At 61.9% G+C, this 228,078-nt stretch carries 198 protein-coding genes, 1 tRNA gene and 13 pseudogenes (2 of these 212 only partly in view); 109 read left to right on the forward strand and 103 right to left on the reverse strand.

Features of this window, described 5'->3' with window-relative positions; translation table 11 throughout:
• A protein-coding gene (locus AAFG13_RS17700) for a ferritin-like domain-containing protein (protein WP_092117678.1) crosses the window boundary here: on the forward strand, positions 1 to 117 show its final stretch. 399 nt of this gene lie to the left of the window's left edge; the window shows 117 of its 516 coding nt (coding positions 400-516); its start codon lies beyond the left edge, outside the window; it ends in the stop codon at positions 115 to 117.
• Positions 118 to 139: 22 nt separating this feature from the next.
• On the forward strand, positions 140 to 709 hold the full coding sequence (locus tag AAFG13_RS17705; RefSeq protein WP_342712807.1) for an inorganic diphosphatase: 570 nt from the start codon (positions 140 to 142) through the stop codon (positions 707 to 709).
• 978 nt (positions 710 to 1,687) lie between these two features.
• Here the strand turns inward: AAFG13_RS17705 and uvrA are convergent.
• The gene (uvrA, locus tag AAFG13_RS17710) at positions 1,688 to 4,240 is read right to left on the reverse strand and encodes an excinuclease ABC subunit UvrA (protein WP_342712808.1); all 2,553 of its coding nucleotides are present in this window, start codon (positions 4,238 to 4,240) and stop codon (positions 1,688 to 1,690) included.
• A gap of 1,332 nt (positions 4,241 to 5,572) precedes the next feature.
• Here uvrA and AAFG13_RS17715 point away from each other — a divergent pair.
• From AAFG13_RS17715 to AAFG13_RS17735, 5 genes are all read left to right on the forward strand, one after another.
• Positions 5,573 to 6,022 (forward strand): hypothetical protein, encoded by a 450-nt coding sequence (locus AAFG13_RS17715; protein ID WP_342712809.1) that lies wholly within the window; start codon positions 5,573 to 5,575, stop codon positions 6,020 to 6,022.
• Positions 6,023 to 6,242: 220 nt separating this feature from the next.
• A complete protein-coding gene (locus AAFG13_RS17720) occupies positions 6,243 to 6,983 on the forward strand; it encodes an MFS transporter (RefSeq protein ID WP_342712810.1) in 741 nt (246 codons plus the stop codon).
• Between the two features lie 159 nt (positions 6,984 to 7,142).
• Complete coding sequence (locus tag AAFG13_RS17725) at positions 7,143 to 8,930, forward strand: thiamine pyrophosphate-requiring protein (RefSeq protein WP_342712811.1); 1,788 nt, start codon at positions 7,143 to 7,145, stop codon at positions 8,928 to 8,930.
• Between the two features lie 142 nt (positions 8,931 to 9,072).
• Positions 9,073 to 9,825: a DUF72 domain-containing protein gene (locus AAFG13_RS17730; RefSeq protein ID WP_342712812.1), complete on the forward strand. Its 753-nt coding sequence runs from the start codon at positions 9,073 to 9,075 to the stop codon at positions 9,823 to 9,825.
• On the forward strand, positions 9,791 to 10,123 hold the full coding sequence (locus tag AAFG13_RS17735) for an MgtC/SapB family protein (protein ID WP_342712813.1): 333 nt from the start codon (positions 9,791 to 9,793) through the stop codon (positions 10,121 to 10,123). The genes AAFG13_RS17730 and AAFG13_RS17735 overlap by 35 nt, the downstream gene beginning before the upstream one ends.
• Before the next feature lie 476 nt (positions 10,124 to 10,599).
• Here the strand turns inward: AAFG13_RS17735 and AAFG13_RS17740 are convergent, their stop codons facing one another.
• The 4 genes and pseudogenes from AAFG13_RS17740 to AAFG13_RS17755 all read right to left on the reverse strand — a co-directional run.
• The gene (locus AAFG13_RS17740) at positions 10,600 to 10,812 is read right to left on the reverse strand and encodes a hypothetical protein (RefSeq protein WP_092117690.1); all 213 of its coding nucleotides are present in this window, start codon (positions 10,810 to 10,812) and stop codon (positions 10,600 to 10,602) included.
• 31 nt (positions 10,813 to 10,843) lie between these two features.
• Entirely contained in the window at positions 10,844 to 10,993 is a 150-nt protein-coding gene (locus AAFG13_RS17745) for a hypothetical protein (RefSeq protein WP_342712814.1), read from the reverse strand.
• Between the two features lie 96 nt (positions 10,994 to 11,089).
• Entirely contained in the window at positions 11,090 to 11,269 is a 180-nt protein-coding gene (locus AAFG13_RS17750) for a hypothetical protein (RefSeq protein WP_342713586.1), read from the reverse strand.
• Positions 11,270 to 11,505: 236 nt separating this feature from the next.
• Positions 11,506 to 11,670 (reverse strand): annotated as a pseudogene (locus AAFG13_RS17755) (sorbosone dehydrogenase family protein); the annotation flags it as partial.
• Positions 11,671 to 11,693: 23 nt separating this feature from the next.
• On the opposite strand from AAFG13_RS17755, the gene AAFG13_RS17760 reads away from it, so the two are divergent.
• Positions 11,694 to 12,662, forward strand: a complete 969-nt coding sequence (locus AAFG13_RS17760; RefSeq protein WP_342712815.1) for an MFS transporter — start codon at positions 11,694 to 11,696, stop codon at positions 12,660 to 12,662.
• 202 nt (positions 12,663 to 12,864) lie between these two features.
• On the opposite strand, the gene AAFG13_RS17765 is transcribed toward AAFG13_RS17760, so the two are convergent.
• The 8 genes and pseudogenes from AAFG13_RS17765 to AAFG13_RS17800 all read right to left on the reverse strand — a co-directional run bounded on the left by AAFG13_RS17765 (position 12,865) and on the right by AAFG13_RS17800 (position 17,723).
• Positions 12,865 to 13,938 carry a YihY/virulence factor BrkB family protein gene (locus AAFG13_RS17765; RefSeq protein ID WP_342712816.1) on the reverse strand — a complete coding sequence of 358 codons (1,074 nt, stop codon included), beginning with the start codon at positions 13,936 to 13,938 and terminating at the stop codon, positions 12,865 to 12,867.
• An 8-nt stretch (positions 13,939 to 13,946) separates the two neighbouring features.
• Positions 13,947 to 14,444 (reverse strand): hypothetical protein, encoded by a 498-nt coding sequence (locus tag AAFG13_RS17770; protein ID WP_342712817.1) that lies wholly within the window; start codon positions 14,442 to 14,444, stop codon positions 13,947 to 13,949.
• Positions 14,445 to 14,499: 55 nt separating this feature from the next.
• The gene (locus AAFG13_RS17775) at positions 14,500 to 14,661 is read right to left on the reverse strand and encodes a hypothetical protein (RefSeq protein WP_342713587.1); all 162 of its coding nucleotides are present in this window, start codon (positions 14,659 to 14,661) and stop codon (positions 14,500 to 14,502) included.
• A gap of 228 nt (positions 14,662 to 14,889) precedes the next feature.
• Positions 14,890 to 15,312, reverse strand: a complete 423-nt coding sequence (locus AAFG13_RS17780) for a hypothetical protein (RefSeq protein ID WP_342712818.1) — start codon at positions 15,310 to 15,312, stop codon at positions 14,890 to 14,892.
• 97 nt (positions 15,313 to 15,409) lie between these two features.
• A pseudogene (locus AAFG13_RS17785) lies at positions 15,410 to 15,849 on the reverse strand (hypothetical protein).
• A gap of 7 nt (positions 15,850 to 15,856) precedes the next feature.
• Positions 15,857 to 16,078: a hypothetical protein gene (locus AAFG13_RS17790; protein ID WP_342712819.1), complete on the reverse strand. Its 222-nt coding sequence runs from the start codon at positions 16,076 to 16,078 to the stop codon at positions 15,857 to 15,859.
• A gap of 32 nt (positions 16,079 to 16,110) precedes the next feature.
• The gene (locus tag AAFG13_RS17795) at positions 16,111 to 16,959 is read right to left on the reverse strand and encodes a hypothetical protein (protein WP_342712821.1); all 849 of its coding nucleotides are present in this window, start codon (positions 16,957 to 16,959) and stop codon (positions 16,111 to 16,113) included.
• A 584-nt stretch (positions 16,960 to 17,543) separates the two neighbouring features.
• The gene (locus AAFG13_RS17800; RefSeq protein WP_092117711.1) at positions 17,544 to 17,723 is read right to left on the reverse strand and encodes a DUF3606 domain-containing protein; all 180 of its coding nucleotides are present in this window, start codon (positions 17,721 to 17,723) and stop codon (positions 17,544 to 17,546) included.
• A 575-nt stretch (positions 17,724 to 18,298) separates the two neighbouring features.
• On the opposite strand from AAFG13_RS17800, the gene AAFG13_RS17805 reads away from it, so the two are divergent.
• The gene (locus tag AAFG13_RS17805) at positions 18,299 to 20,422 is read left to right on the forward strand and encodes a catalase (protein ID WP_342712822.1); all 2,124 of its coding nucleotides are present in this window, start codon (positions 18,299 to 18,301) and stop codon (positions 20,420 to 20,422) included.
• Positions 20,423 to 20,618: 196 nt separating this feature from the next.
• Here AAFG13_RS17805 and AAFG13_RS17810 read toward each other — a convergent pair whose 3' ends face one another.
• Positions 20,619 to 21,293: an HAD family hydrolase gene (locus AAFG13_RS17810; RefSeq protein ID WP_342712823.1), complete on the reverse strand. Its 675-nt coding sequence runs from the start codon at positions 21,291 to 21,293 to the stop codon at positions 20,619 to 20,621.
• Between the two features lie 423 nt (positions 21,294 to 21,716).
• Positions 21,717 to 23,060, reverse strand: a complete 1,344-nt coding sequence (locus AAFG13_RS17815) for a CHAD domain-containing protein (protein ID WP_342712824.1) — start codon at positions 23,058 to 23,060, stop codon at positions 21,717 to 21,719.
• A 177-nt stretch (positions 23,061 to 23,237) separates the two neighbouring features.
• Between AAFG13_RS17815 and AAFG13_RS17820 the strand changes: the two genes are divergently transcribed.
• Together AAFG13_RS17820 and AAFG13_RS17825 are read left to right on the forward strand one after the other, a co-directional pair.
• A complete protein-coding gene (locus tag AAFG13_RS17820; protein ID WP_342712825.1) occupies positions 23,238 to 23,540 on the forward strand; it encodes a plasmid stabilization protein in 303 nt (100 codons plus the stop codon).
• A gap of 35 nt (positions 23,541 to 23,575) precedes the next feature.
• Positions 23,576 to 24,422: pseudogene (locus AAFG13_RS17825) on the forward strand (SDR family oxidoreductase).
• Between the two features lie 1,334 nt (positions 24,423 to 25,756).
• Here AAFG13_RS17825 and AAFG13_RS17830 read toward each other — a convergent pair.
• From AAFG13_RS17830 to AAFG13_RS17845, 4 genes and pseudogenes are all read right to left on the reverse strand, one after another.
• Positions 25,757 to 26,515, reverse strand: a pseudogene (locus AAFG13_RS17830) (IS5 family transposase).
• 298 nt (positions 26,516 to 26,813) lie between these two features.
• Complete coding sequence (locus AAFG13_RS17835) at positions 26,814 to 27,194, reverse strand: nuclear transport factor 2 family protein (RefSeq protein ID WP_342712826.1); 381 nt, start codon at positions 27,192 to 27,194, stop codon at positions 26,814 to 26,816.
• Positions 27,195 to 27,231: 37 nt separating this feature from the next.
• Complete coding sequence (locus tag AAFG13_RS17840) at positions 27,232 to 28,089, reverse strand: SDR family NAD(P)-dependent oxidoreductase (protein ID WP_342712827.1); 858 nt, start codon at positions 28,087 to 28,089, stop codon at positions 27,232 to 27,234.
• A gap of 39 nt (positions 28,090 to 28,128) precedes the next feature.
• The gene (locus AAFG13_RS17845; protein WP_342712828.1) at positions 28,129 to 30,369 is read right to left on the reverse strand and encodes an AAA family ATPase; all 2,241 of its coding nucleotides are present in this window, start codon (positions 30,367 to 30,369) and stop codon (positions 28,129 to 28,131) included.
• Between the two features lie 197 nt (positions 30,370 to 30,566).
• Between AAFG13_RS17845 and AAFG13_RS17850 the strand changes: the two genes are divergently transcribed.
• The 3 genes and pseudogenes from AAFG13_RS17850 to AAFG13_RS17860 form a co-directional block, all read left to right on the forward strand.
• Positions 30,567 to 31,515 (forward strand): IS630 family transposase gene (locus AAFG13_RS17850; RefSeq protein ID WP_342709458.1). Its coding sequence is split into 2 segments (ribosomal slippage): positions 30,567 to 30,902 and positions 30,904 to 31,515, totalling 948 coding nucleotides; the frame shifts between segments, so codons are not numbered across the junction.
• Positions 31,516 to 32,077: 562 nt separating this feature from the next.
• Positions 32,078 to 32,548: a cytochrome P450 gene (locus AAFG13_RS17855; protein ID WP_342712829.1), complete on the forward strand. Its 471-nt coding sequence runs from the start codon at positions 32,078 to 32,080 to the stop codon at positions 32,546 to 32,548.
• Between the two features lie 24 nt (positions 32,549 to 32,572).
• Positions 32,573 to 33,134: pseudogene (locus tag AAFG13_RS17860) on the forward strand (cytochrome P450); the annotation flags it as partial.
• Positions 33,135 to 33,749: 615 nt separating this feature from the next.
• Here the strand turns inward: AAFG13_RS17860 and AAFG13_RS17865 are convergent.
• A complete protein-coding gene (locus AAFG13_RS17865) occupies positions 33,750 to 33,920 on the reverse strand; it encodes a hypothetical protein (RefSeq protein ID WP_342712830.1) in 171 nt (56 codons plus the stop codon).
• A gap of 27 nt (positions 33,921 to 33,947) precedes the next feature.
• On the opposite strand from AAFG13_RS17865, the gene AAFG13_RS17870 reads away from it, so the two are divergent.
• Positions 33,948 to 34,826 carry a Crp/Fnr family transcriptional regulator gene (locus tag AAFG13_RS17870; RefSeq protein ID WP_342713355.1) on the forward strand — a complete coding sequence of 293 codons (879 nt, stop codon included), beginning with the start codon at positions 33,948 to 33,950 and terminating at the stop codon, positions 34,824 to 34,826.
• An 88-nt stretch (positions 34,827 to 34,914) separates the two neighbouring features.
• Here AAFG13_RS17870 and AAFG13_RS17875 read toward each other — a convergent pair whose 3' ends face one another.
• A complete protein-coding gene (locus tag AAFG13_RS17875) occupies positions 34,915 to 35,325 on the reverse strand; it encodes a hypothetical protein (protein WP_342712831.1) in 411 nt (136 codons plus the stop codon).
• Between the two features lie 219 nt (positions 35,326 to 35,544).
• Here AAFG13_RS17875 and AAFG13_RS17880 point away from each other — a divergent pair, with 219 nt between their 5' ends.
• Both AAFG13_RS17880 and AAFG13_RS17885 read left to right on the forward strand, forming a co-directional pair.
• Positions 35,545 to 35,931: a hypothetical protein gene (locus AAFG13_RS17880; RefSeq protein ID WP_342712832.1), complete on the forward strand. Its 387-nt coding sequence runs from the start codon at positions 35,545 to 35,547 to the stop codon at positions 35,929 to 35,931.
• Between the two features lie 74 nt (positions 35,932 to 36,005).
• A complete protein-coding gene (locus tag AAFG13_RS17885) occupies positions 36,006 to 36,194 on the forward strand; it encodes a DUF3606 domain-containing protein (RefSeq protein ID WP_342712833.1) in 189 nt (62 codons plus the stop codon).
• 1,241 nt (positions 36,195 to 37,435) lie between these two features.
• Here AAFG13_RS17885 and AAFG13_RS17890 read toward each other — a convergent pair.
• Both AAFG13_RS17890 and AAFG13_RS17895 read right to left on the reverse strand, forming a co-directional pair.
• Entirely contained in the window at positions 37,436 to 37,723 is a 288-nt protein-coding gene (locus AAFG13_RS17890) for a hypothetical protein (RefSeq protein WP_342712834.1), read from the reverse strand.
• A gap of 1,487 nt (positions 37,724 to 39,210) precedes the next feature.
• Positions 39,211 to 39,357 carry a hypothetical protein gene (locus tag AAFG13_RS17895; protein ID WP_342712835.1) on the reverse strand — a complete coding sequence of 49 codons (147 nt, stop codon included), beginning with the start codon at positions 39,355 to 39,357 and terminating at the stop codon, positions 39,211 to 39,213.
• A gap of 1,410 nt (positions 39,358 to 40,767) precedes the next feature.
• On the opposite strand from AAFG13_RS17895, the gene AAFG13_RS17900 reads away from it, so the two are divergent.
• Complete coding sequence (locus tag AAFG13_RS17900; RefSeq protein ID WP_342712836.1) at positions 40,768 to 41,208, forward strand: hypothetical protein; 441 nt, start codon at positions 40,768 to 40,770, stop codon at positions 41,206 to 41,208.
• A gap of 138 nt (positions 41,209 to 41,346) precedes the next feature.
• Here AAFG13_RS17900 and AAFG13_RS17905 read toward each other — a convergent pair whose 3' ends face one another.
• Entirely contained in the window at positions 41,347 to 41,991 is a 645-nt protein-coding gene (locus AAFG13_RS17905; RefSeq protein ID WP_092126117.1) for a response regulator transcription factor, read from the reverse strand.
• Between the two features lie 59 nt (positions 41,992 to 42,050).
• Here AAFG13_RS17905 and AAFG13_RS17910 point away from each other — a divergent pair, with 59 nt between their 5' ends.
• Positions 42,051 to 43,433, forward strand: coding sequence for a histidine kinase (locus AAFG13_RS17910; protein ID WP_342712837.1), 1,383 nt, complete (start codon positions 42,051 to 42,053; stop codon positions 43,431 to 43,433).
• Between the two features lie 971 nt (positions 43,434 to 44,404).
• Here the strand turns inward: AAFG13_RS17910 and AAFG13_RS17915 are convergent.
• The 3 genes and pseudogenes from AAFG13_RS17915 to AAFG13_RS17925 form a co-directional block, all read right to left on the reverse strand.
• Complete coding sequence (locus AAFG13_RS17915; RefSeq protein WP_342712838.1) at positions 44,405 to 44,692, reverse strand: DUF1236 domain-containing protein; 288 nt, start codon at positions 44,690 to 44,692, stop codon at positions 44,405 to 44,407.
• 666 nt (positions 44,693 to 45,358) lie between these two features.
• Positions 45,359 to 46,412 (reverse strand): annotated as a pseudogene (locus AAFG13_RS17920) (glycosyltransferase family 4 protein).
• 137 nt (positions 46,413 to 46,549) lie between these two features.
• Complete coding sequence (locus tag AAFG13_RS17925) at positions 46,550 to 46,759, reverse strand: hypothetical protein (RefSeq protein WP_342712839.1); 210 nt, start codon at positions 46,757 to 46,759, stop codon at positions 46,550 to 46,552.
• 1,216 nt (positions 46,760 to 47,975) lie between these two features.
• Between AAFG13_RS17925 and AAFG13_RS17930 the strand changes: the two genes are divergently transcribed.
• A complete protein-coding gene (locus tag AAFG13_RS17930; RefSeq protein ID WP_342712840.1) occupies positions 47,976 to 48,371 on the forward strand; it encodes a PRC-barrel domain-containing protein in 396 nt (131 codons plus the stop codon).
• Between the two features lie 73 nt (positions 48,372 to 48,444).
• Here the strand turns inward: AAFG13_RS17930 and AAFG13_RS17935 are convergent.
• From AAFG13_RS17935 to AAFG13_RS17950, 4 genes and pseudogenes are all read right to left on the reverse strand, one after another.
• Positions 48,445 to 48,627 (reverse strand): annotated as a pseudogene (locus AAFG13_RS17935) (IS256 family transposase); the annotation flags it as partial.
• A 1,048-nt stretch (positions 48,628 to 49,675) separates the two neighbouring features.
• Positions 49,676 to 49,903 carry a hypothetical protein gene (locus AAFG13_RS17940; RefSeq protein WP_342712841.1) on the reverse strand — a complete coding sequence of 76 codons (228 nt, stop codon included), beginning with the start codon at positions 49,901 to 49,903 and terminating at the stop codon, positions 49,676 to 49,678.
• Between the two features lie 2,172 nt (positions 49,904 to 52,075).
• The gene (locus AAFG13_RS17945) at positions 52,076 to 52,600 is read right to left on the reverse strand and encodes a hypothetical protein (RefSeq protein ID WP_342712842.1); all 525 of its coding nucleotides are present in this window, start codon (positions 52,598 to 52,600) and stop codon (positions 52,076 to 52,078) included.
• Positions 52,601 to 53,211: 611 nt separating this feature from the next.
• Positions 53,212 to 54,078, reverse strand: a complete 867-nt coding sequence (locus AAFG13_RS17950; protein ID WP_342712843.1) for a transglutaminase family protein — start codon at positions 54,076 to 54,078, stop codon at positions 53,212 to 53,214.
• A gap of 129 nt (positions 54,079 to 54,207) precedes the next feature.
• Here AAFG13_RS17950 and AAFG13_RS17955 point away from each other — a divergent pair, with 129 nt between their 5' ends.
• On the forward strand, positions 54,208 to 55,074 hold the full coding sequence (locus tag AAFG13_RS17955; RefSeq protein WP_342712844.1) for a transglutaminase family protein: 867 nt from the start codon (positions 54,208 to 54,210) through the stop codon (positions 55,072 to 55,074).
• A gap of 766 nt (positions 55,075 to 55,840) precedes the next feature.
• On the opposite strand, the gene AAFG13_RS17960 is transcribed toward AAFG13_RS17955, so the two are convergent.
• From AAFG13_RS17960 to AAFG13_RS17970, 3 genes and pseudogenes are all read right to left on the reverse strand, one after another.
• Complete coding sequence (locus AAFG13_RS17960; RefSeq protein ID WP_342712845.1) at positions 55,841 to 56,047, reverse strand: DNA methyltransferase; 207 nt, start codon at positions 56,045 to 56,047, stop codon at positions 55,841 to 55,843.
• A gap of 25 nt (positions 56,048 to 56,072) precedes the next feature.
• Entirely contained in the window at positions 56,073 to 56,618 is a 546-nt protein-coding gene (locus AAFG13_RS17965) for a hypothetical protein (protein ID WP_342712846.1), read from the reverse strand.
• Positions 56,619 to 56,934: 316 nt separating this feature from the next.
• Positions 56,935 to 57,087 (reverse strand): annotated as a pseudogene (locus AAFG13_RS17970) (carboxymuconolactone decarboxylase family protein); the annotation flags it as partial.
• Positions 57,088 to 57,195: 108 nt separating this feature from the next.
• Between AAFG13_RS17970 and AAFG13_RS17975 the strand changes: the two are divergent.
• Positions 57,196 to 57,776 (forward strand): annotated as a pseudogene (locus AAFG13_RS17975) (DUF763 domain-containing protein).
• A 253-nt stretch (positions 57,777 to 58,029) separates the two neighbouring features.
• Positions 58,030 to 58,340, forward strand: a pseudogene (locus tag AAFG13_RS17980) (hypothetical protein); the annotation flags it as partial.
• Between the two features lie 67 nt (positions 58,341 to 58,407).
• On the opposite strand, the gene AAFG13_RS17985 reads toward AAFG13_RS17980, so the two are convergent.
• Both AAFG13_RS17985 and AAFG13_RS17990 read right to left on the reverse strand, forming a co-directional pair.
• Positions 58,408 to 59,154: an isocitrate lyase/phosphoenolpyruvate mutase family protein gene (locus AAFG13_RS17985; RefSeq protein WP_342712847.1), complete on the reverse strand. Its 747-nt coding sequence runs from the start codon at positions 59,152 to 59,154 to the stop codon at positions 58,408 to 58,410.
• Positions 59,155 to 59,184: 30 nt separating this feature from the next.
• On the reverse strand, positions 59,185 to 60,384 hold the full coding sequence (locus AAFG13_RS17990) for an MFS transporter (RefSeq protein ID WP_342712848.1): 1,200 nt from the start codon (positions 60,382 to 60,384) through the stop codon (positions 59,185 to 59,187).
• Between the two features lie 263 nt (positions 60,385 to 60,647).
• Here AAFG13_RS17990 and AAFG13_RS17995 point away from each other — a divergent pair, with 263 nt between their 5' ends.
• Complete coding sequence (locus AAFG13_RS17995) at positions 60,648 to 61,172, forward strand: TetR/AcrR family transcriptional regulator (RefSeq protein ID WP_342712849.1); 525 nt, start codon at positions 60,648 to 60,650, stop codon at positions 61,170 to 61,172.
• A 153-nt stretch (positions 61,173 to 61,325) separates the two neighbouring features.
• Here the strand turns inward: AAFG13_RS17995 and AAFG13_RS18000 are convergent, their stop codons facing one another.
• The 6 genes from AAFG13_RS18000 to AAFG13_RS18025 all read right to left on the reverse strand — a co-directional run bounded on the left by AAFG13_RS18000 (position 61,326) and on the right by AAFG13_RS18025 (position 65,822).
• A complete protein-coding gene (locus AAFG13_RS18000; protein ID WP_342712850.1) occupies positions 61,326 to 61,703 on the reverse strand; it encodes an antibiotic biosynthesis monooxygenase in 378 nt (125 codons plus the stop codon).
• Between the two features lie 24 nt (positions 61,704 to 61,727).
• Positions 61,728 to 62,708, reverse strand: a complete 981-nt coding sequence (locus AAFG13_RS18005; protein ID WP_342712851.1) for a zinc-dependent alcohol dehydrogenase family protein — start codon at positions 62,706 to 62,708, stop codon at positions 61,728 to 61,730.
• A gap of 105 nt (positions 62,709 to 62,813) precedes the next feature.
• The gene (locus AAFG13_RS18010; protein WP_342712852.1) at positions 62,814 to 63,314 is read right to left on the reverse strand and encodes a DUF4437 domain-containing protein; all 501 of its coding nucleotides are present in this window, start codon (positions 63,312 to 63,314) and stop codon (positions 62,814 to 62,816) included.
• Between the two features lie 121 nt (positions 63,315 to 63,435).
• Positions 63,436 to 64,146 (reverse strand): SDR family NAD(P)-dependent oxidoreductase, encoded by a 711-nt coding sequence (locus AAFG13_RS18015; RefSeq protein WP_279376704.1) that lies wholly within the window; start codon positions 64,144 to 64,146, stop codon positions 63,436 to 63,438.
• Between the two features lie 65 nt (positions 64,147 to 64,211).
• A complete protein-coding gene (locus AAFG13_RS18020) occupies positions 64,212 to 65,081 on the reverse strand; it encodes an SDR family oxidoreductase (protein WP_342712854.1) in 870 nt (289 codons plus the stop codon).
• 45 nt (positions 65,082 to 65,126) lie between these two features.
• Positions 65,127 to 65,822, reverse strand: a complete 696-nt coding sequence (locus AAFG13_RS18025) for a cysteine hydrolase family protein (protein WP_342712855.1) — start codon at positions 65,820 to 65,822, stop codon at positions 65,127 to 65,129.
• A gap of 414 nt (positions 65,823 to 66,236) precedes the next feature.
• Here AAFG13_RS18025 and AAFG13_RS18030 point away from each other — a divergent pair, with 414 nt between their 5' ends.
• The 14 genes and pseudogenes from AAFG13_RS18030 (at position 66,237) to AAFG13_RS18095 (ending at position 89,337) form a co-directional block, all read left to right on the forward strand.
• Entirely contained in the window at positions 66,237 to 66,758 is a 522-nt protein-coding gene (locus AAFG13_RS18030; protein ID WP_342712856.1) for a TetR/AcrR family transcriptional regulator, read from the forward strand.
• A gap of 511 nt (positions 66,759 to 67,269) precedes the next feature.
• On the forward strand, positions 67,270 to 70,020 hold the full coding sequence (locus AAFG13_RS18035; RefSeq protein WP_342712857.1) for a winged helix-turn-helix domain-containing protein: 2,751 nt from the start codon (positions 67,270 to 67,272) through the stop codon (positions 70,018 to 70,020).
• A gap of 197 nt (positions 70,021 to 70,217) precedes the next feature.
• On the forward strand, positions 70,218 to 71,018 hold the full coding sequence (locus tag AAFG13_RS18040; RefSeq protein ID WP_342712858.1) for an SDR family oxidoreductase: 801 nt from the start codon (positions 70,218 to 70,220) through the stop codon (positions 71,016 to 71,018).
• Between the two features lie 123 nt (positions 71,019 to 71,141).
• A complete protein-coding gene (locus AAFG13_RS18045) occupies positions 71,142 to 71,744 on the forward strand; it encodes an AraC family transcriptional regulator (RefSeq protein ID WP_342712859.1) in 603 nt (200 codons plus the stop codon).
• A gap of 149 nt (positions 71,745 to 71,893) precedes the next feature.
• On the forward strand, positions 71,894 to 73,090 hold the full coding sequence (locus AAFG13_RS18050) for an efflux RND transporter periplasmic adaptor subunit (protein WP_342712860.1): 1,197 nt from the start codon (positions 71,894 to 71,896) through the stop codon (positions 73,088 to 73,090).
• An 11-nt stretch (positions 73,091 to 73,101) separates the two neighbouring features.
• Complete coding sequence (locus AAFG13_RS18055) at positions 73,102 to 73,353, forward strand: hypothetical protein (RefSeq protein ID WP_342712861.1); 252 nt, start codon at positions 73,102 to 73,104, stop codon at positions 73,351 to 73,353.
• A 94-nt stretch (positions 73,354 to 73,447) separates the two neighbouring features.
• Positions 73,448 to 76,630, forward strand: coding sequence for an efflux RND transporter permease subunit (locus AAFG13_RS18060; RefSeq protein ID WP_342712862.1), 3,183 nt, complete (start codon positions 73,448 to 73,450; stop codon positions 76,628 to 76,630).
• A gap of 60 nt (positions 76,631 to 76,690) precedes the next feature.
• Positions 76,691 to 77,368, forward strand: coding sequence for an antibiotic biosynthesis monooxygenase (locus tag AAFG13_RS18065; RefSeq protein ID WP_342712863.1), 678 nt, complete (start codon positions 76,691 to 76,693; stop codon positions 77,366 to 77,368).
• 213 nt (positions 77,369 to 77,581) lie between these two features.
• On the forward strand, positions 77,582 to 78,790 hold the full coding sequence (locus tag AAFG13_RS18070) for an MFS transporter (RefSeq protein ID WP_342712864.1): 1,209 nt from the start codon (positions 77,582 to 77,584) through the stop codon (positions 78,788 to 78,790).
• Positions 78,791 to 80,406: 1,616 nt separating this feature from the next.
• Positions 80,407 to 80,847, forward strand: a pseudogene (locus tag AAFG13_RS18075) (alpha-ketoglutarate-dependent dioxygenase AlkB); the annotation flags it as partial.
• 815 nt (positions 80,848 to 81,662) lie between these two features.
• A complete protein-coding gene (locus AAFG13_RS18080) occupies positions 81,663 to 83,978 on the forward strand; it encodes a molybdopterin-dependent oxidoreductase (protein ID WP_342712865.1) in 2,316 nt (771 codons plus the stop codon).
• Between the two features lie 1,340 nt (positions 83,979 to 85,318).
• Positions 85,319 to 86,509: an HWE histidine kinase domain-containing protein gene (locus AAFG13_RS18085; protein WP_342712866.1), complete on the forward strand. Its 1,191-nt coding sequence runs from the start codon at positions 85,319 to 85,321 to the stop codon at positions 86,507 to 86,509.
• A 266-nt stretch (positions 86,510 to 86,775) separates the two neighbouring features.
• Positions 86,776 to 87,189 carry a DUF1236 domain-containing protein gene (locus AAFG13_RS18090; RefSeq protein WP_342712867.1) on the forward strand — a complete coding sequence of 138 codons (414 nt, stop codon included), beginning with the start codon at positions 86,776 to 86,778 and terminating at the stop codon, positions 87,187 to 87,189.
• 150 nt (positions 87,190 to 87,339) lie between these two features.
• The gene (locus tag AAFG13_RS18095) at positions 87,340 to 89,337 is read left to right on the forward strand and encodes an AI-2E family transporter (protein ID WP_342712868.1); all 1,998 of its coding nucleotides are present in this window, start codon (positions 87,340 to 87,342) and stop codon (positions 89,335 to 89,337) included.
• 310 nt (positions 89,338 to 89,647) lie between these two features.
• Here AAFG13_RS18095 and AAFG13_RS18100 read toward each other — a convergent pair whose 3' ends face one another.
• From AAFG13_RS18100 to AAFG13_RS18110, 3 genes are all read right to left on the reverse strand, one after another.
• Positions 89,648 to 90,007 carry a hypothetical protein gene (locus tag AAFG13_RS18100; RefSeq protein WP_342712869.1) on the reverse strand — a complete coding sequence of 120 codons (360 nt, stop codon included), beginning with the start codon at positions 90,005 to 90,007 and terminating at the stop codon, positions 89,648 to 89,650.
• Positions 90,008 to 90,014: 7 nt separating this feature from the next.
• On the reverse strand, positions 90,015 to 90,365 hold the full coding sequence (locus tag AAFG13_RS18105; protein WP_342712870.1) for a hypothetical protein: 351 nt from the start codon (positions 90,363 to 90,365) through the stop codon (positions 90,015 to 90,017).
• A 294-nt stretch (positions 90,366 to 90,659) separates the two neighbouring features.
• The gene (locus tag AAFG13_RS18110) at positions 90,660 to 93,992 is read right to left on the reverse strand and encodes an adenylate/guanylate cyclase domain-containing protein (RefSeq protein ID WP_342712871.1); all 3,333 of its coding nucleotides are present in this window, start codon (positions 93,990 to 93,992) and stop codon (positions 90,660 to 90,662) included.
• Positions 93,993 to 94,100: 108 nt separating this feature from the next.
• Here AAFG13_RS18110 and AAFG13_RS18115 point away from each other — a divergent pair, with 108 nt between their 5' ends.
• Genes AAFG13_RS18115 through AAFG13_RS18125 form a run of 3 tightly spaced genes read left to right on the forward strand, consistent with a single transcriptional unit; the run spans position 94,101 to position 95,930 of the window.
• Positions 94,101 to 95,144 carry a radical SAM protein gene (locus AAFG13_RS18115; protein ID WP_342712872.1) on the forward strand — a complete coding sequence of 348 codons (1,044 nt, stop codon included), beginning with the start codon at positions 94,101 to 94,103 and terminating at the stop codon, positions 95,142 to 95,144.
• Positions 95,145 to 95,148: 4 nt separating this feature from the next.
• Positions 95,149 to 95,382, forward strand: coding sequence for a PqqD family protein (locus tag AAFG13_RS18120; RefSeq protein ID WP_342712873.1), 234 nt, complete (start codon positions 95,149 to 95,151; stop codon positions 95,380 to 95,382).
• An 11-nt stretch (positions 95,383 to 95,393) separates the two neighbouring features.
• The gene (locus tag AAFG13_RS18125) at positions 95,394 to 95,930 is read left to right on the forward strand and encodes a hypothetical protein (protein WP_342712874.1); all 537 of its coding nucleotides are present in this window, start codon (positions 95,394 to 95,396) and stop codon (positions 95,928 to 95,930) included.
• Between the two features lie 485 nt (positions 95,931 to 96,415).
• Here the strand turns inward: AAFG13_RS18125 and AAFG13_RS18130 are convergent, their stop codons facing one another.
• Positions 96,416 to 101,116, reverse strand: coding sequence for a DUF3320 domain-containing protein (locus tag AAFG13_RS18130; RefSeq protein WP_342712875.1), 4,701 nt, complete (start codon positions 101,114 to 101,116; stop codon positions 96,416 to 96,418).
• A gap of 399 nt (positions 101,117 to 101,515) precedes the next feature.
• Positions 101,516 to 102,328, reverse strand: a complete 813-nt coding sequence (locus AAFG13_RS18135) for a type I restriction enzyme HsdR N-terminal domain-containing protein (protein WP_342712876.1) — start codon at positions 102,326 to 102,328, stop codon at positions 101,516 to 101,518.
• Between the two features lie 398 nt (positions 102,329 to 102,726).
• Between AAFG13_RS18135 and AAFG13_RS18140 the strand changes: the two genes are divergently transcribed.
• Positions 102,727 to 104,007 (forward strand): DUF2130 domain-containing protein, encoded by a 1,281-nt coding sequence (locus AAFG13_RS18140; RefSeq protein WP_342712877.1) that lies wholly within the window; start codon positions 102,727 to 102,729, stop codon positions 104,005 to 104,007.
• A gap of 97 nt (positions 104,008 to 104,104) precedes the next feature.
• Positions 104,105 to 105,316 carry a PD-(D/E)XK nuclease family protein gene (locus tag AAFG13_RS18145; protein WP_342712878.1) on the forward strand — a complete coding sequence of 404 codons (1,212 nt, stop codon included), beginning with the start codon at positions 104,105 to 104,107 and terminating at the stop codon, positions 105,314 to 105,316.
• A 189-nt stretch (positions 105,317 to 105,505) separates the two neighbouring features.
• On the opposite strand, the gene AAFG13_RS18150 is transcribed toward AAFG13_RS18145, so the two are convergent.
• Positions 105,506 to 106,678: a serine protease gene (locus AAFG13_RS18150; RefSeq protein WP_342712879.1), complete on the reverse strand. Its 1,173-nt coding sequence runs from the start codon at positions 106,676 to 106,678 to the stop codon at positions 105,506 to 105,508.
• Between AAFG13_RS18150 and AAFG13_RS18155 the strand changes: the two genes are divergently transcribed.
• The 7 genes from AAFG13_RS18155 to AAFG13_RS18185 all read left to right on the forward strand — a co-directional run bounded on the left by AAFG13_RS18155 (position 106,650) and on the right by AAFG13_RS18185 (position 115,907).
• Positions 106,650 to 110,663, forward strand: coding sequence for a CHAT domain-containing protein (locus AAFG13_RS18155; RefSeq protein ID WP_342712880.1), 4,014 nt, complete (start codon positions 106,650 to 106,652; stop codon positions 110,661 to 110,663). The two genes, AAFG13_RS18150 and AAFG13_RS18155, sit on opposite strands and share 29 nt — an antisense overlap.
• A gap of 557 nt (positions 110,664 to 111,220) precedes the next feature.
• Entirely contained in the window at positions 111,221 to 111,700 is a 480-nt protein-coding gene (locus AAFG13_RS18160) for a hypothetical protein (RefSeq protein WP_342712881.1), read from the forward strand.
• Positions 111,701 to 111,901: 201 nt separating this feature from the next.
• The gene (locus tag AAFG13_RS18165; RefSeq protein ID WP_342712882.1) at positions 111,902 to 112,645 is read left to right on the forward strand and encodes a DNA-3-methyladenine glycosylase; all 744 of its coding nucleotides are present in this window, start codon (positions 111,902 to 111,904) and stop codon (positions 112,643 to 112,645) included.
• 149 nt (positions 112,646 to 112,794) lie between these two features.
• A complete protein-coding gene (locus AAFG13_RS18170) occupies positions 112,795 to 113,370 on the forward strand; it encodes a site-specific integrase (protein ID WP_342712883.1) in 576 nt (191 codons plus the stop codon).
• Positions 113,371 to 113,390: 20 nt separating this feature from the next.
• Positions 113,391 to 114,389, forward strand: a complete 999-nt coding sequence (locus AAFG13_RS18175; protein ID WP_342712884.1) for a hypothetical protein — start codon at positions 113,391 to 113,393, stop codon at positions 114,387 to 114,389.
• 238 nt (positions 114,390 to 114,627) lie between these two features.
• The gene (locus tag AAFG13_RS18180; RefSeq protein WP_342712885.1) at positions 114,628 to 115,488 is read left to right on the forward strand and encodes a hypothetical protein; all 861 of its coding nucleotides are present in this window, start codon (positions 114,628 to 114,630) and stop codon (positions 115,486 to 115,488) included.
• Positions 115,489 to 115,577: 89 nt separating this feature from the next.
• Complete coding sequence (locus AAFG13_RS18185) at positions 115,578 to 115,907, forward strand: DUF3768 domain-containing protein (protein ID WP_342712886.1); 330 nt, start codon at positions 115,578 to 115,580, stop codon at positions 115,905 to 115,907.
• A 6-nt stretch (positions 115,908 to 115,913) separates the two neighbouring features.
• On the opposite strand, the gene AAFG13_RS18190 is transcribed toward AAFG13_RS18185, so the two are convergent.
• On the reverse strand, positions 115,914 to 116,159 hold the full coding sequence (locus tag AAFG13_RS18190; protein WP_342712887.1) for a helix-turn-helix transcriptional regulator: 246 nt from the start codon (positions 116,157 to 116,159) through the stop codon (positions 115,914 to 115,916).
• A gap of 221 nt (positions 116,160 to 116,380) precedes the next feature.
• Between AAFG13_RS18190 and AAFG13_RS18195 the strand changes: the two genes are divergently transcribed.
• On the forward strand, positions 116,381 to 118,660 hold the full coding sequence (locus AAFG13_RS18195; protein WP_342712889.1) for a hypothetical protein: 2,280 nt from the start codon (positions 116,381 to 116,383) through the stop codon (positions 118,658 to 118,660).
• Between the two features lie 205 nt (positions 118,661 to 118,865).
• On the opposite strand, the gene AAFG13_RS18200 is transcribed toward AAFG13_RS18195, so the two are convergent.
• A complete protein-coding gene (locus tag AAFG13_RS18200; RefSeq protein ID WP_342712890.1) occupies positions 118,866 to 119,552 on the reverse strand; it encodes a hypothetical protein in 687 nt (228 codons plus the stop codon).
• Between the two features lie 620 nt (positions 119,553 to 120,172).
• Between AAFG13_RS18200 and AAFG13_RS18205 the strand changes: the two genes are divergently transcribed.
• Positions 120,173 to 120,751: a hypothetical protein gene (locus AAFG13_RS18205; protein ID WP_342712891.1), complete on the forward strand. Its 579-nt coding sequence runs from the start codon at positions 120,173 to 120,175 to the stop codon at positions 120,749 to 120,751.
• 659 nt (positions 120,752 to 121,410) lie between these two features.
• On the opposite strand, the gene AAFG13_RS18210 is transcribed toward AAFG13_RS18205, so the two are convergent.
• The 3 genes from AAFG13_RS18210 to AAFG13_RS18220 form a co-directional block, all read right to left on the reverse strand.
• Positions 121,411 to 123,420 (reverse strand): ATP-dependent helicase, encoded by a 2,010-nt coding sequence (locus AAFG13_RS18210; RefSeq protein ID WP_342712892.1) that lies wholly within the window; start codon positions 123,418 to 123,420, stop codon positions 121,411 to 121,413.
• A gap of 207 nt (positions 123,421 to 123,627) precedes the next feature.
• Positions 123,628 to 123,996 carry a hypothetical protein gene (locus AAFG13_RS18215; protein WP_342712893.1) on the reverse strand — a complete coding sequence of 123 codons (369 nt, stop codon included), beginning with the start codon at positions 123,994 to 123,996 and terminating at the stop codon, positions 123,628 to 123,630.
• A gap of 42 nt (positions 123,997 to 124,038) precedes the next feature.
• On the reverse strand, positions 124,039 to 124,983 hold the full coding sequence (locus AAFG13_RS18220) for a hypothetical protein (protein WP_342712894.1): 945 nt from the start codon (positions 124,981 to 124,983) through the stop codon (positions 124,039 to 124,041).
• A 128-nt stretch (positions 124,984 to 125,111) separates the two neighbouring features.
• On the opposite strand from AAFG13_RS18220, the pseudogene AAFG13_RS18225 reads away from it, so the two are divergent.
• Positions 125,112 to 125,299 (forward strand): annotated as a pseudogene (locus AAFG13_RS18225) (transposase); the annotation flags it as partial.
• Positions 125,300 to 126,026: 727 nt separating this feature from the next.
• On the opposite strand, the gene AAFG13_RS18230 reads toward AAFG13_RS18225, so the two are convergent.
• Positions 126,027 to 126,533, reverse strand: a complete 507-nt coding sequence (locus AAFG13_RS18230; protein ID WP_342712895.1) for a hypothetical protein — start codon at positions 126,531 to 126,533, stop codon at positions 126,027 to 126,029.
• A gap of 21 nt (positions 126,534 to 126,554) precedes the next feature.
• Between AAFG13_RS18230 and AAFG13_RS18235 the strand changes: the two genes are divergently transcribed.
• Positions 126,555 to 127,514: a hypothetical protein gene (locus tag AAFG13_RS18235; RefSeq protein ID WP_342712896.1), complete on the forward strand. Its 960-nt coding sequence runs from the start codon at positions 126,555 to 126,557 to the stop codon at positions 127,512 to 127,514.
• Between the two features lie 479 nt (positions 127,515 to 127,993).
• Positions 127,994 to 129,034: pseudogene (locus AAFG13_RS18240) on the forward strand (site-specific integrase); the annotation flags it as partial.
• Between the two features lie 174 nt (positions 129,035 to 129,208).
• On the opposite strand, the gene AAFG13_RS18245 reads toward AAFG13_RS18240, so the two are convergent.
• A tRNA-Pro gene (locus tag AAFG13_RS18245) sits at positions 129,209 to 129,285 on the reverse strand.
• A gap of 79 nt (positions 129,286 to 129,364) precedes the next feature.
• Between AAFG13_RS18245 and AAFG13_RS18250 the strand changes: the two genes are divergently transcribed.
• From AAFG13_RS18250 to AAFG13_RS18265, 4 genes are all read left to right on the forward strand, one after another.
• The gene (locus AAFG13_RS18250; RefSeq protein ID WP_212311615.1) at positions 129,365 to 130,351 is read left to right on the forward strand and encodes an L-threonylcarbamoyladenylate synthase; all 987 of its coding nucleotides are present in this window, start codon (positions 129,365 to 129,367) and stop codon (positions 130,349 to 130,351) included.
• Between the two features lie 111 nt (positions 130,352 to 130,462).
• Positions 130,463 to 131,890, forward strand: a complete 1,428-nt coding sequence (locus AAFG13_RS18255; protein WP_092124607.1) for an FAD-binding oxidoreductase — start codon at positions 130,463 to 130,465, stop codon at positions 131,888 to 131,890.
• A gap of 14 nt (positions 131,891 to 131,904) precedes the next feature.
• The gene (locus tag AAFG13_RS18260) at positions 131,905 to 132,345 is read left to right on the forward strand and encodes a GNAT family acetyltransferase (RefSeq protein WP_212311616.1); all 441 of its coding nucleotides are present in this window, start codon (positions 131,905 to 131,907) and stop codon (positions 132,343 to 132,345) included.
• A 19-nt stretch (positions 132,346 to 132,364) separates the two neighbouring features.
• Positions 132,365 to 132,946: a GDP-mannose pyrophosphatase gene (locus AAFG13_RS18265; protein WP_342712897.1), complete on the forward strand. Its 582-nt coding sequence runs from the start codon at positions 132,365 to 132,367 to the stop codon at positions 132,944 to 132,946.
• A 375-nt stretch (positions 132,947 to 133,321) separates the two neighbouring features.
• Here the strand turns inward: AAFG13_RS18265 and AAFG13_RS18270 are convergent, their stop codons facing one another.
• The gene (locus AAFG13_RS18270; RefSeq protein ID WP_342712898.1) at positions 133,322 to 133,762 is read right to left on the reverse strand and encodes a hypothetical protein; all 441 of its coding nucleotides are present in this window, start codon (positions 133,760 to 133,762) and stop codon (positions 133,322 to 133,324) included.
• 259 nt (positions 133,763 to 134,021) lie between these two features.
• On the opposite strand from AAFG13_RS18270, the gene AAFG13_RS18275 reads away from it, so the two are divergent.
• Complete coding sequence (locus AAFG13_RS18275) at positions 134,022 to 134,276, forward strand: hypothetical protein (RefSeq protein ID WP_092124604.1); 255 nt, start codon at positions 134,022 to 134,024, stop codon at positions 134,274 to 134,276.
• 85 nt (positions 134,277 to 134,361) lie between these two features.
• Here AAFG13_RS18275 and AAFG13_RS18280 read toward each other — a convergent pair whose 3' ends face one another.
• Positions 134,362 to 134,835, reverse strand: coding sequence for a hypothetical protein (locus AAFG13_RS18280; RefSeq protein ID WP_342712899.1), 474 nt, complete (start codon positions 134,833 to 134,835; stop codon positions 134,362 to 134,364).
• A 123-nt stretch (positions 134,836 to 134,958) separates the two neighbouring features.
• Between AAFG13_RS18280 and AAFG13_RS18285 the strand changes: the two genes are divergently transcribed.
• Both AAFG13_RS18285 and AAFG13_RS18290 read left to right on the forward strand, forming a co-directional pair.
• The gene (locus tag AAFG13_RS18285) at positions 134,959 to 135,726 is read left to right on the forward strand and encodes an SDR family oxidoreductase (protein ID WP_212311620.1); all 768 of its coding nucleotides are present in this window, start codon (positions 134,959 to 134,961) and stop codon (positions 135,724 to 135,726) included.
• Positions 135,727 to 135,895: 169 nt separating this feature from the next.
• Positions 135,896 to 136,156, forward strand: coding sequence for a helix-turn-helix domain-containing protein (locus AAFG13_RS18290; RefSeq protein ID WP_021076090.1), 261 nt, complete (start codon positions 135,896 to 135,898; stop codon positions 136,154 to 136,156).
• Here the strand turns inward: AAFG13_RS18290 and AAFG13_RS18295 are convergent.
• On the reverse strand, positions 136,153 to 137,139 hold the full coding sequence (locus tag AAFG13_RS18295) for a hypothetical protein (protein WP_342712900.1): 987 nt from the start codon (positions 137,137 to 137,139) through the stop codon (positions 136,153 to 136,155). The two genes, AAFG13_RS18290 and AAFG13_RS18295, sit on opposite strands and share 4 nt — an antisense overlap.
• A 129-nt stretch (positions 137,140 to 137,268) precedes the next feature.
• Here AAFG13_RS18295 and AAFG13_RS18300 point away from each other — a divergent pair, with 129 nt between their 5' ends.
• Positions 137,269 to 137,796, forward strand: a complete 528-nt coding sequence (locus AAFG13_RS18300; RefSeq protein WP_212311621.1) for a collagen-like protein — start codon at positions 137,269 to 137,271, stop codon at positions 137,794 to 137,796.
• A gap of 56 nt (positions 137,797 to 137,852) precedes the next feature.
• Here the strand turns inward: AAFG13_RS18300 and AAFG13_RS18305 are convergent, their stop codons facing one another.
• Positions 137,853 to 138,080, reverse strand: coding sequence for a hypothetical protein (locus AAFG13_RS18305; protein WP_212311622.1), 228 nt, complete (start codon positions 138,078 to 138,080; stop codon positions 137,853 to 137,855).
• Between the two features lie 98 nt (positions 138,081 to 138,178).
• Positions 138,179 to 138,445: a DUF2277 domain-containing protein gene (locus AAFG13_RS18310; protein WP_342712901.1), complete on the reverse strand. Its 267-nt coding sequence runs from the start codon at positions 138,443 to 138,445 to the stop codon at positions 138,179 to 138,181.
• A gap of 119 nt (positions 138,446 to 138,564) precedes the next feature.
• Between AAFG13_RS18310 and AAFG13_RS18315 the strand changes: the two genes are divergently transcribed.
• Entirely contained in the window at positions 138,565 to 138,810 is a 246-nt protein-coding gene (locus tag AAFG13_RS18315) for a DUF2188 domain-containing protein (RefSeq protein WP_173641286.1), read from the forward strand.
• Positions 138,811 to 138,825: 15 nt separating this feature from the next.
• Here AAFG13_RS18315 and AAFG13_RS18320 read toward each other — a convergent pair whose 3' ends face one another.
• A complete protein-coding gene (locus AAFG13_RS18320) occupies positions 138,826 to 139,515 on the reverse strand; it encodes a metalloregulator ArsR/SmtB family transcription factor (RefSeq protein WP_342712902.1) in 690 nt (229 codons plus the stop codon).
• 138 nt (positions 139,516 to 139,653) lie between these two features.
• Here AAFG13_RS18320 and AAFG13_RS18325 point away from each other — a divergent pair, with 138 nt between their 5' ends.
• The 4 genes from AAFG13_RS18325 to AAFG13_RS18340 all read left to right on the forward strand — a co-directional run bounded on the left by AAFG13_RS18325 (position 139,654) and on the right by AAFG13_RS18340 (position 141,751).
• Complete coding sequence (locus AAFG13_RS18325; RefSeq protein ID WP_342712903.1) at positions 139,654 to 140,055, forward strand: nuclear transport factor 2 family protein; 402 nt, start codon at positions 139,654 to 139,656, stop codon at positions 140,053 to 140,055.
• Positions 140,056 to 140,300: 245 nt separating this feature from the next.
• Positions 140,301 to 140,648 (forward strand): MmcQ/YjbR family DNA-binding protein, encoded by a 348-nt coding sequence (locus tag AAFG13_RS18330; RefSeq protein WP_212311625.1) that lies wholly within the window; start codon positions 140,301 to 140,303, stop codon positions 140,646 to 140,648.
• 158 nt (positions 140,649 to 140,806) lie between these two features.
• A complete protein-coding gene (locus tag AAFG13_RS18335) occupies positions 140,807 to 141,160 on the forward strand; it encodes a hypothetical protein (protein WP_092124596.1) in 354 nt (117 codons plus the stop codon).
• A gap of 177 nt (positions 141,161 to 141,337) precedes the next feature.
• Positions 141,338 to 141,751 (forward strand): hypothetical protein, encoded by a 414-nt coding sequence (locus AAFG13_RS18340; protein WP_342712904.1) that lies wholly within the window; start codon positions 141,338 to 141,340, stop codon positions 141,749 to 141,751.
• Positions 141,752 to 141,847: 96 nt separating this feature from the next.
• Here AAFG13_RS18340 and bfr read toward each other — a convergent pair whose 3' ends face one another.
• Together bfr and AAFG13_RS18350 are read right to left on the reverse strand one after the other, a co-directional pair.
• Complete coding sequence (bfr, locus tag AAFG13_RS18345; protein ID WP_092126895.1) at positions 141,848 to 142,336, reverse strand: bacterioferritin; 489 nt, start codon at positions 142,334 to 142,336, stop codon at positions 141,848 to 141,850.
• 226 nt (positions 142,337 to 142,562) lie between these two features.
• A complete protein-coding gene (locus tag AAFG13_RS18350; protein ID WP_223969799.1) occupies positions 142,563 to 142,835 on the reverse strand; it encodes a (2Fe-2S)-binding protein in 273 nt (90 codons plus the stop codon).
• A gap of 385 nt (positions 142,836 to 143,220) precedes the next feature.
• Between AAFG13_RS18350 and AAFG13_RS18355 the strand changes: the two genes are divergently transcribed.
• Both AAFG13_RS18355 and AAFG13_RS18360 read left to right on the forward strand, forming a co-directional pair.
• Positions 143,221 to 143,526 carry a hypothetical protein gene (locus tag AAFG13_RS18355; protein ID WP_050422015.1) on the forward strand — a complete coding sequence of 102 codons (306 nt, stop codon included), beginning with the start codon at positions 143,221 to 143,223 and terminating at the stop codon, positions 143,524 to 143,526.
• 237 nt (positions 143,527 to 143,763) lie between these two features.
• Positions 143,764 to 144,048 (forward strand): hypothetical protein, encoded by a 285-nt coding sequence (locus AAFG13_RS18360; RefSeq protein WP_212311628.1) that lies wholly within the window; start codon positions 143,764 to 143,766, stop codon positions 144,046 to 144,048.
• Between the two features lie 84 nt (positions 144,049 to 144,132).
• Here the strand turns inward: AAFG13_RS18360 and AAFG13_RS18365 are convergent, their stop codons facing one another.
• Complete coding sequence (locus tag AAFG13_RS18365; protein ID WP_342712905.1) at positions 144,133 to 145,365, reverse strand: lytic murein transglycosylase; 1,233 nt, start codon at positions 145,363 to 145,365, stop codon at positions 144,133 to 144,135.
• Positions 145,366 to 145,608: 243 nt separating this feature from the next.
• On the opposite strand from AAFG13_RS18365, the gene AAFG13_RS18370 reads away from it, so the two are divergent.
• Positions 145,609 to 146,721, forward strand: a complete 1,113-nt coding sequence (locus tag AAFG13_RS18370; RefSeq protein ID WP_212311630.1) for a toll/interleukin-1 receptor domain-containing protein — start codon at positions 145,609 to 145,611, stop codon at positions 146,719 to 146,721.
• Between the two features lie 30 nt (positions 146,722 to 146,751).
• Here AAFG13_RS18370 and AAFG13_RS18375 read toward each other — a convergent pair whose 3' ends face one another.
• Entirely contained in the window at positions 146,752 to 147,336 is a 585-nt protein-coding gene (locus AAFG13_RS18375) for a TIGR00645 family protein (protein ID WP_176533115.1), read from the reverse strand.
• A 168-nt stretch (positions 147,337 to 147,504) separates the two neighbouring features.
• Positions 147,505 to 149,154, reverse strand: a complete 1,650-nt coding sequence (ettA, locus tag AAFG13_RS18380; RefSeq protein WP_212311631.1) for an energy-dependent translational throttle protein EttA — start codon at positions 149,152 to 149,154, stop codon at positions 147,505 to 147,507.
• A 270-nt stretch (positions 149,155 to 149,424) separates the two neighbouring features.
• Between ettA and AAFG13_RS18385 the strand changes: the two genes are divergently transcribed.
• On the forward strand, positions 149,425 to 149,667 hold the full coding sequence (locus AAFG13_RS18385; RefSeq protein ID WP_342712906.1) for a hypothetical protein: 243 nt from the start codon (positions 149,425 to 149,427) through the stop codon (positions 149,665 to 149,667).
• 125 nt (positions 149,668 to 149,792) lie between these two features.
• Entirely contained in the window at positions 149,793 to 150,755 is a 963-nt protein-coding gene (locus tag AAFG13_RS18390; protein ID WP_342712907.1) for a D-2-hydroxyacid dehydrogenase family protein, read from the forward strand.
• 75 nt (positions 150,756 to 150,830) lie between these two features.
• Here AAFG13_RS18390 and AAFG13_RS18395 read toward each other — a convergent pair whose 3' ends face one another.
• Positions 150,831 to 152,066: a L,D-transpeptidase family protein gene (locus tag AAFG13_RS18395; protein ID WP_342712908.1), complete on the reverse strand. Its 1,236-nt coding sequence runs from the start codon at positions 152,064 to 152,066 to the stop codon at positions 150,831 to 150,833.
• A 329-nt stretch (positions 152,067 to 152,395) separates the two neighbouring features.
• Here AAFG13_RS18395 and AAFG13_RS18400 point away from each other — a divergent pair, with 329 nt between their 5' ends.
• Positions 152,396 to 153,238: a hypothetical protein gene (locus tag AAFG13_RS18400; protein WP_342712909.1), complete on the forward strand. Its 843-nt coding sequence runs from the start codon at positions 152,396 to 152,398 to the stop codon at positions 153,236 to 153,238.
• Between the two features lie 66 nt (positions 153,239 to 153,304).
• Here AAFG13_RS18400 and sseA read toward each other — a convergent pair whose 3' ends face one another.
• From sseA to AAFG13_RS18415, 3 genes are all read right to left on the reverse strand, one after another.
• Positions 153,305 to 154,162 carry a 3-mercaptopyruvate sulfurtransferase gene (gene sseA, locus AAFG13_RS18405; protein ID WP_212311636.1) on the reverse strand — a complete coding sequence of 286 codons (858 nt, stop codon included), beginning with the start codon at positions 154,160 to 154,162 and terminating at the stop codon, positions 153,305 to 153,307.
• A 100-nt stretch (positions 154,163 to 154,262) separates the two neighbouring features.
• Positions 154,263 to 154,676 carry a rhodanese-like domain-containing protein gene (locus tag AAFG13_RS18410; RefSeq protein WP_016847778.1) on the reverse strand — a complete coding sequence of 138 codons (414 nt, stop codon included), beginning with the start codon at positions 154,674 to 154,676 and terminating at the stop codon, positions 154,263 to 154,265.
• Between the two features lie 55 nt (positions 154,677 to 154,731).
• Positions 154,732 to 155,907 (reverse strand): VWA domain-containing protein, encoded by a 1,176-nt coding sequence (locus tag AAFG13_RS18415; protein ID WP_166216842.1) that lies wholly within the window; start codon positions 155,905 to 155,907, stop codon positions 154,732 to 154,734.
• Positions 155,908 to 156,193: 286 nt separating this feature from the next.
• Between AAFG13_RS18415 and AAFG13_RS18420 the strand changes: the two genes are divergently transcribed.
• The 3 genes from AAFG13_RS18420 to AAFG13_RS18430 all read left to right on the forward strand — a co-directional run bounded on the left by AAFG13_RS18420 (position 156,194) and on the right by AAFG13_RS18430 (position 158,962).
• A complete protein-coding gene (locus tag AAFG13_RS18420) occupies positions 156,194 to 156,439 on the forward strand; it encodes a GlsB/YeaQ/YmgE family stress response membrane protein (RefSeq protein ID WP_342712910.1) in 246 nt (81 codons plus the stop codon).
• Between the two features lie 105 nt (positions 156,440 to 156,544).
• Positions 156,545 to 157,387, forward strand: coding sequence for a MoxR family ATPase (locus AAFG13_RS18425; protein ID WP_092124583.1), 843 nt, complete (start codon positions 156,545 to 156,547; stop codon positions 157,385 to 157,387).
• Positions 157,388 to 157,459: 72 nt separating this feature from the next.
• The gene (locus AAFG13_RS18430; RefSeq protein WP_342712911.1) at positions 157,460 to 158,962 is read left to right on the forward strand and encodes an NAD(P)/FAD-dependent oxidoreductase; all 1,503 of its coding nucleotides are present in this window, start codon (positions 157,460 to 157,462) and stop codon (positions 158,960 to 158,962) included.
• 195 nt (positions 158,963 to 159,157) lie between these two features.
• Here AAFG13_RS18430 and AAFG13_RS18435 read toward each other — a convergent pair whose 3' ends face one another.
• From AAFG13_RS18435 to AAFG13_RS18460, 6 genes are all read right to left on the reverse strand, one after another.
• Positions 159,158 to 160,801, reverse strand: coding sequence for a GMC family oxidoreductase N-terminal domain-containing protein (locus AAFG13_RS18435; RefSeq protein ID WP_342712912.1), 1,644 nt, complete (start codon positions 160,799 to 160,801; stop codon positions 159,158 to 159,160).
• 28 nt (positions 160,802 to 160,829) lie between these two features.
• Positions 160,830 to 161,423: a GNAT family protein gene (locus tag AAFG13_RS18440; protein WP_342712913.1), complete on the reverse strand. Its 594-nt coding sequence runs from the start codon at positions 161,421 to 161,423 to the stop codon at positions 160,830 to 160,832.
• A gap of 108 nt (positions 161,424 to 161,531) precedes the next feature.
• The gene (locus AAFG13_RS18445) at positions 161,532 to 162,458 is read right to left on the reverse strand and encodes an SMP-30/gluconolactonase/LRE family protein (protein WP_342712915.1); all 927 of its coding nucleotides are present in this window, start codon (positions 162,456 to 162,458) and stop codon (positions 161,532 to 161,534) included.
• A gap of 1,229 nt (positions 162,459 to 163,687) precedes the next feature.
• Positions 163,688 to 164,575, reverse strand: coding sequence for a 4-(cytidine 5'-diphospho)-2-C-methyl-D-erythritol kinase (locus AAFG13_RS18450; RefSeq protein WP_212315516.1), 888 nt, complete (start codon positions 164,573 to 164,575; stop codon positions 163,688 to 163,690).
• 262 nt (positions 164,576 to 164,837) lie between these two features.
• Positions 164,838 to 166,625 carry a tetratricopeptide repeat protein gene (locus AAFG13_RS18455; protein ID WP_342712916.1) on the reverse strand — a complete coding sequence of 596 codons (1,788 nt, stop codon included), beginning with the start codon at positions 166,623 to 166,625 and terminating at the stop codon, positions 164,838 to 164,840.
• A gap of 437 nt (positions 166,626 to 167,062) precedes the next feature.
• Positions 167,063 to 168,721: an electron transfer flavoprotein-ubiquinone oxidoreductase gene (locus AAFG13_RS18460; RefSeq protein WP_229164863.1), complete on the reverse strand. Its 1,659-nt coding sequence runs from the start codon at positions 168,719 to 168,721 to the stop codon at positions 167,063 to 167,065.
• A gap of 192 nt (positions 168,722 to 168,913) precedes the next feature.
• Here AAFG13_RS18460 and AAFG13_RS18465 point away from each other — a divergent pair, with 192 nt between their 5' ends.
• On the forward strand, positions 168,914 to 169,723 hold the full coding sequence (locus AAFG13_RS18465; protein WP_342713356.1) for a uracil-DNA glycosylase: 810 nt from the start codon (positions 168,914 to 168,916) through the stop codon (positions 169,721 to 169,723).
• Between the two features lie 94 nt (positions 169,724 to 169,817).
• Here AAFG13_RS18465 and AAFG13_RS18470 read toward each other — a convergent pair whose 3' ends face one another.
• The 4 genes from AAFG13_RS18470 to AAFG13_RS18485 form a co-directional block, all read right to left on the reverse strand.
• Positions 169,818 to 171,323, reverse strand: a complete 1,506-nt coding sequence (locus AAFG13_RS18470) for a glycosyltransferase family 39 protein (RefSeq protein ID WP_342712917.1) — start codon at positions 171,321 to 171,323, stop codon at positions 169,818 to 169,820.
• Positions 171,324 to 171,583: 260 nt separating this feature from the next.
• The gene (locus tag AAFG13_RS18475; RefSeq protein ID WP_342712918.1) at positions 171,584 to 172,360 is read right to left on the reverse strand and encodes a ribonuclease HII; all 777 of its coding nucleotides are present in this window, start codon (positions 172,358 to 172,360) and stop codon (positions 171,584 to 171,586) included.
• Positions 172,361 to 172,438: 78 nt separating this feature from the next.
• Positions 172,439 to 172,885 (reverse strand): VOC family protein, encoded by a 447-nt coding sequence (locus AAFG13_RS18480; RefSeq protein ID WP_342712919.1) that lies wholly within the window; start codon positions 172,883 to 172,885, stop codon positions 172,439 to 172,441.
• Positions 172,886 to 173,081: 196 nt separating this feature from the next.
• Positions 173,082 to 174,260: a PA0069 family radical SAM protein gene (locus AAFG13_RS18485; RefSeq protein WP_342712920.1), complete on the reverse strand. Its 1,179-nt coding sequence runs from the start codon at positions 174,258 to 174,260 to the stop codon at positions 173,082 to 173,084.
• A 163-nt stretch (positions 174,261 to 174,423) separates the two neighbouring features.
• Between AAFG13_RS18485 and AAFG13_RS18490 the strand changes: the two genes are divergently transcribed.
• Together AAFG13_RS18490 and AAFG13_RS18495 are read left to right on the forward strand one after the other, a co-directional pair.
• Complete coding sequence (locus tag AAFG13_RS18490) at positions 174,424 to 174,993, forward strand: glycosyl transferase (RefSeq protein WP_342712921.1); 570 nt, start codon at positions 174,424 to 174,426, stop codon at positions 174,991 to 174,993.
• 93 nt (positions 174,994 to 175,086) lie between these two features.
• Positions 175,087 to 176,028, forward strand: a complete 942-nt coding sequence (locus AAFG13_RS18495) for a helix-turn-helix domain-containing GNAT family N-acetyltransferase (protein WP_212315529.1) — start codon at positions 175,087 to 175,089, stop codon at positions 176,026 to 176,028.
• Between the two features lie 124 nt (positions 176,029 to 176,152).
• On the opposite strand, the gene moaB is transcribed toward AAFG13_RS18495, so the two are convergent.
• Positions 176,153 to 176,716, reverse strand: coding sequence for a molybdenum cofactor biosynthesis protein B (gene moaB / locus AAFG13_RS18500; RefSeq protein WP_342712922.1), 564 nt, complete (start codon positions 176,714 to 176,716; stop codon positions 176,153 to 176,155).
• Between the two features lie 134 nt (positions 176,717 to 176,850).
• On the reverse strand, positions 176,851 to 177,786 hold the full coding sequence (locus tag AAFG13_RS18505) for a neutral zinc metallopeptidase (RefSeq protein ID WP_212315533.1): 936 nt from the start codon (positions 177,784 to 177,786) through the stop codon (positions 176,851 to 176,853).
• Between the two features lie 380 nt (positions 177,787 to 178,166).
• Between AAFG13_RS18505 and AAFG13_RS18510 the strand changes: the two genes are divergently transcribed.
• From AAFG13_RS18510 to AAFG13_RS18520, 3 genes are all read left to right on the forward strand, one after another.
• Entirely contained in the window at positions 178,167 to 179,300 is a 1,134-nt protein-coding gene (locus AAFG13_RS18510; RefSeq protein ID WP_097672884.1) for a site-specific DNA-methyltransferase, read from the forward strand.
• A 237-nt stretch (positions 179,301 to 179,537) separates the two neighbouring features.
• Positions 179,538 to 179,864, forward strand: a complete 327-nt coding sequence (locus tag AAFG13_RS18515) for a hypothetical protein (RefSeq protein WP_212315535.1) — start codon at positions 179,538 to 179,540, stop codon at positions 179,862 to 179,864.
• A 133-nt stretch (positions 179,865 to 179,997) separates the two neighbouring features.
• The gene (locus tag AAFG13_RS18520) at positions 179,998 to 180,684 is read left to right on the forward strand and encodes a glutathione S-transferase family protein (protein ID WP_212315537.1); all 687 of its coding nucleotides are present in this window, start codon (positions 179,998 to 180,000) and stop codon (positions 180,682 to 180,684) included.
• A gap of 67 nt (positions 180,685 to 180,751) precedes the next feature.
• Here the strand turns inward: AAFG13_RS18520 and AAFG13_RS18525 are convergent, their stop codons facing one another.
• Both AAFG13_RS18525 and AAFG13_RS18530 read right to left on the reverse strand, forming a co-directional pair.
• The gene (locus AAFG13_RS18525) at positions 180,752 to 180,973 is read right to left on the reverse strand and encodes a DUF1127 domain-containing protein (protein WP_342712924.1); all 222 of its coding nucleotides are present in this window, start codon (positions 180,971 to 180,973) and stop codon (positions 180,752 to 180,754) included.
• The gene (locus tag AAFG13_RS18530; protein ID WP_342712925.1) at positions 180,933 to 181,376 is read right to left on the reverse strand and encodes a nuclear transport factor 2 family protein; all 444 of its coding nucleotides are present in this window, start codon (positions 181,374 to 181,376) and stop codon (positions 180,933 to 180,935) included. The genes AAFG13_RS18525 and AAFG13_RS18530 overlap by 41 nt, the downstream gene beginning before the upstream one ends.
• 150 nt (positions 181,377 to 181,526) lie before the next feature.
• Here AAFG13_RS18530 and AAFG13_RS18535 point away from each other — a divergent pair, with 150 nt between their 5' ends.
• On the forward strand, positions 181,527 to 182,441 hold the full coding sequence (locus AAFG13_RS18535) for a LysR family transcriptional regulator (RefSeq protein WP_212315540.1): 915 nt from the start codon (positions 181,527 to 181,529) through the stop codon (positions 182,439 to 182,441).
• A 167-nt stretch (positions 182,442 to 182,608) separates the two neighbouring features.
• On the opposite strand, the gene AAFG13_RS18540 is transcribed toward AAFG13_RS18535, so the two are convergent.
• Positions 182,609 to 183,229 (reverse strand): glutathione S-transferase family protein, encoded by a 621-nt coding sequence (locus AAFG13_RS18540; protein ID WP_342712926.1) that lies wholly within the window; start codon positions 183,227 to 183,229, stop codon positions 182,609 to 182,611.
• A 172-nt stretch (positions 183,230 to 183,401) separates the two neighbouring features.
• Between AAFG13_RS18540 and AAFG13_RS18545 the strand changes: the two genes are divergently transcribed.
• Positions 183,402 to 184,670: a flavin-dependent oxidoreductase gene (locus AAFG13_RS18545; RefSeq protein WP_342712927.1), complete on the forward strand. Its 1,269-nt coding sequence runs from the start codon at positions 183,402 to 183,404 to the stop codon at positions 184,668 to 184,670.
• A gap of 160 nt (positions 184,671 to 184,830) precedes the next feature.
• On the opposite strand, the gene AAFG13_RS18550 is transcribed toward AAFG13_RS18545, so the two are convergent.
• Entirely contained in the window at positions 184,831 to 185,250 is a 420-nt protein-coding gene (locus AAFG13_RS18550; protein WP_212315545.1) for a PaaI family thioesterase, read from the reverse strand.
• 68 nt (positions 185,251 to 185,318) lie between these two features.
• Positions 185,319 to 186,431, reverse strand: coding sequence for an A/G-specific adenine glycosylase (gene mutY, locus AAFG13_RS18555; RefSeq protein WP_342712928.1), 1,113 nt, complete (start codon positions 186,429 to 186,431; stop codon positions 185,319 to 185,321).
• A gap of 141 nt (positions 186,432 to 186,572) precedes the next feature.
• Here mutY and AAFG13_RS18560 point away from each other — a divergent pair, with 141 nt between their 5' ends.
• The 9 genes from AAFG13_RS18560 to AAFG13_RS18600 all read left to right on the forward strand — a co-directional run bounded on the left by AAFG13_RS18560 (position 186,573) and on the right by AAFG13_RS18600 (position 196,562).
• Positions 186,573 to 187,052, forward strand: coding sequence for a DciA family protein (locus AAFG13_RS18560; RefSeq protein ID WP_342712929.1), 480 nt, complete (start codon positions 186,573 to 186,575; stop codon positions 187,050 to 187,052).
• A gap of 122 nt (positions 187,053 to 187,174) precedes the next feature.
• The gene (locus AAFG13_RS18565) at positions 187,175 to 187,831 is read left to right on the forward strand and encodes a DsbA family protein (protein ID WP_050403998.1); all 657 of its coding nucleotides are present in this window, start codon (positions 187,175 to 187,177) and stop codon (positions 187,829 to 187,831) included.
• A 347-nt stretch (positions 187,832 to 188,178) separates the two neighbouring features.
• Positions 188,179 to 191,643, forward strand: a complete 3,465-nt coding sequence (gene smc / locus AAFG13_RS18570; protein WP_212315551.1) for a chromosome segregation protein SMC — start codon at positions 188,179 to 188,181, stop codon at positions 191,641 to 191,643.
• A gap of 52 nt (positions 191,644 to 191,695) precedes the next feature.
• Complete coding sequence (locus AAFG13_RS18575; protein ID WP_171948072.1) at positions 191,696 to 191,833, forward strand: hypothetical protein; 138 nt, start codon at positions 191,696 to 191,698, stop codon at positions 191,831 to 191,833.
• Complete coding sequence (locus tag AAFG13_RS18580; protein ID WP_342712930.1) at positions 191,830 to 192,795, forward strand: small ribosomal subunit Rsm22 family protein; 966 nt, start codon at positions 191,830 to 191,832, stop codon at positions 192,793 to 192,795. The genes AAFG13_RS18575 and AAFG13_RS18580 overlap by 4 nt, the downstream gene beginning before the upstream one ends.
• 175 nt (positions 192,796 to 192,970) lie before the next feature.
• Positions 192,971 to 193,531, forward strand: a complete 561-nt coding sequence (locus AAFG13_RS18585; protein ID WP_092124555.1) for a LemA family protein — start codon at positions 192,971 to 192,973, stop codon at positions 193,529 to 193,531.
• 34 nt (positions 193,532 to 193,565) lie between these two features.
• Positions 193,566 to 194,834, forward strand: coding sequence for a M48 family metallopeptidase (locus AAFG13_RS18590; protein ID WP_342712931.1), 1,269 nt, complete (start codon positions 193,566 to 193,568; stop codon positions 194,832 to 194,834).
• Between the two features lie 163 nt (positions 194,835 to 194,997).
• The gene (locus AAFG13_RS18595) at positions 194,998 to 195,741 is read left to right on the forward strand and encodes a hypothetical protein (RefSeq protein ID WP_212315557.1); all 744 of its coding nucleotides are present in this window, start codon (positions 194,998 to 195,000) and stop codon (positions 195,739 to 195,741) included.
• Positions 195,742 to 195,893: 152 nt separating this feature from the next.
• Complete coding sequence (locus AAFG13_RS18600) at positions 195,894 to 196,562, forward strand: hypothetical protein (RefSeq protein WP_212315559.1); 669 nt, start codon at positions 195,894 to 195,896, stop codon at positions 196,560 to 196,562.
• Positions 196,563 to 196,721: 159 nt separating this feature from the next.
• On the opposite strand, the gene AAFG13_RS18605 is transcribed toward AAFG13_RS18600, so the two are convergent.
• Together AAFG13_RS18605 and AAFG13_RS18610 are read right to left on the reverse strand one after the other, a co-directional pair.
• Positions 196,722 to 197,261, reverse strand: coding sequence for an adenine phosphoribosyltransferase (locus AAFG13_RS18605; RefSeq protein ID WP_212315561.1), 540 nt, complete (start codon positions 197,259 to 197,261; stop codon positions 196,722 to 196,724).
• A 14-nt stretch (positions 197,262 to 197,275) separates the two neighbouring features.
• A complete protein-coding gene (locus AAFG13_RS18610; protein WP_342712932.1) occupies positions 197,276 to 199,441 on the reverse strand; it encodes an anthranilate synthase component I in 2,166 nt (721 codons plus the stop codon).
• 332 nt (positions 199,442 to 199,773) lie between these two features.
• Here AAFG13_RS18610 and AAFG13_RS18615 point away from each other — a divergent pair, with 332 nt between their 5' ends.
• Positions 199,774 to 200,772 carry a VOC family protein gene (locus tag AAFG13_RS18615; protein ID WP_249132275.1) on the forward strand — a complete coding sequence of 333 codons (999 nt, stop codon included), beginning with the start codon at positions 199,774 to 199,776 and terminating at the stop codon, positions 200,770 to 200,772.
• A gap of 146 nt (positions 200,773 to 200,918) precedes the next feature.
• Here AAFG13_RS18615 and AAFG13_RS18620 read toward each other — a convergent pair whose 3' ends face one another.
• From AAFG13_RS18620 to petA, 3 genes are all read right to left on the reverse strand, one after another.
• Positions 200,919 to 201,593 carry a dienelactone hydrolase family protein gene (locus tag AAFG13_RS18620; RefSeq protein WP_194459106.1) on the reverse strand — a complete coding sequence of 225 codons (675 nt, stop codon included), beginning with the start codon at positions 201,591 to 201,593 and terminating at the stop codon, positions 200,919 to 200,921.
• A 261-nt stretch (positions 201,594 to 201,854) separates the two neighbouring features.
• The gene (locus AAFG13_RS18625) at positions 201,855 to 203,927 is read right to left on the reverse strand and encodes a cytochrome c1 (RefSeq protein WP_212315569.1); all 2,073 of its coding nucleotides are present in this window, start codon (positions 203,925 to 203,927) and stop codon (positions 201,855 to 201,857) included.
• A gap of 72 nt (positions 203,928 to 203,999) precedes the next feature.
• The gene (gene petA, locus AAFG13_RS18630; protein WP_342712933.1) at positions 204,000 to 204,530 is read right to left on the reverse strand and encodes a ubiquinol-cytochrome c reductase iron-sulfur subunit; all 531 of its coding nucleotides are present in this window, start codon (positions 204,528 to 204,530) and stop codon (positions 204,000 to 204,002) included.
• Between the two features lie 277 nt (positions 204,531 to 204,807).
• On the opposite strand from petA, the gene AAFG13_RS18635 reads away from it, so the two are divergent.
• From AAFG13_RS18635 to AAFG13_RS18660, 6 genes are all read left to right on the forward strand, one after another.
• Entirely contained in the window at positions 204,808 to 205,278 is a 471-nt protein-coding gene (locus AAFG13_RS18635) for a tRNA (cytidine(34)-2'-O)-methyltransferase (RefSeq protein ID WP_212315570.1), read from the forward strand.
• 10 nt (positions 205,279 to 205,288) lie between these two features.
• Positions 205,289 to 205,921, forward strand: coding sequence for a 7-carboxy-7-deazaguanine synthase (gene queE / locus AAFG13_RS18640; protein ID WP_342712934.1), 633 nt, complete (start codon positions 205,289 to 205,291; stop codon positions 205,919 to 205,921).
• Positions 205,922 to 205,948: 27 nt separating this feature from the next.
• A complete protein-coding gene (locus AAFG13_RS18645) occupies positions 205,949 to 206,314 on the forward strand; it encodes a 6-carboxytetrahydropterin synthase (protein WP_092126881.1) in 366 nt (121 codons plus the stop codon).
• Positions 206,315 to 206,316: 2 nt separating this feature from the next.
• Complete coding sequence (gene hemF, locus AAFG13_RS18650) at positions 206,317 to 207,213, forward strand: oxygen-dependent coproporphyrinogen oxidase (protein WP_342712935.1); 897 nt, start codon at positions 206,317 to 206,319, stop codon at positions 207,211 to 207,213.
• Positions 207,204 to 207,944 (forward strand): HAD family hydrolase, encoded by a 741-nt coding sequence (locus tag AAFG13_RS18655; RefSeq protein WP_342712936.1) that lies wholly within the window; start codon positions 207,204 to 207,206, stop codon positions 207,942 to 207,944. Before hemF ends, AAFG13_RS18655 begins: the two co-directional genes overlap by 10 nt.
• 138 nt (positions 207,945 to 208,082) lie before the next feature.
• Positions 208,083 to 208,334, forward strand: a complete 252-nt coding sequence (locus AAFG13_RS18660; protein WP_229164830.1) for a DUF2158 domain-containing protein — start codon at positions 208,083 to 208,085, stop codon at positions 208,332 to 208,334.
• A gap of 66 nt (positions 208,335 to 208,400) precedes the next feature.
• On the opposite strand, the gene AAFG13_RS18665 is transcribed toward AAFG13_RS18660, so the two are convergent.
• From AAFG13_RS18665 to AAFG13_RS18685, 5 genes are read right to left on the reverse strand one after another with little or no spacing between them, the layout of a single operon-like run.
• On the reverse strand, positions 208,401 to 209,165 hold the full coding sequence (locus AAFG13_RS18665) for a sulfite exporter TauE/SafE family protein (protein ID WP_342712937.1): 765 nt from the start codon (positions 209,163 to 209,165) through the stop codon (positions 208,401 to 208,403).
• Positions 209,162 to 210,418 (reverse strand): CCA tRNA nucleotidyltransferase, encoded by a 1,257-nt coding sequence (locus AAFG13_RS18670; protein WP_342712938.1) that lies wholly within the window; start codon positions 210,416 to 210,418, stop codon positions 209,162 to 209,164. Before AAFG13_RS18670 ends, AAFG13_RS18665 begins: the two co-directional genes overlap by 4 nt.
• Complete coding sequence (locus AAFG13_RS18675; protein ID WP_212315578.1) at positions 210,415 to 210,678, reverse strand: DUF6111 family protein; 264 nt, start codon at positions 210,676 to 210,678, stop codon at positions 210,415 to 210,417. Before AAFG13_RS18675 ends, AAFG13_RS18670 begins: the two co-directional genes overlap by 4 nt.
• Positions 210,675 to 211,346: a CoA pyrophosphatase gene (locus AAFG13_RS18680; protein ID WP_092124541.1), complete on the reverse strand. Its 672-nt coding sequence runs from the start codon at positions 211,344 to 211,346 to the stop codon at positions 210,675 to 210,677. Before AAFG13_RS18680 ends, AAFG13_RS18675 begins: the two co-directional genes overlap by 4 nt.
• Entirely contained in the window at positions 211,343 to 211,999 is a 657-nt protein-coding gene (locus AAFG13_RS18685) for a DUF1285 domain-containing protein (protein WP_342712939.1), read from the reverse strand. The genes AAFG13_RS18680 and AAFG13_RS18685 overlap by 4 nt, the downstream gene beginning before the upstream one ends.
• A gap of 229 nt (positions 212,000 to 212,228) precedes the next feature.
• Here AAFG13_RS18685 and AAFG13_RS18690 point away from each other — a divergent pair, with 229 nt between their 5' ends.
• From AAFG13_RS18690 to AAFG13_RS18715, 6 genes are all read left to right on the forward strand, one after another.
• A complete protein-coding gene (locus tag AAFG13_RS18690; protein WP_176533166.1) occupies positions 212,229 to 213,233 on the forward strand; it encodes a MoxR family ATPase in 1,005 nt (334 codons plus the stop codon).
• Complete coding sequence (locus tag AAFG13_RS18695; protein WP_342712940.1) at positions 213,233 to 214,174, forward strand: DUF58 domain-containing protein; 942 nt, start codon at positions 213,233 to 213,235, stop codon at positions 214,172 to 214,174. Before AAFG13_RS18690 ends, AAFG13_RS18695 begins: the two co-directional genes overlap by 1 nt.
• Positions 214,174 to 216,984, forward strand: coding sequence for a DUF4159 domain-containing protein (locus tag AAFG13_RS18700; RefSeq protein ID WP_342713357.1), 2,811 nt, complete (start codon positions 214,174 to 214,176; stop codon positions 216,982 to 216,984). The genes AAFG13_RS18695 and AAFG13_RS18700 overlap by 1 nt, the downstream gene beginning before the upstream one ends.
• A 147-nt stretch (positions 216,985 to 217,131) precedes the next feature.
• Positions 217,132 to 219,195 (forward strand): hypothetical protein, encoded by a 2,064-nt coding sequence (locus AAFG13_RS18705; RefSeq protein ID WP_342712941.1) that lies wholly within the window; start codon positions 217,132 to 217,134, stop codon positions 219,193 to 219,195.
• Between the two features lie 164 nt (positions 219,196 to 219,359).
• Positions 219,360 to 219,782 (forward strand): DUF2946 family protein, encoded by a 423-nt coding sequence (locus AAFG13_RS18710; protein WP_212315588.1) that lies wholly within the window; start codon positions 219,360 to 219,362, stop codon positions 219,780 to 219,782.
• Between the two features lie 123 nt (positions 219,783 to 219,905).
• Positions 219,906 to 222,266, forward strand: a complete 2,361-nt coding sequence (locus AAFG13_RS18715) for a TonB-dependent receptor (protein WP_342712942.1) — start codon at positions 219,906 to 219,908, stop codon at positions 222,264 to 222,266.
• Positions 222,267 to 222,450: 184 nt separating this feature from the next.
• Here AAFG13_RS18715 and AAFG13_RS18720 read toward each other — a convergent pair whose 3' ends face one another.
• The 3 genes from AAFG13_RS18720 to AAFG13_RS18730 all read right to left on the reverse strand — a co-directional run bounded on the left by AAFG13_RS18720 (position 222,451) and on the right by AAFG13_RS18730 (position 223,923).
• A complete protein-coding gene (locus AAFG13_RS18720; protein WP_092124536.1) occupies positions 222,451 to 222,768 on the reverse strand; it encodes an EthD family reductase in 318 nt (105 codons plus the stop codon).
• Between the two features lie 114 nt (positions 222,769 to 222,882).
• Complete coding sequence (locus tag AAFG13_RS18725; RefSeq protein ID WP_212315593.1) at positions 222,883 to 223,395, reverse strand: N-acetyltransferase; 513 nt, start codon at positions 223,393 to 223,395, stop codon at positions 222,883 to 222,885.
• A gap of 39 nt (positions 223,396 to 223,434) precedes the next feature.
• Positions 223,435 to 223,923, reverse strand: a complete 489-nt coding sequence (locus AAFG13_RS18730; RefSeq protein WP_342712943.1) for an NUDIX domain-containing protein — start codon at positions 223,921 to 223,923, stop codon at positions 223,435 to 223,437.
• 147 nt (positions 223,924 to 224,070) lie between these two features.
• Between AAFG13_RS18730 and AAFG13_RS18735 the strand changes: the two genes are divergently transcribed.
• Entirely contained in the window at positions 224,071 to 224,958 is an 888-nt protein-coding gene (locus AAFG13_RS18735; RefSeq protein WP_212315597.1) for a metallophosphoesterase, read from the forward strand.
• Here the strand turns inward: AAFG13_RS18735 and AAFG13_RS18740 are convergent.
• From AAFG13_RS18740 to AAFG13_RS18750, 3 genes are all read right to left on the reverse strand, one after another.
• Positions 224,955 to 225,728 (reverse strand): hypothetical protein, encoded by a 774-nt coding sequence (locus tag AAFG13_RS18740; protein ID WP_212315599.1) that lies wholly within the window; start codon positions 225,726 to 225,728, stop codon positions 224,955 to 224,957. The two genes, AAFG13_RS18735 and AAFG13_RS18740, sit on opposite strands and share 4 nt — an antisense overlap.
• A 22-nt stretch (positions 225,729 to 225,750) precedes the next feature.
• Complete coding sequence (locus tag AAFG13_RS18745; protein ID WP_342712944.1) at positions 225,751 to 226,326, reverse strand: hypothetical protein; 576 nt, start codon at positions 226,324 to 226,326, stop codon at positions 225,751 to 225,753.
• Positions 226,327 to 226,535: 209 nt separating this feature from the next.
• A complete protein-coding gene (locus tag AAFG13_RS18750) occupies positions 226,536 to 226,745 on the reverse strand; it encodes a hypothetical protein (RefSeq protein WP_016839740.1) in 210 nt (69 codons plus the stop codon).
• Positions 226,746 to 226,987: 242 nt separating this feature from the next.
• On the opposite strand from AAFG13_RS18750, the gene AAFG13_RS18755 reads away from it, so the two are divergent.
• Positions 226,988 to 228,078, forward strand: the 5' portion of a protein-coding gene (locus tag AAFG13_RS18755; RefSeq protein ID WP_342712945.1) for a short-chain fatty acyl-CoA regulator family protein. 352 nt of this gene lie beyond the right edge of the window; the window shows 1,091 of its 1,443 coding nt (coding positions 1-1,091); it begins with the start codon at positions 226,988 to 226,990; its stop codon lies beyond the right edge, outside the window.

The following is a 228,078-nucleotide window of genomic DNA, read 5'->3' on the forward strand; positions in this document are numbered from 1 at the left end:
GACGATATCGTGCGTTTCCTAACCACCAACCTGAACGAGGAGAAGGCGGCCAACACCAAGCTAAACGCGGTTGCGCTGCGCAAGGGCGTCAACAAGAAGGCCTCCACCGCCGCCTGATCGCCGCCCACGGGTCTGGCGCATGGTCTCGCCAGGCCCGTACCCATTTGTCGTCGCCGAGATCGACGGTCGCGCCATGACCAATTTGACAAAACTGCCAAGCTGGGCCGACGACGACAACATCTTCGCCGTTGTCGAGACGCCGCGCGGAAGCTCGTGCAAGCTCGATTTCGATCCCAAGCTCGGTGTTTTTGCCCTGGCGAAGCCGCTAATGGCGGGTCTGACCTATCCTTACGACTGGGGCTTCATTCCCTCGACCAAGGCCGAGGACGGCGATCCGCTGGATGTGCTGATCCTGCATGACGCGCAGACCTATCCGGGCGTCGTGCTGCGCTGTCGCCCGGTCGGAATTCTCGAAGTCGAACAAAGGCACAAAGGCAAGAAGGAGCGAAACGACCGTGTGTTTGCTGTGCCTGACCGGTCGCCGCTCGAAACGGATATTAAGGATATCCGCAATCTGCCCTCCCGTGCGCGCGACGATCTTGAACAATTCTTTCGAGCGACGAATGCGCTGGAAAATAAGGAACTGAAATTTCTCGGGTGGCACGGCCCGAACCGTGCGGCCAAGACCATCAAGCGTCTGGCCCGCTAGTTGGCCCGGTCTTAATGCACAAATGTTTTAGGGTTCGTCCGCACCCTTTACCGGCTTTGTGCCTCCTTGGAAGCGCAGCGCGCCGCTCATAGTCGGCAGCCAGCGCCTCGATTTTCCAAGCGGCTTCTTAATCATTGATGGAGGCAGCCAAACGTCGATCAGCGGCACATGATCGCTTGCGTCCCGCTGCGACCACGGTTTGGCGCGACACCAGAGCTACCATCCAACGTCAAGCGCGGTCAGAATATACTCATCCGCTCCCGCCCGAAATCCGCTCCGGCAGCGGACGGCTGTGACGTGCGATCGCACGCGCGAGTTCGATATCGGCGGACAAAGGATGTATTCGTGTCGTCATCGATCGCCTTGGTCTCCTTTCGCAAACGGTCGTTACCCTGCAGCAATCGTCGTAGAATGCGACTGGAAAGCGGAGCAGGTCATCCTGGTCTTTCAATCACCCGTCTTGAAAACCGTTCCGGCGAGGAACTGTGCGCCGGACGTACGCGTTGGAAGTGAGGGACAGATACTGAAGGAGAGAGCCATGGGCTTTGGACGAGGCGCATTGTTGTGGTTGCTAGGCGTACCGCTGCCGATCATTCTGCTGCTCGCGATCTTTTGGCACCACTAAACCGGCGACAGGTCAGTCTCTGTCGCCGAAAGGAATGTCGAAGTGCCCTGAGCGCCGACTGGTACGAATAACTAAGCCGCTAGCGCGGGTGTCCGGCATCGCGCAATTGAACCTAGCCGGGAAGCCCTCATTGCTTCTTGACGTTGCAAATGGGACGTGCGGCGGCAGTTCAACCCCGAGAAGCGCGCGTAAAGGTGACTCTCGCCTGATAGCGCGATAAGATCGACACGATCATCGACAAGACCTCTCCATCCAGGACGTTCGCCAGAGGCCGCCTGACGCAAAGATATTCTGCACGTCTATGCACAGGTGCACAGTATCTTCGACTTCGGCAACCTCGGACTTGCTGCTTCTCATCGTCCCGACCGATACTCTTCCAGCACCCGCGCCAGATAGGGCGCCGTGCGGCTCGACTTGTGCTGCGCGATCTCCGCCGGCGGTCCCGCTGCGACGACCTGCCCTCCCTCATCGCCTGCCCCAGGCCCAATATCAATCACCCAATCGCTTGCAGCGACGACGCTCATGTCGTGCTCTACGACAATCACGGTGCTCCCCGCCTCCACCAGCCCGTCGAGTTGAACGATCAGCTTCTCGACGTCGGACGGATGTAGGCCCGTCGTCGGCTCATCAAGGATGTAAATACTTCCGGACCGCTGGGTGCGCTGAAGTTCTGTGGCGAGCTTCACCCGTTGCGCCTCGCCGCCGGACAGCTCCGTCGCCGGCTGACCAAGACGGATGTAACCGAGGCCGACTTGCCGGATCACATCGAGCGATCTCGCAATCTGGGCATTCTCGACGAAGAACGCATGGGCCTCATCGACCGTCATTCCCAAAACGTCGGCGATCGACTTGCCCTGAAGCTTGATCTGGAGGGTTTCCCGATTGTAGCGCGCGCCCTGGCATTCCGTACAAGGCGCATAAACGCTTGGCAGGAAAAGCAGCTCGACGCAGACGAAACCCTCTCCCTGGCAGGTGGGGCAGCGCCCCTTCGGCAGGTTGAAGGAGAACCGCCCGGCATCGAACCGGCGTCGGCGTGCCTCGTTCGTCTGCGCGAATAGCTTTCGCACGTCATCGAAGAGACCGGTATAGGTCGCCAAATTGGAGCGCGGAGTTCGACCGATCGGCTTCTGGTCCACGACGACCAGCCGTTTCAGGCGATCGAGCCCTTCAACGATTTTGCCCATCGATGGCTCGACCGGGGCGCGTTCAAGGGCGTTTTCGTCGTCATCGTCCGGCACATGAGACTGACCAAAATGCCGCCTCAGCGCCTCGACGAGAAACTGGCTAACGAGGCTCGACTTGCCCGAGCCCGATACGCCGGTGACCGTCGTCAATACGCCCAGCGGGAATGCGACATTGATAGCTCTGAGATTGTTGCGCGTGACGCCGCTCAGCTTTAGCCACCGCTGCGGCGCGCGCTCCGTTTGCTGAGGTGGGATAGCCTGACCGAACAGATATTTCGCGGTGCGCGATCTCTCTACGGATTTCAGTCCATCGATTGGGCCGCTGTAAAGGACCTCGCCGCCATGCCTGCCCGCATCGGGTCCGACGTCGACTATCCAGTCCGCATGGCGCACGACGTCCAGCTCGTGCTCGACGACGAAGAGTGAATTTCCCACCGTCTTCAGCCCGTCGAGTGCACGGAGGAGTGCCTCGGTGTCAGAGGGATGGAGTCCCGCGGACGGCTCGTCGAGCACGTAAACCACGCCGAACAAGTTGGAGCGTACTTGGGTCGCCAGACGCAGGCGCTGGAGTTCGCCCGGAGACAGGGTGGGCGTGCTCCGCTCCAGGGTAAGATAGCCGAGACCGAGATCGAGCAGCACGCCAAGCCGCGCGCTCAGATCCTGCGCGATCCGCCGCACGACAATCGCCTTCTCCGGGTGAGCGTCCTGCCGACCAAGAGTGCCATTACAATAAGGCCCCATCAGCTCCGCCAGTTGCTTCAACGGAACGCGCGCCATCTCGGCGATATCCATGCGGGCAAACTTGACGGACAGCGCCTCTGGCTTCAGCCGCTTGCCGTGGCAGGCCGAACATTCGGCGCTCAGCATGAATTGCGAGACCCGCTTCTTCATCATCGCGCTGGTCGTGTTGGCGAACGTCTCCATAACGTAGCGCCGGGCGCCGGTGAAAGTGCCCTGGTAGCTCGGCTCCTCCTTCCGCCGCAGCGCCCGCTGGACCTCCTTGAGGTCATAACCTGCATAAACCGGAACCGTAGGCTGCTCGTCCGTGAACAGGATCCAGTTTCGCGCCTGCTTGGGAAGCTCGCGCCAGGGCGTATCAATGTCGTAGCCAAGCGTCGTCAGGATATCGCGCAGATTCTGGCCGTGCCATGCCGTCGGCCACGCCGCGACAGCACGCTCGCGGATGGTGAGGGTATCGTCCGGCACCATCGATCGCTCGGTCACGTCATAGACGCGGCCAAGACCATGACACTTCGGACAGGCTCCCTCCGCCGAATTGGGCGAGAAAGCCTCGGCATAGAGCAGCGGTTGCGACTTCGGGTAGTCCCCAGCGCGCGAATAGAGCATCCGAAACAGGTTCGATAGCGTCGTGACGCTGCCGACGCTGGATCGTGTGGTCGGCGATCCCCGCTGCTGCTGAAGCGCCACAGCCGGCGGCAGACCCTCGACCTCGACGACTTCAGGCACGGCCATCTGATGGAACAGGCGGCGGGCGTAGGGCGAAACGGATTCGAGATACCGTCGTTGCGCCTCCGCATACAGCGTCCCGAATGCCAGCGACGACTTTCCCGAGCCGGAGACGCCGGTAAACACCACCAGAGCGTCGCGCGGGATGTTCACGTCGACGTTCTTCAGATTGTGCTCGCGCGCACCGCGCACCCTGACAAACCCGCGAGCGGGTTGCCCCGCGCCCTGCTCCAGCTTGTAAACCTTGTCGTCCATCACTCGCCGCCAATGCCGTTAGGGCAGATAACAGGCCCGAAATCCCGATGATCCGCTCACGCTGTCTCTTGGAACCATTACCCATCGCGCTGGTTCGTTCCAACGATGGCCGGATATGAGGCGCATTTTGCTGTTCCCATGCTGGGTCGATAAGTCTATGAACCAGCTCTGCTCCCTGCGCAGCTCGCGGCATGGATGGTGGCGCTTGTCGCGTGAACCACGACGACACTGCCGGCGCAAGCAGCCCTCTCCAGTTCGTAGCTCGAGCAGGTCACCCTCGTGCCTCGCGCGAATGCACAATTGCCGTGCAAACCCGCTGAACGACGTACGCGACCGCAGCGCGCCGCCGGAGTATTGACTTGGTGGCGTCCCGACCGTCTGGGTCCTAGCGAACTACACCTGCGAAACACTCTGCGGGCCGGCGATATCGATCGTGTCGAACGCGCTGGCTGATACCGGCTTGAGCTCGTCGGGACTTTCGGCTTGGCGTTGTCGGCATGATCCCAAGGACACTTCCGCTCAGGCGCTGGCCACGAAGAATGCGCAGGTCAGCCCAAGAAGCGGTCTCGCCGAGCACAGCGTATTTCTGCGGGCGGCCGCGCCGGTATGGCGCTTTGACCGACGCATTCGGCGTACAGCAGGTCTACGATCGCGAGCACGACCAGTTCGCCCATCCCACCGCCGCCTTCGTGGTGACGCCGGACGAGCGGATTTCGCGCGCTCTCGGCCCTTGCGGTCGATGCCGCGAGCCTCCGTCTTGCCTTGGTCGTAGCCGGCCAGGGGCGTATTGGGCGCTGGAGCGAGCAGATCCATCTGCTCTGCTATGGCTTTGATCCGACCAGCGGCACATACACGTTCGCCGCGCGGCGGTTGCTCGTCGCCGCTTCCCCCGTCAGCGTCATCGCCCCTGCCCTGCTGATCGGGCTCCTGCTCCGGCGCGAGCGCGCCACCAGATAGCGCCCAAAGGCTCCATTTCTTGCGATCGCGTTAGAACCGTGTCGAATGCCAGCCAGAACACTGTGCCGAGGAAGAGGCCGGCGGCAATCAACATTGCGCCGGTGACCATCGCGGATAGCCCGTGAATGACCGGCAGGATAAGGATTGCGGCTTCGAGCCAGCGCATCGCCAGCGTTAACCCGCACAGCGCCAGCAGCCAATGCGGGTCCGATCGCACACGGCAGCTGAGCAATGCGCAGAAAGGAAACACAAACTGCCCGAATGAGAGCGCCGCCAGGACGAACTGCCAGCCATTCTTCGCGCGTCATGCTTCGAGTGCGGCGGAATAAAGCGGGTGAACACAGCACGTCGGGTGCGTGGTGCGCCAGCTCGATCATGCGCGGGAACACGCGGCTTATCCAGGGCGTTGCACACGGCGCCCCTGATTCGAACAGCCTCGTCGGCTTCGATGGCGACCATCTGGGCACGGTGGACTCCGTCGTTTTGCATGTCGATGCAAAGGTGCACCGCACGCGAACCGGTCGGCTGAGGAGCCGTCCCATCGCTCAAACCTGCTCGCGATGGCGATCGCCGATAGCCGCGGATCTCGCTGCCGGCGGTTTCGTCTGGAACGAACGCCCCGATCGCGGATTGCCTCGCTATTCCGGCTTCATGAGGCAATGGCGCAGCTTGACGCCATGCGCACCCCACGGGTGGAACTTCGACATACGAGCGGCGTTCGCTGCGGTGGGGATGCTGATTGCCACAGCCTTCGGCCTCAGCACCCTGATCACGCCGCTGTACATGATTATCAGAAGGCCTTTGGCTTCTCGCAGATTACCCTGACGCTGATCTATGCGACTTATGCGATCGGCAATATCGCCGCACTGCTGGTTGTTTGGCCGTGCATCGGACTGTGCCGGCCGGCGGGTGACGGCATTGTCGGCGATTGTGCTCCTAATCCTCGCCGCTCTGGTCTTCCTTTTCGCGCGTGGCATCGCGTGGCTCTACATCGGCCGCATCGTCCTCAGTGGCCTTGGGATTGGCCTTGCCAGCGGCACGGGCAATGCAGTGGCTCGCTGAGCTCGTCGGCGGAGCCGACAAAGGGCGCGCGGCCATCATAGGCACCAGCACCAATTTCCTCGGCCTCGGTGTCGCGGCGCTGCTGTCTGGGCTGCTCGCACAATATGCACCGTGGCCGTTGCAGCTGTCGTTTGTTGTTTATCTCGTCGTCGCGTGCGCGGCCGCCGCCTTGATCTGGTTCACACCGGAAACCGTGCAACATCCAGATCCTGGGCAGATCGAAATTCACCCGAAACTCGCGTGGCCAAGAAAGGTCCAGGCTCAATTCGTGGCCCCTGCGATCACTGGCTTCGGCTTGATGGCGTTGGTCGGCTTTTATGCCTCCTTGATGCCCGCGATCCTGGCGCACGACCTTCGCATCGAGAACCGTGCCGCTGCGGGTGCACTGCTGTTCGAACTTGCCATCGTGGTCGCGGTGGTCATCGTGGCAATGCAGACACTAGCTAGCCGGACCTCGATGCTGTGGTCGCTCGCGCTGATGATCCCCGCAGCCGGAGCGATCGTCATCGCGCAGGTTTCCGCATCGGCATGGGTCATGCTCGCGGCCGCCACAGTTGTCGCTATATCCGCCGGGCTCGGCTACCGCGGCAGCCTTCAGGTGGTCAACCAAATAGCGCCCGACGACGAGCGCGCCGCCGTGGTTTCGACCTATTTCGTGTGCTGCTTCATCGGCAATGCGCTGCCGGTGATCGGCGTCGGCCGCTGTCGAGCCTTACCGATATGACCGTCGCCGAGAGCGCATTCTCGAGCATGATCGCGGCTTTCGCGGTGGTCGCGCTGATCGTCGGTCTGCTCGACGGGCACTGATCGCGGAACCCCTTTGATAGGAACGGCCGGCCGATCGAACAGTTCAACCCCGAACGTCAGCCCGAGGTGGCCTCTCATGTCCAGAACTGTCAGCGACTTCATCGCCCACCGCCTGCACGATTGGGGCGTGCGGCACGTCTTCGGCTACCCCGGCGACGGCATCAATGGCGTATTCGGCGCACTCAATCGCGCAGGCGGCCGTATCGAATTCATCCAAGCGCGTCACGAGGAAATGGCCGCGTTCATGGCGTCGGCTTTCGCAAAGTTCTCCGGGCGTCTCGGTGTATGCATTGCGACATCGGGACCGGGAGCCTCTCATCTCACAACCGGCCTCTATGACGCGCTGCTGGACCACCAGCCCGTGCTCGCCCTCGTCGGCCAGCAGCCGCGCAATGCGCTTGGCGGCCAATATCAGCAGGAGCTCGACCTCGTCTCGATGTTCAAGGACGTGGCCAGTGCCTATGTCGCCCAGGCCTCTACGCCTGCGCAGGTCCGCCATTTAATCGACCGCGCCGCGCGCATCGCGCTGGCCCGCCGCACCGTGACCGCGGTGATCCTTCCAAACGACCTTCAGGAAGAGGCCTACCAAGACCCGCCGCGCGCCCATGGCACGCTGCGCTCCAGCATCGGATACACCCCGCCCCGCGTCGTACCGCATGAAGCTGACCTCGACCACGCCGCGGACATTCTTAATGCGGGAAAGAAAGTTGCCATGCTGATCGGAGCCGGCGCGCTTGGTGCGAGCGAGGAGGTCATCGCTGTCTCGGACCGGCTGTCAGCCGGCTGTGCGAAGGCGTTGCTAGGAAAGGCTGTGGTACCCGACGATCTTCCCTGGGTCACGGGATCGATCGGACTGCTCGGCACCGAGCCGAGCTACGACTTGATGATGGAATGCGACACGCTGCTGATGGTCGGCTCCGCCTTCCCCTACTCGGAATTTCTGCCCAAGGAAGGCAGCGCCCGCGGCGTGCAGATCGACATCGATGCCAACATGCTGTCGATCCGGTTTCCGATGGAGGTCGGCCTCGTCGGCGACGCTGCCGAGACACTGCGCGCCTTGCTGCCGAGGTTGCAGCAGAAGAGCCAGGACGGATGGCGCAAATCGATCGAGGGCAAGGTGCGCGAGTGGTGGACGACACTAGAGGATCGCGCGCGGCAGCCCGCCAAGCCGGTCAATCCTCAGCGCGTCTGCTGGGAGCTGTCGCCCCGCATTCCCGACCGCGCCATCATCACCAGCGATTCCGGATCCTGCGCTAACTGGTTTGCTCGTGACCTCAAGATGCGGCGCGGCATGAGTGCCTCGCTTTCGGGCGGCTTAGCCTCGATGGGAGCAGCGGTCCCCTACGCGATCGCGGCCAAATATGCTGCCCCCGACCGTCCCGTGATTGCTCTCGTCGGCGACGGCGCCATGCAAATGAACAATATGGCAGAGCTGATCACGGTCGCGAAATACTGGCGGCAGTGGAAAGACCATCGTTGGATCGTCTGCGTGTTCCACAATGAGGACCTCAATCAGGTCACTTGGGAGCAACGGATCATCAACGCCGACCCGAAGTTCGAAGCGTCGCAGCGGATCCCAAATGTCTCCTATTCACGCTTTGCTGAGATGATCGGACTGCGCGGCATCTATGTCGATCGATCCGATCTCGTCGGGCCGGCCTGGGATCAGGCCCTCGCAAGCGACGTCCCGGTGGTGCTGGAGGTGAAGACCGATCCGGAGGTGCCGCCACTTCCGCCGCACATCACGCTGGAGCAGGCCAAGAACTTCTCCATTGCCTTGGCCAAGGGCGACCCCAACGAGGTTGGCGTGATCCGTGGTGCCGCGCGGCAGGTACTGGAGACGATCCTTCCGGGGAAGGAGTGAGACGACCGCGGAGGCATGATCGCGACCGAACGGGTCTCTTCCCTGCGCCCGACGGTCGATCGGTGCTAGGGCGGAAAGCCGGCGTTTGCCGACCGCAGCGGGATCACCAAAGACGACTTCGTTAACTAGCCCGGACCATGGCATGACGCGCATCCTGATTGGTACCTCCGGCTGGCACTATTCGTCCTGGCGCGGACCATTCTTTCCGAAGGGGATGCCGCTCAATCAGCAGCTCGACTATTACGCGACCCAGTTCCCGACCACGGAGCTGAACGGCGTGTTCTACCGCACGCCGACGGCGAAGGCAGTCACCGGTTGGCACGATGCGACGGGTGCGGATTTCGTCTTCGCCTGGAAGGCTTCAAAGTTCATCACGCACTGGAAGCGCCTCTCCGCGAACTCGGTCAACAGCCTTGAATTGCTCGAAGACCGTCTATCCCTGCTGCGCAACAAGGTGGGTCCGATCCTGTTTCAGCTTCCGCCGAATTTCACGATCGACGCCGATCGGCTGGCGTCGTTCCTGAAATTACTGAAGCGGCGACGGCGCTATGCCTTCGAATTCCGTCACCCGAGCTGGTACGCGCCGCACATCCTGAAGCTCTTGGCGACCCACAATATCGCACTCTGCATTTCCGATCATCACGACGCGCCGGCGCCTTGGAAGCGGACAGCCGACTTTGTCTATATTCGCTGCCATGGTCCAGGCGGCCGATACAGCGGCCACTACAAGCGGGCGGTGTTGTCCGACTGGACGAAGCGCATCCGCGGCTGGAAACGGCGGGGATGCGATGTCTATATTTATTTCGACAACGACCAGAAAAGCGCGGCGCCGGCCGACGCCAGAAGGCTTTGCGAACTGCTTGGATCGGCGCCTCCGCGACGACCGACCCAATAGAAACGAACAATTCCACCTCCGCGTTGGCTCCCAGCAAAGAAACCGACACGGGATATGCAGTTTTATCCACCTGGGCCGACAAAGCCATCGCCTCGCCCTGACCATTCTGGCGAGCGCCATCATCGGCTTTGACGCGGTGCGCGCCGGCACGCCGCCTGGGCTCAGAACCACAATTCTGGTCGGCATCGCCGCCTCGCTGTCGATGATCCAGGCCAATCTGCTTCTCACCCTCGAGGGAAAGGACTCGGGCTCTTTCGCCGTCGTGGACCTGATGCGACTACCGCTTGGCATATTTTGACGGGCGTTGGCGTATCGGTGGCGGTACGATCCTCAGAGAGGCGATCGGGTGACCGGCGTAGCGACGACCGCGCCCCTCTGGCTGATAACGGTGATTGGACTTTGCCTCGGCGGCGGCCAGCTCGCGCCGGGCTGCATCAACCGTCATCTGGGTTTGTCACCCTCTCGGTTTCTTAAAGGGGTTGAGATCCCGCGGCTCCAGCGGATGAACAGCACCGCCATGGCGCTCAGCCAGATCTCACGGCCCACCACCCAGCACGCGCGACTCTAGACGTTTCGCCGATCCGCTCCGCGGCCATAGCTCGCGGGGCGGAGTGTGCATAGGGGCTACACCGATGGCCAGTTACCTTCCGTGGGTTTTGATCGCCGGAGGGTTCGTGACGCTCATTGTCATGGTGCTGCTCTGGCGCGCCAATTATGTGAGCTCCGACTAGTCAGCCGGCTTGCCGAGCGCGCCGGATTCCTGCTCGGGCAATATCAACTTGCCCGCTTGGTCAGGGCCGCCTCGCCCTCCTCGCGACCGGGCACGCTGACATGGACCTCGTGCCCCATCCTGATCGCCAGAGCCGCGGCAGCTGCCGCCGACTCGAACGCCGCCTCTTTGGTGGCGTATCCGCCGTTGACATTGCCATCATGCAGGACGCCCCATTCTTCGCCGGCGGCGACCACCGCATATTGAGCCAATCCCATCATGTCCTCCTAAGTCCAGGCAAGCACTGTATCATGTCCCATTCCGCTCGAATCTCTCGCGGACAACCTCGTCGCCGGTCTGAACTGACCGCCTGTTGCGGAAATGATGCTGCAGCACTGCGAAAATCAGGGCGGTCAGCAGCACAAGCGCTGCGATGCCGTAGATGATTTCCAGACCCATATCCATAGGTCCCGGATATTGCCGAATGTCCGGCTGAGGACGTCACCTGTTCGGCGAACGCGGCGATCATAGACCGGTAGCCGTTGGTCGCCCGTGTCATTGCGTGTTCGATTCATGCCACTTTTCAAGGTCCGGCTTCTCGTCTTTGTGGCGTTGCTCCTTCTCGGGATTGCCCTTCCAGGGGTTGTCGGTTTGCGCATGCGAACCCCAGTCGCTGGAGCGCCCGGAATCCTCCGTCACAGGTTTCTTGTTCATGACGGTCTCCTCAAGATTCATGACGATCTCCTCCACAGGAGAAGCCCCGACATTCGGATGCGTTCCTAAACACCCCCTTGTTCAGGGCCACCCGCGACCGGGTCAGCGATCATTATCACAAGTACGTCCAGGACGTTGATCGACAGTTCCCCGACCTCTTGATTATCGCTTCCCTCAACTTTTCGTCGAGCAGGTCGAGACGGTCAGCCGATACTATTTCTACAATCGGGGTTTCGCCGCGGCCGTGGACCGAGCCCTCAGGGTTGACCCAAGCCGGTCACGCGCCACACGGTGTTGCCGACGTCATCGGCAATCAACAGGGCGCCGGCTTTGTCGATCGCCAATCCCACCGGCCGGCCGCGGGACTTCTGATCATTGAGAAAGCCTGTTACGACGTCCTGCGTCTGTCCGTTCGGATGGCCATCTGCGCCGCGCCTCCGCATCTGTGGCCTGTGCCTGCCGTCAACTTCTTCATGGCGGACATGCAGTCGGGGATGGGCCGCTCGTCGGGGTCTTCCTGCAGTTGCATGGCTGGAATAGCGGCCTGATCGGGACCGCGCTGACGCTCGGCAATATCGCAGGCATGCTGATCACGACCCTGATCGGCGGCTGCATCGACACGACGAACCACATGCGGGCGTGGGTGATCGTGCCCGGCGTCACCGTCGTGGTGGCATCGGCCGTCATCTTGCTGTCGCAAACATTCTGGGCCGTTGCACTGTCCCAGGTCGCAACATCGATCGCGGGTGGGGCCATCGTTCCGGCTGTCACCGGTATCACGCTCGGCATCGTCAAGCAGCGCGGCTTTAACCGGCAGAACGGTCGCAACCAGGCCTTCAACCATGCCGGCAATATGGTCGGCGCCGCGGCATCTGGCTATCTCGGCTGGCAATATGGCTACGGGGCGGTCTTCCTTCTCGCCGCCCTGTTTGGTGCGATCACGATCGCCTGCGTCCTTTTGATCCCGTCCGACAGCATCGATCACCGCCCGGCACGCGAAAAGGAAGATGATCCCGAAAGTCAGCCTCACGGCTTTGCCGTGCTGGTTAAGCACAAGCCGCTCCTGGCGCTCGCGGTCGCATTGGCCGTATTTCATCCCGGGAACGGGGCAATTGTACCACTCTACGGCCTTGCTGCGGTTGCCGGCGGTCATGCCGATGGCCCGAGCTTTGTCGCAACCACGATCGTGGTGGCTCAGGGGGTGATGGTCCTCGCGTCGATCGCCGGCATGCGCGCGGCCGAGCGCCGGAACTACTGGCCCGTCCCGCTGCTGTCGTTCCTGGCCTTGCCCATCCGCGGCGTATTCGCTTTTTTCTGTCCGACTGGTGGGGCGTCCTGCCGGTGCAAATCCTCGACGGCATCGGCGCCGGACTGCAAAGTGTCGCCGTACCGGGAATGGTTGCGCGATCGTTGAACGGAACAGGGCGTATCAATCTCGGGCAAGGCGCGGGCATTACCGTCCAGGGCGTTGGCGCGTCGCTCAGCCCCGCACTCGGCGGCTGGATCGCACATTGGATCGGCTATGGCCCAGCCTTCTTGGTGCCGGTGGGCTGGGACTCCTGTCGGTCGCGATCTGGATCGCTTTCCGGTCAACCCTGAGGCAGTCGAGCGTCTTGCTACGACGCCCTGCCAACCGTATCCGCCGTCCTTGCGCCCCGTGGCTTGCTACCCTCGGTCGAATCGATAGCGGTCTGATGCTCGATCTCCGAATTCAATTCTGCGCCGCACAGCACGATGATAGCGGACATCCACATCCAGGTCATCAGGCCAACGGCCGCGCCGAGCGAGCCATAGGTCGCGCTGTAATTTCCAAAGTTTGCAAGATACCAGGAGAGCAGCGCGGAACCGATCAGCCATAGGAGGGCCGCCGCGACGGCACCGACGCTGAGCCATTGCCAGCGCGGCTTGGTTCGGCTGGGGCCATAGCGGTAGAGCACCGCAAGCGCTATTAGGAGTAGGAGCGCCAAGATCGGCCACCGTCCGAACCGGACGATAAGCTCGGCCCGTGTGCCCAGGCCAATCTGCTGCAGCAGAAGGGGCACGACGACCACAGCCCCGACCATCAGCATGATCGAGATCAGAGCTGCGACGGTGAATGAGAGGGATATCAGATTGAGCTTGAAGAAGCCGCGCTTCTCCTTCTCCTCGTAGACGACGTTAAGCGCATCGAAGATCGCTTTCATGCCGGCATTGGCGCTCCAGATCGCAATCAGCAGACCGACCGCAAAGGTCAGGCCGAGCGTCGAAGTGCCCTTCGCCAGCACGCGGGCGATCTGGTCCTGGACGATCGCGAATGAACCTTCCGGGAGCATCAGCGCAAGGCTTTGCAGATTGGACGAGATCGTCCACGGATCGGCGAACAGGCCGTAACTCGAGACCAGCGCGGTGATGGCCGGGAAGACCGCCAGCAGGCCGTAGAACACGACGCCGGCGGCGGTCGCCAGCAGCCGGTCCTCGTCGATCTGCTGATAGGTTCGCAGCAGAATATCCTTCCACCCCGCGGCCGGAATCTGAAGCGGCGTCTCAGCCAGCCGTCCACGATCCTGGGCTTGGGCCAATGCGGGCTCGACGCCTTGCTCGCGTTCGACCGGCGCCTCCGACCGCGAGACATGTCGATAAATCGCGAGCGTTGCCAGAGCCGTCGCACTGGCAAGCATCAGGTCGTTTGGCCAACTGGAGCGCTGTGACATCGCTAGTCCTAAATGCCGTCGTGCCGCCGCCTGAAGTGCGATGCGGCGAACCAGCCGACGAGCATGATTGCAGCCCCGGCGGCCAGCACCTGGGTCGTTGGGTCGACGCTTGCCCCCGATCCCGACCGGGAGGTGGCGATCAGCCGCGCCGCGACGGGCACTGCGATGGCACGCTTGAGCATGTCAGCCTGCCGGCTGGGGCGCGGCACCGCCGGCGCTGGGCGGGCGAGCAGAATACGACCCGCCAGCAGCCCCACAAGCCCGAGCAGCAGAAAGGCGCCTCCGACCACCGCGTATGCGATCCAGATGTCGTAGCGCATCTCAAGGGCGTGGAAAGCCGCGCCAACCCCGATCCCGATCGCAATCAGGAGCGAGACCGCGCCGAACAGCATCACTCCGCACGCCACCGCGTAGCCGGTCACCAGGCGTCCGATCCAATGTCGCAAGTCCCCGAGATAGGAGCGGAAGATCAGGCTCAGCGAAGACGATAGGGTGTTGGCGCCCATGGCGATATCCAATGCAAGTCGGCTTCCGACAACCCGGCAGGATCATCGACGTTCCCTACCCCGCCGCTTGACACGGCTCCGGCCCGGCGGTCCCGGAATCGGTGAGCATGGCAGTGACCATGAGCCGCTGCTTGACGGCGTCGGCGTCGGCCGGCTTCGTCTTTGCGCTGACCGTCAGCTCGACGATCGGCTGCAGGGCATCGGAGATGTCGACCACTTTCGAGACAGCACTTCAGGCGCAGGCTGCCTCGATCCGGGAGTCCTCGCGCAGATGTTTGAGAAGTAGTTGCTGGCCGATCCGCTCGATCGGTCGTCCCCCGCGGACCGGGAACGATACCTTCACCTCGCCCAGTGCCGGGATAGGTGCTGTGATTGATGATCGCGCTACCCCAAACCGATCCGTTGGGCAACAGTATCCGGGTGTTGTCTGATGTGATCAGCTCGGTCATGAAGAGCGACAAGCCCTGCACCTTGCCGGCCTTGCCGGCGACCTCGACGACATCACCGATCCGAACGGTCTGAACAACAGGAGCATCACACCGGCGGCAAGGTTCGACAATCTCCCCTGCAAGGCCAGCCCAATTGCCAGTGACGTCGCGCCGAGTACCGCGACCAAGCTTGCCGTCTGAATGCCGCACAGCTGCAGCACGGCGATAACCGACCACGGCGGCACCGCAGAGCGAGCAAAGCTGGACAGGAAAACCGTCACCAGAGCGTGGACACGGTGCGTCGCGGCGAGCATCCGCGATACGAAGCGTTGCGCGATGCCCGATGCGTACCATCCGAGGACAATGAGCAGGGTCGCCAAAACGGCGCTCAGCCCGTAGAGGACCAGCGTCGCCTTTAATGTTTCGAAATTGAGCGCCATCGCCCCTCCCTGCGGCGAACGCTACTGACATGGTCGCCCCGCAACCCAAACGGGGAAAACCACGTTCCCGCCACGTGGCCGGCCGCCAACCGAGGGCCTAGCTGATCGGAGAGAGGTTCGCGCGCGGCGGCAGGGAACTTGAGAACGGCATCGCAACCATGAGGGTCGCGCGTTCGTCGGTTTCGAGCGCGATCTTCTGGGCAAGCATCACGTCGCCCGGCACCAGACAACCGACCGGCCGGAAGCACCAGCCGCCCACAACGCGGCCTGTGTCGTCTATTTCATAGACGTTGGACGATGTCCCGTAGAAATTCGATATCGCTTGCCCGACTCCGAGCCGACGACGTCGAAGCGGTTGCATTTCTCGAACTGCGAGCGCTGCTCGGGCGACAACCACGCGGACATCAGCGCCAGCCCGCGCGCCTCGTTTCGTTCGTGGGCCTGCCAGCGCTCCCAGATCGCGGACAGCGTCGCACGCAGCGTTCCGACGGTGCGCCGCAGCGTGGACAGCAGAGGCACGACGCGTAGACGGGCCATCATGGCCTTAGCCGCCGACCAGCCTTGGATAGAACAAGGTTTCCTCGGCGGTCGGATCCAGCGCCCGGACGAGCGCGGCTTCGCCGTGCGATTTCCGCACTGCGGCGGAGTAGCCATCCGACGTCAGTTCGGCGAAGCGCGCGTTCGCCCAGGCGAGTTGCTCGCTGTCACCCGGATCGAAATGATGGCGAGTGTCGCCGGTGTGGTCCATGATCAAGATCGTTGCCATCTCTGTCTCCTCGAGCACGTTCAATCAACAATTCAAACGATCGGTACGGCGGTGGTTGGCCTACCACCCATCCACTCCGGCAGTGATGCGCCATCGCGGTGGCGACCTCCCGCGCAGGCCGCAACCCAAGCGGCGACCGCGCCGCACAGCAGCGCCGCCGCAGCAGAAAATGCGAGGATCACCGAGCTGCGCCGCGACCGCTGGATGGCGGTTCTGGCATCACCCATGACGCTGTCGACGCGCCTTTCGGCGTCGGCAGCCGGCAGCCCCGTCGCCGCCGCGACCTGCTGGATCAGATAGCTGTGATCTTCGGTGCTCACGCTGCTATGGCCAGAGCTAGTCAATAGAATGCGGCCCGCCTCAGCCCGTTCGTAACCAATGTCAATATTGGCCGGACGCCGTGGCGACCGGTACAGACGGTCAAGCTCGGCGCTCAGCAACGGCTCCGCCGCCGTGGCCGACGGCCGATTCTGGATCGTCGGACGCGCGGCCGATAGTCCGACCAGCGCGACGACCGCCGCGCCCACGATAACGGCGAGGGCCCAGGCGGTCAGACCATGAAGTCCGTCGTTGTTTTCGATCACATCGGCCGGCGTCGCGCCGATCACGTGCTGCGCGCGGCCGGCAATATAGCCGCCGACGCCGAAGCTCACCAGCGCCTGCAGGATCAGGTACAGCCCGGACAGCAGCGCGAGCGCAGACGATGCATCGCGCCATGAAGGTGAGCTTGAGCTAACAGCCAAGCCGATTGCAGCGCCGAAGCTGATCAAGATGAGCGACAGAGCAGCTGCGGCGAGCGCACCCGCGAAGACCGGGCTCCACTGCAGACGCAAGCCGCCCTTGTTGTCGACGACGTCGGCAACACTTTGATGACTGTCCATGATGTACCTACCGCAATCCAAAGAACGACAGCACCGCAAGGATGACCACGATCAGTCCCACCAGATAAATCAGCTGGTTCATTCAAGCCTCCTCCACTCAAATCGTCCTGACAATCTGGCCAGGAAGCCAAAGTTCCTATGCGAGCCAACGAGCCCAATGTGGGGGTGAACCTCGCGAGCGGATAGTAACTCCGCAGAAGCTGGAACAGGCGTGTGACACAACTGTTGGTGGAGAACGATTCTGTTGCTGACGAGGAAGAGGGCCAGATTCCTCGTAGTAAGGGCTATCGAGTCGCGAGACTTCGCGAATGCGGGCCTCAGACCAACTGTAAACCGGCCATTTCGACCGAAGCGCCAAGACGGTTACCCAACCCAAGCGGCTCAAAATTGGAGGGGTGAATTGATCACCCTGGAAGCGTGGTCTTGTTGGGTTGGTCGATCTCCGTCGGCGCGTCAGGGCTCTCGCTTTCTGCATTTAACTCGACTTCCGCCGCGTGCCAGAATTCGGTGTCCCGGCCTTCTGGCTTCCCAGCTTTCCCAGAGCAGGTGCGCGTAGTCTCGTATCTGCTGTTCGGTCGCCATGCCTACTCCTTGATGCCCAACTCTTTGCGCACCGTCGCTGCAGAATTCCCGACCTTGTCGACGGCCTTCTGAAGCTCTTCCTTCGACACGCCAAGCGCATGGGTCCAGTATTTGACCTCAAAGGGCTCGTGCATGTTGATCTTCGAGCGGTCCGGCTGTTCTTTTTTCGTCAGATTGTCCATCGGCCCTTCGCTATTTCACACGGCGCATTCGGGACGGCTTTGGCCCACGCAAATATCTTAATGCCTCGACCGCGACGACGTTTTCTTCGCCGGCTTTCCCGGCGATGAACTCGGTGACAGGTTACCTAACCGACTTCGCTTCTCCGCGGTCAAATCAGTCATCCCTCTCCGGCTACTCCTTTGGGAAAGACCGACCAACGCGACCTAGAAACCCTTGTTCCTCGCGTTCGATTGAGGGCCAGAAAAATGAGAATCGATCGGTTGGAAGGCGGAGTGCCCGCGTTGCCGTCAGCGGCCCAAGCCCATGACGTCTCTGGACCAGCGCACCGACCTGATCCGCCTACGCTGCGGTGAGGTTGAGCAACGGTCGGACAAACAATGTCAGGTCATTGGCCAGACGATCGAGATCTCCAAGGCCCGGTGAGCGACAGGACGGTACGCGAAGAAGCAAGCGTGCGGCGATCGGCACCCGAAGCGTTTGCAAGCGCCGCTGACCAGGGTTGGCGTCCGAATAGGAACGTAGTGCGTCTCGCGGGATTTAGGACTTCCTAGTTCGTCCTCCAGGAAACCAAGCAATGGCGAAGACAACGAAGCCAACCCGCGAATTCCGCAGGACGGCAACCATCCACGATCAAACGCTTGAACGTGGTGATGGAGGCGAACTTCATCAAATTGCATCAGGTAAGGTGCCTATGCTCACGACGGCGCAGGGTGGCCCGGTTTCCAACGACCAGAGCTCCCTGAAAATCGGTCCGCGTGGCCCGACGCTGCTGGAGGATTTCCATTTTCGGGAAAAGATCTTCCACTTCGATCACGAACGGATTCCCGAGCGGGTCGTGCATGCGCGCGGCTATGCGGCGCACGGATACTTCGAGAACTACAAGCCGTTGTCTAAGTACACCAGAGCCGACCTTTTCCAGCGCGCCGGAGAAAAGACGCCTGCTTTTGTCCGGTTTTCGACCGTGGCCGGAAGCAAGGGTTCGGTCGACCTCGCCCGGGATGTCCGTGGCTTCGCCGTAAAGCTCTACACGCAGGAAGGCAACTGGGACATCGTTGGCAACAACATCCCGGTTTTCTTCATCCAGGACGCCATCAAGTTTCCCGACATGGTCCACGCTGTAAAGGAGGAACCTGATTGCGCCTTTCCGCAGGCACAATCGGCCCACGACAATTTCTGGGATTTCATCAGCCTCACCCCCGAGAGCATGCACATGATCATGTGGGTGATGTCCGATCGTGCTATCCCGCGATCGTTCCGCTTCATGGAAGGTTTCGGCGTGCACACCTTCCGGCTTGTGAACGCGAAGGACGAGTCCACCTTCGTCAAATTTCACTGGAAACCTAAATTGGGCATGCAGTCGGTGGTCTGGAACGAAGCCATCAAAATCAACGGTGCCGATCCTGACTTCCATCGCCGGGATCTTTGGACCGCCATCAAAACCGGCAACTTCCCGGAATGGGAACTTCAACTGCAACTGTTCGATCAGGACTTCGCTGATTCCTTCGACTTCGACGTGCTTGATCCGACGAAGCTCATACCGGAGGAAGTACTGCCGCCCATCCCCGCTGGTCGGCTGGTGCTCGATCGCATGCCCGACAATTTCTTTGCGGAAACCGAACAGGTCGCCTTCATGACCCAGAACGTTCCGCCGGGGGTCGACTTCTCGAACGATCCGCTGCTGCAGGGACGCAACTTCTCGTACCTCGACACCCAGCTCAAGCGGCTCGGAAGCCCAAACTTCACGCACATCCCGATCAATGCGCCCAAATGCCCGTTCGCTCATTTTCAGCAGGACGGCCACATGGCCATGCGCAATCCAGTCGGGCGCGCCAACTACCAGCCGAATTCCTTCGGCGAAGGCCCCAGAGAGTCGCCACAGCGCGGCTTCACGTCATTCGCCGACGTCGACCAAGGCCCCAAACGTCGTCTGCGCGCCGAGAGCTTCGCAGACCATTATAGCCAGGCGCGTCAGTTCTTTATCAGTCAAACCATGGGAGAGCAGGCGCACATCGCTGCCGCTTTGACGTTCGAACTCAGCAAGGTTCAAACGCCTGCTATCCGGGAACGGATGGTCTCGCATCTCCTGAACATCGATGAGACGCTGGCCAACAAGGTCGCCGGCAAACTTGGTCTGCAGAAGATGCCAAAGCCGGCAGACGCTGCCGTGCCGACACGTCAGGATCTCGATCCCTCCCCGGCGCTGAGCATCGTCGAGAATGGACCCGAGCGCTTCGAGGGCCGCAAGTTGGGTATCCTGGTTTCCGACGGAACCGATGCCGGTCTGCTTCAGGCACTCAAGGCCGCGCTCGACAAGGCCGGAGCGACGTACGAGATCATTGCGCCGACGGTCACCGGAGCCAAGGCGAACGACGGCAGTTGGATCGACGCCGATCAAATGATCGATGGCGGGCCCTCGGTGTTGTACGATGCTGTTGCCCTGCTACCGACACAGGCGGCCATGGATGATCTGCTGCAGGAGTCTTCGGCACGAGATTTTGTCGCCGACGCATTCGCGCACTGCAAGTTCATCGGCTACGTTGGCTCTGCGCTGCCGCTGTTCGCGAAAGCCGGCATCGCCGCCGATGATTTGGACGAGGGTTGTGTCACCTTGGAAAGCGCCGGGGACGCCAAATCATTTGTCGACCGCCTCGGGAAGCTCCGCGTCTGGGAACGCGAGCCCAATGTCAAGATTATCTAGGAGAGACGGTCTTGACCGGCCGGAAGGGCAGGCTTCGACGACGCGCCTGCGCTTTGCGAGCGACGCGGCCAGACCGACGGTCCGAAAATAGATTTCTGACCGCAAGGGGAGCGCGAAATCGGCGCGGGGCGCGCCTGACCGCCGCAATAACAACGCTGCCGCTGCTTTTCATTCAACTTATGAAGACAAGAATCGATCAGCGCCGTCCTCCAACCTCGTCAATCCGGCGCAACAGGTCGGCTGGGTCGTCATAGACGCGAAACGCCCCGGATTGCCTGAGTTCGTCCGGTCCATACCCGCCGCTCAGGAGACCTACTCCCAGTGCACGGCAACGAACGGCCGCCAGCATGTCCCAGACACTGTCGCCGACCACGATGGCAGTTTCGATTGGCGCGTTGAGCCGCGCGGCCGCGGCAAGAAACAAATCCGGATCCGGTTTGGCATACTTGACCTGATCGCGCGTCACGACCGAGGCTCGTTCCAGATCGACGCCCAACGAAGCAAGATTGACGGCAGCGGTTTCCATTCGACCACTGGTCGCGATCGCCCACGGAATTCCAGCTTCCGACAACCACCGCAAAAGGTCGCGCGCGCCCGGCGGAGGGCGGACCTGGCTTGCCTGTTGCTGGTAAGAGGCCGCATGCGCGCGCCGTAGGCGGTCGATGCGCTCCGCGCTGATCTCGATGCCGATCTCCCGGAGGAGTTGATTGGTGAAGAGGCCACCGCTCATGCCGATCTTGCGATGGATGCGCCAGACCGATAGTTCGATTCCTTCGGAATCGAGTGCATGCTTCCAGGCCAGCACGTGCTGATAGACGCTGTCGACCAGCGTACCGTCGAGATCGAACAGGAAGACTGACTCGATGCGCATGCGAACTCTCCGTCACAGGTGGCCTTGCACCCTCCCCCAGGGACGACATAGCACTCACCGATACGCAACCAAGGTGCTGGCACTTGGCCCACTGGAATGTAGGCTTCAGTCCTCGCCTTGCCGTTGCAATCAGTGAAGCGCACTTTTCCGACACAGGCCGGGACGCTTCTTAGGGGACCGCAAATGTCGTCGGATCAACTTCGCTCGCGCTGTATGAAACATCTGCGAGAGGCCGCACAGGTTCCCGGTCGACTGCGCTTAACGAGGCTCACTGCGCAAACGGCGCAACCGGCCGATTTCTCTGGACGCCGCCTTCATCAAACCCCTTGCCGCCTCGCGCTCCCGACCAACCACAAACCCGGACACGAATGCCTGAGCCCTCCGATTGGCGCGAGGGGCGTTCAGCGCAGCATTAGTCCCCATCTAGCGATGCGCCATAAAGTCATTCAAGGAGCCAAGGGCCGATTGAATTCTCTTGAGCCGGTCGGAGAGCCCCGCGAGTTCCTTGTGATCGCTATGGGCGTAAAGGCTCTTAAAGAACTCGACGGCATAACGGATCTTCTTGATTCTTATCCGTAGTTTGTGGCGTTGCGTCGGATCGAGTTTCTGCAAGCGTTTGCCTTGCTTGCGTGCCTTCCTGATGCGCCGGTCGAGCAATGCTGCCGCATAGGGACCAATCAATCGCTTGTCGTGGGCTGACGCCCTGCTGGTCTCGATCCATTCGAGCACATCGAGCAAAAGACGACGAAACCGGGCCGACGCGACCGCCCGTCCAGCGCGGTTAAAGGCCGCAAGCCGTTGAGCGGAAAACTTCTTCTCGATAGCGCGAGAGCCGCGTTTTGGCACGTTCTCATGCGCGACGGGATGAACGCGCTCTTTCAAGAATACGTCGATCTCACGAGCTGGCGCGAGCTCACGGGTGAGCCATTTAAGCTCAGCCTTAATCTGCGCGGTATTCGTTCGTGGAAGGACATCGTTGAAGAGCGAGATGGCGGCGCGCGTTCGCCGCAAGCCTACGCGCATCTGATGAATTGCCTCCGAATCAAGTGCACGCACCGCATCCGCATTGCATGCAAAATGCCGGAGCGTCGCAAACGCAACTACGCGGAAGGCTCCGTTTGGCGCTAACTCACGATCAAGCCGAGTAGGTGCCGCATGCATCGCTCTTTCGCCGTCATCTTCGAAGAGCCGATAGCCCTTCTCTGCCTTCGATCGCAAGTCGAGTTCGGCGGTCTTGCGATTGAACTTTCGCGCCCACGAAAACAGATCTAACGGATGTCCGGATTTTAGTTCGAGCTCGAATTCGGCAATCGGTTGCGAGCGGCTGCCGGCCCAAATCCTGCCGCGGTCGATCGCGAGCTCAATCTCGCTGCGGCGGGTTCGAATTGTCTGTGCGGCACGATGAACCGAGGTGCGAAAGACCGGCTTCAGCTTCCGGGACAAGTTCTTAGCGTTGAAGTCATCGAGCGGCGTACCTTCCGCTTTGGCAATGTCCGGCTTGAGGCTATCGACCTCAGCCTGCCATTCGCCACGCGTGAGGTTTCCTGAAGCATTGGACTTTACCGTTTGCACAAACCTGTTGTCGACCTGACGCACTCTCAGCGTAAGGTCACTCCGCTTGAGCTTGCGCTTGTTCGTATCAAAATACGTCGAAACAAGATCTTGCTTGGACCAATCGGCGCGGCGCACACCGGGGACGCGGCCCTTTATCATGGCCGATAGCCCGCGGGGCGAAGCACGGAACTTCAATTCGCTCTCGACGCTCATTGCCGATTCAAAAGACGCAATCACGTAAAGGTTCCCGTCGTCGCGGCATGAGGTTTTTTGGACTGTGACTGCGCGACTAGGATGTGGCGCGGCTACCGCGCCACAAACTTGTCATCATGACTGGAACCGGCAAGCCTTCCCAGTTTTGAACCAATATTTCAATCGAGGGAGGACGCCATGCCTCGCGGCGACAAGTCCAGTTACACTGAAAAGCAAAAGCGCCAGGCGGAGCACATTGAGGAAGGCTATGAGCACCGCGGCGTTCCGGAGAAGGAGGCCGAGCGGCGCGCTTGGGCGACCGTGAACAAGGAGACCCACGGTGGCAAGAAGAGCGGCTCCGGCCGCGGAGCGGAAGAAGACCATTCGCCGTCGAAGAAGGGGGGCCGTCTCGGCGGCGTCGCCTCGGCCAAGCGGCCCGCTGCGGATCGGTCGCGATCAGCCAAGAAGGCGGCGCGGACCAGAAAGCGGCGCGCTGCCTGAAGACGTGTAATCGACAGCGCCCTCTCGGCGCGAGAATGGCTGTCCTTGCACGGATTAACGGGAGTCCTGTCTGGAGGAAAGAGTTCCAAGAGAAGGTCCTCATTTACCGCGCGGCGTCCGACATCGGCGAAGCAACAGCTCGCCGGTTTGCGGCCGAGGGCGCCAAGGTCGCGTTGGTCGACCGCAACAAGGACGGCCTCGAAAAGGTCGCCAAGAGTCTTTCGGCCGACGATGGCCCATGCCGCCGACGTGTCGGATTCTAGGGCTGTCGACACGATGGTCGCCGCAGTAGTCGGTCAGTTCGGCCGGCTAGACGTCATCGTAAACAACGCGGGCGTCCATAAAGGCGGCGACCCGGCGTCCATTAGCGACGACAGATGGCGGAAAGTCCTGTCGACCGATGTCGACGGCGTGTTCTACGGCTGCCGCGCGGCCCTAACCCGTCTTGAGAGGACCAAGGGCTCGATCGTGAACACGGCATCAGTCTCGGGGACAGGCGGGGATTGGGGCATGAGCCCCTACAATGCGGCGAAGGGCGCCGTCGTCAACCTAAAGCGCGCGCTTGCGCTCGACCTCGGCAAGAAGGGCGTCCGCGTGAACGCGGTCTGCCCGAGCTTCACCCGCACGGGTATGATTGATGCACGACAGGGAACTGCCGCGAAGTTCGCCGAGCGGATCCCGCTGGGCCGCGTCTGCGAGCCACAGGAGGTCGCCGCCGTGATCGCGTGTCCGCCTCAAACGGGCAGCCGCCGCAGGAGTAGCCATGGCGGCGCCAGTCACTACGCGAAACGGCGGTCGTCGAGGCGACCATGGCCGGGCCAAATCTGCCCCGTCAGCCACCTGCAAATCAGTACGGAAAGCCTGTCCGTCCGCCTAGAATGAAATACGGACGACAGGCTATCGTGCCTTGTGATGAATTTGGCGCTTCTAGTGAAGCGCACGGGCGCGATTTTGAACTCCCCTGCACGACGGCCCTCGGGATGTTCCACGTAGTCCGGCCATACCGCATGGCGTGACTTTCCGCCCTCTTAGGCCTTGTCGCGGGAAAGAGGTAGTCTGTCGCCTCTGAGGTAGGTTTCATTGTGAGGTGATCACGAGGCACGGCCGTCGGCCATGCTTGATCGCTCAAGGAACGCCGCGCCTTCTATCCTGTTGTTTTTTGACTTTCAACCTTGCGGGAGAAGCAGACGAGGGAGGAAGCAGTCATGCGGATACTCACTCTATTGACGCTCGTCTTCGCGGCCACGGCGATCGGCTTCCGGCAGCCGCCCAGCAGACGAGTCCGGGGCAGAACCTTCAGAGCGAAGCCGACAAGGGTGCGAAAACCCAGAACTCAGGCGCGTCGGGCTATGTCGGAGAACAAGAAAGGCCGGGCGCTGCCTCCCATCCGCCTGGCGAGCCGAACACCGCTGCCGCGGGCATAAGTCCGGCAACGGCGCCCAACGCACAGAATTCTGGTGCCGGCATCAGCGGTTCAGCTGGCAACAAGAACGGACCTGCCGCACAAAAGAGCACAGTCGGATCAAGCCAGCAACACCTCTCGGTGCAGTAGCAGGATCCCTCGAACCTGAAGGGCCTTCCGGGGGCAAGAGCGGATCCGCTACCAAGCAATCACCTCGGTAGAATGTCAGACTGCCTGTTGTCTAAAAGGTGCCGCTGCGATTCGTGGCGGCTCCTACGTGTGCGCGAGGTCAGTGCTCGTCCAATATCCGCAACCTTCGCGCGTCGACGACACGACGTGAAATCCCGTTTGCGCGCCTAACCAGCAAGGGCCTGGATCTCGTCGTCTTCCGAAGACTCACACAGTCTAGGAAGCGTTCGCCCGAGCGCGTTCGCGCCCCTCGCGGCGACGTTCGCGTCGCCGCTCGCCCGGTCAACGCCACATGCTTGGCGCCCGACCCGCTTGAGACCTTCGGGCGACACCTCCCCGCAGTTGGCAGCTTCCAAAATCTTCGAGGCGACGTGGGCGCGCGTCCCGATCTCGCGGTGCGAAACGCTCTGGCAGACTTCGCTCGAGGACCACGCACGCGCAGAAGTGCGGTGGTAGCCTCGAACATGAACTGCTCCCATAAGGGAAGCCCGATCCTAGCGCAATTATTCGCTCTTGGAATTTCGAATGTAGGTCAAAGCAATTGCGGCGCCGCAGTCTGGCATGCCATGGAAGACGAGATCCTGCTCGGGAAGCGGTGGACTTGCACCGCCTCTCGCGGTCTCCGCTAGGGCGTGGACTCATAACGCGCGGCCAGCCATAGCCCGATAGATGCGAGTTGGACGAAGGCAAGGTAGTTTCCCGCAAGCCTGTCGTAGCGCGTCGCCACACGACGACATTGTTTGATCCTGTTGAAGAACCGTTCGACCTGGTTGCGAGCGCGATAAAGGTACGGGCTGAAGCAGATCGGATCGCTGCGATTTCTTTTTTGGGGGGATGTTGGCCCACACCCCTTTTTCAGGGCCAGCTCTCTTACCCAGTCGGCGTCATAGCCACGGTCGGCAAGCAGCATTGACCCGGGAGCTTCAGGCGAGAGAGCAGTTTTCCGGCAAGTCGAACGTCGTGGGCCTCGCCGGGGCTCAACGCCAACCGTACCGGCAAACCATAGCTACCGACCACCGCGTGGATTTTACTCGTCAAGCCGCCGCGTGACCTTCCCATCGATTGGCGCCGATTCCTAGTGATGCAGGCTCCATGCTGATGCACGCGGAGAATCGAGGTGTCGATCATTGGACAGCGGCATCGTGGGAAGCAGCAAGTGCGTCTAGGATGCGCCCCCAGACACCAGCCCGCCGCCAACGGACGAAGCGGTTATGTGGTGTACGGACCAAACATCTTGGGCAGATCACGCCAAGGTGCTCCAGCGCAAGACCCAGAAGATGCCATTGAGGACACGACGGTCGCTAACCCGAGGAACGCTAGGCGGCTTGTTCGGCAGCATGGGCTTGATGGCAATCCATTCATAATCGGCGAGTTCGTAGCGCATGATTCGAGCTCCCAGTTTGGAAGCTTGAATCACACGGGGCTGGCCAGACGCAACGCTCCCGGCCGCGGCAGTTCTTGGCCCATCTCGTCATTTCGCTGCAGCGCGCCGATCAGCTCAACTCACGGGGCTCGCGACCCGGAGGACGTGTTCGCGCTCCGAGGCCGCACGAGCTTGGACCCGTTTGAAAGCACCGGAGCGCTTCCACGTCCGGACGATTCGATCATCGCCGTCTTCCAAGGATGCAGGGTTGGGAAGTCACTGGTCGTCCGCGGCGACGCGCTGATCCCGTTCAGGGCAGTTACGTCGTCGAGTTGACGCTCCACGCATGCGCCTTGATGCGCAGCGCAGCACCGTCCTTCTCGGCGACGAGCAGGAAGTTTCCGCTCACGTCCATCGTTTTCGCGTCGGCCACGTTGATATTGCCGGTCCAGGTGCCTTGCTCCCAAACCACATCTCCCTCGGTCGTGCAGCTTCCTTCCTGAATCTCCAAATGATTCCAAATTTTCACCGCGACCTCGCCCCATACCTCGATGTTGGCGCGCCCGGTCACGCTGGGTTGTCCGGCCGGGATGAGAACGGCATCTTCGGAAAATAACGCTGCCCAGCGATGGGCGTCGTGGCTGTTGACCGTCTCGACAAACTTGGAGTTCAAGTCGGAAAATTGTTTGGAAATACTCATAGTGGCCTCCATGAGATGAGATAAGATTTTGAGCCGATTAGGGACGCGCGGAGACTGCTTCCGGAGGCGTTGAGGCCTCGTGGAGCGAGGCCTTGTCGAAGGCGGCCAGGATCTGATCGAAGCGGCCGGCGACGAGGTCGCGCAACTCCGGATGGGTCAGGACGTAGAGATCGTTGCTTCTGAGAGCAGCGAGCACGCGGTCGGCCACGAAGTCGGGATCCAGTCCGACCTCGACGAGAGCGGCCATCTGCGGGTTGGCGGGCGCGTCGTCGGCGCCGCCGAAGCGGGCCGGCCGGTTCCTGGCGCTGGTCGCGATGCGCGTGCGCACGAAGGCGGTGCACAGCACGCTGACCCCGATGTCAGTGCCGGCGAGCTCGGCGGCGAGGGTTTCCGTCAGCGAGATCACGGCGGCCTTGGTGGCGTTGTAGGGCGCAATTCCGGCCGGTCCCGCTAGCCCGGCCAGGGACGCGGTATTGACGACGTGTCCGCCCTCGCCGTGCGCCTTGATGTGCGGCAGGAATGCCTGGATGCCATGGACGGCGCCCATGAAATTGACGCCGATCAGCCAATCCCAGTCCGTTTCCGTGATGGCCTCGACGGGTCCTCCGATCCCGACGCCGGCGTTGTTGCAGACGATGTGGACCTTGCCGAAGGCCGCGAAGGTCTCCTCGGCGGCGCGGACGACTGAGGCGCGGTCCGAGACGTCGCAGGCGACCGCCCGCGCGTCGGCGCCTGAATCCTGCAGGTCGCGCAAGGCAGAGTCGAGCGCGCCCTGCTCGATGTCCGCGAGCATCACCTTCGCCCCCTCCGCGGCGAGGGCCCGGGCTAAGGCGAAGCCGATGCCGCTGGCCGCGCCGGTCACGAAGGCGGTTCTTCCGTCGAAACTCTCGATCATCTTCCTTCTCCCTTCCTTGGCCGGCGGTTCGTCGGACAGTCAGGCGGACCACCACCACCATCCACTCGTCATGATCCGGTTGCGCAACTCCGCCGTGCGCGGGGCGCGCGGCGGAAGCGTCTTGACCAGCGCCATCGCCCGCTTGAGATGCGCGGTCGCCTCGACGTTGTTGGTGGCCGCGGTGGCGCGAACGGACGCCGCAATGTAGAGGTCGGCCGCCTTCTCGGTCTGGCCCGCGTCGGCGCAGTGACGGGCGAGCGTCTCCGGTTGGCGCGCCCGGATCTCCGGGAAGTCGGATTCGAGCGTCGCGGCGATGCGCGCGTGCAGCCGCTGCCGCTTCTCGCGCAACATGGTGCCGTAGGCGGCGTCCTGCACCAGCGCATGCTTGAACGTGTATTCGGCGTCGGGCGGGGCGCCGCGCCGAAAGATCAATTCGGCGCTCTCGAGCCGTTCCAGGGAGCGCTCCAGCAGTGGCGGCGGAAGCCCCGCGACGGCGGCGATCAGCTCGTAGGAGAATTGGCGGCCGAGCGCCGCGCCGAGCTGCGCGAGATCGCGCGTTTCGGGCATCCGGTCGAGGCGGGCGAGCAGCGAGGCGAGCAGCGTTTCTGGGATCGCGGTCCGTCCGACCAAGGCGGTCGCGAGATAGGCGTTGTTGCCAGCCTTTCTGACCAGTCCGCTCTCGAGGACGGTCTTGGTCAGTTCCTCGACGAACAGCGGAACGCCGTCAGTGCGATCCAGGATCTGGCCGGCGATCTCCCTCGGCAGAACCCGACCGCCCGCGAGGTGGGAGATGATGGCCGCGCATTGGTCGGGTGGCAGCCTGCCGAGACCGATCCAATCCACGTGGGGGCGGTCGCGCCAGGGCGGCGCGAATTCCGGGCGGAACGTTACGACGAGAAGAACCCGCAAGGCCGTCAGCCGGTCGACGAGAAGGTCGAGCAGGGCACGCGTGGTCGGATCACTCCAGTGCACGTCCTCGAATATCATCAGCACGGGCCGTCGCGCGGCGAGGCCCTCGATCAGCGTAAGCGGTGCTTCGAGCGTTCTCGCCTTGCGCATCGGCGGCGGCAAGTCGATGACCGGATGGCGGTCGCCCGGTGGGATGCCCAGAAGGTCGGCCAGCAGCGGCAGAGCCTCGCCCGGGCTGTCGGTCGCCTGCGCGATCACGGCCTCCAGCTTGGCGAGACGCGCGGCGTCGGCGTCGGCGCGGCGGATGCCGGCGGCGTGGTTCAACTGCGCGATCAGCGGGTGAAGCGCGCTGTCCTGATGATGCGGGGAGCAGAAATATCGCAAGCGCGCATGCGACTCCTGGGCGGAGCGCTCCAGAAGGACTTGCGTCATGCGCGACTTGCCGACTCCGGCTTCTCCCGACAGCAGCACGACGTGTCCCTCTCCCGCCTTCGCCTGCTCCCAGCGGCGTAGGAGCAGTGAGGTCTCGTCGTCCCGGCCGACGACCGGCGTGCCGGCGGCGCGTAGCGCCTCGAAACGGCTTTCGGCCGCGTCGCTCCCCAGTACCTGCCAGGCACGCACCTCGCGGTCGAAGCCCTTGAGCGCGACCGTGCCGAGGTCGCGGTATTCGAACAGTCCGCCCGTCAGGTCGTGCGTGCCGGATGCGATGACGACGGCTCCGGGTGGGGCCAGAGCCTGCAGCCTGGCAGCGAGATTGGGGGTTTCTCCGACGACCGCCTGCTCCTCGGCCGCGCCGGTTCCGAGCAGGTCGCCGACGACCACGAGCCCGGTGGCGATCCCGACCCGGACGCCCAGCGGCGCGCCGGCGGAGGTGTCGAGGAGGGGCACGGCCTCGACGAGGGCGAGGCCTGCGCGCACCGCGCGTTCGGCGTCGTGCTCGCTCGCCAGCGGATAACTGAAATAGGCCAGCACGCCGTCGCCCATGTATTTGGCGACGAAGCCTCCCTCGCGCTCGATGGCTTCCGCGCAGCACTTGTGATAGGCCGTGACGACGGCGCGCAGGTCCTCGACGTCGAGCCTGGTCGACAGCGCGGTCGACCCGACGAGGTCGCAGAACATGATGGATAGATGACGGCGTTCGGCCTCAATCTGTGGTTTGGAACAAGGACGCGCGTCGGCGCGCGGAAGCTCGGCGATGCCCGCCAATAGCTTGCGGCGGTGACCGAGCGAGGCGACCCCGATCTCCTTCAGGTCCAGGTCGGTCAGATGAGGCAGCACCGAGACGTCGACGTCATTCCGGGCGAAACACGCCGCATATTCGACCAGCCCGACGGCCATCAACCATTCGGTAACCGACGTTGGCTGGGACATTCCCTATCCATCCCGCGGTTTGACGTTCGCGATTTTAGCCTCTGAGACCGGCGGAGCACTCTGAGGGATCGGCCCAGCTCCCTGGAGTGGCAGCCACCGAGAACTAGAGCGGTTCATCGATTAATTGAATCGGGAGGGATTCCGTCGGGCGGCGGTTTGTGATTCAAGATGCTGGCTGGATCGGAGGCCAGTATCGGATGGTCCGACCTCTTTCGAATGATCTGCGTGAGCGAGCCGTAAAAGCGGTGGAATCCGGCGAGAGTTGCCATGCTGTGGCGGCCCGGTTCGATGTTGCAGTGTCGTCCGTCGTGAAGTGGCGGCAGCGCTATCGCGCGACGGGTTCGGTGGCGCCGGGCAAGATGGGCGGTCACCGTAAGCCGGTTCTGGAACCGCATCGAGCGTTCATCGTGGAGCGGATCAGGCAGACGCCACATCTAACGCTGCACGGGCTGAAGGACGAACTTGCCGCGCGAGGCGTGAAAGTCTCGCACCATGCGGTATGGACCTTCCTGCGACGCGAAGGTCTCAGCTTCAAAAAAAACACTGTTCGCCCTTGAGCAGGGCCGCGCCGACGTCGCGCGGCGGCGGCAGCGCTGGCGCAGCTTGCAGGATCGCCTCGATCCAAACCGCCTGGTGTTCATCGACGAGACCTGGATCAAGACCAACATGGCCCCGCTGCGCGGCTGGGGATCCAAGGGCGAGCGGTTGCGCGGCTTTGCGCCGCACGGTCACTGGCGAACTCTGACCTTCCTCGGTGCCCTACGCTCCGACCAGCTCACTGCGCCTTGCGTATTCGACGGACCGATCAACGGCGAAAGCTTCCGCGCCTATGTCGAACAGCAACTCGTCAAAGTGCTCAAACCGGGCGACATCGTCGTCATGGATAATCTTGGTAGCCACAAGTCGCCGACCGTCCGCAAGATGATCCGGAAAGCCGGCGCAAGGCTGTGGTACCTGCCACCGTACTCACCCGACCTCAACCCGATCGAGCAAGTCTTCGCCAAGATCAAGCACTGGATGCGCATCGCACAGAAACGCACGATCGACGACGCTTGCGACCACATCGGCCACATTGTCAGAAGCGTTCTGCCCGGCGAATGCAGCAACTACTTCGTTAATGCCGGATACGCTTCCATCAAAAAATGAAACGCTCTAGAGCACGCGATTGGCCCAATCGCAGCGCGTACCGGGCGTAGCAAGCAGCGGGTTGAACCGAGGGCGACATACGTTGCCGCCACCAACTGACGCGGCTTGTCGACGGCCTCGACGCTGCCATTGGAAAAACCGGGACCTCGGCACGTCCCGGTGGCGGCTCTCCAATCACACTACATCATGTGGCCGCACTACGGAAGTGCGGCTGAGGTCTGCAAATGTGGGCCCATCGCGACATACTGCAGTGCCGCACGAACTTGGTCGCTATAGGAGCAAAGCGGACGTAGTCACCAGTCACATGACGCCGCCGGGTTTATAGGTACATGGCCTAGTTTTACCGAAGCGATCCATAGACGCTCTCACCCTGCTTTGCGCACAAACAACGGAGCTCTGTCGCCGATTCACGCGTTTATTGCCGATTTTTCAGTTTCCTATGTTGTTCATGAATGTTGCAGCTCTTCGAGACTAGCCACGAGGGATCTTTTCGGCCGCCCGCCCCAGACCATTTGAAGAGCCGATCGAAAGGGTAAAGCTTCCCTTTTTTCAGACTCTCCTGGTGCATGATCCGTCAACTATCAAGCACGTTCTGGTCGACAATGCGTCCAACTATCGCAAGGACCCGATCCAGCGCCGCATCCTCGCGTCCGGCCTCGCGGATGGCCTGTTGAGTGTGGAAGGCGCGCGCTGGGAGAGTCAACGGCGCATGCTCGCGCCGCTCTTCGCACGCCGATCCGTCGTCTCATTCACCCAGGCCATACTTGAGGCAGCCGACCATGTCAGCGCGAGGTGGCGGGCCTTGGCGCCGCCACATGCGATCGATGCCACGGCGGAGGTCACGCTATTGACCTTGAATGTGCTGGCACTGACCATTTTCTCTGATGGCATCGGCACGAGCTACGACGAATTTCGTTCAGCCATGAATGCCTATTTTGAAGCAATTGGACAGATCGACGCGTTCGATCTCTTGCGCGTGCCCAGATTAGTGCCGCGGTCGCACCGCAACTCTTTGCGGTCCACGATGGTCTAGTTCGAAAATGTCATCGACAAGATCATCGAGGTCAGACGCCATCGGCTCGACGCATCGTCCGATGTCCCGCAGGACCTACGGACCTTGCTGCTGCGAACGCGCGATCCATCGACCGGCCGGCCGATGAGCATTGCCGAAGTGCGCTCGAATATCCTGACGTTTCTTTCGGTCGGCCACGAGACCACGGCAAACACGTTGGCCTGGTCGGCGTTCCTATTGCCGCGATCACCCTGCTGGTATGCGCGGGTGCGCGAAGAGGCAGACCGCGAGCTGTCAGGAAATCTCTGCGGTCTCCTTGAGCGGCTGGTCGTCACAATCGCATCAAGCCTCACGCGCTGATCGTGATCGCCCCTATGTCCTGCATCGGCACCGTCGCCCATGGGATCGTTCTGACGTCTTCGATTCTTCGCGGTTCATTGAGCCTGCGAAGCCTATTTGCCGTTCGGCGCGGGTCCGCGGATTTGTATCGGCTCTTCGTTCGCTTTGCAGGAAGCCACGATTGTGCTTGCCACACTCGTCCATCGTTTTGAGATGCAGCTTCTGCCGGAAGCCAGTATGGCCGTCTCAGAAGATCACATTGCGTCCGGCCCATAGCTTACCTTATGCGGATAGCGCCCAGACCAGACGCGTAAAGCTGCGATCGCTAACTGCACAACCAAACCCTGACTTGCCTACGATGGTTGAGCTGGTCGGAGGGGCCCATCAAGCGATATTCACGAAATGAACGGAGCCGCCAACTGAAGCGGCCTTAGTGGATAGCCCCAATTCCTGAGCTCCAGGGAATCTAGTTCGGTACTACTAGTCGCAGCGGCGGATCCTAGAGCCGCGCTGCATCATGGACCAGGCGCCCCTCCTTAGCGGCACATTCTTGACGGAGCCCAGGCCGAGCCAACGTCGCCCGCCGTCGGCCCAATATCATTAGCTCCATTCCTCGACGTGGAGCTCGCGACCGCGAGGTAGACCATCTCCAATTCAGGATATTTGCCCGGCCGAGTTTTGTTCGGCGTCGAGGGGTTTTAAGTTTACCAGCCCCCTGTCTCCATCGCGGAAATCCGCCCTCCGCCCCGCCGTCAAATAGCTACGGTTTGCACGACGACTAGGAGTAAGGTGGCGGCATCGCCGGTCCGATGTGACGGCAATCGCATCCGCTTTGGGGGCAGAAGCGGAAGCTAGAAGTACGACAGGTGCCGATGCCGGAGCTTCAGTGCCCTTCAGCCAACAGGCGGAGAACCCATATTAGATTTCCCGCCTCGTCAGTTACTTCCATCCGCCATTCCTGGCCTGGCTTCAACGTGCCATCGAGGTCCTGAAGGACTTTTCCAGCAGTGATGGTGGCCTCCTTCCAAGCGGCGTCACTGTCGGGAAGGTCCATGCCGGTTTCGTCTGGATCCCGTTGTCGGTGCTGGATGTGAAAAAAATACCGCGGCATTCGGGGCGACGTGATTGGAACTATTGCGCTGAAGTTGGCGGGACAATTATTTACATCCACACCCGTTCCAAGCGTATGGTTGGGGCGGAAGCGGACAGCCTCCCGTCCCGAAAGGTTGACAAGGAACTTCAGATGCCCATCGAGATGATGATCCGCAAGTTGCGGCAGCACTCTGAGTTACCCGACGAGGATACGAAAGCCCTCCGGTCCATTATTGCATCGGTGAAGAGTTTGCCGGAAGATTCACCGATCATTCGCGAGGGGCAGCTTAGCACCCAATGCTGCGTGATTCTGAGCGGCTTTGCCTATCGATCCAAAGTGTCGGAAGATGGCAAACGGCAGATTTTATCATTCCACATCGCAGGCGACATGCCCGATCTTCACGGCTTGCCACTGAAGCGGATGGACCACGACTTGACCACGCTGTCGAAAGCGCAACTTGGTTTTATTGATCACGATGCGCTTGAACGAACCCTTAGTACGCGTCCGGCTTTGGCACGAGCGCTCTGGCGCGAGTCGCTTGTTGACGCCGCATTGTTCCGGCAATGGATAGTCAATTTGGGCACACGATCCGCATCGGGGCGCATGGCCTATTTGATTGCGGAATTGCGCCAGCGGCTTGGAGCGATGGATATGGTCGCTAACGAGCAGTTTGACTTTCCGATCACTCAATCGAAGCTGGCCGACGCGCTTGGATTGAGTGTTGTGCATGTCAACCGCGTCCTTCAGGCGTTCCGAACCCAAGGCATCCTTGATCTAAAGCGCCGCGTCGTTACGCTTGGCGACTTCGAAAAGATTGTCCAACTCGGTGGATTTGACAGCTTAAACGACAAAACTAGCGCTCAGTAGCGCCTGGTGCGGTTGATTGTGAGAAGCAGGAGGGACTTCCGCTTGGGGCCAGACTCGGATGTCAGAGGGCGCACCCGCGACGTCCGCTTCACCCGCGAGTTCTCGCGCCGCTTGCGCAGGTTTTTGCTCCCTTCCAATATGGGCAGCAATGCGTCGAGTGTCCTCCGAATCGCAAGTCATCATGATGCTGGTGTTTCCGCCGGCGAAAGCTGATCGCCGGCACGCCGAGATCAGACAGCGCCATGCTCATCAAGGACATGCTGATGCGCTCGCCGGTGGTCAACAACATATCGAGTTCGCGGCGATTGGGATGCGGGCTGATCTGATAAGCCATCCTGACGAGTTCGTCGGTGGTCTTGCCCATCGCTGAGACGATCGCCACGACACGATGGCCACGGCCATGCAAGTCGGCGACGCTGCTCGCGACCGCGCGGATTTTTGCCGTTGTTTCGAGACAGACGCCACCGTATTTTTGCACGATGGTGGTATTGCTAGGCATTCTTGCCCGCGTCGTGTTGAAAGGCGCAGCTGAAGTGGATCAGATCGTCCTCCCTTCGACGCTTTTGCGGTTTTTGATCGTTTCGCCACGATCTGCAGAGCGCCCCGGTTGCGCTTCTTGATATCCGCTTCCGCGCGCTGAGCTTTCGTCCCGCTGCGGTGAGCGGCGTATTCCTTGCCGTCTATCGGCGCGACATGCGCCGGATCTCGATCATCCGCGGTGAAAATCACCGAACGCAGCATCACGGCGCTTCTAGGAGCAGCAGGGACTGGGAAACAGCTGCAAAGATTCACATGCGTTATTTCCGGAACCGCAGATCACCTGGATGATGCGAGCCACGGGGCACCTGATTTTCATTTCGTGTCTTTTTCAGCCCTAGTAGCGACGACCGCTGCTTCTCGGCGGCGGCGGTTCGGCGATCCGGATTGGCCCCGGCATTACCCTCCAAGGGTGCTGGGGCCTTTTTTTGTGGTTGGCCAAACAGCACAACACCGGCCGCTAGAAATGCGCGCGGGAATCAGGCCAGGCGCGGGCGTCAAACTCATCAAGGGGCCGGACGAGTTTCAAACGGGTGCGGAGCGACAGAAGCCAAAAATGATCGGCTGAAAGCATTGCAACGGCTCTGCAGGTTTTGGAACATCACAAGTTCATTGCCGTTCTTCCCGATGGGAGGAGATGTGATGCTGATTCAAAAAAAGCAGGCAGACCGACTGCATATCAACATACATCAAGCCGCTGATCAAGCACCGGACATACCGCTCGGTGTGCCGGAGGGTGAGCTTCGAATAGCCGTTGAGAAGGTCGGCGATTCAGCGATCGCCGTGCGCAAACAGCTTGGCATCGAGCGGAGCGATGACGATGAATCGTGAGGCTGAAGAGCTGGCAATTGAAGCCGCGCAATGCGCTAGAGAGGCACGTCACCAAGCTGCGCTCTTACCGGAAGGTCCAGTTCGCGATGCGTTACTTGAAAAAGCTAAGCAATACGAAGCTGTAGTCCCGGTCGACCCCACGTACAATCCTGTTGCCTAGCGACAGGAACATCGACGCAGCGTAGCAAGGCCCAGCCCAGCCGTCGCCAGCGCTCGGCGACGCCCTGACCGCCGGCTATCGCCACCTCGAGATCAAGTGCGTTCGCTGCGAAAACCCATCAGACAGCCGCACTCGATATCGTGAGGCGACCGAAATGGACCCTATCCACGAGCTTTAGCGCTACATGCGATGGGATGCTCGCGACAGCCCAGTTACCCGTTCAAGCGAAGCCACGTCGTCACATTGCGGAGGTCAAAATCACCACGATGAACCCTCTCAACATGGTGGCTGGGAGAGCGATAGCGAGTGACATGGCATGCGATGCTCCGGCACCGAGGGGTTGCCCGGGTCAATAGATCGACACGCGATCTTCGGATGTGATCGGCCGCACATCTCACGCTCACTTGACGCCGTAACACAAGCTACCAGCGGCGTGGCGTAAACGGACAGCGCCCCCGGCGCGGGGGGCGCCACTATACTCCCGGTCGGGGGCAACCCGATCGCGGGAGCATATGCATGACTGATTCCCTGCATTTGCCACTTGTTCCCGCCGAAAACCGATGAATGTTCACGGATTAGGGGCGTATTGTCCGAGCTCACAGGGCCGCTTTTTCGGCTGCTGCTTTGATTGACTCACAGCCTGCCGCTTCGGTTGGCTCGCCCTTTGCCAGGCTGACGCTTCCCACGCGAAATAAGCACGGTCATCGCGATCGGAAAAACAAAGGAACACTCATGCTTAAATCTTCTTGGGCTTAAAACGATAGGCGAATTCCCGAGGACAATGCGAGGGCGAGATCGATGACTAAGGAGAGATTGAGCAAAGACGCTGCGGATGCGTTCCGGCTTCTTCGAGCCTTTCGCTCGATCCGGGACCGAGCGAGCCGCCAACGTGTTGTCGAAACGGTCGAAGCGATGGCGGCGGAACTCCCGGACAAGCCGAAAAAGCCGACGCCAACGAGGCAAAGCATACCTGAAGGTGAACGATCGACCGTCCCCGACTAGAAGTTCACGGATCACCTCATCTCGCGGTCCCATAGGCTGGCACATGGCGTTACAGGCCATCGGGTGCCTATTCAATCTCCTACATAAGCTGCGCAAGGCAATGGCGGAACAACTGAAGGGGCACGTCACTGGTGGCGAGGGCAAGATGGCTGAAGTGAATGGTTGCTATTTTGGCGGTTACGTAAAGCCAGCAAACTAGCAAGAAAATCGTCGCTACCGCCGATATGCCCGCAATTAGTATAGGAAATGGAAGCTCATCGTCGTCGTCATTGAGCGCGGTGGCGATTCGGCGCCAGCAGTGTTTGGCTCTGCAAGCCAAGCCGCCGCTTTCATTCGCGCCTGCATTGCGAAGGGGACTGTCGTTCATGCCGACGAAGCCGCTTCTTAAGATCGTACACGGACATTTTTGAAATTGAAGCGAATCAATCAATCACCAAGAAGCTTACTCCTTGTATGGTCTCTGCACTAATCAGGCAGAGGAGTATTTCAGCCGTTTGCGCCGCGATCAGGTCGGTATCTCCACCATCATATTACTAGCGCTACGCGCAGGTTTTTGGCGCTCCTTTGGCACCATCGTAATCTTCGCAGTTGATGGAGCCGGCCGCCCAGCCCGGCCGGTTCCGGGCCGCGGCAACGCCTCGCTGGGCGGCGGGCAGTCTGGCGCTGCAACGCGAAGCGCAGCCCGGAGGAGCGCGATCGCGGCTGGCGGTGCAAGCGCTTCACTCCGGGCGCAGTCGCCCGCGCGCTGCCCCCCCGCTGACTTACTGGCCATGTCAGCCAAAGAATGAGGCGGAGCTACGACCCCTGCCCTGCTGATCGATGCCGGAAAACGGCAAATGCGCCGCAGCCGCCGGATCCGGGGCTGTTCGAGGACCTAAGAGCGAGAGCCGCGGCATCTTTTGCGATAACACCGGTTGGGTCTGCGAGAACCATCCGGATCAACCCTGGACCGGCAATCACGCCTGCACCTGCGGTGGCTCCGGCGCGCCCTACCCGAGGTGCGATGGGCCGGCCGATAGCGCGCGCAGTTGCCGCGCGGCTTTTGCATCGACAAACGCGACAGGCGCCGCTGAATTGCGAATGCCAATTTCCAGCGAGTTCTCTCGAGCTTTCGCCGGTGTCGTTCGCCTCCGAAAGCGAAGATTGCCATCGTTTCTGGAACGATCTCAAACGCGCCTTGATCTCCAGTTTGCTCTAAGAGAAACAGGAAGGAAACGACCAAATGAAAATCGCAAGAATCGCCTTGGCTACCGCATTCATATTCGGTCCATTGCTGCGGCATCCGCACAAGGCGGTGGCGGAGGCGGTGGAGACTCTCCGGCTGCGACTTCCGGTTAGGGCGCGTCCAGCAGTCCGAGCGCGGCAAATCCGGCCGCGATGCAGAATGACCCGAAAGAGAGGGAAGGCACGACGGGCAAGAGCTGCGGCACGATGTCCAAGGACGGCGCAATGTCAAAAGACCACATGAAGACGTAAGCCACGCTTAGGAATGTTTCATCGGAATTGCTCCACTTCAATTCGGCCTAGGCATGTCCTCCTCGCTGGGGCCGTCTTTGCGCGCAGACCGTGCGTGAGTATCCTTTCCGGCGTCCTATCCAACTACAACTGTTGGAGCGACCGCGGTGCGCCCGGAGCCAGATCAAACGGTGGGTGCCGCCGAGACCTCATTCCATCCGAACAGAAGAGCGCCCAGGTCGATGGCGAAGGCAATTGCGCTAAGCCTATAAGGTTGTACTCCACCGTACCCATGTGTGCTTGAACGCTCTTCAGTCGATAATTTCCCATGCACATCTCCCGCAGCCGCAGCCGCAGCCGCACAGGCGCTACGCGGCGCCTGTATTAACTTCAAGGCTGTCAAAGGCCGCCGATCGGCTGCGCGGTCTTCGGCACTGCTTCCACGGCCTCGACAACTCCTCGACGCGTCTCCCTGTCTTTGATCGAGCGATATGCCCGCAGCCTGAATATTTCTACAGCGTCTCGGGCGAGCTGTTCTTTCGTCAAATTTTGCTCCTGTGACTCAACGCTGAATGCACGCCGTCTATTGGCGGCTCCATCGGTAGTACTGGCCGCAGGGCGGCGTGGGTCGTGAGGTGGCGGGACATTCATTCCGAACGGGTCGAGCGTCTTTCCAACCATCACGCACGCATGAACCAAACACCGTAGGATGGCAACCGACGCCGCATGTCCCGTGAGCGCGGGCGCTGCCAGTGTCCGTGAAAGCAATTAAACTCAAACTGATACCAATCATTGAGCGCACCATTCTTCGTGTTCCCTACAATCACTTTCTTCAGAATCGAAATGGTATGGGAGCCGCACGCGGCGCAGTATGGGGGCAAAGGTAGTAGCGCGCCGCAGCAATTGAGTGTCTCGGTAGACGACATTCGGGAAACTCGTAACGTCGAAGATGGAGGCTTGCCGCCGCAAACACCGGTAGCCCCAAGCTCACCGTCTGACTATCCGATCAGATTTCTGAGCATGATCCCGGCGTCGCTGACGGCCGATCTTCGATACCGCTTACAGAGGCCTTGCATTAAGGCTGGTCCGGATCGGGGTGGCCGCCATACCACGCGAACGTTGCCGGTTTTTCCCGATTTTAGGAACGAACCGATCTGTCCCACGTTCCAAGCAAAAGCGGGAGTGGCTGAGATGGGCGCTGGCGATCAGTTCGCATGCATGTCGGTGGTGGCAGTTTTCTCACTTGCGCTGATCGTGACGTCCAGTCTGTTCGCGGAATCGAGGGCGGCAAAAAACCTCGCAATGCCGGCCGTGCAACAGGTCCGCGCCCCCCGCTGACCGGGAAGGGCAAAGACTCCGCTCCTTTCACGCTGGGTGTCTTAGAGCTGTTTGAGGACAACGCGGTCGGCTGAGTTGTTTCATCAGCTCGGCGCCGCAATCGGCGCCAGGCAAGGCCCGCAAAAACGTTAACTCCGGCGCAGCTGGGGAACTGGGCCGGAGCGTTTGGGGAAGTTGAGTGTGTGCCTTAACAGAGCCTGATTAACCACGGAAGAAATCTCCGGTTCCTCGCTCAATTGCATATTTTTCCTACCGGCGCTAGCGCCGTCCTCGGTGCAGGCTTCCTGGTCGCTTGCGCGATCAGCGCATCGGCCGCGATCGTGTGCTCTGGGAGGGTATGCCGGCTCACCACGTGGCATACGGTTATCCGCGGGACGCCGGCGTCGTTGTCCACAAAGACAATTGGTGCTGGAGGCCGCACAAGCAGTTCAGCCTGCGTGAGCACGAGGATCGCGGCTATTGGCACGGCGACAGTGGACCACTTGGTGGTTCGCACCACCAATACAAAGAGGCCGCCGATCGGCGGCCTTTTTGGTGAGCGAGACGTCGGGAACGATTGCCGTTTTTTCCCGTTGTCGGGCGCCGGTGCCGATATGCGGTCCGGTATGGTGGTGAAGATTGATGCCTCTGCTTCGATACGTCCTGTTTACAAGCGCGACGCTGCTTGGCCTGCTGTTTCTCGCGGATTGGTATTTTCCGGCAACGCCGATCGCCGTCGCCCACGACGACATCGACCGCGCAACCATCCGCATTCACTCGCAGCACAAGTGGCCGGAGGCGATACGGATGGATACGAGCACCCCGCTCGTCACCACCTCACCGGCCCCCACAGTTTCCATCATCGCCACGGCTCCGGCGGCCGAGGCGCAGCCTGCGGCTGTCGCGCAGGCCGACACGCCGCAGTCAATTCCGCCGAAGGCGCCAGAGCAAGCCACGCGGCACGCCAGATCCGCCCGGCACGCACAGCCCGAGAGAAGCCGGCAATTTGCACAACGCCGCCAGCGCTACGCGAGCTATCGCGCGCCGGACTGGCAGGGCTGGCCATTCCCCAACTGGTGAGTCCAGCACGATGTCCCGGATAAGGATCGCCGGAGGGCTGCGTTCGTCGCTTCCATTGCCCTGACGAATGCGGCCGGATATCAGGCAATGAAGAACTGGCCGCGTGACCGCACGCGGACAGTTCAATTCCTGGAGCCTTCAGGCGAGTTCCATTTCGACGGCGATCCGCACCAGGTCGGAGTGGTTCTTTGCGCCGAGCTTCTGCTTGAGCAGGGACGTAGTGTTGGCGACCGTCTTGTAAGAGATGCCGAGCGCCGATGCGACGTCGACGATCTTGTCGCCGCGGCCGAGCAGCCGCAGGATTTCCAGTTCCCGCGCCGACATCTGCGAGGCGGGATTGGCCTTGATCGCGGCGCCCGCGAAGGCGACCGCCTCCGCGAGGTGCGGCGAAATGAAGCGCTCGCCGGCGGCGACCTTGCGCACCGCCTTGACGAACAGGCGCGGGTCGTCGCTCTTGGAAAGATAGCCCTGCGCGCCCATCTCCACGGCCCGCACCACGAATGCGGGATCGTCATTCATGCTAAACATGATGATGCGGGCGTCCGGATCGTCCTTGCGGATCCTGCGCAGCAGCTCGAACCCGGAAACATCGGGAAGCTTGATATCGATGACAGTCACATCCGGCCGCTTTTGCATGAAGGCACGATGGCCGCTCTTGGCATCGGCGGCCTCGTCGATCCTGACCGTCTTGTCGGCGGCGAACAGGGATCTGCAGCCCGACACCACCACCGGGTGGTCGTCGACGATCAATACCCTTGTGGCTGATTTGGCCGTATCGTGCACGACTGCCTCCACTGCCTAAATAGAACTTCGCGCGGAAATTGAAAGAGAAGAATCGTCGAATGGAGCCCAAATTGCCAAGACTCTCAAAAAGTCTCTCGACAAAATTCTCGAATCAACTCTGGAACCGCCTCTCCTTGCGCGCACGGCTGTTGCTGCCATTGGCTGCAATGATCGTCGGCGCGCTGCTGCTCGGCGGCCTTGCCTTGCAGACCTTCTCACCCGAGCAGTTCGCGGATGAGAATGCCCAGGGCGCGCGCTCTGCCCAACTCGTGGCCGATGCGCTGAACGCCGCGCTCGCGGCCGCCAACAATCCGCAGCAGACACTCGACGCGTTTGCGGGCGGGCTTGGTACGCTAGCCGCCATCGAGTTCGTACCGGCGGGGTCGAAGCCGCCCCGCACAACCACGGAGACCTATCCCGGCAATGTTCCCGCCTGGTTCACCGCTCTGTTGCAGATTCCCCAGCTTGGCTCGACCCATCCGATCAGAATCGGCACGGCGCACGTCGGTGATATCCTCTTCAAACCCGACCTCTCGGCCGAGATCCTTGAAAAATGGGTGGGCTTTTTAGCCATTGTCGCATCCGCTGCGGCGCTAATGCTGCTTGCCGGACTCAGCGCCTATTTTACGACGGGCACGGCGCTTCATCCGCTGGCGCAGCTCGGCGCCGGGCTGACCCGGATGCGAAACGGCGACTTTGATGCCGCGATCCCATTGGCCGGCCCACCTGAGATCCGCCAGAGCTGTGCAGAAGCCAACGAGCTCGCCGCGACGCTGAAGCGCCTCAGCCGCGACAATCGAAACCTGCTGCGCAAGCTCGTCGCCGTGCAGGACGACGAGCGCCGCGAGCTGGCCAGGGAACTGCACGACGAGATGGGGCCGCTGCTGTTCGCGATCCGCGCCAACGCTACGGCACTGTCAGACCCCGAGGCCGAGGGCCCTCCCGAGCCCGGTTCGCCGGCGCATGGCATCCTCAGCGCGGCTGAGGCCCTGCAACAGGCGAACCGGCGCGTGCTAGAGGGCCTGAGCCCGGTCTACGTTGCGGAACTGGGGCTAGCCGCGAGCATCCAAGCGCTGCTTCGCAACGCCCAATCCCAGGCTCCCGGACTTTGCGTCGCATCTCGGATCGATCATCGTCTGAATGAGCTCGACGGCCTGATCTCGCAGACGACCTACCGGGTGATCCAGGAGGGCTTGACCAATGTGCTTCGGCATGCGCAGGCCACCGCGATGGGTGTCGTGGCGACGGTCAACGGCGATCAAATCCAGATCGAGATAACCGACGACGGCGTTGGCCTGCCGCGGGACCTGACGTTCGGCAGAGGCCTGACCGGCATGCATGACCGCGTGCGTGCGCTCGACGGAAAACTGCAGGTGCTCCGCGAGCACGGCCGGACCGTGGCGCGCTGCCGGCTTCCGCTCGACCACCCCGTTGGGCAGTGACGAAGACATCACCGAGAGGAGGGGCGCAGCGCATGCGCGCAATCCTGCCCTGTGTAACGAACATAAACAGGATCCGAACCCGCCTGCCCTCGAAGCTCAAATAGTCCAGCATCACCCCGTCTTGCTGCGGCGCGATCTCTTCGAGCCCGAACGCGTCACAAGCAAGGTAGCGGTGGTTGGAGGAGGTACTCAACAATCCGGGACTTTCCAAGCCGCCGGGACAAGGCCGAAAGCCCCACGGGGAGCGGCTCTTTCGATGTCAGTCATGCTGCTCCTTGCAGCCAACGCCATGGCGAAGGACAAGACCGAGAGGACAAGCCGGCTGATGCCGACACGGGCGAGAGCACCAACCTGCATACCTTGCCGACCAACGCCATCCGTTCAGCCCAAGGTATGCTTTAGGAACAACTCCGGGCTGACCGCTTTTGAAACTGGAGCTTATTCGGAGGAACGTTTGATGAGAGCAGCGAAAGTCATTTTGGCGGCAGCCTTTGTCTTTGGATCGATTGCGGCCGCATCCGCGCAGGGCGGAGGTGGTGGTGCAGGCGGTGGAGGCGGCAATTCCCCCGCAGCGAAGAGCGGCCAAGGCGCTACCAGCAGTCCAGAATCCGTTAATCCCGCTGCGACCCTGAACGACACCAAGGAGCGGGGCGGATCCGGCAAGATGACCTCAAGCCGATCCCACAAGCACCGCAAGCACCATAGGACGGTGTGAAATGACGCCGAGCCCGCCGCTCGGCTTCCATTTTCGGAACGCCGCGGTGCTCATGACTTGCTCGGTGTGCTCGGCTTAACGGTTTTGCTTGCCAGTGTAGCTGGACTTGTCGCCGCGCGTCATCGTGGTCGCACGATCCGGTTGGAATGAGGTTCCGGAAATAGCGGATGTGAATCGGGAACGAAAAAAAGCCGCCTTGGTTGGCGGCTTCTTTCTTTTGCAGGAAATATATCACCGGAGCAGTCGTGCGCGATCGTCACTCGACTTCCTGTACGACGGTCCGGGTCTGGGGATCGACGAGCATCACGCGCTCGCCAGAATAGATATAGCGATACCGAGTGAGCGAAGGTCCCCAATCGGCCGGCACTGCTTCGAGCTCGACTTCGCGCGGCACAACCGACGACGATCCTCTCCCGCGTTTCCACCGGACGAATCTTGTGCTCGGCCACGTAATTGTGGATGCGCGTGCGGTACTGCGGTTCGATCTGCACAGTGGCTGCGTGTCCGGCACCGGTCGTGCCGACAACCGTCTGAGCGAGGGCACCTGTTGACGCCAATATGGTAGCGATGGAAACCAGGAACAACTTTCTCATGTTGTCCTCCTCTCCGCTGTATGCGGAGTTTCAAGAACAATGAGAGCAAATTGGATTGTTCCTCATCAGAATCCAGATCACGACTCACCTCTTGTTCGCGCCGTTGAACCTATGGCGTTGGACGTGACTTTGCTATCGAGTGGAGCGACCGCCATGAATGCATCGAGCGTTGGGTGGCGCGCCAGCTGTCCAGTTGGCCCGCGTCAAAGTGCGCAATCGCAACCTTGTCCGTCTCTACGCCGGAGGCCCCGAGGATGACTTGTAGTAATGCGGAATTCGCCGGGGTGCGCCCCTATTGCTCAGAATGCCACGGTACGAAGACGATAACGTCCGGGCGCTGGCCCTGGTTCACATCAACTGGCGCGGCAAGCTAGACGTGGGTCGAGGCGGGCTGGCCGGAGCGCCGGGACAGACCCATGCGATGAGCCGCCGGGGTTGGACGCCGCGCGACCAAACCACTGATCGCATTCGGGCGTGGAAAGGGGCGGAGATTTGCAGGCAGACTCGTCCCGAGATGCTGAGCGCAACGCTCCTCCCAAGCACATGGACAAGATTCCAGCGATAGCCACCCGGAGGGCGCGGCCAATTCTAACTGCCAATGCAGAGCCGGGTTACAATCATAACTCCAACTTTTGCTGGGGGCGCTTTTCTGCCTTTATCAGCTTTTGATAGCAACTTTTGTAGTCTTCCGACATCCTCCTCGCCGAGAAGCACTCCTCGAACCGGGCCCGGATTTTGCGCCTACCAGCCCTGGCAGATCGCGGATCGCACGGATTGCCTGTTCAGCATTATCCACAATGAACCCCGTCACGCCATGCTCGATCACTTCCGGGACCGACCCAGCACGGTAGGCGATCACAGGCGTCCCGCAAGCCAGCGCCTCGATCATGACCAAGCCGAAGGGCTCCGGCCAATCGATAGGGAATAGAAGTGCGGCCGCTTCACTTAGGAATGGCCGCTTTTTTGAGTCGTCCACCTCGCCGACGAGTTGAACTGGCTTGTCGTCGATATGCGGCTCGATGTGCTTCTTGAAATAGGCGGATTCCCCTCTGGGTAGCTTGGCAGCGATGCGCAGCGGCAGTCCGGCTGCGCGCGCGATGTGGATTGCATCGTCCGGTCCCTTCTCAGCCGTCAAGCGGCCAAGAAACGCCAGATAGGTGCCCTGTTCGTAACTTGGACGAAACAGGTCCAACGGAAGCCCGTGCTGGATCGTGCCAATCCAGTTTGCATCGGGAAGCGATCGTCGCTGGCTGTCGGAGATCGAGATGAATGGCGCACTTGGATATGCTTGAATGACGTCGGGAAGTCCCGGAAGGTCGAGCCGGCCATGCATCGTGGTGACGAACGGCACGCCGATCCGGCTAAGTAACGGAAGCGGCAGCCAGTCGACATGCGAATGGATTATGTCGAATTCGCCAGACCGTTCCGCGATCGCTTCGAGCAGGAGCGCGTAAGCGGCGTTGGCATCGACGCCCTTTCGTCCAAGACGCAGTGCGCGAGGCAACACCGGATGGAGCTTGCCTTTGGTTCGTGAATCGCCACTTGCGAACAAGGCAACGTCATGTCCAAGCTCGACCAGCTCGTCCACCAACCAGGCGACCACCCGCTCTGTGCCGCCATAGAGCTCGGAGGAACGCTTTCAGCCAGAGGAGCAAGCTGGGCTATTCGCATAGCCTATTCCCCCGCTCCGAGTATGGATCGCATGGCCAACACGACGATTGAAGAGAGCAAATATGAGACGGCGAGGAGCGTCCAAACTGGCCGCGCGCCGCCCGTGACGATGCGCTCGAGCAGCCCTTCTCTGCGCGTTAACATTCGTCGTCGGGAAGTCGCGTGAGATAGGCCAGTCCAAAGCTTGCAATCTCCTCCGCATCGCCTTTGCGAACCTCCCACCCTGCATACAGATGACGTTCAAGGAGACAGCGGCGGATATCCGAGGCATCGACCTCCGAATGGGTAGCGCGGAAAACGGACCAGGCGGTGTCGACAGCTGTCCGCAACGTGCCTGCTTCTGCCATTCACAAAGCTCCAAGCGCGTAGGTATCATTCGCTGGTAACTCGGGATCGGGGCGAAAGTTGCTACTTTCTCCCGATCCGGGAAAACAGCTGCGACCACCCTGGCCACGTCTGAGCCTCTCCGGCGGACCAGGCCCTGGCGCAGCCTGCTACCCGTCTGCGGATCTGCAACACCCCTCGACCAAGCCTATTTTTTGCGTCGTGATTCTCGGCGTGGCCCCCAATCCAGCAAGAAGCAGCGGAAAGCTTCAGTCAAGGTATCTACCTAGGTCGCCCCCGTCCTGTCGTTCACGCCGTCGCCGTTGTCAACGAATGGTCAGATGGCCGGTACCGCGACGGTCGTGCCTGACGCATAGCTCGATCATGGATCAGCGAGCATAATGTACGGGGTGGCGGGCTCAGCGGATTGGCCGTCTAAGGCGGCCTGCACTGAGCTGCAGTAGCTTGCGTTCTGTGCGAACGCCGTCTTTTCGATTTACCGACGGCCACCACGAACTTCGGGTCCCTACGACAGCGGCGGAGCGCGATCTAGGCGTGTTCGCGCGAGCCCGCACGCTTCCCGACGCTAGGGCTGCCGAAAACGCAAGAAGGGCCATCACGGCCGCGGGAATGAGCGGTATGGCTGGGTGAGGCTGACAAAAATCCCAGAAATTATCATGTCCCGAGTTGTGCCTGCAGAAAGCCGCAGTCGGGCTCCTCCTTCACGGCGTGGACCCGGCACCGATCATCAGAAGGGGAAGTGGGAAAACCCCGAACAGCCGCAGGACAAGCACCGCAACCGCAGTTCCCGCAGCGATTGTCTACATCGGGTTTCTATGGCTTGCTGCTTGAGAGATGCCAGCCTAGGGTTTTTCGGACGATAAACTCTGAGACTTGATCCCCTGCGGAGAGACCTTGCAGCGCAGGTCTTCTGCGGTGTCGCTGATTGCGGAGGGCCTCCTTTGCCTTTTGCGACACCCAACGACGCCCCCCCCGACGGCGAGGCAATAGGCCCGGCAAGGCCCCGGAATCGCCAACAGCCCCGCCGACGATGCCGAGGGCGAAAACTAGCTCCGCGAAAGGACTTGCGGCTTCAAGACCTCGGCTGCCCGAGAGCGCCTGTCCTCGCGCCCACGCCGCCGCGTTCTATGCGCGGCGCCGGGGCGTACCGTCTCATCCTTGGAACGTTTTGCCACTTCATCCTGTTCCATAAAAGGCAATCACCGAGGGAGACATGAGATGAAGAAAATCTTCGCTATTGGGCCTCTGCTAGCCGTCGCAATGGTAACCGGCGCATTCGCCGCGACGACCGTCCTAAAGGAGGGGCCAAGGGAAAGTTGGACTGTGACGAATTACTACAAGCAGGCCGTATACGATCCGAAGGAAAGCAAGATCGGCGATATCGACGACGTCCTCGTCGACAAGTCCGGGAAGATCACGGGTCTCGTGATCGGCGTCGGCGGCTTTCTCGGAGCCGGCGAGAAGGATGTCATTGTGCCATTCACGGCAGTCAAGACCACCAAGAAGAATGACAAATGGTGGTTGACCCTGGATGAAACAAAGGACGACCTGAAAGGCGCTCCGGGCTTTAAGTACGACCGCACCAGCACCACCTGGGTGCCCGAGACGAAGTAGCGCGATATCAGCGAACGCGAGGCGTGGTGTAGCTGGCGGCGGTCACCGCGTTCACCGGTAGGAGCCGGGTCGGTCAGCTGGCGATAGCCGGAAGACTGACTGTTGGATCATCGCTCAACGGCGCGATGGTTTCCAGTGTCATGTAGCGGGCGCGCTGGACCGCCGACTCATCGTTCTGTTCGAGCAGGATCCCGCCGATGAGGCGGACGATGGCATCCTCGTTGGGGAAGATGCCGACCACCTCGGTCCGCCACTTGAACCAAGAAAAATGGAAAGGAAAAAAATGTCCGAAGTCCCACTGTCTGCAGCTGATCTGCGGACGCATTTGGATGAGCAAATTGGGTTCTTGGAACCGACCCTCAGCCAAATCGTTCGACGAAGGCTATGAGGACGAAGCGAAACGCCTCGCGGTTACGTTGCGCGTCCTGCTTCACGAAACGAGGAACTCGCACTCGGCACTCGGTCAGCTCGGTTCACTCGACCGCTCAACTACCGACACATCAATGGCCTTTGATCCGTCTAACCAGCTGTCGCACGGCGGCCTTGTTTTCGCCGCTGTCGGCCGCCCCGGTTGCGCAGCTTGATGATGTGCCATGAGCAAACAGGTGCCGTTCGACGAATGGTGGGGCGCACCGGTCTTGGTTGATGCCACCCGCAACATCTTAACCGCAAAGACCTCGTGCTGACCGCTGCCAATCAAGATGGTGGTGCATATGTAGACCCAGCACTCGATGAGGCTTATCTCAGCTTATCGAAGGGGACTTTTATGCGCGCCTTCAGGGTGGAGAATGGCAACAGTGCCCACTCGAAGCGCCGGAGCGCGCAGCTATTCGGCAAGTTGCGCGCGAGGTCCTCAAAACACTGAAGCCGGGTTACGGTAAGAACCCGTCTCACCAAGCAGATGTTATTGCGGGTGGGATGTCCTTGGTCGTGGGCGAGCCGAGCACGTTACAGCTGGAGATGCATAAGGCAGGGAGAGAACTGGCGACTAAGAGACCGGCTGCGAGTACGAAATCGGTCGAAACCAGCCTTGCACTTGTGGCAGCGGAAGAAAGTTCAAGCACCATCACGGGCCCCTCACCTGAAGCTCCGGACGAAAGACGACCAAGCTGAAGCGTACCGACCTCACATGGCGAAACGCGGGATCAGCACCGGCCGCCGCCAACTGCGCAGATGATGTACTGCACCGCCCTGGTGCCGGAAGCCATTGCAAAAGGCCTCCACCGGATCTACCGGCAGAGGCCTGGCGGGTGGATGGCGTGAGGCTGAAACTGTCAGGTGTCACCCCAAGGACCCGAGTTCGCTTAGTTCGACGTGCAGACCTTGACGGTCTTCATGCCAGTTTCAGCTTCAGCCCTGGTCTTGTAAACAGTGTCACCGCTCACAACGGCCGTTTCCGTGGTGGTGGGCTTCGTTTCAGTGATCGTGCACTTCTTGGTCTTGGCGTCTTGCACAACATAAAAGCCTTCAGCAAAGGCAGGCGCAGCGACTGCCGTCATGAGCGCGGCGGCAACAAGGGTCTTCAACTTCATTCCGTCCTCCTCCAGTAGCGCAGGCTTCAGCCTGTCTGCGAAACAACAAAGAAAATTGCCACTTGTTCCTGACGCTCGGAACAGCGCGAGGACCTCCGCGTTGAGCTTCGAACTTGCAATTGGAGAAGAGCGAATGGATGGCCGTGTAGAGGCGAGGATTGTCGGTTTGGCTATCGCGGCCGTATACGTTTGCTTAATGCTCGCTGCCCTGGGCTCTGCATAGGAGCGATCAATTGGGCACCGGCTAGCTACCGCTTCCTGCGCCCTTCTGTTCGCGACGATGCTCATGCTATGCAGCCATTGGTTTGTGGGCAGTCGCGCATCCAGCCTCACGTTCCAGCCAGTTGCTTTTCGCGGCATGCGCTAGCCGCGTCTAATTGCTGCCGTCACGGCCGATTAGGGCGCCCGTTAGTTGATTATTTAGGTGGTCGTATAAAATGGATGCTGGTGGTGCTTGTTGGCGGTATCACGCCGGTTAACGCTGATCTTGAGAAGTTCTCCGACTGCCTTACTGCTGAAGAGCAAATGCGTAGGCATTATGCAGACGCGTTTGAGGCATGGGACCGCTCCGCTGCATCGATTCGAGCGGCACCGAGACTATGCAAGGGCGCGGGATATGCAGGCAAAACGCTTGCTGTCCAATTCCGGCACGTGCGTTCCACACGGTTCGGGCGAAACCATGTCAACGACTGCAAACTCACAGCAGCCCACACCGCCGGCCGCGTCGCCCACGACCCGTTAAGTTAAAGGTGTCGGGCGCTGTGTGAGGTGGGTGCATTGGCGAGAGACGGCGTTGTCGTTCCCCTCTTAAGTTGATTCCTTTGCAGGGTTTCAATTTCAGTTTCGATCTTGCGGGGGTTTCATTCGCCGCTTCGCTTCGATGAGCAGCGCCTCAAGGTCCGCGAGTCGTTTTCGTCCTGTATCGCGCTCGATCCGCCGCAGTTATCGGTGAACGCGTCTTTATGCATCGTGCTTCTCAAGGTTGGCGGGCCTCTTGACCCGTCTTCGCACGGAAGGCTCAAGATTTCCCGGGAGCACTGATACGCGGACCTGTCGAACGCATCCGCTCCCTCGCATGGGACGCACCCGGCGACCGCCAGCTACTGCTACCGTCATAAAACCCCGTCTCCCTACTCAGCTGTTGCGCGGTCAAGCAGGTTCTTCACGCTCAATAGCATCATCTGAGCATCCACGCGAGTAATAGATGCTCGCTCCCTGGGCTTGCGAAGGCGCAATGCCGCGCCGCGAGATCCACTCCGAATACACAAGCGCGGTGTCTACCAAATCCGTCCGACGTCTGAGACGTTCGAAGCTTACATGGTTTTTGATTAACATAAGCGATGACGGTGAGCGCCAAAGGTGGACGTTCAAGATAACGGGCTGTTCCGGAAAAGGGCACTCATCGACTTCCAAAAGAGCGGCGATGATATCGCCGCGGCCATCAAGCAACTTGGATAGTCCCAGAAGGCGCGAGAAGACCGGGTCAGGCTGCGCGGAGCATGATCCGGAAAAGTGGATACCGCTTTTCTCGGGACAAAGGCGAAGCGTTTGCCGGCGATCATGCTCAAATAACGAGCTGTTTCGCGATTGCGCCCTCGCGTTTCTTTAGCGCCTCAACAAGCCGACGCCCGAGAACCGCTGGCGGGCTCGTCAAACGTAAGGTCCTTCTGGCAGCATTTCGGTGATCGTGCCGAACGGATGCTCGACCGTCTCCCGACGCTGACGCATGGCTTGTGGGTTTGCATCGAGGCGCTCAGCGAAAGGGTAGCAAAATTCAGGAGGGGGATTATTCGAGAGCCATATCTTCGATCGAGAGGCCCGGCAGTCTCGCGTTGATCCAAATTTATCCGAAGGTCTTTGGCCGCGTCGCCGCTTATCGCGAGACGAAACACGCCATCTTCAGTCGAAATCTCTAGGACATCGGATTAGTCGTCCCTTGAACATCCCAGTTTAGTTGCAGACTTCACAAGCAAGCGGATCGCCAAGTTCCGGAGGCATTCAACAGAGACAGAGATGGTTGAATTGAGTGCCAAGCGACGGGCCTCAGATTTTGGCGGCCCAAAGACTTATGGTCGCGGACTTTAGCGGTCAATCCAATTAGGTACAACTTCCCTATGCGACTGAACCTGTTCAGCAGACCCTATAGCGATGGAAACGCGAGCTTGGGATCGTTCAGCTGGCTCGCGAGCGATCAATCCGCGCTACGCATGCGCGGTCGCTTCGGGCACGGTGAAAAGCCGCACGCAGCATGTTTCCGGCCTGAACAGCCACCCTTCTTGCCGTCTTCCAAACTGCAAGAGATTCGACCATGTCCATCATGGTTCGCCAATACCGATATCCCCACGCAAAAGCAGGTATCGACAGCAGCTTCTCCTTATTCAGCTGGAACAGCCGCTCCACGAGAGTGAGCTTCAAGACTTCCGCTGCAATAAAAGTGACAGCTCCCGGGGAAAAATGCCCGGTCCCGATCAAATAGGCGCTCAAAGGTTTTGCTGGCTCGAGGATGATCACCGGTACCGCAAAAAGGGCAAGCGAAGGATACGGCGGCAATGAAGCAACCCGGACCCGTACGCGTTCCATCAGCCTCTGTCTAGCCATCCACGCTGTGATCGGCCGCGTCACATAGGAAAAGACGGCGTCGACGATGAAGTAGACGATCGCGAATATAAAAACCGGTGTGTTCCAAAGGCGGGTCATGACACCTCCGGCGTATCAAAGCGCGCCTCGAGGATGTGTTCCTGGAAGCCGGCGAGTAAATGAGGGAACCGGGAGCAGTCCTGGGCACGGAGGAGCCGAAACGAAGTCTCCAGACCATCAGAACCATCGCGCGCAGCAGGCACACCGCAGTCGATTCCGGACGTTGAACAGCGCCAAGTCCCGGGCCTCCCTTCGACCTGCAGCTGAGCCTTGAAAACAAAATGGGCTTGGGAGGTGAGGCGGCATCGCTCCGACGGTCTTCACTTGGTCGCAGGGAGCGTACTTCGAGCGTCGTCAGGGGCACTCGGGCATCGTGACCTTCTCCAGTTAATGAGGATGGCCATTCTCAATCGGGTAACCTTCCGAAATTTTTGTCCGCATTTAAACCATTGGCGACGTAATTGGGTCCGATGGTTCGTGGGCAACGTCTCGGAATTAAAAAAGCAACGCTTAAGCCTGCACCTAACCGAGACAAAGCCCGGCTGGCAGAGCCCATGCGATCGCGCAGCACAAAATAAGCAGACTGACCAAAGAGCGAATGGATAGCGGCGTGATTAATGCATTCGCTGGACGGCCGCCGGAACACTTCAAAGCGGCAATTTGGCCGCATATCACATAAACGCCGCTTCTCTGTTTGTGGTTGCATGTTTGTAGGTCCCAAGTTCTTGGGTAGTTATCCGTTCTTCAGTGACTACGGAAAATCTGACCAGCCGTGCCGGGCCGAATGTTGTGGAAATGGCGACATCGGCGGCATCGCGGCCTCGTGCAATGACAATGCGACCAATTCGTGGATGATTATGCCGAGCGTCGAACGTGTACCAGCGGTCGCCAAGATAGACTTCAAACCAGGCACTGAAGTCCATTGGAGCTGGATCTTTAGGCACCCCGATGTCGCCAAGATAGCCGGTGCAATATCGGGCGGGAATGTTCATACACCGACAAAGCGTGATCGCCAGATGGGCGAAATCTCGGCATACGCCTCTGCACTCTTCATGACCTTCCGCCGCCGTCCGATCGCAACGAGCATGGTGATATCCGAACTCCATCCGGTCATGTACATAATCACAGATGGCTTGAACCCGTTGCAAGCCACTAGCGATGTTACCGAATTGGGACCAAGCAAAACTGCTGAGTTTCTCCGTATCGCAATAGCGGCTGCCGAGCAGATATATCAACGTGCCATCTGGAAGTTGACCGACTCCAATTTGCGGCGCGTCAGGCGCGAGATCATCCGGTCGTCCGCTGTCTGCAATGATGAAGCGGTTGCGGATCTCAATGAGGCCAGCCGGAGCCCTCAACCGGGTACACTCGTTGCCAAAACTGTCGCGATAATTGCGATAGCTAACGTTAGGAGACAAGTACATTTTGTGTTCGGTCAACAAGTCACGGTGCCTGGAAGGGTGAATGCTGAGCATGAGCACCATCGGCACGTCTCGATCGCAGTTGAAAGCTATGTCGTAGCCAGCCTCGATTTCCATGGTCTCTGCCTCATTGCATTGGTGCAGGCAATAAAACGGCCAAAGGCTCCAAGTTCCTGTACTTAGACGGTGAAAATAAAGTTCCCGGTGGTAGAAGCTGAGTTAGAGTGCAGCAGGCGGCGCGCTCACATGACCATATTCACAGTCCACCACACGACGATATACCGTTATCAAAATCCCGTTCGGCCGGGTCGGCATCAGCTTCTATTTCGGCCTCGGGATAGCTTCGATCAGCGATTGATCAGTTACAGGCTCGCCGTTTCACCTGAGGCAGCCGAGACGCGATGGATCCACGACGCGTTTGGGAACTGCCTGACGCTGTTTGATTTTGACAGCAAAACAACTCTGCTGCGTTTCGAGACTGAAATCCGGGTCGATCACACGCCTGAGAAATCGCCGGACTTCCGCATCGAGGATTACGCAAGAACGCACCCCTTCGAATACGACAAGGAAGAGTTACCCGATCTTCTCCCCTACATACGTGGTCACCATGCAGATGCAGCTATCGACGCATGGCTGGACAAATTTGTGACCCGAACAGCCCCGATCCCCACTGGCAAGCTCCTGATGACCTTGAACGAGGCTGTGGCGCAAAGCTTTTCGTATAAGCGTCGATCCTCTCGCGGAACGCAAACACCTGCCGAAACCATCATGAGGCAGGAAGGCACTTGCCGTGACTTCGCACTTCTCATGATGGAAGCTGCTCGCAGTCTTGGTTTCGCGGCTCGCTTCGTAACTGGCTATGTCTATTTACACGACCGGGACGGCCCTCTGCGTCTCGGAGGCGGGTCGACACACGTGTGGTGTCAGATCTACGTGCCTGGGTCGGGTTGGGTCGAATTCGATCCCACAAACGGCATTGTAGGCAACCGCGATCTTATTAGAGTCGGGGTATCCCGGACGCCTGCGCAAGCAGTCCCACTTTCAGGAAGCTTTTGGGGCGACGCTGAGGACGAATTGGAAATGGAAGTCTCGGTGAATGTCAAAACTGGCTGATGTGCGCCACGTTGCTCCCGAGAGACTATAATGTTTCAGCCAGCCGGACAGTTCTTGTACGCTTAATATCCAACCGGCGGAGCCATACTTGAGTAGCGACACTTGAGCAAGGACTCGGGCGTTCTGAAGTCAAGGCCCTTGCGTGCGGCGCTGTTGTAAGGCAGCGACGAGTTTCACGATACCGACTAGTCGAGAGAGTTGATAGATCAGTCTTTCGCAGGATGCGGCGCATTTCGCCCGATGGCATTCTCGAGGCCGCCCCTCTGCCAGGATGCGTGGAGATCGCAGAAGAAGTTCTCGTCACCTTTTATCCGCGGCTAGCTGCTAGTGGGTGGTAGGCCGCCCGGCTCTTACAGTTGGCCCTATCCCCGGGATAGGATCAGCGGCAAATCTTGAAACGGTCGTCGCGCTTGAGAGACGATGCTCGATCGAGAAATATGGCAATCGGTGGACATCACTGACCATTCCAACTGACCAACGTCCCGCATGTGTTGGAACCAGTGATCAGTGTTGTGTTAGGTTTTAGATTGCCGATTGGTACCCCAAGAAATCACCTGGCAAGAGACTGTGCGCTTTTTCACAAGACGCTGGACGAGACGTGCACCAGCTGATTCGACAATTGCGCATTGCAAGATCGCGCGCTCCAGCGATGTCATTCGGACGTCCGGCCACTTGATACCAAGTTGGGGAAACGCCTGCCCCTTCAATCTGCGTTCAATCAAGGTCACGGCGTAGTGGGTAACGTCGATTCCGATCCACTTCCGCTTCAGCCTTCCGCAGCTTCAACCATCGTGCCGCAGCCGCAGGATGGATCTAGGATCGTATCACCTTCATTAGAGGCCGCAGCGATGATCCTTTCCAATAATCCTGTCGGTTTTTGTGTCGGACAACCGAGACGCTCTTGGTGTGCCCGCAAGCCTGAATTGAGTCGTTTAAAGCGAACTTTGAGTCGGCTGGCGGCCCGTTCGTGCAACGCTGGTCACGTCCCTTGTTCCGCGTCAAAGCTGAAACGCGACGCTGCCCCGGGCAAATAGACCATCAGCGACGAGCCAATGATCAGGAATGACGACCCGTCTTCCAGATGTCTTGAGCGTTGGCGTAGCGACGCCAAGTTGCGGACTCCTCGTCCTGTCGTGCCCGACGGCTGTAGCCATGGCAAGGACGTTCTGATTTAAGAAAAACTCCGTAGCACCGATCGTGAGAGCGAGATTGGCGCTGACCCGATTAGGAAACTTACGCCCCTTGTCGCCTCCCAGCCCTGCCCAGCCGAACCATCGCAACGGAGTCTCGGTCGCGATTAGCATCCAGAATTCGCGAAGTCGATCCACCCCCCTCTTTGGCGGATTGCCTGCAATAATGGCTGAGTTGATCGCGCCAAAAATGTTGGCGACGCCGAGGCCGCCGGGCACGCGGTGCAGCCAGGCATGCAGCGCCGAGCAGAGATCCTGGCCGAGCGCGCCTCCTCCTTGCAGCACCAAGGCCACGCACTCGAACGGCAGTTGGCGCTGGCTCGATTCCACCTTCGCACTGGTCCGGAAATTCATGGTTTGCTCCGGCGTCGCAGGATTGGAATTACCAGGGCTAAAGGGACCAAAGGTCCTCCTGGCGCTGGCATTCGCCTTCGTTTAGCCGCTGCGCCACATCTTCCGCCATTGCCGGCGTCGGAAGAGATGCGATCAACCTTCCATCCTTGCCTACGATCACGTTTTCCACCATGGCTACTGGGGATTCGTTGGACAGGAGAAGATAACGATCGTGACCATGTCGGATGGTAGAAAATCGAACGCCCGCCTCACCTGCTCGACCAACCATGACAATGCTGAATCATGACTTATCCTCCGCAACGTCGCCCGTTCCCGGTCACTCCGGTACCAGCACGTCAAAAGTGTTAAGGGTGACGGAGACCATGCAATAAAGGCCGACGAGATAGGATAACTCTGCCGCACCCTTCTCACCGAATTCCTTTTCGGCCGCTCTGGAAGTCAATTCCGGCACGACCCCGCCGTTTACCAGCCGTCTGGTCGCAAAAGTCGACAGGGCCGCCGTCCAGGACGGCTTCCACCTCTATCTGCACGGGTTCTTCGTGACCGACGATGCGAGTGGACCATCGTGCAGCAGGGCATGAATGGGGACAAGAAGCAGGCGCGCCGCTACCATTGGCATTCCGAAAACCTGAAGAGCTTCGTAGACAAGCCGCACAGCGCGATCGAGGCGAGATCGTCAACTTGACGGACAAGCGTGCGGAAATCTCGCGCGCCAGGCAACTCGACCTCTTGGACGATTTGGGTCCGGATCGCATCGTTTCCGAGTTGGCGGCTCTTACGGGCGAGGTGCCAGCACAACCTTTGCTGCCCCACCTCATCATGCCGGCGCATCACGACGCGCGATCGAGCGACGTTTTTACGCGGCGGCTGCACGGCACGCTCGCCGCTGCGGCCGAGCGGGGGCCGGTCGACTTTCCAGACCTGCTGCTGACGCCCGGCGTCGGTGCGCGCACGGTGCGCTCGCTCGCGATGGTGGCGGAGGTCGTGCACGGGGCGCCCTATCGCTTCCGGGATCCGGCGCGGTTCTCGCTGGCGCACGGCGGCAAGGACCGGCATTCCTACCCGGTCCCCATCAAGGTCTACGACGAGACCATCCGTGTCATGAAGTCGGCCGTCCCGAACGTAATCAGCGACCGAAAAAATCAACAAAAACAATAAAGCTCGATCCTGATTGACCACCGTTATCGTTGTTTGTTCACGGGGTTTCGGTGGTCAATCGGTGGTCAGCGCATGATCGCACCTATCGCGACGGGCCGTCTTAGAGCTCTCCATTGGTAATGGAAAGCTTCGACAGTCCAATCCTGCCTCGCAACTGACCGTCCAAGTTAACCGTTGCCCTGCGTCAAAGCATACCGGTACTTTCCTCGTCCCCCCGCCCTAGCGACTTCCCTCAAGTTGGATTCGACGAAGCAAGTGGGACGGCATCTATCTCGGTCGGCGCAAGGAAGGCGACCTGGTCTACTTCGGCAAAGTTGACTACGGCTTCGATAAGGTCTCCGCAGCCGATCTGCAAAGGCCGCTGAAGCCGCTGATCAGGAGGACGCAGCCCTACGCGAAGCGGATCGCCCACAAGGGTATCTGGGTGGAGTGAAGCTCTCGCCTCGGGCCAAGTGGGCGGAAGGAAAGGTGAGACACCCGTTTAGGGGTTGCGCGACGATCGTTGATCACGCAAGCCTGCCCGGTGCTATCCTGCTATCCCGCTTCTACCAGGAGCCTACCTGATCGGTTTCACCGGCCGCGGTGCCTTCGTGAACACTCGATCCACGATGGACAGAGCTCCGCCGCCAGGTCAGGAAAACAAATTTCCTGCCTTCTGGCGAAGCGTGCTCATGGAATCGGCGTAAGGAAGCGCGCCGTAACTCACACGGGCGACGCCAAGTTTCGCGAGCTCATCGTTCGACGGCACGCCATCCATCACCATGACGTTGACCGGAATCGGCGTCTCAGAGGCGAGCCGGCGAATATGGTCGGGCACGCTGACGCCCGGTACGAAGAAACCCGACGCGCCCGCGTTCGCATAGGCCTTTCCGCGCCTCAAAGCCTCTTCGACATCGTCTCCGTTTCCGAGATAGACGTCCGTGCGCGCGTTGATGAAGAGCGGAATGCCTTTGCGATCGGCCACATCGCGAATAGCCGAGATGCGGCTCGCCTGGCGATCGACGCCGTAAAGTCCCTTTCCTTTGACCACCCGGTCTTCGAAGTTGATCCCGACGATTCCGAGATCGAGAATTCTCTCGATGTTCTGGGCCAACCCGCCGTTGTCTTCGCTGTAGCCACCCTCGAAGTCCATCGTGACCGGTTTGTCGATGGTGGCGACGATTCGGGAGACGATCTGTTCCGCCATGGCGATAGGAAGGTCCTCACCGTCCTTGAAGCCCTGCGCGGCGGCGACAGCCCAGCTGCTGGTCGCGATCGCCTTCGCGCCGGCGTCGGCGATGGCCTTCGCGCTGCCCGCATCCCAGGCGTTGTACAGAACCATCGGTCGTCCCTTGACGTGAAGCGCTGCGAACACTTTCGCTTTCTCGATCTGGCTCATGTTCCTATCCTGTCTTGCTTTGGTTGCGGGTTATCGAGCGGCGAAGGCCGGTGCTTCGGCGCGCTCGGCTTTCTTGTCGGAAGAAGCTCCCGCCGCGATCAGGCGATGGACGATCTCGGCAACGATCAGCGCGCCGACGTAGAGAACCATGCTGATCCATCCGATGCTTTGCGCACCGATCAACGTCAAGCTAGCGCCGCCGATGACACCTGCGGAAGCAACGCCGACGTAGGTGGCCGACGTATTGAGGCCGAGCACGATCGGGACAGCCGTTGGCATGATGGACACCAGCCGATGCTGCTGTGCCGCGAGTTGGCCCCAGCTTGTCGCGCCGTGGACTACGACGGCGACGATGGCCGTGGCGAGAGCGGCGCTGGTCCAGGACAGCGTCGCCGTGACCGCGATCAGTGCGACCGACATGACGACCAGGACTTTTCGCGTGCCGATCGTATCGACCAGCCGGCCTCCGACGAGGTTCATCACGGTACCCGATACGCCCCACAGAACCAGCAGGAGGCCGAGGATCAGCGTATTGCCGTGCGTAACGCGCCCGAAGATGACCGCAAAATACGTGTAGAGGGCGAAGTTGCCGGCCTGGAAGAAGAACGTGGTGAGGAGCGTCAGCCCGATGCGGCGATCCGCGAACGGCGCCAGGCGCTGCTTCAGCGAGATCGACGGCGGCGTCGGGATGTCCTTCAGCGACACTGTGATGCCCAGAGCCGCGACGACGCTGATCGCCGAAACGAACACCATCGTCCAGCGCCAATCGGCAAGTCCGCCGATCAGCGTGCCGATCGGCGAACCGAGAGCGGTCGAGAAGGTGAGCCCGGCGATCACGATGGAGAGCGCGAAGCCCCGCTTTTCCGGCGGCATCAGGCTGGCGCCGGACCCGGTGGCGGTCGGCGCGTAGATGGCGGCTCCCAGCCCCGCGAGCGCGCGAGCGACCAGTGCGAAAGCGAAGTTAGGCGCCCAAGCGGTCGCAAGGTTGGCGAAAATGAAGATCCCAAGACCGGAGAGCATCAGTTTCTTGCGCTCGACATGCGCGAAGACGGCCGCAGCCGTCGGCGACAGCAGCGCGTAGGCGATCGCATAGACGGTAGTGAGCTGCCCAGCGGCGCCCACGCTCACCTGGAAGGACTGCGATATCTCGGGCAGCACGCCCGCGACGACGAAACTATCGGTTCCGAGGGCGAACATGCCCAGCGCTAGAATTACAAGGCGGCGGTCCATGGCGAAGCTCCTGCGGGTTCGAGCGCCGGGATGCGGCGGGATCCAGATCGAGAAGGCCAGCGGCCGCCCGACTTATCTATCTGGTGATAGATAGATTGCTTGTAATTCGCTCGCCGCGGTCCTGTCAACATCTATCTATCGATAGGCAGATAATTAATGATAGCTTCATTCTGCCCCGGCGCAGCCACGGGTTCCTGGAACCAAGCTTGCGATTCGGCCTCCATTGAGCTATCTATCGAAAGGTAGACGCAGGAGCGAGCCACATGAGCGACATGAAGACGGCGATCTTGGACGCGGCCGAAAAGCGGATTCAGGCAGGCGGATTCGGTGGATTCAGCTTTCGGGAGATCGCCGAGGACGTCGGCATCAAGAGCTCGAGCGTCCACTACCACTTTCCCACGAAGGAAGACCTCGCTGCCGAGGTCGTCCGCCGTTGGGCCGATCGCACCTCCGGCAATATCGATAGGGAGTTCGCGAAAGACCCGAATCCGAAACGCGTCTGGGCCAAGGCGTTCCGCGGAACGGCGTTCTCGAAAGCCCACATGTGTCCGTGCACGATCCTCGGCGCGTCCTCGCAGGATCTGCCGAAGCCCGTCGCTGCCGAAGTGAAGCGGTTCTTCAAGATGTGCCAGGACAAGATGCTCGCCCAAGGCATGTCCGCGGACGACGCCAGCGAATTCCTGTCCACGATTATCGGCGCGCTGGTCGTCGCGAACGCGCTGCGCGACAGCGGGGAGTACGATCGCGCGACTGCGACTTTTCGGGTCGAGGAAAAGACTGCGGCCTGACGTCCATCGGTCCGACGATCGTCTTGCGATCGTCGGGTCTCGACGGTGACGACGCATAGGAAGCCTCCAGCGTGACGGGAAGGGGCGCCGATGCCGGTCGTGGCGGCGCTCGCGTGGTCGTTCGGCGGCGATCGATTGCCGCGCCTTCCGAAATCACGATCCGGTCGGCCCTATGATGTTCGACAAGAAGGTCGCTCCATATTGGTGGAGGATGGACCTCACACGATCGTCGGGGGCGCCGTAGACTGAAAAGCGTGACGGGCTACAGGCTTCCGCGAAGCGTTCGGAGAAGGCGCGACCGAAGTTGTCCGCGTGCGCGATCAGGCCGTCCGAATCTCTGTAGCGTTCGTAGATGTGACAAATCGATCGATCCGCGTTCAGCGAATATCGATATTCGACGGTGCCCGGTTCGTCTTCCATCGTCGCCATGAGATCGCGCGCGACGGAGACGAACTCTTCTGTCTTTCCCGGATTGATCTTGACCTCGTAGATCCAAAAGATCTGCTCCGGAGGAGCAAACTTCTTGCTCATTTCTTTTCTCCTTCGAAGAGGGACTCAGCGGTTCGGACGAAAGATCACTTTTCCCCGAAGCTTCGAGGCAAGTGCGAGCGCCTCGACGTATTGATCGAGCCCGAACTCGCCGACGGTCGGCAACGCGATGGCGCCCGACGCGACGAGCGGCGCCAACTCCGCGTACATACCCTCCAGCCTTTCCACGTTCCCGGGCACCTTGAGCCAGTTCATGATCCAGAAGCCGTGCAGCGATTGGCCGTTGAAGATGATCGGCACGTTGTTGATCGGAGACAGTTCGCCGCTCATGCCGCTCCAGATGACGAGTTTGCCGTAGAGGCCGAGGCGATCGAGCAGGCGCTGAGTCGTCGCGCCACCGACACCATCGAGCACGAGCGGAAACTTCGATAGCCCTGTCGCCTTTGCGATGCGCGCTGGAAGATCCGGACTGTCGACTAGGACGACGTCGCCACCGAGCGCCTTCAGTTCGTCGACCAGTTCGGGGCGGCGGACCAGATTGACCGTACGATAGCCGCGCCCCTTGGCGATCGGGATGATCGCGCGGCCGACGGCCGAATTCGCAGCCGTCGAGATCAGCCAGTCGCCTGGCTTGAGCGTCACGAAGTCGGTCAGCAGCAGCAGCGCGGTCACCGGATTCATACCGAGCATCGAAAGCTGGTTGACGTCGCCGTCCGGAAGCGGTCGAAGCCCGGACGCATCCGTCTTCAATCTGGTGACCCAGGCTTTCCCGTTGATCGGAACCAGCGTGCGATCCCCGACCTTCAGATGCTTGACGTTTGGACCGACCGCCGCGACACGACCGACCCCCGTGCAGCCTACGAAGTGCGGCAACGGCGGTAATTCGCCGTAGATGCCGGCGATGATGTACTGGTCGGTCGGCTCGATCGGCGAAGCTTCCACGTCGATGATGATCTCGTTCGCTCCCGGAGGGGACGGGTCCGGAAGCTCGACGAGCTTCAGCACATCGGCGGGAGCTCCGTAGCCGGTAAGTTGAAGACCTTTCATGACAAATCTCCTCGCTGGGGATGCGTGCGAGAGACGGAACGTTGTCTCCCGCACCGGGATCAACAGGCCGTAGCGATACGAACACCGCCAGGCCTTGGCCGCCGCTTACTTGCTTAAGATCTGCGCATCGAAGGCAACGTCCTGGACGAGGACGACGGTGCAATTCTCCGAGAAGCACTCGGTGATATGGGGTTCACCGCCCTTCTGGAACCAATAGGATCCGGCACTCAGATGCTTGATCTCGCTGCCGGGGCGGTAGTTCGCCATGACGCCGGAAATCACGACCGCGTAGTAATCGCCGGTGTGGGTGTGTAGCGCGCTCTTGAAGCCCTTCGGAAACTTGGTGATCGTGGCGTGAGGTCCCGAAGCCACCTTGCCGTAGGCGTCCGACACCATGATGTCCCTGTTGGAATGATCGTCGGGACGGCGGGGTCCGTAGGCGGCAAATCCAGAATCCGCGAAGGTCATATCTTCGAATGGGATTTCGAGCGAGTTGGTCGCCTCGGGCAGTTTCGCAGTCTGCTCGGAAGCCAAGGCAGGGGCGCTGAAAAGCGAGGTGGCAGTAGCGGCGACGACCAGCGCGTTTCGGATGAAAGTGTTTGTCATGACGGTATCTCCTTTGGGTGAGGGGCCGCAAAATTGCAGCCTGGCTCGGGTGGCAAGAGAGGCGGAAGCTGACGAGACAGTCCGAAGATGGGCTTGCGAGAAGCGATGCGTTCGCCGGGGATCAATGGCCCGCAGTCCGACCTCCATCCACGTAGTGAATCTCGCCGGTCACGTAGTCGGCATCCTCTAGATAGTTGATGGCCCGCACGACATCCTCGATCTTGCCGTTGCGGTTGAGCGGCGAGAAAGACTTCAGATCATCCGGGTTCGATCCATCGTGAAGCGGCGTGATGACGATACCGAGCGAGATGGTGTTGACGCGGATGTTGCTGGAAGCGAGCTCCATCGCGAGTCCTCGCGTGGCGGCGACGCCGGCACCCTTCGTCAGCGAGGCGAGGACGGCCGGCACGGTCTGGAGCGCATGCTCAACGAGGCTCGTCGAGATCTGGACGATGTGACCTCCGCCCTGCCTCTTCATAGCGGGCACCGCGGCCTGCGTTGCGAAGAACACGCTGTCGAGGTTGGTCGACATCACGCGTCGGTAGAGATCCTCGGAGATGCCCTCGATCGGACCGGGACGCCATATGCCGGCGTTGTTGATCAGCGTGTCGACGCGGCCGAAGCGTTCGAGCGCGGTCCGGACGACTTTCCTGGCGATCTCCGGTTCGCCGACGTCGCCGGCGACGGTGACGTAGTCGGGGTCGCTCGAAGGCGCGATCGACCTTGAATTTCCGACCGCACGCCAACCTCGTTCCCGATAGGCCTTCACGAAGGCCTCGCCGAGTCCCTGCGACGCGCCGGTCACCACGACGACTTTGCGTTCAGTTGCCATATGTCACTTGCCTTGCTGTAGGGGCCCGCCGTGAGCGGGCGCTCTCGGATCCACCTCGAAAGTCGTCAAGCGACCTTCAGCTTCTTGAGCTGATCCAGACCGATGCCGGCGATCACCTGTTCCTGTATCGGCTGGATTGCGGAGTTGGCCGCATCGGCGCCGAACGCCAGGCCGACGACCACGCGTTCGGGACGCTTGCCGCGGGGCGTCCCGACCAGCTTGGCGATCGCTTCCGCCGTGTCGTGCGGATTCGGAGCGTCGGGGCCGGAGAACACGCCGCCGAGGAAATCGACGAGCTTGCCGGGAAGAGCGGCGACCTCGCCGTACTTGTCGGCCCGACCGGGGTCGGAGGGCTTCTGAACCGCCGCCCACAGATTCGTCGGGAACGGACCAGGCTGCACCAGCACGACGTCGATTCCCAGTTGCGAAAGTTCGTATCGGTAGCCCTCGGTCAGGGCTTCCACGGCGTGCTTGGAGGCACCGTAGAGACCGTAGAAGGGCAGCGTCAGCCGGCCCAGGATCGAACCGACGTTGACGATCAGGCCGGATTTGTTCGCCTGCATCTGCGGCACGACCGCCCGGATCATGCGCTGGACGCCGAACACGTTCACCTCGAACATCTCGCGCACCTGTTCCGGAGTGAAGGCCTCCGCGAGACCTCCCGAGGCGATGCCCGCGTTGTTGACGAGTACGTCCAGCCTGCCGTCGGTCTTGCCCAACAGCGTCTTCACGGCGGCATCGACGCTCGCGTTGTTCGTGACGTCGAGCTCAAGGGTCTCGATGCCCTTCGCCTGCAGTTCTTTCGCCACTTCGCGATTGCGCCCGTCCATATCCCGCATGGTCGCGAATACGCGATGACCACCGGCGGCCAACGTATTTGCGAGGTCTTTGCCGAAACCGTTCGACGTTCCGGTGATGAGGATGGTATCAGACATGGTCGTTCTTTCTCTTCAGCTTTTCGATTTCGCAGGATTTCGGGATCAGGCCGCGGCCTTCATGCGCTGCAGGGCTTCGTCGGTCGTCCAGACCGCGTTCGCCATGAAGCGGTAGTTCACCATCGCCGCCGTGTAGCCGTCGCCTTCCTCGTTCACGCCGGCGGCCACCGCATCGCGGACCATCGCGACCTCGAAGCCCGCCTCGATGACGTCGCGCATGTGCGACTCCAGACAGATGTTCGCGACGGGACCCGCCATGATCACTTGTTCGACACGGCGCATGCGCAGCTGCTTGATCACGTCGTTCGACTCGCACCCGAAGACCTTGTGCGGCGACGTGTTGCAGGTGTGCCCGTCCAGCAGGTACTTCTTGAACGGTTCGTAGTAGTCCGCCCTCGAGCCCTTGAAGCCCTCGAGATCGACCGGGTCCTTGCGGCCGCAAAAGCCGATGCCGCCGAGATAGTGGCCGATCGCTCCGGGCGGCACTGTCCACTGCAGGTCCGTCGGGTAGTACCAGTGCGGCGAGTGCACAATGAAGTAGCCGAGCTCCTGCGCGGTCTTGAGAAGCCTCTCCAGGTTGCCGACGACGTTGCGCTTCTTCAGCGCATCCTCGATCAGCGCGTAGTAGGTCCCCGACCCCTTCTCTTCGAGGAATTCATTCTGAATGTCGGCGAGGACGAGAGCGACGCGCCTCTTCTCGCCGAGCCTCATCTCCGGATTGCGATGGGTAAATTCGAGCATCTTCATCTCCGATGGGGGAAACCGGTGCGGCAATCCATCTATCTATCAACAGGTAGGTGTTTTTCACCGAGCGGTCAACGGCTATCTACCGATAGAGAGTCGAAACTTGCGTGACGCAGGCGGGCTTACGTTTGGGCGCGGAGGCGAGGTTTTAATTCCGTCGCCACAGGAGCTTCTCCATTGTCTCCATTCGCCGCATCTTGGGAGCTGATTGAAACCGGAGAAGTCTCAGGGTTCTTGTCTCCCGGCGCCCGATTTGAACGACCAAACCGTTCCATGAACCGGGGAGTGACGGCGCCCCGGAGCGTGTTCTGATCGCCGGACTGCCGCGTCCCTATCGCTTGATAGACAAAAAGCTTGCGACGGGGCCTGGAACAATGTATCTATCTATCGAAAGATAGATGGGAGTGTGCCATGAGCAGCATCGCAGAGTCCATCTTGGACGCAGCCGAGCGTCGAATGCGCGGCGGCGGCTTCAACGGCTTCAGCTTCCGGGAAGTCGCGGACGATGTCGGCATCAAGAGTTCGAGCGTGCACTATCATTTCCCCACGAAGGAGAAGCTCGCCGCAGCGGTCGTGCACAGATATGCCGACCGGCTAGGCGAGCGGATAGACAGAGAACTGGCGGGCGGCGTCGATCCCTACGACGTGCTGACGAACGCCTTCCGGGGCACCGTTCTCTCGGCCAATAGGATGTGTCCGGTAACGGTTCTTGGAGCCGGATCGCTGGGTCTGCCGGAAGAGGTCGCGGCGGAGGTAAGGCGCTTCTTCAGGATGTGCCTGGGCAAGCTGGTCGGCGCAGGACTCCTGCCGGACGAGGCGACCGAACTCCTTGCGATCATCACCGGCGGGATGGTCGTATCGGCGGCTTTGAACGACTCCACGACGTACGATCGAGCCACCGTGAAGTTGTGGCGGTCGCATCGGGCCATTTGAAGCCCGACGTTCCTCGCCACCATCCCGCTGCGGGGCTACGGAGCGCGCATCGATCGCATCGCGCGCGATCCATGTCGTCGGCGAGAGCGGCCCTCCGAACGCGGATCGGCAGGAGTTCAATAGCCAATAGCTCCACGCGACGAAGGTCGCTCTGCGCCCGTTCCTGCCGACGACCGGTATCTTCATCGCAGCGGCCTCCACGACGCGCGGCCGAGTAGCGCAATTTACCTCTATGTCGTCATAGGTCCCCAGTCTTGGCCGCACACGTTCGCGGCCGCCGATCGTCCGGACTTGACGGACCGCGGTCTTGGCGACGGTCGCAGCGGGAATGCATCCAACCGATTGTTTTCGTTCCCACATCCTTCATTGTCGTTTTTGTTTTGCAAAAACCCGTAAGAGGTCAAAAGGCTCGGAATTCGTCGCTAGATCAGGTAGTTTGACACCATCGCGGAAGAGCCGGCGGCGTCTTAGCCGCCAGGCGGGTTTTACCGATTAGGTTGGATGACACGCGATGCATGGCGAAGATGATCAGCACCGCGATACCGAATGGGTCGGTTTCGGTCCATTCGTTTTGCATCTCAAGCAGCGCGTGCTCACCCAGAACGGAAAGCCGCTGCCCCTCAACACGCGCGCGGTCGAACTGCTCGCGGCACTGCTCGAGCGGCCCGGCTCCATCTGCACCAAGGACGAATTGCTGGAGCGTATCTGGCGCGATCGCACAGTTGCCGAAGTGAACCTGCGCGTGACGGTGGCCGCCTTGCGCAAGTGCTTGGCGGAAGGCGGAACGAACGAAGCGTATGTCGTAAGCACGGCCGGGCATGGCTATGCCTTCTCGCGCGACGTTCATCTCGAATACTGGCCGCCGCGGCCGAGCGGGCGCGCGCCCGCTCCGGCCGGACCGCCGCGGGCAGTTCACGGTCAACTACCGCTTCTGCTGAAGCCCGTCATCGGGCGCGAAGCGGCCGCTGCGAAGATCGTGGACCTGTTGGGCCGAAGCCGCTTGGTGAGCATCGTCGGCGCTGCGGGGATCGGAAAGACCACCGTCGCGATCGTCGTTTCCTCCGACGTCTCCGAAATCGCGGAACAGGTCTGCTTCGTCGACCTCGCGCCGATCCGCGACTCGAACCTCGTCCTGACCCGTATCGCATCGGGCCTCACCTTGGACCAGACCGGGGGCGATCCCCTCCGGACGATTCTCGAAAAGACCGCGGGAAAAAAGGTGCTGATCGTTCTGGACAATTGCGAGCACATGCTGGGATCGATCGCCGAGGCCGCGGCCGCAATTCTGCAGAACGTGCCCGGGGCAAGGATCCTCGCGACCACCCGTGAACCGTTGTACGTGGAAGGCGAAGTGGTCCATCGGCTCGAAGGTCTGCCTTATCCGGAAGTAAGTTTCGCCGGAAGCGCGGAGGAGGCCTTGCGCTACGCCGCCGTGGAGCTTCTCGTCGAGAGGATCCGATCGTCCGATCCGGATTTCATTTTGACGGACGAACTTGCGGCGCCGGCGGCCGAAATCTGCCGTCGCCTCGACGGCATCGCACTGGCGGTGCAGCTTGCCGCCGGCAGGGTCGGGACCTTCGGTCTGCCGGAGGTGGCCTCGCGGCTCGACGATCGTTTCGCGTTTCTCAGTCGCGGTTTGCGGACGGCGCTTCCGAGGCATCAGACGCTCGAAGGTGCTATCAGCTGGAGTTTCGAACTGCTGGACGCGAACGAACGAATCGTCTGCGCACGCCTCTCGACCTTCAGCGGAGAGTTCGACCTGGATTCGGCGATCGACGTGGCGGGATGGGCGCCCCTCTCTCCTCGGGAGGTATCTACCATCATCGCCGGTCTCGTCGAGAAGTCGCTCATCGTCTTCGTATCCGACCCGACCCGATCGCATTACGTGTTCCTGGAAACCATCCGCGCCTTCGCGCGAGAGCGGCTTCCCCTGATCGATCCGGACAACGTGCTGGTCAGGAAGTTGGGGCAGCGCCTCATCGCGGATTGCGACCGGTTCGGCGATCTGATCCGATCGGGACACGTGGTCGAGGCGACAGCGTTCGCGAGGCGTCGCATGGACGATCTGCGGTATGCGATCGGCAAAGCGTTCGCGATGGGAGACACCGCGTTCCAGTCGTCGTTGCTGGTGAAGTTCGCTCCGTTGATGCTCCACTTGGGATACATGTTCGAGTTCACCGACTGGAGCCGGCGGACCCTCGATTCCCTGACCGGCGCAGCGGAGCGCCTCCCGCTTCTGATGCCGTACGCCCGCGCTTTGGGCCTTTCGCGCCCCGATCTCGCAGTACAGATCGCGCTGTATCGCGAGGCGGTCGAAATCGCCGAGACTCTCGGTGACACCGACAGCGAGTTGAAGGCGCGATGGGGCCTTTCCTATCTGTCGGGCCCCGGGTACAGCCCGGAGAAGTGTCTGGAGGCGGGCCGTGCCTTCCAGGATCGAGCGCGGGCTTTGGGCGACGTGTCGGCGGGCTTCGTCGCCCAGACGCTGCAAGGCTGGGCGCTTCACGATCTCGGCGAGTTCGGTGCTTCCATGGAAGCGCATCGACGCGTGGTCGATTCCTATCCGGCCGAGATGAGCGCTGCCGACGCCAACCGCTTCGGACTTATCCACCGAGCCGTCTCGATGTGCGATCTCAGCGAATGCTGCTGGCAAGTCGGACAATTGGACGAAGCCGAAGAATGGAATCGGAAAGCGATCGCGGAGGCCGGAGATCATCTCCCGACGCTCTTCATTCCGCTGTCCCAGCTGTTCTGCAGAACGCTCTACGTCAGCTCTGACTGGGCCGACATCACCGGTCAATTCGAGGTACTGAGCGGACGCTTCAATGTGGGTGCGCGATGGAAGGGGTGGATCCGGAATCTCAAGGCGATCATCGAGATCCACCGCTACCGCACGGAATCCTCGCTCGCCGGAATCGAGAGCGATCTGCTCGCCGGCGATTGGCAGACCTTGACCAATCGGAATAACTGGATCCTGGTGCCGGTCCTTCAAAGCTGCCTCATTCTCGGCAAGACCGACCTGGTCGCGAATCTCGCCGGCAAGCTTGCCACCGAACTCGAAGCGATGCAGTGCCGGTGGTTCCTGCCGGAGGCCCTGCGGCTTAAAGCCGTCGCGCTCGCGCAACGGGATGACCCTGCCGCCGAGGCCTGCTTCGACGAAGCGCGCGCTTGGGCAGCGAAGCTCGGAGCATCCAGCTTCGCCCGGTACATCGAGGCCTCCTACAAGCAGTATCGGAACGGGCCCGTGCCGAAGGTTTCATAGCGGGCCCGCCCAGGTCTGCCTGTCGCCCAACGATCGAAAGTTGATCTAGACCCACCGCTCCCGTATCTGGTGCGACCGCATCGAACGTCAAATTCGGATCGACCATCCAAGAACGCCGCCGGAACGGGGACGATATTGAGCCCCAAACCGACGCCGCCGCTCGCACGCGGCTGAGGACGGGACGAGGAAGACGGTCGATGTCCGACACCATTCTCATCACCGGAGCGGAATCCGGCTTCGGGGAGGAGATCGCGTTCGGCCTGGCCGAATCCGGTCACGAGGTGATCGCTACCGCGCGTACGCAGGACGTGGCGGACGCGCTGCAGACGAAGGCCCGAACGCGGCGCATCACGCTCAAATCCCACAAACTGAACGTCCGCAACGCTACCGACATAGACGCTATCCTGCCGCTCGATTTCGGTATCCTTGTCAATAACATCGCTCGGGGCGAAGGCGGCCCGATCTCGGAAATTCCCTTGGAGATCCTGCACAGCCTTTTCGAGACCAACGTATTCGGGCCGCTCGCCTTGATCCAGAAGGTCGTGCGGAAGTGGGTCGCCGCCGGCACGCGCGGCAAGATCGTCTTCGTTTCCTCGGTCGCGAGTCTCGAGTTTCCCCCGGTTATCGCGCCTTTCGCTTCCGGCACGCATGCCTTGGAAGTGATCTCCCGCGCCCTTCATCACGAACTGAAGCCGTTCGGGATACAAGTACAGACGATCAACCCGGGACCGGCCGTCACCAGGTTCGACGAGGGAATGATCGCGAATGCCTTCGGTTGGCTCGACGACTCGAGAAACTTCACCAAGCAAGCCTCGCTGCGAGCTGAAGCGGATGCCATCGCGGATGCCGAAGCTCTCCAGGTCGATCCGGACCAGATGATCAGGCGAATGGTCGAGATCATTCCGGCGCGGACGGGACGCTACCGCAACGTCTATCCCGAAGAGATGCGAAAGCACGTCGAAATCGGCACGTCCGAGGCCTTCGATCTCGAAATATGACGCTCGCCATCGCCGCCGCCCTCGGCGCGATAACGACAAATAACGAGCGTTAACGCTCGAAAACTCGCCTTGCGCCGGCAAAGGAGCATCTTGGGCCCGCAACCGTTATTCGAGAGGTTGGGGATGTCCGTCTCGCTTGCCGCTATTCAATCCAGCGAACGGACGAAGCAAGCCGCTGCGGCCGTCCTGCTCGAAGAAGCCTTGAAGCTCCTGGACCGCGACCTGCCGGGAGCCCGGCAACGGATCGAGGACGCCCGCAGGCTCGTCGCCAATCCAAGGCAAAGCTGCGGCAAGAACGGTCATCTCGCCGATTGGCAGATCCTGCGCGCCCGGAAGTACATCGGCGAGAACCTGCACGCGCGCATACGGATCGGGACGGTGGCCCGCATAGTCAACCTCAGCCCGAGCTACTTCTCGCGAGCCTTCAAGACGAGTGAAGGAGTGCCGTTTTCCGATTTCGTCCTGATGTCGAGAATCGGCTTGGCTAAGCAGCTTCTGGCCACGACGCACCGGTCCATCGCCCAGATCGCCCTGGAATGCGGCTTGGCCGACCAGTCCCACCTCACGCGGATCTTCAACCGGTTCGTCGGCGTGCCGCCGCGAGCCTGGCGATGCCGCAGCGTCGCGGACGCCGGTAGACGAGCACGCGGAGCCGGCGCCAACCCGGCGGACGGGATCGGGTGGCCGGACATGCGAAGTCCTGCCCCGAACCATCAAACGGGTTGAAATCCTCGCCTTAAAAAGAAAACGAACATGAAATCATATGGTTGGCGTAGCATCACATTTTTTCTGTCTACCGATAGATAGACGTTGACAGGACTGGGTGCCTCGAGTACCTTTGTGCATCTACTGATAGATAGATAACGGAGATCGTTATGACCCAAGTCGCCGCCAGCCATTCTTTCCGCAGAGCCAGCATCAAGGTCTGGCTCACCACAGCCGCTGCACTGGGCATTTTCGGCGCCGGCGTCGTCTTCGGGCCCGGATTGTTGGCTCCATCGGCCAAGGCGGCCGCGCCGACCGCCCCGACTGTGACCGTCAGCACGCCCGCCGAACGCGACGTCGAGAAGCGGCTGCAGCTGCTGGGCCAGTTCTCGGCGGTGCAGCAGGTCGAGCTTCGCCCTCAGGTCGGCGGCACGCTGACGAAGATCAGCTTCAAGGATGGCGACATCGTCCGCGAAGGCGATGTCCTGTTCGAGATCGACCCGACCCCCTATCAGATCAAGCTGGACGAGGCCAAGGCACAGGTCGAGACGGCTCGCGCCCAGCTCGAATTGGCCATTCAGCAACTGGGCCGTGCCGATACATTGAAGCAGAGCGGCTTCGGAACGGTCGAGAATGCCGACCAGCGGCTGGCCCAAAAGCGCGCGGCGCAGGCCTCTCTCGATGATGCGCAGGCCGCGGTGCGCGACGCGCAGTTCGATCTGGATCATACCCGCGTGACGGCGCCCTTCACCGGACGCATCGGCACGCACCTCGTCTCGATCGGCAACCTGGTCGCCGGCAGCCGGGCCGCCACCAGCCCGACCACCTTGCTCGCGACGCTGGTTTCGGTCGACAACATCTATCTGAACTTCGACCTGAGCGAGTCGGACTACGCGACCTTCCAGCAGGCGCACCTGCAGCAGCAGGGACCCCTGGCCGACAAGGTCCAGGTTTCCATCAACGGCGGCAGTTTCGATCGCAACGGTACGCTGGACTTCATCGACAATGCGCTCGACCGCTCGAGCGGCACGATCCACGGACGCGCGACGATCAAGAACACCGATGGCCTGCTGACTCCTGGCGCATTCGCAAGGGTTCGCATCGCGATCTCGAAGGCGGTCCCCACGCTCCTCGTTCCGGACGCGTCGGTTCTGCCGGACCAGTCCGAACACGTCGTCCTGACCGTCGGTGCGGACGGCACCGTCAAGCCGAAGAAGGTCGAGCTCGGCGATCTGCGGGACGGGCTTCGCGTGATCACCTCCGGCCTGACCTCATCCGACCGCGTCGTCGTTGCCGGCATTCCGATTGCCAAGCCCGGCGCGAAGGTTATCGCCGAGAACGCCTCGAAGCAGCTTGCTTCCGACTGAGGGGGACCGACATGAGCGCCTGCTTCGAAGAACCGACGATCGACGAACTGCTCGGCGACGGCCTGACGCAAAGCCTGATGCAGGCGGACCGGGTGGACGTCGCCGCCCTCAGGGTCATGCTGCACGAAGTAACCTTTTCTCGAAAGGCGGCAGTTGGTGAGAATGACCGGATCAATGGGAGGGTCGCGCCTTCCTGGACCCCGGAAGCGTGGCCCGCAGTGCGCTCTCATCGCCCCTGGGCCGTCGCGGCGAACCCGACATAGGTCGGGTCGCCGCGCTCCGCCGGATCCTGAGTTCGTTCATTCGTCGCTTCCGTTCGTCGACGCAATCTCATTCTGCTGACAAGGCTGAATCGCCATGAAACTCTCTCATTTCTTCATCGAGCATCCGCGGTTCGCCGCAGTCATCAGCATCTTCCTCACGATATTCGGCGCCGCCGCCGCTTTCCTGCTGCCGGTCGCGCAATATCCCGACATCGTTCCGCCGACCATCCAGATCACCACGGTCTACCCCGGCGCATCGGCCGACGTGGTGGCCCGCACGGTGGCCACGCCGCTCGAACAGGCGATCAACGGCGTCGAGAACATGGACTACATAACGAGCCAGTCGACAGGCAACGGCGCGCTCGCGATTTCCGTGGTCTTCAAGATCGGCTCGGATCCGAACACCGACCTGGTTCTCACGCAGAACCGCGTGCAAGACACGCTGTCGCGCCTGCCGCAGGAAGTCCAAGCGCAGGGCGTGCAGGTGAAGAAGACGATCGACGCGCTGCTGCTCGGCGTCCACGTCTATTCGCCGGACGGTTCGCGCAGCCCCGAATACATGTCGAACTATATGCTCAAGATCCGGGACGAGATCGCTCGCCTCCCCGGCGTGTCCGATTTCCAGATCTTCGGCCAGCGCGACTACGCGATGCGCATCTGGATCGATCCGGACAAGGCCGCCGCCGACAACATCAGCGCAAACGAGATCCTGGCCGCGCTTCGCGCGCAGAACGCTCAGGTTTCCGCCGGCGTGCTCAACGCGCCGCCGATCACGACGACCGACGCGGCGTACCAGATCAACGTGCAGGCGCTCGGCCGCCTCACGACTCCGGAGCAGTTCGGCAACATTATCGTCAAGTCCGACAGTCGGGGACGCGTCACCCGCATCCACGACATCGGCCGCGTCGAGCTCGGCTCGGCCGACTACGGCTCCATTGCCTACGCCGACAAGTATCCGTCGACGCCCTGGTTTCCCAAAGCCACGCCGGGTGCGAACGTCGTGCAGGTCGAGAACGCCATTTGGTCGAAGATGGCCGAGCTTAAGAAGAGCTTCCCGCCTGGTCTCGACTACATCCGGATCTACGACCCGACGACGTTCGTGAGCCAGTCGATCGCGGAAGTGGTCAAGACGATCTTCATCGCGATCGCTCTCGTCGTCGGCGTCGTCTTTCTGTTCCTGCAAACATGGCGCGCGACGATCATCCCCGTGATCGCCATTCCCGTCTCCCTGGTCGGCTGCTTCACGGTCCTCGCCATCTTCGGCATCTCGATCAACAACCTCTCGATGTTCGGCCTGATCTTGGCAGTCGGCATCGTCGTCGACGACGCCATCGTCGTTGTCGAGAACGTCGAACGCAACATAGCGGCGGGCATGTCCCCGCGAGAGGCGGCACACAAGACCATGGACGAGGTCTCGACCGCGCTGATCGCCATCGCGTTGACGCTGTGCGCGGTGTTCATCCCGTCGGCCTTCATCAGCGGCATCTCCGGCCTGTTCTTCACCCAGTTCGCAGCGACGATCGCCGCCTCGACGATCATTTCGGTCATCGTCTCGCTGACGTTGAGCCCGGCACTGTGCGCGGTGCTGCTGAAGCCGCATGCCGCGCATGCCAAGCCGCGCGGCATCAGCCGGATCGTGCAGGCCGCATTCGGACGTTTCAACGCAGGCTTCGAGTGGGCGTCATCGAGTTACGGCCGGGTCACGGGGCGCATCATCAGAGCGAGCGCCGTCGTCGGCGTCGTCTATCTTGGCCTGATCGGCTTGACCGGCTTCCAGATGTCCCGAATGCCCACCGGCTTCATCCCGAGCCAGGACATCGGATATCAGGCCGTCATCGTGTTCCTGCCCCCGGGATCAAGCCTTCAACGAACCGATGCGGTCGTACGCGAAGTCAACGACATCGTCCTGAAGGAGGTGCCGGGCCCGACCCATACCTCACCCGTAGCCGGTCTCGATGTCACCACCGGCACGATCGCGCCGAACGTCGGAACCGTCTTCTACGGTCTGCCGTCCCTGTACGGATACCACATTCCGGGCGTCAACGCGGCGACCATGCTACCGAAGGTCCGCGCCGCATTGGCCGGCATCAAGGACGCGGTTGTCATCGTCGTGAATCCGCCGCCCGTCCAAGGCCTCGGCTCCGCCGGCGGTTTCAAGCTGATGGTCGAGGATCGCGGCGATCATACCCCGCAGGAGCTTGCCTCGGCGACCAACACGCTGGTCGCGGCTGCCAACAAGGACCCGGCCTTCGCCGGCGTGTTCACGCTCTACAACGCCGGCGCGCCCTCGCTGTTCGCCGATATCGACCGGGAGAAGGCCGAGAAGGTCGGGCTCACGCCGACCGACGTCTTCTCGACGCTCCAGCTTTATCTCGGCTCTCAATACGTGAACGACTTCAACTATCTCAACCGCACCTATCAGGTGCTCGCCCAGGCGGACGAGGCGTTGCGCAAGACGCCGGAAGACATCGGGCGCCTGAAGGTCCGAAACGCGAGCAACGAGATGGTGCCGATAGGCTCGGTCGCCAACTTCCAGCACCAGACCGCGCCGTATCGTCAGCCGCGCTACAATCTCTACCCGGCCGCCGACGTCCTCGGTACCGCAGCGCCCGGCGTCGCGTCCGGCACCGCTGCGGCCCGGATGGAGGCGCTCGCCAAGGAAGTGTTGCCGGCCGGTTTCGCGATGGAATGGACCGAACTGTCTCACCAGCAGGAAAAGCAGGGCATCCCTACGATCGCGATCTTCGGCGCGTCCGCTCTCTTCGTCTTCCTGGTCTTGGCCGCTCAGTACGAAAGCTGGAAGATGCCGTTGGCCATCGTGCTGATCGTGCCGATGTGTCTGTTGGCGTCCGCGACCGGCCTCGCCTTCCGAGGCATGCCGATCGACATCCTCGCCCAGATCGGCTTCGTCGTGCTGGTTGGATTGGCGGCGAAGAACGCGATCCTGATCGTGGAGTTCGCCAGGCAGCGGCAGGACCATGACGGCGATACGGCGGAACAGGCCGCGACGGAAGCGGCACGCATCAGACTCCGCCCGATCCTGATGACTTCGGCTGCGTTCATTCTCGGTGTCTTTCCCCTCGCGGTAGCGACCGGCGCCGGATCCGAGATGCGGCAATCCATAGGCACCGCCGTGTTCGCCGGAATGATCGGCGTCACGATCTTCGGTCTGATGTTCACGCCGGCCTTCTATACTTTCATCCGCGATTTCGGCTCTGGAAAGAAGCCGATTGCTGAACCCAAGACCGCTCACGATCATATTGAAAAGCCCGTCTGACAAAATGGTCCGCCCGCTGGACGTTTCCAGCGGTTAGGAGCGAAAACCAAGGAGGCATCGATGTTCTCAGTGATCTTCGAAGTTCATCCCAAATCGGACCAGTGGGATGGCTATCTCGGCGTCGCTAAGATGCTCCGGCCGGAGTTGGAGCAGGTCGACGGCTTCATCGAGAACGTCCGCTACAAGAGCCTCACGCGGCCGGGCTGGCTCTTGTCGCTCTCCGGATGGCGGGACGAGAAATCCGTCGTGCGGTGGCGGACCGCGCAGCGGCATCATATCGCTCAAGAAAGGGGACGGTCTGAGATCCTGCGCGATTATCATCTTCGGGTCGGTGAGATCACGCGGGACACCCAGGTGCCGACCGGCCACACGATCGCCGAGCAACGTCTCGACGAAACAGAAGTGGGAGAAGGCACGACGGTGACTTTCATCGACGCCAAATGGCCGAGCGGCATCGTCGGACCGCCGGACGAGCCGGCGATTGCCGATCACCTCGGCCTGAATCCCGAGGCCGCCGGCTTGCTGAAGTGGGAGGTCTTCGATGCCGTCCTCACGCCTGGCGATGTTATCCTGATGATGGTGTGGAAGGCGAAAGACGATGCCACCGCGTTCTCGGCGTCGGTCAAGCTCCCGCCAGGCGCGCGTTTGCGGCAGGTCCGCGTAGTGCGGGACTACGGCATGTTCGATCGCAGGGAAGCTCCCCAATACTATCCGGAAGCCTCCCGACACGATGCATGACGCGTCCCGGAGCCCTGTCGGGATGCGCTCCGCCTGCACGCGGTCCCGAACTAGCCGTCGACGAACCTCATGGGACCGAGGAAGTCCATCTTGCCGACGCCACCAGCGGCCCCGAATGAGCCCATCGGCTCGGTCGGCCATCCGCGCTGAAGCCATGCGCCGTTTCTCTACCTGCTTGCGACGCCCCACCCGAAGACGAGTTTCAAACCCCTCATGAAATCGAAGATCTTCTATGGCTGGCGCGTCGTCGCGGCCTGCTTCATCGTCGCCTGCTTTTCGTGGGGCCTCGGACTTTTCGGATCGAGCGTCTATTTGCAGGCGGTGACGACGGCGCACGGTTGGTCCATCTCCCAGGTCTCTTCCGCCATAACGGTGTTTCTCTTGGTCAGCGCGGCCGGTCAGAGCGCGCTGGGTCGGAGTATCGCTCGTCACGGGCCTCGGCCCGCACTCCTCGTCGGCACGGTCTGCATGTGCTGCGGGGTCGTCGCGATCAGCCTGGTGGACCGTCCCTGGCAACTCTATCCGTGTTTCGTATTCCTCGGCATCGGCTGGGCGACCCTCTCGACGACCGGTATCTCCGCAACGGTGGCACCGTGGTTCGAGCGCTATCAGGGCCGCTCAATAACCCTCGCGATCATGGGCGCCAGTTTCGGCGCGATCCTAGGAGTTCCTGCTCTCCTCTATACCGTCGACCGGCTGGGTCTGCGCGCAGGTTTATGCACGGCAGGCGTCTTCACCGCTGTCGTGCTCCTTCCACTCATCGCAGGCGTTCTTCGTTATCGCGGTCCGGCGGATCTAGGATTGGCGCGAGACGGCGGGGTCCCTGGAGCGGACGGTGCGCCCGAACGCGCCAAGCACATTGCAACGCCTGAGAACCGTCGCCGTCTTCTTTGGAGCACGACGCTGGCTTTCGCCCTGACGTTGCTCGCGCAGATCGGCTTCATCGCTCATCACGTCGCATTGGCCGACCAGTTTCTCGGCAAGTTCGGCGCCGGCCTCTTGGTCAGCGCGACGGGTGCGGTAACGCTGTTCGGCCGGCTGTATTTAGCAAAGATAGTCGACGGTGCGCCGGTCCGGCGGCTCGCCTGCGAAGCCATGATCGCTCAATTGGGCGCCCTCCTCGCGATCGGCCTTTTCCCTTCGGCGACGACCCTGATCGTCGGGAGCCTGATCTACGGTTTCGCGATCGGACATGTGACAACCCTCAGCCCGATCGTCGTCCGCCGTGAATTCGGCGCCGAGGCCTTCGCCAAGGTGTACGGAACGGCTGCTACGTTCATCCAGTTCTTCTCGGCCTGCGGACCAGCCTTCATAGGATATCTCCATGAGCGGCTGGGAAGCTACCCCCCGGTACTGCTCGTCTCCGCGGGTATCACCGCGCTGGGCTGCGCTTCGCTATACCTCGGCCCGAAGAGAGAGTGATAAGCGGTTCCAGACCGTCCTATCGCCATCGGCTCGTCCTCTTGCGAACTGATAGCGATCCACGCCGCAAGGATTCCCCGGTTTACGCAGCGGCCTTCGAACGGGGGAGCCCATTCACCGTCTGCGACTATACGATCTCACTCCTTGGTGAGCCTGCAATGAATGTGCTAAACGTTGCGGGTGCGGTGCCTCTCAAGGGTGCCACACAAAAACAGACCGCCGGTCCGAAAAACTAATAAAATCAACGCCCCATGGGATTGCTGCAAGCGTTCAATTCTGTCTGGCAGCACCATCTTTTCAATAGCTTAGCTGACATCCCGCTCTCCTGACACCGTCGCCGGAAGCACCCCGGAAGCACGGCGGTCAGTTCTTGGAAGGGCCGAGGCGCCTCGACAGGCCGGCGAGAAGGAACACTGCTGTCAGAGCGGGCTGGACACCTTCCTGCGGTCCATCAGCCTAAAATCGCGCTGCGCTACGTAAGAGCTGACTGATAAGCGATCCGGGCGCGGAAGCGTCGAGGCCGCTTATTTCACTCGGCTCACGCCGATCTGCACGCTTGATGAGGCCGCGGTACTCTATATCGCAGGCTTCCTGCAGCGTGACGGGATCGTCCTCGTTGACGGCGATCTTGTGTCCTTTCGTGAGAAGTCCCGCAACATCCTAGCTAGACCAAGATCAAAGGGCGTGGAACATGGCCCGCTGGCGCTGATCGGCTCGCGCACGAAGCTTATGCAGCATTGGGCTGATCGGAGCGACCACTGGCTCGATCCGAAGAAGGTGATGCCGCGCAGGCCTAAATCACTTAAAAGCCCGCTACCGGGTCGCCTGCGCCGTCTAAATTCATAGTGCCGGGGTCGTTGAACGCGGACGCAGCGACCGCGAATTCTGTTGTCGAGCGTTCGAGTCGCGGGAGGCTATCGCCTTTGTCCATACCGACCAAACCTACGATATCTCGTCGATCCTTCGCCCGAGAGTGGCGTCACATCGCCCTTGGTGAAGCCGAAATGTCTTCATCAATTGCGCTTGATCGGCACGAGCGGGCCGGCTCGATGCGTCCCTCAAGAAACTTCGACGATGTTTTTGCCGAGGAATTTGCGAGCGGCCGATAGGCCTCGTCATCCGTATGGCACCTGACGTTGATCGAAGGCGCATCTACGTGCCCGCTATCGTCAAGAATAGAGATGCGGTATTCTCTCATGGCCGTCGCACCACGCCGCAAAAGATGCGCCGGGAAGTCGCCAGAGCCTCGGCTTTTCGGGTACCTATGATCTACCCCTGCTCAGCGTCTGTGGGGCATTGACCGGCAGTCTGCTACAAACTGCACTACCCGAACAACAGATCGGTTGCCTGACGGCTGCGCACTTCAAAAAACAAATGAAGCGCCTATATGAACGCTATCCCCGAACCATCCGGCGGCCTGCTTGTCCCAACAACTATCGATGTTCGACGTGCCGGCATCTTGTCCGCAAGGGCTCCGTTACACCGCTGATTTTGTACCGCCGGTTTCCGAGTCGGAGCTGATCGAGCGGATTCGAGAGTTGCCGCTTCAGCCCTTCCAGTTCGGGCAGTTCGAGGGTAAGAGGCGAGTTGCCTGATTCGGATTTCGGTACGATTACTCGTCACGACGAATGGAGGAAGCCGAACCGATACCATCTTGGCTCCATTACACCGTGGCGGCCGTCGAAAGGTTCGGCGGTCCGCCAACCAAGATCGGACAGGTGCTGTGTACGGAATATGACGTCGGCGTCGGGATCGGCTGGCATCGCGACAAGCCGCAATTCGACCGGATATTCGGACTGTCGTTGGGATCTGCGTGCAAGTTTCGATTTCGGCGTAATGCCGGCGAGCGATGGGAACGATTCACATTGGAGGCGGAGCCCCGGTCTCTCTACCTGATGTCCGGCGCAGCTAGGCAGAACTGGGAACACAGTATTCCGGCTGTCGAGTCGCCACGCTACTCGATCACGTTACGCACGATGGTCGAGGTCCGCGGAAACCGATGTGAAACGGCATCATTTGATGATCAGCGATCCTATCGGGCGCTAATCATGGCATGAGATCGAGCGCGCGCCATGTATTCTGGTGGCAGAGCCCTTGCTGATATTCGGGCAGTCGCCTTGTCGTTGAACTCGTTATAGTGATCGAACTGCAGCTGTTCGTCGCGCAGATGAGGCGCTGCGCCCGACGAATAACGCCGATTTGGCAGCGCTCCAAATCGGATCCCGACACGACCATCAAACTGGATAATTGCCCAGTGTAAGGCGCCTCACAACGACGTATAGCGCTTTAGCTTTTTAGTGCGTTCGGAGGGTGTTCGCATTTGCGGCGATTTCAACAGGTTGCCAAGCTTCGTCAAGAAATAATGGTTCGTTTCGAGCGCAACGGGGGCCTTTGAAGGGCTCGCCCTTAGAATTGTGCCGAGTTCAAGTTCCGCACCCGAAAATCAGTCCAAAGGCTTAGCGGTTGTGAGCGCGCACCCCGAATAGGCGCTTCAGTCGGTTGATCAAGAAGGACGGAGCCTGGACAGAATGAATTTGGTAGCTGCAGCTGGCGAGGTGTCCGGTCGAATTCGAACAGGTCCAGCGATGCGACCACGACGCAAATACACTTCGCCGGCGAAACCGCGGCGTTGACGGAAATCGGGTAGTTGGCGCGCCTGCGCTACGGCCAGTCATTCAATGAGCCGCATAAATGCGGAAAACCTCATTTGAGGACGCTTATCCAGGCCAGTTTGTATCTGCCCGGAAAAACACTTGTCGAGATCGATGCTATGCGCAGGCTCTCTATATCCCTATCCCCTAAGCCAGGCTTTCCGAGTTGTTTTATTACATCTATCATATAATATCGCCAACCGATCCGGGAGGAAGGTGCGATGCCGAACGCAGGGTGGAAGAAAACCGCTTGCAACATCTGCTACGTCAATTGCGGGGTCGAGGTCCTTCTCGAGGAGGATCGCATCGTTAAGGTGCGGGGCGATCGCGATAATCCGAAGTCGCAAGGCTACCTCTGCAACAAGGCGGCACGCATTCCCTTCTATGCTCATCATCGAGACCGGTTGACGACGCCATTGCGGCGGCGTCCCGATGGAGGCTTTGACGCCATCGATTGGGATACTGCGATCACCGAGATCGCAACCCGGCTACAGGATGTCGTCGACCGCCACGGCGGCAAGAGCATCGCTCTCTATGGTGGTGGCGGTCAGGGCAATCATGCCGGCGGCGCCTACGCGACTGGCTTCCTACGCGCACTCGGCTCGCGCCACGTGTTCAACGCGCTGTCACAGGAGAAGACCGGCGATTTCTGGGTCAACGGTCATCTGTTCGGCAGCCAGACCTGCCACACTGCAGAGGACGTGCATCACTGCGATCTCCTCTTCGTGATCGGCGCCAACCCCTGGATCGCTCACGGCTTCCCTAACGCGCGCGATCATCTGAATCAGATAAGGAAGGACCCAGCCCGCAAGCTGATCGTGATTGATCCGCGCCGTACCGAGACCGCCGAGATGGCCGACTTGCACCTCGCCGTGCGACCCGGGACGGATGCGTTCTTGCTGGGAGCGATCCTCGCCACCCTGCTGCGACGCGACACGCTGGATCATGAATTCATCGCCGCGCATACGACGGGCTTCGCCGAGGTGGAGGCCGCTCTGCTCGGCATTCCTGTCATGGAGTGGGCCGCGGCAGCTGACATTCCGCTCGACCAGATCGAACGCTGCGCCGACATGATCGGCGCGGCCAAGGCGATGACGGTCCGTGTCGAGCTCGGCATACAGCAGGGCGTCAATTCGACCCTCAACTCCTATCTGGAAAAGCTCCTGATCATGCTGACCGGAAGCTTCGGCAGGCCAGGCACTAACCAGCTCCATAGCTGGCTCATGCCGCTATGGGGCAACTCGCCGAACCAGAAATTTGCCGCGACCGATACCGAAGTGATCGGCGGGCTTTTGCCGCCAAACATCTTTCCACAGGCGGTGCTCAACGACCATCCCGACCGCCTGCGTGCGGTGTGGATCGACAGCTCCAACCCGGCGAACACCGCGGCGAATACGGCCGAAGTGGAAAGGGCGCTTGGTGCGCTTGACCTCTGCGTCGTCGTCGATGTGGCCATGACCGAAACGGCCCGGCTCGCCCATTACGTGCTGCCTGCTGCGTCGCAGTATGAGAAGACCGAGTTCACGCTGTTCAATTTCGAATTCCCGAAGAACTTCTTCCACGTCCGGTCAGGTGCGGTGCCAACGCTGCAAGGCACCCTGCCCGAGCCAGAAATCTATACGCGCCTCGCTCGCGCGCTCGGTCTCCTGCCCGGTGACAACGCGCTGGCACCCCTTCGCGAAGCCGCCTTCCATTCACGACCCGCGTTCGCCCAGGCATTTCGCGCCTTCATAGCTGCCAATCCGCAAAGCTCCGCAGTCGGCGCGCTCGTTCTCTACCATACGCTAGGGGCCACCTTGCCGGACGGTACCGCGGCCGCGGCGCCGCTCTGGCAGGCGGCGCAGGCCTGTGCCAAGCGCTCACCCGTCGCGGTGCGGCGCGCGCTCGGACCTCGCGGCGAGGTACCGGACGCCGGTCTTGGCGACGCCTTGTTCGATGCCATCGTCAGCGCGCGGAGCGGCGTCGCCATCACCGAACATGGTTATGAAGACGTGTGGTCGCTGATCAGCCATCCCGATCGCAAGGTGCATCTTGCCATTGCACCACTCCTCGAATGGCTCGGCGCACTCGATCCGGCGACGACGCAGAGACCTAAAGACTATCCGTTCGTGCTCGCCGCTGGCCAAAGGCGCATGTTCAATGCCAATCAGATCTTCCGCGACCCAGCTTGGCGGCGTGACGATCCCGATGGCGCACTGTTGATCAATAAGCGTGACCTCGACGAGCTCGGCGCGATCGACGGCGAGTGGGTCGCCGTGCAGTCGCCGGCCGGCCGGGTCGTGGTCCGTTGCAAGGCGGATGACAGCTTGCGCCAGGGCCAGCTCGCGCTGCCGCATGGCTACGGCCAGAGCTACCCGACCCGCGATGGCCAACGGCTCAGCAACGGCCCCCGCGTAAACGCCCTAACCGACAGCGGCAATTGCGATCCGATCGCGGCGACGCCGTACCACAAGCATGTTGCGGTTCGATTGGAGCGGCTCCCGGAAAGTGAAGCCACCGCCTTCGAGGAACGCTCGCGGCGTATTCACGATGGCTGAAAACTTCGGGCCCAATCCGAGACTCTCCGAATGGGCGCCATCGATCGGCTCAGTCAGATTTTGGATCATCGACAGATGAACTGATAAGTTTTTGTATGAAAGCTTATCGGTTCTGTCGGAGCCTAGAGTTTATCCAGTTTGGCAGTGACTCTTGCTGGAGGGAGAGAATCTAGAAAAAGAATTGCTCATCTGCTGCGGCTCAGGTCCCCTCGCTAGGGAAGTAGAGCCCAATCTCCAGTGCTCTCCGTATCACGTAAGCCATTGCAATTAGCCCGAATCCCACCCACCTAGGGCAATCGGCTGACCTTAAAGCCTCTGGATTTCGTCCGGGGGATGGCTCGTCTGCAAGCCCTCACGGGCCAACGCCGTCCTCATCACGGCGGCAAAACTCCTGCGCTCGTCGGGCAAGCCTTCGGCCAGGGGAACGGTCAAGGGCCGCCCCCGGGTAAGACGCTTGGCGAACGACAGGCCCTCGGCCCCTCAGCTCGATAATTCAGCCCCGACTTCTAGGCTGCATAGGATGGGCGGAAGTTGTCAAAAAGAGAGGCCAAACTAGGACCAGACAAGAATAGGTTGTCATACCGGAACTTATTCTTGTTCTAGTTGTTGTTTTGTCGGGCCCCCAAAGCAGGGGCACCGAAGATGAAACAGTTAGCAGCCAAATGATCAAATCACTGTCAGCCCTTGCGGTACTCTCGCTTCTGGGAGCGTCGGTGATAGCATTGCCAAGTTTTGCATTGAAAGTGCAAACGAAGGAGGTCGTGGTGCTGGCCAAGGGCGACCGGCTCGAGACGCGAGCTGCGGCCTCGAATTGCTCTACACAGGTCTGGCCGGATTTCGCCCCATCCTGTTTGCGAGACGCGGGCTCTGGAGGGAAGATTCTGGAAGCCCGTCTTGTGACCGCCCGCCGATAGTGCCGGTCCATCATTTCACTGACGCATAGGATACTTCATGACTTGTTGCGCACAACAGGGCGACGTCGAGATCAGTCGGCTTCACAAACGGGGCGATCTGCAAGGAAATCAGTGAACGGCTTGCCATCAGTATGAAACGAACGCTCGCTGGAATGCCGCCGCATTTGATGATGCTCCTCAGACGATTGCGAGATCAGCCTCTCTCATCCGTGCCCCGCCTAATTCGGTCGAGCCGTCCGTCAGAGTATCGATGTGACGCGCTGTCGGGCGCTGTGAACTATAGCTCGCTATCCTTGCTCGGAAGGCGCAGCAATGGCTGAAGCGGTGCCGCTCGGTAGCCGCTAAGTGGCCAAGCAAGTTCCGTTCGGTGTTCGCAGACAAATCTGAGCAACTCTTTTGGCTCCCTGTGAGAGAGTGACACTATAAATGTCGACAGATCTGACTCCGGTGCCAAATGTACTCGTCGTGGAAGATGAGATGATCCTGCGCATGCGCGCAGTCGACATCGTGGAGGATGCCGGGTTTTGTCCCATTGAGGCCGTCAACGCCGATGAAGCAATATCGATTCTTGAGTCCCGATCGGACATCTCGCTGCTATTCACCGACATCCAGATGCCCGGCAGCATTGACGGCCTGAGACTCGCCCACGCCGTGCACGAACGCTGGCCCTCGATCAAGATCATACTGGTTTCTGGTCAAATGAAGCCATCTGACACGGCAAGGCCAGAGAACAGCCGCTTCTTCGGCAAACCGCTTAGCGTCGAGCAAATGATTACCGAGTTGCAGGCGATGGTGGGCGCGGGTGCGCTAAGCATCGTTCCGAACGCAACCGATTTGCCGGCGGATCAGGCGCCACACGCCATGGAGACGGTTGATCCCTCGTCCCGATCCGCGCAGGAGACCGTCCTCTCAGCGGAGAACGACAGCCTTCGCATCCTGCTCGAACAAGCCGAAATAGATGCGCAGGCCCTACTGATTCAGGCTGGGATCGAAGCCGAGCAGCGCGACGCCGCTGACAAACTGCAAAAGCTGATCCTCGGGGAACTTCACCATCGCGTGAAGAATACTCTCGCCATGGTCAGCGCGATCGCGTCCCAGAGCTTCCGTGGAGCGCCCAGTATTGAGCACGGACAGAAGGCAATGGAAGGCAGGTTGATCGCATTGGGGCGGGCTCACGACCTACTGATGCAGGTCAGTTGGGCAAATGCGAGCCTTACTCACACGCTAAGCAGTGCGACAGAGCCTTATGATAGTCATGGAGACCGACGCTTCCATTTCAACGGACCGGATATCAGGATTACCTCCGTAGCAGTCATCGCACTTGCGATGACGTTTAACGAGTTGTGTACCAACACTACCAAATTTGGAGCTCTGTCCGTCCCCACAGGCCGCGTGGAAATCGTATGGACGATCGACGAGCTGAAGCGAAGAATCCGCCTTGTTTGGACGGAAAGAGACGGTCCGACGGTCGAGCCTCCAGCCCGACGAAGCTTCGGCACGAGAATGATGGGATCTCTCGGCCAACAATTGAACGGCCAGGTGCAACTCGCCTATGAACCGAGTGGATTCATCTACTCGTTGGATGTGCCAATGAGCTCGGTCGCGGCACTCCGGTGAATATTGCCATTTTCCTCTTCTGGGCCCGCGCGTCAGTTGGCGCAGTGCGGCGATTTGTCCAGGGACGAGGGTAGGCCGGAAGTCAGAGGCGACTTAGTAGCAATCGTCGTGAATGACCTTGGCTGATTGTTCATTGAGAACATCAGGCTCGTGTTCGCCCGCCGTAATAGACTGCATGCGCGCACCTGAGCGCCACATCGCAACATTCAGGAACCTAACGACGCCTCGGTATTTAATTACTCACGAACCTCACCTTAGGAGCTGTCATGATTTGCCGTTTAGCTGCCGCCGCTGTTGCTGTTGCGGTCCTATTTCCCATTACGACCCAGGCGCAGGGTGTCCCTGGAGGCGTCGAGCGGGGCGCGCGGGATGGTGAGCGAGCGGCAGGCCCCGTCGGTGCGGTTGTCGGTGGAGCAGTCGGCGGCGTGGTGGGCGGCGTAGCGGGGATCCTTGGTGTTGATCAGCGTCCTCGCTTTCATTCTTACGTTGTCGAACAGAGACGTCCCTCATACCAGTATCGCGAAGATGTAAGAGTTGGAGCGGTTCTTCCAGAAGAGGGCGTTAGCTACTATGATGTACCGGCCGAGTATGGCGCCCGTGATTATCGCTATACGGTGGTGAATGGTCGCACCGTGTTGGTCGAACCGCGAACACGCCGGATCGTCGAGATTGTCGAATAACAACCATAGGCCGTCTTTCGAGACGGCCTTTTCGTTTGTCGACCAATAAGGCTACCGGGCACTTTGCTCATGTACTTTAGGCAATACGAATGCCGCGCTCGAACGCCCATTCGTCAAATCATTCCGTAACAACCGAAGCTGGGCCAGCAGATGATGTCTGTGACCAGGCAGCCGTTCAAAGCACGTACGACTGAAGAGCTTGTGTCCTTGCTCGGCACGGTGGCCGTTGCGATCCTGGCTGTCATCATCGTTGCGATGCTCTATTTCGGGCGCGAAATCTTCGTCCCGATCGCATTGGCAATTCTCCTCAGCTTTGTCTTGGCACCGGTGGTTCTAATATTGCAGCGAATCCATGTGCCGCGCGGACTGGCGGTCGTGAGCGTAGCTCTGCTCGCCTTCGCGCTCATTTTTACGATGGGAAGCCTTCTCGCTACGCAATTGACGCAGCTCGCTGGAGATCTCCCACGTTATCAATCGACGATCAGCGAAAAGATCCAGTCCTTTCGAGATACAAGAGCCGGGAGAGGCACGCTTGAACGCGCCTCCGACATGTTGAAAGATCTCAGTAAGGAGATCGATAGGCCGAAAGAGCCCGCGACTTCGCGGGGACTGAGCTCCTCAATAGTCAATCCCAGTGCCCCGCAAGCCCCCGTTCCGGTGGAAGTACGCCAGCCCGATCCCGGTGCGCTGGAGAACCTGCGGACTTTGATCTCTCCGCTTATTCATCCTCTCGCAACTACCGGCATCATCATCATCTTCGTGATCTTCATACTTCTTCAACGCGAGGATCTCCGTAATCGGCTCATTCGGCTGGCTGGCTCCTACGACCTGCAACGAACCACAGCGGCGCTGGACGACGCAGCGACACGCCTTAGCCGGCTGTTCCTGACCCAGCTCATTCTAAACAGCGCATTTGGCGTGGTGATTGGGTTGGGCTTATGGATCATAGGCACACCAAGCGCGATCCTGTGGGGCATTTTAGCGGCAGTCCTTCGTTTCGTGCCTTATATCGGCGCCGTAATCGCGGCCGCGTTCCCGCTTGCTCTGGCAGTAGCCGTCGATCCCGGCTGGTCAATGCTGCTATGGACGCTCGCGCTCTTTTTTACTGTCGAGCCGGTCGTGGGCCACGTCATCGAGCCAATGGTCTATGGCCATAGTACAGGGCTTTCCCCGGTAGCCGTGGTTGCGGCGGCGACGTTCTGGACCGCACTTTGGGGACCGATTGGGCTCGTTCTCGCCACGCCTTTGACGGTATGCCTTGTCGTGCTTGGGCGCCATGTAGAACGCTTGGAGTTTCTTGACGTCATGTTCGGGGACCGTCCGGCGCTTTCTCCACCCGAAATCTTCTATCAGCGCATGCTGGCTGGCGACCCGGCAGAGGCTGCCGAAAAAGCCGAACAATTCCTAAAAGAACGTTCTTTGGCCTCATACTATGACGAGGTAGCCTTGAGGGGCTTGCAGCTGGCGCAAATTGACGCCACGCGGGGAGCGCTGGACCCGGAGCGTCTCACGAAGATTCGTGATGCCGTCGCGGAGTTTGCCAGCGACGTTGCCGATCAAGATGACAGAACGCCGGCGAAGCTTAATGTAACCACCGATGCAGAAGCCTCGTCTGCAGTAGAAAGCGTCGCGGAAAATGCGGCCCACGAAAACCTACCCATTATTAGTAAGGAAAACCTGCCGTCCAATTGGCTCGGTGAGTACCCCGTTCTTTGCTTGGCTGGACGCAGCCTTATCGATGAAGCGGCCGCGATAATGCTCGCTCAGCTTTCGACTGCACACGGTCTCACAGCACGGGTTGAAGGGGCGGACGCGCTCTCAAGTGCCAACGTTTTCCGACTTGATGGTACAGGCGTTGTGATCGTCTGCCTGGTCTATCTCGATTCGAGCGGACCGGCGCATATGCGGTATTCGGTTCGGCGCCTAAGGCGGAAGCTGCCGAAGGCCCTTATAATCCTGGGCTGTTGGGTCAAGGACATCGATCCAGACGCGCTGGAAGCGTTGCGCGACAACGCCAAAGCCGATCTCGTAGCCGCCAGCCTAGGTGATACTGTCAAGCTTTGCATCGAGGCTACGGGGGTGGCGGACCAGAACATCGCGGCCTCCACGCAGGAGAAATCCACTACCGCCGCCGCTATGATCGCTTGAGATCGAAGAAGATTTGCAGTCGGCGACTTGTGACATTTTTACGTTCCCGGCGAAAACCGACCACGGTGCACGCGTAGCGAAGCGTAGGCCGCCATCTTCGGGGCACGACTTTGCGGTTACGCTGGCGCCTTCATCGCGCCGCGCTTTTGCGCGGACCCGGTGGGCTCCCCACCATATGGACCACCGTGATTCCGCTTAGATCATTCGCACAGCTTCATTGACGGCTTTCACCCAGATCACAAGTTTGGCTTTCGCATAGTGAGCGTTATGGAACGGGGTCACATACATATCGCCGTTGAGAGCTTCAAACCTAGCGACCAGCAATTGTCCATCCAGCCCAAATCAAAAGAACAGTCCCCAACAAGAAAACGGAAAACATCGCAATAGCAGGAACTCGTATATTCCACCGTGCTGGATTTGTCTCGGCTTCACCTCGGTCAAGCTGGTTTAATGTTCCGTTTAGAGCCATCAGCGTCCAGAAGCCAAACACGATTGAGACCGCAAAACAAACCCACGATGCTTTCAACGTACCGGGCACCACGATGGGTTGGTCTTTCGGGGTGAACTTCTCGGCAAAAGTAATCGTGAACGCCAACAACCCCGCTGCAACCGTAATCAATTGACCGGTCAGAGCATTAGACGCTTTGAGCCCCTCAATTCCGTTCGCCATGTGAGCCTCAACAGATCGGCCAGATTGGGCAAAAGACATCACGGGCCGACTTCAGGGTTTGCAAGTCTAACTCGTTCTGCTGGACCGGATATCCTGGCAAGCGATAACGGGCGCTAGTCATCTCGTCGACCAGTGTCATCATAGCTTCGCTGGCTACTCGTGTGGCACCCCGGGCATATTGGTCTTGGAACGATTTCTTCGCCTGTGCAGCCGCCAAGATCTTCTGGGCCGCGTCATCTGTCATTTGCTTGAGTTCGGTCACGGTCGTACCGTCGAACACAAGACCATGCTGCAGCGCTCTTGCTTGAGCCACCTGAAACAGCTGATCAGCAAGCTGTGAACTGGTCGGAAGTGCCATGTTTGCAACCCCGCCTGACTTTTAGATACGATCCTAAAATCGTAACTTTCGACGATCTCGTCGCGAATAGCTGCTAAAAAGATAATCCATTCTCGAACGCGCAAAATTGCAAAACTGGATCAGCGGAACTTGTGTAGATTGTATCATCACTTTTGCTCAACCGCAATCCGAGACAATGACGAGATGAGCAAGGACCGCCAGAACGAGCTTTGCGGGACGGCACCCACACCTTGGTGATGGCATGGCGAAGACTGTCATCGCGTCGCGTTCTGCGTTGCCCTCCTTGACAAATAGTTAGGAGATCGCTGCGAGGTTTAGAACGCGAGCAGTTTCGATAAGATCCGCAGTTCCGAACCCCTCAACCATCTGGCCATGGAGCAGCTTCAATCGTTCTATGCCGCTACGATGGTTGCGACCGGTGGCGACCGAAACGAGGCTGAGCAGCGCTCGCAACTCCAAGGCGTGCGCTCCCAGTTCGCGCGCAAGTTCGACGGCGGTAACGAAGTGACTCGAAGCGTCTTCACTTTCGCCGTTCAGCGCAAGCAAAACCTCGCCCCGAAGCCTATGCAACTCGGGTTCGCAAAAAAGGGTTTTGTTTGATGCGGTTATTGCAAGTGCCTCGTCAAGTAATTTCAGTGCATTGTCCGCTTCACCTTTCGCTACTAGCGTCTCGGCAAATAGCATCAAGCCATACGGCCGGATGAGCTCAGCACCAGTCGCACGATAGTCGGCAAGCCCCTGTTCGATCTCGCCGGCGCCTTCTGACAAGCGACCCAACTTGCCCACCGCCCAACCCCGTAGAATCCGGCCCCAGGCGCTCCAATACGGGAAGCGATAAGTTTGCCCGACCTGAATCGTGCGTTCGGCAGCTTCAAGCGTCTCATTTGGTTCGCCTCGCGCCTGCCTGATGGAGGCATCGAAGCTCAGCGCGAAGCCGAGGCTGTGAGGATGATCGAGCTGAACGGCGCGATCGATCGCCTGCGCGCTGTCCTTGACGGCGCTGTCGGCCAAACCGACAAACCATTCGGTCCATGCGAGATTGCATTGCGCGAGAACGGCTGGGTCCGAGCCGTACTCGAACCGGTGATGGTGATGCTGATCTGGATCGTAGAGTTGAAGGGCTTCCTCCAGAGTTTTCTTGGCGACGTCGAATTTTCCCAGGTAGAAAAGTGTAAGCCCGAGCGGTCGCTTGGCCTGCAACAACAGGCCACGGTCATCCGCCCGTTCTGCTCGTTCTATCAACCGCACCCCGAACCCGTGCGCTTTCTCGAGTTGGCCGCGGACGATGCAGAACATCATGAGACCATAGAGGGCCCTGAAGAGCAGGTGATGTTCGCCGAGCCCTTCGCTGAGTTCGTAGGCGCGGGTAAAAACCTCCTCTACTTGGGGCGCGGCGTTGCCCTGAGTGGCGAGAAGCTGAGAACCTCGATCTACCTCAAGCAACAGTTCCCTGCGCGCCCGCTCGGGCGTGTCGGGCAGACGGCGGAGGATGGCAAGAGCGTTCGCGAAATGACTTGCAGCCTCGACGTTCGCCGAGCGCTCGGCGGCTTTTTTCCCGGCCGCCTCCCATTGCGATATGGCCGCCTCCGCGAGATTAGCTGCAGCATAATGCTGCGCCAGCACTTCCGGTGTCGCCGCGACAATTTCTCGAAACTGAGTAGAGAGAACATCAGCGATCTTGCGATGCATCAGCCGACGCTCGCTCTTGAGCAGGGAGTCGTAGGCCGCATCCTGGATAAGTGCATGCCGGAAGGAATATTTGGCATGCACGGGAACTCCATGCTGCTGGATAAAGCCCTCGTGGAGTAACTCGGCAAGTTGCTCCCGCAGACTGTGCTGGCTCTCGCCGGTTACCGCGCCGAGAACCTCGCTATCGAAGGTCCGACCGAGGGTGGCCGCAACCTGAGCCAACGGCTTTGCGACCTTTAGACGATCAAGCCGAGCCACTAGTGAGCCCCGCAGCGTAGACGGAATGCTGTCGACGACGGCCGTCAATAGAGCAGGATCTCCTTGAGCCGACGAGAGAGTTTCTGCGAGCACCGTTTTGGTCAACTCCTCGACAAATAGCGGAATACCGCCAGTCTTAGCAACGATGTGCTCCACGATGTTTGCGGGTAACGGTGTCGCGCCCGCAACCTGTTCAACCAACGTCCTGGCCTCACTCGCGGAGAGATGTCGTAGCCCGAGACGCGTGCCTTGCGATTCCAGCAACCATTCGGCCCTAAATTCGGGACGAAATGTGAATATGGCCATCGCGCGCCAGTCCGAGATTTGCTGCACAATGCGCTCGAGCAGACTACTGGTCGAAGCGTCTGCCCAGTGCAGGTCCTCGACGATGAAGAGGATCGGTAGTTGCTCGGATTGCCTTAGAAGCCATTGTGCAAGTAGATCGAGGAGAAGCTCTCGGCGCTGCGAAGGTGAAACTTCCCTCAACGACAGCGGTACAGGTAACTCCAAAAGCTCGGAAACCAGTGGAACCGCCTCAGGTGTGATCGAGTCCAATCCCGCGAAAGCACGCTGAACGTTAGCGATCTTATCTTCGACATCAGCGAGACCATCCAAATTTACCACGCGGCGGATCATCTCAATGATGGGATAGAAGGCGCTCTCCCTATTATAGGCCGAACAATAGCAGGTAAACGGCAGAAACGCCGAGCCGTCGAGCATGTCTCTGAAATTGCGCACTAGTCGCGTTTTCCCCGCACCGGCTTCGCCTGTGATGAGAACCAGCTGGCCTTCACCGCTCATGGCTTGAATGAAACGGTCGCGCAAAAGCGCCACTTCCTCGCTACGCCCAATCATCTTCTGTCCGCCGCGAGCGGCGTCGAAGGCAGGATCGGCACGTTCGCCGACTACCTCAAAGAGATTCATCGTCCCATGAGTGCCGCGGATCTCCTGTGGACCAAGGTCTCGCAGATTAAACCGACCACCGATCAATTGTGCGGTCGCATCCGTTATCACCAGGCTATCTGGCGCGGCAAGTTGCTGCAGTCTAGCGGCAATATTTGGCGTCTCGCCGAGGATGCCCATGGTTTCGAACGTATCCGATGATCTCAGGTCGCCGGCAATGACGATGCCGGTGTGCATACCCATGCGCATATGGATAGGCGGAGCGCCGGACGATTCTTGCCTGTTCAGCTGTCTCATGCCCTCGAGCAGCGATAGTGCCGCGCGCACCGCTCTTATCGGATCGTCTTCATGAGCAAGCGGGAAGCCGAAACACACAAGTATCCCGTCGCCGATGTAACGAACGATAGTGCCGTCAAATTGGCGGACCGCGTTCGCGCAGGTGTCGCGATACTTGTAAATGACGTCTTTGAATTCCTCATCGTCGAGACAGACCGAGAGGTCAGTCGAACCGACCATATCGATGAAGAGCACCGTTACCTGACGCCGTTCAGGCCGCTGATCACGGTCAGCGGCGCGCGAGGCGGCAGCCACTTGATGCTCAACCAATCGCTGAATCGGCGAATGCTCAGCGAGCGGCGCACCGCACCCGCCGCAGAAACGGAATTCGGGTGGGCTTTCGAAGCCACACGCTTCACAACGCAAACTCAGCTTCGCGCCGCAACCTGGGCAAAAACGGGCATTCTTCGGAGCTGAGCAGCCGCAAGCAGGACAATGCATACGGGTGACTGCTGGTTGCTATTGAAATAGTATTATGTCAGCTTAGCATCCCTGGCTTGTCCTAGATAGGCCCGTCAATATTTATCAGTCGCAGCGAGATGGGACGTCATGGCACCCATACAAAATCCGTTTGCGCTCAAGAAGCCGCTAAAGCTTTCAATCTGCTATACGGAGACCTGCAATCTCTCCTGCCAGCACTGCTACGCGGATTGCGCGCCCGAAAAAGCCGCCTCAGAGCTGCGTAGCGAAGAGTGGGCTCGTTTTTTAGACGAGATTGCGGACTTGGGCGTGATCTATCTCTACATCGAAGGCGGCGAGCCATTTCACCGCCCGGATTTCCTACCCTTTCTCACCTCAGCATCGAGCCGCTTCCTCACTGAGGTGCGCACCAATGGGACACTTATCTCTCGAGAGCTTGCCCGAAAGCTGAAGGAGATCCGCGTCGGCATTGTGCTTGTCGACATTCTTCACCCGAGCGCTGAGGTCCATGACGAACTGACTGGAACGCCCGGGAGTCACCAGCGCACCTGCGACGGCGTTAGATATATGCTTGACGCCGGCATCGAAGTGCAAACTCTCACAATCCTCAATCGGAGGAATTTTACTGACCTTCAAGCTTACATTGACCTGGCTGACAGGCTAGGCGTGAAGACTGCGGGCGTGTTGCGGCCATATCCGCTCGGCCGATTAAAGTATCGCTGGAATGAGTTTTCTCTGTCGCTCGACGAGATGCATGCCGCACTGGACGCGCTCCGGTTGCCGTCGGGGATGAAGCTTATGCAGTCTTGGCACCCACACAATGGCAACTCATGCTGGCAAATGGCCGCCGTGAACGCGTTTGGGGATTCGATCGGCTGTGCTTATCTTCGTGAGTACGTGAACTACGGCAACATCCGACAAGTTTCCTTCATGACGACATGGGATCATCCGCTGTATCGTGAGCTGAGATCCGGCCACGTCAAGGATAGCTGCCCTAGCTGTGCGTCAAGTCAAGGATCACATGGCGGATGTCGCGCGACAGCTTATGCATTTCACGGCGCCTGGGACGCGCCAGATCCATTCGACAAAGTATTGAACAAGGGAGTGGACCTCCGTGTCATACCCGAGTGGCTACTACAATCGCACCCCAAACCTCCGAGTGCGCCCCGTTAGCGAGATGAAGAGTTGCGTTGTGTTTCGGCCCGATCCACCGAAGCTATTTATGCTCAACCTCAACGCGTGGTTCATTCTTGAGCTTTGCGACGGCCGCACCACGGAACAACTCACCGAAGGATATTGCAACCAAGTCGCCTCGCAAATGTCGGAAGTTGATGCGCGAGAAAACCTTGAGAACGGCCTTCAGAAACTACGAGAACAGGGATTGATTGAGTTTTCAGATCAGAAGCATTGAGGAGCTTTAGCATGAATAACATCGATCCATTAGGGCTAGCCTCCAGTCTAATCGCCGGCGAAAAATTGACTCCGCCCACTGTTACGTCAATCGAACCAGAGGTACGATCGGGCGGGTTCTTTCCTTTCTGCGACTTAATCAAACATGGCGAAGGTCAGCAGGAGATTGAGGACCTTCTCAATGAAAGCGTCTTGCTTGGGTCCCTTGTGATTGAATGGGGCTACGACGTCCCATTCAACAAGCACGTTGATTTCAAAAAGTGGCTGATTGCCAACGAAAGCAAGCTCGACGACGTGACTCCAGACGGCATTACATACCGCGGAACGTATGCTGTTTCTGCATCAAGCGAGAAGGGCAGTGGACTTTACCGAACGATCTGGGCGTTCAGGACGCTTCGAGCACTTGAAGTATTTAATGACGAGATGCACTCCGCTTCCGACTTCTCTAGGTTGATTCACGATCTCTGCGACTACCGCGACCGTGATCGTGGCGCTGCCAATAGCCAGCAGATCTATCAACCGGTGCGCTGCGCAGACCGATTGGGATAAATCGATCGGCGGCGAAGTGGATTGCCTCGAGAGGCGCCGCGCTCGCGAGATGTTGCGGCAGCAATATTGCCGAGCGTTTGAGCGACTTGACGAGCCCCCAGCGCGACCACGCGCCGTGGGCTCGGTGCTGATCTTCTGATGTTGATCCATAACCCCGACGCGAGCGCACGTGCTCCCTCTTCCAAAGGCAGTATCCTAAGATCTGCTCAACGGATCGCATGCGAATTTCGCGTATCCGATGTTATGGCATAAATCGGCCAAAGAACGGCAGGCCGCCGAACAAAGTCCCGCCCGGTTTCTCGAAATCCGGCCAGCCGCCCCGCGACACCAGAGATCTGCCCGACTGATGCGCTCTTGCCAACTGATAAGCTTTGCGACCAAAGCTTATCAGCTAGTGAAATGACAACACTCGTCGGTCTCCTTGTCAGTCAGGCTAACGACTTCGCTTGCGGCTAATCCTTGCATGCATCGATGCGATGACGCGCTCAAGTCAAACCCTCGGCTAGTCGCGCCTGCAAATCCGCTCCCACCCGCTTGAAACCTAGTAGCCGAGCGACCGTTCTGATAAGCTCCTCGTCTTCACCTCCGCCGTTATCCTCACGGGCTATCTTGAACGCGGCTTGTATTTCCAGAACAGAGATGCACGCAGCCTTGAGAGTTGCACCGCTTTCCGCAGAGCGGTCGCGAACCGGAGGCGCATCCGACTGACCTCGTGTGTACCAGAATACTCCATCGGTAAGCAGATCGACACTTCCCGTTCGGGCAACCGACAGAGCGGTTTCAGTCGCGGTCAATATTCGCGATCCCGCCTTCTCCTTGCCGAAGCAGGAGGCTATGCGCCGAGCGACTTCTTCCACATGGATCGGTCCTTCGGCGTCCACGATCTTTCGAGCCAAATTCGCCAACGTGGAAACAGGCGCCTCATGCGGCTCGTTCGAAGTGCTGACGCGAAAGACCGCGCGCTGATACGGAGGCATCTGCCTAACAACGACCTCGGGAACAAAAATCGGCGCAGCTTCCCCTTCGGTTGGTTCTGTCGATCGCGCCTGATTTGCTCCCTCCACTCGCAGTCCCTGGCCGGCCCTTTCCCGCGCTTCCGAGAGCGCCGTGCGCAGTCGTTCTATCTCAAAGTAGCGATTATAGAACCAGTCGGTACTCCAAATACGGTGGAAGCTCCAACCGAGGTGTTCAAGCACGTCCTGACGTAGGCGGTCACGCTCTCTGGCCCAAAGAGCGCTATGGTACGTTGCGCCATCACACTCGACGGCGAGGATGTAGCTACCCGGCCTATCAGGGTGGCGAATCCCCAGATCGATTCGGAAACCAGCAGATCCAACCTGCGCGTCTGCGAGGAAGCCGTACCCCCGGATCACGTCAGCAACATCTTCCTCGAAAGGTGAATCTGCGTCGAGGCCCGTCGGCGAGTCTACTTCCGAGCGTCCATTCTTCGCAAAATCAAGAAAGCGCTTGAGGATTCGCGGACCTTCTCTCGAGGTACGATTCAAATCAATGTCGCCAGGATCGAAGGATGCAAACACCTCGCAGCGGATCCGAGCGCGGGTGAACAACACATTGAGACGTCGTTCGCCGCCTTCGCCGTTAACCGGACCGAACGACATGCTGTTCAACCTTGCGCCGGCGATAACAGGGCCGTATCCAACACTTACAAGAATGACGTCACGCTCATCGCCCTGCACGTTCTCGATGTTCTTGACGAACAGATCCTCCGATTGTCCCTCACGCAGAAATTGATCTAGCGTAGCATCTTGGCGACGACGAAGCTCCAAAAGCTCCGTGATCAGATTTCGCTGCGCAAACGAAAACGTGACTACTCCGAGGGACTGTGATGGATTTGCTCTCGCGTGCTCCGCTATTCGGTCAACGATTGAGTCGCCTTCTTTGCGGTTATCCCGCTTTCCGCCCTTGTCGTAAACGCCGTCGACCCGGGTGAAGCACAGGCCGTAGGCCGGATCTTTCTGTAGGGGTGATGGCGGCAGAACGAGATCATTGTCGTAAAACTCTCGATTCGAAACCTCGATAAGCGATGGATCACGTGATCGATAATGCCATTTCAGCATTCTACCGGCGAGGCCGCGTGCCTCGCAAAGAGTGAGGATACTCTCCATACTGCCAATCGTTGCCGCGCCTTCCAGCAAGTCTGGGCCGACGTATTCATCATCGCCTTCTTTGTCATCCTCTTCGTCCGACAACACCCGATCGAAGAAAGAAGATGGCGGCAGCTGCTTCTTGTCGCCTACTACGACGATCTGCGTAGCTCGCGCGATCGCTCCAAGCGCATCCTCTGGGCGGACTTGCGAAGCCTCATCGATAACCAGAAGGTCAAACGAGATCGTGCCCGGCGGCAAGTATTGAGCGACAGATATTGGGCTCATCAACAAAACGGGCTTAATTCGTTGTATCGCCGTGCCAGCCTTCTCAACCAATCGTCGCAGCGCCATATGGCCGCGCTTTTTACCGATCTCCCCACGAAGGACCTTCATTTCGCCCATGGCGCCTTGAGGCACTTGCGCGAGATGGCCGGCTAGGATGGTAGTGACATTATCCCGGAGCTGCTGACGCTCTAGGGCCGCGAAGGTGCCAACCAGATCATGACGTCTCTCCAGGCCAATGCCACGAAGGACGGGATTCTGTTCTAGAGCGATCTTCCAGAGGCGTTCGGCACGGGCGTAGCGCAATTCGATTGCTGCGGCGGCTCCATCTATCTCCCCAGATCGCATCCGCTCCTCAAGTCTGGACAATCCCGCTGAAGCGAGCGCCTCGCGACATCGCGCTATTTTGGTCCACGACGCATATCGATCAGTCCCGGCGGCCATCGCGCCAAAGCGTGCCGCGACGGCACCGAGGTCGGTATGCTCAAGGCCGAGATCACCGAAACTAGCGAGATTTAGATCGAGCAGTTTCACAATGGCTTGCAACGCCGAGCGTGCAGCTTGCGCCGCCTCTCGCAATGCCCGTCGCATCGCAGTTAGGACATCAACCTTAGCAGCTAGTGCGATCGACTTGTCCGAACGCACGGAAATTGGGGCCTCGGAAAGTCTCTCACACCATTCCGCGATGGTGGCCAGTTTCCCGAAGTCGGATTTCTCTCCACGCCAGGCATCGCCGAGAATATGACCGCAATATTCACGATCGTTTTCCCATTCCGACCTCAGCGAGGCCACCGCGGTCAACTGGTCGATCTGCGCAACTCTCTCGGTCGCGGTTTTGGGTAAACCTCCGCGCAATAGGCCGGCAAGTTCTCGTGATGCGCCTCGATAGCGGCCACCCCAGCGGGCGAAAAATGAACGGATACCCGCCGCGAGCGAAGCGCGTAGGTGGTTGGAAGAAACGCTGAAAGCGGTTTCAACGAATACTTCTGACGCTTGATCGAGCGCCTGCCGCCACGCCATGCCGGCTCGCAAGGCTTGGTGGAGGCGAGGAATGTCCGGCGCGTCGAGCACCTTCTGCGCAATGTCGGCCGTGTTATGGGGTAGTCCTTCGAGCCGCCCTAGTACATTGGCCAACGGAGCAACAGCATCGAGGGCTGTGGTACTAGGCAAAGCAAGCGTGTCGACGGGCACGCGCAATGACGTGGCAAGCGAGGTCACAGCAACCTGCGCTGCGGTCAGCGTAGCGGTCAGACGAGCTAGATCCACCGGCTGAAGATCAAGGTTGCCTGTGCCCTCGAAGAGATGAGGGGTTGCTCGTCCCTCTTCCCCGAGGAGCGCGCCATATTCCTCGATCGTCGTCAGCAAATCGATCTCTTGCTGCCGCGACATCGAAATTAGGCTTTCGACCTCCAGACTTGGAGGCGAGATGCCCTTCCCGATAAACTGGGATTGCCGACCAAGCACACTATAAGCTGTCTCTCCGGTGACTCCGATCGGGCGGTGTAACGCTTCTGCAAGATTATTCAGTCGGTCGCGGCTTTCCCTCAAGGCCGTTGGCGCCCTCGGTACTCCTGGCACGACACTGGCTTGCGCTAAGGTGCGCGCCAGTTCGCCAAGGACAGTCTTCTTATTTGCGCTTCTCGAATGCAGCTCAAGGCATACATCAAGTAGCCCGACCTTCACGAGGCGATCGTGCACCACGGAGAGTGCAGCCATCTTTTCGGCAAGAAATAGGACTCGCTTACCTTCCTTGGCCGCCGCCGCAATGATGTTCGTAATTGTCTGAGATTTGCCTGTTCCGGGCGGCCCCTGAACGACCAGATTGCGTCCCGTTCGCACCTCCTCGATCACCTTGGCTTGCGACGCATCCGCATCGACCACGTGGAAAAGCTTTTCAGGCGGCAGGACCTCGTCTAGTTTCTCATTTGAGGTAAATAGCGGCTCCTCGCGTTCAAAGCCCTGGTAGAGTAAACCACGAGTCAGCGCATGGTTTGCCAGTGCGTCGTCAGGCCACGCCTCAATAGCCAGATCGCGATACATTAGTAGCTTGCTGAAACTGAAAAATCCCAACTGCATGGCGTTGGGGTCGAGTTTCCAGCGCTCCCGCGAGCTTGTGACTAATTGCACTTCAGAAAAATAGTCGGACGGTTTCCAGTCCTCTTCGATTTCAAGTTCGGGAAGCTCGATTCCGAAATCGTCCCTCAACCGCTGCTGGAGCGGTAGGTTCGTGACAACGTCTTCGTCCCTCACGCGCACGTCGAATGTAGACGTCCTGGCATTACGCACGAGTTCGACGGGAAGGAGAACAAGCGGTGCTTCACGGGGTAAGCTCGACGCCTTGTCCTCGTACCAGGTCAGAAAGCCCAACGCGAGGTATAGGACATTGACGCCGGATTCCTCCTCCGCCGTTTGGGCTTCCCGCGCTATCTTCAGCAGCTTTTTCTGCAGGGCATCAGGGCCGAGTCGCGTTTCAAGCCATGAATCGGTGTGGCGATCTTCGTCAGCCCCTTGCTGCATAACGTCAACAAGGACGACTTCGCGGCTATCGTCGACCTTATCTTTCCCGAGCGCGAAGAAGCGCATGGTCTTGCCGCCGGAAAGCAAGGAATGAACATCATCGGAACGCTCGTTCACAATGTTCAGTACGTTACCGCGCGTGTTCGCGCGATTGACATGAACAAGGCGATTGCGAGTCCCCGTCTCGACTAGTCTGCGCCGCGTATCATCAAACAGCTTTATTACAGCCGACCGGGTTTCCTGATCCTCGCCTTCCGGCCGCGTGCCGACGCTCCCCAAGCTAATCGCCCCCCTTGTAAGTCACTCCGGAAACTGGTCTGGCACGTGAAAGCTCATCTCTGCCGCACCGCACATCTCGAGCCGGCCGGGACCGCGCTTTGCAAATGTTGCGTCGCCTTACGCTCGCCATACCATCGTCTTGATCCCAGTTCCCCTTCTGGTTGCGAATGACTATAGCGAGAAATGCGGCGCGTCACCTCCCTTCCGCCGGAAATTAGACCAAAGGCCGATTTGGATAGGCTCTCTGGGTCTCCGTATCCGGGATGCTACCGAGGTTTATGTTCGTGCGGTCCACGAGCTTGAAATTCGTAACGATGCTACAGCTGACCTAATTGATCGAGCGCCTGGACAGGTTGGTCACACTGGCGAGCAGCCCCTTGGCGTGCGCCAGTCCAATGGCTAAACAGCAGGCGGCGCTTCCGTGACGGGAGGTGTTGGTGGGGCAACTGCCGCTTTGGTCCCAACGTCATCCTTTTCTCGCTCGGCCGTTTTCTGGAGCTTCCTCACGTAGGCTGCTGCGGCTCCGGCCTCCTCGCTGTCGATCAGTTCACGCTTCACGATTTCATTTTCTAGCAGCGAAGATAGATATTCCGGTTCCAGCCTAATGCCAGATAACCGACGAACCTCCTTACGGATGGCTTCTACCATCTTGTCGGTTCGCAACACGGCTGCGACCGTATATTTGCTGCTCGTCTGCTTTTCATTCAGCAGCTCCGTCAGCGCATCCTTCGAATACCCCTCGGAACTGAGGCTACCGAAACAACTGATGATATCGTCATTCTTGCAGTCGCAAGCCAAGACGTCGATCTCGAATACCAGCGTCTTCTCAATTGGCTTCCCGAATCTCAGATTATACAGGCGCCACATCGCTCCGTTTGAGAGAACTACCCAAGAGACACCCTCGTTCGCCGCGTAGTCAATGGCTTGCTTGACGTGAGCGTCCTTGAGCTCAACGCCGATCGCTTTTGCCTCGATCAAGAAGCGCTTCTTGCCATCGACTGTCACGACGCGGTCAACATAAGTCCCGCGGATCGCGTGCTCGCTCGAGACTTCCTTGTATTTGTCGTAGCCCAAGGCATCGGAAAGAAAATCTGTAATAATCGTGACCGTGTCAGCTTCACCGATATCTCGCTGCTTCGCAGCCGCGAGCACTTTTTGGTATTTCTTGAGTTGCGTTGATAAGCGTGCGGAAACTTTCGCCGAAATTCCCATATGTCACCCGCAAAGCACTATTGAAAGCGGTTAGGATTCCGGGAATTGGCCGCTCGCGCAAGAGTTTAGTTAGCCAACCCGTGCCACTACGGTCCCAATTGAGCCATTTCTTCGCCTTTGGTCCAATCGCGACCAAAACAACAGACGCCTTGTAGGTGGTCCAGGAAATGGTCGTCGTTCTTCCGATCAGGCGCGTCGAAAACTAATTACCCTACAAAGGCCACCATTCTCGCTCTGTGATCAGCACATTCTGACATCTGTCCTGTACACAGATCGATACGTATGTCGGACGCGCCCATTACTCCCGACAGACCTTCCTGGGGATCATTTGGAGTTGCTATTGACCATCGGCCCACCTTCATTCACAATAGAACGAATAGTGAACAGGAATTGCTGAGATGGCTGGGCACCTTCATGAACCGCACGTCGTCTGCCCGAAGTGCAGTCATCCGATCCCGCTGACTGAGTCGCTCGCGGCTCCCCTGCTGGAAGCAGAGCGACGCGACCTTCAGAGGAAGCTTGTCGCGAAAGAGGCTGAGTTTGCTCGCAGAGCTGACGAACTTCGCCAACAACAGAACGAAGTCGCGCAGGCAAGAGCCGGCGTTGATGAGCAGGTTAAGCAGCGTCTCGATGCCGAACGCAAGCAAGTTGTCGCCGCTGAGGCCAAGAAGGCGCGCGAACAGATGGCGGACGATTTGCGAGCGATGGAGCAACGCCTGGCTGAGAATGAACAACTGCTAAACGCGCGCAACATAAAGCTCGCTGAAGCGCAGCAAGCTCAGGCCGACGCGCTTCGGAAGCAGCGCGAACTAGACGAAAAGACACGCGAGCTGGAGGTCACGATTGAGAAGCGCGTCCAGGCTAGCCAAGCCGATCTCGTCGCCAGGGCACGCCAAGATGTGACCGATGAACTAAAGTCGCAAGTATCGCAGAAAGACGCTCAAATCGACTCTTTGGGACGCACGGTCGAGGAATTGAAACGTAAGCTTGAGCAAGGCTCGCAACAGACGCAGGGCGAGGCCTTTGAGCTTGAGCTTGAGAATCTACTCCGGGGCAAATTTCCGCTGGATCTCATTGAGCCGGTAGCCAAGGGCGAGACTGGCGGCGACATCGTTCACACGATCAACGGCCAGATCGGATCACCGGCCGGCACCATCCTTTGGGAGCTAAAGAACACAAAGAATTGGTCGGATAGCTGGCTGCCGAAACTGCGCGACAACAAGCGCGCAGCTAAAGCCGACGTAGCGCTCATTGTCTCTACCGCTCTGCCCAAAGGCGTGGAATCCTTCGACTTGATTGATGGGGTCTACGTAGCCCATCCGCGGTGTGCGGTGCCGGTCGCTCTGACCCTGCGTCAGGGTCTCTTGGAGATCGCCACCGCACGCACAACGCAGGCTGGTCAGCAATCGAAGGCTGATCAGGTCTACCAATATCTGACCGGTTCCCGGTTCAAGCAGCGAATCGAAGCCATCGTCGAGCGCTTCAAAGACATGCGAGAAGACATCGACAAAGAGCGCAAGTTCATGGTGAAGGCCTGGGCTAAGCGAGAGGCTCAGGTCAGCGCCATGATCGAGTCGACGGTTGGCATGGTTGGCGATCTTCACGGTATTATGGGGCAAGCAATGCCGGAGATCGACGCTATCGACGAACCTCCGATGTTAGAGGGAAAGGCCGCCTAAGCGGCCTCAGCTTGCCATTCGCCCAATAATCAATTTTAGCCCCACGGATTTGCCATCTTCGGTCGAGCGAGTAGAATCATTCGACAGGGGATTTTCGATGACCGCAATGAATGTCGGCGGCTTGCAGCAAACTGCTTCAGGTGCGCATTCCAATCATCTAGAAACTAAGCTACTCGGCCTACTCAAAGACCTGGATAGATTTCAGTCTCAGCCGTGGTTCGCACGCGGCTTCAATATCTTTGAGGCCGTTGGCCTGCATCGCCAGGAAATCAAGCATTCCAATTTCTTGTCATTTCTGCTCTCACCCCAGCTAGGCCATGGCCTAAAAGACACATTCCTTAAGCGACTGGTGCAGCGAACCGCAGAGAAGGGGGCCGTAGATCCCTCGATCAGCCTGCTGAAGATTGCGCTTTGTGATTTCTCGGACGCGATTGTCTCTCGCGAATGGCGGAACATCGATGTACTGGTTGAATCGAAGGCCAACCAGTTCTTGTTCGTGATCGAGAACAAGATCGACGCAACAGAGGGAAATAAGCAACTCGAAACTTATGAAGCGACCATCTGCTCTGAGTATCCCGATCACACCCGACTGTTCTGCTACTTGACGCCCGATGGTGTACCCGCAACTCGCGACAGTTGGTCTGCGATCAGCTATTCGGACGTCGCTGAGGCATTGCAAGACGCACGATCGCGGCTCCCTAACCTCACTAGTCACGCCGGCATAGTGATCGATCACTATCTCGATTTTGTTAGGAGAAACATTGTGCCAGACCAAGCGCTAATTGACGAGTGTCGCCGCCTTTATTTACTGCACAAGGACGCACTGGACCTAATAATCGAGCACGGGCAGATAAACTCCTTCAGCTCGGCCGCAGGCACCTTTTTTCAGAAGCATCCGGAGTTGGAAAAATTTACTGTACGCCCCGCTGGGGCAGCGTTTTTGCCTAGGTCTTTATTGCCGCACATACCGCCGCTAGAAGGCACCAATTGGTGGGGTCAAGCTCGTCCGTTTGCGCTCTGGTTCAATTTCTATCAAGAGAGAATTGGCATCGTGATCGAAGTGGGCCCCTTCAGCACGGATCAATTCAATCGAGAGACTCTCGTTAGGCGCCTTCAAGAGCATTTCGAGAGCAAGTCCAAGATCTATCCGAAGTTCACGAGGGTTTATAGCCGATATCAAAAGCTAACGGATGACGAAACGAGTGACGCGGAGGTGCTCCTAGCGCGAATGGAAACACTGTACAAAGACACGGTCGAAAAGCATCTTGCGCCTATTACGGCTATCGTTTCTGACTTCTTTGGAATGTAGCTCGATCAATACGCGCCCGACGAACAGAGCTGACGGCTTACACTCTGAAGGTCGGGCGTAGACGTTGCAAAGGGTGCGACACTGCGCGCAACGCAGTTCGCTCCCGATGGCACAAACCGTTCAGCAGCCTTCGAGTTTGCAAGGCCACTAAAGCCCGTAACAAACCGATAGAACGCCAGACGAACCAAGTCAGTACTTGACGCCCGGAAGATACCGCTCCAAGCGGGTCGGCGTTAGCTTGCCATCCGCATGGTAACCGACGAGATCTACTTGCCCGTCGTAATCGGTATCGTGAAAGGATATGTCCCACTTCTGATCGCGATTGCGATCCTCGATCGAGATGTCGGCCTTACCGTCGAAATTAGTGTCGACATAGGCAGCGATCGGTTTCGAAATATCGTCCGGGGTGACGAACGAGTAGTCTACTTTGCCATCGCAATTTGTGTCGTACTGCACGAGCAGCGCCACATTCTTTCGGTCGCGGCCCTCGTAGATCTTTTTCGTCTTGCAGGCCACAGGTGCCTTGGCGATAGTTTGCCCCTCCTTGCCGAGAAATGCTTGGACGTCGGCGATCGAGACGGCGAAATTGAGCGCCTCGCCCTTGGCTTTAAATGTATTGACGCCGATCAGCTTGCCATCGTCCGAGAGCAACGGTCCGCCGGAATTGCCGGGGTTGATGGGCGTCTGCGTCTGGATCACGCTGGCTTTATGATTTCCCTCTTCGTCTTTCCAAGGGTAGTCCTTGCGATATTGGCTGACGAAGCCTTTGGTATAGGTCCACGCCTCGCCGGTCGGATGGCCAATGGCATGCACATCGGCGCCGACCTGAATGTCAGCCTCTGATCCAAGCGCGATGGGCTTGAGGTCACGCGGAGTGGCAGAGATGTGAAGGAGAGCCAGATCGCGTGTCGGATCAACCTTAACGACGTCCGCGATCTCGATATCGGCCTCCGAGGGCTTGGCTCCCTCGGTCGTCGGCTTGAACAGAAGCGCGACTTTGTTGAACCCTTTGACGACGTGCCAGTTGGTGAGGATGCTGTCGCCAAGCCCGATATAGCTTCCCGATCCAAGGCTGGTATCGGTCACGATGATGACGACGGACGGCGAGAGGGCTCGGTAGATTTCGGAGTCATGGCGGCCGCGGCCTGTGTAGGGCGCATCACCAACCCGAGCCTTCGCGTACTTCGCAAGAACAGAGCCCGAGAGGCCGCCAAGATCATAAAGTTCAAGGACGCTATCGACTGCGGTTATGTTAGCGTTGTCGGGAGAGGCCGGCAGGGCCTGGCCGAGGCCGTCGGACTGGGCCATGGCGGTTTGCGCAAGGGCGGCGGCAATGACCAGAGACAACGCGAAACGCTTCATGTCAGGCTCCTCTACCCGGCTGCGGGCAGCGGGAGTCATATTGCTATGCACCACCCTTCAGCTCATTCCCGCGACGCGTGTATTTTCCCAGTCTCTACCGGATTTTGAAAGCCGAAAACAGGCGGCTTACCAGAAATTTCATCATGGCCACGTCCGGGAAGCCGGCGTCGAGATTATTGGGCTTGTCAAGGAAACGCCGGACAAGGCCGTCAAGGCTGGTCTGCTGCGCGACTTGACCGAAATCTGCACCACCGCTTACGAACTGAAATGTGCGCTGGATGCGGAGACTGCAGCGTATCAGATAGCCAACTCAGAAGCGTCGCTGAAGCCGATGCTTCCAGGTTTGTTTGCGTATCTCTTGCAGGCTTATGTCTGGGCGGACGATGCCGACGCACTGAAGATGCTATTTAAGGACAACCGAGTCGCTTTTAACCCGGTCGCGACGCCCTACCCGTCGGCCATCGCCAACGTCGCAGCTATGAACTATTTCTTGCGATTGAACAACTACCGACTGGCTGAGAAAGCCTATTCCACGGCGGTGATCAGCCTGTTGCTCACCGACCCTAAGGACAAATACAATATCTGCAAGACCCTGGTCGACCTGTTGGAAGGGTTGATTTCGCAGCAAGACATTGTCAGCGCGCACACTCTGGCGCGCATCATTGATCCATACATCAATGCCAACTTGAACCACGAAGGGCCCGTATTCGCGGCTTACGTGCATATTTTGTCTCAGTTGCTTGCCATGACGAACCGTTCCAAAAAGGTTCTGCCTGCGTTGGAACAGGCGATCCAGCTGAATGAGCGGCTGGACATCAACGAGGGCACAAAACTTTACCGAAATTCGACGAGCAATAGTCTCGGCTCTTTGTTGCTCTTGCTCGATGGCACACTTGTCGAAGCCGAGGCGCTACATGCCCGGCATCCGCTACAATCGCAACGAGAGGCCATCGTTGCCCGAGGCACTTTTGACACTCTGCAGGAGTTTTACTTCGCGCTGTCAGATGTGCTGATCACAAGCCTGCGGGATTCTTCAAAGGCGGCGATCTGGAAGCAGCATTTCTCATCGCTTCCAGCGAAGTGGAATCTCACGGGTTATCTCGCCGAGAACATCGAATCGTATCGTCATTTTGCGCTCGGGCTCATCACGTCGGCGACCTCGAGGTCAGATGCGGCGGTTTTGATACAAACTGCGGCGCGAGAACGGATCGAGGTGTTTGAAGGCTTTCTGACTCATCGGACCGAGGGCTTCCAACTTCCGACGATCACGGATCTGCTCGTCATTCAGCTTGCGCTCACATCGATCACCGAGTTCCCTCCGGTCGACGCAGCGGATCTAGCGCTGAAAGGCAGCGAGATGCTGACGCGATCGCTTCGACATCAGACCAGCGATTTTGCTGTCCTCATTGGCGCTCAAAAGAGCGAGCGCGCGCGCGACGCGGTCCGATCATACTATCTCTTGCTGCAGCAAAAGCGACAATGGGAATTCGATCAGATCAAGCTTCTCTTGCAAGGAGACAAGCGCGACGCTGGCTATATGATCACCACCTATTCGCGCCTGCGTCGAACGATCTCTGATCTGGCCGAAATGTTCGCGAAAGAAGCAGCCTACTCTGAGGTAGTTGGATATCCGACAACGGCGCAGATTCAAAATGCCCTCGAGCCAAACGAGGTCCTTTTGACGTTCGTTCCGACGCTTAAGGGCATCGGCCGCCTCTGCATTTCCAAGACGGCCGCGCTGTTTAAGAGATCTGACGTCGACCCGCTGGAAGCCGCTCAGGACGCCAAATTGCTGCGGCTAGCTCTCACACAAGAGCGAGCGGCAGAAGAGACACTTGACAGCCAATATCCGGCACTATCAGCAGTGCGACTGAGTCGACTTTTATTTGAGGGACTAGAATCGTGCGCAACGCCTGGGTCTCTGGTCAACATCGCTCTTCCCGATGAACTAACCGGCATCCCCCTCGCGGCCTTGCTTGAAGAGGAGCCACCGAAGCGAGGTGATGCTTACGATCTGCTGGAGGCGCACTGGCTAGGCAGAAAATTTCAATTCGCGACCACGATCTCGGCTCGGCATTTTCTTGGGACGCGCGGCTCGATTGTGCATCAACACGCGCCGTTACCATATCTCGGAGTTGGTAACCCATCGCTCATTCAGCTCGCCGGCGCAGCGGACGGCAAGGTTGTCTCCACATCGCGAGGAGTTTTTGGAGAGCTCGCACCTCTGCCGGAAACGGCCGATGAAATCAGGAGCGTCGCAACGTTGTTACAGGCCTCGAAGACAGCCGTGCTGTTGGGGCCTGGCGCAACCGAGGAGCACTTTCGTTCGAAAGACCTGGGAAAATACGACATCATACATTTCGCGACGCACGGCCTGCTGCGCGACGATCTGCCGGGTTTGAACGAGGCCGCACTTGTCTTCACGCCGAGCGACACGTCGGACAGCTTCGATGACGGGCTGCTGACCGCGTCAGAGATCACGCGGCTACCACTTGATGCGCGCCTCGTCGTATTATCGGCGTGCAATACGGCGCGGATAGACCCGTCGGCCGCCAGTATTGGCATTACAGACCTCGCGGCCGCCTTTTCGGTTGCCGGAGCGCCGACTTTGCTGGCGTCGCTCTGGACGGTCGAATCGAATGCTGCGCATGATGTGATTGTTGAATTCTTCACGGCATGGAACAAGGAACGCAGAAAGAGCGCGTCAGCGGCGTTGTCGGATGGCATTGCGAGCTATTTGGCAAAGGCCGACCGCGCGCATCATCATCCGCGCTTCTGGGCGCCCTTCATCGTGTTCGGCTATGGCGCCGGCTTGCCGAACGATAGCGCGCAACCGTTGACTGATGGCTTTTCCTACGAGCCTTTGCCAAATCAGGAAGCTGGCGAAATCATGGATGCCAAGCCCATGGCCGACCGCTTGATCCTGTCAATCATGGACGACTGGGATGGGCACACGATGGCCAGCACGATCACCGAGGTTACAGAGGGCGCCTCTCGGTTCGCGATCCTACGCTCACATGACATTGGCGCCGGCACGCTGCTCGTCGACCAGTCTCGCCTCTTTGCCTTTGGCTACAAGCCCGCGGAGCACCCGTACCCGATCGTCAGGCAATTTACTGCGGACGGCTCGCAGATGTGGGAAAGGCGCTGGGAGAATGCGATTGACGGAATGCCGATGGGATCAGTCAAGGTTGGGAGCAACATCGTCATGCTTGCGGCATCGACCTTCACGGATCCCAAGGTGGACCGGGTCGCCCACCTGATCGCGATCAATTCAGAAGGCAACGAGGCATTTAGAAAAGATCTCAAAGTCGGCCAATCGGAATTCCTCGTTGGAAAATGGGCTGTGCTCACGAACTGGGGGAAGAACCTTGCGTTGGTCATCAATTCAAGGAGCTTTGGCCAGTTCGGCTCGCGTGAGCCGCTGTTCGGCCTGCCTTCCCTTTGCGACGGCCCGGTTCGAACCACCGTCTACGTTATCGATCCCGGCAGCTTCGAAATCACCAACCAGGTCAGTTTCGACGATTTTCAGGCATCGGCAGCGACGGACGGCCCGTCGGGTCTGATCGTTGGCGGCGAAGCGCGCGGTGCCTGTGATGACGGTGGCAAGGCGGCTCTCGTCCGCGTCACAGCCGAACTCGCGACTTCTGAAATATGGAGGGATGACGACGTCTTCCCTTCCAGTGTGCAGTCGATCGTAGCTGCAAAGGGTCGAAGCCTTTTTGCCGTCAAACGGCAGCGGCCGATCGGAGTTCGGCGGGCCGGCGCTACAGCGCCGAACGCTGGATCGAAGCGATGGGGCGATACTGGCGACGAGTTGTTGGAATTCTCAATTTTCCAGAGTGGCGACGACGGCAAACCCGTATCTCTCTACAATTCTTCATTTGGACTCAGTACGTATGCGCAAGGCATCGTCCTCAATGGAGATAAGCCGATTATTTACGGCAGCCTCGGCGGGAGGGCTGCCATAACGAGCCAACGATAAGGTCCACGGTCCTTCCTCCACCACGAGGCCGACCACAGTGACGTTGGAGATCCCCAGGATATCAACTCGTAGGGGTCACTAAAGAACCGGGCTGCGTCATCTTAATCTCGTGGACTGATTCAGATCACCCAACCGATAGCTGATAAGCTTTCAGCGATTTTCTTATCAGTCCGCACGCTGACCCCACTTGGGCCAACCCAATCAGAGCGCGGCGCCGTCGTGAATATTGTGGAGCGACGGAACTAACCGAGTCAGCACCGATGCAGATCGGCATAGCGAGTACGGTAAGATAGAGACGGCGGCGAGCGGCGATAAGCCGATCGCGCGCCGCGCCGCATGGAGATGTACGAAAGCAATGATGGATTATCAATTACCAACGCCAGATGAGGTGATGGATTTTGGATCCGCTCACAATGCGGCCGTGTGGACTAAACATAGGTTTCGCCTCTCAGATCCTTCGAACTTGGATGCAGTTTTGCGGGCATGCGCATCGCCACCCCGAAAGCTTTCCCGACGGCAGGTTTTTCAAATGGCCGACGCGAAACCGGAATGGGGGGGTGATAGCATCCATTGTTTGGGGATTTCCGCGCGGTTCGATGCCGGGCGGGAAATGGCTTGGCTTTGCGAACGCATTTGAGTCATCCTCGCAGTTTGCTGAAGTCTTGGCCGGCTTCAGGACCACCCCGCAGTCGGCGACCACCACAATCGCAAGACTGAACAATCTGGTGACAGGACTAGGGTTCGCCACGACGACCAAGATGGCTTATTTTGCAAGACTGACGTTTCGGGAGGGACCGGCATTAATTTTCGACGCCAACGTCATCAAAGCGATCATTGATCCCTTGACTCCTTGGGGAGGCGCATTTCCAAAAACGAGATCGTTGCTCGGTTCAACGAACTTCCACGCAAAAGGTGTACTGAGCTACAGCTGCTACGTCGAAGAAGCCTCAATTCTTGCGCGACTTCACAACGCGACGCCGGATGTGATCGAGGTGGCTCTCTTTCGTTCCGCAGCTCGAGCTGGCACCTGGTCCTGATTTCGACTCCGACCAAGGCAGGATCGCATTCGTAGGGCTCAAACTCGGAGGACCATCCGGACGAGATCGACGACAAAGTTTCGAAGGCACCAATTCCTTTCAGAAGCGCTGGCAACTTGCAACTAAACCACTAGGCTTGCCACTTGAGAGGTGTACGAAAATTTCGATTGCAAACAGAATTTTTTAATCGAGAGTTCGACGATGAATGAAGCCCTCGAACTGGACTTGAACCAGTTGCCGCAATTGGACAATCAGTTCTTCGAAGAGGAGAATGTTGACATTGTGGCACAAAAGCTGATTGGAGCGATCCTCATATTCGACGACGGCGAGGCCGGCCCAGTTGGGGGCAGCATTGTTGAGACCGAAGCGTACGATGATCGTGATCCGACTTCTCATAGCTATTCCGACGACCATTACCCTCCAAAAAAGGGAAGTGAGGCGATGTTCTTGCCGGGCGGACATGCCTACGTTTTCGCTGCGTCACACGGGTTTTGCTTGAATTTCGTCGTCGGTCCGAAAGGGGTTGGGAGCGCAGTTTTGATTCGGGCACTGAAGCCCTTGCGCGGAAAGAAAGTCATGCGCATCAGACGTGGCCCTTATTGTCGTGACGCGATTGAAAATGAAGCGCTACTCTGTCACAGCCCCGTCACCTTATGCGAGGCTTTGGGTGTATCTGACTATCAGAATGGCGCGTCGCTATTTGAGCTGCCATTCCGACTGTACGCGAGACAATGCGTTCCGCAGCTTATGTCTGGGCCGAGAGTTCGGGTTGCGTCGACGATAAGAAGGCTTCGTCCCAAACTGGCTGGTTCAGCAAGCGCTGCCGTGAATGCCAAAAGACGTTGGATTGATAAGGCTCATACGAAGTTCGTGAAGGAAAGAATTGAGCAACCCATCCTCACGAGCCTAGGTCGCACAACCGAAGAAACCGCGGAGAGAACGTAGCGCGCACTTCGTCGCCGTTTTCCTCTAAATCGTAGCTATGCAGCTCCGTTCGGACACGGCGTGCCTTGAGCGAGCTAAAACTGATAAGCTTTTATTGTGTTGCGTGCAGAACGTGATCAGCTAGAATCTCGTCAGTCGGTTTGATTGAGATGGCAGGCAAACAAGCCAAAATCCTCTCTGCTCAAGCGGCGCGAGACTTAGTTCTCTTCGCCGAAACGACGAGACACCCGGATAGAAATCGCGTTATCGTCTTACTGTCGTTGAAGGCTGGCTTACGCGCGGCCGAAATCGCCAAACTCACTTGGGAAATGGTCGAGACCGCCGACGGAGAAATCGGCACAACGATTGAACTGCGCGACGCTGTCGCGAAGAAGCGCCACGGTCGCCGGATCCCGATTCAAAGCGATTTACGCCGCGCGCTGATCGCCTGGCGTAGGAAATCGCAGGGAGAAGGGCCCGTCATTCGATCTGAGCGCGGCGGCCCCATGACCCCGTTGAGCATCGTTGTCTGGTTCAACCGCGTCTTTCGCGCGACAGGATTAGACGGATGCTCCTCTCATTCGGGACGCCGAACCTTCATCACTCGCGCAGCTCGCCTGGTTCATGAAGCCGGCGGATCACTCAGGGATGTCCAACTCCTGGCGGGCCACTCATCGATCCAGACAACTCAACGATACATCGACGGTGATAGTGATGCTCAGAGGAGGTTGGTATCGCTGATCTAAGAAAGCATCGGAAGCTAAGCTTGTTACCCCGCAAGCGGCATGACGGGCCCATCTATTTCGCGATAGGGCTCATCGAAGCGATCGCGCGAGAGACCGCCAGCCGGTCGAGCTTCGGCCAAGCGACCGTCGCTTCACCTGATCCAAACCTACGTCAAATCGTTCGATCCAAAGATACACCGGCCCTGTTCGACTGGATGGTCGAGACCTTCAACTTTCAGGGAATCTCCGACGGCGCCGCAGCATCATATCTGGCGGCTCACGGCGGCATTATGTGGCATCAGATCAAGGCTGAGATTGACCATGATCCGACCTGCTCGCTCCTGCAGAGCTACTGGGCTTACGAGGACTGCCGCTACGACAAGACCAAACGAGGGTGTAGTCATCAGCGTCACTTTCGGGGATGCCCAGTCCCTGCTCATCCCTTGAGAAATGGCCGTCTCAACCAGACCGCGTTTAGCTTCTTCCTCTTCGTCAGAGACGTAGCTGAATCAGATCTCTTCCGGTGGATCGACGATCAGCTCGCGGCCGCGGCCGACGTTGGCAATTTGTCTGCGCAAGAGTCGTTGATCGGACCGACGCGTCATATCTTCGGAATATCGGACAAAGTCCTCACCATGACGCTGTCATCAGTGCTGATGGCCGATCGGGAACGCCGGCCCGATTGGTTCGAGGTCGGCAGCCAGATGATCGTCGTCGACCGGCTCGTGCACAATCTGCTCATCCGCACCGGAATCCTGGCGAAGTCTGGCGCGCCTCACGGTTATGGCCAGCGCTGCTACAGCGAGAACGGCTGCGCCGATATCTTGCGGCGCGTTGCGGCGCAGATCGACGCGCGGCAATTCGATGCCAGCTTTCCGGCGAATTTTCCGCGCTATATTCAACATGCGCTTTGGCATTACTGCGCCGGCAGCGGCCTGAACATCTGCAACGGCAACAATATTGATGATCGTAAGTCTTGTGAGCAAATATCGTGTATTGCTTATAGTAATTGCGCTCGAATAGCGCTGAAAAGGCATTAATATCTGCAATAATTCAAGCAACAAAACTTCAATTAAAGTATTGAAATGATTGATATTTTCACGATAATTGGCGAGTATACTTCTACGAGGCTAAGTGTGCTTGCCTCGTGATTTTCAGAAAGAGGAAATAGACAGATGCCAAAACCTAGATTGTCCGGGCCCTCCCGGAGCCAGAATAGATCGATCGTCGCAGAAAGGGGCCCAAATCGGGCCCCTTCTGCTTTTGAGGGAGGCTGCAATGACCAAGCCTAAGGCCTCCAAATCCTCTGCACCTTTGAGTCCTCCCGTCATCGTCTACGGCCTGGATCCGGCCGGTAAGCCAAAGGCCGGCCGATTTCCCGGGAAGCAGGCCAACCTAGCCAGGAAAGCCGCGCTGGCGTTGAAGCTGGCGGTCTGCAACGTCAATCGGCCTAAGCTGATCGAGATCGCCTCCAAGATCCCGATTGGCCGTCTGCACGCCCAGGGCAAGGCGTTCCTGCCGTTCATCAAACGCGAGCTGTACGACGAGCTCGCGACTGTAGTCTCGCCCGCTTCACGGGCCGCCACCGCGAAAGCCGGTCCAAAGGTGGCGGCGGAAGCGGCAAGAGCGAGCGCCAAAGTCTATGTCATTCTCGGCTTTGACGAGCGCCTCAAGCCGCGCGGCGCGAGATACCTGAGCCGGAATGAGGACCAGCTGATCAGTGCGGCCGCCGAGATGAACTTGTGTCTCTATGAAATGCAGTCAGCCGACCTGGTCAGCTGGATCGAGCCGCTTCCGCTCGGCAGACTTCCGCTGACCGGCCGCAGCTCGGTGCCGGAAATCCGCCAAGCCCTCTACAGCGAGCTCGTCTCGTGGATCGCAGTAGAGGCCGACGCCGTGCCGCGCGGCAAGGCGGACGGCCCCTTGCCGGCTCAGAAGGGTTTTCCAGAGAACTGGGAAACTATCGAAGCTGGACATCTCGTCGTCGCCCAGGAATCGCAGGAGCACGGCTGGGCAGAGGCCATCGTTGTGGAGCGCAAGGGTGATCTTCTGACGCTTCGCTATCGTGATTATCCGAAGGTGCCGCGGTTCTACCGGCACCACCGAGCCGTCGCGCTTCTAAGCCCGGCGGCCACGTAGCACTGAACTCGTAGCACCCCAATGGCGCGGCTCAAGCCGCGCCATCTTTCAACTCACATCCCCAAATACTGCACTGATAGGAGCAAGCCATGTCTAACGACAAGGCGCGGATTCGCGCGCTCAATGACGATCTACGCCGGCATCTGCTAGGTGGCGGCGCCGTGATGACCATAGGGATTGCATCTCTTGGTCCCGAAGCAGTCCTTCGGCTGGTCCAGACCATCGCGGTGTTCGACGATTTCTGTACCGAGAACGACCCACACAGTGAGCATGATTTTGGCGCCTTTGACTTCGAGGGCGTCAGAGTCTTTTTCAAGATCGACTACTACAATCTCTCGATGACCGGACACTCGCCCAATCCAGCAGATCCAACGGTCACGGAGCGAGTGATCACACTCATGTTGGCTGACGAGTACTAGCCTTGTTCAGTCGTCCTTGCTCGCCATCATCCGTTTGATGGCTTCCCGAGGATCGAAACCGATTGCTTCGGCAAAGGCAATCAGTTGAACAGCATCCACCTTCCTCTGGCCGGTCTCTATCGAGGCCACAAAAGACTGGTACCGCTTCAACTTTGCGGCAACCGCGGCCTGCGTGAGACCGGCCTTCTTTCTCTTTTCGATCAAGAACAGCCGAAGCGTCTCATGTCGCGTCGACTGCAAGGTACGTGACATGGGTCCGCCCACCGAACAGGTGGAGCGAACAAATAATCCTGCTTCTAGATAATCTAAAAAACGGATAATATCTGAAATTCAGATATTTTGAGCCGTTGCAACCTCTCAGCCAGCCCTCTCACCCACATCCGACATTGCCGACGGATTTCCAGCCACTTCTTCCAACATCGCCGCACAATCCTGCATTGCGACACGGCGGTATGATTGCGAAAGGATTATCGATGTCTGCGGTTCTATGTGGCTTCCAAGCGCGACTTTTTGAACTGGTTACCTTGGTTTCGATCGGTTCGTTGGCCACCGCACATGCACAATCGCCGGCCGACCTCTTTCGTCAGTTCGACCGAACGATCAATTCAGCCGTTGCAGAAGCCAATCAATCCCGCTGGGAGCGGCTGCCAACAACCGAGCTGGTCTGCATCGACAGGGCACTCCAGCGCAAAGGCTCGAGCCTCTCCATCGTCGTTCCAAACCTGCAGCCGACCGATCCGAGACTTGCCGAGATCCGCAGCCACTGCCGGCCAGCCAGCGGTCCGCCGGCACCAGATGGCCTGGCTTCTCTACCCAAGCCATCTGTTTATGCCGTCGACGGCCTTGCACTCGGCGGCAAGGTCAATTTCCAAAGCTCGGCCTACGCTCAGTATGACTGCCAAGCGAGCAATAGCTTTCCAGGATTTACCTGGTGCCAGAAAGCCAAGCACGACCCCGACCCGAGAGGCCCGACTACTACCGCAACCTCGATCCTGCATGCGGAAGATGGCACGGCGGTCTACGTCAATCGGTCGCTGAAGCCGGCGTTCTTGAGAGCGACCGACGCTCAAGCCGAGATCACGCGCCTCTCCGCCAAGTACGGCTCGGCCGACGTCCGGCGCGCGACCGATCCTTCCGCGGCCGCGAATTCCGTCATTGCAACCTTCGGCGAAGTAACCTTGAAGCCGCTAACCGAACCAGAGGTTCAGCTCGCAGCGACCGGCCGCCAGCCGCGCGACCGAATTCCGTTCGACTTTTTCGGCGATTTCCAACGCTCGGCGCAAAATGGTCTTCCGGTCTTCTGGATTCACGGCGGCAGCGGCTTCGTCTGGTCGGCCAGTTTCGACGCGAATGGACGCGGCCATCTCCGGTTCGCAGCAGTCGATGGCAGATCCTTCACCAAGCCATTTGGGCCAGTCGACCAAGCGTCTTCCGATTCAAAGGCCGGTCCCGGAAGAACTTCGCCGCCACCATCGAATGGGGAAGTGGGGGATGCCGACAATTCACAGCCTACTTCAACTCAGACCGCAGAGCCGTTCTACATCGGTCCATCGGTTCGGATCCGATCAAGAACGCCGATCGGCACGATTGCCTCATCCGACGCGATCTGCGCCCTGTTGAACCACCCGCTGTTCTCACGTGGCGAGGTCGAGACCGGCTACTGGAAATCCGTCGCCGATCTAGATCCGGATCATTCCGGCAAGCAGTGGATTGTTGCCCACCTTCCCCCCGAAGTCCGTGAGCCTCAATTTGTCTCGGAAATCGACAACGAAACAGCGGCGAAAGCAGAAGCCAACCTCCGAATTTGCCTGCAGAAGCTGGTCGCCACTAACGCCCGCGCACCGGCTGCGGTAAAGCGGATCCTTATCCCCAATCTGAACGTCGTTTGCTTCGACCCCGCACATTCTGATTCCAGTGCTCGAACGAACCCAACTGGCGACTGGCCGAAACGACGGCAACTCCAGCTCCAGTGCATTGGCTCGACACGGATCGACACCACAAGAACGGACAAATCGTCGGAAAGCTTTCTGATGTTGACCATGATGGAGGCTCAGCCAACCTTGCGGACTCTGCTCGATAGAGCGGACCAAGCGTTACAGACCGAGATTGCTGCAAAACAGGACGAGCAGCGGAAACTAGACAACCAGAAGTCAGAGGATCGCCTGCGCCTCGAACAGATCCAACTGAAGCAAAAGCAAGATCTGATCGACCAACAGGCGGCTCGCCAAAATGCCGAGCAACTCCGGTTAGAGGAATTGCGCCAAGTCGCCGCAAAAATGGGTCCCGAGTATGCGAACAAGCGTGAAACTGAATGGTCCATCTCGTCCAAGATCGACGAAATGACCGACAAAGCGGTTCTGACGGCCTATTCGAGACAAGGCGCAGCTGGCGTCGTCGCCGAGATAAAGATCAGCTGCGGCGCCTCAGGACTCGCCATCACAGCGTTGGTCGTCGACCAGGCCGGCAAACCCACCGTGGAGCTGCCCACTATGGGCGGCATGCCAGGCAACCCCGTCGTCGGTCAAATGCGGCTCAACGACGAGCCGCCGAGCCCGGCAGGCTTCTTTCCTGCGAGCGATTTCCGGAATGAGCTCAGCATCCCCACCATGACGGCAGGCCAATCGCTCGCGGACGGCATCTACTGGCGAGTCTATGCTTCGATTCCGACGGACAAAGGCCAGCTCTTCATCAAGATCCCGATTTACGCGCCGCAGATCCAGGAAGTCATCAAGAGCTGCCCGCCTCCTCATTGATGACTGAAGTCGCCATGAAGGCGCAGTGAGAGAGGCGGAGCGGCATAACGGTGCTCCGCCCTTCTCTGCCGACCGGCCACGGCCACTACATTCCGAAGCCGGATTCGAACCGGCCGAGGACCGTCCAACTGATAAGGAAAGACAACAAACCTTATCAGTTCCAATGACGCGTACTGGGCTCACTTTCGTCGGTTCACCGCCAGATCTACGGATCGCGGGGCTGCTGCAACAAGTAATCGCAGAACTCCTTGGCGACCCGCATCTCGATAAACGCCAATCTGCTCCGTCCGGCTAGGGCACTCTTTGTCTTTTCAGATTCGCGCTCAATAAGCGAAGCTAGTAGATCGACATATTCGCATTCCGGATCCTTGGCAATTTGAATTGGATCGTCGTAGTCAAACCACCTCAGTATCATTTCCTTCGGGCTGCCCTTGGCAGATGTACCCGGGCCTTGACGGCTCACATCCTTGATCAACTCGTTGAAGAACAGCGAGGCGGTTTCATATAACCAGGGGGACCCGACGCCTGTTGCGAGATCGCTGATAATGTCCAACAGAGGCTGCTTAACGGCTTCAGGTTTGTAAGCGATGGCCAGCTCAGTCAGCTTTTTCAACAAACGCTTCGGCATTTTGTCTACAGTCATTGATAGTTCAACAAGAGCGCCGAGATGGTCTTCGCGATTCCTCTTCCACATGCCGTTGTCGTAAAGAGGATGAAAGCTTTTACGCGGCAGTTTTTTGACCCGCTCTTGGTCCACCAAAATGGCCTCCGCAAACCTCGCGAGAAACTCTTTGATATCTTCATGAGTGAGCGCCTTCGTCGCCTTAACTACTTCGGCTTTTCCGCCCGGAATTACCTTGAAGGAATTCATCTTCGTAGAGTGTTTTTTCATTTCCCTATCTCCTTTGTCCGAATTTGCTCGGACGCCACCGCGACGGTTTGATCGCAGCCAGCTATTTTACAAGATTGCTTTTTCAAGCCCCGAAACCGCTCAGTTCATCCAGGCACCGTGATCAACCGCCCGATCAGGATCTGTCGCGGTGAACAACGTGGTATGTCCCGCGCAGAATTTCTTCTCGCCGAACGAGCTCTTCGACCGAACACCAGCTGCTTCCCCGCACGCGGCGCGATCCCTCAGAAGCTGGGCAACTTCATTCTTCGCTCCTCGCGAAGAAACCGCCGGGACAGGATTCCTGCCGACTAAGCGCCATTTACAAGATTCCATTTTCCGCCCCTCTTACGACCAGATAGTGCACCACCGCTGGCATCGGAGATGAAGCGGCTCCAATCAGCCATCAGCGCTGACAGATTGTGTTTTCATGCCGCTCGAAAAGGGGCCGTTGGCCTCGCGAGAGGCGACGAACTTCGCCTTCAACATCGCTTCTGAGCACCAAGCCGTTTTCTAATTTTCGCCTCGACATTCGCCTGAGGGCTTGGCCCGGCACCGCTGCCCAGAAACTCCGACCGATGCGCACACTAATTTTAGCAGCAGTTGTGGCTCTGGAGGCTCAAATGAAGAGACGCTCGCTCATCCGGCAAATCAAACGGAGCGAAATAAATCAAATCCGGGCGCAGCTCGACCGAGTACGAAAGGCGGCGAAGAAGGTTGGGAAGAGCAAAAAGCGGTTTGCCGACTATCGGTACTTGCGGGCCGTCTATCGCGCCCTCCACACTCTTGGGGACGACAATCTATTGCCGATTTTGGCTCGGGTCGTTCGCCAGGAGTACAACATCCCGAAACGCGCTGGTACGCACGCACTGCGGACAATCATTGATGCAACAGCGACTGCTGCTACGAATATCTCTACCCGTAGCAGGTGGGCTCGTGCACTCGAATGGGCATACGACCAGGAGGTTCGGCCGAACGAACTCATTTGGTTTTTAAAGGCGAACAACGGGATCGCTGGCTGCGCGCGCCTGGCGAACATGGGCCTCCCGCTCTACCGGCGGCCCCGGGAATACACCTGGAACGACGATCTGCCGGAATCGAATGGGAACGACACCTATGGCCCGTTGCGGACTCCCTATCGATACGGGCAGAGGCGTCCTAGTGACACGCCGCGCTCGACTTTCAACGTAGCACGCCGCTAAATCTGCGACGACTCTCTGCGGTCCGACAATTCTGACAGGGCGCGAGGTAAAACCAACACATCCCGCTCGTCTTCGACCCTGATGGATTTGAACGTATAGGAAGCCATCGATCCATCTTCAATCGGCGTGACGTGGATCCTCGCGAGGCGAGGAGGACGGATATATGGCTCCCGTGGCAAGTCACGCTCAGGGTGCAAAGCTCCCCTGCCAAAATCAGAGAGCATCAATATTCCGTTGAAGTGGATTCCCTTGTTGGCGACCACGAGGCGCTCATTGCGTTTGTCTCTCTTGGGAACGGGGACATCGGGACATCCGAAGCGGCGCCGCATATGGATCTGTGATCGAAACGATCATCGACGCCACCACTACCACCACGACGGATCCAAAAGAAGATCCTGATGATGACACTACGCTGGAGTCAAACGGGACTGACATATTCGGGCTATATAGGGAACGCTTCCCCAAGAGACCAAAGCCGGCCGCAGCCTGGTCATCGTAAACTTCATCGTGCTAGTGACGACGCGGACCCCACTGATCCTTACCGCTAAGTGTTCCTTGGAAACACTCACGATCACGCTCTGGCCGACTCGTAACTTCGCCAGCAGAGGACCCCCTTCGGCTTTGACTCGGAAGGGGCCTCCTTACGCCGGCGGAGATAGCTAGCCTCCCCGACCGGCTCGCGCTCTCGTGTCAGATCGCAACTCTCGCTCGAAACATCCATAGATTTTCTGCGGAATGAATCGAGACGGCAGCGAATATACGTTTGCTCCAGGATATCGACCATTTGGCTGGAAGTTTCGTCTTGGAAGAACAAGCTCAAGCCGATCCTTCGCTCTCGTCATCGCCACATAGAGCAGCCGGCGCTCCTCCTCAATCTCCTCGTCGGCTTTGCATTTACTGGACGGGATACAACCCTCCATGACGCTGAGAACCGTTACTGATTTCCACTCACATCCCTTCGCCGAATGAATTGTCGAGAGGGTCAGAATGTCGTCATCGTTCTCCTTTGCGGGCTGTTGTTCGGCAAGCATCCCCGGAGGATCCAACGCCAAGTCGGTCAAGAACTCACGGCACGAGCCGAATGCTCCGGCCAGCGCGACGAGTTGATCAAGATCGGCCTGCCGACTTTCTGCGTCTTCACTATGCCGCCGTTCCAGATGAGGTTTATACCAGCGAACAACTACCTCCAGAGACATTGGCCAATCCGAACTGTAAAGCCGACCAAACATCTTGACGAGAGCTTTCCAGTGCTTTGCAGCCGCACTCGGCACGACTGCCTGTGAAATCAACTTCATGAACTTCGCTTTGCACAATTCCTGAGACAAGCGATCTGCAGTTGCCTTTCCGATCCCGTCCAAGAGGTTCAAAACCCGACACGCAGCGACCTGGTCGCGCGGATTTTGCCACCATTTTAGGACTGCCATGACGTCTTTAATATGCGCGGAATCCAGAAACTTTGAGCCGCCCCATTTCTGAAACCGTATCTTTGCCTTGTTTAGCGCGACTTCCAATTGCAAGCTCTGTTGCGAAGTCCGGAACAGAACAGCCTGCCGTGCGAGCGGCATTCCCTGCTCCCGTAGGTCAAGTACTGTTCGCACCACGTGATCCGCCTGCACCAGTTCATCCGCCACAGTCGTCAACAGCGGGAGTTGATCAGATTTTCGCTTGGACCACAGCTTCTTCTTAAAGGCATCAACTGCCAGGGACATCACGGCATTCGATGATTGCAGGATCGGTTCAGTAGATCGATAGTTGCGGGTTAGCGAGATGATTTTGGCTGGGAATGGAAAGCTCTGTGGGAAATCCCGAATGTTTTTCACCGTCGCCGCGCGAAACGAATAGATCGCCTGAGCATCGTCTCCGACGACCGTTAGCCCTCGACCGGACGGCTTTAATAGTTTGACGATCTTGAACTGAAGCCGATTAGTGTCCTGGAATTCGTCGATAAGGACATACTTGAACCGTCGCCTGAGACGCGGCCCTACCTGTGGATGCTGAAGGAGTTCGGTCAGTAGCACAAGAAGGTCGTCGTAATCCACCGCGGATTGCAACCTCTTCGCTTCCGTGAAACTAGCAAATATCCTCGACAGGGACTTTGTATTTTTCTCCCAACGTCGGTACCGGTCACGCTTTATCGTCGCTTTGAGTGATAAGCAGGCATTCCTCTGGTACGAATGAATTTCGCTACAGACATGGCGATCCGGGAACGCACTATTCTTGTCTAATTCGCCAGAACGGGTTCGTACCAGATCCATTAGATCCGCTGCGTCGTCGCGATCTAGCAAGGTGAAGTTCTCGCCTAGCCCGACATGGTCGTGGTATTCGTTCAAGAGGCCGTAGGCAATCGAATGAAATGTTCCGGCATAGGGCAATTTCACTCCGGCATTGCCGACCGCAGTGCCGATTGCCTTCTGAGCGCGTTCAACAAGTTCCTTTGATGCCCTTCGGGTGAAGGAGGCAGCTAAAATCTCGCTCGGCTTGGCTCCGCAAGCGACGAGCCAGCCGGTCCGCATTCCCAATGTCTCGGTCTTGCCGGTACCCGCGCCAGCAACAATGAGCAGTGGCCGATGTCGAGTTACTTTGCCGCTTTGCATTCCAAAAGTGACGGCCTTTCGTTGTATCACGTTGAGATGTTCAAGGGCCGATGGGTTCGCAGTCTGATTTGGCATCGCTGATTTCCTTCATGAGAGTTGGAGAGCGCATCGATTGCGAGCGCGCTTCATGTTCCGGTTAAATTTGGGAGGGCAGGCTCTCAGCGGCTGCCCGGCGGACGGCATAGATATGCGGGAGCGAGGCCCGGCATATCGCCGGGCATCGCCTTCGCCAGTCCGGCCTTGCATAGAGTTTATGGGGTATCCGCAATCCTCGGCGCAGCTCTACCGTCTCGCCGTCGGCTTTTCTTTCGGTCGCTTGCCAGACTGCTCAAGCAACACTTCTTCCAGGACTGATTGGCTATCGCGCAAGTCGTGAAACAGCTTCATCAGCTCGGTGATGACGGCCTTTGTCTCTCGTAGCCACCGATTCAGAATCTTGATCTGCTTTGCTCTTTCCGCATCCCAATCCTGGACCGCCCGTTCGTCGAAGGATGCTTCAAGCTCAGCTGACGAAAGTCGATCCAAGACGTCGAACTTGCGCCTAGCGGCAACGACTCGGTCGCGATAGTCGTCGGGGAAGTACCCTGGAAGCTCGCCGAAGTCAGACGTGAGTGATGTATCCTCGACCCGGCTTTCTATCTTTCTTGCCATCTTCATATGCTCCTGATTTCGCCAGCAGCATCGCTGGCTTGATCATTTACAAGATTGAGAAAACAGGTCGGATGGCTTCAAACTCCGCGATTTTGGTCGCGCTCGCTCTGTTCGTTCGTGACGACGAATGGCGGCTCTAGAGCGGTGCTTGACGCGACCAAGAATTGCCTTTCCTTCTTTTCCGGCGATCCACAAATCAGGCAGAGATAGGTGTTTGAGCTGCAAGTAGAGCGTCAGGCGTTCGCCCGGCCGCAGTTTGCTTTGATACTGGATATGCCTCTGTTCGCCCGAGGCGACGGACTCCGTACGTAGCCCGAGACGGTAAGAATTTCTCGGAGGCTTTAGGAGATAGCCTACCGCGCTTGCAAGCTCATATTCGCGCACTTGTCGTTGGTGTGCTCCGGCTTGGCCGGGGCTGATGGGGATATATCTGCGAGAGCCATTCAATTTGGCGACAAGCTGCTTTGCATCCTTCCTTGTCATCCCCCACACTAGGGCATGCAGATGCCAAGAGATGCATTTCGACTGCTTCAGGTTCGCACCCGGAGTGTTGACGTGACTGTACAAGCCCGGCTCAATCACTCCGATATAACTTCGATCCCGCAGACCTTTTCTCAAGCATCGAGTTATCGGACTGAGGTCAACTTGCAGCTCCTCAGATGACCTGGCGCAGCTTATATCCACCAAGGTGAACAAGAAGACCCGCTGATTGATGGTTCGGTCATCAACGTCGTAGTCAAAATGATTGGCTAGTTCGCTACAGAGGAAATGGGCCCAACACAGCCGTCCCGAATGGCACACGGCGCTAAGGTTCGCCCCGTCGTCAGCTAGAACGAGATCCTCGTCGTCAGCGTAGATAAGATGACGTTTGCGGGACGTCTCGAATGCTTCCAGGAGTTCTGCCGTCGCAAGCTGTTCCGCAGCGGCGGCACCAGAGTGTTCGAAGAGGGTCATGACCATCGTCCATTTTGTGAGGATGACGATCATTTACAAGATTGAAAAGCCGGCCTGAGACTTTGCTCAAGAATCTGCATTCAAGGGGATAAAGCTGCAGATTTGGCGTCAAACACTGCAATATGAGTAGATGAGTGTGTCAACAACACACAACAACAGCGAAGCAGCCGCTGATGATGGCAATGGCAGCCAAGCTCAAGCGCGGTGGCTATCGAAGTCGATATTGGCTGGGGTCGAGCCAGTGTTTGGACAAATCAAACAGGCAAGAGGTTTCCGTCAATTCTTGCTGCGAGGGGTCGACAAAGCCCGGTGTGAGTGGGCGTTGGTTTGCACCGCCCACAATTCTTAAACTCGTCGGCGCCCGTTAATCTCAAACGCGCGGGCGCCGACCTCTCTGCTTCGCGCACGTTGAGGCATTACTCAGACGAGCTCCTAGACATACGCCTATGTCCGACACGTTTTCGAAGGTGGAAGTCATCACCGGCGTTGCCCGCCGGTGATGACTTACGGCGGAGCAGAAGCTCTTGGTCGTGAACGAGACGCTGAACCCGGTATGTCGATCAGGCTATGCTGCTCGTCGCCATGGGCTCTCCCCGAGCTTGGTCTTCCAATGGCGACGGCTGATGAGGAAGGAGGCAGCGATCAGTGCAAGCGGACAAGGTTGTGGCCGCCGCGTATCAGGTCCGTAGCAGGTAGCAGGAGCGGGTTCGAGATCTCGAACGCCTGGCGGCAGCAAGACCATGGAAATTGAGGATACTCAAGGCGGCGCTTGACCTTGCACGGTAAAAAGGTCCGCCTTGCTGTCGCTATCGCAGCCGGAGGATACCCGACTAACGGGTCGCAGAAACTTGCGGTGGCCGGTTGAACGAGTGGGTGGCAAGCATTCTAGCGCGATTACACCCACTCTAGCGATGCGGAGCTCACGTTGGATACTGGCCCGGTAAACACCCCGCGATCAGTGCACCGCAATATGCCCTACCGAAACACCACAAAGAGACGGCACGAGTTCACTGATCTGGCTCAAGGCGCACTGGGGCGATAGTCGAGGTCGCCCCGGTGCGTTAGGCTAGTGATGATTAGACCACCCGCAACTTCGGGGCAATTAACGGCCCCCTCTTTCTCAGAGCGATGGAAGGCACCGGCAGCCTCGGAGCGATTGATGACAGCCGCCGTTTTCGGCATTTTGCTGCTTTAGGTCGCTTGAGGAAATCACGAAGATCTTCGGGTGCAATGCCCTCTTCGTCAGCTTCTCGTAGCTTGCCAACGTATTTGCCACGCGTACTCTTGGATACCTTCGACGTCCCGAGTATCGACACGCCTAGCAAACAAACGTCGTTCCTAACTTTCAGGCCACGGAGCTTGCAAATCCGGGTCCTATCTCGCCTGGTTGTGCCTCTCTCCTTCGATTTCAGATAGTTGCGATAGATCGGCTCCAGGTACTTGGTGTAAGCATGTCGCCCATCGGCCAGCTCCAACGTGTGGGAAGTAAGTTCGATTTCTTTCAGAACGGCATCGAGCTTGGGATACTTGGCGCTCGCGGCTTTCATTGCCGCCAACTTTCCTCGTTCAGTTTTGATCGTCATAAGAACTCCTGAAGCGCCAGAATGGCGCTCGCGACCTTGCAACAATCGCAGATCAATCGCATTCTTTGTGAGGAGCATTTAGTCCCCTTAATTCGAGCCACTAAGCGATTACTAAAGGCCACGATGACCCCTGATCTAGAGCGTTTCTTTCAAAGCGGGGCTTTTGACTTGGAGCGCGATTTTCCGAATGAATACCCTGCTATGTGCGCAATCGTGTCGAAGGTCGCGCCATCAGCAGTTGCTAGAGAGAACGATCAGCTTCGGTACGAGCTCGCCGACTTCGCTTATGGCTATTCCCGAGATCGGCTTGCCACTGAGTACCGAAAGCAAGCGAGCGACCTCGAGGATAAGGCCAAGGAATTGTTCGATACCTTAGATTCAGTTTTGCAGATGATGGAGAGTCTTGATTCGTACTATAATTGTCGATTGGTCGAGTTCATGAGAATGAATCCATTATTGGGCGCCGACTACGGTTTCGGACACCTTGATCGGGATCTCGAACATGCAAAGATGGTTGCAGCTTATCTTCGTTTGGCAATTCATATGGCAGGGCATTTCGAGGCGCGGCCGAGCGGCCGGTCCCGCCCGCGGCTTCCTCAGTTTGTCCCGGCCGTTCGGCTGATGGATTTGTGGGAACGTCTCACGAGAACAAAGATCGTTACACCAAAAAGCCCCGCCCCTGGAAAGAACAAACCTGAGGCCGTCCAGCCTTCTACAGAATTTGTTCGATTGGGGCTCAAGATGATTGATTCCGAAATCACAGCAGCGAACACTGTGACCCTAATCAAACGTGCGCTGACTGAAAGAAGGCAAAATCGAGCTGCAACGTTCAGTGAGCTGGTCGAGATCCCAAGTGTGCTCGAAGGTTTAAGCGCCTTGTTCGATGGTTCGATCGAACTCACCGACGAACTTCGGGACCTGAAGAAGCTTTTTGAAGATTGGCACCAAGCAAAAGCTGGAGTCTCCGACTACGAGGATTAGTCGCTGCCCGCAACTGACGTTGTCGCAAACCGACGCATCGAACGAAGCGCCGGCGAAGAGCCGATAGCACATACAACAGGCAGTGCCGTGCGAGCACATTTCGATCGATGCCCGCGATGGTTCAGCACCGCGCAACTTCACATTATTTCTGGTCGATATGGGCGATGCATTTAGTCACGGATTCTACGCGGACTTGTTGGACCGGATCTCGCTGGCTCTCCGGCTCTCGGCGAATATATTCGCCTTCGAATAATTGGTGCCGAGGCCATGGTCCACGACTCAAAAACGATCCATACAGAGCGCTCCGTGGACTCATCTGCCCCTCTCCGGCTTGAGTTCGCCGCGAAGTTTGCGTTTCCGGACGGCTCGATGACAGCGTCTGGTCTACGCCGCGAAGCCGCTCGAGGCCGTCTCACGATAGAACGGATCGCAGGTAAAGATTATACTACCTTGCAAAACATTAGGCTAATGAGAGAGCTATGCCGCGTCAAAGTAAAGGAGCCCGGCTCTACAAGCGAAGAGCACGCTATCGCGACGGAAGACTCATCGCCCAAGCCGTCTGGATTATCAAAGACGGCGACCGGCATGTCGCCACAGGCTGCCTTGCGAGTGCGTCTGCAACAAAGCCGCCTCGCGAAGCAGAGCAAGCCCTAGCGGAATATATCGCCCGAAAGTACCAACCCGAGCGCACCCGGCGCGACATCGAGGACATCGATTGCGCGGACGTCCTGTCGATCTATTTGACCGACATAGGCGAGCCAGGCGACCAGTTTGAAATTGAAACCAGGATCGACCGCCTTAACGACTTTTGGGGCGGCAAGAAGCTATCAGGGGTCAATGCTCAGACCTGTGCAGCTTACGCCAAGCATCGCGGCAATCAGGGCGGCGCGCGGCGCGACCTTGAGACCCTGCGCGCTGCGATCAACCATCATGCAAAAGAGGGCCTTCACCGCGGCACCGTTCGCGTATCCCTCCCGCCGAAGGGCGAGGCGCGCGACCGATGGCTGACACGCAAGGAAGCGGCAGCACTGGTTTGGCAGTGTTGGCGGTATCGGGAAAAGCAGACAATCCACACTGGCGGCTTCAAGGGCGATCCGGTCCGGACCGACCGCCGACCACTACGTCACATAGCCAGATTTATCCTGATCGGCCTCTACACCGGCACGAGGGCGGGCGCTATCGCGACGGCATCGCCCTACCCCGAGGTTGGGCACTCGTACGTCGATCTCGAGCGTGGTATCTTCTACCGCAAGCCGATCGGAAAACGAGCCACCAAAAAGCGCCAGACACCGGCTCCGCTTCCACCCCGGTTGCTTGCTCACATGCGTCGTTGGAAAAGCCGGAAGCTGATCAGCACCTGCTTTGTCGAGTTCAATGGCAAGCCGGTTGCTTCCGTCAAAAAAGGGTTCAAATCTGCCGTGGATCTGGCCAAGCTACCCGGGAAGGTCACCCCGCATACGCTCCGGCATACGGCCGCGACGTGGCTGATGCAGCGCGGCGTGCCGATTTGGGAGGCGGCCGGGTTCCTGGGCATGTCGCCGGAGGTGCTACAGGACACCTATGGTCACCACCACCCTGACTATCTCCAGGGGGCGGCGGCCGCGATTGGCCAAAAGGGCCGGTACGTTTCGGTGGTTGAATCGGTGGTTGACTCGGGAACAGCCGCCAACGAGAAGAAAAAGTCTAAGGAAATCTGGTCGGAGTGGCAGGATTCGAACCTGCGACCCCTGCGTCCCGAACGCAGTGCTCTACCGGGCTGAGCCACACTCCGACTAAGAGGCCGGCTTATAGCGTCGGGTTTCGGGGACCGCAAGGGATCACAAGGCACCCAATTGAGGAATCTAGTCACAGTGGATACAGGCCTGAAAACGCACATTTTGCCCGCCGGTGCCGCCGCCACTGCGACCGCGGCCGGGGTCCTGGCTGAGGGCGGCCTGGTGGCGTTTCCGACCGAGACGGTTTATGGCCTCGGCGCCGACGCCGGCAACGCCGCCGCGATCGCCCGGCTCTACCAGGCCAAGGGCCGGCCGGCCTTCAATCCGCTGATTGCCCATGTCGCCGATCTCGGCGCCGCGCGCCGGATCGCCCTGTTTGACGGGCAGGCGTTGCGCCTGGCGGAAGCGTTCTGGCCCGGTCCCCTCACCCTGGTGCTGCCGAAGGCGCTCTCCTGCCCGGTCGCCGAACTCGCGACCGCCGGGCTCGATACGGTCGCGATACGCATTCCGGCCCACAAGGTGGCGCGCGACATCATCAAGGCGTTCGGCGGTGCCGTGGTAGCACCGTCGGCCAATCTCTCCGGCCACGTCTCGCCAACCACGGCCGAGCATGTGAACGGCGATCTGGCGGGCCGGATCGACATGATCGTCGACGGCGGCCCGGTCGAGGTCGGCGTCGAATCCACCATCGTCGGCTGCTTCTCCGATCCGGTGCTGCTGCGGCCGGGCGGGCTGACGCGCGCCGAGATCGAGCGCGTGCTCGGACATCCGCTGCAATCGCCGCCGCCCGATGCGGAAGGCGACGCTCAGCCGATCGCCCCGGGCATGCTCGCGTCACATTATGCACCGCGGACACCGGTCCGGCTCAATGCGAGCGATGTCCATGTCGGCGAAGCCTTGCTGGCGTTCGGGCCGGCCAAGGTCGGGCGGCGTGAATGCGCCTCCGTGGAGATGAACCTGTCCGAGCGCGGCGATCTTGCCGAGGCCGCCGCCAATCTGTTCGGCTACCTTCGCACGCTCGACACGAGAAACGCAGATGCTATCGCCGTGATGCCCATTCCCGAGGACGGGTTGGGCGAAGCCATCAATGACCGGCTGCGCCGCGCAGCGGTTGGGCGGTAACAAGCATGACCCGGAAAGGTGCGAGCCGGTTTCCCCCGCGACAAACGCCAAGCGTTTGCGCAGAGGTCATGCCTCGATAAAGATCCCGACTGAGTGAAAGACCAAGAAAAAATGAACATCGTCCAATCAGCGGTGCCGCCGCTTCCGCCCGAATTGCTTGCAAAATTCCGCGCTATCGTCGGCGACAAATATGCCGTGACTGATGCCGCCGACATCGAGCCTTACGTCACCGAGGAGCGCGACCTGTTTCACGGCCGCTCGCCGCTGGTGCTGCGCCCGGGCTCGACCGCCGAAGTCGCTGCGATCTGCAAGCTTGCGAGCGAGCACAGGATCGCGCTGGTGCCGCAGGGCGGCAACACCGGCCTGGTCGGCGGGCAGACACCGCATCATGGCGAGGTCGTGGTGTCGCTGCGGCGCCTCGACAAGATCCGCGACATCGATGTCGAATCCAACACCATGACCTGCGAGGCCGGCGTAGTGCTGCAAATCGCGCAGCAGAAGGCAGCCGACGTCGACCGGCTGTTCCCGCTGTCGCTCGGCGCCGAAGGCAGCTGCACCATCGGCGGCAACCTCTCGACCAATGCCGGCGGCACCGGAGCGCTCGCCTATGGCGTGGCGCGCGAGATGGCTCTCGGCGTCGAGGTCGTGCTCGCGGATGGTCGCGTGCTCAACGCCTTGTCCAAGCTGAAGAAGGACAACACCGGCTACGACCTGCGCAACCTCTTCATCGGTGCCGAAGGCACGCTCGGCATCATCACGGCCGCAACCTTGAGGCTGTTTCCGAAGCCGCGCGCGGTCGAGACCGCCTATGTCGGCCTGAAGTCACCGGCGGCAGCCCTCAAGCTGCTGTCGATCTCGCGCAACGAGGCGGCGGGCAGCCTGACGAGCTTCGAATTGCTCGCCGACATCGCGGTCGATTTCTCGATCCGCCACGGCATCGATATCCGCGATCCGCTGGAGAGCAAGCATCCCTGGTACGTGCTGATGGAATTGTCGTCGTCGCGCGACGATGCCCGCGACGCGCTCGAGGCGATCCTGGCCCAGGGCATGGAGGACGGCATCGTCGATGACGCGGTCATCGCCGCCAATCTGAGCCAGCGCCAGGCGTTCTGGAAGCTGCGCGACGAGATGTCGGCGGCGCAGAAGCCGGAGGGCGGCTCGATCAAGCACGACATCTCGGTGCCGGTCGCAGCTGTTCCCGCCTTCATCGCGGAGGCCAATGCGGCGGTCGTGAAGCTGATCCCGGGCGCGCGGCCGGTGCCGTTCGGCCATCTCGGCGACGGCAATATCCACTACAATGTCAGCCAACCGGTCGGCGCCAATGCCGCCGACTTCCTGGCGCGCTGGCACGACGTCAATGCCGTCGTGTTCGAGATCGTGCTGCGGATGGGCGGCTCGATCTCGGCCGAGCACGGCATCGGCGTGCTCAAGCGCGACGAGTTGCCCGACGTCAAGGACAAGGTCGCGATCGAGCTGATGCGGCAGGTCAAGGCGATGCTCGACCCGCTCGGCATCATGAACCCGGGCAAGGTGCTGTGACCGTGCAGGCGACAATGCCCTCCTCTCTCGCCATTGCAGAGATCACCGACGCCGACGTCGCCGCTGTCGTCGCGCTGTGGCAGGCGTGCGGCCTGACCCGGCCGTGGAATGATCCCTCTGCCGACATCGTGCTGGCGCGGCGCGGACCGAGCTCGGCCATCCTTGTCGGCCGCAGCTCGGACACGATCGTCGCAACCGCAATGGTCGGTCATGACGGCCATCGCGGCTGGGTCTATTACGTCGCGGTCGATCCCAACCTCCAGGGCAAGGGGCTTGGCCGCACCATCATGGCGGCGGCCGAGGACTGGCTGCGCAACGCCGGCGTGCCGAAGCTGCAATTGCTGGTGCGCCGGGAGAACGCCAGGGCCGGCGCATTCTACCAATCGCTCGGCTATGAGGAGTCGACCTCGGTGATGCTGGCCAAATGGCTCGACGGTCGCGAAGCGACGCCGTGACAGAGTTAAGGATCGACGCATGAGCATCGCCGACCGCGTCCGCGTCAAGGACGTCCAGCTGCTTTCGAAGCGCCGCTACGAGCTGAAGAGCGCGACATTCGACTACCGCCGCAGTAATGGCGAATGGCAGACCCAGGTGCGCGAGGTCTATGACCGCGGCAACGGGGCGGCGCTGCTGCCCTACAATCTCAACACCCGCACCGTGGTGCTGGTGCGCCAGTTCCGCTATCCCGCATTCGCCAACGGCTATGACGATCTCCTGATCGAGGCCGCCGCCGGCATGCTCGACGATGCCGCGCCGGAGGCACGCATCCGCGCCGAGGCGGAGGAAGAGATCGGCTACCGGCTCGCGCATGTGCGCAAGGTGTTCGAAGCCTTCATGACGCCGGGGGCGGTGACCGAGAAGCTGCATTTCTTCGTCGCCGAATACGACGCCGCGATGCGCGTCAGCGACGGCGGCGGGCTCGCCGACGAGGGCGAGGACATCGAGGTGCTGGAGCTTGCGATCGACGACGCGCTCGCCATGATCGGCGATGGCCGCATCGTCGACGGCAAGACCATCATGCTGCTGCAATACGCAGCACTGCATCTGTTCAGGTGAATGCTGCCCCGTCCCGGCCTGGACCGAGGCGGCTCGCGCCATCAGCTAGACAAAATATCGAAAACAACCCCATGCAAAGTAGCCGGCGGCGGCCGGCGCTCGACTTGACACGTCGGGCAACTCACGGATACGCTTCCAATATTCCGAAATCACGCAAGGCGCACGCTGGCCCCTCGAGCCATAATGCTCCAGCCCCGTCATCCTGAGGTGCGAGCGAAGCGAGCCTCGAAGGATCGACGGCCCCGCTGGTGGCCGATTCATCCTTCGAGACGGCCGCGTTGCGGCCTCCTCAGGATGACGGGGATGGATTGAGTCCGCCTAAACGCCAGACATGTGTTGGGCTGGCGATCTGCTGCTCGTTGCTCCCGCGATACTCTACCGCATCGTGATCGCAAGCCCGCTCAGATCGGCGTTGGCCATCAGGCCGACCTGGTGGCCGGTCAATTCGAGCACCGCGCCCTTCTGATTGGTCAGCACGATCGCGCGGGCACCGCGGCCGACGGCAAGCCCCGCGCCCGCCGCGCCATAGACGCCGGCAACGTCGGACGGACGATTGATGTTGCTGACGCGGCCACGCAGCACGGTCTTGGAGCCGCCGAACACCAAGCCGTAGTCGAGACCGCCGGTGGACAGCCGATAGGAGCGGCCGCGGAACGTCAGCACGCCGCTGCCGCCGGAGCCGCCGATGAACCATCCGGCCTTGTAGATCGTGAGCGTCACGAAGCCGCTGTCGGCGCGAGCGGCGGTGGAGACAGCGAGGCCGGTGAAGGCCATCAGTGCGACCAGCGCGGCGCGAAGGGTGGATGAAAGTTTCATGTGCGGTCTCCCCGGGATTTTCTCACGTCGATTTGCTCGCGTCGCGACGCGGGCGCGAATCGCAATGCGCCGACTGTAGCAAGCGCATCGTCAGGCGCAATTTGGCACAGCAGGCGTCCATTGGTGACGGGAATGTCCGCGCAAGCGGCGTTGAACCTGTTCCCGGGGTTGCAACACTCACTGCATGTCCGGGGCGATCGGCCCCTGAGCTCCAGGATTTCCCCGCGGAGCATTCACATTTTCAAACCGGAGATTTTCCATGCGTCGTCTTGCGATTGCCTGTGCCGCCATCGCCGCCACTGTGTCCGTGCTTGCCGCGGCAAGCCCGGCCAGCGCCACGCCCTATCATCTGATCCGTTGGCAAGACACCGGCTTCTGCCAGATCTGGGACCAGAGCATTCCGACCACGCCGTGGCCGGCGAACTTCGCCGTCGTCAGCGAGGAGCTGCCGACCTTCGACGCCGCGTTCAGCTACAAGACCGGCCTCCTCAACAACGGCACCTGCTCGTTCTGAGCGCCTCCCCGACCACGCACAGGGCGGACGCGCGGCAACGGCGCGGCGTCCGCCCTCGTGCTGTCGGGCATGACGCAATCAGGCGTCAGTGATGCTTGATCAACGCGTCACGCGCGGCGGCGAGTTCGAGGAATGCCGGGCCGTTGCCGCCACCGTCGGGATGCACCGTCTTGGCGGCGCGCTTGAACGCCTGGTGGACCTCGTTCGCCGCGAGGCGGCGGCCGAACGGCAGGCCAAGCAATTGCCGGTAGCGCTCTTCCTGCGTCAGCGCCTTCGGCGTCAAGCCACGCCGGCCGAACTGCGGCGCGGACAGCATATGAAGCACATCGTTGACGATGCCGAGACGGCGCAGCGCCATCGATCGGGTGCGGCGGTCGGCCGATTTCAGCGCCGCCTGGCGCAGGATCGGCAGCATCTGTGCGGCCGCATGCCGCAGCGTGTCGTCGATGTCGGTGGTGGCGATCTCGGCGATCATTTTGGCCATTTCGCGATAGTCGGGATCAGGCGCCGCGCAGAAGCGCTCGATCGCACCTTTCCAGTGTCTGATATTCGGGTCCATGATCGGTCCGCCTGTCATCCGAATCCGGATAACAGCAACGCGCAAACGCGGCTTGGCGTTTCGGTTGGCGCAGTTTTGAATAGTGTTGTCGGCAACGCTCATAAATCAGAACGAGGAAACACCATGGCCCTTCTCGACAATCACATCGCCGTCATCACGGGTGCAGGCTCGGGCATCGGCCGTGCCATCGCCGCGGGCTACGGCCGCGAGGGTGCGCGCGTGGTGCTGCTCGACATGAACGGCGATGCCGCGGCGGAAGCGGCCAAGGAGATCCGCGACGCCGGCAGCAAGGCGGAGAGCTTTGCGCTCGACGTGACCAATCTCGACGCCTGTATCGCGATGGCGAAGCAAATCGCCGACAAGGTCGGACCGGTCTCAATCCTGGTCAACAATGCCGGCATCGCGCGCCGCAACGGTATGCTCGGTGCCGACGAGGCCGTGATCAAGGATTGGGAAGACATCATCTCGATCAATCTCACCGGCGTCTTCAATGTGACGCATTCGTTCCTCGCACCGCTGCGCAAGAGCAAGGGCCGCATCGTCAATATCGGTTCGATCCAGTCCTTCGTGCATCTGCGCACACCGAGCTCACCGGCCTACACCGCCTCAAAGCACGGCGTGCTCGGCTTCACCAAGGCTTTGGCCGCAGAGCTCGGCAAGGACGGCGTGCGTGTCAACGCGATCGGCCCCGGCTTCATCGAGACGCCGCTGAACGAGAAGGTGCGCGCCAGCAATCCCGACCTCGTGAAAGTCTTCATGGACCACACCCCGCTCGGCCGCGCCGGCAAGCCCGAGGACATCGTCGGCCCCGCGATCTTCCTCGCCTCGGACCTCTCGGCCTATGTCTCGGGATCGATCGTGATGGTCGATGGCGGCTACCGGACACTGTGACCGATGGAACCGCAATCGTGGCGATTTCTGGGTATTTTGCTTACAAAGCAGGGAGTTAGGGGCGCGTTAAGGACTTGTTAACCAAACCGGCACACCGTGGATATACGGGGTAGTTGGTTCTCGATGTCTCCGCCTCATCGACGAGGCGGGCGTTGATCGGGAGGAGTTCATGTCTTACGCGTCCACCGTACCGTCGCCGGAAGCACTGCTGCCGTCGCTGGCTCCAAATGAAATCGTCCCACTGCTGATCGGCGCGACCGTCGATGAGGTCGAGCGGGAACTGGTGCTGCAAACGCTCGCACGCTGCGACGGCAACCGCACCCGTGCCGCGCGCGTGCTCGGACTGTCGGTGCGGACCTTGCGGAACAAGATCCGCGAATATTCGGCCGACGGCATCGACGTGCCGCACAGCGAGCACGCCGCGGCCTAGATCGGCAGGTCGATCGCAAGACGCCGCCAGCGCGACAGCAACGCGGCGTCATCGTCGCCGAGGCAGCGTGCGAGATGCACGTCGGCCACCGCGGTCCGTTGCAGCGTCTGGCCCACCAGTGCGGTCGCATAGTCCCAATAGCCGCGCCGGCCGTTCGGATCCGCCGCGACCAGGGATTTTGCGAGGATCTCGACATAGATTGCGGTGGCAGCCTTGTGCCAGAGCTGACCTGCGCGCACCTCAGCTGCGGCCGCGCCGGTCCGCGCCTGCCACATCAGCCAGTAGCTCTCTTCTCCGGCCGCCCAATCCGATGACGGCAGCGACGGATCAAGACATGGCGAGCGGCACGCGAGTGGCCGCATCGCGCGCGCGTCGCAGAACACGGAGTAGTCAAGCCTGTCGTACCAGCTCGCGCGCAGCAATCGGCGGATCTCGTCCTGCTCGCTCGCCGCGAGCTGCCGCCCGCCCGCTCGCTCGAGATCGGCGATGATCGCGGCCACGCGATCACGATCAAATGGCTCGACCTCGAGCACCACGCCGATATTGTTCGGAAACAGCGCATCGAGCATGGCGACCATCTCGCGATAGAACGCGCGCGCCAGGCCGCCGCCGCGCCAGGCCTTCGCGATGCCGACATGGTTGCAGAAGATCAGGTCGCTTGCGTGATCGTAGGTGAAGAAGCCGAGCCCGATCGCGCGCCCGGCGCCGGCGCGCAGGATGAAGCAGCGCGAGTCGAGACGATAGGACATCTCGTGGCCGCCGACGCTGAAGTGTCGCCGCACGCCGACATCATCCGACAACAGCCAACGCACGATGTCGTCAGGGCTGTCGCGCTCGCTCGCAGGAAACAGCTCTTCATAGAGCGCGAGCACGCCCGTGCTGCGAAAGGCCGCTTCATCAAGCACATCGTGTCGCGTCACGACGATGTCGAGCGATTGCGGTTCGCCCGCGGCTTCGCGGTACATGCCGTCCAGAACCCGCAACACTCCCTCCGTTGTCATATGCGCATGGAATTATGACTGTTGATCGCTTGCATCGGCGCCGGCAGGCAGAATTGAAGCCGTGCTCCAACCTCTGTTACAAGCAACTTCAAATCGCGACGGAGCATAGCAGTGGCTGACGAGACAGTTTCCCGCCAGGGGTCACGAGGGGCACAGGGGCCGCAGGGCCGTCAGGGCGAGCCGGGAAAGCCCGGACCGCAGGGACATCCGGGGCGGCCGGGGCCCGAAGGTGCGCGCGGCAAGCCGGGTCCGCAGGGCAAGGCCGGCGTGGTCGGAAAGGCTGGCCCCCAGGGCAAGCCGGGGGCGCAAGGCAAGGCTGGCGTGCAGGGTCCGCGCGGCGAAGCTGGTCCACAGGGCCCGCAAGGTCCGGCCGGCCCGCGCGGTGAAGCCGGCCCGCCCGGCCAATTGCCGTCGATCGAGCAGGTGATGCCGTGGCTGCACATGATCTTCGACGCCTGGGAAGACTACAAGCGCACCAAGGAGCGTGAAGCCGCAGAACTCGCCGAACGCGATGCCGCCGAGCGCGCGGCAGCAGAGGCGATCGCCCTTGACGTCGACGCGATCGATTTCGCTGATGATGACGACGAGGACGACGATCACAAGAAAAAGAAGAAGCACCGCAAGAAGGACAAGAAGTAACCCTTCTTGTCCTTGCGCAGCGACACGGCCAGCTATGTCCGTGTCGCGCTCGATGTTTACCGCTCCGCGCCAGGATTGGCCGGAGGATCGGACGGCCGGGCAAGCTGCATGAGCTGGAAGACCCAGCGCATCGCGTAGTACCAGGCAACACCCGCGAACGCCCCGCAGGCCGACAGGATGATGACGTTGGCGAGGTCGATCGTGCCGCTCGACCACAGCATGCCGCAGGTCCAGAGAACGGCGAACGCAATCGAACAGAATGTGAGCAGGGCGGCAGGCTTCATGGCGTTTGCTCCGGGACCGGGGGGAACGGCCATGGTGCCCGCGCGCAGTGCGCCCCACCGTGACCTGCATCACGGAATGCGCGAGCCTCAGCTTGGCCTCAGCCGAACCGCAGCCGCGAACGCTCCCTCGCCTTCTCCGCCTCGACCTCGCGATCGCGCGCCGGCGACGTGGTCTGCAACGAGATCAGGAGCCTGCGCGCGGCGTCCGAGACCTCGGTCACCGCAACGTTGAAGGCGGCCTCATTGGCCTGCGACGGCTTGTTGAAGCCGGACAGTTTGCGCACGAATTGCAGCGCGGAAGCGTGGATCTCGTCCTCGGTGGCGGGCGGCTCGAAGTTGAACAGCGTCTTGATATTGCGGCACATGTCGGTCTCCCTCGCCCGCACCTCGGGGCTTGCGTCTCAAAGACGATCGGCTGCTGCAAAATACGACATCGTGGTCTATTCTGGCAGCCTCATCGTCCACTGCGGAAACGAGGTTCCGGATGAGCCACGTGATCTACAAGGTCGTCCAGCACGACGGCGGCTGGGCCTATACCGTCGACGGGGTGTTCTCGGAGCCGTTTCCAACCCATGCCGCGGCGCTTGCCGCCGCCCGGCGCGCCGCCAACGAGCAACGCGTTCCCGGCCGCACCGAAGCGATCCAGTACGAGACGTCGGACGGCAAATGGCTGACCGAAACCGCCTCCGGCAACGACCGCCCGGAGACCGAGGTCGAGGACGGCCGCTAGCACGGTCTCGCGGCTTCAGAATGGAACCTCGACGCCAAGCCGGTCGAAGAACGCCCGCCCCCGGTCGGTGATCCGCAACGCGCGCGGAATCCGATGCGGCGCAACGCCGCGCATCGCGACCAGCCGCGCCAGCACGGCATTGGCGAACGGACCCGCGAGATGCGGCACGCGCTCGGTCCAGTCATTGCAGAGCCGCAGGTGCGGCTGCCGCGCCGGATCGAAATCGATCTCTTCGGCGCGGCACCAGGCCAGCCCCTGCTCGGTCACGCGACCATCGCGGCCGTCGATGACGACGAGGCGGCGCCGCACCAGCGCATTCGACAGCAGCACGCCGAGGTGGCCCGCCAAATGATGGTAGCAGGTGCGCGATTGCCTGAGCTGCTCGGCGGGCATCGCGCGCTTGCGCCCGACTGTTGCTTTCGCCGCAAGATCGACCAGGTTCTCGATCAGCGCCGCGACGTCGTCGTCCCTGATCCGGTAATATCTGAACCTGCCCTGGGCCCACACCGATAGCACGCGCGCATCCACCAGCTTCTGCAGATGCGCGCTGGCGCCTTGCGGCGAAATGCCGGCCACCGCGGCAAGCTCGCCTGCCGGCAGCGCCTTGCCGTCAGCCAGCGCGCTGACCATGGCCTCGCGCACCGGATCGCCCAATGCCTCGGCGATCCGCGAAAATCCCGTCTGCACGGATTGGGATGATCTCACCGCATCGTCCTCCGGATCGCGCAACAACGTCCTATCCGTATTCGCCGCGCCGTGAAACTCATTTCAGTTTTTCCTGAAACGTCGCGACAGCCTCTTCCTATCAAATTGGTGCCATCAGACGAACACAAGGGAACAATCATGACAGCCAGCAATACCGACGTGGAACGCATCTACAAACTCTGGGACGAGGCCCTCGGCTACAAGGACCTCGAGGCGGCGCTGGCGCTCTATGCGCAAGATGCCTCGATCGAAAGCCCGCTGGTCCAGCACCTGATGCAGACCACCGACGGGATCGTCCAGGGTCGCGCCGCGCTGCGCGAGTTCATCACGCGCGTGTTCCGCACCAACCCGCCGCAGCGGCGGCGCTTCAAGCAGGGCTTCTTCAGCGACGGCCGGATCCTCACCTGGGAATATCCGCGCCAGTCGCCGGACGGCGATCAGATGGATCTCGTCGAGGTCATGGAGATCAGGGACGGCCTGATCCAGCGTCACCGTGTCTATTGGGGATGGTATGCGCTCAACGTGCTGAGGGCGAGCTAAGCACATCTTCGCCAGCCGCGCGGCGCAGCGCTCGGATAACGCCTTTCCGTCATGCTAGGCTTGCGTCGAAGCGGCCGGACAAGCGCGCCGCGCGTGGGGAGAAGTACCATGATCCGTTTGATCCCGGCGAGCAGCGAAACACGCGGGCACCTCACGACCGGCGACGCCAAATTCTATGCCAGGCAACTGCTTGAGCTGCTGCAGACGGCACCGCAGCACATGATGTAGCGGTCGAGATCGAAGCGATGTCCGCAAATCGCTTCCGCAAGGTCGCGCTGAGCCTGCCCGAGGTGATTGAGGGCGCGCATCACGGCACCGCCGATTTTCGCGTCGGCAACCGCATCTTCGCAACGCTCGGCTATCCCGACAAGGATTGGGGCATGGTGAAGCTGACGCCGGAGCAACAGGCTGTCGTGGTCGAGGCCGAGCCGGACATCTTCCGGCCGGTGCCGGGCGGCTGGGGCAAGGGCGGCAGCACCAATGTCCGCCTCGCGAAAGCCGATCAGGTCACGCTACGCAGCGCGCTCAAAATGGCTCGCGACAATATCGCAGCAAAGCCTGTGAAGAAGGCACGCACGAAGAAGCCGGCCTAAGCGCGACGATCCCGCACTGCATCACGGACAACAGCGCTGCCTCGCTGATTCTTTGGGCATGCATCTCGTGCGCGGTTCGTGCCTAATCGCACCAACATCGGATTCGCGCGCGGGACGCTGCGCGCGTGTCACGCACAAGGCTGTTGCGGAGGGATGCAATGCGAAGGCTCACGCATGGCGCGATGCTTGCGTGGCTCGCCATGACGGCGGGCGCAGCGCTGGCGTTCGACAACGGCCAGTACGACAACGTGCCGCCCGATATCCGCGCCTGGTTCAAGAGCGTGATCGCTCCGAACGGCGTGCCGTGCTGCGATATCTCCGACGGCCATCGCACGAGCTATGACGTTCGGGGCGGCGCCTATTGGGTGCCGATCGAGGGCGAATGGATGATGGTGCCGGAGCGCGCGATCATCCGCGATCGCGGCAACCCGGTCGGCGAGGCCGTGGTGTGGTACGTGCACCACCGCGGCAACATCATCATCAGCTGCTTCGTTCCGGCGGACGCGGTTTGACGCGCCGCCACGCAGTCGCGCCAATTTGAAACAGATACCTCCTGTTAACCTTACTTTTTAACCAATAATTAAGGATGAGTTTGCGGGCACCCTCAGGCGCGGCCTAGCGTCTGGGGAAATGCTCCGTAACCGCGAGTGGTGCCGGCCATGGCTTGTCGAACAATGGCTCATCGACCAATGGTGTATCGAACATATGGGGCGCTGATGGCGTCCCTCGGCGTTGCAGCGCTGCTGTTTGCTTCCTCGACCGCGACCTATGCGAGGTCCGGAGCGGCGCCGCGCGGTACGTTTTCCGCGCACCATCCAGCCTTCCGTCATCATGTGCGCGTGCCCGGCATCGTGTTGCCGGGGACAAGCGGATATTACGAGGACGCCGTCGCCGGCGTTCCCTTCGCCGCCGAGGTCCCGGCGCCGGCGTCGAACGACGTTCGCTACACCTACACTCAGGACGTGCCCTGGGATTGGGCGCATCGATATCCGCCGGCCGTGGTGCTGTCGGATCGCCCCTATGTGTCGAGCTGCCCCACCGAGAGCGTGACGGTGCCCGGCCGCGACGGCGATCGCACCATCAACATCATCCGCTGCTACTGACGATCACGCCATCCGGACCGAGAAAACGAAAGAGGCCGCCCGCAAGGACGGCCTCTCGCATTTTTGAAAGCCAACCTCCGAGTGCGAAGAGGCCGATCAGGACTCCTCGCCCTTCAGATGACCGACGTGCTTCTGGGTGTAGAGCTCAAGACCGATGCGCTTGATCAGGTCGAGCTGGGTCTCGAGGAAATCGATGTGGTCTTCCTCGTCCTTCATCAGCTGCTCGAACAGGTCGCGGCTGACATAGTCCTTGACGCCGTGGCAGTAGGTCGCCGCCTCCTGATAGAGCGTTCGAGCGCCGATCTCGGCGGCCAGGTCACACTCGATGATCTCCTTGACGTCCTGACCGATCTTCAGGGGATCGAGCACCTGCAGGTTCGGGAAGCCGTCGAGGAACAGGATGCGATCGACGAATTTGTCGGCGTGCTCCATCTCCTCGATGGATTCCTTGCGCCAGACCTTGCCCATCTCCAGGAGGCCCCAATTGTTGAGCATCCGGTAGTGCAACCAGTACTGATTGATGGCGGTCAGTTCGCTGCGCAGCCCCTTGTTCAGATAATCGATGACCTTCGGGTCGCCTTGCATGATCCACTCCACCTGTCGCGGCCAAAACCGGCCAGCACTGAATTTAGAACGCTTCTAAATCAGATTGTTGGTGAGAGCAACCCTTCGCGGAAGCTGCGCGTGGATAACCGGATTTGGGGGATTTGCGGAGACAGAGCGTTTCCGGCGGCGTGGCAGCCGGATCGCATGAAGAACACGCGTTGAAACGGGAAGCTTCGGTTCTGCGTCGATCAGAACCGGAAATGGCTTAGCAGGCCGCGAGCGCGAATTCGGCCGGCTCGGCGTCTTCGTTGGCGGCGTGCGGATGGCCGCTGTGGGGGCAGCCGGAGCAGCAGGCCTTGGCGCAGGGGCCAAGCGCCTCGTCGATGATCGCCTTGATGGTGCGCGCGCAGCGGCCGCATTCGGCGCTACAGCCGAGGCAGCCATAAACCTGCTTTGCGCTTCGTGTCACAGACTCGCCGCCATTGACGGCATTGCGGACATCGTGGTCGCTGAGGACGTTACAGGAACAGACAATCATCAGATGAGGCGGGTCCAACGGGTGATGCTCGCTAATATGGATATTGTCGGCGCCGGCCGGATGCAAAGGGAAAAGCCGGTTCTTGTAGCAATTCCAAACTGATGCGGGATTCATATTGGAATGAATCTAAAACGGTCGGCCCTGCCTTTCGGGAATAGGAAGCCCATCAGGCCGGTCTACCGGGCCAATCCCGGCTTCCACCACTGCAAGCACCGGTTCACTGCGGCTACAAGCTTGTGCGTTGCAAGATATGCCAAAAGCTGCAAGCATTTGGACGCGAATACGGCAGCGTCGTTCATTGATCATTCAAGCGGAATATGGAACCCTTCTGGCGAGACAGATCGCCAACGTACGCTGTCCCTGCTCCCGTGAGAAAGGTGAGGTCATGAAGAAGACATTGCTGGCGCTTTGCGCCGCCGCCACTCTGGCGGTTTCGGCCGTGGCGGTGCCCGCCCCCGCCCAGGCACAACGCGGTGTCGCCGCTGGCGTCGCTGCGGGATTGATCGGTGGTGCCATCGTCGGTGGCGCGATCGCTTCGCAGAACGGCTACTACGGTCCGGGCTATGGCTACTACGCGCCCGGTCCGGCCTATGTCGCCGAGCCCGGTTACGGTCCCGATTGCTTCTGGCAGCGCCAGCGGTTCTGGGACGGCTACACATGGCGCGTTCGCCGAGTGCGCGTTTGCGATTGATCGCCGTTCATCTCGATTAATTCGAACCAGATGTCCCGGAAAACCGACTGTTTGTCCGGGACGTCTGCTGTAGAAGGCCAGAAAAAACCGCTTTTCTGCGCGATGAGCCTGCCGACGTTTACTTTCGGTTGACTGTTCTGCGCTGTTTAGCAAGACAGCAGTTCGAGATCAGCGTGTGAGTCACCTAAAACCCGGCGCCGAACCACGACGCCACCACCTTCCAGGAGAGCCAAAGACATGAAGAAGACTTTAGCTGCCCTTGTCGCCGTTACCACGCTTGCCGGTTCGCTGGCGGTTGCTCCGGCTGCCAAGGCTGGTGACGGCGGGGCCATCGCGGCCGGCGTTGCCGGTGGCCTGATCGGCGGCGCCCTGCTCGGCGGCGCGATCGCAGGCGCCCGTCCCGCTCCGGTCTATGTTGCACCGGCCCCGACCTATGTCGAAGAAGCTCCGTGCCGCTGGGTTCGTGAGCGCTTCTGGGACGGCTACGGCTGGCGCTTCCGTCGCATCCAGGTTTGCGACTGATCGACCGACACGCTTTCAGCATCACACTCGAAAACCCGGCCTTGCGGCCGGGTTTTTGTTTTCGTCACCAGGCAGGCCTGACGGTCAGCGCTGCCCGTTCATCGCGCGCAGCACTGCCTCGCTCGGCCAGCAATCGACCTTGAGCCCGGCCTGCTTCTGATAGGCGCCGAGCGCGGCGCGGGTCTGCATCCCGGCCTTGCCGTCGAGCTTGTCCTTGTAGAGACCGATCTTCGTCAGCTGCTGCTGCATCGCCTCGACATCGGCGGAGCGCAGCTGCTTCGACGCCGACCATGGCGTCGCGAATGGCTGCGGGCTCGTCATGCGGTCGGCGAGATGGCCGACGAACAGCACGTAGAGATCGGAGAAATTGTACTCCTTGATCACGAAGTAGTTCGGCGTGGTCAGGAAGGCCGGACCGTAGCTGCCTTCAGGCTGCAGCAGCGAGGCCGATTGCGCCTGCTCGGTGGCGCTGAGCCTCGCGCCGCGCACCGGCACGAAGCCTGCCCGCAGCCACTGGCTGATCGGTTTTGTCACTTCGGGCACACCGATTGTGCAATCGGCATTAGCGGGTGCCGTGACCTCGTAGGCCCAGCGCACCCCGGGCTGCCAGCCCTTGTTGACGAGCTGTTGCGCGGCGGAGGCGAGCGCGTCCGGCACCGAATGCCAGATGTCGACCCGGCCGTCGCCATCGAGGTCGACGCCGTGCTTGTAATATTCCGACGGCAGGAACTGGGTGTAGCCGGTCGCCCCCGCCCACGACGAGCGCAGCTCCTTGCGCGTCACGGCGCCCTCGCCAAGGATCTTCAGTGCGAGGATGAACTCGGTGCGGTACTGATCCTTGCGGCGGCCGACATAGGCCTGCGTCGCCACCACGCGCAGCGTGTCGTAGGGCAGCGAATAGCGGCCGTAGTCGGTCTCGCGGCCCCAGATCGCCAGCACGATGGTGGGGGGAACGCCGAACCGCTTCTCGATCGCGTCGAGCGACGGACGATACTTCTGCAGCAGCCGCTGCCCCTCGGTGGCGAGCCGCGCGATCGAGGCTTCCTTGATGTAGTCGGCCGGCACCTGCACGAATTCGGCCTGCGCCGGCGCGCCGGTCTTCGGACGTCCGGGCAGGATCAGGTCGGGCAGCTTGTAGTCGGGCTCGAGGGAGCGCGTCTCGCGATCGAAGGTTTCGCGCGACACGCCGGCCGCCTTGGCTTCCGGCCACAGCGAGGCGATGAACTGGGTGAACGCTGCGTCGGCGGCGGATGCGGGCCGCTGCAGCGGCGCACACAGCAGCACCGCGCATGCGACGATGGTGGCTGGCCATTTCATGATCGATCTCACCTCGTGTCCCGAATCCGAAGTTCGTATCATTCGCCGCACCTTCGGAGCGAACTTCGGATTCGATAAGGACACTAGCAAACTTATGATTCTAGTGTGCTTTATGAATGCGAAGTTCGTGAAAGCGGCTGCCGCGAAATCGCACGAACTTCGCATTCAGCACACTAGCGGAAACAGGCATTGCAACGTGGATTCGGCAATGTCAGAATTCAATTCTGGGTGGTAAGTTTTGCCATGCGCATATTTTTGTCATTTCCCTCCGAATTGGAATCGCAGGCTGACAACATCGCTCAGTCCCTGCGCAATTGCGACCATGACGTCTTCTTTTCGCACGACGATCTCCCGCCGGGCGACAGCTTCGATGCGCGCGTCGAAAAAGCCATCGAAAGCAGCGATTTTATGGTGTTCCTGATCAGCCCGGAATCGGTGACCAAGGGACGCTACACCTTGAGCGAGCTCGCCTTTGCCCGAGCCAAATGGCCGAACCCGAGCAATCGCGTGCTGCCGGTGATGATGGCGCCGACCTCGCTCGACCAGGTCCCGGCCTATCTCAAGGCGGTCACGATCCTGGAGCCGCAGGGCAGTGCCGCGGCCGAGACGCGGGCCGCGGTGGACCGCATGCTGGCGGCCGAGCGCGCGCAGTCGCGCGGCCGATCCAGTTGGCCCTTCGTCGTGCTGGCGCTTTTCTCGGTTGTCGGCAGCTTCATTACCGTGAGGTATGCCACCGGCGTTCTGCAATATTCGTTCGTGGATTCCACGCCGACCGGTGGGATAACGATCCTGCCCGGTGTGATATTTGGATTGGTGGTCGCGATCTGCAACTTCATATTTGGCGTCAAGGACCGGTTCCAGCTGGCACTGGTGGTTGCGGTGACGGCTGCGGCCTGGATCGCGGCCTACGATGCCAGCAGCGTCACGCTTCAGTCACTCGGCCAGTATTCGAAAGCTGTCGCCGCCGCTGACGTCGGTACCGCCGACACAACCACCACCCCCGCCGAGGTCAGGGACACGCTCGGCAATAACCCGTTCATGGGCTACGTCATCGGCAGCGTCGGAGGAGCCGTTGGCGGCGCGATCACAATTCTTGGCGTCCTGCTGACCAATCCCGGCTTCAGGCGGCTCGACAGCGTTGTCGTGAACTGGATCGCTGCCATAGCGGCCGGAGCCGTTTACGGCGCGATCGTCAAATTTCCGGACTGGCTGGCCTGGCTGGTGCTATTCGGCGTCTGGCAGACCACATTCATCCTGGCAATGGCGCGCGGATTCCCACGCGAGGCCGCGGAAATCCCGGAATGGCTGGGCAGGATCACCGCGCCGGCATTGTTCGGCCAGCGCACGGCGCGATGACGCGGCGCCAGCCATTATTAGTTATCCCGGCTAATGCCCAACCTGCTGCTTGGCGCCCTCGATCGAGTCGTTCGACAGCCTGTCGACGATGGCGATGCCGATCGCCGACAGGATGAAGACGCAGTGGATGATGGTCTGCCACATCACGCCGGTCTCGGTGTAGGTGCCCTTGCCGGACGACAGCGCACCGGCCTCGATGAAGGTGCGCAGCAAGTGGATCGAGGAGATGCCGATGATCGCCATCGCCAGCTTGATCTTCAGCACGCTGGCATTGACGTGGCTGAGCCATTCCGGCTCGTCCGGATGTCCCTGCAGATTGAGGCGCGACACGAAGGTCTCGTAGCCGCCGACGATCACCATCACCAGGAGGTTCGAGATCATGACGACGTCGATCAGGCCGAGCACGGCCAGCATGATCTGCTGCTCGCTGAAATCGAAGGCATGGGCGAACAGGTGCCACAGCTCTTTCAGGAACAGCACGACATAGACGCCCTGGGCGATGATCAGGCCGACATAGAGCGGCAATTGCAGCCAGCGCGATCCGAAGATCAGCATGGGAACGGGACGCAGCGGCCGGCCCTTCGAGCGGGCGGGCGCGTCTGAAAGTGCGGACATGTTGGAGTGCTCGCGGAATTGAAATTGCGGAGCGCTCTATCTACGCAATCCCGCGCACTTGAAAAGCGACAACTGGCCGCAGATTTGCGCCGCGATGCCGTCACGATCCTCCAAAACGAGGGAGTGGTCGAACGCGGCGCGATAGCCGCGCTCGACCACTTCAACCGATCAGCGCGTCAGCTTCTTGTACTTCACGCGGTGCGGAATGATGCTGTCCTGACCGAGGCGGCGCATCTTGTCCTTTTCGTAATCCTGGAAGTTGCCCTCGAACCATTCGACATGGCTGTCGCCCTCGAAGGCCAGGATGTGGGTCGCGATGCGGTCGAGGAACCAGCGATCATGGCTGATGATGACGGCACAACCGGCAAAATCCTCCAGCGCCTCTTCGAGCGCACGCAGCGTGTCGACGTCGAGGTCGTTGGTCGGTTCGTCGAGCAGCAGGACGTTGGCGCCCGACTTCAGCATCTTGGCGAGATGCACACGGTTGCGTTCACCGCCCGACAGCGCGCCAACCTTCTTCTGCTGGTCGGCGCCCTTGAAGTTGAACGACGAGCAATAGCCGCGCGAGTTGACTTCCTTCTTGCCGAGCAGGATCAGCTCGTTGTTGCCAGAGATCTCCTCCCACACCGTCTTCTTGCCGTCGAGCGCGTCGCGCGACTGGTCGACATAGCCGAGATGTACGCTCTCGCCGACGGTGATGGAGCCCTTGTCCGGCGTCTCCTGCTTGGTGATCATCCTGAACAGCGTGGTCTTGCCGGCGCCGTTGGCACCGATCACGCCGACGATGCCGCCCGGCGGCAGCTTGAAGGTGAGATCGTCGATCAGCATGCGGTCGCCAAAACCTTTGCTGAGGCCTTCGAAGTCGACAACGTTCTGACCGAGACGCTCGGCGACCGGAATCGTGATCTGCGCGGTCTGGGTCTGCTTTTCGCTGGCTTGTTTCAGCAGCTCCTCATAGCGCTGGTAACGTGCCTTGGACTTGGCCTGACGCGCCTTTGGCGAAGATGCGATCCACTCCTGCTCGCGGGCCAGCGTCTTCTGATGCGCGGCGTCCTCGCGACCTTCCTGCTCGAGCCGCTTCTGCTTCTGCTGCAGCCAGGACGAATAGTTGCCCTCGTAGGGGATGCCCTTGCCGCGGTCGAGCTCGAGGATCCAGCCGGTGACGTTGTCGAGGAAGTAGCGGTCGTGGGTCACGATCAGGATCGCGCCCGGGTAGTTGCGCAGATGGCCTTCCAGCCACGACACCGACTCGGCGTCGAGATGGTTGGTCGGTTCGTCCAGCAGCAGCAATTCCGGCTGGTCGAGCAGCAAGCGGCACAGCGCGACGCGGCGGCGTTCACCGCCCGACAGCTTTGTGACATCGGCATCGTCAGGCGGGCAGCGCAGCGCGTCCATCGCCTGGTCGACCTTGCTGTCGAGATCCCACAGGCCCTGCGCCTCGATCTCGTCCTGCAGTTTTGTCATTTCGTCAGCCGTCTCGTCCGAGTAATTGACGGCCAGCTCGTTGTAACGGTCGAGGATCGCCTTCTGCTTGGCGACACCGAGCATGACGTTCTCACGGACGTTGAGTGCGGGATCGAGGTGCGGCTCCTGCTCGAGATAGCCGACACGGGCGCCCTCGGCGACCCAGGCCTCGCCGTTGTACTCCTTGTCGAGGCCGGCCATGATCTTGAGCAGCGTCGACTTGCCCGAGCCGTTGACGCCGAGCACGCCGATCTTGGCGTCCGGATAGAAGCTCAGATGGATGTTATCGAGCACCTTGCGGGTCGGATACGCCTTGGTCAGACCCTGCATGAAATAGATGAACTGGCGAGCCATCCGCTGTCCCTGGAATTGATCCGATTTGTGGAAATTTTGCTGTGGCCGATGTAACGGCCGGCCCCCGAAAGCGCAACCGCGGGGCGGTCGTTTTCCATCCGTTCACCACGTTCCGTCCATTCGCCACGGGTGATTACGGGTTCGACACCATGTGCGCGCCGAATCACGACAATTGAAACTATCTTTTAATAAATCAGGCCAAAACTCGTTCTCAACGCCGAAAACGGCGATTTTCGCGGCAGAACCGCGACAAACAGTTGAGGCCACGTCATGGCTACCATCATTTCAGCACCTCTTTCGCGCTCCACGACCAAACGCGAGGCGACGCTGTTCGCCGAATTCAGCGCCCTCTGGCGGGCTTTCGTTGCCAAGGCTTTCAATCCCTACCGACCGGAACTGCACTATATGCGCGGCCCGGGTCCGGCCTGCCGTGCCAAGCAGATGGCGCTGTCGCCGGCGGTCCGATCGATGCTCGCCGATATCCGCACCGCGAAGACGCGCAGGCCATCCTGAGCCGTCCGGCAATCGCCGCTTCTTGAAACCGCGGCCGCTTGCGCGCCTGCCGATTGCGCGCGACCATCAGGCGTCCCCGACGGTTGATTGTCCGCCGTCGCCCTCACCCTGAATGGACCTTTCCGATGACGCGGCTCCGCTGTGCAATCCTCGACGACTATTTCGACATCGCGCTTTCGCTGGCCGACTGGCCGGCGATCAAGGACCGCGTCGAGGTCACCGTGTTCGACAAGCCGTTCGCGAGCGGGGCGGAAGCAGCGGAGAGGCTGAAGGATTTCGAGATCGTCTGTGCGATGCGCGAGCGCACGCCGTTCCCGCGCAGCCTGCTCGACGCGTTGCCCAGGCTGAAGCTGCTGATCACGTCGGGCATGCGCAATGCTGCGATCGACATGGAGGCCGCCAAGGAGCGCCAGGTGGTGCTGTGCGGCACCCAATATAGCCGCGATCCCACCGCGCCCCTGACCATGGGCCTGATCCTGGAGCTGACGCGTGGCATCGGCCGCGAGAATGCGCGGATGCACGCCGGCGAGGCGTGGCAGAGCTTTGCCGGCACCGAGATCGAAGGCAAGACGCTCGGTGTCATCGGCCTCGGCAAGCTCGGCAGCAAGGTCGCCGGCATGGCCAAGGCGTTCGGCATGAACGTGATCGCCTGGAGCCCCAACCTGACGCCGGAGAAATGCAAGGAGGCCGGCGTCGGCTACGCCAGCAAGGACGAGTTGTTCGCGACATCAGACATCATCACCATCCATGTCGTGCTGAGCCCGCGCTCACGCGGACTGGTCGGCGCCGCCGATCTTACCCGCATGAAGCCACAGGCCTATCTCGTCAACACCGCGCGCGGGCCGATCGTCGACGAAGACGCCCTGCTTGCGGCGCTGCGCGAGAAGAAGATCGCCGGCGCCGGCATCGACGTGTTCTCGGTCGAGCCGCTGCCATCAGACCACCCGCTCCGCAAGCTCGACAATGTCGTGATCACGCCGCACCTCGGCTATGCGACGCGCGAGAGCTTGCAGACGCACTATCAGCAGATGGTCGCGTGCATCGACGCGTTCACCAAGGGCAGCGAGCCGCCGCGGCGGCTGGCCTGAGATCGGACATCGATCGGCAAATAAAAAAGGCGCGCTGTTCGCGCGCCTTTTTCAGTGACGAGTTTGCCGGTTGGCCTAGCGCACCGTGACCGGCGCGGGCAGCGGCTGGACCGAGGTCGGCTGCGTGCCGGGCAGTGGCGCCGCCTGAGCGGGGGCCATCGGGTTAGGCGGCGGCGCGGCGGAAGCCGTCGTCGTGCCCGGGGCTGCGCCGCCGGGCAGCACAACCACACGGGTGCCGACCTTGGCGCGCTCGAACAGGTCCGAGACGTCCTCGTTCAGCATGCCGATGCAACCCGACGAGACGAACTTGCCGATGGTCGACGGCTGGTTGGTGCCGTGAATACGGTACACGGTCGAGCCGAGATACATCGCGCGGGCGCCGAGCGGGTTGCCGGGTCCGCCGGCCATGAAGCGCGGCAGATAGGGCTGGCGTTCGATCATCTCCGTCGGCGGATGCCAATCCGGCCACTCGGCCTTGCGGGTGATCTTCTGCACCCCGGTCCAGGTGAAGCCGTCGCGGCCGACGCGGACGCCATAACGGATCGCCCGGCCATTGCCCAGGATGTAATAGAGGTAGGTATTCGGCGTATCGACAACGATCGTGCCGGCCGGCTCCTTGGTCGCGAACGCCACTTCCTGGCGCCGCAGATTCGGGGCCAGTTGCGCCGGGCCGTCTTCCGGCTGCTCGTCCGCCGGCAGCGCCGCGATCTGCAGCGGCTTGCCATTGGCATCGACCGGCGCCTGCTGCTGCGGCACCGCTCCGGTCACGCCCTCGGGCGGACGCATACCGCCGCGGTCGTCGCCGTAGGACACGCCGGCGGCCGGAACGCCATTGTCGCGATTGGCTTGCTGCGCGCCCGGACGATCGCCATAGATCACCGGCGGCGGCCCCATCGGCCGGCCATAGCGCGGATCATCGGGCGACATCACCGGACCGGTCGGCGCACCGCGGTCGGAGTAGACCGGCTGGGAATTCATCGGGCGGCCATAGCGCGGATCGTCCGGCGACATCACCGGACCGGACGGCGCACCACGATCGGAATAGACCGGCGCATTCATCGGGCGACCATAGCGCGGGTCATCCGGCGACATCACCGGGCCGGGCGGCGGCAGCGCGGCCGAATTGCGCGGCGCGTCTTCATCGTCGAGCGAGTCGAAATCCGGCATGCTGCCCTGCGAGTAGGGCTGCGGCGCGGCCGAATAGACCGGGCCCTGGGGAGCCGGATAGCTCTGCTGCGCACGCGCAAGCGAGGTTCCCGCCACGCCGAGAGCCGCGGCAGCGCAAATCGTCAGAATGCGGTTGATCATCATTGCTCTATTATAGTCCCCAAGCCACACCGGACTGTTAACGGCCCAATGCAGGAAGATAGCGGCGCATTCAAGACAAATCCGCGAAATCCGGGCCATTTCGGGCTTTTGTGATGTGCCGTCAACGCTGCGGCAAAGATGTCTCATGGGTCGGGAATGTTTGTCCACCTGCCCAAAGTCATCAATCACCCGCATTTTGTAACAAACAGTCTTCGAGGGTTGCGATATCTTCGAATCGGCCTGATTCGTCGCTCGCGACGCCAGCTTTCTTGTGTGGTCACCGCGTTCCCTCGACGTCAAAGAGCCTCCCGCAGAAGGGGGAACCCGCGCCCATGCTCCCCGGCCTTCGATTCTTGTTCGCCGCGATCGTGCTGGCTACCTCGCTTCTAGTGTTCGGGTTAGGGGCAGCCGCGCTGTTTCGCGCGGCGCATGAGGAATTCGCCAGCATTCCGGCCCGCCGGGCCCCGCCCGAGCCGCAATTCGCGCAGCAGCCCGAGGCCCCGCCGGTGCTCGCCATGGTGCGGGTCGAGCCATCAGCCGCAGACAAGGCGGTGGCCGACAGCCCGGTCCCCTCGACACCCTCAGAGCCAGTTGCCGCCTCCGAGCCGGCTGCTCCTGCCGAAGCCTCTCCTCCAGCCGAGCCGGCGAAGCTCGCCGCGGTGAAGGCGGATGATCCGCCGCCCGCCCCGCCGAAGCAGGAAGCCCAGACGGTCGAAACTCCTGCACCAGCGCAGTCCGCTGAAGTCGCTCCGCAACCTCCGGCCGCGGATCCGTCGCCCGCATCGCAGCCCGCGCCGGTTTCCACGGAAGCAGCACCGGCGCCAGCCGAGGCCAAGGTCGCCGCGGTGGCCGATCCGCCTGCCGCACCCAGCGAACCCGCGCCCGCCGCACCGGCACCCGCGATGGCTACGCCGGAGCCCGCACCGCCGCCGTCACCCGAGGCCATCGCAGCCGCGACCAGGATCGCAACGCTGGGTGGACCCGAAGTTGTCGTCGAAGCACCGGCCGTGCCGAAGGCCACTGAAGCGAAGAAGCCGGAGCGCAGTGCGACCAGCAAGCCCGCGCATCGCAAGGAGCGCCGGCGGATCGTCCGCGCGCCGCCGGTTCGGCAGGCCGTTCAGCAGCAGCTTGATCCGTTCGGCCAGCCGATCCTGGCACCGCTCACCCGGCGTTAGACCTTCTTGTTTTGACGCGTTTTCTTCACGCGAACCGGCATCCACTTCGCTCGAAAACGCTTTCGCTCAAGCCGGCCCCGTCGCGATCGGCGGGCCGCTCGCCTGTCCCCATTCCGACCACGAGCCGTCATAGAGCGCGGTGTCCGTGACGCCGAGCCGGTAGAGCGCAAGCGTCAGCACGCCGGCCGAGACGCCGGAGCCGCAGCTCGTGACAACAGGCGCGTCGAGCTTGACACCCGCACCACTGAACGACTTGCGCAGATCGTCGAGCGGCTTCATCTCGCCGGTGGCAGCATCGAACAGTTGGTTGTAGGGCACGTTGCGGGCGCCCGGGATGTGGCCGGCGCGGATGCCCGGCCGCGGCTCCGGCGCGCGGCCCTCGAAGCGCTCGGCGGCGCGCGCATCGATCACCTGCTCGGCACGGCTTTCGACATTGGCGATCATCTGCTCGATGCTGCGCACGCGCTTCGCATCATAGCTCGCCTTGAACATTGCAGGCTTCGGCTTCACCTCGCCGCTCTCGACCGCCCTGCCCTCGGCGCGCCACTTCTTCAGGCCGCCGTTGAGAATGCGCACGTTGCGATGGCCATAGGACAGGAACATCCACCAAGCGCGCGGCGCCGCGACCCAGCCGCCGGAATCATAGATCACGACGGTATCGGCATTGCTGATGCCGAGCGCGCCGATGTCGCGGCCGAACTGCTCGGCGCTCGGAAACATGTGCGGCAGTGGATTGGAATGATCGGACACCGCGTCGACGTCGAAGAACACAGCGCCGGGCAGATGCGCGGCGAGATAGTCGTCCTTCGGCAGCGGCAGCACGCCGGGCAGCTTGAAGGTCGCGTCGAGCACCTTGACGTTGGCGTCGCCGAGATGCGCAGCCAGCCATTCGGTCGAAACGAGCGGATCGTCGGTGGTGGTCATCTTACCTGTCACTCCATCGTCATTGCCGGACTTGATCCGGCAATCCATCTTGCCTCGAAACGATGGACACGCGGGTCAAGCCGGCGTGTGACATCTTGGCTTAGCCCTTCTTCTTCGGCTCCCACGCCTCGATCGGACCGCCGGCCTCGCGCCAGGCGGCGAAGCCGCCGCCCATATGGGCGACCGGCTTCAGGCCCATGTCCTTCGCGGTCTTGGCGGCGAGCGCCGAGCGCAGGCCGCCGGCGCAGTGGAAGATGAACTTCTTGTCTTCCTGGAAGATCGGCTTGGCGTAGGGGCTGTTCGGATCGATCCAGAACTCGAGCATGCCGCGGGTGCAGGAGAATGCGCCGGGGATCTTGCCGTCGCGCTCGATCTCGCGCGGGTCGCGGATGTCGACGATCACGACGTCGTTCTTGCCGATCAGCGTGATCGCATCGGCCGCGCTGATGGTCTCGATCTCGGCATTGGCCTCGTCGATCATCACCTTGATGCCGCGGTGGATGTTCTGGGGCATGGAGCTCTCCCTGGATGTTGTTGGCGCGCCCGTCGGCGCGCGACGCCTTGCGCGTTTACCGCACCAGCTCCCGCATCGCGTGCTCCAGACCCTCGATCGTGATCGGATACATGCGCTCGGAGAACAGGCGGCGGATGATGGTGGTCGATTCCGAATAGTCCCAGTGCTTCTGCGCCACCGGATTGAGCCACACCGCATGCGGATAGGTGCGGGTGATGCGGTCGAGCCAGACCGAGCCGGCCTCTTCGTTGACATGCTCGACCGAGCCGCCGGGCACCATGATTTCGTAAGGCGACATCGAGGCGTCGCCGACGAACACCACCTTGTAGTCGTGCGGGTACTTGTGCAGCACGTCCCAGGTCGGCGTGCGATCGGTGAAGCGCCGCTTGTTCTGCTTCCAGACGCCTTCATAGAGGCAGTTGTGGAAGTAGAAATATTCCATGTGCTTGAATTCGCTCTTGGCGGCCGAGAACAATTCCTCGACCTGCTCGATATGCGAATCCATCGAACCGCCGATATCGAAGAACACCAGCACCTTGACCGCGTTGCGCCGCTCGGGGCGCATGTGCACGTCGAGATAGCCGTGGTTGGCGGTCTCCTTGATCGTGGTGTCGAGATCGAGCTCGTCGGGCGCGCCGGTGCGCGCGAACTTGCGCAGCCGCCGCAGCGCGACCTTGATGTTGCGGATGCCGAGCTCGACATTGCCGTCGAGATCCTTGAACTCGCGCTTGTCCCACACCTTCACGGCGCGGTTGTTGCGGTTCTTTTCCTGCCCGATGCGTACGCCTTCGGGATTGTAGCCGTGGGCGCCGAACGGCGAGGTGCCCGCGGTGCCGATCCACTTGCTGCCGCCCTGGTGACGGCCCTTCTGTTCCTCGAGCCGCTTCTTCAAGGTCTCCATGAGCTTGTCCCAGCCCATGGCCTCGATCTGCTTCTTCTCTTCCTCGGTGAGATATTTCTCGGCGAGCTTCTTCAGCCACTCCTCGGGGATCTCCGCCTTGCCCATGGCGTCGAGCAGGCTCTCGAGCCCCTTGAACACGGTGCCGAACACCCGGTCGAACTTGTCGAGATTGCGCTCGTCCTTCACCAGGGCGGCACGCGACAAATAGTAGAAGTTCTCGACGGTCTGTTCGGCGAGATCGGCGTCAAGCGCTTCCATCAAGGTCAGATATTCCCGTAGCGTCACGGGGACCTGGGCGTCGCGCAGCGATGTGAAGAACTGCAGGAACATACTCACCTAGATCGCCCGCTGGACCGGTGGCGTCAAGGGGCCGAGCCATGCCGAGACCGGCGATCCGCCTTGATTTGGCCCCTGGCGCCATGTCTTGCGGGGGTCCACCCAACGACGCCCCGCCCCGTATCCGTGCGGCGGTCATTCCGCGCGGCGGAAACATGACGGTCGACATTCCATGCGTGCCGCGCCGTTCAGGGTACCGCTGCGCTGCGGAATCCGCCCTAGACCGCCCGGCTTTTTCAATTACAATTGCGCCTGACAAGACATTGGGCAGGACGTTTGAATGGGCATCATTGCGGCACTGGTGATCGGTGCGATTGCCGGCTGGCTCGCTGGGCTGATCGTGCGCGGCGCGGGCTTCGGGCTGATCGGCAACATGGTTGTCGGCATCATCGGCGCGCTGGTGGCGAGCTGGCTGCTGCCGCGCCTCGGCGTCGGCCTCGGCGGCAGCGCGATCCGCGACATCCTCAACGCGACGATCGGCGCTTGCATCGTGCTGGCGATCGTATCGATGATCAGACGAGCGTGATCGAAAAATTTGCATCTCCGACGGCCGCTGCGAGAGCGGTCGTTTCATGTTGAGGCCCAAGGTGAGACCCATGCGGCCAACGAACGAAACAAGGCAACCAGATAGATGAAATTCACGGGTACCAAGGACTACGTCGCCACCGATGACCTCAAGGTCGCCGTCAATGCCGCCATCGTGCTCGAGCGCCCGCTGCTGGTGAAGGGCGAGCCCGGCACCGGCAAGACCGTGCTGGCCGAGGAAGTCGCCAAGGCGATCGACGCGCCGCTTTTGACCTGGCACATCAAGTCGACCACCAAGGCGCAGCAGGGCCTCTATGAATACGACGCGGTGTCGCGGCTGCGCGACAGCCAGCTCGGCGACGCGCGCGTGTCCGACATCAAGAACTACATCAAGCGCGGCAAGCTGTGGGAGGCCTTCACCCACGAGAAGCGTCCGGTGCTCCTGATCGACGAGATCGACAAGGCCGACATCGAATTCCCCAACGACCTCTTGCTCGAACTCGACCGCATGGAGTTCCATGTCTACGAGACCGGTGAGACCATCAAGGCGAAGCTGCGCCCGATCGTGATGATCACGTCGAACAACGAGAAGGAACTGCCGGACGCGTTCCTGCGCCGCTGCTTCTTCCACTACATCAAGTTCCCCGACGCCGACACCATGAACAAGATCGTCGACGTGCACTTCCCCGGCATCAAGAAGCGGCTGGTGGAAGAGGCGCTGCGGATCTTCTTCGAGGTCCGCGAGGTGCCGGGCCTGAAGAAGAAGCCCTCGACCTCGGAGCTGCTCGACTGGCTCAAGCTACTCTTGAACGAGGACATCACGCCCGAGATGCTCAGGGAGCGTGATCCGCGCAAGCTGATCCCGCCGCTGCATGGCGCGCTGCTCAAGAACGAGCAGGACGTGCACCTGTTCGAGCGGCTGGCATTCCTCAGCCGCCGCGAAGTCTAGTTCACGCAAACGCCGGGGCATTCGCTCCGGCGTTTTACTGAACCGCTCCAACCAAGAAGAAGACCAGGGAAGATGAACGTCCAGACCCAAATCCGCGCCGCCGAGCCCGTCACATCAGAGCATTTCGACGTCCTGATCGCGGGCGCCGGCATCTCCGGCGTTGGCGCCGCCTACCACCTCACCACGCAATGCCCGGGCACCAGCTTCGTGGTGCTGGAGACGCAGAAGACGTTCGGCGGCACCTGGTCCACTCACCGCTATCCGGGCATCCGCTCCGACAGCGACCTGCATACGTTCGGCTACCGCTTCAAGCCGTGGACCAGCGCCCCGATCGCCAGTGCGGCCGAGATCCTGAAATACATGGGCGAGGTGATCGACGAGAACGATCTCGCCCGCCACATCCGCTATCGCCACACCATCACCGCGGCGAAGTGGTCGAACGAGACCAATCTCTGGACCATCGACGCGACGCGTATCGACACCGGTGAGCAGCTGCGCTTCACCACCAACTTCTTCTGGATGTGCCAGGGCTACTACCGCCACGACGCGGGCTATACGCCCGAATGGACCGACATGGCGAAGTTCAAGGGCACGGTCGTGCATCCGCAGACCTGGCCCGACCACCTCGACTACAAGGGCAAGCGCGTGGTCGTGATCGGCTCCGGCGCAACGGCTGCGACCCTGATCCCGGCGATGGCCAAGGACGCCGGCCATGTCACCATGCTGCAGCGTTCGCCGACCTATTTCCGCACCGGCCGCAACGCGATCGAGATCGCCGAGGAGTTGCGCCGGCTGCAGGTCGACGAGGCCTGGATCCACGAGATCACCCGCCGCAAGATCCTGTTCGAGCAGGACGCCTTCACCAGGCGGACCTTCGCCGAGCCCGAGGGCGCCAAGAAGGACCTGCTTGCGGCGGTCGAGGCCGTCCTCGGCAAGGACTACGACATCGCCACCCACTTCACGCCGCGCTACCGGCCGTGGCGGCAGCGCATCGCCTTCATTCCGGATGCCGACCTGTTCCACGCCATCAAGGGCGGCAAGGCCTCCGTCGTCACCGACGAGATCGAGCGCTTCACCGAGAAGGGCATCCTGCTCAAGTCCGGCAAGGAGCTCGAGGCCGACATCATCATCACCGCGACCGGCTTCCACCTCTCCGCCAATGGCGGCATCGACTTCGCAATCGACGGCAAGCCGCTCGACTTCAAGGACACCGTGACCTATCGCGGCATGATGTTCACCGGCGTGCCGAACCTCGTCTGGGTGTTCGGCTATTTCCGCGCCAGCTGGACCTTGCGCGTCGACTTGGTCGGCGACTTCGTCTGCCGCATGCTCAAGCACATGAAGGCAACCGGTGTGAAGAAAGTGACGCCGGCGCTGCGCCCCGAAGACCACAACATGCCGCTGCTGCCGTGGATCGATCCGGAGAACTTCAACCCCGGCTACATGATGCGCGGCATGCACCTGTTGCCGAAGCGCGGCGACAAGCCGGAGTGGCAGCACAACCAGGACTACTGGGCCGAGAAGGACGAATTCCCGGCGATCGACCTCGAGGACAAGGCGTTCGTCTACGGCTGAGCTCCTTCTGGTTCGATCATTCAGACGCCGATCCCGTCACCCTGAGGTGCCCGCGAAGCGGGCCTCGAAGGGTGCACGGCCCGGCTGGTGGCCGTCGATCCTTCGAGGCTCGCTCCGCTCGCACCTCAGGATGACGGTGATGGATCGAACGCGCTGATCGACGAGCATCGGCGCGAATATCACCGCGCAATCGCCTCACGCATACTCCGGCAGTTTCGCGGCGGCTTCGGGGGTCTTGCCGCGGATCATGTCGGAGGCCTTGTCGGCGATCATCAAGGTCGAGGCGTTGAGGTTGGCCGATATCATCCGCGGCATGATCGAGGCGTCGATCACGCGCAGGCCCTCCATGCCATGGACCCGAAGCTGGTCGTCGACCACGGCCCAGGACGCATCGGCCGGTCCCATCCGGCAGGTACAGCCGGGATGGAAGGTGGTGGTGCCGCGCTGGGTCGCGGCCGCGAGCAGCTCCTCGTCGCTCGTGACCTTCGGACCCGGAAAGTCCTCATAGGCGAAATACGGCTTGAGCGGCTCGGAGGCGAGCAGCCGGCGCGCCAGCTTCATGCCGGCGACGACGACGCGGCGGTCGATCGCCTCGGCAAGATAGTTGGTCTGGATGATCGGCGGCGCGAACGGATCGGCGGAGCGGATCCGGACATAGCCGCGACTCTCCGGCCGCTGCTGCCATGAGGCCACCGTCATGCCGGGCTCGTCCTCGAGCTGGCCCTGCACGCCTTCCTTGTAGCTCGCCGGCGTGAAGGTGAGCTGCAAATCGGAGCTCTCGGTGGTCTCGCCAGAATGCCAGAAGCAATAGACCATGGTCGGCGACAGCGACAGCAGCCCGCGCCGCGTCGTCGCCCATTTGATCGCCTCGCCCCACAGGCTGAAGCCGCGGCGCAGCTCGTTGATGGTCCGGATGTTCTTGACCCGCGCCACCGAGCGCGGTGCGTAATGATCCTGCAGGCCCTCGCCGACACCCGGCAGCGCGTGGCGCACCTCGATGCCGTGCGACTTCAGCAGGTCGGGCGAACCAACGCCGGAGAGCTGCAACAGCTGCGGCGAGTTATAGGCGCCGCCGGAGAGGATGACCTCCTTGGTGGCGCGGATCTCGAGCGGATCGCCGTGCTTGCCGCCGCGGTTGTAGCGCACGCCGACCGCGCGCTTGCCCTCGAAGATGATACCGGTGACATGCGCATGCGTGCGTACGTCGACATTCGGCCGCTTCCGCGCCGGATGCAGGAACGCGGTCGCAGCGCTGACCCGGCGCCCGTTCAGGATGGTGCGCTGGCAGTACGACACGCCCTCCTGGATCTGGCCATTGTAGTCGGGATTGCGCGGAATCCCGAGGCTGACCGCGCCCGCCATGAAGGCTTCGCAGAGCGGGTCCTGCCAGTCCATCGTGGTGACGGTGAGATTGCCGTCGCGGCCGCGATAGGTATCGTCGCCCTCGCCGATCCGCCGCTCCATGCGCCGGAAGTACGGCAGCACGTCGGGATAGCCCCAGCCGCGATTGCCGAGCTGCGCCCAGGTGTCGAAATCCTGGCGCTGGCCGCGATTGTAGATGTGGCCGTTGATCGACGACGAGCCGCCGAGTGTCTTGCCGCGCGGCGCGTAGATGCTGCGCCCGCCGGTGTAGGGACCCACCTCCTGCTGATAGGCCCAGTTCACGCTCGTCATGTGGAAGGTCTTGATGAAGCCGGCCGGCAGATGGATGTAAGGATGCCAGTCACTCGGCCCCGCCTCGAGCACGCACACCCTGACAGCAGCGTCTTCACTCAACCGGTTGGTCAGCACGCTCCCGGCGGAGCCTGCGCCGATGATCACATAATCGAACGTTTCCATCGTCTCGCTTCTGGCGCCGACCAAAGTGTCAGCGCGGCTTTTCGTTGAGTTGATAGTTGAGATGCGCCTTCACCGTCGGCCATTCGCTGGCGATGATGCTGTAAACCACGGTGTCGCGCAACGTACCGTTGGGCGCGATCTGATGGCTGCGCAGGATGCCGTCCTGCTTGGCACCCAGACGCTCGATACCGCGCCGGCTCTGGTGATTGAAGAAATGCGTGCGGAACTCGACTGCAATGCAATCGAGCTTCTCGAAGGCGTGTTGGAGCAGCAGCAGTTTGCACTGCGTGTTGACCGCGCTGCGCTGCACACGCTTGGCGTACCAGGTCGAGCCGATCTCAACGCGGCGGTTCGGCGTGTCGACATTCATGTAGGTCGACATGCCCGAGATCCGGCCGTCGGCATCGAACACGGTGAACGGCAGCATCGATCCGGCCGCCTGCAGGCCGAGCCGGCGGTCGATCTCCTTGGCCATGTTCTCCGGCTGCGGGATCGAGGTGTACCAGAGTTGAGAGAGATGGCCGTCCTTCACTGCGTCGACGAGACCGTCGCGATGATCATGGGACAACGGTTCGAGCCACGCATGCGCACCGCGAAGGGTGACCGGTTCAAGCCAGGGCATTTTGATTCCTTTCCGTCATTGCGAGGAGCGAAGCGACGAAGCAATCCATTCCCTCCGTGTTCGTGGCGGCATGGATTGCTTCGCTTCGCTCGCAATGACGTTCTTACGTCACTTGTTCAGAAAATTCAGCGGCAATCCCGGCCGCGACCAGTCCATCGCGATCAGTTCGCCCTTGCCGGACAGCGTGATGTACGCGGTCTTCAGGTCGGGGCCGCCGAAGGCGATGTTGGTGGTGACGCGGTCGCCGGTCGGCACCTGCTCGACCACGGTGCCGTCAGGCGCGATCACCGAGATGCAGCCCGAAATCAGCGTCGCGACGCAGACATTGCCCGATGCTTCGACGGCGAGCGAATCGAACATCTGGTAGCCGCCGAGGCCCGCGATCGGCTTGCCGCGCTCGCCGCGATAGATCACGTCGCGCGGCTTGATGGTGCCGGGCTCGGACACCTCATAGGCCCACAGCCGCGCCGTCGGCGTCTCCGCGATGTAGACGGTCTTCTCATCCGGCGACAGGCCGATGCCGTTGGCCGGCAGGATGCCGTGCACGGCCTCGACGATCTCGTTCATGCCGGGCTTCAGATAATAGAATGCACCGACATCCATCTCGCGGGCGCGGCGCTTGCCGAGGTCGGAGAACCACAGGCCGCCGTGCTTGTCGAACACCAGATCGTTCGGCCCGCGCAGCTCATGCTCGCCGCACTTCGTCACCACGGTCTCGACCTTGCCGGATTGCAGATCGACGCGCTGGATCGAACCGCCGAGATAATCCTCCGGCTGCGGACCCGGCATGATCATGTTGCGGGTCGGGATCCAGGAGAAGCCGCCATTGTTGCAGACGTACATCTTGCCGTCCGGGCCGAGTGCCGCGCCGTTCGGGCCGCCCGGCACCTTGGCGACGATCTCCTTGCGCCCGTCGGGATAGATCCGGGTCAGCCGCTGGCCGCGGATTTCGACCAGCACGACCGAACCGTCGGGCATGACGACGGGACCTTCGGGAAACTCGAGATCGGTGGCGAGTACGCGGATATTGGCCATGGCATCCTCCCGGCTCATTGGCTGCAGGCGGATTTTCGAACGGTCCCGCACGCACAACGTTGTTGTTTCATCCTGTTATGGCAAACGGGGTTTGGCTTGCCAAGCAATCAGGGGCGCAACGCTGCCCGGCGTTGAGGTGGGATGATGCCGCAGTAGCGGCGACGTCGTCCCTGCCAACACTATCAAACCCGTCATCCTGAGGAGCCGCGAAGCGGCGTCTCGAAGGATGCACGGCCCCGCTGGTGGCCGTCGACCCTTCGAGACGGCCGCTCCGCGGCCTCCTCAGGGTGACGGTGATGGAGCCCAAGTACACGCTTCTCTCCGTTCGTCGTCCCTGCGAAGCAGGGACCCATAACCACAGGGTTGTGTTGTTGGAGAGGGCAGTGGCCCCAGCGTCGCGCAGCAACTTCCATTTGTGGTTATGAGTCCCGGGTCAAGCCCGGGACGACACTGAATGTGTGGCTCGACTTTTGAGTCATGCTTCCGAATTCTCGCGACATGATCTGCCCGAGCTGTGCTCTTCGTTCCGCCCTCTCCCCTTCAGAGGGCGCAGGGAAAGCCGGGTGCCGATCGCACCCATGGGCCCCGAGCAAAAGGTAGAAAGCTCGGGGGTAGGACCACAGGTGTAACCGGAGCAATCCGGCTTTCCCTGCGCGATGGGTTACGGCTTACTTCGTGCTCTCCCCGGCGAGACTGGGCTTGCTTGTCACCGCCTTCGCAAGACGCGCTGCATCTTGCGAGAGGACACCTGCCGCTAGGGCGTCAGGACCACACGACTTCACCGTCCGCTTCACGCGCACTCGTCAGTTGCACGATCGGCGTCCACCCCATCTCGACCCACGTTCGTGACGACCGCGAAGCGCCCCTCGATCGGGTGACACGCATGTATTGAACATCTGAGTTGGATCAGGCGTCAAGTCAAATTCTGAAAATCGGAACAAATTAGTGAGCGCTGACGGCGCGCAGCTCCGTAGGATGGGTAGAGCGCAGCGAAACCCATCATTGGCGCCACGGTATAAGGCGATGGGTTTCGCTGCGCTCTACCCATCCTACAATCTGAGTTGCCCGTCGGGGCAGTTTGTCGCACCCGCCCGGAACACGGTGCGTAGGGTGGGTTAGCGAAGCGTAACCCACCATTGTCAGCCAAAATGAACGGATCGATCGATGAGAGATCGGTCGGTGGGTTACGCCTACGGCTAACCCACCCGACGAAGTAATTGCGAGCGCCCTCAGCTCAGCGCGCCCGCATGCACCCACCAGCCGGGATGTGCGGCGCGGAGCTTTTCGCCGGCGGCCTGGGCATCGACATCGGTTCCGAACACCGCAAAGCAGGTCGCGCCGGAGCCCGACATGCGCACCAGGCGAACGCCCTTGGTCGCACGCAGCGCGGACAAGACGTCGCTGATGACGGGCTCGATGCGCGCGGCGGGCGCTTCGAGATCGTTGGTGCCGCGCGAAAGCGCCGCGATCCAGTCGTCGACCGCGTGGCCGGCGTCCGGCCAGGACGACGCCTGCATCACGACATCGGTGGCGCCGATCAGGAGCTCGCCATGGCGCAGCCCAAGCGCATTGAAGACATCCTTGGTCGCAACCGGCACGCGCGGATTGACCAGCACGCACGGCATTTTCGGCAGGTCGAGCGGCAGCAGGCCCTCGCCGACGCCGGTCATGTCGCAGGCGCGCGAGGCGACGCATACCGGCACGTCGGCGCCGGTCTGCAGCGCGACCTCCATGATCCTGCTATCGTCGAGCGAGAGCTCGTTGAGCCGCGCCAAAAGCCGCAGTGCAGCCGCGGCATCCGCCGAGCCGCCGCCAATACCGGCCGCGACGGGCAGCACCTTCTCCAGCGTGAAGTGGCCGACCTCGAGGTCCGCGACGCGCTCGCCGAGCAGTCGCGCGGCCTTGAGCACGAGATTATCAGACGTATCGCCGCAGGCATCGGCCAGCGGCCCCAGCATCGAGAGCGACAGCTCGGGCCCCGGCTCGAGCGTGAGACGATCGGCGCAATCGGCAAACGCGACGACGCTCTCCAGGTCGTGAAACCCATCGACGCGCCGCCCGACAACCTTCAGCGTCAGGTTGACCTTGGCACGCCCTTCTTCAATCAGCGCCGGCACGGCGATAAACCCCTAAAAACAAACATTGTGCTGCGATTAGCGTAAATCGCCTCACGATCCTATCCCTTTGTTTGCACGGAAATTCCGCCTCCGCTCGTCATGCCCGGGCTTGACCCGGGCATCCATCAACCGAAAATTCATCTCACGAAGGGGATGGATGGCCGGGTCAAGCCCGGCCATGACGATGTGGAAGCGTCGCTGCCCGGAACAAGCCCAGGCATGACGTCTCGATTGGCAATGCACGCTGGCGGTTATACCGGGATCAACCGCCCTTGCCGTCGTCGTCCTTCTTCTTGTCGGCGGAGGCGGCGTTCGAGGTGTCGTCCGGCAGGCCGTTGTCGATCTTGGCCTGGATCTTCGGCAGCTCTTCCGGCTCGGGCTTGAGGTCGCGGGCATGGGCCCACTGGAACTTGGCTTCCAGCGTGCGGCCGACGCGCCAATAGGCATCGCCGAGATGGTCGTTGATGGTCGGATCTTCCGGCTTCAGGTCGATCGCACGCTCGAGGTTCTTCACCGCCTCGTCGTAATTGCCGATCCGGTAATAGGCCCAGCCGAGGGAGTCGACGATGTAGCCGTCATCAGGGCGCTGATCGACGGCACGCTTGATCATCTTCATGCCTTCGTCGAGGTTGATGCCCTGGTCGATCCAGGAATAGCCGAGATAGTTCAGCACATGCGGCTGCTCGGGCTGCAGCTCGAGCGCCTTGCGCATGTCGGCCTCGGCCTTGTTCCACTGCTTGGAGCGCTCCTCGCAGATGCCGCGATAGTAGTAGGTGACCCAGGCGTTCTTGTCGCCGCCGGCGGCCGGCAGCGCGTCGATCGCCTGCGAATAGGTGGTCGCGCAGTCGGCGAACTTCTTGCGGCCGCGCTCGATATTGCCGAGCGCAAGGATCGCCTCGATATCCTTCGGCTGATCCGCGGTGACTTCCTTGAGGATCTTGATCGCCTCGTCGCTGCGGTCGGCGGCGTCGAGATTGGTCGCGAGCTGGATCTGCGCGTTGCGCTTCAGCGGCGAGGACGCCGGCATCCGCTCATAGACCTTGATTGCCATCTGCGGCTTCTTCACCGATTCATAGAGATCGGCGAGCGACAGCAGGGCCAGCGGATGGTTCGGCTGCAGGTAGAGCGCGAGCTGCAGATAGACCAGCGCGAGGTCCTCGCCGCCGCGGCGGGTCAGCGTCGCGCCGATGCCGTACAGCGCCTCGGCGGCGCCGGCCTGCGGTGAATCGATCAGCGGCGGCAGCTTCTTGCCGGCCTTGGTTTCCTTGATGCCTTCCAGCACCAGCGGATGACGCGGCAGCTTCTTGTCGAACGCCTCGTACATCGCGGTCGCGGCGGCGGCATCCTTGTTGCGCGAGGTCCAGCGCGCATATTCGTCGACCGTGCGCAGCATCGAATCGTCGAGCTTGAACACCTTCTCGAAGCGGGCCCCGGCATCCTTCTCCTTGCCGGACAGCTCGTAGATCATGCCGGCGTGCAGGTCCTTGAAGATCGGATACCATTCGGGGCCGGTCAGCTTGTCGATCGATGCGACCGCACCCTTGCTGTCGCCGGCGCCATAGGCCGCCCAGGCCGACAGCAGCGTCGCCACCAGGTCGGTGATCGGACCGCGCACCGACTGGTTGATGTTGGACTGCGCGGCGGCGTATTTCTTCAGCTTGAGGTCGCGCACGCCGACCACGAGGCGGGCGACGCGGTTGGCCTTGTCCTGGGTCAGGATGCGGTCGGCGAGCTTCACCGCCTCATCAATGTCGCCGTCGGCGAGCGAGGAGATGAAGGCGCGGTCGAGCAGCTCGGAATTCTTCGGATCGGTGCGCAGCGCCGAGCGGTAGAACGCAGCAGCCGAGGCCGCATCGCGCTCGACACTGGCGTGGCGGGCGGCCAGATAGCTGCCGGCGGTGGTCAGCGACTTCAGGTCGGTCTTGCTCGGGAATTGCGCGGCATTGTCGGTCGGATGGTCGGGCGTCTGCGCCGACAGCTGCGCAGGCACGGCAAGCGCCGCGGCAGCAAGAACGGCAATCGTCAGGCGGTTGAAACGGGTGGACAGCATCACGGTCGCCTTGCTCCAGGGGTTTAAGGCCACGAAGGATTTACGGCCAAGATCTTCGCGACAAGATCCTGCGATCAGTCTCAAAATGCGAACCCAAGCGGCGGCATCCCGGCGAGCGACAATGCCGCTTTTGGCGTTTATCCGCAAGGATCGCCCAAAGGTAACCCATGCCGAATCGATTGGCAGATTAGGCCGTTAGGCCTGCCGATCCAGCCAGCCCACCGCAAGACCCTCCCACTATGGCGGTATCGTGACCGGCCCCGGCATATTCGCGTGCGGAAGCAAAAAGCGCCGGATACTGGCGCCGCGGCCCCCTGTTCCGCTTCACCATTGTATCCGGCGGTGCAATCCGGCCGCTCCACACGACGAGAGGACAAGCGGACGCTGCGACCGGCCTCACGCAAATGTGGTCGGCCGCGTCAGCCTCACCCTTGGCCTTACATCGCCTCGTAGTTCGGCCCGCCGCCGCCCTCCGGAGGAACCCAGGTGATGTTGCCGTTGGGGTCCTTCACGTCGCAGGTTTTGCAGTGGACGCAGTTCTGGGCGTTGATCTGGAAGCGCGGGCCGGCCGATTCCTCGACCCACTCATAGACGCCGGCCGGGCAATAGCGGTTGGAGGGACCGGCGAACACGTCGTGCTCCGACGTCTTCTGCAGATTCATGTCGGCGACCTTGAGATGGACCGGCTGGTCCTCCTCATGGTTGGTGTTGGACAGGAACACCGACGACAGCTTGTCGAACGAGATCTTGCCGTCCGGCTTCGGATAGGCGATCGGCTGGTGCTGCTTCGACGGATCGAGCGTCTTGCGGTCGGGCTTGGCGTGCGACTGGGTGCCGAACAGCGAGAAGCCGAGCGTGTTGCACCACATGTCGAAGCCGGAGAGCGCCATTCCGAGCAGGTTGCCGAACTTCGACAGCAGCGGCTTGGCATTACGGACCTTGAACAGGTCCTTGCCGATCGCGGACGAACGCCAGGCATTCTCGTACTCGACGAGTTCGTCATTGGCGCGGCCGGCGCCGAGCGCGGCCGCGACGTGCTCGGCGGCGAGCATGCCGGAGCCCATTGCATTGTGGACGCCCTTGATGCGCGGGACGTTGACGAAGCCGGCCGCGCAGCCGATCAGCGCGCCGCCCGGGAAGGAGAGCCGCGGCACCGACTGGTAGCCGCCCTCGGTGATGGCGCGCGCACCATAGGCAAGCCGCTTGCCGCCCTCGAACAGCTCGCGGATATCGGGATGCGTCTTCATCCGCTGGAATTCGTCGAACGGCGACAGGTACGGGTCATTGTAGTTCAGATGCACGACGAAGCCTACCGCGACGCGGTTGTCGTCGTAATGATAGAGGAACGAGCCGCCGCCGGTCTTGTCGTTCAGCGGCCATCCCAGCGTATGCTGAACCCGTCCCTTGCGGTGCTTGGCCGGATCGATCTGCCAGACCTCCTTGAGCCCGATGCCGAATTTCGGCGGCTCGGAGTTGGCGTCGAGCTTGAACTTCGCGATCAGCTGCTTCGACAGCGAGCCGCGCGCGCCTTCGGCGAACAACGTGTACTTGCCGAGCAGCTCCATGCCGCGGGTGTAGGAATCCTTGTGGCTGCCGTCCTTGGCGATGCCCATGTCGCCGGTCGCGATGCCGCGCACCGCGCCCTTGTCGTCATAGAGCACCTCAGTGGCGGCAAAGCCCGGGTAGATCTCGACGCCAAGCGCTTCCGCCTTCGGCGCCAGCCAGCGGCAGACATTGCCGAGCGAGCCGATATAGTTGTGATGATTGTGCATCAACGGCGGCATGATGAAGTTCGGAATGCGGAACCAGCCTTGCGACGTCGTCCAGTAGAAGCGGTCCTCCTTGACCTGCGTCTTCAACGGACAGTCCGCGTCCTCGCGCCAGTCCGGGATCAGCCTGTCGAGCGACACCGGATCGATCACCGCACCCGACAGGATGTGCGCGCCGACCTCGGAGCCCTTCTCCACCACAACGATCGAGAGCTCGGGATTGAGCTGCTTCAGCCGGATCGCGGCCGACAGGCCCGACGGGCCGGCGCCGACGATGACGACATCGAATTCCATAGACTCGCGCGGGGGAAGGTCTTCAGCACTCATGATCTTGATCTCAGCCCATTGAGAACGCTTCTAAGCTTTTCAAAAGTCGTTGTTTCCGATTTTTGGCGGAAGGACAACCATGGAATTGCGCTTCCATGGCTTTGCACGGCCCGGATACCGCAGAGAATAATCTTTTCCGAAATCGAGCCTCCACTTTTCTCCGCCATGCTCTAGATTGCAGCCATCATGGCCCTGACGCCCGAGCCCACCCCTACACTGCAGCAATTGCTGGCCTTTTACCTCGAGGCCGGGGTCGATTGCGCGCTTGGCGACGAGCCGATCAACCGGCTGGAAGAGCCCGAGCCAGTTCCCGCCCCCGCCGCGCCGCGTCCAGCCGCACTCAATCCGCTGCGCCCGCCACCGATGCCGGTCGTTCCGCGCAGCGAAATCACCATCGCGCCGGACGCCGCAATCGCCTCCGCGCGCGAGGCCGCACGCACCGCGCCGACGCTTGAGGCCTTGCGCACGCTGATGGAGACATTCGACGGCTGCGCGCTGAAGCACACCGCGACCCGGCTGGTGTTCGCCGATGGCAATCCGCAGGCGCGCGTGATGTTCGTCGGCGAGGCGCCGGGCCGCGACGAGGACATCGATGGACTGCCGTTCGTCGGCCGCTCCGGCAAGCTGCTCGACCGCATGATCGCGGCGATCGGGCTCGACCGCAGCAAAGCCTATATCGCCAACGTCATTCCGTGGCGGCCGCCGGGCAACCGGACGCCGACGCCGCAGGAGACGCAGGTGTGCCTGCCCTTCATCCAGCGCCATATCGAGCTGGTGAATCCCGACGTGCTGGTGACACTCGGCAATCCGTCGACGCAGGCATTGCTCGGCACGCGCGAGGGCATCATGCGCACGCGCGGCAAATGGATCGATTACGACACTGGCACGCGCACGATCCGCGCCGTCGCCACCTTCCATCCGGCCTACCTGCTGCGCTCGCCGTCGTACAAGAGATTGTCGTGGCAGGATTTGCGCGCGATCGCGAAGGTGCTTGCTTCGTAGGATGGGTAGAGCGCAGCGAAACCCATCATTAGCGCAGCGGGCATCAATCGATGGGTTTCGCTTCGCTCTACCCATCCTACAGATCGACTGATCCCTACCCCTTCGGCCGCACGATCGCCCAGCCGATCCGCAGAACCGGCTGCCGGCCATTGACCAGCCGGTCGAACGAGCGCGGCACTTCCGGCACCAGGCCGGGGAAGCGTTGCGCGAGTTCGGGCGGCGGCGTGCCGGCGGTGTCCTGCGCGCGCCAGACCACGACGCCGCCGGTCTCGTTGAACTTTGCGACCGACAGCCACGGCGTCCGTTGCGGCGCGGCGTCGAGCAAAAGATGCGGACGGCGCCCGTTCATCGCGATCAGGCTGGCGAGCTCTGGATCGCCGGCGACCGCGCGCAGGCGCTGGTTGGTGCGGCGTTCATAGCTGTCGTCGAAGAAGCGTCCCATCGCGGCTGCCGGGAGCGAGGTCGGCACCTCGGTGGTGCTGGTCCAGGGCAGGAACAGCGCCGCCGCCAGTGCGACCGCGGCAGGCGCCGCGACAGCGAAGGCCCACACCGAGCGCAACAGCCGCTGCCGCCTGAGATGGATCAGATCGCCGGTCGCGACGACGACCGCGAGCCCCGACATCAGCAGCGCCACGCCGGCGCCGCCGAAGGCGCGATCCAGATCGAACAGCCCGGAGACGAAGCTGCTCACGATCGCCGGCGCAAACGCGAAGAAATAAACGAAGTGCTGCGCCAGCGGACTGACCGGCGGACGGTAGATGATCGGGGCATCCTCACGGTCGCGGGCGAACCAGCGCGAATTGAGGATCGCCAGCACCACGATTCCGGCGGTCGCCACGATCAGCCCGCCGAGCACGACGCCCCAGCGCAGCGCGCGCGCCTTGAGATCGGCAGCCGCGGGCAAGGCCGGCAGCGCCAGCACGTCGGCGCGGACCAGCCAGATCAGATAGGGCAGCGCCAGCACGATGATGACCAGCAGCGCATAGAGCGGATCGACCGCGCGCAGCGTGCGTCGCCCGCGCTCGGTTGCGAGCGCAAAGCCGACCACGAGCAGGATCATGCCGAGCGCTGCCGGCGTCGTCAGCAGCAGCAGGCCGCAATCGATCGACCAGGCGAACCAGGCGGCGCGCCGGTTCTGCCCGATCAGCTGCCAGGAATGCAGCAGCAGGAGCGCCCACAGCGGACGCGCCAGGATCAGCGGGCCGAACTCGACGCTTGGCGAGGAAAACACCACGACCGTCATCGACAGCAGCACCGCCAGCACGCCCTGCGGGCCGCCGACGATGGCGCGCGCCAATTGGTAGAAGGCGATGAAGGTGGCGATCTCGCAGACCTGCGCCAGCAGATAGACACCGAACACGTGATTGCCGGCGGCGCGGAAGGCGATGTCGGCGAGCCAGAACGAAAGCGGCGGCCCCATGTCGGTGCCGACCTGATACTCACGGCCGAAGGCGAGGACGGTGGCGAGATTGCCGGGCGGGCTGCCGTAGAAGATCAGCGGCAGAAGCAGCCAGATCGCGGCCTGCACCAGCACCACGACCCACACCACGAGGCGCGGCCGGGCGCGAATCAGTTCGACAACCAGGGAGGTAAACCGCATGAAACGCCCGAAATGCCCCAGCCACCCGCACGTAGCGGCGTCATCTGATCCCGAGGGTTCTGATAAACGGCGGCGACGGTGGAGGCAACGGTGTCGCGCCAGACTGCACTGTAAAGTCAGTCTCCGTTGTCATCACCCGCGAAAGCGGGTGATCCAGTACGCCGCGGCGGCTGGGCTTGAACACAACGGTCTCTGGAATACTGGATCGCCCGGTCGAGCCGGGCGATGACAGTCGAGATGGTGGCTCGTGCCCGACGATCCTACGCCGCCGCGGACGCCGCGGCTTCGCTTTCCGCGTCCACCGTGAACAGGTCGGGCTCGGCCGGGATCGGGAAATGCTTCAGCCGCGCGGCGACGACCGGCGCGAAGAAGCTGCGGTGATGGGTGCTGGGGCCGAGCCGGTCAAGCGCCTCGAGGTGCTCAGGCACGCCATAGCCCTTGTGCTGCTCGAAACCGTAGCCGGGGCAATCCAGCGCCAGCGCACACATCAGGCGGTCGCGCGTCACCTTGGCGATGATCGAGGCCGCTGCGATCGAGGCCACGATGCCGTCGCCGCCGATCACGGCGTCGCAGTCGCAGGGTGTGGCGAGCTTGTCGCGGCCGTCGACGAAGACGTGTTTCGGCATTTCCGGCAGCGCATGGACGGCGCGCGCCAGCGCCCACAGCGAGGCGCGCAGGATGTTGTCGCGGTCGATTCGCGCCGGCGAGGCCACCGCGACCGAGAACGCTGCGGTGGCGCAGATTTCCTCGAACAGTTCCTCGCGGCGCTCGGCGGTCAGCCGCTTGGAATCGTCGAGGCCCTTGGGAACACGAGCAGGATCCAGCACCACGGCGGCGGCGACCACGGGACCCGCCAGCGGGCCGCGCCCGGCCTCGTCGCAGCCGGCGACCGGCCAGATACCGCGCTTGATCAGCGCACGCTCGCGCCGAAAGCTCGGCCGCGTCACCGCGATGACGCGCTTGGCCGGCCTGGCTGATTTCGCCGGCGCCTGCTTCGGCGTGGCTTTTGACGCGCTTTTGGCTTTATCCCGAATCATGCGGGGATGGTGATCAAGCCGGCTCCGCGGCGCAACCGGGAACCCGACGCCCTTCCCCGTTATTCAATTCGGCTCGCTCTAATCCGGAATGGACACCCGCCCGCTATCGAGAACCTCGAAGCCCGGCGCGCGCACCACTTCCCAGGCGTGGCCGTCGGGATCGCCGAAATAACCGCAATAGCCGCCATAGCTCGTCGGCTGCGCGGGCTTGAGCAATGCGGCGCCTTTCGACAGCGCAAACGCCATCACACGATCGACCTCGGCATCGTCGTTGCAGTTCCAGGCAATCGCAACGCCGCGGAACGCTGAAGGCCGCGGCTGATCGGGCAACCCGGCGTCGGCGGCGAGCAGATGCCACGGGAACAGCCCGAGCACGGTGCCGCCGGTCTCGAAGAAGGCGACCTCCTCGCCGGTCGCGCGCATCTTTCTGGTGAAGCCGAGCGATTCGTAGAAGGCGATGCTGGCGCGCATGTCGCTGACGCCGAGCGTGAGGACGGTAAAGCGGGCGGTCGGGGCGTTACTCATTGTTGCACTCACTTTATTTGTGACGTTGCCATTTTATGACGTCGTCGCGATCTTGCTTCTTCGTAGCCCGGATGGAGCGAAGCGTAATCCGGGAAAGTTTTGGCCGCGGACGCAAGGCCCCGGATTTCGCGGAGCCTGTCATCGGCCGCGCGCGTTCGCGCGACCCGTTGGCTGCATCCGGGCTACGGGCTTCCACCTAGAACAAACTGAGCTGCTGCCCGCTGCGCTTCGGTTTGGCGAAGTGATCGGTGGTCAGCTTGGTGCGACGCTTGTTGAGGCCGAGCTTTTCGCAGGCGATCTCGAAACGGCGACCGATCATCCAGGCCATCGGGCCGGTGCCCTTCATCCTTGTGCCCCATTGCGAGTCGTAATCGCGGCCGCCGCGCATGTCGCGGATCAGCGTGAAGACATGACGATAGCGGTCGGGATAGTTCGCCATCAGCCATTCGCGGAACAGATCGCGCACCTCGAGCGGCAGCCGCAGCAGCACATAGCTCGCCTCCTTGGCGCCGGCATGCACGGCGGCATCGAGGATGCGCTCGATCTCGGAATCGTTCAGCGCCGGGATCACGGGCGCGACCATCACCGTGGTCGGGATGCCGGCATCAGCGAGCCGCTTGATCGCCTCGAGCCGTTTCGACGGGGTCGAAGCGCGCGGCTCCATGGTGCGGGCGAGCTTCGGGTCGAGCGTCGTCACCGAGAGCGCGACCTTGGCGAGATTGCGTTTGGCCATCCGCGCCAGGATGTCGATGTCGCGGGTCACCAGCGCCGACTTGGTCACGATACCGACCGGATGCCCGGCGCGCTCCAGCACCTCGAGGATGCCGCGCATGATTTTGCGTTCGCGCTCGATCGGCTGATAGGGATCGGTGTTGGTGCCGATCGCGATCATCCGCGCCTCGTAGTCGGGCGCCGCCAGCTCCTTCTCGAGCAGCGCGGGCGCATCCGGCTTGGCGAACAGCTTGGATTCGAAGTCCAGCCCCGGCGACAGGCCGAGATAGGCGTGGGTCGGCCGCGCGAAGCAATAGACGCAGCCATGCTCGCAGCCGCGATAGGGATTGATCGAGCGGTCGAAGCCGATATCGGGCGAGTCGTTGCGGGTGATCACCTTGCGCGAGGTGTCGAGCGCCACACTGGTCGAAAACGGCGGCAGGTCTTCGAGGCTCTGCCAGCCGTCGTCGAAGGCAACCCGCGCTTCTGCCTCGTAGCGGCCGCTGGCGTTGGACTGCGCGCCGCGGCCGCGCCGCCGCTCGCGCTCGATCGCGACCGCAAGCTCGGGAAAAGGGGCAGGAACAGGTGAAGGTGCACCCGCCGGGTTATCGGAGGGCGCCGTTACCGGCGGGTGCTTGAGGGCATGAGAGGATGCTCGGCTCATGCTTTGAAGCTAACACAGCCCGAGAACAAATCAAGAACAAGAGCCGAGAAAATCCACAAAGTGATGGCGTAAAAATCTGCAGGCGAAAAGGCTGCTTTGAATATGACAAGGTGATAACACGGCCGGAGTTTCTCCACCGTTTGAGCCAGCGAAGCCTCAAATCATGCTGAGCGTGATCATCCCCACCGACGGAGTCGAGCGCACCGCAGTCGCAACGCTCGCGGCGCTGGTGCCGGGCGCGGCCGCCGGCGTCATCCGCGAGGTGCTGCTGGTCGACCGCACCAACAGTGATGTGATGGAGCGCGTTGCCGACATCGCCGGCTGTCACTTCCTGCGTTTCGAGGGCACCCGCGCTGCGGCGCTCGCCGCAGGCGCGCGGCAGGCGCGTTCGCCCTGGCTGATGTTCTTGCATCCGGGCGCGGTGCTCGATGCCGGCTGGATCGAGGAGACCACCCAGTTCATCCAGATGGTGGCGGCGAGCGGCAAGGACCGCGCCGGCATCTTCCGCTACGCCCGCGCGCCCTATACCGACCCCCGTCTGCGCGACGGCCTCAAATTCGTCGCCCGGATGATCACCGGCCCCTCGGCCGAACAGGGCCTCTTGATCGCACGCGAGCACTACGAGCGGATCGGCGGCTACCGGCCGGACGCCCGCCGCTCCGAGGCGCGGCTGCTGCGCCGGCTCGGCCGCTCTTCGCGCACCATGCTGCGCAGCCGGATCATGGTGGCGTAAGGCATATCCAAGCGAAGTAGGCACCGGTTCGCGCGCAGCAAACGCGCCAGAAAGCGCTTGCGGATTATTTGATTCCGTCAAATAATATGTTTGATGAAATCAAACTCCCATGACACCGCCCTCGAGAGTCAGGTCGCTGCGGTCCGCGGCTTCAGCCGGTTCTATACCCGCAAGCTCGGCATCATCGAGCCGAAGCTGCTGCACTCCCCGTACACGCTGCAGGAAGCGCGGATCATCTACGAGCTCGCGCATCGCACGGACTGCACCGCGACGGATCTGGTGCGCGATCTCGACCTCGATGCCGGCTTCGTCAGCCGGACGCTACAGGCACTGCAGCGCCGCCAGATCGTGACCCGCAAGCCGTCAAAGGCCGACAAGCGCGTCAACGAGGTGGCCCTCACCGCCAAGGGCCGCACCGCTGCCGCCGATCTCGACCGCCGCTCGCGCAGCGAGGTCGGGGCGCTCTTGAAGCAGATGGACGGCGACCGCCGCGCCGCGGTGGTGCGTGCCATGAGCACGATCGAGCAATCGCTGGAGCCGCCGGCCGAGAAGCCGGTGAGTTTCCTGCTGCGCAGTCATCGCGTCGGCGACATCGGCTGGGTGATCTCGCGACAGGGACGCGCCTACGCCGAAGAGTACGGCTGGGACATCAGCTACGAGGCATTGGTGGCCGAGATCTGCGCGCAGTTTCTGCGATCGTTCGATCCGGCCTGCGAGCATTGCTGGATCGCGGAGGTCGACGGCGAGCCGGTCGGCTCGGTCTTCCTGGTCAACGGCGGCGACGGGGTCGCCAAGCTGCGGTTGCTCGCGGTGGAGGAGAAGGCGCGGGGGCTCGGCGTCGGCCGCGCGCTGGTCGACCAGTGCGTCCGCTCCGCGCGCGAGATGGGCTACACGAAGATGACGCTGTGGACCCAAAGCATTTTGGTCGCCGCGCGCGGCATCTATGCGCGTGCCGGTTTCCAGCGGGTCAAGGAAGAGAAGCACCACAGTTTTGGCGTCGACCTGGTCGGGGAAACCTGGGAGCTGGAGCTTTAGGACTCAATATCCCGTCATTCCGGGGCGCGCGAAGCGCGAGCCCGGAATCCATTTTGCCGCAGGTCATGCGGGGCGATGGATTCCGGGCTCATCGCTGCGCGATGCCCCGGAATGACAGTGGAGACTACGCGCTCGCGCCCTTCGCCTTCGGGCGGCGCAGATGTTCATCCAGCCGCGGCATGATCTCGACGAAGTTGCAGGGCCGCGTGCGGTAGTCGAGCTGCGCGGCCAGAATGCCGTCCCAGCCGTCGCGGCAGGCGCCGGGCGAACCGGGCAGGCAGAAGATGAAGGTCGCGCCCGCAACGCCGGCGGTGACGCGACTCTGGATCGTCGATGCCCCGATCTTGGCATGGCTCAGCATGTGGAAGGCGATCGAAAAGCCGTCCATCCGCTTCTCGAACAGCGGCTCGACCGCCTCCGGCGTCACGTCGCGGCCGGTGAAACCGGTGCCGCCGGTGCTGATGACGGCATCGACGCCCGGGTCCGCGATCCAGCGCCTGATCACGGCCCTAATCGCCTCGACATCGTCGGTGACGATCTCGCGCGCTGCGAGCTTGTGGCCGGCCGCGGTGAGACGGTCGGCCAGCGTGGTGCCCGACTTGTCATCCGCCAGCGAGCGGGTGTCGGAAATCGTCAGCACCGCGATGTTGAGCGGGACGAAGGTTTTGGATTCGTCGATCGAAGACATTTGCACCTCTTTCCAGCTCCACAGCCGTCATCCTGAGGTGCGAGCGGAGCGAGCCTCGAAGGATGGGTCACGGGCGCTTCATCCTTCGAGGCTCGCCGAGAGGCGAGCACCTCAGGATGACGCGATCTAGAGAGCTACCCACCCCCACCGAACGTGTTGCAGGCCTGCACAGTGCCCTGCTGGTAGCCGGTCATGAACCATTGCTTGCGCTGCGCGGCCGAGCCGTGGGTGAAGGAATCAGGCACCACCCTGCCCGTCGCCTGCCGCTGCAGCGTGTCGTCGCCGATCGCGTTCGCCGTGGTCAGCGCGGCGTCGATGTCGCCGGCCTCGAGGAAGCCCGGCCGCTTCTTCTCCTCGCGGTTGACCCAGACGCCGGAGAGACAATCGGCCTGCAACTCGACCTTGACCTGAAGCGCGTTGGCCTCGGCCTTGCTGCCGGCCTGCTGCTGCAACCGGTTCACCCGCGGGATGATGCCGAGCAGGTTCTGGATGTGATGGCCGGCCTCATGCGCGATGATATACGCCGCGGTGAATTTGCAGGCGTTGCCCGAGCAGCCGCGGAAGCGCGTCTCGACCTCGCGGAAGAAGCCGGTGTCGAGGAAGATGGTCTTGTCCGGCGGGCAGTAGAACGGTCCCATCGCCGACTGCGCCATGCCGCAGCGGCCGCCATTGGTGGCGTTGCGGAACAGCACGATCTTCGGACCGGTGTAGGTCTGGCCCGAGGCCTGGAAGATCTCGCTCCAGCGATCGTCGATTTCGCCGAGGATACCGGCGATCATGCTGCCCATCTCGTCGGTCGGCGCGCCGCGCTTGGCCTGCCCGCCCGACGACTGCCGATCGGTCTGATAGGTCGGCGCCTGGCCGCCGCCGGTGAGAATCTCGGCGCCGCCGATCAGGATGCGCGGATCGATGCCGAAGGCGTAGCCGAGCAAGCCGAGCACGATGACCGTGCCGATGCCGAGCCCGCCACCGCCGCCCATCGGAATGCCGAAGCCGCCACCACCGCCGCCTCCGCTGTCGTCGCGACGGTCTTCGACATCGTCGCTGCGGCGGAAATCATCATAGCGCATGGCGGTTTCCCTTCATTCCAGTCGGCGCCCCAATGCGGGACACACCAACCTAAAATTTCCATTCTGTTAATCAATATCCTGCCCGGCAAAAATTGCCTAGTCCGCAGACGTGCATCCTTTGCAGTGCGAACACTGCAAGCAGCGGCCAATTTACCGGCCGAACCGTGCCGGTTTGATGATCCGCAAAATTTTTCGCCGAACGCGCTGATGTTGCAGCACAACGCAAACGACAATGCGCCACGCCGTTCAAAAGCTGCTGCAATCTTTTGCATGAACATTTCCAATTAAGTCGATTTTTACTTTGCCGGGTCAATGTGGCGCCAGTCGGTTGTTTAGTCCCGCGTCGCCGACAGCGTCGCCTGAGTCAGAGTTCTTGAGTCATGGTAGTGTCGCGTCGCGGGGCGTCTGCAAGGGCGCCCCGCACTAAATTTGAGAGTGCCCCGTCGAGCCACATCGTCATTGGCGATTGCGTGGCCGAGTTGTCGAAGCTTCAGGCCGGCTCGGTCGACCTGGTCTTCGCGGATCCTCCCTACAATCTGCAGCTCAAGGGCGATCTCAAGCGCCCCGACGAATCGCATGTCGATGCCGTCAACGACGACTGGGACAAGTTCTCGTCGTTCGCTGCCTATGACGATTTCACCCGCGCCTGGCTGCTCGCCTGCCGCCGCGTGATGAAGCCGTCTGCAACGCTGTGGGTGATCGGCTCCTATCACAATATCTTCCGCGTCGGCGCGATCATGCAGGACCTCGGCTTCTGGCTCCTGAACGACATCGTGTGGCGCAAGTCCAATCCGATGCCGAATTTCCGCGGCCGCCGCTTCACCAACGCCCACGAGACCATGATCTGGGCCGCGCGCGACGAGAAGGCCAAGGGCTACACCTTCAATTACGAAGCGCTGAAGGCGTCCAATGAGGACGTGCAGGCGCGCTCCGACTGGTTGATCCCGCTGTGCACCGGCGAGGAACGCCTCAAGGGCGACGACGGCAAGAAGGTCCATCCGACGCAGAAGCCCGAGCAGCTGCTCGCCCGCGTGCTGCTGTCGTCGTCGAAGCCCGGCGATCTCGTGATCGATCCGTTCAACGGCACCGGAACGACAGGCGCGGTCGCCAAAAGGCTCGGCCGCAACTATATTGGCTTCGAGCGCGACCGGACCTATGCCGCCGCCGCCGAAGCCCGCATCGCCGCGATCGAGCCGCTGCCGGCCGAGACCTTGGCCCCGTTCATGACCGCGCGCGAGGCGCCGCGGGTGGCATTCTCCGAACTGATCGAACGCGGCATGATCGTGCCCGGCGCCAAACTCGTCGATGCCAAGAAGCGCCACGGCGCCCTGGTGCGCGCCGACGGCGCCATCATGCTCGGCGACAAGGTCGGCTCGATCCACCGCATCGGCGCGGTCGCGCAAGGCTCCGGCGCCTGCAACGGCTGGACCTTCTGGCACGTCGAGACCAAGACCGGCCTCAGGCTGATCGACGAACTGCGCGCCGAGATCCGCTCCGGCATGGCGGTGGGCTGAGCAGGCACGCGATCCGGATTATCCTTCCTTCGTCATTCCGGGGCTCGCGAAGCGAGAACCCGGAATCCATCGCCCCACATAAACCGCGGCCCAATGGATTCCGGGCTCGCCGCTTCGCGGCGCCCCGGAATGACGCGTTGGGACAGATGACGCCGTCTTGAACGCAGGCCGCCTTGTTGCGCCACCGCGGCGGGCCTACATTGACGTCCGTCACTTGCCGTTTCGATTGGTCGCCCGATGCGAAGACAATCCGAGACCTTGCTGCTGGTGCCGCTGTTGCCGATCTTCCTGCTCGGCATGTTTCCGATGCTGCTGATCGGCCTGCTCGGATTCTTCGGCCTGATCATTTTCGGCATCCTGCTGGTCTGCGTCGGCCTCACGCTCGCCCTCGAGGCGCATGGCGAGTTCAATGAAGAGATCATCGTGCACGGCCATGTCCGCGGCTCCGAGCGCGCGACGCAGCTTTCCAACCTGCACGCCGCGACCCGCTCCGCCGCCGTGCTGGACGTCGCGGGCGTGGCACTGATCGTCGCGGGTATCCTGGGCTTCTTCTGGGCCGGCTGACCGGCGCGCCGCGCGACCCTGATTCACAAACTCGTCGCTTGCGCATTGCAGCGAATTTTGCGCATGAGGGGCCAAGCGGCCTTGCCCTGCCGCGTCCCGATCTCGCCGGTCACAGAACCAAGGGAGTCCCTTCATGATCAAATTCTATTTCAACGGTGCGCCGAACCCGAACAAGGTTGCCCTGTTCCTGGAAGAATCCGGCCTGCCGTTCGAGGCGATCCCGGTCGACACCCGCAAGGGCGAGCAGTTCGCGCCGGAATTCCTCAAGGTCAATCCGAACGGCAAGGTGCCAGCGATCGACGATGACGGGGTGCTGGTGTTCGACTCCAACGCCATCCTGCTTTACCTCGCCGAGGAGAACGGCAAGTTCCTGCCCGCCAACACGCCGGCCAACCGCGCCGCGACGCTGTCCTGGCTGATGTTCATCGCAACCGGCCTCGGCCCCTATTCCGGCCAGGCGGTGCATTTCAAGCATTTCGCGCCGAAGGACCTCGATTACGCCAACAACCGTTACCAGTACGAGGCGCATCGCCACTACAAGATCCTCGACGATCACCTGGCGAAATCACGCTACATGGTCGGCGACAGCTACACGATCGTCGACATGGCGTTCTGGGGCTGGGCGCGGATGGCGCCGTTCATCCTCGGCGAGGAAGGCTACGCCAAATATCCGAACGTGAAGCGGCTGGTCGACGAGATCTCGGCGCGGCCGGCAGCGGCGCGCGCGATCGCGCTGAAGGACAAGCACACCTTCAAGACGGAGATGGACGACGCGGCCCGCGACATCATGTTCGGCCACCTCAAGTCCAAGGTGGCATAAGCACTGCGCAGGGTGGGCAAGGACGCACAGCGCCATGCCCACCCTGCATGCGGCGATCGTTTCGCTCTCACGGCGGCCAGTACGGCCTGCCCTTGTCATAGCGGCCGTGGTCGACGACGTCGGCGCGGCAGATCCCGATATCCTGCAACTCGCGTTCGCTCATGGCGGCAAGCTGCCGCCATGCGCGCCGGTTCTCACGCCACTGCCGGATCCAGGCGAGCGCCGCCGCGACTGCGGCAGTCAGTGCTTCAACCCGCCGCGCGAACCGCGGCCGCCGGAAACGGACCAAGTGCCTTCTCGGTCAGCACCGAGTCGCAATATTCCCGGATCTCCTTGATCCGGCCGCCGTCGAAGCGAAACACCAGGCAATAATCGTTGTCGTAGCGCTGGCCTTCCTTGGTGAGGTTGTTGCCCTTGGCCTCGACCGCGACGATGTCGCCGTCGGCGATGAAGCGATGGGCGATGGTGCGGCCACGCTCCACCAGCCTGGAGCGGACGTGGCCGTGCAGGTCGTTCATGATCGATTGCTTGCCGGTAAAGGTGCGCGCCCAGGAATATTGCCCGGTCACGGTCCAGATCGCATCGTCGGCGAGATTTGCCACCAGCAGCGATTTCTCGCGCACTGCGGGATCGGGATCGCCCGCGATTGCGAATATCTCCTGCACCAGTTTCTTGTTGTCGGCTGCGCTCATGGCGCGTCTCCTTGCGATGAATTGGCTCTGACTTGAGGCGTTTGCCACGGTGAACCACTATCGGTTTCGGTGAAAACGCCTTGCCTCCAGACCATGCAGCGCCAGCGTGCATTCTTCCAATCGATAGATGGTCTGATATATATTCACCCGATGAATTTGAATTCGCTTGACCTCAATCTGCTGGTCGCGCTCGACGCTCTGCTGCGCGATGCCAATGTCAGCCGCGCCGCGATGCGGCTCAACCTGTCGCAGCCGGCGACCAGCCACGCGTTGCAGCGGCTGCGCGACCTGATCGGCGATCCGCTGCTGGTGCGCAACGGCGCGCGGATGGAGCTGACGCCGCGGGCGCAGGCGCTGCGTTCACCGCTGGCGCAGGCGCTCGACCAGGTGCGCACGCTGTTCGTATCCGATGATTTCGATCCGGCGCGCAGCGAGCGGCATTTCCGCCTGATGATGCCCGACCTCGCCGTCGAGCTCCTGATGCCGCGGCTGATGGAGAAGGTGACGCAGCTGGCGCCGAACGTCACCATCGACGTGGTGCCGTGGCGGAGCTCCCCGATCTTCACCCCCGACTTCGCCCGCACCATCGATCTCGTGATCTCGATCGGCAATTCCTTCAAGGGATTTCACCGCCAGCGGCTCTACACCGACATCGATGCGCTCGCAGTGCGGCGCGGCCATCCCGCCGGCGTCAAACTCAGGAAGCGCGAGGCGTTCCTGGCCGCGCGGCATGTCGCCGTGATCATCCGCGGCCACAACGAGGATCTGATCGACACCTGGCTGCGCGCCAAGGGCATCCAGCGGCGGATCGCGCTGGTGGTGCCGGGCTATATCGAGGCGCTGCACGTCACCGCGCGCACCGACCTCGTCGCCTTCGTGCCGCGCCGGCTGATCTCCGCGCTGGCAAAACAACTATCGCTGGTAACGGTAACGCCGCCGCTCGATCCCGGCATCGACGAGCAGCACATGTTCTATCCGACCCGGGCGCAGATGGATCCCGGTTCGATCTGGCTGCGCCGGCTGATGCTGGAGACCGGACGCGAGTTGGAGACGCGGAAGGTGTGAAGGCGCTCTCTCTCCGCGCGTCGTCCCGGCGAAGGCCGGGACCCATAACCACAGGGTTGCGTTGTGAGAGCGAGCTGCGGCCCCAGCGTCGCGCGACAATGATCGTTGGTGGTTATGGGTCCCGGGTCGCGCTGCGCTTGCCCGGGACGACACCGAATTTCTCGCGCTTACACCTTCTGCTCAGCGAGCACCTTCTGCACCGCCGGCCGTTGCTCCATCGCGGCGCGATGCGCCTTCACCTTGGGCAGGGTCGCGATGTCGACGCCGTCGCCATCGAGCCAGAGGGTCAGCGTGTAGAGATAGGCGTCGCCGACCGTGTAGCTGTCGCCCATCACCCACGGACCCTTCAGCATGTCGCGCTCGATCAGGTTGAAGCAGGCGCCCATGGTCTTCGGGACCATCGTCTTCATGTCGGCGAACGACGTCTCCTGCGTCGCCCAGCGCGCGCCGCGCATCTTGTGGGCATGGCAGACATGCACCGTCGAGCAGAGGTAGGAATTGAAGGCCTGCAGCCTGGCGAATGCGAAGGCGTCGTCGAGCGGCGCGAGCTTCGCCTGCGGATAGGTCTGCGCGATGTAGGCCAGCATCGCCGGCGTCTCGGTGAGCACGCCGTGGTCGGTCACCAGCGTCGGGACGCGGCCCTTCGGATTAATCTTCAGATACTCCGGGCTGTTCTGCTGGTTGATCTTGAAATCGAGCCGCTCGACCGAATAGGGCGCGCCGGCCTCGGCCAGCGCAATGTGGGACGCGAGGGCGCAGGTGCCTGGGGCGGTGTAGAGCTTGAGCATGTCGTTGTCCTCTGCGGGCCTTGTCGGTTCGTTGCGAACCCGGCCTGGCTTGTTATGAGATGCGGCGGACGTTAGCGGCAGCCCCCCTTGCCGTCCACCCCGCGCGGTGCCGCGGACCTTGCCCGCAGCCGGGCCGCCATGCGATGACCATGGCCAATCGAGAGGGCTTTTCATGACTGTGCTGATTGCAGGTGGCGGAATTGGCGGGCTGACGCTGGCGCTCAGCCTGCACCAGATCGGCGTGCCCTGCCGCGTCTTCGAAAGCGTGCCCGAGCTGCGGCCGCTCGGCGTCGGCATCAACGTGCTGCCGCATGCGGTGCGCGAACTGATCGAGCTCGGCCTGCACGATGTGCTCGACACATCCGCGGTGCGCACCCGCGAGCTCGCCTATTTCTCCAAGCACGGCAAACCGATCTGGAGCGAGCCGCGCGGCCTCGAGGCCGGCTATAAATGGCCGCAGTTCTCGATCCATCGCGGCCGGCTGCAGCAGCTGCTGCTCGATGCCGCGACCGAACGGCTGGGACGTGAGAACATCCTGACCAGCCATCACCTCACCGGCTGGACCGAGACCGCCGACGGCGTCCGCGCCGACTTCGTCGACAAGGCGACCGGCAAGCCGGCCGGCAGCCATGGCGGCGCGGTGCTGATCGCCGCCGACGGCATCCATTCGGCGGTGCGCGAGAAACTCTATCCGCAGGAGGGGCCGCCGATCTGGAACGGCCGCATCCTGTGGCGCGGCATCACCCGCGGAAATGCCTTCCTGACCGGCCGCACCATGATCATGGCCGGCCACGAGACCCTGAAATTCGTCTGCTATCCGATCTCGAAGGAAGCCGGCCCCGACGGCAAGTTCGACCTCAACTGGGTCGCCGAACGCCACATGCCGCCGACCTATCAGTGGCGCCGCGAGGACTATAACCGCACGGCCAAGCTCGACGAGTTCCTGCCGTGGTTCGAGAGCTGGAATTTTGACTGGCTCGACGTGCCCGGGCTGATCCGGAACTGTCCGCATGCCTACGAATATCCGCTGGTCGATCGCGACCCGATCCCGCAATGGACCTTCGGCCGCGTCACGCTGATGGGCGACGCCGCGCACCCGATGTACCCGATCGGCTCCAACGGCGCCTCGCAGGCGATCCTCGATGCGCGCACGCTGACGCGGGAGATTTTGGCGCATGGCCCGACGCAGGCGGCGCTATTGGCCTATGAGGCCGAGCGGCGTCCGGCGACGACCGATCTCGTGATGCTGAACCGCCGCAACGGTCCGGAACAGGTGATGCAGCTGGTCGAGGAGCGCGCACCCAACGGCTTTGGCGTCGTCACCGAGGTGCTGTCGCAGCAGGAGCTGGAAGACATCGCCGCCAACTACAAGCGCGTCGCCGGCTTCCAGGTCGAGGGCCTGAACGCCAAGCCGCCGATCGTGCAGCGGACGGGAGCCTAAGGGCTGCGTGACTTGAAGCAGCTTCATATCCCGTCATCCTGAGGAGCGCGAAGCGCGTCTCGAAGGATGCACGGCCCCGCCGGTGGCCGTCGACCCTTCGAGACGCGCGCGAGATGCGCGCTCCTCAGGGTGACGGGATAGGGCTGGAGCGCAAGCGGCTCTACCGCAGCGCCCGCGACGCTTCCACCAGGCGGATGCTGCTGCTCGCGGTGGCGAGCAAACTGCCGTCCGCGGCGGTCAACCGGCCCTCGACGAAGGCGATGGTCTTGCCGAGCTGCGTGACGGTCGCCTCGCCGGTGATCGGTCCGGGTTTCGCGGGTGCGAGAAAATTGACCGTCATCGTGATCGTCGTGGTGAAGAGCCTGCCCTCGGTCATGATGAACACCGCCGGGCCCATCGTGTCGTCGAGCATCGCCGAGAGCATGCCGCCCTGGATGAAGCCGGCCGGATTGCAGAAATCCTGCTTGCCGTCGAACACGATCCTGATCCAGCCGTCCTGCGGACGTGCGTCAGCCACGTGCCAACCCAGCAGCTTAGCGACGGGCGGCATCGGGATGCGGTCGAGTGCGGTTGCGATCATGGCGGCCTCCGTGTTGGAAGTCATAGCCGAGACCTGCTGCCAGCATGGTGTCAGCAGGTCGTCTCCCCCTAGAGATCCAGCCCGTGTGCGATGGCCTTGCGCATCACGTTCGGAAACGCCTCGCCATCCAGCGTCGCCACCGGCACCCAACGCATGCCGACCGGCGCGCGGGTCCGCAGCGGAACATTGGCCGTGTAGACCACGAGCTCGAGCGGAAAGTGCGTGAACACATGGGTGACCACGCCGGTCTTGCGGTGCCAGCGCGTGACGCCCTTGAGCTCCGGCGCCTGCGCCAGCGCGGCGGCATCCGCCTGCCCGGCAAGCCATTGCGATCCCGGCACCTCGGTCATGCCGCCAAGCAGGCCTTTGTCCGGGCGCGAACGCACCAGAAGCTCGCCGCCGCGCGTCACCACGAAGGCGGCGCCGCGGCGCAGCGTGCCGCTCTTCTTCGGTGCCTTGCGCGGGAACGTCTCCTGGTCGCCGCGGGCGCGGCCTGCGCAATCGTGATTCAGCGGACACAATGCGCAGGCCGGCTTCTTCGGCGTGCAGATGGTGGCGCCGAGATCCATCAGCGCTTGCGCGCTGTCCCCGGCGCGGGAGTTCTCGTCGCCGGCGCGGGACGGGCCGAGCAATGTCGCGGCCAACTCCTTGATCAGCGGCTTGGCCTGCGGCAGCGCCTCCTTGATGGCGTAGAGCCGGGTGACGACGCGCTCGATATTGCCGTCGACCGGCATGGTGCGACGGTCGAAGGCGATGGCGGCGATCGCCGCCGCTGTGTAGGGCCCGATGCCGGGCAGCGCGTGCAGCGCGTCCTCGGTGTCCGGAAAGACGCCGTCATGGTCGCTCAGCACCGCAACCGCGCAAGCGTGCAGGTTGCGCGCCCGCGAATAATAGCCGAGCCCGGCCCACATCCTTAAGACGTCGTCGAGCGAAGCGCGGCCGAGCGCCGTCACGTCGGGCCAGCGCGACAGGAATTTCTCGAAATAGGGTCCGACCGCCCTGACCGTGGTCTGCTGCAGCATGATCTCGGACAGCCAGACACGGTACGGATCGGCCCGCTCCCCCGCCTCCGCACGCCACGGCAGCCGCCGGCGATGCCGGTCATACCAGGCAAGCAGCCGCGCCGGACGGCTGGCTTGCTGGTCGGTCGATTTGGTCTTGGCGGCTGCGCGAGAGCTCATGGACGTATCTTAAGGCAAATCTTGCGACGTCGTGCCCGGGCCTGACCCGGGCATCCACGTCTTTCTTATCCCTGGACGGAAGCGCGGCCACATTGATGAACACGGTTTCGGCCGCATCGCCACTGCTGCTATAACCCCGTCATGCCCAGACCCGGCCCGATCAGCGCAAAGCCCCTGTCGATCCTGCTCAGCGACGTCTTCACCGACGCCTATGCCAAGCAGGGCTTTGCCGCGCGCGAACTGGTGACGCGCTGGACCGAGATCGCGGGCGAGCGGATCGCGGCCTATTGCGAGCCCTTGAAGATCCAGTGGCCACGGCCGGTCGAGGCCCAGCCGCAGGAGCCGGCCACGCTGGTGCTGCGGGTCGAGGGGCCGATGGCGCTGGAGATCCAGCACTCCTCCGACGTCATCCTGGAGCGCGTGAACCGCTTCTTCGGCTGGCACGCGGTCGGCCGCCTGACGATCCGGCAGGCGCCGCTTTCGCGCCGCGCCCCCCCGACCCGGCTGCGCCAGCCCGACGCCAAGGACGTGGCCCGGGAGGCGGCAAATCTTGCGGCCGTCGAGGACGATGATCTGCGCGCCGCGCTGGCCCGGCTGGGTGCCTCGATCAAGCGAAATTGACGCTTTTCGCAGGCTCGGCCGCGAGATCCCGGCATTGCCACAATGGTCGTTTCGAGCTAGCGAAGGCTTCTTTTCGGGACCCTCTTCATTCTGGCGTGAATGCGCCAATCCGGGAGCTGACCTTGATCATCACGCGCCGCGCTTTCACCACCGCTCTCTCGCTGACCGGGCTTGCCGCCCTCGCCGGGCTGTCGCCGCTGCGCCTGATCACGGACGCGTTCGCGCAGACCGCCGCCGAGGTCGCCAAGCCGCAATCGCTGCCGGACATGGGGCTCGGCCCGCAGGACGCCAAGGTGACCATCATCGAATACGCCTCGATGACCTGCCCGCACTGCGCCAATTTCAACGAGACCGTGTTCCCGAAGATCAAGTCGACCTACATCGACAGCGGCAAGGTCCGCTACGTGTTCCGCGAATTCCCGCTCGACATCAAGGCCGCCGCCGGCTCGATGCTGGCGCGCTGCATCGCCAAGGACGACGCGCCGAAGTTCTTTGCCGTGATCGACCTGCTGTTCCGCCAGCAGAACGACTGGGTGGTCAAGAACACCACCGAGACGCTGACGCGGATCGGCAAGCAGGCCGGCCTCAGCCAGCAGCAGGTCGAGGACTGCCTGAAGGATCAGACGCTGCTCGACAAGATCGCCGCCGACCAGAAATACGCCAACGACGTGCTGAAGGTGAACTCGACGCCGACCTTCTTCGTCAATGGCGAGATGCTGAAGGGCGAGACCTCGTTCGAGGAGTTCAGCAAGCACATCGACCCGCTGCTGAAGAGCTGATCACGCGCCCCGCGAATCCGACGTCGTCGTGCCCGCGTTCGAGTCGCGGCACGATAATTGTGGATGATTTGCGATCGCCGCATGCGGCCGTCGCATAATTTGGTTGTTGAAAACTTGATTCGCACGATGCGAATCTTGGAGGACATGCAGAGGCCGCAAAACCCCTGTAAATCCCTTGCAAATCCCTTGGGAAAAGCTTGGTCAAGCGGTTGCCCTGACGCACCGGCATCGCCATTGTCGCCGCTCATGAGAGCTGCACGCAGCTATTCACCCCAGACACCGACATTGCCATCCATGGTATTGTCACGGCAGGGAGATTCGCGCCCGGCCAAACGAGATTTGTGTACATGAAGCTCACGCGCCTCCGCCTGCACGGTTTCAAGTCGTTCGTCGAACCCACCGATTTCATGATCGAGCCGGGCCTGACCGGTGTCGTCGGACCGAACGGCTGCGGCAAATCCAATCTGGTCGAAGCGCTGCGCTGGGCGATGGGCGAGACCTCGCACAAGTCGCTGCGCGCCGCCGACATGGATGCGGTGATCTTCGCCGGTTCCGGCAACCGCCCGGCGCGCAACCACGCCGAAGTCGTGATGACGATCGACAATTCCGATCGCTCGGCGCCGGCCGCGATGAACGACAGCCAGCTGCTCGAAATCTCCCGCCGCATCGAGCGCGAGGCGGGCTCGGTCTACCGCATCAACGGCCGCGACGTGCGCGCCCGCGACGTGCAGATCCTGTTCGCCGACGCCGCCACCGGCGCGCGTTCGCCGGCACTGGTCCACCAGGGCAAGATCGGCGAGATCATCCAGGCCAAGCCCGAGCAGCGCCGCCGCGTGCTGGAAGACGCCGCCGGCGTTGCTGGCCTGCATGCCCGCCGCCACGAGGCGGAACTGCGGCTGAAGGCGGCCGAAACCAACCTCACCCGCGTCGAGGACGTGATCGGCCAGCTCTCCGGCCAGATGGAAGGCCTGAAGAAGCAGGCCCGCCAGGCGATCCGCTACCGCGAGGTCGCGGCCAAGGTGCGCAAGTCCGAGGCCATGCTGTTCCATCTGCGCTGGATCGAGGCCAATGCCGACGTCAACGATGCCGCCCACACCCATGACATCTCCGTGCGCGAGATGGCCGAGCGCACCCGCGAGCAGGCCGAATCCGCCCGCATCCAGGCGATCCGCGCCGCCGAATTGCCGGCGCTCCGTGACGCCGAGGCGCGCGCCGCCGCCGGCCTGCAGCGCCTGACCAATGCGCGCGAGATGCTCGACCGCGAGGAGCAGCGCGCCAAGGAGCGCGTCGGCGAGCTCGATCGCCGCCTCACCCAGTTCGCCCAGGACATCGCGCGCGAGCAGCAGCAGACCTCCGATGCCGACATCGCGCTGCAGCGGCTCGACACCGAAGACGCGGAGCTCAAGGAAGAGATCAAGTCGCGCGTCGAGAAGCGCTCCGGCGTCGACGAGCGCGTCTCCGAGGCCGAGGAGATCCTGGCCGCGACCGAGCGCCAGTTCTCCGAGCTGACCACGCAGCTCGCCGACCTGACCGCCAAGCGCAACCAGCTCGAAGCCGGCGTGCGCACGCATCGCGACCGGCTGGCGCGGCTCGATCAGGAGATCGCCAACGTCCAGGCCGAGGAAACCAAGCTCGCGCAGGAGACCGGCAATCTCGGCGACATCGACGCGCTCGCCGCCGCCATGGAGATGGCGCAGCAGACGCTCGCCGAAGCCGAGGCGGCCGTGCAGTCCAGCGAGGCGCACCACGCCGCCGTGCGGCAGACCCTGGAAGCCTCCCGCAATCCGCTCGCCGAAGCCGAGAAGCGCGTGCAGCGCCTCGAGACCGAAGCCCGCACCATCTCCAAGCTCGTCACCAGCGAGACCAAGAATCTGTGGCCGCCGATCATCGACGGCATCACGGTCGCCAAGGGCTATGAAAAGGCGATCGGCGCCGTGCTCGGCGACGACCTCGACGCGCCGGTGGATTCCTCTGCGCCGATGCGCTGGACCAATGTCGGTGAAGCCGCGGGCGACCCCGCGCTGCCGGATGGTGTCGAACGGCTGGCCGATCACGTCCAGGCGCCGCCGGAACTGGCCCGCCGTCTGGCCCAGATCGGCGTGGTGGCCAAGGAACGCGGCGCTGCGCTGGTGTCGCAGCTGAAGACCGGCCAGCGGCTGGTGTCGCTCGAAGGCGACGTGTGGCGCTGGGACGGCTTTGTCGCCGACGCCCATGCCCCGACCGGTGCCGCACGCCGCCTCGCCGAGCGCGCCCGCCTGGTCGATATCGAGCATGAGCTGGAACAGGCCCGCATCGATGCCGCCGCCAAGCGCCAGGCGCTGGAGACGGCTGAAGAAGAATTGCGCTCGGCATCCGCCGCCGAGGGCGCCTCGCGCGAAGCCGTGCGTGCCGCCCGCCGCGAGACCGACGCTGCGCGTGAGCGCCATGCCGCGACCGAACGCGAGATCAACCGCCACTCTGCGCGCAAATCGGCGCTGACCGAGGCGCACAGCCGCGTCGCCGCCGACCGCGCCGAGGCCGAAGCCGCGCATGAGAACGCAGTTGCCGCGCTGTCCGAACTGCCGCCGGGCGTCGAGACCGAAGCCCAGCTCGCCGCGGTTCGCGCCGAGATCGACAACCAGCGCCGTGCCGCGGCGCAAGTCCGCGCCGAAGCGCAGGCGCTCGCCCGCGAGGCCGAGCTCGCCGACCGCCGCGTGCAGGCCATCGTTGCGGAACGCAACGAGTGGCAGAGCCGCAAGACCAGCGCCGCCTCGCAGGTCGGGACCATCGAGGAGCGCATCGCCGAGGTGTCGGCCGAGCGCGAGGAGCTGGCCAATGCGCCGGAAGTGTTCGCCGAGAAGCGCAGCGCGCTGATCACGGAGATCGAACATGCCGAGGGCGATCGCCGGATCGCCGCGGATGCGCTTGCGACGGCGGAAGCCGCGATGGCGGAAACCGATCGCCTCGCCAAGACCTCGCTCGAAGCGCTGTCGTCCTCCCGCGAAGCCACCGCGCGCGCCGAAGAGCGCATGGAAGGCACGCGCCGCCGCCTCGCCGACATCGAGCGCGAGATCCACGACATGCTCGAGGTCGAGCCGAGCGCGGTGGTCGGCATGGCCGAGATCGAGCCGGGTGCGGAGCTGCCGCCCGTCGCGCAGGTCGAGGAAGAACTCGAGAAGCTGCGCCGCGACCGCGAGCGCCTGGGCGCGGTCAATCTGCGCGCCGAGGAGGAACTCAAGGAAGTCGAGACCCAGCACACCGCGCTGACCACCGAACGCGACGACCTGGTCGAGGCGATCAAGCGGCTGCGGCAGGGCATCCAGAGCCTCAACCGCGAGGCGCGCGAGCGTCTGCTGACCTCGTTCGAGACCGTCAACAACCACTTCAAGCGGCTGTTCACCGAGCTGTTCGGCGGCGGCGAAGCCGCGCTGCATCTGATCGAGAGCGACGATCCGCTCGAAGCCGGCCTCGAGATCATCGCCAAGCCGCCCGGCAAGAAGCCGCAGACCCTGTCGCTGCTATCAGGCGGTGAGCAGGCGCTGACGGCGCTCGCGCTGATCTTCGCGGTGTTCCTGACCAACCCGTCGCCGATCTGCGTGCTGGACGAAGTCGACGCGCCGCTCGACGACCACAACGTCGAACGGTTCTGCACCCTGCTGAACGAGATGACGGCGTCGACCGAAACCCGCTTCATCATCATCACGCACAATCCGATCACGATGGCGCGCATGAACCGGCTGTTCGGCGTCACCATGGCCGAGCGCGGCGTGTCGCAGCTGGTGTCGGTCGACCTGCAGGGCGCGGTCGATATCCTCGACCAGAACGTGGCGTAGGCTGACGCTCGCAACTCGTCGCATCCGTTGACGTTGTCGTCCGCGAAAGCGGATGATTGCATTCAAGTGGATCCGCATCGTCATTGCGAGCGAAGCGAAGCAATCCATGGCACCGCTTGCGGAGAAATGGATTGCTTCGTCGCTGTCGCTCCTCGCAATGACGACGGCAGACGTGACGATGAGGCGATGACTTCACCCGATCTCCCCGCCGAACTGCGCGCGGCTCTCAACGCCAGGCTCGAAGGCCTGTCGCGCAGCGATGCCGCCGGCCGCGCGGCAGTGATCTCACAGACCTATCGCGAGGGCGGCGGCTCCGGGACGATCCGGACCGAGACCGACGCGCTGGCCTACGCGCTGGCGCGGATGCCGGCGACCTATGCGGCCGTGGTGGCGAGCCTCAATGCGCTGACGGAGATCCGGCCGGATTTTGCGCCAGCGAGCCTGCTCGATGTCGGCGCCGGCCCCGGGACCGCGACCTGGGCGGCCGCGGAGACGTTCACATCGCTGCAGGGCTTCACCCTGCTCGACGCCAACGGCGCGTTGCGAACGCTCGCCGAGGGGCTGTTTCAACGCACCACACGCCTGCACGACGCCAGCTACCAACTCGGCCAGGCCCGCGCCTTGCTGGACAAGGCCGACCCGGCCGATCTCGTCGTCGCCAGCTACATGATCGGCGAGCTCGGCGAAGCCGAGCGCGCGGCACTGGCCGATGCGCTGTGGTCCAAAACCGGCGATACGCTATTGGTCGTCGAACCCGGCACGCCCGCGGGCTATGCGCGGATCATCGCGCTGCGCGCCCGATTGATCGCCGCCGGTGCGCATGTCACAGCCCCCTGTCCGCATGACGGCGGCTGCCCGCTGGTGGCGCCCGACTGGTGTCATTTCTCGCAGCGCCTGCAACGCTCGCGCGCGCACAAGCAAGTCAAGGGCGCCGATGCCCCGTTCGAGGACGAGCGCTTCGCTTATGTCGCACTGAGCCGCGCGCGCGTTGAGAGCCGGCCATCGCGCGTGCTGGCGCAGCCCGATGTCGGCAAGGTCGAGGTTGCGGCCAAGCTCTGCACACCTGAGGGCGTCGTCCTCGCCAGGGTGCCCCGTCGCGCCAAGGCCGATTACGCAAGCGCCCGGCGCTGGCGTTGGGGCGATGCGGTTTAGCTACTTGCGTCGTCCCGGCCTAGCGCGCAATTGCGCACTAGGCCGGGACGACGAATGTTGAACCAATCTTGGTTCTGTGCCGACCAACCCTTGCCCACCTTTTCGCGGCGGGCTGCCTTGCGCCCCGATCTTGGGCTACGGTGCCGCCGTCTCGTCCATCAGGAGCTGCCCTGTCATGTCGACCAGCTGGATCGTTATCGGCGTCATCGTCCTTCTCGTGCTGTTTGCGTTCGGCGCCTACAACCGCCTCGTCGCGCTCGGCCAGCGCGTCAGCCAGGCCTTTGCCGACATCGATGTGCAGCTCAAGCAGCGCCACGACCTGATCCCGAACCTGGTCGAGACCGTGAAGGGCTATGCCGCCCACGAGCGCGGCACGCTCGACGACGTCATCAAGGCGCGCAACTCGGCGATCTCGGCGCAGGGACCGGCCCAGGTCTCGGCGGCGGAGAACCAGCTCTCCGGCGCGCTCGGCCGGCTGATCGCGCTGTCGGAAGCCTACCCGGACCTCAAGGCCAACGCCAATTTCCAGCAGCTCGCCTCCGAGCTTTCCGATCTCGAGAACAAGATCGCCGCCAGCCGCCGGTTCTTCAACAACGCGGTCCAGGAATACAACACCGGCATCCAGCAGATGCCGGCCGCGCTGTTCGCCGGCATGTTCGGCTTCACCCGCAAGGATTTCTTCGACCTCGGCGCCAGCCGCACGGAGGTCGAGGCGGCACCGAGCGTGAAGTTCTGAGGCGCAACGCGCGCCGGCGAGAGGCCGCTCCGTCATGGCCGCCTACGGTCTCTACACGCATATCGCATCGAACAAGTTTCGTTCGATGCTGCTGCTCGCCGGCCTGTTCCTGCTGATCTACGTGCTGGTCTATGCCGGCGCGCTGGTCGCGGAGGTCATGATCGATAGCGGCCGCACGGCCGATTATTATCTGACCCATGCCTCGCGCGATCTGGTCTCGGCCTTCCCATGGGCGACGATCGCGGCGGTGGCCTGGATCGTGATCGCCTATTTCTTCCACCAGAAGATGATCGACGCCGTCACTGGCGGCGAAAGCGTGACACGGCAGCAGCAGCCGCGGCTCTACAATCTGCTGGAAAACCTCTGCATCTCGCGCGGCATCCCGATGCCGAAGCTGAAGGTGATGGACAGCCCGGCGCTGAACGCGTTCGCGACCGGACTGAACCCGCGGCAATACGCCATTACGGTCACCACGGGCTTGTTGAGGGCACTGAACGACCGGGAGATCGAGGCCGTGCTCGGCCACGAGCTCACCCATATCAAGAACGGCGACGTGCAGCTGATGGTGGTCGCCGTGATCATCGCCGGCGTGGTCGGCTTCTTCGGCGAGCTGTTCTTCCGCCTGTTCACAAATCTGTCGTGGAGCGGTGGCAGCCGCAGCGGAGGCGGCTGGTCGTCGTCGTCATCCTCCTCATCGTCATCATCCTCCTCGGACCGCGACAGCAAGGGCTCGGGCGGCGGCGCGATCATCGTCATCATCATCGCGGTCGCGCTGATCATGCTGGCCTGGCTGCTGTCGCAGGTGGTCAAGCTCGCACTGTCGCGGTCGCGCGAATTTCTCGCCGATGCCGGCTCGGTCGAATTGACCAAGAATCCCGATGCAATGATCTCGGCGCTGCGCAAGATCGAGAATCGCGGCGAGCTGCCGGGCGCCACCTCGGCGGTGATGGAACTCTGCGTCGACAATCCGCGCGAGGGCTTTGCCGACCTGTTTGCCACCCATCCGTCGGTGAAGTCCCGGGTCGATGCCCTGGTGAAATACGCCGGCGGCCACGATCCCGGACCGCTGGCGCTGCCGGATGAGACATCGGAGGCGACGGAAACGCCGGACCAGCCGTCGGTGTCGGGCGATCAGCCTCCGCCTGTGACCCACGGCCCAACCCACGGCCCTTGGGGCGACACGCCGCCTGCACAACCGAACAATCCGCCGCCGCTGCCGGGCGCCAGCCCCGCACAGGGACCATTGGGACCGCGGGGTCCTCTGCAAGGCCCTCTTCAAGGCCCCTGGGGCCGGCACCGCTGATCGTGCCCTAGGCTACTCAGTCCATTAAGGAAATCCCTACCAAACCCAATGTGGGCACCTTAAGGAATTGAATTCTCCCTCGTTTCTGCCATGTTCGCGCCCAAAGCAGTGTGGGGACTTGCCGATCGCCATCGCGGTCGGGAGCGCGCTTTAAGGGACTTCCATGGCAAAGCCGGTTGTGATCGTGGTGGGCGCTGACAAGGGCGGGGTCGGCAAGACGACCGTCTCGCGGACGCTCCTGGACTATTTCAGTGCCAACAACGTACAGACCCGGGCGTTCGACACCGAGTCGCCGCGCGGCACGCTGAAGCGCTTCCACCCCGACATCACCGAGATCGTCGACATGACGACGACCGCGGACCAGATGAAGATCTTCGATACGCTGAACGCCGGTTCCTCGGTCACCGTGATCGACGTCCGCGCCGGCCTGTTGTCGCCCGCGCTGGCCTCGCTGCGCGACATCGGCTTCCTCGACGCGGCGCGCTCCGGCCAGATCACCTTCGCCGTATTCCACATCCTCGGCCCCTCGATCGCCTCGCTGGACGAGATCGCCGAGACCGCCAACTTCATGAACGGTGCGAAATATTTCCTGGTGAAGAACTTCATCAACGACACCCAGTTCTTCCAGTGGGACCAGGCGACCTACAATTCCTACTTCCACCGCATCAAGGATGCCGTGGACCTCACCATCCCGAAGCTCAACGAAATGGCCTACGAGCAGGTCGAGGTTTCCTCGGTTCCGTTCCTGAAATTCGTTGCCAACAAGGGCATCAACGACGACGCCGCGAACTACTCCTTCGTGCTGCGCGGCTATGTCCGGCACTGGCTCGCCAATGTCTGGAGCGAGTTCGACCGGATCAAGCTGACCGATCTGGTCGGCGCCAAGTCGGCCAAGGGCGAAAAATAGTCGCGCGCGCAGGGGGCGAAAAGTCCCGCCCGGGGCAGCGAAAGGTCGCGCCCGGGGGCAGCGAAAGAGTCGCGCCCGGCAGCGAAAAAAATCGCGCCGGGGGGCGGCGATGGGGCTGGATTGGGCGAAAATTTGGCCTGATATAGCGGGCGATGTCGTCCACGCCCGTTTACATCATCTGCTCGCCCCGCCCGCAGGTCGGCAAGACGCTGATCGCGCGGCTGCTCGGCGAATTCCTGCTGCTCAAGAACGGCGACGTCGTCTGCTACGACATCAATCTGAAGGAGCCGTCGCTGCTCGACTACCTGCCGCGGATCACGGAAACCGCCGACGTGATCGACACCTACGGCAAAATGCAGCTGATGGACCGGGTCATCGTCAATGACGGCATCGCCAAGGTGATCGACCTCGGCTACCACGCCTTCGACGAATTCTTCAAAATGGTCGACCAGATCGGGCTGATGAAGGAGGCGCTGCGCCGCCGCGTCTCGCCTGTGATCCTGTATGTGGCGGATACCGACCGCGCCTCGGTGCACGGCTACCAGACGCTGCAGGGCATGATCCCGCCCAACGCGCTCGTCGTGATCGACAATGAATTCGTCGTGCGAGGCGAGCTGCCGCCGGTCATGACCGCCAGCCGGGTGCTGCGCTTCCGCGCGCTGCCGGTGTTCCTGAAGACCTATATCGACCGGCTGACCTTCTCCTTCACCGGCTATCTGCGCCAGGAGAGGGACTCATCGACCGAGCTGCATCAGTGGATCCGGAAGAACTACACCACATTCCGCGATCTCGAACTGAGCATGCTGCTGCAGCGGGGATGAGTCTTCTCCCTCTCCCCGTCCTTACGGGGAGCGGGTTGGGGTGAGGGGCTGCCTCCGCAAATTCAATCAGGATTGGAGCGCGCGGAGACTCCCCCTCACCCGGATCGCATTGCCATGCGATCCGGCCTCTCCCCGCAAGCGGGGCGAGGCAAGAGAAGATTAATGCCCCTCGAACGCCATCAGCGTGCGCACCGGGACGTCCATCGCGCGCAGCTTGGCGGCGCCGCCGAGATCGGGCAGGTCGACGATGAAGCAGGCGGCGACGATGTTGGCGCCGATCTGGCGCAATAGCTTCACCGCGCCCTCCGCGGTGCCGCCGGTCGCGATCAGATCGTCGACCAGGATCACGCGCTCGCCGGGCTGCACGGCGTCGGCATGCATCTCCATCTCGTCGATACCGTATTCCAGCGAGTAGGCGATCCGCACCGTGGTGTGCGGCAGCTTGCCCTTCTTGCGGATCGGCACGAAGCCGGCGGAGAGCTGATGCGCCACCGCGCCGCCGAGGATGAAGCCGCGCGCCTCGATGCCCGCGACCTTGTCGACCTTCGCCCCCGCCCAGGGATGCACCAGTTCGTCGACCGCGCGGCGGAAGGCGCGGGCATCGGCAAGCAGCGTCGTGATGTCGCGGAACAGGATGCCCTTCTTCGGGTAGTCCGGGATGGTGCGAACGGTCGCCTTGATGTCGTGGTCGAAGGTCATTGGTCTCGCAATCCTCAGTTGGCCGGCGGATTAAGCCGGAATGCATTCTCGACAATGCGCAGGCCCACCTCGTTGCCGAGCGACATCAGCGATTCCGGATGGAATTGCACGCCGCCGACCGGCAGGGTCTTGTGCTCGATCACCATCGCGACGCCGTCTTCGGTGGTCGCGGTCACCGCCAGCACCTCGGGCACGCTGTCGCGTTCGACATAGAGCGAGTGATAGCGGCCGATCACGATCTCATTGGGCAAATTCTGCATCAGCCTGCCGCCGCGGACCTGGACGCGCGACGGACGGCCATGCGCGGGCTGGCCGAGCTGGCCGAGCTGGCCGCCGAAATATTCGCCGATCGCCTGCACGCCGAGGCAGACGCCGAAGATCGGCAGCTTCTTTTCCAGCGCGGTGTCGATGGTTTTCGCGATGCCGAAATCCTCCGGGCGGCCCGGTCCGGGCGACAACACCAGCAAGTCCCAACCCCGCTGCTTCAGCATGTCCTGGGCATGGATGTGCCGGACCACGGTGACGTTGGCGCCGACCTGGCGGAAGTAATCCGCCAGCATGTGCACAAAACTGTCATCGTGATCGATCAAGAGCACGTTCTTGCCCGAGCCGGTGGCGTCAGGCGCGAAATCCGACAGCGGCTTCGGCGGATCGCCGCGCAGCGCCTGGAACAACGCCGCGGCCTTGACCTGGCACTCACGATCCTCGGCAGCGGGATCGGAATCAAACAGGCAGGTGGCGCCAACGCGTACCTCGGCGAGGCCGTCCTTCATGCGGATGGTGCGGATGGTGAGGCCGGTGTTGATGCTGCCGTCGAAATTGACGCAGCCGATCGCGCCGGCGTACCAGCGCCGCGGCGAGCGCTCATGGTCCTCGACGAACTGCATCGCCCACAATTTCGGCGCGCCGGTCACCGTCACGGCCCAGGCATGGGTGAGGAAGGCGTCGAGCGAATCGAAGCCCGGCCGCAGCATGCCCTCGACGTGATCGACGGTGTGGAACAGCTTTGAGTAGGTCTCGATCTGACGCCGCGCCAGCACCTTGATGGTGCCGGGCACGCAGACGCGCGCCTTGTCGTTGCGGTCGACGTCGGTGCACATGTTGAGCTCGAACTCGTCCTTCTCCGAGTTCAGGAGCTTGCGGATCTGTTCGGCATCGCCGATCGAGTCCGAACCGCGCGCGATGGTGCCCGAGATCGGACAGGTCTCGACCCGGCGGCCGTCGGAGCGCACGAACATCTCCGGCGAGGCGGAGACCAGGAATTCGCCGTCGCCGAGATTCATCAGCGCGCCATAGGGCGACGGATTGATGCGGCAGAGCCGCTGGAATACTTCCGCCGGCGAGCGCTCGCAGGGCTCGGCAAACAGCTGCCCGGGCACTGCCTCGAACAGGTCGCCGCGGGCGAACGCCGCGCGCGCCACTTCAACCGTCGCCTGGTATTCGCCCGGGGCGTGATCGGCAAAGCCCTGACGCCCGGTCTTGGCGTAGAGGCTCGGCGCGGTCTCGTGCGATTGGCCGGCGGTGGATTTGCCCTTCCACGCGAACTCGTAATTCAGCGCCACGCCGCGGCCGGTGGCGCGGTCATAGGCCAACAGGCGGTCCGGCACGTAAAGCACGATGTCGCGCTGGTCGGCCTCGCGGGCACGCTTCTGCACGATGTCCTCGATCTGGAACACGAGGTCGTAGGCGAAGGCGCCGAACAGGCCGAGCAGCGGATCGGCATTGGAGGTGAATGCCGCCACCATGTCGCGCACCAGCGACATCACGCTGGCGCGGCGGGTGCGCTGGTCCTCCTCGACCGGCGCAGCGCCGCGGATGATATGACCGGCGAGCCGCGTAGCGCTTCGCTCCGTGATCACAACGCAGGGCTCGCGCAAAACGTCGCCGAGGAAGGCGATCAGCACCTCGCCGCGCGGGTTCAGCGCCTGCAACGAGAAATCGGTGCCTGACGTCTCCAGCACCAGCGGCGGATCGGCAAAGCCGAGGTCAAAGCTCTCGTAACGGCCCGGCACCGTCGTGCCTGAGGACAGCACCACGCCGCGGCGGCGGTCCAAGAGCGCGATCAGCTCATCGAGGCGGTTGGCGCCGCCGGTGAACTGCTCGACCACGCGCGCAACCGCAAGGCCGCCATTGGTCAGGTATTCGCTCTTGGCCGGCAGGGAGAAGACTGTCCTGTTCATGTGATCCTCTTACGAAACTTGGGAAGAGAGCGCCACACAGGACAAACGAAGGGAGACCGTCGCACTGCGATGGCGACCTTCGACGTTTTTGAGAAATGAAAACGCACCGGCCACCTATGAGAAGGTGGGCCACCAACGACGGGATGGACTGGCAAGGGTGCTCATGGCCGCTACTCACCACCGGGCGCGGGCCGTGTCAAGGGATCGCCCGACACCCCTGCCCCAAGGCGGGACGGCATTTTCGGGGTTTGAAGCGACGGGAATCCGCGTAGGATTTGACGAAATGGCGGCCGATCAGCCGCCCAAAAAACAGACAGATGGTGGAGGCGCAGATGGCGATTTTGGGTCTCGGATATGCCGGCTTCGGCTCCGACGCGCTCGACGACTGGCGGCAGTTCGGCACCGGCCTGGTCGGGCTGCAGGCGATCGAGCGCGGCAACTCGCTGCTCGCCTTCCGGATGGACGACCGCAAGCAGCGCATCGTGATCGACCGCGCCCAGGGCGAAGGGACAAGGTTCTTCGGCTGGGAGGTGGCGGATGCCGCGGCGCTGGACGCGCTGGCGGCGCGGCTGGAGCGCGCCGGCGTCGCCGTGACCACCGAACCGCAGGCGCTCGCAGATAGCAGGCGGGTGCACGGCCTGATCTCGTTCCAGGACCCGGCCGGCAACCGCCTGGAGGCGTTTCATGGCCCCGAGATCGACGACACGCCGTTCCGGCCGGGGCGCTCGATCTCCGGATTCCGCACCGGCGCGCTCGGGCTCGGCCATGCGGTGCTGACCGTCGAGAACATCGCGCCCGTGATGAGCTTCTATGTCGACGTGCTCGGCTTCGGCCTCAGCGACTACATCGAAAAACCATTCCGCGCCTATTTCTTCCACGTCAACGCGCGCCACCATTCGCTGGCGCTGATCGAGACCGGCACGAACGGCATGCATCATCTGATGGTGGAGTTGTTCTCGCTCGACGATGTCGGTCAGGCCTACGACATCGCGATGAAGGAAGACCGGGTCAACGTCACGCTCGGCCGTCACACCAATGATCTGATGACCTCGTTCTACGCCAAGTCGCCGTCAGCTTTCATGGTCGAGTGCGGTTGGGGCGGCCGCGAGATCGATCCCGCGAACTGGACGCCGTTCGAGATGCATGACGGCCCGAGCTTGTGGGGCCACGAGCGCGTCTGGCTGTCGCCGGAGGACCGCGCCGTCGCGCGCGAAATGCGGATGCGCGCTGCCTCGGAAGGCAAGCGCGCGCCGGTTCAAGTGCTGGAAGGCAATTTCAAGCTGATGTCGGGGACCTGCCCGTGGTGGGACGGGGTGAAGGCGGAACACTAGTTCTCCGTCGTCCCTGCGAAAGCAGGGACCCATACGCCGCGGCTTTGGTAAAGGGCACACTGGCAGTCATCTCGCCAGACAACCGCATCCTGTGGTTATGGGTCCCTGCTTTCGCAGAGACGACACAGCGTGTGCGGGACGCGTCTTTACCCAAGATGCTTCTTGAAGAAGTCCGTCGCCCGGTCCCAGGCCAGTTCCGCACACTGGCGGTCGTGCACCGACAGGCGCTGCTCGTTGCCGAAGCCGTGCTCGGCGTCATAGCGGTACAGCTCCAGCGATTTGCCGGCGGCCTTCATCGCTTTCTCGAAACCATCGACGAGCGCCGGCGTGCACCAGTCGTCCTTGGTGGCGAAATGGCCCTGCAGCGGAATTCTCACGTCGGCCGGCTTGGCCGCCTGCTCCGGCGGAATGCCGTAGAACACCACACCGGCGGTCAGCTCCGGGATCTTGGTGGCGCCGATGATGGTCACCGCGCCGCCGAGGCAGAAGCCGGTCAGGCCGACCTTGGCGCCGTTCTTGCCGAGATATTGCGCGGCGCCGCGCACCGTCTGCGTGGTGGCGTCCATGAAGTCGAGCGAGTTCATCTCTTTGCCGGCCGCGTCGGTGTCGTGATACGGCACCACCTTGCCCTTGTAGAGATCGGGCGCCAGCGCATCGAAACCGGCCCGCGCGAAGCGGTCGCACATTCCCTTGATCTGGTCCTGCAGGCCCCACCATTCCTGGATCACGACGACCCCAGGCGCGTTGCCGCGCGCGGCGTTGGCGAGATAGCCTGACGCTTCCTTGCCGTCCGGACGCTTGAAGTTGATGCTGGTACCCATGAGTTCCTCCGCGATGTTTGCCGGCTGATTGGCCGGCATTTTGTCCGTACTCGGCGACGAACGCAATTGACGAGACTGTCATTCCGGGATGGTGCGTTAGCACCAGACCTCAGATGCGCAATTGCGCATCGGGGAATCTCGAGATTCCCCGGCGCGCAATTGCGCACCTGCGGTTCGATGCTACGCATCGCCGCGGAATGACGTCACAAACAAAAAAGCCCCCGAAGGGGCTTTTTCAAACGCGCGATACCATACCCGAGGTCAGTGAGCGTTGGCCCAGACCTTGCGCTTGGTGAAGTACATCAGGATGGCGAAGATCACGAGGAAGAAGAACACCTGCATGCCGATCCGCTTGCGCTCTTCCATGCGCGGCTCGGCCGCCCACATCAGGAACGTGGTGACATCGTGCGCGTATTGCTTGACCGTCGCCGGCGAGCCGTCGTCGAAGGTCACCTGACCGTCGGACAGCGGCTTCGGCATCTTGATGGCGTGGCCGGGGAAGTACTTGTTGTAGTACGAGCCCTCGGGGATCGTCACGCCGGCCGGGGCCTTGTCCTCGAAGCCCTGCAGAACGGCGTCGACGTAGTCCGGGCCCTGCTCCTGGTACTGGGTGAAGAAGTCGATCACGAACTGCGGGAAGCCGCGCTTGTAGGACCGCGCCTTGGTGATCAGCGAGAGGTCCGGCGGTGCCGCGCCGCCATTGGCCACGCGCGCGGCCTGCTCGTTCGGGAACGGCGCCGGGAAGTAATCCGCCGGGCGGCCCGGGCGCTCGAACATCTCGCCCTGGTCGTTCGGGCCGTCCTTGATCTTGTACTCGGCCGCGAGAGCCGCCGCCTGCGCCTCCGAATAGCCGGGGCCACCGGCATCGGCGAGGTTGCGGAACGCGATATAGTTCAGGCCGTGGCAGGCCGAGCAGACTTCCTTGTAGACCTTCAGGCCACGCTGCAGCGAGCCGCGATCATACTTGCCGAAAGGGCCGGAGAACGACCAGCTTTGGGCGGGCGGGGCGTCGCCGCCCTCCTCGGCCTTGGCGTTCTGGGTGCTGCCGGCGAACAGGCCACCGGCCACCACCAGCGCAAGCATGACGGAGGCTGCGGTCGCGGCCCTGCCCTTGCTCTTCGCCAGCACGTCGTCGGCGATCGAGTTCGGCACCGGGCGCGGCGTCTCGATACGGGCGAGCAGCGGCAGCACGATCAGGAAGTAGGCGAAGTAGCACACCGTCAGGATCCGGCCGGCGATCACATAGATGCCTTCCGGCGGCTGCGAGCCGAGATAGCCGAGCAGGATGCAGACCACCACGAAGATCCAGAAGAACTGCTTGGCCAGCGGACGATACTTCGACGAACGGGTTCGTGCGTTGTCGAGCCAGGGCAGGAATGCCAAGACGATGATCGCACCGAACATGCACGCGACACCGGCGAGCTTGTTCGGGATCGAACGCAGGATCGCGTAGAACGGCAGATAGTACCATTCAGGCACGATGTGCGCCGGGGTCACGCCGGGGTTCGCCGGGATGTAGTTGTCGGCGTCGCCGAGGTAGTTCGGCATGTAGAAGATGAACCAGGCGAAGAAGATCAGGAAGCACGACACACCGAACGCGTCCTTGATCGTCGCATACGGCGTGAACGGCACGGTGTCCTTTTCGGTCTTGGCCTCGACGCCGGCCGGGTTGTTCTGACCCGCGACATGCAGCGCCCAGACGTGCAGCACGACCACGCCGGCGATCACGAACGGCAGCAGGTAATGCAGCGAGAAGAAGCGGTTCAGCGTCGGGTTACCGACCGAATAGCCGCCCCACAGCAGGGTCACGATGCTCTCGCCGAAATACGGCACGGCCGAGAACAGATTGGTGATGACGGTGGCGCCCCAGAAGCTCATCTGACCCCACGGCAGCACGTAGCCCATGAAGCCGGTCGCCATCATCAGGAGGTAGATGATGACGCCGAGTATCCACAGCACCTCGCGCGGCTCCTTGTACGACCCGTAATAGAGGCCGCGGAACATGTGGATGTAGACGGCGAAGAAGAACATCGACGCGCCGCAGGCATGCATGTTGCGCAGCAGCCAACCGTAATTGACGTCGCGGACGATCAGCTCGACCGACTTGAAGGCGAGATCGGCGTGCGGTGTGTAGTGCATCGCCAGGATCACGCCGGTCAGGATCTGCAGCGCCAGCATCATCGAAAGGATGGCGCCGAAGGTCCACCAGTAGTTCAGGTTGCGCGGCGTCGGATAGGCCACGAACGAGGAGTGAACGAGGCCGAAGATCGGAAGGCGCCGTTCGATCCACTTCAAAGCGGGGTTGCTCGGTTGAAAATCAGATGGTCCGCTCATTGATGCGATCCTGAAGAAGAAAAACGACGCGATGGGTCCAAGGGGAAGCCGAAATCCCGGAGGGTCCGGGACTTAGCCGATCTGGATTTTGGTGTCGGTAAGGAAGGCGTAGGGCGGCACCGGCAGGTTGGCGGGCGCCGGCCCCTGGCGAATACGACCGGAGGAGTCGTACTGCGAGCCGTGGCAGGGGCAGAAGAAGCCGTCGTAATTGCCCTCATGGGCGATCGGGATACAGCCGAGATGGGTGCAGATGCCGATCACGACCAGCCACTGGTCGTGGCCTGCCTTGACGCGGGCCGAATCGAGCTGCGGATCGGGCAGGCTCGAGAGCGCCACGCTCTGGGCCTCCTGGATCTGCTTCTTGGTGCGATGGCTGATGTAGATCGGCTTGCCGCGCCAGAAGACCTTGATGTCCTGGCCCTCGGCGATCGGCGTCAGATCGACCTGGATCGGCGCGCCGGCCGCGATCGTCGCGGCATCCGGGTTCATCTGGGCAACCAGCGGCCAGACGGTCGCGGCTGCGCCGACGACGGCGGCAGCTCCGGTTGCAACAAAGAGAAAATCACGGCGTGTCGGATGGTCCGCCGAAGACGCTGTCGTCACGATTCCTAGCCCTTTCTTTTCTGCAGCCGGTGGAACCGCCCCGGAGACGCAGAACGCGCCCCAAGAAAGGCTGCCGGCGCCCGCGGCCCCCGCGGCGGCAGAAAACCACTATTCCCCACCCCAAATGGCGGAACAGCAGTCCAGAATCGTTCTATTGGCACCCTTGCCGGACGAGCGCAAGCCCGCTATCGGCTCGCACACGTGCAATGCACGAAATCCGCGCCAAGCGATGTTTTATTGAGACAATTTCATCCGGATTTCACAGGTCGCCCGCACCATGCAGATCGCGCTGTTCCAGCCCGACATCCCCCAGAATACAGGGACGATTCTGCGCCTCTGCGCCTGCCTGGACGTGGCAGCCCATATCATCGAACCGGCAGGGTTCGACACCTCGGACCGGAATTTCCGCCGGGCGGGTATGGACTATCTCGACCATGTGCGGTTGAAGCGTCACGACTCATGGTCGAAATTCGAGGAATGGCGGGCCGAGGCCGGATGCCGGCTGGTCCTGTTCACGACCAAGGCGGCGAAATCCTATCTTGATTTCGCGTATACGGCCTCCGATGTCCTGCTTTTCGGGCGCGAAACGGCAGGGGTGACCGAGGCGGTCGTGGCCGCCGCGGATGCGCGGCTGCTGATTCCGATCAAGCCGTCCCTGCGCTCGCTCAATGTGGCGGTCACCGCGGCCATGGCAGTCGGAGAAGCGCTGCGACAGACCGGTTCAGGAATTGCCGGTTCGGTAACTTAAGGGATTTTTGGTGAGCTACGCGGTCAAGGAGATCTTTCTCACCCTGCAGGGCGAAGGCGCCCATGCGGGCCGGGCCTCCGTGTTCTGCCGCTTCGCGGGCTGCAACCTCTGGACCGGCCGCGAGCAGGACCGCGCCGGGGCAGTCTGCCGGTTTTGCGACACCGATTTCGTCGGCACCGACGGCACGCTCGGCGGCCGCTATGCCGACGCAGCCGAGCTTGCCGGCACCATTGCCGCGCAATGGACCGGGGGCGAAGCCGACCGCTACGTGGTGCTGACTGGCGGCGAGCCGCTGCTGCAGGTCGATACCGCCCTGATCGAAGCCCTGCACGGCCACGGCTTTGCGATCGCGATCGAGACCAACGGCACCATCGCGCCGCCCGACGGGCTCGACTGGATCTGCGTCAGCCCCAAGGCCGCATCCGAGCTTGTGGTGCGCAGGGGGCACGAGCTCAAGCTGGTCTATCCGCAGCCGGAGAACGCGCCGGAGGATTTTGCGGGGCTCGCCTTCGAGCGCTTCTCGCTGCAGCCGATGGACGGGCCCGACGTGATCGAGAATACCGAGCTTGCGATCGCATACTGCCTGAAGCACCCGCAGTGGCGCCTCAGCGTGCAAACGCACAAGACGCTCGGCATCAGGTGAACTGACAGAACTGGATTGTTGAACGAGATGTGGGAATTGACGAAAGCGTTTCGGTTCGAGGCTGCGCATGCGCTATCCGGAACGACCTTTGGCACTGCCAGCGAGGAGATCCACGGTCACTCGTTTCGAGCCGAGGTTACCGTCCGCGGCACGCCCGATCCGAAAACCGGGATGGTGGTCGATCTCGGCCTGCTCGAACGCGCCATGGCCGAGGTGCAGAAGACGCTCGACCACAAGTTCCTCAACAAGATCGAGGCGATCGGTGTCCCGACGCTGGAGAATCTCTCACGCTTCATCTGGGAGCGGCTGCAACACGCGGGCAAGCTGACCCGCGTCAGCGTCCATCGCGACAGCTGCAACGAGAGCTGCACCTATTTCGGCCCGCAAGGTTAGCCATGCTGCCAACAGACCCCGCCATCATCGAAGACCGCAAGGCGCGTGCGCGCAGCTGGTTCGAGGCGCTGCGCAACGAGATCTGCGCGGCCTTCGAGACGCTTGAGGACGACGCCCCCGCAGCGCTCTACCCCGGCAATGCCGGCCGGTTCGCGCGCACCCCCTGGGATCGCACCGACCATACCGGCAAGCCCGGCGGCGGCGGCGTGATGTCGATCATGAAGGGCCGGCTGTTCGAGAAGGTCGGCGTGCACTGCTCGACCGTGCATGGCGAATTCGCTCCCGAATTCCGCGCGCAGATTCCCGGCGCCGCCGACGATCCACGATTTTGGGCCTCCGGCATTTCGCTGATCGCGCATTTGCGCAATCCGAACGTGCCCGCCGTGCACATGAACACCCGCTTCGTCGTCACCACCAAGGCCTGGTTCGGCGGCGGCGCCGATCTGACGCCGGTGCTGAACCGGCGGCGCACCCAGGAAGACCCCGACACGGTCGCCTTCCATGCCGCGATGAAAGAGGCCTGCAGCGGCCCGAACGGCGTCGCCGACTACGACAAGTACAAGAAATGGTGCGACGACTATTTCTATCTGCCACACCGCAAGGAAGCCCGCGGCGTCGGCGGCATCTTCTATGACTGGCACGACAGCGGCGACTGGGAGGCCGATCTCGCCTTCACCCAGGACGTCGGGCGCAGCTTCCTGAAGATCTATCCCGACCTGGTGCGGCGCAATTTCGAAGCCGACTGGAGCGCGGAGGATCGCGACGAGCAGCTGATCCGCCGCGGGCGCTATGTCGAGTTCAACCTGCTCTATGATCGCGGCACCATCTTCGGCCTGAAGACCGGCGGCAATGTCGATTCGATCCTGTCGTCGCTGCCGCCGGAGGTGAAATGGCCGTGACCAAGCTGCCGCGCGCGATGCTGATCGACATGGATGACACCATCCTGTCGGCCTATGGACGTCCCGAGATCGCCTGGAACACGATCACCACCGAATTCGCCTCGGAGCTCGCGCCCCTGCCCCCGGAGATGGTCGCGACCGCGCTGCTGGCCTATGCACGGCAATTCTGGTCGACCGCCGAGCCGATCTGGCGGATCAAGCTCGGCGAGGCACGCCGGCTCACCGTGAAGGGCGGCTTCGCTCAGCTGGCGGCGGCTGGCCACCGTGCGTTGCCGGACGATCTCGCGGACCGCATCGCCGATCGCTTCACCGCCTATCGCGAGGAGGAGATGTTCATCTTCCCCGGCGCGCATGAAGCGATCGATACATTCAAGGCGCTCGGCATCAAGCTCGCGCTGGTCACCAACGGCGCCGCCGACATGCAGCGCGCCAAGGTCGAGCGCTTCGCGCTCGGCCATCGCTTCGATCACATCCAGATCGAGGGCGAGCACGGCTTCGGCAAGCCCGAGGAGCGCGCCTATCTGCACGCGATGCAGGCACTCGGCGTCACCGCGCCTGATACCTGGATGATCGGCGACAATCTGGAGTGGGAAGTCGTGGCGCCGCAGCGGCTTGGGATCTATGCGATCTGGATGGACGTGCACGGCGTCGGGCTGCCGCCGGGATCGACGATCAAGCCCGACCGCATCATCCGCTCGCTGACCGAACTGGTTCCGGCCGCGCCGAAATAACGCAGCTTCTGTTTTCAGAGCAGATCCACCGCGCCAGGCGCCGGCCGTGATCGCACTGTCATCACCGGTCGCTAGCTTGCCGTCCGCGTCATCCAGCGCGGAGGGATAATCATGGAACTGAAACCAGGCGATGTCGTCATGCTGAAATCCGGCGGCCATCCGATCACGGTCGTGGAGGTCGACGAAGACAAGGTCGAGTGCCTGTGGATGGGCACGGACGGCGACCTGTTTCGCGAAACCCTGCCGCTCGTCGCACTCGAGTCGGCCGAAATCGATCCGGAAGACGATGAAGAGGAAGACGACGAGGACGAAGACAACGACGAGGAAGAAGAGGACGACGAAGACGAGGACGACGACGGCGACCGCAAGAAGAAGCGTAAGGCGGCTTGACAAGGCTGCGTGAGATTCAGGCGATGCTGCCCGGCGCGCCGCCGGCAGCATCGCCACCGCTTCTGGTCAGAATGCGCGCAGCGCGCTCGAGATCATCACCACGCCGCCGGTGATCACGGCGGCATCGAGGATCGCGGTGTGGATATGCACCGGCATCCGCTCGACAAAGGCCTTGGCCAGGAACGCGCCGGGAATGGCGACCAGGCCGATCAGGAGCGCAAGCGCGAGCACCTGCGCGGTAATGACGCCGGTCAAACCGAACACCGAGATCTTGACCGCGGCACTTGTGAGCGAGATCACCGCATCGGTTGCGATCACAGCGGCGCCCTCGAGGCCCGCCGCCATCAATAGCGACAGCAGGATGACGCCCGAGCCCGCGGTGCCGCCGACCACGATGCCATAGCCGACAGCGCCGGCCGCAAGGCCGCGCTCACCGATCCTGACGCTGTGCTTGCGCAGCAGCCGCCTGAGCGGGACGCTCAGGATCAGCATGCTTCCGATCACGAGCGCGGCGCCGACGCTGGTCAGCCGCGTATAGCCGTACGCGCCAAGCGCCGTAGAGAATAGCGCCGCCGCGATCACGATGATCGCCTTGCGGCGGTCCGCAAATCTGACAAAGGCGACAAAGCGGCTGGAATTGGTGAAGATCGAAGAGATCGCAATGATCGGCACGACCGGCTCGGCGCCGACCATCGGCACCAGCACCAGCGGCATCAATGCGCCGGTGCCGTAGCCGGCGAGGCCTCCGATCACGGAAGCAAACAGGGCAACGGCTGCGACAAGAAATATTTGAAGGAGCGAGATGTCGGAGAAGCCGGAGAGAAAGTTCACAGTCGATGATCGCGGGTGAAACGAGAAACGGTCTGGTCGGCGATGCCAGACAGCACCTGCGGATCCAGCGGGAAATCCGCGGCAAGCCAAGCATCCTCGGCCAAGGTCAGTACATGCCCCAGCGCCGGTCCCTCGGCAATCCCGCGCGCGATGAAATCCGACGCCCTCAAGGGAAAGTGAGGGGCGCGCCAGCGTTGCGGCAGCGTGGCGAGCGCGTGCCACTGCTCGACGTCGCGGTTCGCGCCGGTTCGTGCCCAGGCGAGCAGCAGCCGGTCGCGATAGGGCTCCTCGTCGAGCCGGTAGAGCCTGCGCTTGGCACGCGCCTCGTCCATGCCGGGCAGGCGCCACCAGCGATGGCCCATTGAGTCGAGCGCCTTGGCCTCGGCGTTGGAGAGCCGCAGCCGGCTCGCGATCCGCCGCGCGTCCTCGGTCACGGCGACCGTCAGCGCAGCCAGCCTGCGCGTCGCACTCGGCTTAAGCGCCATCAGCTGCTCGATCTCGATCATCGCCGCGAACGGCCCGGTATAGGCGACGCCGCCGAACAGCGGCAGCAGCAATCCGCCATCGCCCATCGCGACCACCGCGCCGGCGGCGCCGTTCGCGACCACGAGCTTGAGCATCTCCATCCGGATGCGCTCGGCCGAGAGGCCGGCAATCCCGGCGCGCCCGCTGATACAGGCGAGGTAGCCGGCGCGATCGACCTCGCCTGCGCCATAGGCGGCGTGGAAACGGAAGAAGCGCAGGATGCGCAAATAGTCCTCGGCAATCCGCTGCGCGGGATCGCCGATGAAGCGCACGCGCCTCGCCTCGATGTCGGCGAGACCGCCGACGTGATCATGCACGACGCCGGAGGCGTCGACCGACAGGCCATTGATGGTGAAGTCGCGCCGCTCGGCGTCGCGCACCCAGTCGCGCCCGAACGCCACCTTGGCCTTGCGGCCATAGGTCTCGGTGTCCTCGCGCAGCGTCGTCACCTCGAAGGGATGGCCGTCGACGACCAGGGTCACCGTGCCGTGCTCGATGCCGGTCGGCACGCTCTTGATGGCCGCCCGCTTGGCACGGCGGATCACCTCCTCCGGCAATGCGGTGGTGGCGATGTCGATGTCGGCGAGCGGAATCCGCATCAGCGCGTTGCGCACGGCACCGCCGATCACCCGCGCTTCCTCGCCGGCGGCATTGAGCAGGCCGAGCACGCGCGCCGCGGGCCCCGAAGCGAGCCATGGCGCGTCGGACAACAGGCGCACCTCGCTCATTTCTCAGCTCCCGGCACCAGCCTGCCGTTCTCGATATGGGCGGGAACGTAGGTGGAGTTCGGCGGCGCGCCGGTCAATTCGGCGAGCAGCACGAAGCTCACGATGACCAGCACCAGCGCCGCCAGCGTCAGCTTCGCGATCATGTCGAGCGGCCAGGACGTCGGCAGCGTCACGCCGGACCGCGTCGCGATGAGGAAGATGGCATAGACCGCGAAAGGGATCAGGAAGATTCCGACCTCGGTCAACACCGTGCGGATCATGACAGATAGATCCGCTCATACAGCACCCGCAGGATGCCGGCGGTCGCGCCCCAGATGTAGCGCTCGGCGAACGGCATCGCGTAGTAGGACCGGTCCATGCCGCGGAATTCCTTGGTGTGGATCTGATGGTTCTCGGGGTTCATCAGGAAAGCGAGCGGCACCTCGAACGCATCGACGACCTCGGCCTCATTGATCTCTAGGGTAAATCCCGGCTTCACCCTGGCGACCGTCGGCAGGATGCGGAAGCCGAACGCGGTGCCATAGAGGTCGAGATAGCCGACAGGGTCGATGAATTCCCGCTTCAGCCCGACTTCTTCACAGGCTTCGCGCAGCGCCGCATCAAGCGGCGAGGCATCGGTGGCGTCGATCTTGCCGCCGGGAAACGAGATCTGACCGGCGTGGCTCGACAGATTGGGCGAACGCTGCGTCAACAGCACGGTCGGCTCGGGATGATCGACCACCGGGATCAGCACCGCGGCCGGCCGCACCGGCTGCTCCTGTGCGACGATCTCGAGCATGCGATCGTTGCCGGAATCTCCGGTGCGCGGAATGATATGCGGATCGACCAGACCCGGCGGCACTTCGAAATCGAGCCGCGTGCGGGCTCGCGCGAAGAATTCCGTCGAGCTGATCGTCGCCGGCTTCACCTTCAGCAACGGCTCGTTCAAAGTGCGCCCCTCACCTGGCTGGCATCGGCCATCGCGAAAAACTCGCCGCCGGACTCGATGCCGAACATCTCCTGACCATCGACCATCCGCTCCTCGCCCATGTCAACCAGATCGTAGTAGAGCGCGCGGGTGACTTTGGCCCACAGGTCGGCGCGGACATGCAGATAGGGCGTCAATCCGCCATCCGCGGCAGCCTCGAATCTGAGGCCGTGGCCCTTCTCGCAATCGACCCAGTCGTCGACATTGGTGCGGAACCGGAGCAAACGGCCGCGCGCGTCTTCCTCCGTCTGCATTTCCACCGCAAGGAACGGCGCGTCATCGACGCGGATGCCGACCTTCTCCACCGGTGTCACGAGAAAGTGCTTGCCGTCCTCGCGCTTCAGGATCGTGGAGAACAGCCGCACCAGCGCGGGGCGTCCGATCGGCGTTCCCATGTAGAACCAGGTGCCGTCGGGCGCGATTCGCATGTCGAGATCGCCGCAGAACGGCGGATTCCATAGATGAACCGGCGGCAGGCCCTTGCGTCCGGCTGGACCCGATGTCGCGGCCTGATTGGCGGCAGTGGTCAGCCCTTCGAGGCCCTTGCCTCCGAGGGCCTTGGTTTCGAGCCCCGTAGTTTCACTGCCGGAATCGCTCTGCCCTTGCTTCGCCATTGTTTGCCCTGAAGTTTCCAACCCTCAATCTGGCACATTTGGTGCACGTATCCTGAGATGTGGTCGGGATGTCATTCTCGCCACATCGTGATGCCGTTCATACCCTGAAATACCGATAAGGTGGGGATAGTTTAATTCAACGAATACATGGCCTTCGCATAGGTTTAGCATGCAGCCCATGTGGTGACGACGCGAGAATCGAGCGCATCGTCAAGAAGGAGCGGATCGAATGGCCGGTGCAGACAGCGTCGAAAAACTGGAAGATGTGATCGTCCGCTCGGCCGAGCAGGTCGCGGGCCAGATCAAGGCTGCCAAGGAAGCGGTCGCCACCGTCATCTTCGGCCAGGACCAGGTGATCGAAAACACCCTGGTGACGATCCTGTCCGGCGGCCACGCGCTGCTGATCGGCGTCCCCGGCCTCGCCAAGACCAAGCTGGTCGAGACGCTCGGCGTCACGCTCGGGCTCGACGCCAAGCGCATCCAGTTCACGCCCGACCTGATGCCATCGGACATTCTCGGCGCCGAAGTGCTCGACGAGAGCTCCGCCGGCAAGCGTTCGTTCCGCTTCATCTCGGGTCCGGTGTTCGCGCAGCTCCTGATGGCCGACGAGATCAACCGCGCCAGCCCGCGCACCCAGTCGGCGCTGCTGCAAGCCATGCAGGAGCAGCACATCACCATTGCCGGCGCGCGGCACGATTTGCCGAAGCCGTTCCACGTGCTCGCGACGCAGAATCCGCTCGAGCAGGAAGGCACCTATCCGCTGCCCGAGGCGCAGCTCGACCGCTTCCTGATGGAAATCGACGTCGACTATCCCGATCGCGACGCCGAGCGGCGCATCCTGTTCGAAACCACCGGTGCCGATGAGACGCTCGCCAAGGCGTCGATGGACGCCGAGACGCTGATCACCGCGCAACGCCTGGTGCGCCGCCTGCCGGTCGGCGATTCCGTGGTCGAGGCGATCCTGACGCTGGTGCGCGCCGCGCGCCCCGGCACCGAGGGCGGCGAAGCCGGCAAGCTGATCGCCTGGGGACCCGGTCCCCGCGCCAGCCAGTCGCTGATGCTCGCGGTCCGCGCCCGCGCGCTGCTTGACGGCCGGCTCGCGCCGTCGATCGACGACGTGCTCGATCTCGCCGAGCCCGTGCTCAAACATCGCATGGCGCTGACCTTCTCGGCGCGCGCCGAGGGCCGCACCATTCCTGACGTGATCAAGCAGCTGAAGACGCGGATCGGTTGATGGCGGCAGACAACAGGCACCAGAACGAGGAGATCCTGGCGGTTCGACGTGCCGATGGCGAAAGCCGAACGCTCGCCGCATCGCTGCCGCGTCTTGTGCTTGAGGCCCGCCGTGTCGCCGCCAACGTCATCCATGGCCTGCATGGCCGCCGCCGCGCCGGCTCGGGCGAGAATTTCTGGCAATACCGCCGCTTCGTATCCGGCGAGCCGTCGCAGCGCGTCGACTGGCGCCGCTCGGCACGCGATGACCATCTCTATGTCCGCGAGCAGGAGTGGGAGGCCGCACACACGGTGTGGATCTGGCCCGACCGCTCGCCCTCGATGGCCTTTGCCTCGCGCGAGGCACGCGACAGCAAGCTGGAGCGCGGACTGATCGTCGCCTTCGCGCTTGCCGAGCTGCTCGTTGCGGGCGGAGAACGCGTCGGCATTCCCGGCCTGCTGAACCCGACCGCAAGCCTCAACGTGATCGACAAGATGGCGGAAGCGATGTTGCACGACGAGAAGACGCGCGCGAGCCTGCCGCCGTCCTTCGTGCCGTCGTCGCTGGCCGAAGTCGTCGTGCTGTCGGATTTCTGGTCGCCGATCGCAGAGATCACGACCATGCTGGCCGGGCTCGCCTCGTCGGGCGCGCACGGCACGATGATCCAGGTCGTCGATCCCGCCGAGGAGAGCTTTCCTTATTCGGGCCGCGTCGAATTCGTCGAGCCGGAGGCCGGCAGCGTCATCACCGCGGGCCGCGCCGAGAGCTGGGCGAGCGACTATGTCGCGCGCGTCGCGCTGCATCGCGACCAGATCCGTGCCGAGACCAACCGGCTCGACTGGCTGTTCTCGACCCACACCACCAGCCGCTCCGCGGCCGAACTGCTGCTGTTCCTGCACGCCGGCATGATGGTGAGCAAGGGCGGCGGCCGCTCAACCGTCAAGGCGGGACGCAGCGCATGATCGCAGGCCTCCCGCTCTCCTTCGCCGAACCATTGCTGCTATTGGGGCTGGTCAGCCTGCCGGTGCTGTGGTGGCTGTTGCGTGTGATGCCGCCGCGGCCGCGCCGGATCGAATTCCCGCCGACGCGGCTGCTGTTCGACATCGCGCCCAAGGAGGAGACGCCGTCGCGCACGCCGTGGTGGCTGACGCTGCTGCGGCTCGCCGCCGCCGCGCTGGTGATCTTCGCCGCCGCTGGGCCGATCTGGAATCCGCAGACCGGCGTTGCCGCCGGCAAGCAGCCGCTGGTGATCCTGCTCGACGACGGCTGGAGCGCGGCCTCGAGCTGGGATGCGCGGATCAAGGCCGCGGACGAGCTCGTCACCAATGCCGACAGCGACCGCCGCGGCGTCGCGCTGGTGCCGCTGTCCGAGCCGACGCGCGACATCACGCTGATGCCGGCCGGCGCCGCGCGCGTCGCGCTGCGCCAGCTTGCGCCAAAACCCTACTCGGTCGACCGCGTTGAAACCCTGGCGACGCTGGAACGTTTCCTCAAATCGACTGGCGACTGCGACATCGCCTGGCTGTCCGACGGCGTCGACACCGGCCGCGGCAGCGAATTCACCGAAGGTCTCGGCAAGGTGATCGAGAGCCGCAATCTGACGATCTATGCCGGCGGCGCGCAATCCGCGCAGGCGCTGGTCGCGGCCGAGAACGCCGCCGCCAAGATGACGGTGAAGGTGCTGCGCACCGAGAGCGGCATCGCGGCTGGTACGGTGCGCGCCGTCGACGCCAAGGGCTCGCCGATCGGCGAGGCCCGCTACGCATTCGGCCCGCAGGAGCGCGAGACCGAAGCCGCCTTCGATCTTCCGGTCGAATTGCGCAACGACATCGCGCGGCTCGAAATCTCCGGTGAGCATTCGGCCGGCGCCGTGCAGCTGCTCGACCGGCGCTGGCGCCGCCGCGCCATCGGCGTGGTCTCGGGCGCGAGCAACGACACCGCGCAGCCGCTGCTGGCCTCGACCTTCTATCTCTCCCGCGCTCTGTCGCCCTTCGCCGACGTCAGGCTCGGCGATCGCGGCGCGCCGCAGCAGGTGATCGGGCAATTCCTCGACCAGCGGCTGCCGATGATCGTGATGGCCGATGTCGGCACGCTGTCGCCGGAGATCCGCGACCGGCTCAATGCCTGGATCGAGCAAGGCGGCGTGCTGGTGCGCTTCGCAGGCCCTCGCCTCGCCCAGGCCGATGACGACCTCGTTCCCGTCAAGCTGCGCCGCGGCGGACGCACGCTCGGCGGCAGCCTGACCTGGGAGAAGCCGCAACATATGGCCTCGTTCGCCGCCGACGGCCCGTTCACTGGCCTCACCGTGCCGAAGGACATCACCGTGAGCCGCCAGGTGCTGGCCGAGCCCGACGCCGTGCTCGCGACCAAGAGCTGGGCCTCGCTGGAAGACGGCACGCCGCTCGTCACCGGCGAGCGTCGCGGCAAGGGCGTGGTCAGCCTGTTCCACGTCGGCGCCGACATGCGCTGGTCTGACCTGCCGATGTCCGGCACTTTCGTAGAGATGCTTCGCCGGCTGATCGACATGTCCGGCTACACCTCGAAGCCCGGCCCTGGCGTCGCCAGCGATCCCAACGCCGAGACGGTGGCGCCGCTGCGCACGCTCGACGGCTTCGGCGCCTTCGGCCCGCCGCCGTCGACCGCCAAGCCGATGTCGGCGGACTATCGCGACCGCGGCACAGCGGACCATCCGCCCGGCTTCTACGGCACCGCCGAGAGCCCGATCGCGGTCAACACGCTGGCCTCCGCCGACCGCATCGCGCCGCTCGATACCTCCGGCCTGCGCGCGAAGCATGCGACCTACACCAATACCGAGCCGCGTGACCTGCGCGGCATCATGCTGTCGACGGCGCTGGCGCTGTTCCTGCTCGATGCGATCGTGGTGGCGATGCTCGGCGGCGGCCTTGCCGCGCTGATCCGGCGGCGCGCCGCGCCGGCGGTGCTTGCCTTGGCCTTCATCCTTGCCACCATGATGGTGCCGTCGCCGACGCGCGCCCAGAACGCCAGCAGCGATGACTTCGCCATCAAGGCGGTGTCGCAGACGCGGCTGGCCTATGTCGTGACCGGCAATGCCGACGTCGATTCCATCGTCAAGGCCGGGATGTCCGGCCTGACGTTGTTCCTCGGCCAGCGCACCGCACTGGAAGCCGGCGATCCCGTCGGCATCGATCCCGCGCGCGACGAGCTGGCATTCTTCCCGCTGATCTACTGGCCGATCGTGCCGGGCGCGCCGAAGCCGGCGCAGGACGCCATCAACAAGATCGACGCCTACATGAAGCAGGGCGGCACCGTGATCTTCGACACCCGCGACGCCGTCGAGGCGCCGCCGGGCGACAATGGCGCGTCGCAGACGCCGGGCATGCAGACGCTGCGCGAATTGCTGTCGACCCTCGACGTGCCCGAGCTCGAGCCGGTGCCGCGCGAGCACGTGCTGACCAAGACGTTCTATCTGCTGCGCGACTTCCCCGGCCGCTTCAACTCGGGCCAGACCTGGGTCGAGGCGCTGCCGCGCGAGGATGACGAGGAAGCCGCACAGCGCCCGGCGCGTGGCGGCGACGGCGTCTCGCCGATCATCATCACGTCCAACGATCTCGCCGGCGCCTGGGCGATCCGTCCCGACGGGCAGCCGATGCTGCCGCTGACCCCGGGCGAGCCGCGCCAGCGCGAATTCGCCTTCCGCGCCGGCGTCAACATCGTGATGTACACGCTGACCGGCAACTACAAGGCCGACCAGGTGCACGCGCCTGCCCTGATCGAGCGGCTGGGACAATGAGCACCACCGTCATCCTGAGGTGCGAGCCTTGCGGCGCAATTGCGCCGCTGGGCGAGCCTCGAAGGATGGCCGCAAACACATCCTTCGAGGCGCGCCGCAAGTGCGACGCGCACCTCAGGATGACGCCAACTTCGCTGGGTGGATAAAATGAACTACGGTATCGCGTTCACACCGCTGGTTCCCTCACTCGTGCTGTGGATCGCGCTCGGCGCGATCGTCGTCATCGCGGCACTGCTGCTGCTGTCGCGCGCGCGCGGCGCCGCGGTGCGTGTCGCTGCGCTGGCGCTGATCCTGCTTGCGCTGGCCAATCCCTCCTTCACCCGCGAGGACCGCGAGCCGCTGACCTCGGTCGCCGCCGTGGTGATCGACAAGAGCCCGAGCCAGAATTTCGGCACCCGCACCCAGGAGACCGACAAGGCACGGCAGGCGCTGGTCGACAGCCTGAAGCAGGTCAAGGGCCTCGAGGTGCGCGTCGTCGAGGCCGGCCAGGCCGACGGCGAAACCGACGGAACAAAGCTGTTCGGCGCGCTGACGTCGGCACTGTCGGACGTTCCGGTCGAGCGCGTCGCCGGCGCGTTCATGATCACCGACGGCCGCGTGCACGATATTCCCGCCAACGCCCAGGCGCTCGGCTTCCAGGCGCCGGTGCACGCCTTGATCACCGGCCGCAAGGACGAGCGCGACCGCCGCATCGCGATCACGGCCGCACCGCGCTTCGGCATCGTCGGCCAGACCCAGACCATCACCTACCGGCTCGACGACCAGGGCGTCACCGGCGAGCGCGCCAAGGTCACGATCCGCCGCGACGGCGAGGTGATCAACGAGCGCACGCTGAGCAGCGGCCAGACCTCGAGCGTCGACATCGACATCAAGCATGCCGGTCCCAACATCGTCGAGATCGAGGCCTCGCCGCTCGAGAACGAGTTGACGCCGGTCAACAACCGCGCCGTGGTGGCGATCGACGGCGTGCGCGACAAGCTGCGCGTCCTGCTGGTGTCCGGCGAACCGCATGCCGGCGAGCGTACCTGGCGCAACCTCTTGAAGTCCGACCCCAGCGTCGATCTCGTGCACTTCACCATTCTTCGCCCGCCGGAGAAGCAGGACGGCACGCCGATCAACGAGCTGTCGCTGATCGCGTTTCCGACCCGTGAGCTGTTCCAGCAGAAGATCAACGAATTCCAGCTGATCATCTTCGACCGCTACGCCCGCCAGGGCGTGCTGCCGATCGCCTATTTCGACAACATCGCGCGCTATGTCCGCTCCGGCGGCGCGGTGCTGGTGTCGGCCGGTCCCGATTACGCCTCGACCACCAGCATCTGGCGCACGCCGCTGGATTCGGTGCTGCCGGCCGAGCCGGTCGGCGTCACCGAGAAGCCGTTCTACGCGCATCTGAGCGATGCCGGGAAACGTCACCCGGTGACGCGCGGGCTGGAAGGCTCGAATGCCGAGCCGCCGCATTGGAGCCGGTTCTTCCGCACCGTCGACACCCGCAACGCGATCAACCCGCCGGTCATGACCGGCGCCGACGGCAAGCCGCTGCTGCTGCTGTCGCGGTTCGGCGAAGGCCGGGTCGCGCTGCTGCTCTCCGACCATATCTGGCTGTGGGCGCGCGGCTATGAAGGCGGCGGACCGCATCTCGATCTGCTGCGGCGGGTGTCGCACTGGCTGATGAAGCAGCCCGACCTCGACGAAGAGGCGCTGCGCATGCAGGTGCAGGGCAAGGATCTCATGGTGGTGCGGCAGACCATGGCCGACACCGTCGCGCCGGTCACCGTGACGTCGCCGAGCGGCGCCACGCATGAACTGACCTTGACCGCGGGCGATCCCGGCGAGTGGCGCGCAACATTGCCCGCGAGCGAGCTCGGCCTGTGGCAGGCCACCGACGGCACACTGAAGGCGCTGATCAATGTCGGCCCGACCAACCCGAAGGAATTCTCGGAAGTCACCTCGACCACCGACATGCTGAAGCCGCTGGCGCAGGCGACCGGCGGCGACGCGCGGCGCATCGTCGACGGATCGAGCCTCGACATGCCGCGCATCGTGCCGGTGCGCGCGTCGACGATCTTCCGCGGCGACGGCTGGCTCGGCGTCAAGATGCGCGACGCCAGCGTGGTCAAGGGCGTCGGCGTGCTGCCGATGTTCGCCGGCCTGGTCGGCCTGCTGCTGTTGCTCGGCGCATTCGCGGCAACCTGGCTGCGTGAGGGACGCTGAGTCCGGTCGGGGCTCGCGTCTGCGTTGCGGCAAACACACACCGGCAACACATCGACACAGTGTGTCTGAACGTTGGTTGACATCGCGTCCGCCATCCGATGTTATAATGTAACATCGGGACCGCTGGGGTATTCGCGCGCTCCCGACTGGGTGGGCGCTATCGCATGAAGTGGTTCCGGAGGCGCATCAAGACTGGCTCGCGGCTGGCGCTGTTCGCGCTCGCCGTCCAGTTCGTGCTGTCGTTCGGGCACTTCCACCCCATTGCGGCCGTGCAAGCGGCGCCCGCAGTCCAGACCGGCCTGTCGCTGCTCGATCTCGCCTATATCGGGACCTCGGCGACGCCGGACCTTGCGGTCCAGGTGAACGGGACCGCGCCGCCCACGAGGCACGACAACGACCGGCATCCGGCGGATCATTGCGCAATCTGCACCGTCATCTCGCTCGCGAGCAGCATGCTGTTCACGGCGCCGCCGGTGCTGTTGCTGCCGGAAGCCGTCGAGCTTCTGTTCCGCACCACCAATGCCGAATTCGTCCATCTGAAGTCGGCGCCTGCGGCCTTCCACTCCCGCGCACCTCCCTTGTCCTGACATCGACTGATTGCTGCACGCCCTGAGCGGACGGCCGCGCCACAGTTGCGGCCTGCTCCGCCAGGGCAAATCGGGATCGATCCGTCATTTCGACGGGCCTGGATCAGGACTTGGATCGGGACAATGACACTTCAGAAGAAACGAGCACTCCACATTGGAGGCGCGAGCTGGCTGCTGCTCGGCGCAATGCATGGCGGCGCGCTGGCCGACGACACGCCGACGCAACTCCCTGACATCACGGTAACGGCGCCAAGCCCGATCCAGCGGCATCGGACCGTGCCCACGCGCGCGCCGGTTCATGTCGTCCGGGCTGCACCTAGCCGCAACCGCGAACGCGCCCCAGCCGCGCAACCCGCGCAAGCAGCGCCGGCACCGCAGCAGGGCGTGCTGCCTGTCGTCACCGACCAGTTCGCAACGGTCACCGTGGTGCCCAACGAGGAGCTGCGGCGCTCCGGCGGCGCGACGCTGGGCGATCTCCTGTTCTCGAAGCCCGGCATCACCGGTTCGAGTTTCGCACCCGGCGCATCGAGCCGGCCGATCATCCGCGGCCTCGACGTCAACCGCGTCGGCATTGTCGAGAACGGCCTCGGCGGCGGCGGCGTCTCGGATCTCGGCGAAGATCATTTTGTGCCGATCGATCCGTTCTCGACCAACCAGATCGAGGTGGTACGGGGACCTGCCGCGTTGCGCTACGGCTCGACCTCGATCGGCGGCGTGGTGAGTGCCACCAATAACCGGATTCCCGACGCGATGCCGACCTGCGCGGCGACGCCGTTCCAGAGCTACGGATTGCCGGTGAAGGCGCCGCTGGCCGACAGCGCCGCGCCCGGTTGCCTCAATGTCGAGACCCGCACGTCGGTGAGCTCGGTCAATCGCGGCGTCGAGGGCGGCATGCTGCTGGACGCCGGCGGCAACAATGTCGCCGTGCATGCCGATGTCTATGGCCGCACCAGCAGCGACTACAGCATCCCGAGCTATCCGTATCTGTTCGATCAGACCCGGCCGGTGAACGGCCGCCAGCCGAACTCCGCGACGCAGTCGGACGGTGCCTCGGTCGGCGCGTCCTATTTCTTCCAGGGCGGCTATATCGGCGCGTCGATCACCCAGAACGACTCGCTCTATCACATTCCGGGAATCGACGGCGCCGATCACCAGACCCGGATCGACGCGCACCAGACCAAGATCGCCGTCAAGGGCGAGTACCGGCCCGATGCTGCTGCGATCGACGCCGTACGGTTCTGGGTCGGCGCAACCGACTATCGCCACAACGAGCTCGGCCTCGCCGATCCGACCGACCTGTTCAGCGACGGCGTGCGCCAGACCTTCACCAGCAAGGAGCAGGAGGCCCGCGTCGAGGTGCAGATGATGCCGTTCAACGCGCGCTTCGCCACGGTGACCACGGCGTTCGGCCTGCAGGGCGGACACCAGGAGCTGACCGCGCCGAGCCCGGACAACCCAGGCGCACTGTTCAACGGCCTATGGAGCCCGAACAACAACAACCGTATCGCGGGGTATGTTTTCAACGAGTTCAAGTTCACGGATTCGACCAAGGCGCAACTCGCCGGCCGCATCGAGCATGTCGACCTGCACGGATCGACGCCGGATTTCCCGGCGGACTTCCTGCCCGACGGCGCGCCGCAAAGCTCGGTCGCGCGCAATCCGTCCTACACGCCGGTCAGCGGCAGTGTCGGGCTGATCCAGAACCTGCCCGGCGACCTCGTCGGCAGCATCACGGCGCAATATGTCGAGCGTGCGCCGAAGCCCGCCGAGCTGTTCTCGCGCGGCGCGCACGATGCGACCGCGACCTTCGACATCGGCAATCCGAACCTGACCATCGAGACCGCGAAATCGGTCGAGGTCGGCCTGCGCAAGGCGACCGGCCCGTTCCGCTTCGAGGCCACCGCCTACTACACCCGCTTCAGCAATTTCATCTATCGCCGCCTGACCGGGGTGATGTGCGGCAGCGATTTCGATTCCTGCGGCAATGGTGATCCCAACAACGAGGGCCGCCAGGCGGTCTATTCGCAGCGCGATGCCATCTTCCGCGGCGCCGAATTCCAGAGCCAGCTCGACATCGGCCCGCTCAACGGCGGCATCTGGGGCATCGAGAACCAGTTCGACGTGGTGCGCGCCACCTTCACCGACGGCAGCAACGTGCCGCGGATTCCGCCGGTGCGGCTCGGCGGCGGCGTCTACTGGCGCGACAGCAACTGGTTCACCCGCATCAACCTGGTGCACGCCTTCGCGCAGAACGACATCGCGGTCATCGGTGAGACCCCGACCGCGGGTTACAATCTGCTGAACGCGGAGATCACCTACAACACCAAGCTCAATCAATCATGGATCGGTGCGCGCGAGATGACGCTTGGTCTGGCCGGCAACAATCTGCTCAACCAGAACATCCGCAACTCGGTGTCCTACACCAAGGACGAGGTGCTGATGCCGGGCCTCGGCGTGCGGGCCTTCGCCAATCTGAAGTTCTGAGACAAGCGTATCCCTCTGCCATCAGCGGCAGAGGGATCAATGGTCGCGTAGCCCGGATGGAGCGCAGCGCAATCTGGGGACGCTGCGCCCGCGGCGGAACTGATCCCGGATTTCGCTTCGCTCCATCCGGGCTACAAGCGTCTCTGACGCGAGCGGAGTCGCGAGATTCGCTCGATCGAAAGGATCAGTGGCCGACGACGACTTCGCTGATCTGGATCACCGGCTGCAGATCGGTGTAATTCGGAATGTCGCCCATGATCTCCTGGGCGTGCTTGCCCATGCCGGCCGCGAAGGCCTCAACCGAGTCGCAGAAGATGTGGCACATCCCGACATAGGTTGCGGGCGTCCCCGGTGCGCCGCCGGCGAGACCCTTGTCGACGGTGTAGTATTTGCAGGCGTCGCCGAGGCGCGCCTTCACCAGCGGCATGTGCTTGTCGCGATAATACTCGTGGTCAAAGCGTGCGCCTGGATTGTTCGGATACATCACACTGACCTTGATCATGGCGCGCACTCTCCCTGTTGATATGACATGCGCCGGTCTTGTCCCGGCGCTTGGCTCAACTGTGCTTCAGTTTCCGATAGCGCGCAACCGTTCCGGGCGACGCTCGCGCGGATGTCAGATCGCCTTGCCCCAGTCCGGCTGGATCGGCCCGGATACGCCCTCGGCAGCGCCGTCGACCAGTTCCATGACAAGCAGGCGACTGTAGTCGACGGGGCCGGGCATCGTCATCCGTCCCTTCGGGACCGGCTTGAAGCCAACCCGCGAATAGTACGGCGCGTCACCGACCAGCACGATGAGCCGATGGCCCTTGGCGCGGGCGTCGTTGATCGCACGCTCGAGCAGCGCGCGGCCGACGCCACGGCTGCGGAACGGCGGCTCGACCGTCAACGGTCCGAGCATCAGGGCCGGCGTATCGCCGACCGTGACCGGGAGTTGGCGCACCGAGCCGACCAGCAGCGTGCCGATCCGCGCCGTGAAGGAGACGTCGAGCAGATGATCGACATGCTCGCGCAACCGGTAGGCGCTGAGCGCGAAGCGGCCAGGCCCGAAGGTGCGCTCGTGCAGGCGCTCGATCGCCTGGGCGTCTTTCGGGGTCTCGGGCAGGATGGTCAGGGACAGTTCTGTCATTGTGGGGCGCGGGATAGCATCTGGCGCGCGCGCGGTCCATCACCGCCATGTCGCCGGCGGCGGCTTGCCGTCGAGCACCTCCGCGATCCGCAGCCGCGTACCGGGGGTGGTGTCATCAGGCAGGTCAGCCGTGTCGAAAAAGCCGCAGGCCACGATCTCGCGATTCGGCTCCGGCAGCCGGTCCTGCCGGTAGTTCCTGACGACATAGACCGCGACATGATCGCGCGGCGAGACGTGGCTGTTGTGGAAGATGCCGTGCAACACCGGCGTGCCGTCGAGCTCGATCCGCCCTTCCTCCTCGAGCTCGCGCCGCAGCGCTTCGATAAAACTTTCACCAACCTCGACCCCGCCGCCGGGCAGATACCAGCCCTGGACATAGCTGTGCTTGACCAGGAACACCTTGTTGTCGGCGTCGAGCACCACGGCGCGGACCCCGAGCGTCATGCTGCGGGCCAGCCGCCAGTAGAGATGAAACACCCACCTGATCTGCGGCTCGTAGCGCTTGCGTAAATCGAGCAGGACCGTCACTGAACCCTCGACATCATGGTGCTTGATCCGTGCTTTGATCCTTGCGCGCCTGCGCAGCTCTTGCCAATACAGGGCAGGACGTTCGGGATAGCACGACATGACCGGCTGCCGGCCACTTTTCGCCGACAATCCGAAGGGAATCGCGTGATGGCGGCGTTCCGTCTCGCGCATTTGTCGGATCCGCATCTGCCGCCGCTGCCGGCGGCGCGGCTGCGCGATCTCGCCGGCAAGCGCGCCTTCGGCTATTTGAACTGGACGCGCAACCGTCACAAATATCATCGCCGCGACGTGCTCGACACGCTGGTGTCGGACATGCAGGCGCAGCAGCCGGACCACATCGCCGTAACCGGCGACCTCGTCAACCTGGCGCTGGATGCCGAGTTCAATCCGGCGCGGCAATGGCTCGAGGGTGTCGGCGGCGCTGCCGACGTCACTGTGGTCCCAGGAAATCACGACGCCTATGTGCGCGCGACCCGGCATCGCTTCGTCAGTCACTTCGGCGACTATCTGCGCGGCGACGCCGATGGCGCGGCGACACATTTTCCGTTCGTGCGCCGCCGCGGCCCGGTGGCGCTGATCGGCGTCTCCTCGGCCGTGCCGACGCCGCCGCTGATGGCGACCGGCTGGCTCGGCCATGCCCAGCTCACTGCGCTGGATACGATCCTCGCGCAGTTGGCGCGGGAGGAGGCCTTTCGCGTCCTCCTGGTGCACCACCCGCTGCACTCCGACGGGCGCGCCAAACGGCTGACCGATTCGCATCAGCTGCTGGCGCTGCTCAAGCGGCATGGCGTCGAGCTGGTGCTGCATGGCCATGACCACATCCATTCGACGATGTGGTTCGACGGCCCCGAGCGGAAAATCCCGGCGATCGGCGTGCCGTCGGCATCGGCGCTGGCGCGCAAGCACTATCCGGCGGCGGCCTACAATCTGTTCTCGATCGAGCGCGACGGCAATGGCTGGCGCTGCGAGCAGACCGTGCGCGGGCTCGGCGCTGACGACGGCATTCACGAACTGAAACAAGTGCGGCTATCCTAATCACCGCCCCCGCCGCCGCCACACCCACCGCCGCAGCCGCCTCCACTGTCGCCGCCACCTCCACCGTCGCCGCCACCTCCATCACCGCCGCCGTGGCCACCGCCGTCGCCACCATGGCTTCCGTCACTGCCGGCATCGCCAAAACCCGCCGACGATCCATCGATCGACGAGTCGGCGAAATCGCCGCCGCAATACGGACTGCTGCCACCGATGCCGCTGCGGCGCAGTGCCTCGCAGTCGGTGTGATAGATGAAGCCGTTCGCGATGCTGAGCTTGGCGTCCAGCGCGAACAACAGCGGCAACCGCGTCGGCCTGACCGGATCGATGTTCTCGTACTTGCAGCAATACCACCAGACCCGCCGCAGCCCTTCGTTGCTCCGGCGCCGCTCCTTCACCAGCACGACGGCGGGCGTGTGATGCAGGAAGGATCCGAAGGCCCGGCGGCAGAACGCGTCGTATTCGCGGGTGTAGAGAATGAATTCGTGCCAGAGGTCGTCGGCCGCTTGCGACGGCATCGAGACGTAACGCTTGCCGCTCATCAGATGGGCGAGGAAGAACTGCCGCAGGCCGCGCGACACCAGCGCACTGTCCTTGCGGGCGAAGCCGGGGTGATGCTTCTCGAGCCGCGCCAATAGGCCCGCCGGCCACTTGAAGGTGCGGATATATTCGGCGCGCCGCAGCGTCTGCCATTTGCCGAACAGCACGGCGCTGCCGACCACCGCGGCCGCCGCCAGAATGCCGAAAAATGCCGAGGCGGGAGTTACGACCACGATGCCCCCCGCCCGTCAGCGGCTAGAAGTTCTGCACGCTCGCCAGCAGCGCGAAGCCGAACAGCGCCAGCGCGCCCAGGATGAAGCCGAGCACGAACATGCCGATCCCGCCGCGGCGCTTCGGTGCCACCATCGGCACGGGCGGCGGAGCCGGCGGCTCGGCAACCGGAAGCGGCGTTGCCACCATCGCATGCTCGCGCTCGATCATGCGCCGCGCGACATAGTCGGTGACCGCATCGACCATCACGGCCACGTCGTGCGATTCGGCAAGCACGATGCGGCCGAATCTCGTGTCCTGCACGAAGCGGTAGATGCGCTTGTCGTGGCCCATCAGTACATGCGTGACCACGTCGATCCACAGCCGCGGCGTCTCGCCTTGGCTGATGCCGCGGTCGAACAGATCGACCTTCTCCGGCACCTGCGCAAACAAGGGATCGAGCGCGTCGTTGAGGATCTCGAGCCGCGCCACTTCGGCATCGCGCAACTCGACGACGACGCCGGTGCGATCGGCCGCCTCGATCCGCGCCCGCCGCAGCGCCTCTCGCAGCGTCGGACGCATCTCGCGCGCCTCGCTGCCGGTGTTGTGCGGATCGGACATGCCTTACGGCCTCGTGGTGACGGGTTGCCTACCCATTAACCTATCAGCAACCATGACGTCCGCAAAGCACGTTGGTTCCCAAGCACTTAGGTGGCCACTTATCCCCAGATGAAAGATCCCGGCACTGTCCCAAAAGCGGTCGACCCCACCCGGATGAACCGGATGGGGCCGCCGTCCTTGGACGTTTCTTAGCTCAGGTAATTTTGGTGTCAGGCCGAAACCCGGGACGGCTCCTCGACGATCGAGAAGCGCACGCCGGCCTTGTGGCGGCTCTCTTCCGAGACTTCCTTCCAGCACTCTTCGGCTTCCTTGCGGGTCTTGAACGGACCGCGGACCTGGGCCGAGCCTTCGACGAGCTTGTGGAAGTTCATCGAGCCGAACTCGCCGCCGATCACCCAGAAATTGCTGCCCTTGCTCATCGTCAGTCTCCTCTAAAAAATCCTGCTGCCCTTGCTCAGCCGCCTGAATTCTGATCCCCGCGATCTACTCGCCGTATCGACATTCTTGACAGAGCATTGCGAAGCGCGTGTCAGGAGATAAACGCGAAAACGGGAAGTTCGTACAGACGCCTTGTTTTTTATTGGTGATGTCATGTAACATCTGAACTTGTAATAAATGTCGATTTGTAAATTTTGTAACAAAATGGGTCAGGAAGGCTGTCATGCCGGGCGAGTCCGGAAAGAAGCTGTTCGTCGGTCCGCGCTTTCGGCGGATCCGGCAGCAATTGGGGCTGTCGCAGACCCAGATCGCCGAGGGGCTCGGCATCTCGCCCTCCTACATCAACCTGATCGAGCGCAACCAGCGCCCGGTGACCGCGCAGATCCTGCTGCGGCTGGCCGAGACCTACGACCTCGATTTGCGCGACCTCGCCACCGCCGACGAGGACCGCTTCTTCGCGGAACTCAACGAGATCTTCTCCGATCCCCTGTTCCGCCAGATCGACCTGCCGAAGCAGGAACTGCGTGATCTCGCCGAGCTGTGCCCCGGCGTGACGCATGCGCTGCAACGGCTCTACGCCGCCTATACCGAGGCGCGCCGCGGCGAGACGCTGGTGGCGGCGCAGATGGCCGATCGCGAAGGCTCGCAGTTCGACGCCAACCCGATCGAGCGGGTGCGCGACCTGATCGAGGCCAACCGCAACTATTTTCCGGAGCTCGAGACCGCGGCGGAAAATCTGCGCGACGAGCTCAACGTGCCCACCGAAGGCCTGTTCACGGCACTCGCCACGCGGCTGCGCGAAAAACATTCGATCGTCACCCGCGTCATGCCGGTCGACGTGATGCGCGAGACGCTGCGCCGTTTCGACCGCCATCGCCGGCAGTTGCTGATCTCCGAACTGGTCGACAGTGCCGGCCGCAGCTTCCAGCTCGCGCTGCAGATCGGCTTTGTCGAATGCGGCGCCGCGATCGACGCGATCGTCAGCCGCGCCGGCCCGCTCGACGACACCGCGCGCAGGCTGTACCGCATCACGCTCGCCAATTATTTCGCGGCGGCCGCGATGATGCCCTACCAGGCATTCCATTCCGCGGCCGAGGCCCTGAGCTACGACGTCCACGTGCTGGCACAGCGCTTCAATGCCGGCTTCGAGCAGGTCTGCCACCGCCTCACCACGCTGCAGCGGCCGAACGCGCGCGGCGTGCCGTTCTTCCTGTTGCGCGTCGACAACGCCGGCAACGTGTCGAAGCGGTTTTCCTCGGGCACCTTCCCGTTCTCCAAATTCGGCGGCACCTGCCCGCTCTGGAACGTGCATTC

Origin of the sequence: Bradyrhizobium sp. B124 (assembly GCF_038967635.1) — a bacterium.
Classification (GTDB): Bacteria; Pseudomonadota; Alphaproteobacteria; order Rhizobiales; family Xanthobacteraceae; genus Bradyrhizobium.

Coding starts and splice junctions, on each gene's coding strand:
- AAFG13_RS17705 (WP_342712807.1), top strand. CDS start 140: ATGGTCTCGCCAGGCCCGTACCCATTTGTCGTCGCCGAGATCGACGGT.
- uvrA (WP_342712808.1), bottom strand. CDS start 4,240: ATGGACGACAAGGTTTACAAGCTGGAGCAGGGCGCGGGGCAACCCGCT.
- AAFG13_RS17715 (WP_342712809.1), top strand. CDS start 5,573: ATGCGCGGGAACACGCGGCTTATCCAGGGCGTTGCACACGGCGCCCCT.
- AAFG13_RS17720 (WP_342712810.1), top strand. CDS start 6,243: ATGCAGTGGCTCGCTGAGCTCGTCGGCGGAGCCGACAAAGGGCGCGCG.
- AAFG13_RS17725 (WP_342712811.1), top strand. CDS start 7,143: ATGTCCAGAACTGTCAGCGACTTCATCGCCCACCGCCTGCACGATTGG.
- AAFG13_RS17730 (WP_342712812.1), top strand. CDS start 9,073: ATGACGCGCATCCTGATTGGTACCTCCGGCTGGCACTATTCGTCCTGG.
- AAFG13_RS17740 (WP_092117690.1), bottom strand. CDS start 10,812: ATGGGATTGGCTCAATATGCGGTGGTCGCCGCCGGCGAAGAATGGGGC.
- AAFG13_RS17745 (WP_342712814.1), bottom strand. CDS start 10,993: ATGGGTCTGGAAATCATCTACGGCATCGCAGCGCTTGTGCTGCTGACC.
- AAFG13_RS17750 (WP_342713586.1), bottom strand. CDS start 11,269: ATGAATCTTGAGGAGACCGTCATGAACAAGAAACCTGTGACGGAGGAT.
- AAFG13_RS17765 (WP_342712816.1), bottom strand. CDS start 13,938: ATGTCACAGCGCTCCAGTTGGCCAAACGACCTGATGCTTGCCAGTGCG.
- AAFG13_RS17770 (WP_342712817.1), bottom strand. CDS start 14,444: ATGGGCGCCAACACCCTATCGTCTTCGCTGAGCCTGATCTTCCGCTCC.
- AAFG13_RS17780 (WP_342712818.1), bottom strand. CDS start 15,312: ATGGCGCTCAATTTCGAAACATTAAAGGCGACGCTGGTCCTCTACGGG.
- AAFG13_RS17790 (WP_342712819.1), bottom strand. CDS start 16,078: ATGGCAACGATCTTGATCATGGACCACACCGGCGACACTCGCCATCAT.
- AAFG13_RS17795 (WP_342712821.1), bottom strand. CDS start 16,959: ATGGACAGTCATCAAAGTGTTGCCGACGTCGTCGACAACAAGGGCGGC.
- AAFG13_RS17800 (WP_092117711.1), bottom strand. CDS start 17,723: ATGGACAATCTGACGAAAAAAGAACAGCCGGACCGCTCGAAGATCAAC.
- AAFG13_RS17805 (WP_342712822.1), top strand. CDS start 18,299: ATGGCGAAGACAACGAAGCCAACCCGCGAATTCCGCAGGACGGCAACC.
- AAFG13_RS17810 (WP_342712823.1), bottom strand. CDS start 21,293: ATGCGCATCGAGTCAGTCTTCCTGTTCGATCTCGACGGTACGCTGGTC.
- AAFG13_RS17815 (WP_342712824.1), bottom strand. CDS start 23,060: ATGAGCGTCGAGAGCGAATTGAAGTTCCGTGCTTCGCCCCGCGGGCTA.
- AAFG13_RS17820 (WP_342712825.1), top strand. CDS start 23,238: ATGCCTCGCGGCGACAAGTCCAGTTACACTGAAAAGCAAAAGCGCCAG.
- AAFG13_RS17835 (WP_342712826.1), bottom strand. CDS start 27,194: ATGAGTATTTCCAAACAATTTTCCGACTTGAACTCCAAGTTTGTCGAG.
- AAFG13_RS17840 (WP_342712827.1), bottom strand. CDS start 28,089: ATGATCGAGAGTTTCGACGGAAGAACCGCCTTCGTGACCGGCGCGGCC.
- AAFG13_RS17845 (WP_342712828.1), bottom strand. CDS start 30,369: ATGTCCCAGCCAACGTCGGTTACCGAATGGTTGATGGCCGTCGGGCTG.
- AAFG13_RS17865 (WP_342712830.1), bottom strand. CDS start 33,920: ATGGACCTTCCCGACAGTGACGCCGCTTGGAAGGAGGCCACCATCACT.
- AAFG13_RS17875 (WP_342712831.1), bottom strand. CDS start 35,325: ATGCCTAGCAATACCACCATCGTGCAAAAATACGGTGGCGTCTGTCTC.
- AAFG13_RS17885 (WP_342712833.1), top strand. CDS start 36,006: ATGCTGATTCAAAAAAAGCAGGCAGACCGACTGCATATCAACATACAT.
- AAFG13_RS17890 (WP_342712834.1), bottom strand. CDS start 37,723: ATGAACGACAGTCCCCTTCGCAATGCAGGCGCGAATGAAAGCGGCGGC.
- AAFG13_RS17910 (WP_342712837.1), top strand. CDS start 42,051: ATGGAGCCCAAATTGCCAAGACTCTCAAAAAGTCTCTCGACAAAATTC.
- AAFG13_RS17925 (WP_342712839.1), bottom strand. CDS start 46,759: ATGGCAGAAGCAGGCACGTTGCGGACAGCTGTCGACACCGCCTGGTCC.
- AAFG13_RS17930 (WP_342712840.1), top strand. CDS start 47,976: ATGAAGAAAATCTTCGCTATTGGGCCTCTGCTAGCCGTCGCAATGGTA.
- AAFG13_RS17940 (WP_342712841.1), bottom strand. CDS start 49,903: ATGAAGTTGAAGACCCTTGTTGCCGCCGCGCTCATGACGGCAGTCGCT.
- AAFG13_RS17945 (WP_342712842.1), bottom strand. CDS start 52,600: ATGACCCGCCTTTGGAACACACCGGTTTTTATATTCGCGATCGTCTAC.
- AAFG13_RS17950 (WP_342712843.1), bottom strand. CDS start 54,078: ATGGAAATCGAGGCTGGCTACGACATAGCTTTCAACTGCGATCGAGAC.
- AAFG13_RS17955 (WP_342712844.1), top strand. CDS start 54,208: ATGACCATATTCACAGTCCACCACACGACGATATACCGTTATCAAAAT.
- AAFG13_RS17965 (WP_342712846.1), bottom strand. CDS start 56,618: ATGAATTTCCGGACCAGTGCGAAGGTGGAATCGAGCCAGCGCCAACTG.
- AAFG13_RS17985 (WP_342712847.1), bottom strand. CDS start 59,154: ATGAGCCAGATCGAGAAAGCGAAAGTGTTCGCAGCGCTTCACGTCAAG.
- AAFG13_RS17990 (WP_342712848.1), bottom strand. CDS start 60,384: ATGGACCGCCGCCTTGTAATTCTAGCGCTGGGCATGTTCGCCCTCGGA.
- AAFG13_RS17995 (WP_342712849.1), top strand. CDS start 60,648: ATGAGCGACATGAAGACGGCGATCTTGGACGCGGCCGAAAAGCGGATT.
- AAFG13_RS18000 (WP_342712850.1), bottom strand. CDS start 61,703: ATGAGCAAGAAGTTTGCTCCTCCGGAGCAGATCTTTTGGATCTACGAG.
- AAFG13_RS18005 (WP_342712851.1), bottom strand. CDS start 62,708: ATGAAAGGTCTTCAACTTACCGGCTACGGAGCTCCCGCCGATGTGCTG.
- AAFG13_RS18010 (WP_342712852.1), bottom strand. CDS start 63,314: ATGACAAACACTTTCATCCGAAACGCGCTGGTCGTCGCCGCTACTGCC.
- AAFG13_RS18015 (WP_279376704.1), bottom strand. CDS start 64,146: ATGGCAACTGAACGCAAAGTCGTCGTGGTGACCGGCGCGTCGCAGGGA.
- AAFG13_RS18020 (WP_342712854.1), bottom strand. CDS start 65,081: ATGTCTGATACCATCCTCATCACCGGAACGTCGAACGGTTTCGGCAAA.
- AAFG13_RS18025 (WP_342712855.1), bottom strand. CDS start 65,822: ATGCTCGAATTTACCCATCGCAATCCGGAGATGAGGCTCGGCGAGAAG.
- AAFG13_RS18030 (WP_342712856.1), top strand. CDS start 66,237: ATGAGCAGCATCGCAGAGTCCATCTTGGACGCAGCCGAGCGTCGAATG.
- AAFG13_RS18035 (WP_342712857.1), top strand. CDS start 67,270: ATGCATGGCGAAGATGATCAGCACCGCGATACCGAATGGGTCGGTTTC.
- AAFG13_RS18040 (WP_342712858.1), top strand. CDS start 70,218: ATGTCCGACACCATTCTCATCACCGGAGCGGAATCCGGCTTCGGGGAG.
- AAFG13_RS18045 (WP_342712859.1), top strand. CDS start 71,142: ATGTCCGTCTCGCTTGCCGCTATTCAATCCAGCGAACGGACGAAGCAA.
- AAFG13_RS18050 (WP_342712860.1), top strand. CDS start 71,894: ATGACCCAAGTCGCCGCCAGCCATTCTTTCCGCAGAGCCAGCATCAAG.
- AAFG13_RS18055 (WP_342712861.1), top strand. CDS start 73,102: ATGAGCGCCTGCTTCGAAGAACCGACGATCGACGAACTGCTCGGCGAC.
- AAFG13_RS18060 (WP_342712862.1), top strand. CDS start 73,448: ATGAAACTCTCTCATTTCTTCATCGAGCATCCGCGGTTCGCCGCAGTC.
- AAFG13_RS18065 (WP_342712863.1), top strand. CDS start 76,691: ATGTTCTCAGTGATCTTCGAAGTTCATCCCAAATCGGACCAGTGGGAT.
- AAFG13_RS18070 (WP_342712864.1), top strand. CDS start 77,582: ATGAAATCGAAGATCTTCTATGGCTGGCGCGTCGTCGCGGCCTGCTTC.
- AAFG13_RS18080 (WP_342712865.1), top strand. CDS start 81,663: ATGCCGAACGCAGGGTGGAAGAAAACCGCTTGCAACATCTGCTACGTC.
- AAFG13_RS18085 (WP_342712866.1), top strand. CDS start 85,319: ATGTCGACAGATCTGACTCCGGTGCCAAATGTACTCGTCGTGGAAGAT.
- AAFG13_RS18090 (WP_342712867.1), top strand. CDS start 86,776: ATGATTTGCCGTTTAGCTGCCGCCGCTGTTGCTGTTGCGGTCCTATTT.
- AAFG13_RS18095 (WP_342712868.1), top strand. CDS start 87,340: ATGATGTCTGTGACCAGGCAGCCGTTCAAAGCACGTACGACTGAAGAG.
- AAFG13_RS18100 (WP_342712869.1), bottom strand. CDS start 90,007: ATGGCGAACGGAATTGAGGGGCTCAAAGCGTCTAATGCTCTGACCGGT.
- AAFG13_RS18105 (WP_342712870.1), bottom strand. CDS start 90,365: ATGGCACTTCCGACCAGTTCACAGCTTGCTGATCAGCTGTTTCAGGTG.
- AAFG13_RS18110 (WP_342712871.1), bottom strand. CDS start 93,992: ATGCATTGTCCTGCTTGCGGCTGCTCAGCTCCGAAGAATGCCCGTTTT.
- AAFG13_RS18115 (WP_342712872.1), top strand. CDS start 94,101: ATGGCACCCATACAAAATCCGTTTGCGCTCAAGAAGCCGCTAAAGCTT.
- AAFG13_RS18120 (WP_342712873.1), top strand. CDS start 95,149: ATGAAGAGTTGCGTTGTGTTTCGGCCCGATCCACCGAAGCTATTTATG.
- AAFG13_RS18125 (WP_342712874.1), top strand. CDS start 95,394: ATGAATAACATCGATCCATTAGGGCTAGCCTCCAGTCTAATCGCCGGC.
- AAFG13_RS18135 (WP_342712876.1), bottom strand. CDS start 102,328: ATGGGAATTTCGGCGAAAGTTTCCGCACGCTTATCAACGCAACTCAAG.
- AAFG13_RS18140 (WP_342712877.1), top strand. CDS start 102,727: ATGGCTGGGCACCTTCATGAACCGCACGTCGTCTGCCCGAAGTGCAGT.
- AAFG13_RS18145 (WP_342712878.1), top strand. CDS start 104,105: ATGACCGCAATGAATGTCGGCGGCTTGCAGCAAACTGCTTCAGGTGCG.
- AAFG13_RS18155 (WP_342712880.1), top strand. CDS start 106,650: ATGACCAGAGACAACGCGAAACGCTTCATGTCAGGCTCCTCTACCCGG.
- AAFG13_RS18150 (WP_342712879.1), bottom strand. CDS start 106,678: ATGAAGCGTTTCGCGTTGTCTCTGGTCATTGCCGCCGCCCTTGCGCAA.
- AAFG13_RS18165 (WP_342712882.1), top strand. CDS start 111,902: ATGAATGAAGCCCTCGAACTGGACTTGAACCAGTTGCCGCAATTGGAC.
- AAFG13_RS18170 (WP_342712883.1), top strand. CDS start 112,795: ATGGCAGGCAAACAAGCCAAAATCCTCTCTGCTCAAGCGGCGCGAGAC.
- AAFG13_RS18180 (WP_342712885.1), top strand. CDS start 114,628: ATGACCAAGCCTAAGGCCTCCAAATCCTCTGCACCTTTGAGTCCTCCC.
- AAFG13_RS18185 (WP_342712886.1), top strand. CDS start 115,578: ATGTCTAACGACAAGGCGCGGATTCGCGCGCTCAATGACGATCTACGC.
- AAFG13_RS18190 (WP_342712887.1), bottom strand. CDS start 116,159: ATGTCACGTACCTTGCAGTCGACGCGACATGAGACGCTTCGGCTGTTC.
- AAFG13_RS18195 (WP_342712889.1), top strand. CDS start 116,381: ATGTCTGCGGTTCTATGTGGCTTCCAAGCGCGACTTTTTGAACTGGTT.
- AAFG13_RS18200 (WP_342712890.1), bottom strand. CDS start 119,552: ATGAAAAAACACTCTACGAAGATGAATTCCTTCAAGGTAATTCCGGGC.
- AAFG13_RS18205 (WP_342712891.1), top strand. CDS start 120,173: ATGAAGAGACGCTCGCTCATCCGGCAAATCAAACGGAGCGAAATAAAT.
- AAFG13_RS18210 (WP_342712892.1), bottom strand. CDS start 123,420: ATGCCAAATCAGACTGCGAACCCATCGGCCCTTGAACATCTCAACGTG.
- AAFG13_RS18215 (WP_342712893.1), bottom strand. CDS start 123,996: ATGGCAAGAAAGATAGAAAGCCGGGTCGAGGATACATCACTCACGTCT.
- AAFG13_RS18220 (WP_342712894.1), bottom strand. CDS start 124,983: ATGATCGTCATCCTCACAAAATGGACGATGGTCATGACCCTCTTCGAA.
- AAFG13_RS18230 (WP_342712895.1), bottom strand. CDS start 126,533: ATGACGATCAAAACTGAACGAGGAAAGTTGGCGGCAATGAAAGCCGCG.
- AAFG13_RS18235 (WP_342712896.1), top strand. CDS start 126,555: ATGGCGCTCGCGACCTTGCAACAATCGCAGATCAATCGCATTCTTTGT.
- AAFG13_RS18255 (WP_092124607.1), top strand. CDS start 130,463: ATGAACATCGTCCAATCAGCGGTGCCGCCGCTTCCGCCCGAATTGCTT.
- AAFG13_RS18260 (WP_212311616.1), top strand. CDS start 131,905: ATGCCCTCCTCTCTCGCCATTGCAGAGATCACCGACGCCGACGTCGCC.
- AAFG13_RS18265 (WP_342712897.1), top strand. CDS start 132,365: ATGAGCATCGCCGACCGCGTCCGCGTCAAGGACGTCCAGCTGCTTTCG.
- AAFG13_RS18270 (WP_342712898.1), bottom strand. CDS start 133,762: ATGAAACTTTCATCCACCCTTCGCGCCGCGCTGGTCGCACTGATGGCC.
- AAFG13_RS18275 (WP_092124604.1), top strand. CDS start 134,022: ATGCGTCGTCTTGCGATTGCCTGTGCCGCCATCGCCGCCACTGTGTCC.
- AAFG13_RS18280 (WP_342712899.1), bottom strand. CDS start 134,835: ATGGACCCGAATATCAGACACTGGAAAGGTGCGATCGAGCGCTTCTGC.
- AAFG13_RS18285 (WP_212311620.1), top strand. CDS start 134,959: ATGGCCCTTCTCGACAATCACATCGCCGTCATCACGGGTGCAGGCTCG.
- AAFG13_RS18290 (WP_021076090.1), top strand. CDS start 135,896: ATGTCTTACGCGTCCACCGTACCGTCGCCGGAAGCACTGCTGCCGTCG.
- AAFG13_RS18305 (WP_212311622.1), bottom strand. CDS start 138,080: ATGAAGCCTGCCGCCCTGCTCACATTCTGTTCGATTGCGTTCGCCGTT.
- AAFG13_RS18310 (WP_342712901.1), bottom strand. CDS start 138,445: ATGTGCCGCAATATCAAGACGCTGTTCAACTTCGAGCCGCCCGCCACC.
- AAFG13_RS18315 (WP_173641286.1), top strand. CDS start 138,565: ATGAGCCACGTGATCTACAAGGTCGTCCAGCACGACGGCGGCTGGGCC.
- AAFG13_RS18325 (WP_342712903.1), top strand. CDS start 139,654: ATGACAGCCAGCAATACCGACGTGGAACGCATCTACAAACTCTGGGAC.
- AAFG13_RS18330 (WP_212311625.1), top strand. CDS start 140,301: ATGTCCGCAAATCGCTTCCGCAAGGTCGCGCTGAGCCTGCCCGAGGTG.
- AAFG13_RS18335 (WP_092124596.1), top strand. CDS start 140,807: ATGCGAAGGCTCACGCATGGCGCGATGCTTGCGTGGCTCGCCATGACG.
- AAFG13_RS18340 (WP_342712904.1), top strand. CDS start 141,338: ATGGTGTATCGAACATATGGGGCGCTGATGGCGTCCCTCGGCGTTGCA.
- bfr (WP_092126895.1), bottom strand. CDS start 142,336: ATGCAAGGCGACCCGAAGGTCATCGATTATCTGAACAAGGGGCTGCGC.
- AAFG13_RS18350 (WP_223969799.1), bottom strand. CDS start 142,835: ATGATTGTCTGTTCCTGTAACGTCCTCAGCGACCACGATGTCCGCAAT.
- AAFG13_RS18355 (WP_050422015.1), top strand. CDS start 143,221: ATGAAGAAGACATTGCTGGCGCTTTGCGCCGCCGCCACTCTGGCGGTT.
- AAFG13_RS18360 (WP_212311628.1), top strand. CDS start 143,764: ATGAAGAAGACTTTAGCTGCCCTTGTCGCCGTTACCACGCTTGCCGGT.
- AAFG13_RS18365 (WP_342712905.1), bottom strand. CDS start 145,365: ATGAAATGGCCAGCCACCATCGTCGCATGCGCGGTGCTGCTGTGTGCG.
- AAFG13_RS18370 (WP_212311630.1), top strand. CDS start 145,609: ATGCGCATATTTTTGTCATTTCCCTCCGAATTGGAATCGCAGGCTGAC.
- AAFG13_RS18375 (WP_176533115.1), bottom strand. CDS start 147,336: ATGTCCGCACTTTCAGACGCGCCCGCCCGCTCGAAGGGCCGGCCGCTG.
- ettA (WP_212311631.1), bottom strand. CDS start 149,154: ATGGCTCGCCAGTTCATCTATTTCATGCAGGGTCTGACCAAGGCGTAT.
- AAFG13_RS18385 (WP_342712906.1), top strand. CDS start 149,425: ATGGCTACCATCATTTCAGCACCTCTTTCGCGCTCCACGACCAAACGC.
- AAFG13_RS18390 (WP_342712907.1), top strand. CDS start 149,793: ATGACGCGGCTCCGCTGTGCAATCCTCGACGACTATTTCGACATCGCG.
- AAFG13_RS18395 (WP_342712908.1), bottom strand. CDS start 152,066: ATGATGATCAACCGCATTCTGACGATTTGCGCTGCCGCGGCTCTCGGC.
- AAFG13_RS18400 (WP_342712909.1), top strand. CDS start 152,396: ATGCTCCCCGGCCTTCGATTCTTGTTCGCCGCGATCGTGCTGGCTACC.
- sseA (WP_212311636.1), bottom strand. CDS start 154,162: ATGACCACCACCGACGATCCGCTCGTTTCGACCGAATGGCTGGCTGCG.
- AAFG13_RS18410 (WP_016847778.1), bottom strand. CDS start 154,676: ATGCCCCAGAACATCCACCGCGGCATCAAGGTGATGATCGACGAGGCC.
- AAFG13_RS18415 (WP_166216842.1), bottom strand. CDS start 155,907: ATGTTCCTGCAGTTCTTCACATCGCTGCGCGACGCCCAGGTCCCCGTG.
- AAFG13_RS18420 (WP_342712910.1), top strand. CDS start 156,194: ATGGGCATCATTGCGGCACTGGTGATCGGTGCGATTGCCGGCTGGCTC.
- AAFG13_RS18425 (WP_092124583.1), top strand. CDS start 156,545: ATGAAATTCACGGGTACCAAGGACTACGTCGCCACCGATGACCTCAAG.
- AAFG13_RS18430 (WP_342712911.1), top strand. CDS start 157,460: ATGAACGTCCAGACCCAAATCCGCGCCGCCGAGCCCGTCACATCAGAG.
- AAFG13_RS18435 (WP_342712912.1), bottom strand. CDS start 160,801: ATGGAAACGTTCGATTATGTGATCATCGGCGCAGGCTCCGCCGGGAGC.
- AAFG13_RS18440 (WP_342712913.1), bottom strand. CDS start 161,423: ATGCCCTGGCTTGAACCGGTCACCCTTCGCGGTGCGCATGCGTGGCTC.
- AAFG13_RS18445 (WP_342712915.1), bottom strand. CDS start 162,458: ATGGCCAATATCCGCGTACTCGCCACCGATCTCGAGTTTCCCGAAGGT.
- AAFG13_RS18455 (WP_342712916.1), bottom strand. CDS start 166,625: ATGCTGTCCACCCGTTTCAACCGCCTGACGATTGCCGTTCTTGCTGCC.
- AAFG13_RS18460 (WP_229164863.1), bottom strand. CDS start 168,721: ATGAGTGCTGAAGACCTTCCCCCGCGCGAGTCTATGGAATTCGATGTC.
- AAFG13_RS18470 (WP_342712917.1), bottom strand. CDS start 171,323: ATGCGGTTTACCTCCCTGGTTGTCGAACTGATTCGCGCCCGGCCGCGC.
- AAFG13_RS18475 (WP_342712918.1), bottom strand. CDS start 172,360: ATGATTCGGGATAAAGCCAAAAGCGCGTCAAAAGCCACGCCGAAGCAG.
- AAFG13_RS18480 (WP_342712919.1), bottom strand. CDS start 172,885: ATGAGTAACGCCCCGACCGCCCGCTTTACCGTCCTCACGCTCGGCGTC.
- AAFG13_RS18485 (WP_342712920.1), bottom strand. CDS start 174,260: ATGAGCCGAGCATCCTCTCATGCCCTCAAGCACCCGCCGGTAACGGCG.
- AAFG13_RS18490 (WP_342712921.1), top strand. CDS start 174,424: ATGCTGAGCGTGATCATCCCCACCGACGGAGTCGAGCGCACCGCAGTC.
- AAFG13_RS18495 (WP_212315529.1), top strand. CDS start 175,087: ATGAAATCAAACTCCCATGACACCGCCCTCGAGAGTCAGGTCGCTGCG.
- moaB (WP_342712922.1), bottom strand. CDS start 176,716: ATGTCTTCGATCGACGAATCCAAAACCTTCGTCCCGCTCAACATCGCG.
- AAFG13_RS18505 (WP_212315533.1), bottom strand. CDS start 177,786: ATGCGCTATGATGATTTCCGCCGCAGCGACGATGTCGAAGACCGTCGC.
- AAFG13_RS18510 (WP_097672884.1), top strand. CDS start 178,167: ATGGTAGTGTCGCGTCGCGGGGCGTCTGCAAGGGCGCCCCGCACTAAA.
- AAFG13_RS18515 (WP_212315535.1), top strand. CDS start 179,538: ATGCGAAGACAATCCGAGACCTTGCTGCTGGTGCCGCTGTTGCCGATC.
- AAFG13_RS18520 (WP_212315537.1), top strand. CDS start 179,998: ATGATCAAATTCTATTTCAACGGTGCGCCGAACCCGAACAAGGTTGCC.
- AAFG13_RS18530 (WP_342712925.1), bottom strand. CDS start 181,376: ATGAGCGCAGCCGACAACAAGAAACTGGTGCAGGAGATATTCGCAATC.
- AAFG13_RS18535 (WP_212315540.1), top strand. CDS start 181,527: ATGAATTTGAATTCGCTTGACCTCAATCTGCTGGTCGCGCTCGACGCT.
- AAFG13_RS18540 (WP_342712926.1), bottom strand. CDS start 183,229: ATGCTCAAGCTCTACACCGCCCCAGGCACCTGCGCCCTCGCGTCCCAC.
- AAFG13_RS18545 (WP_342712927.1), top strand. CDS start 183,402: ATGACTGTGCTGATTGCAGGTGGCGGAATTGGCGGGCTGACGCTGGCG.
- AAFG13_RS18550 (WP_212315545.1), bottom strand. CDS start 185,250: ATGATCGCAACCGCACTCGACCGCATCCCGATGCCGCCCGTCGCTAAG.
- mutY (WP_342712928.1), bottom strand. CDS start 186,431: ATGAGCTCTCGCGCAGCCGCCAAGACCAAATCGACCGACCAGCAAGCC.
- AAFG13_RS18560 (WP_342712929.1), top strand. CDS start 186,573: ATGCCCAGACCCGGCCCGATCAGCGCAAAGCCCCTGTCGATCCTGCTC.
- smc (WP_212315551.1), top strand. CDS start 188,179: ATGAAGCTCACGCGCCTCCGCCTGCACGGTTTCAAGTCGTTCGTCGAA.
- AAFG13_RS18575 (WP_171948072.1), top strand. CDS start 191,696: ATGATTGCATTCAAGTGGATCCGCATCGTCATTGCGAGCGAAGCGAAG.
- AAFG13_RS18580 (WP_342712930.1), top strand. CDS start 191,830: ATGACTTCACCCGATCTCCCCGCCGAACTGCGCGCGGCTCTCAACGCC.
- AAFG13_RS18585 (WP_092124555.1), top strand. CDS start 192,971: ATGTCGACCAGCTGGATCGTTATCGGCGTCATCGTCCTTCTCGTGCTG.
- AAFG13_RS18590 (WP_342712931.1), top strand. CDS start 193,566: ATGGCCGCCTACGGTCTCTACACGCATATCGCATCGAACAAGTTTCGT.
- AAFG13_RS18595 (WP_212315557.1), top strand. CDS start 194,998: ATGGCAAAGCCGGTTGTGATCGTGGTGGGCGCTGACAAGGGCGGGGTC.
- AAFG13_RS18600 (WP_212315559.1), top strand. CDS start 195,894: ATGTCGTCCACGCCCGTTTACATCATCTGCTCGCCCCGCCCGCAGGTC.
- AAFG13_RS18605 (WP_212315561.1), bottom strand. CDS start 197,261: ATGACCTTCGACCACGACATCAAGGCGACCGTTCGCACCATCCCGGAC.
- AAFG13_RS18610 (WP_342712932.1), bottom strand. CDS start 199,441: ATGAACAGGACAGTCTTCTCCCTGCCGGCCAAGAGCGAATACCTGACC.
- AAFG13_RS18615 (WP_249132275.1), top strand. CDS start 199,774: ATGGCGATTTTGGGTCTCGGATATGCCGGCTTCGGCTCCGACGCGCTC.
- AAFG13_RS18620 (WP_194459106.1), bottom strand. CDS start 201,593: ATGGGTACCAGCATCAACTTCAAGCGTCCGGACGGCAAGGAAGCGTCA.
- AAFG13_RS18625 (WP_212315569.1), bottom strand. CDS start 203,927: ATGAGCGGACCATCTGATTTTCAACCGAGCAACCCCGCTTTGAAGTGG.
- AAFG13_RS18635 (WP_212315570.1), top strand. CDS start 204,808: ATGCAGATCGCGCTGTTCCAGCCCGACATCCCCCAGAATACAGGGACG.
- AAFG13_RS18645 (WP_092126881.1), top strand. CDS start 205,949: ATGTGGGAATTGACGAAAGCGTTTCGGTTCGAGGCTGCGCATGCGCTA.
- hemF (WP_342712935.1), top strand. CDS start 206,317: ATGCTGCCAACAGACCCCGCCATCATCGAAGACCGCAAGGCGCGTGCG.
- AAFG13_RS18655 (WP_342712936.1), top strand. CDS start 207,204: ATGGCCGTGACCAAGCTGCCGCGCGCGATGCTGATCGACATGGATGAC.
- AAFG13_RS18660 (WP_229164830.1), top strand. CDS start 208,083: ATGCTGAAATCCGGCGGCCATCCGATCACGGTCGTGGAGGTCGACGAA.
- AAFG13_RS18670 (WP_342712938.1), bottom strand. CDS start 210,418: ATGAGCGAGGTGCGCCTGTTGTCCGACGCGCCATGGCTCGCTTCGGGG.
- AAFG13_RS18675 (WP_212315578.1), bottom strand. CDS start 210,678: ATGATCCGCACGGTGTTGACCGAGGTCGGAATCTTCCTGATCCCTTTC.
- AAFG13_RS18685 (WP_342712939.1), bottom strand. CDS start 211,999: ATGGCGAAGCAAGGGCAGAGCGATTCCGGCAGTGAAACTACGGGGCTC.
- AAFG13_RS18690 (WP_176533166.1), top strand. CDS start 212,229: ATGGCCGGTGCAGACAGCGTCGAAAAACTGGAAGATGTGATCGTCCGC.
- AAFG13_RS18695 (WP_342712940.1), top strand. CDS start 213,233: ATGGCGGCAGACAACAGGCACCAGAACGAGGAGATCCTGGCGGTTCGA.
- AAFG13_RS18705 (WP_342712941.1), top strand. CDS start 217,132: ATGAACTACGGTATCGCGTTCACACCGCTGGTTCCCTCACTCGTGCTG.
- AAFG13_RS18710 (WP_212315588.1), top strand. CDS start 219,360: ATGAAGTGGTTCCGGAGGCGCATCAAGACTGGCTCGCGGCTGGCGCTG.
- AAFG13_RS18715 (WP_342712942.1), top strand. CDS start 219,906: ATGACACTTCAGAAGAAACGAGCACTCCACATTGGAGGCGCGAGCTGG.
- AAFG13_RS18720 (WP_092124536.1), bottom strand. CDS start 222,768: ATGATCAAGGTCAGTGTGATGTATCCGAACAATCCAGGCGCACGCTTT.
- AAFG13_RS18725 (WP_212315593.1), bottom strand. CDS start 223,395: ATGACAGAACTGTCCCTGACCATCCTGCCCGAGACCCCGAAAGACGCC.
- AAFG13_RS18735 (WP_212315597.1), top strand. CDS start 224,071: ATGGCGGCGTTCCGTCTCGCGCATTTGTCGGATCCGCATCTGCCGCCG.
- AAFG13_RS18745 (WP_342712944.1), bottom strand. CDS start 226,326: ATGTCCGATCCGCACAACACCGGCAGCGAGGCGCGCGAGATGCGTCCG.
- AAFG13_RS18750 (WP_016839740.1), bottom strand. CDS start 226,745: ATGAGCAAGGGCAGCAATTTCTGGGTGATCGGCGGCGAGTTCGGCTCG.